174 protein-coding genes, 1 tRNA gene, 1 pseudogene and 1 riboswitch (1 of these 177 cut by a window edge) are annotated in these 230,686 nt (G+C 65.7%); of the genes and pseudogenes, 108 read left to right on the top strand and 68 right to left on the bottom strand.

What is annotated here, in order from left to right; all coding sequences use genetic code 11:
• On the bottom strand, nt 1-1,784 hold the 5' portion of the coding sequence (gene ppsA, locus C0Z18_RS11175) for a phosphoenolpyruvate synthase (protein WP_102645473.1). Its footprint begins 652 nt before the window's first position; only the first 1,784 of its 2,436 coding nucleotides appear in the window; it begins with the start codon at nt 1,782-1,784; its stop codon lies off the left edge, out of view.
• A 1-nt stretch (nt 1,785) separates the two neighbouring features.
• Nucleotides 1,786-2,259 carry a hypothetical protein gene (locus tag C0Z18_RS11170; protein WP_102645472.1) on the bottom strand — a complete coding sequence of 158 codons (474 nt, stop codon included), beginning with the start codon at nt 2,257-2,259 and terminating at the stop codon, nt 1,786-1,788.
• 404 nt (nt 2,260-2,663) lie between these two features.
• Here C0Z18_RS11170 and C0Z18_RS11160 point away from each other — a divergent pair, with 404 nt between their 5' ends.
• Nucleotides 2,664-3,461 (top strand): ABC transporter substrate-binding protein, encoded by a 798-nt coding sequence (locus C0Z18_RS11160; RefSeq protein WP_102645470.1) that lies wholly within the window; start codon nt 2,664-2,666, stop codon nt 3,459-3,461.
• Nucleotides 3,462-3,641: 180 nt separating this feature from the next.
• Nucleotides 3,642-4,982: an EAL and HDOD domain-containing protein gene (locus C0Z18_RS11155; RefSeq protein ID WP_233217271.1), complete on the top strand. Its 1,341-nt coding sequence runs from the start codon at nt 3,642-3,644 to the stop codon at nt 4,980-4,982.
• A gap of 42 nt (nt 4,983-5,024) precedes the next feature.
• Here the strand turns inward: C0Z18_RS11155 and C0Z18_RS11150 are convergent, their stop codons facing one another.
• Nucleotides 5,025-6,479, bottom strand: a complete 1,455-nt coding sequence (locus C0Z18_RS11150) for an HDOD domain-containing protein (RefSeq protein ID WP_102645469.1) — start codon at nt 6,477-6,479, stop codon at nt 5,025-5,027.
• A gap of 36 nt (nt 6,480-6,515) precedes the next feature.
• The gene (locus C0Z18_RS11145) at nt 6,516-8,363 is read right to left on the bottom strand and encodes a putative bifunctional diguanylate cyclase/phosphodiesterase (protein WP_102645468.1); all 1,848 of its coding nucleotides are present in this window, start codon (nt 8,361-8,363) and stop codon (nt 6,516-6,518) included.
• 337 nt (nt 8,364-8,700) lie between these two features.
• Between C0Z18_RS11145 and C0Z18_RS11140 the strand changes: the two genes are divergently transcribed.
• The 4 genes from C0Z18_RS11140 to C0Z18_RS11125 all read left to right on the top strand — a co-directional run bounded on the left by C0Z18_RS11140 (nt 8,701) and on the right by C0Z18_RS11125 (nt 14,170).
• Nucleotides 8,701-10,011 (top strand): EAL and HDOD domain-containing protein, encoded by a 1,311-nt coding sequence (locus tag C0Z18_RS11140; RefSeq protein ID WP_102645467.1) that lies wholly within the window; start codon nt 8,701-8,703, stop codon nt 10,009-10,011.
• A 143-nt stretch (nt 10,012-10,154) separates the two neighbouring features.
• On the top strand, nt 10,155-10,718 hold the full coding sequence (locus C0Z18_RS11135; RefSeq protein ID WP_102645466.1) for a peroxiredoxin: 564 nt from the start codon (nt 10,155-10,157) through the stop codon (nt 10,716-10,718).
• Nucleotides 10,719-10,949: 231 nt separating this feature from the next.
• Nucleotides 10,950-13,151, top strand: a complete 2,202-nt coding sequence (locus C0Z18_RS11130) for a hypothetical protein (protein WP_102645465.1) — start codon at nt 10,950-10,952, stop codon at nt 13,149-13,151.
• Nucleotides 13,152-13,285: 134 nt separating this feature from the next.
• A complete protein-coding gene (locus C0Z18_RS11125) occupies nt 13,286-14,170 on the top strand; it encodes a DMT family transporter (protein WP_146013993.1) in 885 nt (294 codons plus the stop codon).
• Here the strand turns inward: C0Z18_RS11125 and C0Z18_RS11120 are convergent.
• The 6 genes from C0Z18_RS11120 to C0Z18_RS11095 all read right to left on the bottom strand — a co-directional run bounded on the left by C0Z18_RS11120 (nt 14,164) and on the right by C0Z18_RS11095 (nt 24,064).
• Complete coding sequence (locus tag C0Z18_RS11120; protein ID WP_102645463.1) at nt 14,164-14,682, bottom strand: YMGG-like glycine zipper-containing protein; 519 nt, start codon at nt 14,680-14,682, stop codon at nt 14,164-14,166. The genes C0Z18_RS11125 and C0Z18_RS11120 overlap by 7 nt on opposite strands.
• A gap of 4 nt (nt 14,683-14,686) precedes the next feature.
• The gene (locus C0Z18_RS11115) at nt 14,687-15,082 is read right to left on the bottom strand and encodes a hypothetical protein (RefSeq protein WP_102645462.1); all 396 of its coding nucleotides are present in this window, start codon (nt 15,080-15,082) and stop codon (nt 14,687-14,689) included.
• A gap of 117 nt (nt 15,083-15,199) precedes the next feature.
• Nucleotides 15,200-18,484, bottom strand: coding sequence for an efflux RND transporter permease subunit (locus C0Z18_RS11110; protein WP_102645461.1), 3,285 nt, complete (start codon nt 18,482-18,484; stop codon nt 15,200-15,202).
• Nucleotides 18,481-21,597, bottom strand: a complete 3,117-nt coding sequence (locus C0Z18_RS11105) for an MdtB/MuxB family multidrug efflux RND transporter permease subunit (protein ID WP_102645460.1) — start codon at nt 21,595-21,597, stop codon at nt 18,481-18,483. Before C0Z18_RS11105 ends, C0Z18_RS11110 begins: the two co-directional genes overlap by 4 nt.
• A gap of 18 nt (nt 21,598-21,615) precedes the next feature.
• Nucleotides 21,616-22,974 (bottom strand): MdtA/MuxA family multidrug efflux RND transporter periplasmic adaptor subunit, encoded by a 1,359-nt coding sequence (locus C0Z18_RS11100; protein WP_102645459.1) that lies wholly within the window; start codon nt 22,972-22,974, stop codon nt 21,616-21,618.
• Between the two features lie 250 nt (nt 22,975-23,224).
• Nucleotides 23,225-24,064, bottom strand: coding sequence for an IclR family transcriptional regulator (locus tag C0Z18_RS11095; RefSeq protein ID WP_102645458.1), 840 nt, complete (start codon nt 24,062-24,064; stop codon nt 23,225-23,227).
• A 527-nt stretch (nt 24,065-24,591) separates the two neighbouring features.
• On the opposite strand from C0Z18_RS11095, the gene C0Z18_RS11090 reads away from it, so the two are divergent.
• From C0Z18_RS11090 to C0Z18_RS11070, 5 genes are all read left to right on the top strand, one after another.
• A complete protein-coding gene (locus C0Z18_RS11090; RefSeq protein ID WP_102645457.1) occupies nt 24,592-25,521 on the top strand; it encodes an ABC transporter ATP-binding protein in 930 nt (309 codons plus the stop codon).
• Entirely contained in the window at nt 25,518-26,279 is a 762-nt protein-coding gene (locus C0Z18_RS11085) for an ABC transporter permease (RefSeq protein WP_102645456.1), read from the top strand. Before C0Z18_RS11090 ends, C0Z18_RS11085 begins: the two co-directional genes overlap by 4 nt.
• A 90-nt stretch (nt 26,280-26,369) precedes the next feature.
• Nucleotides 26,370-27,974, top strand: a complete 1,605-nt coding sequence (locus C0Z18_RS11080) for a sensor histidine kinase (RefSeq protein WP_102645455.1) — start codon at nt 26,370-26,372, stop codon at nt 27,972-27,974.
• Nucleotides 27,975-27,992: 18 nt separating this feature from the next.
• Nucleotides 27,993-28,484, top strand: a complete 492-nt coding sequence (locus C0Z18_RS11075; RefSeq protein ID WP_233217270.1) for a response regulator — start codon at nt 27,993-27,995, stop codon at nt 28,482-28,484.
• A complete protein-coding gene (locus tag C0Z18_RS11070) occupies nt 28,481-30,118 on the top strand; it encodes an ATP-binding response regulator (RefSeq protein ID WP_102645453.1) in 1,638 nt (545 codons plus the stop codon). The genes C0Z18_RS11075 and C0Z18_RS11070 overlap by 4 nt, the downstream gene beginning before the upstream one ends.
• Here C0Z18_RS11070 and C0Z18_RS11065 read toward each other — a convergent pair.
• Nucleotides 30,115-30,696, bottom strand: a complete 582-nt coding sequence (locus C0Z18_RS11065) for a DJ-1/PfpI family protein (protein ID WP_102645452.1) — start codon at nt 30,694-30,696, stop codon at nt 30,115-30,117. The genes C0Z18_RS11070 and C0Z18_RS11065 overlap by 4 nt on opposite strands.
• A gap of 190 nt (nt 30,697-30,886) precedes the next feature.
• Here C0Z18_RS11065 and C0Z18_RS11060 point away from each other — a divergent pair, with 190 nt between their 5' ends.
• The 4 genes from C0Z18_RS11060 to C0Z18_RS11045 all read left to right on the top strand — a co-directional run bounded on the left by C0Z18_RS11060 (nt 30,887) and on the right by C0Z18_RS11045 (nt 33,009).
• Entirely contained in the window at nt 30,887-31,339 is a 453-nt protein-coding gene (locus tag C0Z18_RS11060) for an Rrf2 family transcriptional regulator (RefSeq protein WP_102645451.1), read from the top strand.
• A 127-nt stretch (nt 31,340-31,466) separates the two neighbouring features.
• Nucleotides 31,467-32,111 carry an NAD(P)-dependent oxidoreductase gene (locus tag C0Z18_RS11055; RefSeq protein ID WP_102645450.1) on the top strand — a complete coding sequence of 215 codons (645 nt, stop codon included), beginning with the start codon at nt 31,467-31,469 and terminating at the stop codon, nt 32,109-32,111.
• A 137-nt stretch (nt 32,112-32,248) separates the two neighbouring features.
• Nucleotides 32,249-32,701, top strand: coding sequence for an Lrp/AsnC family transcriptional regulator (locus tag C0Z18_RS11050; protein WP_199189430.1), 453 nt, complete (start codon nt 32,249-32,251; stop codon nt 32,699-32,701).
• Between the two features lie 119 nt (nt 32,702-32,820).
• Nucleotides 32,821-33,009 carry a hypothetical protein gene (locus C0Z18_RS11045; protein WP_102645448.1) on the top strand — a complete coding sequence of 63 codons (189 nt, stop codon included), beginning with the start codon at nt 32,821-32,823 and terminating at the stop codon, nt 33,007-33,009.
• Between the two features lie 20 nt (nt 33,010-33,029).
• On the opposite strand, the gene C0Z18_RS11040 is transcribed toward C0Z18_RS11045, so the two are convergent.
• On the bottom strand, nt 33,030-35,306 hold the full coding sequence (locus C0Z18_RS11040) for an FUSC family protein (RefSeq protein ID WP_102645447.1): 2,277 nt from the start codon (nt 35,304-35,306) through the stop codon (nt 33,030-33,032).
• Between the two features lie 210 nt (nt 35,307-35,516).
• Between C0Z18_RS11040 and recC the strand changes: the two genes are divergently transcribed.
• Genes recC through arfB form a run of 4 tightly spaced genes read left to right on the top strand, consistent with a single transcriptional unit; the run spans nt 35,517 to nt 45,379 of the window.
• A complete protein-coding gene (gene recC, locus C0Z18_RS11035) occupies nt 35,517-38,975 on the top strand; it encodes an exodeoxyribonuclease V subunit gamma (RefSeq protein WP_102645446.1) in 3,459 nt (1,152 codons plus the stop codon).
• A complete protein-coding gene (recB, locus tag C0Z18_RS11030) occupies nt 38,972-42,769 on the top strand; it encodes an exodeoxyribonuclease V subunit beta (protein ID WP_233217269.1) in 3,798 nt (1,265 codons plus the stop codon). Before recC ends, recB begins: the two co-directional genes overlap by 4 nt.
• Before the next feature lie 25 nt (nt 42,770-42,794).
• Nucleotides 42,795-44,978: an AAA family ATPase gene (locus tag C0Z18_RS11025; RefSeq protein WP_102645444.1), complete on the top strand. Its 2,184-nt coding sequence runs from the start codon at nt 42,795-42,797 to the stop codon at nt 44,976-44,978.
• The gene (arfB, locus tag C0Z18_RS11020; RefSeq protein ID WP_102645443.1) at nt 44,975-45,379 is read left to right on the top strand and encodes an alternative ribosome rescue aminoacyl-tRNA hydrolase ArfB; all 405 of its coding nucleotides are present in this window, start codon (nt 44,975-44,977) and stop codon (nt 45,377-45,379) included. The genes C0Z18_RS11025 and arfB overlap by 4 nt, the downstream gene beginning before the upstream one ends.
• A gap of 10 nt (nt 45,380-45,389) precedes the next feature.
• On the opposite strand, the gene C0Z18_RS11015 is transcribed toward arfB, so the two are convergent.
• The 3 genes from C0Z18_RS11015 to thiC all read right to left on the bottom strand — a co-directional run bounded on the left by C0Z18_RS11015 (nt 45,390) and on the right by thiC (nt 50,166).
• Entirely contained in the window at nt 45,390-46,655 is a 1,266-nt protein-coding gene (locus C0Z18_RS11015) for a sensor domain-containing phosphodiesterase (RefSeq protein ID WP_102645487.1), read from the bottom strand.
• Between the two features lie 370 nt (nt 46,656-47,025).
• A complete protein-coding gene (locus C0Z18_RS11010) occupies nt 47,026-47,949 on the bottom strand; it encodes a DMT family transporter (protein WP_102645442.1) in 924 nt (307 codons plus the stop codon).
• A gap of 285 nt (nt 47,950-48,234) precedes the next feature.
• Nucleotides 48,235-50,166: a phosphomethylpyrimidine synthase ThiC gene (gene thiC, locus C0Z18_RS11005; protein ID WP_102645441.1), complete on the bottom strand. Its 1,932-nt coding sequence runs from the start codon at nt 50,164-50,166 to the stop codon at nt 48,235-48,237.
• Nucleotides 50,167-50,241: 75 nt separating this feature from the next.
• Nucleotides 50,242-50,355: riboswitch (TPP riboswitch) on the bottom strand.
• A 232-nt stretch (nt 50,356-50,587) separates the two neighbouring features.
• Here thiC and C0Z18_RS11000 point away from each other — a divergent pair.
• Complete coding sequence (locus tag C0Z18_RS11000) at nt 50,588-51,526, top strand: EamA family transporter (protein ID WP_102645440.1); 939 nt, start codon at nt 50,588-50,590, stop codon at nt 51,524-51,526.
• A 19-nt stretch (nt 51,527-51,545) separates the two neighbouring features.
• Here C0Z18_RS11000 and C0Z18_RS10995 read toward each other — a convergent pair whose 3' ends face one another.
• Nucleotides 51,546-53,570: an NADPH-dependent 2,4-dienoyl-CoA reductase gene (locus C0Z18_RS10995; protein ID WP_102645439.1), complete on the bottom strand. Its 2,025-nt coding sequence runs from the start codon at nt 53,568-53,570 to the stop codon at nt 51,546-51,548.
• A gap of 239 nt (nt 53,571-53,809) precedes the next feature.
• Between C0Z18_RS10995 and C0Z18_RS10990 the strand changes: the two genes are divergently transcribed.
• Nucleotides 53,810-54,637 (top strand): DUF4397 domain-containing protein, encoded by an 828-nt coding sequence (locus C0Z18_RS10990; RefSeq protein ID WP_102645438.1) that lies wholly within the window; start codon nt 53,810-53,812, stop codon nt 54,635-54,637.
• Nucleotides 54,638-54,666: 29 nt separating this feature from the next.
• On the opposite strand, the gene C0Z18_RS10985 is transcribed toward C0Z18_RS10990, so the two are convergent.
• From C0Z18_RS10985 to C0Z18_RS10955, 7 genes are all read right to left on the bottom strand, one after another.
• The gene (locus tag C0Z18_RS10985) at nt 54,667-55,866 is read right to left on the bottom strand and encodes an MFS transporter (RefSeq protein ID WP_102645437.1); all 1,200 of its coding nucleotides are present in this window, start codon (nt 55,864-55,866) and stop codon (nt 54,667-54,669) included.
• An 89-nt stretch (nt 55,867-55,955) separates the two neighbouring features.
• Entirely contained in the window at nt 55,956-56,783 is an 828-nt protein-coding gene (locus tag C0Z18_RS10980) for a phosphodiesterase (RefSeq protein WP_102645436.1), read from the bottom strand.
• Between the two features lie 48 nt (nt 56,784-56,831).
• The gene (locus tag C0Z18_RS33890; protein WP_102645435.1) at nt 56,832-57,848 is read right to left on the bottom strand and encodes an ABC transporter ATP-binding protein; all 1,017 of its coding nucleotides are present in this window, start codon (nt 57,846-57,848) and stop codon (nt 56,832-56,834) included.
• Nucleotides 57,849-57,868: 20 nt separating this feature from the next.
• Nucleotides 57,869-58,762, bottom strand: coding sequence for an ABC transporter permease (locus tag C0Z18_RS10970; RefSeq protein ID WP_102645486.1), 894 nt, complete (start codon nt 58,760-58,762; stop codon nt 57,869-57,871).
• An 8-nt stretch (nt 58,763-58,770) separates the two neighbouring features.
• The gene (locus C0Z18_RS10965) at nt 58,771-59,595 is read right to left on the bottom strand and encodes an ABC transporter permease (RefSeq protein WP_102645434.1); all 825 of its coding nucleotides are present in this window, start codon (nt 59,593-59,595) and stop codon (nt 58,771-58,773) included.
• A gap of 125 nt (nt 59,596-59,720) precedes the next feature.
• Nucleotides 59,721-60,764 carry an ABC transporter substrate-binding protein gene (locus C0Z18_RS10960; RefSeq protein WP_102645433.1) on the bottom strand — a complete coding sequence of 348 codons (1,044 nt, stop codon included), beginning with the start codon at nt 60,762-60,764 and terminating at the stop codon, nt 59,721-59,723.
• 103 nt (nt 60,765-60,867) lie between these two features.
• Nucleotides 60,868-61,911 carry a substrate-binding domain-containing protein gene (locus tag C0Z18_RS10955; RefSeq protein ID WP_102645432.1) on the bottom strand — a complete coding sequence of 348 codons (1,044 nt, stop codon included), beginning with the start codon at nt 61,909-61,911 and terminating at the stop codon, nt 60,868-60,870.
• Nucleotides 61,912-62,150: 239 nt separating this feature from the next.
• Here C0Z18_RS10955 and C0Z18_RS10950 point away from each other — a divergent pair, with 239 nt between their 5' ends.
• The 22 genes from C0Z18_RS10950 (at nt 62,151) to C0Z18_RS10840 (ending at nt 93,366) form a co-directional block, all read left to right on the top strand.
• Nucleotides 62,151-62,981, top strand: a complete 831-nt coding sequence (locus C0Z18_RS10950) for an undecaprenyl-diphosphate phosphatase (protein ID WP_102645431.1) — start codon at nt 62,151-62,153, stop codon at nt 62,979-62,981.
• 132 nt (nt 62,982-63,113) lie between these two features.
• Nucleotides 63,114-63,188, top strand: a tRNA-Arg gene (locus C0Z18_RS10945).
• A 573-nt stretch (nt 63,189-63,761) separates the two neighbouring features.
• The gene (locus C0Z18_RS33170; RefSeq protein ID WP_199189428.1) at nt 63,762-63,929 is read left to right on the top strand and encodes a hypothetical protein; all 168 of its coding nucleotides are present in this window, start codon (nt 63,762-63,764) and stop codon (nt 63,927-63,929) included.
• A 702-nt stretch (nt 63,930-64,631) separates the two neighbouring features.
• Complete coding sequence (locus C0Z18_RS10935) at nt 64,632-65,297, top strand: response regulator transcription factor (protein ID WP_102645429.1); 666 nt, start codon at nt 64,632-64,634, stop codon at nt 65,295-65,297.
• Nucleotides 65,298-65,313: 16 nt separating this feature from the next.
• The gene (locus tag C0Z18_RS10930; RefSeq protein ID WP_102645428.1) at nt 65,314-68,460 is read left to right on the top strand and encodes an ATP-binding protein; all 3,147 of its coding nucleotides are present in this window, start codon (nt 65,314-65,316) and stop codon (nt 68,458-68,460) included.
• Nucleotides 68,447-68,845, top strand: coding sequence for a hypothetical protein (locus C0Z18_RS10925; protein ID WP_102645427.1), 399 nt, complete (start codon nt 68,447-68,449; stop codon nt 68,843-68,845). Before C0Z18_RS10930 ends, C0Z18_RS10925 begins: the two co-directional genes overlap by 14 nt.
• 34 nt (nt 68,846-68,879) lie before the next feature.
• Complete coding sequence (locus C0Z18_RS10920; RefSeq protein WP_102645426.1) at nt 68,880-69,374, top strand: hypothetical protein; 495 nt, start codon at nt 68,880-68,882, stop codon at nt 69,372-69,374.
• 233 nt (nt 69,375-69,607) lie between these two features.
• A complete protein-coding gene (locus tag C0Z18_RS10910) occupies nt 69,608-72,520 on the top strand; it encodes a PipA/GogA/GtgA family type III secretion system effector (protein ID WP_158244222.1) in 2,913 nt (970 codons plus the stop codon).
• Nucleotides 72,521-72,739: 219 nt separating this feature from the next.
• A complete protein-coding gene (tssA, locus tag C0Z18_RS10905; protein WP_102645423.1) occupies nt 72,740-73,771 on the top strand; it encodes a type VI secretion system protein TssA in 1,032 nt (343 codons plus the stop codon).
• A gap of 42 nt (nt 73,772-73,813) precedes the next feature.
• A complete protein-coding gene (gene tssB / locus C0Z18_RS10900) occupies nt 73,814-74,371 on the top strand; it encodes a type VI secretion system contractile sheath small subunit (RefSeq protein ID WP_102645422.1) in 558 nt (185 codons plus the stop codon).
• 51 nt (nt 74,372-74,422) lie between these two features.
• Entirely contained in the window at nt 74,423-75,913 is a 1,491-nt protein-coding gene (tssC, locus tag C0Z18_RS10895; RefSeq protein ID WP_233217276.1) for a type VI secretion system contractile sheath large subunit, read from the top strand.
• Between the two features lie 87 nt (nt 75,914-76,000).
• Nucleotides 76,001-76,483, top strand: coding sequence for an Hcp family type VI secretion system effector (locus C0Z18_RS10890; RefSeq protein WP_102645420.1), 483 nt, complete (start codon nt 76,001-76,003; stop codon nt 76,481-76,483).
• An 87-nt stretch (nt 76,484-76,570) separates the two neighbouring features.
• Nucleotides 76,571-77,098, top strand: a complete 528-nt coding sequence (tssE, locus tag C0Z18_RS10885; RefSeq protein WP_102645419.1) for a type VI secretion system baseplate subunit TssE — start codon at nt 76,571-76,573, stop codon at nt 77,096-77,098.
• Nucleotides 77,095-79,023 (top strand): type VI secretion system baseplate subunit TssF, encoded by a 1,929-nt coding sequence (gene tssF / locus C0Z18_RS10880; RefSeq protein WP_102645418.1) that lies wholly within the window; start codon nt 77,095-77,097, stop codon nt 79,021-79,023. Before tssE ends, tssF begins: the two co-directional genes overlap by 4 nt.
• Nucleotides 79,008-80,057 carry a type VI secretion system baseplate subunit TssG gene (gene tssG, locus C0Z18_RS10875; protein ID WP_146013991.1) on the top strand — a complete coding sequence of 350 codons (1,050 nt, stop codon included), beginning with the start codon at nt 79,008-79,010 and terminating at the stop codon, nt 80,055-80,057. Before tssF ends, tssG begins: the two co-directional genes overlap by 16 nt.
• Nucleotides 80,054-82,699: a type VI secretion system ATPase TssH gene (tssH, locus tag C0Z18_RS10870; protein ID WP_102645416.1), complete on the top strand. Its 2,646-nt coding sequence runs from the start codon at nt 80,054-80,056 to the stop codon at nt 82,697-82,699. The genes tssG and tssH overlap by 4 nt, the downstream gene beginning before the upstream one ends.
• Nucleotides 82,700-82,723: 24 nt before the next feature.
• Entirely contained in the window at nt 82,724-83,113 is a 390-nt protein-coding gene (locus C0Z18_RS10865) for a DUF4280 domain-containing protein (RefSeq protein WP_102645415.1), read from the top strand.
• A 21-nt stretch (nt 83,114-83,134) separates the two neighbouring features.
• Nucleotides 83,135-85,099 carry a type VI secretion system Vgr family protein gene (locus C0Z18_RS10860; RefSeq protein WP_102645414.1) on the top strand — a complete coding sequence of 655 codons (1,965 nt, stop codon included), beginning with the start codon at nt 83,135-83,137 and terminating at the stop codon, nt 85,097-85,099.
• 26 nt (nt 85,100-85,125) lie between these two features.
• Nucleotides 85,126-86,481 carry a type VI secretion system baseplate subunit TssK gene (gene tssK / locus C0Z18_RS10855; protein ID WP_102645413.1) on the top strand — a complete coding sequence of 452 codons (1,356 nt, stop codon included), beginning with the start codon at nt 85,126-85,128 and terminating at the stop codon, nt 86,479-86,481.
• Entirely contained in the window at nt 86,463-87,701 is a 1,239-nt protein-coding gene (gene icmH / locus C0Z18_RS10850) for a type IVB secretion system protein IcmH/DotU (RefSeq protein ID WP_102645412.1), read from the top strand. The genes tssK and icmH overlap by 19 nt, the downstream gene beginning before the upstream one ends.
• Nucleotides 87,702-87,747: 46 nt before the next feature.
• A complete protein-coding gene (tssM, locus tag C0Z18_RS10845) occupies nt 87,748-91,131 on the top strand; it encodes a type VI secretion system membrane subunit TssM (protein ID WP_102645411.1) in 3,384 nt (1,127 codons plus the stop codon).
• A 75-nt stretch (nt 91,132-91,206) separates the two neighbouring features.
• Nucleotides 91,207-93,366 carry a flagellar biosynthesis protein FlhA gene (locus C0Z18_RS10840; RefSeq protein WP_102645410.1) on the top strand — a complete coding sequence of 720 codons (2,160 nt, stop codon included), beginning with the start codon at nt 91,207-91,209 and terminating at the stop codon, nt 93,364-93,366.
• Nucleotides 93,367-93,380: 14 nt separating this feature from the next.
• Here the strand turns inward: C0Z18_RS10840 and C0Z18_RS10835 are convergent, their stop codons facing one another.
• The 12 genes from C0Z18_RS10835 to C0Z18_RS10780 form a co-directional block, all read right to left on the bottom strand.
• Nucleotides 93,381-94,487 (bottom strand): EscU/YscU/HrcU family type III secretion system export apparatus switch protein, encoded by a 1,107-nt coding sequence (locus C0Z18_RS10835; protein ID WP_102645409.1) that lies wholly within the window; start codon nt 94,485-94,487, stop codon nt 93,381-93,383.
• Nucleotides 94,484-95,320 carry an EscT/YscT/HrcT family type III secretion system export apparatus protein gene (locus tag C0Z18_RS10830; protein ID WP_146013990.1) on the bottom strand — a complete coding sequence of 279 codons (837 nt, stop codon included), beginning with the start codon at nt 95,318-95,320 and terminating at the stop codon, nt 94,484-94,486. The genes C0Z18_RS10835 and C0Z18_RS10830 overlap by 4 nt, the downstream gene beginning before the upstream one ends.
• Nucleotides 95,321-95,331: 11 nt before the next feature.
• Nucleotides 95,332-95,595 carry an EscS/YscS/HrcS family type III secretion system export apparatus protein gene (locus C0Z18_RS10825; protein ID WP_102645407.1) on the bottom strand — a complete coding sequence of 88 codons (264 nt, stop codon included), beginning with the start codon at nt 95,593-95,595 and terminating at the stop codon, nt 95,332-95,334.
• A gap of 4 nt (nt 95,596-95,599) precedes the next feature.
• On the bottom strand, nt 95,600-96,253 hold the full coding sequence (gene sctR, locus C0Z18_RS10820) for a type III secretion system export apparatus subunit SctR (protein WP_102645406.1): 654 nt from the start codon (nt 96,251-96,253) through the stop codon (nt 95,600-95,602).
• A complete protein-coding gene (gene sctQ / locus C0Z18_RS10815) occupies nt 96,250-97,326 on the bottom strand; it encodes a type III secretion system cytoplasmic ring protein SctQ (RefSeq protein WP_102645405.1) in 1,077 nt (358 codons plus the stop codon). The genes sctR and sctQ overlap by 4 nt, the downstream gene beginning before the upstream one ends.
• Nucleotides 97,310-97,519 carry a hypothetical protein gene (locus C0Z18_RS32685; RefSeq protein ID WP_146013989.1) on the bottom strand — a complete coding sequence of 70 codons (210 nt, stop codon included), beginning with the start codon at nt 97,517-97,519 and terminating at the stop codon, nt 97,310-97,312. Before C0Z18_RS32685 ends, sctQ begins: the two co-directional genes overlap by 17 nt.
• Before the next feature lie 194 nt (nt 97,520-97,713).
• Nucleotides 97,714-98,235 carry a hypothetical protein gene (locus tag C0Z18_RS10805; RefSeq protein WP_146013988.1) on the bottom strand — a complete coding sequence of 174 codons (522 nt, stop codon included), beginning with the start codon at nt 98,233-98,235 and terminating at the stop codon, nt 97,714-97,716.
• Complete coding sequence (locus C0Z18_RS10800; RefSeq protein ID WP_233217268.1) at nt 98,201-99,559, bottom strand: FliI/YscN family ATPase; 1,359 nt, start codon at nt 99,557-99,559, stop codon at nt 98,201-98,203. Before C0Z18_RS10800 ends, C0Z18_RS10805 begins: the two co-directional genes overlap by 35 nt.
• 32 nt (nt 99,560-99,591) lie before the next feature.
• Nucleotides 99,592-100,326, bottom strand: coding sequence for an FHA domain-containing protein (locus C0Z18_RS10795; protein WP_102645401.1), 735 nt, complete (start codon nt 100,324-100,326; stop codon nt 99,592-99,594).
• Nucleotides 100,327-100,346: 20 nt separating this feature from the next.
• The gene (locus C0Z18_RS10790) at nt 100,347-101,864 is read right to left on the bottom strand and encodes a secretin N-terminal domain-containing protein (RefSeq protein WP_102645400.1); all 1,518 of its coding nucleotides are present in this window, start codon (nt 101,862-101,864) and stop codon (nt 100,347-100,349) included.
• A gap of 5 nt (nt 101,865-101,869) precedes the next feature.
• Nucleotides 101,870-102,076, bottom strand: a complete 207-nt coding sequence (locus C0Z18_RS10785) for a hypothetical protein (protein WP_102645399.1) — start codon at nt 102,074-102,076, stop codon at nt 101,870-101,872.
• Between the two features lie 93 nt (nt 102,077-102,169).
• A complete protein-coding gene (locus C0Z18_RS10780; protein ID WP_102645398.1) occupies nt 102,170-102,727 on the bottom strand; it encodes an RNA polymerase sigma factor in 558 nt (185 codons plus the stop codon).
• A 255-nt stretch (nt 102,728-102,982) separates the two neighbouring features.
• Here C0Z18_RS10780 and C0Z18_RS10775 point away from each other — a divergent pair, with 255 nt between their 5' ends.
• The 13 genes from C0Z18_RS10775 (at nt 102,983) to C0Z18_RS10715 (ending at nt 118,777) form a co-directional block, all read left to right on the top strand.
• Nucleotides 102,983-103,309: a hypothetical protein gene (locus C0Z18_RS10775; protein WP_146013987.1), complete on the top strand. Its 327-nt coding sequence runs from the start codon at nt 102,983-102,985 to the stop codon at nt 103,307-103,309.
• A gap of 63 nt (nt 103,310-103,372) precedes the next feature.
• A complete protein-coding gene (locus C0Z18_RS10770; protein ID WP_102645396.1) occupies nt 103,373-103,573 on the top strand; it encodes a hypothetical protein in 201 nt (66 codons plus the stop codon).
• The gene (locus C0Z18_RS10765; protein ID WP_102645395.1) at nt 103,570-103,995 is read left to right on the top strand and encodes a hypothetical protein; all 426 of its coding nucleotides are present in this window, start codon (nt 103,570-103,572) and stop codon (nt 103,993-103,995) included. The genes C0Z18_RS10770 and C0Z18_RS10765 overlap by 4 nt, the downstream gene beginning before the upstream one ends.
• Nucleotides 103,996-104,023: 28 nt before the next feature.
• Entirely contained in the window at nt 104,024-104,806 is a 783-nt protein-coding gene (locus C0Z18_RS10760) for an EscJ/YscJ/HrcJ family type III secretion inner membrane ring protein (protein ID WP_158244221.1), read from the top strand.
• Between the two features lie 73 nt (nt 104,807-104,879).
• Entirely contained in the window at nt 104,880-105,422 is a 543-nt protein-coding gene (locus tag C0Z18_RS10755) for a hypothetical protein (RefSeq protein ID WP_102645393.1), read from the top strand.
• The gene (locus C0Z18_RS10750; RefSeq protein ID WP_102645392.1) at nt 105,419-106,093 is read left to right on the top strand and encodes an HrpE/YscL family type III secretion apparatus protein; all 675 of its coding nucleotides are present in this window, start codon (nt 105,419-105,421) and stop codon (nt 106,091-106,093) included. The genes C0Z18_RS10755 and C0Z18_RS10750 overlap by 4 nt, the downstream gene beginning before the upstream one ends.
• 214 nt (nt 106,094-106,307) lie before the next feature.
• Complete coding sequence (locus C0Z18_RS10745; protein ID WP_158244220.1) at nt 106,308-106,964, top strand: response regulator; 657 nt, start codon at nt 106,308-106,310, stop codon at nt 106,962-106,964.
• 155 nt (nt 106,965-107,119) lie between these two features.
• Nucleotides 107,120-110,242, top strand: a complete 3,123-nt coding sequence (locus tag C0Z18_RS10740) for an ATP-binding protein (RefSeq protein ID WP_146013986.1) — start codon at nt 107,120-107,122, stop codon at nt 110,240-110,242.
• 287 nt (nt 110,243-110,529) lie between these two features.
• A complete protein-coding gene (locus C0Z18_RS10735; RefSeq protein ID WP_146013985.1) occupies nt 110,530-111,996 on the top strand; it encodes a hypothetical protein in 1,467 nt (488 codons plus the stop codon).
• Nucleotides 111,997-112,109: 113 nt separating this feature from the next.
• Complete coding sequence (locus C0Z18_RS10730) at nt 112,110-114,092, top strand: Hint domain-containing protein (protein WP_146013984.1); 1,983 nt, start codon at nt 112,110-112,112, stop codon at nt 114,090-114,092.
• The gene (locus C0Z18_RS10725) at nt 114,089-115,921 is read left to right on the top strand and encodes a hypothetical protein (RefSeq protein WP_102645387.1); all 1,833 of its coding nucleotides are present in this window, start codon (nt 114,089-114,091) and stop codon (nt 115,919-115,921) included. The genes C0Z18_RS10730 and C0Z18_RS10725 overlap by 4 nt, the downstream gene beginning before the upstream one ends.
• A gap of 154 nt (nt 115,922-116,075) precedes the next feature.
• Complete coding sequence (locus C0Z18_RS10720; RefSeq protein ID WP_146013983.1) at nt 116,076-118,196, top strand: Kelch repeat-containing protein; 2,121 nt, start codon at nt 116,076-116,078, stop codon at nt 118,194-118,196.
• 131 nt (nt 118,197-118,327) lie between these two features.
• The gene (locus C0Z18_RS10715) at nt 118,328-118,777 is read left to right on the top strand and encodes an NUDIX hydrolase (RefSeq protein ID WP_102645385.1); all 450 of its coding nucleotides are present in this window, start codon (nt 118,328-118,330) and stop codon (nt 118,775-118,777) included.
• 33 nt (nt 118,778-118,810) lie between these two features.
• Here the strand turns inward: C0Z18_RS10715 and C0Z18_RS10710 are convergent, their stop codons facing one another.
• Nucleotides 118,811-120,520: a glutamine--tRNA ligase/YqeY domain fusion protein gene (locus tag C0Z18_RS10710; protein ID WP_102645384.1), complete on the bottom strand. Its 1,710-nt coding sequence runs from the start codon at nt 120,518-120,520 to the stop codon at nt 118,811-118,813.
• A gap of 251 nt (nt 120,521-120,771) precedes the next feature.
• Between C0Z18_RS10710 and C0Z18_RS10705 the strand changes: the two genes are divergently transcribed.
• The gene (locus C0Z18_RS10705) at nt 120,772-120,975 is read left to right on the top strand and encodes an ornithine carbamoyltransferase (protein WP_102645383.1); all 204 of its coding nucleotides are present in this window, start codon (nt 120,772-120,774) and stop codon (nt 120,973-120,975) included.
• A gap of 14 nt (nt 120,976-120,989) precedes the next feature.
• On the opposite strand, the pseudogene C0Z18_RS10700 reads toward C0Z18_RS10705, so the two are convergent.
• Nucleotides 120,990-121,067, bottom strand: a pseudogene (locus C0Z18_RS10700) (methyltransferase); the annotation flags it as partial.
• 96 nt (nt 121,068-121,163) lie between these two features.
• Here C0Z18_RS10700 and C0Z18_RS10695 point away from each other — a divergent pair.
• A complete protein-coding gene (locus C0Z18_RS10695; RefSeq protein WP_102645382.1) occupies nt 121,164-121,715 on the top strand; it encodes an RBBP9/YdeN family alpha/beta hydrolase in 552 nt (183 codons plus the stop codon).
• A gap of 72 nt (nt 121,716-121,787) precedes the next feature.
• Here the strand turns inward: C0Z18_RS10695 and C0Z18_RS10690 are convergent, their stop codons facing one another.
• Nucleotides 121,788-123,008, bottom strand: coding sequence for a CaiB/BaiF CoA transferase family protein (locus tag C0Z18_RS10690; protein WP_102645381.1), 1,221 nt, complete (start codon nt 123,006-123,008; stop codon nt 121,788-121,790).
• 241 nt (nt 123,009-123,249) lie between these two features.
• Between C0Z18_RS10690 and alaS the strand changes: the two genes are divergently transcribed.
• The 6 genes from alaS to C0Z18_RS10660 all read left to right on the top strand — a co-directional run bounded on the left by alaS (nt 123,250) and on the right by C0Z18_RS10660 (nt 131,353).
• Nucleotides 123,250-125,874, top strand: a complete 2,625-nt coding sequence (alaS, locus tag C0Z18_RS10685) for an alanine--tRNA ligase (RefSeq protein ID WP_102645380.1) — start codon at nt 123,250-123,252, stop codon at nt 125,872-125,874.
• A 357-nt stretch (nt 125,875-126,231) separates the two neighbouring features.
• Entirely contained in the window at nt 126,232-128,619 is a 2,388-nt protein-coding gene (locus C0Z18_RS10680) for an ATP-binding protein (protein WP_102645379.1), read from the top strand.
• Between the two features lie 71 nt (nt 128,620-128,690).
• Nucleotides 128,691-129,428: a methyl-accepting chemotaxis protein gene (locus tag C0Z18_RS10675; RefSeq protein WP_102645378.1), complete on the top strand. Its 738-nt coding sequence runs from the start codon at nt 128,691-128,693 to the stop codon at nt 129,426-129,428.
• Nucleotides 129,425-129,961, top strand: a complete 537-nt coding sequence (locus C0Z18_RS10670; RefSeq protein WP_102645377.1) for a hypothetical protein — start codon at nt 129,425-129,427, stop codon at nt 129,959-129,961. The genes C0Z18_RS10675 and C0Z18_RS10670 overlap by 4 nt, the downstream gene beginning before the upstream one ends.
• Nucleotides 129,962-129,991: 30 nt before the next feature.
• Entirely contained in the window at nt 129,992-130,954 is a 963-nt protein-coding gene (locus C0Z18_RS10665) for a chemotaxis protein CheX (protein ID WP_102645376.1), read from the top strand.
• 33 nt (nt 130,955-130,987) lie between these two features.
• A complete protein-coding gene (locus C0Z18_RS10660) occupies nt 130,988-131,353 on the top strand; it encodes a response regulator (RefSeq protein ID WP_102645375.1) in 366 nt (121 codons plus the stop codon).
• Between the two features lie 3 nt (nt 131,354-131,356).
• Here the strand turns inward: C0Z18_RS10660 and C0Z18_RS10655 are convergent, their stop codons facing one another.
• Nucleotides 131,357-132,319: a LysR substrate-binding domain-containing protein gene (locus C0Z18_RS10655; RefSeq protein ID WP_102645374.1), complete on the bottom strand. Its 963-nt coding sequence runs from the start codon at nt 132,317-132,319 to the stop codon at nt 131,357-131,359.
• A 178-nt stretch (nt 132,320-132,497) separates the two neighbouring features.
• Between C0Z18_RS10655 and C0Z18_RS10650 the strand changes: the two genes are divergently transcribed.
• The 10 genes from C0Z18_RS10650 to C0Z18_RS10605 all read left to right on the top strand — a co-directional run bounded on the left by C0Z18_RS10650 (nt 132,498) and on the right by C0Z18_RS10605 (nt 141,701).
• The gene (locus tag C0Z18_RS10650; protein ID WP_233217267.1) at nt 132,498-133,760 is read left to right on the top strand and encodes a YbfB/YjiJ family MFS transporter; all 1,263 of its coding nucleotides are present in this window, start codon (nt 132,498-132,500) and stop codon (nt 133,758-133,760) included.
• 118 nt (nt 133,761-133,878) lie between these two features.
• On the top strand, nt 133,879-134,409 hold the full coding sequence (locus C0Z18_RS10645) for an NUDIX domain-containing protein (protein ID WP_102645373.1): 531 nt from the start codon (nt 133,879-133,881) through the stop codon (nt 134,407-134,409).
• A 108-nt stretch (nt 134,410-134,517) separates the two neighbouring features.
• Nucleotides 134,518-135,339: a MipA/OmpV family protein gene (locus C0Z18_RS10640; protein ID WP_233217266.1), complete on the top strand. Its 822-nt coding sequence runs from the start codon at nt 134,518-134,520 to the stop codon at nt 135,337-135,339.
• Between the two features lie 11 nt (nt 135,340-135,350).
• On the top strand, nt 135,351-136,034 hold the full coding sequence (locus C0Z18_RS10635; protein ID WP_102645371.1) for a response regulator transcription factor: 684 nt from the start codon (nt 135,351-135,353) through the stop codon (nt 136,032-136,034).
• A 21-nt stretch (nt 136,035-136,055) separates the two neighbouring features.
• The gene (locus C0Z18_RS10630; RefSeq protein ID WP_332888208.1) at nt 136,056-137,444 is read left to right on the top strand and encodes a sensor histidine kinase; all 1,389 of its coding nucleotides are present in this window, start codon (nt 136,056-136,058) and stop codon (nt 137,442-137,444) included.
• Nucleotides 137,445-137,477: 33 nt separating this feature from the next.
• Nucleotides 137,478-137,978 carry an acyl-CoA thioesterase gene (locus C0Z18_RS10625; RefSeq protein WP_102645369.1) on the top strand — a complete coding sequence of 167 codons (501 nt, stop codon included), beginning with the start codon at nt 137,478-137,480 and terminating at the stop codon, nt 137,976-137,978.
• 1 nt (nt 137,979) lies between these two features.
• Nucleotides 137,980-138,918 carry a branched-chain amino acid ABC transporter permease gene (locus C0Z18_RS10620; protein WP_102645368.1) on the top strand — a complete coding sequence of 313 codons (939 nt, stop codon included), beginning with the start codon at nt 137,980-137,982 and terminating at the stop codon, nt 138,916-138,918.
• Nucleotides 138,911-140,158, top strand: coding sequence for a branched-chain amino acid ABC transporter permease (locus C0Z18_RS10615; RefSeq protein WP_102645367.1), 1,248 nt, complete (start codon nt 138,911-138,913; stop codon nt 140,156-140,158). The genes C0Z18_RS10620 and C0Z18_RS10615 overlap by 8 nt, the downstream gene beginning before the upstream one ends.
• Nucleotides 140,155-140,952, top strand: coding sequence for an ABC transporter ATP-binding protein (locus C0Z18_RS10610; protein ID WP_102645484.1), 798 nt, complete (start codon nt 140,155-140,157; stop codon nt 140,950-140,952). The genes C0Z18_RS10615 and C0Z18_RS10610 overlap by 4 nt, the downstream gene beginning before the upstream one ends.
• Nucleotides 140,949-141,701, top strand: a complete 753-nt coding sequence (locus C0Z18_RS10605; RefSeq protein ID WP_102645366.1) for an ABC transporter ATP-binding protein — start codon at nt 140,949-140,951, stop codon at nt 141,699-141,701. The genes C0Z18_RS10610 and C0Z18_RS10605 overlap by 4 nt, the downstream gene beginning before the upstream one ends.
• Here the strand turns inward: C0Z18_RS10605 and iolB are convergent, their stop codons facing one another.
• From iolB to C0Z18_RS10570, 7 genes are all read right to left on the bottom strand, one after another.
• Complete coding sequence (gene iolB / locus C0Z18_RS10600; protein WP_102645365.1) at nt 141,702-142,505, bottom strand: 5-deoxy-glucuronate isomerase; 804 nt, start codon at nt 142,503-142,505, stop codon at nt 141,702-141,704.
• Nucleotides 142,502-143,422 carry a myo-inosose-2 dehydratase gene (iolE, locus tag C0Z18_RS10595; RefSeq protein WP_102645364.1) on the bottom strand — a complete coding sequence of 307 codons (921 nt, stop codon included), beginning with the start codon at nt 143,420-143,422 and terminating at the stop codon, nt 142,502-142,504. The genes iolB and iolE overlap by 4 nt, the downstream gene beginning before the upstream one ends.
• A gap of 107 nt (nt 143,423-143,529) precedes the next feature.
• Complete coding sequence (iolD, locus tag C0Z18_RS10590) at nt 143,530-145,491, bottom strand: 3D-(3,5/4)-trihydroxycyclohexane-1,2-dione acylhydrolase (decyclizing) (protein WP_102645483.1); 1,962 nt, start codon at nt 145,489-145,491, stop codon at nt 143,530-143,532.
• Nucleotides 145,491-147,506: a bifunctional 5-dehydro-2-deoxygluconokinase/5-dehydro-2-deoxyphosphogluconate aldolase gene (locus C0Z18_RS10585; protein ID WP_102645363.1), complete on the bottom strand. Its 2,016-nt coding sequence runs from the start codon at nt 147,504-147,506 to the stop codon at nt 145,491-145,493. Before C0Z18_RS10585 ends, iolD begins: the two co-directional genes overlap by 1 nt.
• A gap of 34 nt (nt 147,507-147,540) precedes the next feature.
• A complete protein-coding gene (locus tag C0Z18_RS10580) occupies nt 147,541-148,356 on the bottom strand; it encodes an ATP-binding cassette domain-containing protein (protein ID WP_233217265.1) in 816 nt (271 codons plus the stop codon).
• Nucleotides 148,357-148,371: 15 nt separating this feature from the next.
• Entirely contained in the window at nt 148,372-149,532 is a 1,161-nt protein-coding gene (locus tag C0Z18_RS10575) for an ABC transporter permease (RefSeq protein ID WP_102645361.1), read from the bottom strand.
• A gap of 118 nt (nt 149,533-149,650) precedes the next feature.
• Nucleotides 149,651-150,709: a sugar ABC transporter substrate-binding protein gene (locus tag C0Z18_RS10570; protein WP_102645360.1), complete on the bottom strand. Its 1,059-nt coding sequence runs from the start codon at nt 150,707-150,709 to the stop codon at nt 149,651-149,653.
• A 255-nt stretch (nt 150,710-150,964) separates the two neighbouring features.
• On the opposite strand from C0Z18_RS10570, the gene C0Z18_RS10565 reads away from it, so the two are divergent.
• The 5 genes from C0Z18_RS10565 (at nt 150,965) to C0Z18_RS10545 (ending at nt 155,653) form a co-directional block, all read left to right on the top strand.
• Nucleotides 150,965-151,846 (top strand): MurR/RpiR family transcriptional regulator, encoded by an 882-nt coding sequence (locus C0Z18_RS10565; protein ID WP_102645359.1) that lies wholly within the window; start codon nt 150,965-150,967, stop codon nt 151,844-151,846.
• Nucleotides 151,839-152,852: an inositol 2-dehydrogenase gene (gene iolG / locus C0Z18_RS10560; protein ID WP_102645358.1), complete on the top strand. Its 1,014-nt coding sequence runs from the start codon at nt 151,839-151,841 to the stop codon at nt 152,850-152,852. Before C0Z18_RS10565 ends, iolG begins: the two co-directional genes overlap by 8 nt.
• A 107-nt stretch (nt 152,853-152,959) precedes the next feature.
• Nucleotides 152,960-154,006 carry a Gfo/Idh/MocA family oxidoreductase gene (locus C0Z18_RS10555; RefSeq protein ID WP_102645357.1) on the top strand — a complete coding sequence of 349 codons (1,047 nt, stop codon included), beginning with the start codon at nt 152,960-152,962 and terminating at the stop codon, nt 154,004-154,006.
• Nucleotides 154,007-154,145: 139 nt separating this feature from the next.
• Nucleotides 154,146-154,373 (top strand): sulfurtransferase TusA family protein, encoded by a 228-nt coding sequence (locus C0Z18_RS10550; RefSeq protein ID WP_102645356.1) that lies wholly within the window; start codon nt 154,146-154,148, stop codon nt 154,371-154,373.
• A 302-nt stretch (nt 154,374-154,675) separates the two neighbouring features.
• On the top strand, nt 154,676-155,653 hold the full coding sequence (locus tag C0Z18_RS10545; protein WP_269845307.1) for an RHS repeat-associated core domain-containing protein: 978 nt from the start codon (nt 154,676-154,678) through the stop codon (nt 155,651-155,653).
• Nucleotides 155,654-155,791: 138 nt separating this feature from the next.
• Here the strand turns inward: C0Z18_RS10545 and galU are convergent, their stop codons facing one another.
• Both galU and C0Z18_RS10535 read right to left on the bottom strand, forming a co-directional pair.
• Nucleotides 155,792-156,673 (bottom strand): UTP--glucose-1-phosphate uridylyltransferase GalU, encoded by an 882-nt coding sequence (gene galU / locus C0Z18_RS10540; RefSeq protein ID WP_102645354.1) that lies wholly within the window; start codon nt 156,671-156,673, stop codon nt 155,792-155,794.
• A 52-nt stretch (nt 156,674-156,725) separates the two neighbouring features.
• Nucleotides 156,726-159,605 carry a valine--tRNA ligase gene (locus C0Z18_RS10535; RefSeq protein ID WP_102645353.1) on the bottom strand — a complete coding sequence of 960 codons (2,880 nt, stop codon included), beginning with the start codon at nt 159,603-159,605 and terminating at the stop codon, nt 156,726-156,728.
• 217 nt (nt 159,606-159,822) lie between these two features.
• Between C0Z18_RS10535 and C0Z18_RS10530 the strand changes: the two genes are divergently transcribed.
• Nucleotides 159,823-162,177, top strand: a complete 2,355-nt coding sequence (locus C0Z18_RS10530) for a UvrD-helicase domain-containing protein (protein WP_102645352.1) — start codon at nt 159,823-159,825, stop codon at nt 162,175-162,177.
• A 76-nt stretch (nt 162,178-162,253) separates the two neighbouring features.
• Nucleotides 162,254-163,066 carry a 5'-methylthioadenosine/adenosylhomocysteine nucleosidase gene (locus tag C0Z18_RS10525; protein WP_102645351.1) on the top strand — a complete coding sequence of 271 codons (813 nt, stop codon included), beginning with the start codon at nt 162,254-162,256 and terminating at the stop codon, nt 163,064-163,066.
• A 21-nt stretch (nt 163,067-163,087) separates the two neighbouring features.
• Here C0Z18_RS10525 and C0Z18_RS32680 read toward each other — a convergent pair whose 3' ends face one another.
• The 3 genes from C0Z18_RS32680 to C0Z18_RS10510 all read right to left on the bottom strand — a co-directional run bounded on the left by C0Z18_RS32680 (nt 163,088) and on the right by C0Z18_RS10510 (nt 166,960).
• The gene (locus tag C0Z18_RS32680; protein ID WP_146013982.1) at nt 163,088-163,573 is read right to left on the bottom strand and encodes a hypothetical protein; all 486 of its coding nucleotides are present in this window, start codon (nt 163,571-163,573) and stop codon (nt 163,088-163,090) included.
• 303 nt (nt 163,574-163,876) lie between these two features.
• Nucleotides 163,877-165,568 carry a S8 family serine peptidase gene (locus tag C0Z18_RS10515; RefSeq protein WP_102645349.1) on the bottom strand — a complete coding sequence of 564 codons (1,692 nt, stop codon included), beginning with the start codon at nt 165,566-165,568 and terminating at the stop codon, nt 163,877-163,879.
• 129 nt (nt 165,569-165,697) lie between these two features.
• Nucleotides 165,698-166,960: an MFS transporter gene (locus C0Z18_RS10510; protein ID WP_102645482.1), complete on the bottom strand. Its 1,263-nt coding sequence runs from the start codon at nt 166,958-166,960 to the stop codon at nt 165,698-165,700.
• Between the two features lie 404 nt (nt 166,961-167,364).
• On the opposite strand from C0Z18_RS10510, the gene C0Z18_RS10505 reads away from it, so the two are divergent.
• Nucleotides 167,365-169,041 carry a methyl-accepting chemotaxis protein gene (locus tag C0Z18_RS10505; RefSeq protein ID WP_102645348.1) on the top strand — a complete coding sequence of 559 codons (1,677 nt, stop codon included), beginning with the start codon at nt 167,365-167,367 and terminating at the stop codon, nt 169,039-169,041.
• A gap of 85 nt (nt 169,042-169,126) precedes the next feature.
• Here the strand turns inward: C0Z18_RS10505 and C0Z18_RS10500 are convergent, their stop codons facing one another.
• Genes C0Z18_RS10500 through C0Z18_RS10485 form a run of 4 tightly spaced genes read right to left on the bottom strand, consistent with a single transcriptional unit; the run spans nt 169,127 to nt 174,007 of the window.
• A complete protein-coding gene (locus tag C0Z18_RS10500; protein WP_102645347.1) occupies nt 169,127-170,035 on the bottom strand; it encodes an efflux RND transporter periplasmic adaptor subunit in 909 nt (302 codons plus the stop codon).
• 37 nt (nt 170,036-170,072) lie between these two features.
• The gene (locus C0Z18_RS10495; protein ID WP_102645481.1) at nt 170,073-170,273 is read right to left on the bottom strand and encodes a DUF1656 domain-containing protein; all 201 of its coding nucleotides are present in this window, start codon (nt 170,271-170,273) and stop codon (nt 170,073-170,075) included.
• Nucleotides 170,274-170,286: 13 nt separating this feature from the next.
• Nucleotides 170,287-172,473, bottom strand: a complete 2,187-nt coding sequence (locus tag C0Z18_RS10490) for an FUSC family protein (protein WP_102645346.1) — start codon at nt 172,471-172,473, stop codon at nt 170,287-170,289.
• 10 nt (nt 172,474-172,483) lie between these two features.
• Nucleotides 172,484-174,007: an efflux transporter outer membrane subunit gene (locus tag C0Z18_RS10485; RefSeq protein WP_146013994.1), complete on the bottom strand. Its 1,524-nt coding sequence runs from the start codon at nt 174,005-174,007 to the stop codon at nt 172,484-172,486.
• A 218-nt stretch (nt 174,008-174,225) separates the two neighbouring features.
• Between C0Z18_RS10485 and C0Z18_RS10480 the strand changes: the two genes are divergently transcribed.
• Nucleotides 174,226-175,164 carry a LysR family transcriptional regulator gene (locus tag C0Z18_RS10480; protein WP_102645345.1) on the top strand — a complete coding sequence of 313 codons (939 nt, stop codon included), beginning with the start codon at nt 174,226-174,228 and terminating at the stop codon, nt 175,162-175,164.
• Nucleotides 175,165-175,214: 50 nt separating this feature from the next.
• Here the strand turns inward: C0Z18_RS10480 and C0Z18_RS33165 are convergent, their stop codons facing one another.
• Complete coding sequence (locus tag C0Z18_RS33165) at nt 175,215-175,388, bottom strand: hypothetical protein (RefSeq protein ID WP_199189427.1); 174 nt, start codon at nt 175,386-175,388, stop codon at nt 175,215-175,217.
• A 75-nt stretch (nt 175,389-175,463) separates the two neighbouring features.
• Nucleotides 175,464-175,784 carry a DUF2288 domain-containing protein gene (locus C0Z18_RS10470; RefSeq protein ID WP_102645343.1) on the bottom strand — a complete coding sequence of 107 codons (321 nt, stop codon included), beginning with the start codon at nt 175,782-175,784 and terminating at the stop codon, nt 175,464-175,466.
• A 136-nt stretch (nt 175,785-175,920) separates the two neighbouring features.
• Here C0Z18_RS10470 and C0Z18_RS10465 point away from each other — a divergent pair, with 136 nt between their 5' ends.
• A complete protein-coding gene (locus C0Z18_RS10465) occupies nt 175,921-176,451 on the top strand; it encodes a cytochrome b (RefSeq protein ID WP_102645342.1) in 531 nt (176 codons plus the stop codon).
• A 22-nt stretch (nt 176,452-176,473) separates the two neighbouring features.
• On the opposite strand, the gene C0Z18_RS10460 is transcribed toward C0Z18_RS10465, so the two are convergent.
• The 3 genes from C0Z18_RS10460 to C0Z18_RS10450 form a co-directional block, all read right to left on the bottom strand.
• Nucleotides 176,474-178,102: an acyl-CoA synthetase gene (locus tag C0Z18_RS10460; RefSeq protein ID WP_102645341.1), complete on the bottom strand. Its 1,629-nt coding sequence runs from the start codon at nt 178,100-178,102 to the stop codon at nt 176,474-176,476.
• Nucleotides 178,103-178,546: 444 nt separating this feature from the next.
• Nucleotides 178,547-179,272, bottom strand: coding sequence for a peptidoglycan DD-metalloendopeptidase family protein (locus C0Z18_RS10455; RefSeq protein WP_233217264.1), 726 nt, complete (start codon nt 179,270-179,272; stop codon nt 178,547-178,549).
• 140 nt (nt 179,273-179,412) lie between these two features.
• A complete protein-coding gene (locus C0Z18_RS10450; protein ID WP_102645340.1) occupies nt 179,413-180,321 on the bottom strand; it encodes an aldose epimerase family protein in 909 nt (302 codons plus the stop codon).
• A 546-nt stretch (nt 180,322-180,867) separates the two neighbouring features.
• On the opposite strand from C0Z18_RS10450, the gene C0Z18_RS10445 reads away from it, so the two are divergent.
• A complete protein-coding gene (locus tag C0Z18_RS10445; RefSeq protein ID WP_158244219.1) occupies nt 180,868-182,460 on the top strand; it encodes a methyl-accepting chemotaxis protein in 1,593 nt (530 codons plus the stop codon).
• A 28-nt stretch (nt 182,461-182,488) separates the two neighbouring features.
• Here the strand turns inward: C0Z18_RS10445 and ilvA are convergent, their stop codons facing one another.
• Both ilvA and aqpZ read right to left on the bottom strand, forming a co-directional pair.
• Nucleotides 182,489-184,060: a threonine ammonia-lyase, biosynthetic gene (gene ilvA, locus C0Z18_RS10440; RefSeq protein WP_199189426.1), complete on the bottom strand. Its 1,572-nt coding sequence runs from the start codon at nt 184,058-184,060 to the stop codon at nt 182,489-182,491.
• Between the two features lie 197 nt (nt 184,061-184,257).
• Nucleotides 184,258-185,034, bottom strand: coding sequence for an aquaporin Z (gene aqpZ, locus C0Z18_RS10435; RefSeq protein ID WP_102645338.1), 777 nt, complete (start codon nt 185,032-185,034; stop codon nt 184,258-184,260).
• A 354-nt stretch (nt 185,035-185,388) separates the two neighbouring features.
• On the opposite strand from aqpZ, the gene C0Z18_RS10430 reads away from it, so the two are divergent.
• The 7 genes from C0Z18_RS10430 to C0Z18_RS10400 all read left to right on the top strand — a co-directional run bounded on the left by C0Z18_RS10430 (nt 185,389) and on the right by C0Z18_RS10400 (nt 192,344).
• Complete coding sequence (locus C0Z18_RS10430; RefSeq protein ID WP_102645337.1) at nt 185,389-186,084, top strand: RNA polymerase factor sigma-70; 696 nt, start codon at nt 185,389-185,391, stop codon at nt 186,082-186,084.
• Nucleotides 186,085-186,149: 65 nt separating this feature from the next.
• Entirely contained in the window at nt 186,150-186,380 is a 231-nt protein-coding gene (locus C0Z18_RS10425) for an MbtH family protein (RefSeq protein WP_102645478.1), read from the top strand.
• Nucleotides 186,381-186,420: 40 nt separating this feature from the next.
• On the top strand, nt 186,421-187,491 hold the full coding sequence (locus C0Z18_RS10420; protein WP_102645336.1) for a TauD/TfdA family dioxygenase: 1,071 nt from the start codon (nt 186,421-186,423) through the stop codon (nt 187,489-187,491).
• A complete protein-coding gene (locus tag C0Z18_RS10415) occupies nt 187,488-188,306 on the top strand; it encodes an ABC transporter ATP-binding protein (protein ID WP_102645335.1) in 819 nt (272 codons plus the stop codon). Before C0Z18_RS10420 ends, C0Z18_RS10415 begins: the two co-directional genes overlap by 4 nt.
• Nucleotides 188,252-190,435, top strand: coding sequence for an iron ABC transporter permease (locus tag C0Z18_RS10410; RefSeq protein ID WP_102645334.1), 2,184 nt, complete (start codon nt 188,252-188,254; stop codon nt 190,433-190,435). Before C0Z18_RS10415 ends, C0Z18_RS10410 begins: the two co-directional genes overlap by 55 nt.
• Nucleotides 190,432-191,244 carry a siderophore-iron reductase FhuF gene (gene fhuF / locus C0Z18_RS10405; RefSeq protein WP_102645333.1) on the top strand — a complete coding sequence of 271 codons (813 nt, stop codon included), beginning with the start codon at nt 190,432-190,434 and terminating at the stop codon, nt 191,242-191,244. The genes C0Z18_RS10410 and fhuF overlap by 4 nt, the downstream gene beginning before the upstream one ends.
• A 44-nt stretch (nt 191,245-191,288) precedes the next feature.
• Nucleotides 191,289-192,344 carry an ABC transporter substrate-binding protein gene (locus C0Z18_RS10400; protein WP_102645332.1) on the top strand — a complete coding sequence of 352 codons (1,056 nt, stop codon included), beginning with the start codon at nt 191,289-191,291 and terminating at the stop codon, nt 192,342-192,344.
• Here the strand turns inward: C0Z18_RS10400 and C0Z18_RS10395 are convergent.
• The gene (locus tag C0Z18_RS10395) at nt 192,325-194,046 is read right to left on the bottom strand and encodes a cyclic peptide export ABC transporter (protein ID WP_102645331.1); all 1,722 of its coding nucleotides are present in this window, start codon (nt 194,044-194,046) and stop codon (nt 192,325-192,327) included. The genes C0Z18_RS10400 and C0Z18_RS10395 overlap by 20 nt on opposite strands.
• A 292-nt stretch (nt 194,047-194,338) precedes the next feature.
• Here C0Z18_RS10395 and C0Z18_RS10390 point away from each other — a divergent pair, with 292 nt between their 5' ends.
• The 6 genes from C0Z18_RS10390 (at nt 194,339) to C0Z18_RS10365 (ending at nt 214,754) form a co-directional block, all read left to right on the top strand.
• A complete protein-coding gene (locus tag C0Z18_RS10390; RefSeq protein ID WP_102645330.1) occupies nt 194,339-204,115 on the top strand; it encodes a non-ribosomal peptide synthetase in 9,777 nt (3,258 codons plus the stop codon).
• Nucleotides 204,116-204,131: 16 nt separating this feature from the next.
• The gene (locus C0Z18_RS10385) at nt 204,132-208,964 is read left to right on the top strand and encodes a non-ribosomal peptide synthetase (RefSeq protein ID WP_158244218.1); all 4,833 of its coding nucleotides are present in this window, start codon (nt 204,132-204,134) and stop codon (nt 208,962-208,964) included.
• On the top strand, nt 208,961-210,028 hold the full coding sequence (locus C0Z18_RS10380) for a GNAT family N-acetyltransferase (protein ID WP_233217263.1): 1,068 nt from the start codon (nt 208,961-208,963) through the stop codon (nt 210,026-210,028). Before C0Z18_RS10385 ends, C0Z18_RS10380 begins: the two co-directional genes overlap by 4 nt.
• A 30-nt stretch (nt 210,029-210,058) precedes the next feature.
• Nucleotides 210,059-211,477, top strand: coding sequence for a lysine N(6)-hydroxylase/L-ornithine N(5)-oxygenase family protein (locus C0Z18_RS10375; protein ID WP_102645328.1), 1,419 nt, complete (start codon nt 210,059-210,061; stop codon nt 211,475-211,477).
• Between the two features lie 62 nt (nt 211,478-211,539).
• Nucleotides 211,540-213,768 (top strand): TonB-dependent siderophore receptor, encoded by a 2,229-nt coding sequence (locus tag C0Z18_RS10370; RefSeq protein ID WP_102645327.1) that lies wholly within the window; start codon nt 211,540-211,542, stop codon nt 213,766-213,768.
• Between the two features lie 17 nt (nt 213,769-213,785).
• Nucleotides 213,786-214,754 (top strand): GNAT family N-acetyltransferase, encoded by a 969-nt coding sequence (locus C0Z18_RS10365; protein ID WP_102645326.1) that lies wholly within the window; start codon nt 213,786-213,788, stop codon nt 214,752-214,754.
• Between the two features lie 24 nt (nt 214,755-214,778).
• Here C0Z18_RS10365 and C0Z18_RS32925 read toward each other — a convergent pair whose 3' ends face one another.
• The 3 genes from C0Z18_RS32925 to C0Z18_RS10355 form a co-directional block, all read right to left on the bottom strand.
• Nucleotides 214,779-214,931: a hypothetical protein gene (locus C0Z18_RS32925; RefSeq protein WP_158244217.1), complete on the bottom strand. Its 153-nt coding sequence runs from the start codon at nt 214,929-214,931 to the stop codon at nt 214,779-214,781.
• Nucleotides 214,932-214,972: 41 nt separating this feature from the next.
• On the bottom strand, nt 214,973-215,134 hold the full coding sequence (locus C0Z18_RS32920; protein ID WP_158244216.1) for a hypothetical protein: 162 nt from the start codon (nt 215,132-215,134) through the stop codon (nt 214,973-214,975).
• A 115-nt stretch (nt 215,135-215,249) separates the two neighbouring features.
• Nucleotides 215,250-216,020 (bottom strand): SDR family NAD(P)-dependent oxidoreductase, encoded by a 771-nt coding sequence (locus tag C0Z18_RS10355; RefSeq protein WP_102645324.1) that lies wholly within the window; start codon nt 216,018-216,020, stop codon nt 215,250-215,252.
• Between the two features lie 172 nt (nt 216,021-216,192).
• Between C0Z18_RS10355 and C0Z18_RS10350 the strand changes: the two genes are divergently transcribed.
• The 7 genes from C0Z18_RS10350 (at nt 216,193) to C0Z18_RS10320 (ending at nt 223,168) form a co-directional block, all read left to right on the top strand.
• Nucleotides 216,193-216,516 (top strand): thioredoxin family protein, encoded by a 324-nt coding sequence (locus C0Z18_RS10350; protein ID WP_102645323.1) that lies wholly within the window; start codon nt 216,193-216,195, stop codon nt 216,514-216,516.
• Nucleotides 216,517-217,101: 585 nt separating this feature from the next.
• On the top strand, nt 217,102-218,946 hold the full coding sequence (locus tag C0Z18_RS10345; protein ID WP_102645322.1) for a S10 family serine carboxypeptidase-like protein: 1,845 nt from the start codon (nt 217,102-217,104) through the stop codon (nt 218,944-218,946).
• 47 nt (nt 218,947-218,993) lie between these two features.
• Entirely contained in the window at nt 218,994-219,392 is a 399-nt protein-coding gene (locus C0Z18_RS10340; protein ID WP_102645321.1) for a 2-oxoglutarate dehydrogenase, read from the top strand.
• 176 nt (nt 219,393-219,568) lie between these two features.
• Nucleotides 219,569-220,093, top strand: coding sequence for a DUF6496 domain-containing protein (locus C0Z18_RS10335; RefSeq protein ID WP_102645476.1), 525 nt, complete (start codon nt 219,569-219,571; stop codon nt 220,091-220,093).
• Nucleotides 220,094-220,334: 241 nt separating this feature from the next.
• On the top strand, nt 220,335-221,570 hold the full coding sequence (locus C0Z18_RS10330) for a Crp/Fnr family transcriptional regulator (RefSeq protein WP_102645320.1): 1,236 nt from the start codon (nt 220,335-220,337) through the stop codon (nt 221,568-221,570).
• 92 nt (nt 221,571-221,662) lie between these two features.
• Nucleotides 221,663-222,427, top strand: coding sequence for a flagellar motor protein (locus tag C0Z18_RS10325; protein ID WP_102645319.1), 765 nt, complete (start codon nt 221,663-221,665; stop codon nt 222,425-222,427).
• A 39-nt stretch (nt 222,428-222,466) separates the two neighbouring features.
• Nucleotides 222,467-223,168: an OmpA family protein gene (locus C0Z18_RS10320; protein WP_102645475.1), complete on the top strand. Its 702-nt coding sequence runs from the start codon at nt 222,467-222,469 to the stop codon at nt 223,166-223,168.
• A gap of 24 nt (nt 223,169-223,192) precedes the next feature.
• Here the strand turns inward: C0Z18_RS10320 and fliD are convergent, their stop codons facing one another.
• Both fliD and C0Z18_RS10310 read right to left on the bottom strand, forming a co-directional pair.
• Nucleotides 223,193-224,620: a flagellar filament capping protein FliD gene (gene fliD / locus C0Z18_RS10315; protein ID WP_102645318.1), complete on the bottom strand. Its 1,428-nt coding sequence runs from the start codon at nt 224,618-224,620 to the stop codon at nt 223,193-223,195.
• A gap of 238 nt (nt 224,621-224,858) precedes the next feature.
• Nucleotides 224,859-225,749: a LysR substrate-binding domain-containing protein gene (locus C0Z18_RS10310; RefSeq protein WP_102645317.1), complete on the bottom strand. Its 891-nt coding sequence runs from the start codon at nt 225,747-225,749 to the stop codon at nt 224,859-224,861.
• Nucleotides 225,750-225,856: 107 nt separating this feature from the next.
• Here C0Z18_RS10310 and C0Z18_RS10305 point away from each other — a divergent pair, with 107 nt between their 5' ends.
• From C0Z18_RS10305 to C0Z18_RS10295, 3 genes are all read left to right on the top strand, one after another.
• Nucleotides 225,857-227,104, top strand: coding sequence for an MFS transporter (locus C0Z18_RS10305; protein ID WP_102645316.1), 1,248 nt, complete (start codon nt 225,857-225,859; stop codon nt 227,102-227,104).
• A gap of 211 nt (nt 227,105-227,315) precedes the next feature.
• A complete protein-coding gene (locus tag C0Z18_RS10300; RefSeq protein ID WP_102645315.1) occupies nt 227,316-228,083 on the top strand; it encodes a tetratricopeptide repeat protein in 768 nt (255 codons plus the stop codon).
• 287 nt (nt 228,084-228,370) lie between these two features.
• On the top strand, nt 228,371-230,518 hold the full coding sequence (locus C0Z18_RS10295) for a TonB-dependent siderophore receptor (RefSeq protein ID WP_102645314.1): 2,148 nt from the start codon (nt 228,371-228,373) through the stop codon (nt 230,516-230,518).
• Nucleotides 230,519-230,686: the final 168 nt, after the last annotated feature.

The raw sequence follows: 230,686 nt of genomic DNA, 5'->3' as shown, positions 1-230,686 counted from the left end.
CCGATCAGATTGGCGTACTCGTTCGTCTTGAAGTCGCTCAGGCGCACGATGACCGGATGCGGATACTGGACGGCGGCGATGCGTGCGAGTCCGCGCGCGAGCCGATCGACGAAATATTCGGTCCGATCGGCATAACCGGCTGTGAGCGCGGCGATCGTGCGCTTGGTTTCGTCCTCCGGCAGCGAGTCGTAGCGTGCGAGAGCCATCGGGTGGATCTTGATCGCATTGCCGACGACGAACTCCATGCGTGCAAGCCCCACACCGTCGGCCGGCAAGCGCCACCAGCGCAGTGCCGCCGCTGGGTTGGCCAGATTGAGCATGACTTGCGTGCGCGTTGGCGCGAGCGCGGTAAAGTCGATCGATTCGACCTCGAACTGCGCGCGTCCCGCGTAGACGAAGCCGTCGCTGCCTTGCGCGCATGAAACGGTGATCTCTTGCTGGTCGTGGAGCAGGTGCGTCGCGTTCGCCGTGCCGACGATCGCGGGCAGTCCGAGCTCGCGACTCACGATCGCGGCATGCGAGGTGCGCCCGCCATGGTCGGTGACGATCGCGCCGGCGCGCCGCATGAGCGGCACCCAGTCGGGGTCCGTGTTGTGCGTGACGAGAATCGCCCCATCGACGAAGCGCTCGGCTTCGCGCGGATGCTCGATCACGCAGACGAGTCCTGTTGCGATCGCCTCGCCCACGGCCACCCCCGTCAGCAGGAGCGGGCCTGCTTGCGTCAAACGGTAGGTCTTGATCGCGCTGGCTTCACGCCGCGATTGCACGGTCTCGGGGCGAGCTTGCACGATGAAGATTTCGCCGCTTGCACCGTCTTTCGCCCATTCCATATCCATCGGGCAGCCGTAATGTTTTTCGATCGCGCATGCCGAGCGCGCGAGCGAGAGAATCTCGCCGTCGTCGAGCACGTAGCGCGCGCGTTCGGCTTTGGAGGTCGGTACGTTTTTCGTCGTGCGTTCGCCTTCGTTCGCGTAGACCATTTTTTGCGCCTTGGCGCCGAGCTTCTTCTCGATGATCGGGCGCAACGCGCGATCGTGCAGCAGCGGTTTGAAGACCTCGTATTCGTCGGGATCGACGGCGCCTTGCACGACGTTTTCCCCGAGTCCCCATGACGCATCGACGACGACGATTTTGTCGCAGCCCGTTTCGGTGTCGATCGAGAACATCACGCCGGCCGCGCCCAGATCGGAGCGGACCATGCGTTGCACGCCGATCGAGAGCGCCACGTGCGTGTGATCGAACTGCTTGGCCTCGCGATAGCTGATCGCGCGGTCGGTGAACAGCGAGGCGTAGCAGCGACGGCAGGCGGTGAGCAGCGCACGCTCGCCGCGGACATGCAAGAACGTTTCCTGCTGGCCGGCGAAGCTGGCGTCGGGCAAGTCCTCGGCCGTCGCGCTCGAGCGGACGGCGACATCGACCTCGCTTTCTCCGATTTGCTCGGACAGTCGCCGATACGCATCCGCGATCGCCATGGAAAGCGCCTCGGGCCATTCGCCTTGCGTGATGCCGCGGCGGATCGTCTCGCCGGCCTGCGCGAGCGTGAGCTTGCCGGCCGCGTAAGCGCCGAGCGTGGACGCAATCGAATCGCGCAACGCGTTGGCGTCGATGAAACGCCAGTAGACATCGGCGGTCGTGGCGAAGCCGGGCGGCACGCTGACGCCTTCGCTAGATAGCGTCGCCACCATTTCCCCGAGCGACGCGTTCTTGCCGCCGACGCGCGCGACGTCGGTGCGGCGGATCTCGTCGAACCACAGGATGGCCGGGGCGTTCGTGAGCGCTTCCATTTCAGATGCTGATGTAGCCTTCGAACGTCCACGGCAGACGCAGCCGCGATGCGGCGCCCGCCGCTTCGGTCAACTCGAACGCCGTGCCGAAAAAACCGGGGCTGCCGTCTTTGGCGAAGACCGGGATGAACGAAAAGACGTCGTTGATGGAGACGAGGAACTCGGGGTTGAACGGCGAGGGGGCATAGATCGCGACGCGGCTGAAAAACGGCGGGCACGGCGCGTTGGGCGGCAAGCCGATTGCGTGCGTTGCCAGCACGCCTTTCGTTTCGTAACGCGCGGGCACCGTGTAGGTGTGGCCCCCATGCTCGAGCGTTTCCCCGGGGCTGAAGACGAGTTCGGCGCCCGGATACGGCAGCGCGTAGAGCGGCTGCGTGACGGGCCCGTCGGGGCCGATCGCGAGCGGCGGATGAGCCGACAGCGACAACGTGAGCGGGGTGGTGCGTTGCGCGAAATATTCGGCTAGCCAGTTCATGATCGTGCGTCTCCGCCATGCGATATGCCGATGCGCCGCGACGGCGGCGACCGCTTATGCACACCGATTGTGGCGAGCGCGCGGCCGCGGCCGTTGACATGCATCAAAAGCGGTTCGTGCGCATGCGCCGGCGATGCCCGGCAGCGCCGAGGCTCGGCCGACTTGCCGCCGCGCGACACGCAATTGCGATTTTTCCGCGAGCGCGCGCCGCTCGGATTCGCCGCTGCCCGCCGGCATCGCGTGCCGATCTGCGCGCGTCGTGGCGCGCGATACCCGTACAATGCCGGTCCCATCCGCCTTGTGCGCTGCATCAACGGCGCGGCGGGTATTTGAACGGCAATTTTGGCGCGGCGACGATGCGCGCCAGGTTCCCCCCGGTATCAACTCTGTCTAGGATCTACCTGATGAAATTGAACTTGCGCAAGAAGGTGTCGCTCGCACTCATCGCGGCGACGGCAGTGGCTGCGGCCGGCAGCGTATCCGCGGCGGATCTGAAGCAGTTGCGCTTCGGCGTCGAAGCATCGTATGCGCCGTTCGAGTCCAAGAGCGCCTCGGGACAACTGCAAGGCTTCGACATCGACGTCGGCAACGCGGTCTGCGCGAAGCTGAACGTCAAATGCGTTTGGGTCGAAAACGACTTCGACGGCCTGATTCCCGCTCTGCAAGCGCGCAAGTTCGACGCGATCAACTCGGACATGACGATCACCGATCAGCGCAAGCAGGCGATCGACTTCACCGATCCGATCTACACCATCCCGAATCAGTTGATCGCCAAGAAGGGCAGCGGCCTGCAACCGAGCGCCGCCTCGCTCAAGGGCAAGCACGTGGGTGTGCTGCAAGGCACGATCCAAGAAACCTATGCAAAGGCCAAGTGGGCGCCGGCCGGCATCGACGTCGTCTCCTACCAAACCCAAGACCAGGTCTATGCCGACCTCGCCTCGGGCCGGCTCGACGCCGCTTTCCAAGATTCCGAGGCGGCTTCGAAAGGGTTTTTGAAGCGCCCTCAAGGCGCCGGCTTCGACTATGCGGGCCCGACGGTGTCCGACGACAAGTTGCTCGGCTCGGGCGTGGGCTACGGCGTGCGCAAGGGCGATAAAGCATTGCTCGCCCAATTGAACGGCGCGCTCAAGGCGCTCAAGGCCGACGGCACGATCGACAAGATCGCCGCGAAGTATTTCGACGTCAAAGTGGTCCTGAAGTAACGCATCGCCGGATGGCGGCGCACACCGTGCGCGGTGCGGTAAAAACCGCGCCGCGCATGGTGCCGAGCCTCGATTTTCGGTCACGGCTTTACGGTTATAATCGCCCGAACTTGCGCGCACAGACGACGTCGAGACCAGCGTCGCGCCGCTAAATCGTAAGAAAAAGAAAGGAGAGGGGCGATGGGGACGATGACCGACTCGGCGCAGCGCCCGGCGGGTGCCGAAGTCCAATCGGATTCGGCCCGTGCCGGCCATGTGAGGTATCCCGCGAGGGCGCCGCTCCTCGATGCAGACGGTTTGCTGCGCGGCTTCGAGTTGCATCTGCGCCAGTTGCCGGTGGACGCCGGCGACGAACCCGATATCCGCAAGGCGACCGATGCCGCCGCCGCGCATCTACTCGACGCACTTGGCGCAAGCGATGTACGGACCGCGCTGTCGGGGCACCCGGGCTATCTGAATCTCAGCCGTCCGCTGCTTTTCTCCGATGCGATCGCGCGGCTGGCCCCCGACCGTTTTTTCCTCGAAATATCGCCCGACTTGGCCGTCGATTCGGAACTGATCGCGCGCCTGGTCACGCTGCATGCGAGGCGCTATCGATTCGTGATCGACGACTTGCGCAAACCCGACGAGGCTTTCGCGAAGCTGCTGCCTTACGCCTATGCGATCAAAATCGACCCGGCGCACTTCGATCCCGACATGTTGCAGCGGCTCGCGAAGGCGCTGAAGTCGGCAGGCAAGCTCTTGATCGCGCTGAACATCGAGACGCACGAGGCCTTCGAACAGGCCAAAGCGCTGCACTTCGATTTGTTCCAAGGTTACTTCTTCGCGCGCGGCTGCAAACAGAGCGGGCGCCGTGTGAACGCGCCGCGTCAGGCGCTGCTCAATTTGCTGCGTCTGCTTTCGTCCGATCCGAGCGTCGCGCAGCTCGAAGCGGAACTCAAGCTCAATCCCGTTCTCGTCATGCATCTGATGCGTCTCGCCAATTCGGGCGAGGCCAGCATCGGCCGCAAAGTCGCCACGCTGCGCGACGCGATCAACGCAACGGGTACGAATCGCATCGCGCGTTGGACGCAGTTGCTGCTCTACGCGGACGGCCGCAAGGTGCCGCTCGAGCACGACCCGCTCGTCCAGCTCGCGGCCACGCGCGCGCGGTTCATGGAACTGGCCTCGGCGCGGCTCGCGCATGCCAACCGTAAGGTGGTGGACGGCGCCTTTCTGACCGGGGTGTTCTCGCTCGTCGATGCCGTGTTCGGCGATACGCTCGAAAACACGCTCGAGGCGCTGACGCTCGCCAGCCATATTCGCGCGGCGATCCTGCGGCGCGAAGGGCAGCTCGGCACGCTGCTCGGCGCCATCGAGGCGTTGGAGCGCGGCGATTGGGACGGGCTCGATCGAGCGAGCGCGGCGCTCGCGCCGCTTGATTCGTGCGAGCTCGCCCAGATCGCGATCACGGCGGCGGCATGGGCCAGCACGGCCGATCAAAGCAAGGAAAACGAGGGGCTCGAGCGGATCGAGGAGTAAGCCGGGCGAGGCGGTCAGCCCCGCGGCGGCGGGCAGGTCACCTCAAAGCGTTTCGAGTTCGCGCGCGGGTGCGTGCGCGAAGAAGCGCCCCAATTCGCGTGCCAGTTCGTTGAGCGCGCTCATCTGCGTTTGCGACACCTTGCGCGTCTCTTGCGAGAGCGACCAGTCGCCATAGAGCAGCGCGACCGTCGATTGATGGGCGGTGACTGGCAGCAGCACGAACGAGCGCGCATCGTCGAACGCGTTGCGATACCAGATCGGCAAGCGCGCCATCATCTTCGGATCGCGCGCATTCTCGATGAAGATCCCGACCGAATTGGCGATCGCGAGGTGAAAGACGTCGGGCTCGAACGCTTCCTTGAAAAACAGCGAGGGCAGGGCGCGCTCCACGTCGCGGCCGAAGCCGAGCCGAGCCTTGTAAAAGCCCGAGCCTTGGCGCACGAATACGACCGTGCGCGTAAAGTTCAACCCCGCCAATACCGTTTCCGAGGCCAGCGCCAGCACGGGCGCCAGCGCGTTTTCGGAGGGCAGGGCGCGTAGATCTTCGAGGCCGGCGGCGATGCGCGCTTCGGCATTGACGCTTGCGCGGGCGATGGCATCGGCGTTGGCGCGCAGCTCGTCGATTTCGCGCATGAAGCCTTCGCCGGCTTCCTCGCGTGCGAGCGAGACGGTCATCTGCGCGAGCTCTTCGGGCTCACTGCCGAGCGCCCGGCCATAGCGCCGCGCCAATTCGGCGATCTGCGCTTCGCGCGCGTGCTCGGCCACGTCGGCGGCGCTCAGCACGCCGGCTACTTCGGTCGAGAAATTGGTGACGGCGCGCAGCCAATGAATCTGCGGCGGCTCCTTGGCATCGGGCTCGTACGTGCCCATGCCGGCGCGGATCATATCGGGCAGACGCCAGCGCGTGGCCGCCTCTTGTCCGAGCTCCTCGAAGCTCACGCCGAGCACGGCGGCGCAGGCTTCGCTCTCGTCGAGGTTTCCGGCGCTCGCCTTCTGCCGAATCTGTTCCCATTCGGTCTCGAGATAGAAGACGACGAGCAGCTTGCCGACCTGCCGCATCAGCGTGCAGACGACGGCTTCCTCGCCCTCGCGCAAATCGCCCTGCTCGGTGAGCTTGCGGGCCACGCAACCCGAGAGCATCGTGCGATTCAGTTCGAGCTTGGCGTCGATGCGGTGCGGCGCGCTGTGATGGAAGTGGTCGACGAGCTTGAGGCCGACGACGAGGTGGCCGACGGCGTCCATCCCGAGCACCATCAACGCGCGCGTAACGGTCGTGATGTTGCCGCCGAACGCCATGTACATGGCCGAGTTGGCGAGCCGCAGCACCTTTTGCGTGAGCGCGAAGTCCGACAACACGACTTGCACGAGTGCCGTGAAATCGAGGTCGTCGTTCGTCATGGCCGCCATCGTCGTGCGCAGCGATTGCGACAGCATCGGGAAGTCGCCGCGTTCGCTCATGCGCGCCCACAGCTTATCGAGCAGCGCCGCCTTTACCATGTGAATCTCGTTCGAACCATACGGATATCTGTTTATCTATGCCGCGGCGGCGCTCGCCGCCTCGTGCAAATGAAGCACACGGTCCTCGAAGCGTTTGGCCAGCTCGTCGGACGGCAATGCCTTGCACACCAGCCAGCCCTGAATGTGATCGCAGCCCATCGATGTCAGTAACTCGCGCTGCGCCTCGGTTTCGACTCCCTCGGCGACGAGTTCGAGCTCCAGCGTCTGCGCGAGTCCGACCACCGCGGACACGATCGCGCGATCGTTGCGAGAGGTTAGCAGGTTCTCGACGAAGCTGCGGTCGATCTTCAGTTTCGCGAGGGGAAAACGTTGCAGATATGCCAGCGACGAGTAACCGGTACCGAAATCGTCCACCGCGAAGCGGATGCCGATCGTCGTCAAGTCCTCGAGCAGCACCTTCGCATGGGCCGGGTCCTGCATCAGCAGCGACTCGGTGATCTCGAACACGAGCCGGCTCGGGTCAACGCCCGTGAGCGCCAGCGCGTCGCGCACGTTTTGCGTGAAGCGAGGGTCGCGAAACTGCTGCGGCGAGACGTTGACGGCCACGTATTGCAGGACGATGCCCTGTGCGTCCCACTGCATCAATTGCATGCAGGCGATTTTCAGGACCCAATTGCCGAGGTAGTTGATGAGGCCGATCGATTCGGCGAGCGGGATGAACGTCGAGGGCGGAACGAATCCGTGCACGGGGTGGTGCCAGCGGATCAGCGCCTCCACCCCGACGACGCCGCGGCTATGGCTGCTCGTGATCGGCTGGAAATGCAGCGAAAACTCGCCGTTGCGCACGCCGTCGTAGAGGTCGGCTTCGAGTTTGAGGCGCTCCGCGTCGGCCGGGTCGGCATGCGCCGTGTGAAACGCGAGGGTGTTGCTGCCCGACGCCTTGGCCTGCGACAGCGCCTGGTCGGCGCGGCGCAGCAGTTGGTCGTAATAGCCGGACGCGTCGCTGTCGTGCGCCGGATCGGGGTAGAGCGCCACGCCCACGCTGGCCGACAGGTGGACCGGCTGGCCGTCCACCGCGTAGGGCTGCTGGACCGCCGTCATGAAGCGCCGGCCGAGCGCCTCGGCTTGCTGTGCGGCCAATTCGCGCGTGCCCGCGCGCACGAGAATCGCGAATTCGTCGCTCGTCACGCGGGCGAGCGTTTCGTCGGCGCTGACGAGCGCTTCGAGCCGCCGGGCGGTCTCGCGCAGCAACTGGTCGCCGGCATCGTAGCCGAGCGCACGGTTCACGCGTTGGTAGTCGTCGAGATCGACCAGCAGCAGGGCCGCTCCCGTGCCGTCCGCGTCGGCCTGCTCCTGCGCGCGTTTGACCGCGCCGGCGAGCGCGAGCGCATTCGCCAAGCCCGTCATGCGATCGCTGTGCAGCTCGTAGGTGAGCCGCTCCTCGGTGGCGCGCCACGCCGAGACGTCGAACGCGCTGATCGCGAAGCCCGCCGCGCCGGCATGGGGGCTGGCGACGACCCGCAGTTCCACCGCGATCGGGTACGTCAGCGATTTCATCAGGTGCAACGTGGCGCGTTCGACCCGGCCGCTTTCGGCGGCCCGGGCGATCAGGGAATCCAGCGCCTGGGTCTCGCCGCTGGGTACGAGTTCATGCAACGTGACCGTTTGCAGGTACTCGCGCCGATAGCCGATGAACCGAAGGCTCGCGTCCGACACGTACAGAAAGCGCAACTGTTTGTCCACGTGCGCCAAAAAATCGACCGCACCCAGGGTTTTTTCGAGTTGCAACGTCAGTGCGCCGTGTTCGCCGCCGAAATCGAAGGCGTCTGGGTGCGCGCGGACCCTACCTGCGCGTCCGCGCAACAGGTCGAGCGCCGCGCGCCAAGCGCTGCGGCGCGACGCGCCGGTTGATTTTGCTTCCATTCGTTCTCGCTGGCGACTGAAGTCGATCGGGCAGAGGGCGCTAAGCGGCTCGCCATACCTCCTATCAGGACTCAATATCGGCCGCGCGTAAGAATTCTTTAGGGTCGATGTGCCTATTTCGAGCAAAACTCGACTCGGGATTGGTCCCGACATGCTTTCGAGGCATATTTTGTGGACAATGGGGCCGTGCCCGGGAAAGGGGGCGGCCTGTCCGGCCCCGTCCCTGGCTGCGGGCGGCGCACGGAGGCGGGGCGTGCCTAGTCCCGCTTGCAAGACGTTTCGGCGGCCTCGGCCGCACGCGACGCGCTCGTCTGTTCTACACCAAGCTGAAAGAGTTATGGCCAAAATCTCGATTGTCCGCACGGATGCGCCGCCCGTTTGCGAAGCACGCGCCGAATGCGAAATCGACTGTCTCTACCTCGGACGTCAACCGATCGTCGCCCGGGACGGAGCACTCGAGGCCTATGAGCTCTTGTTTCGCGAGAGCGAGGTGAACCGCGCCTTCATCTGCAACGATGCGCGAGCCACGGCGCGCGTGGTCGTCAACACGATGTGCAGCATGGGCGTCGCCGCGACGCTCGGACCGCATCGCGGCTACGTGAACATGTGCCGCGAGATGCTGTTCGACGACGCGGTCATGCTACTGCCGCCCGAACGCTTCATCCTCGAAGTGCTCGAAACGGTATGCGTCGATCCGCCGCTCATCGAGCGCATCGACAGACTGCGCCGAACCGGCTTCAAGGTCGCGCTGGACGATATCAGCGACTTGTCGGACGCGCTGATCGCGCTATTGCCGCACGTCGATATCGTCAAGGTCGATCTGCTGTCGGCCGATCGCGAGCGGTTACCGGCCCTCGCCGAGGCAGTGAAAGCGCATGGTAAGACGCTGATCGCCGAAAAGGTGGAGACGCGCGACGATTTCGCGCTCGCCCAAGCGCTGGGTTTCGATTTGTTCCAAGGGTATTTCTTCGCGCGCCCGCAGGTGCTCTCGACGCGCCGCGGCGACCCGTCGCGGCAGTCGTTGCTGCGCATGCTCGCGTTGATCGCGTCGGAGGCGCCCTTAAGCGGACTCGAGCAGGAATTGAAGCGCAGCCCCGACGTCGTCATGCAGCTATTGCGCCTCGTGAATTCAAGCGCCTACGGATTGGGGCGCCGAATCGGCTCGGTGCGCGAAGCGATTCTCGCGGCCGGCACGCGGCAAATCGCCCGCTGGGCGCAACTGCTGCTATACGCATCGAACGGCGAGTTGTCGTGGCGCTCCGATCCGCTGGCGCAGCTCGTCGGCGCCCGCTCGCGCTTCATGGAACTGGCCGCGGCGCGGGTTCGGCCCGATAGCGAGCGTTTCGGCGATTGCGCGTTCATGACGGGGGTATTTTCGCTCGTGCACGTGCTGCTCGGCGACGCCGCGCCGAACACGTCGCTGGTCCAGATCGGGCTCGTCCCGGAGATCAGCGACGCCATCGTGCATCGCGCGGGATTGCTCGGCGCCATGCTCACGATCGCGGAAGCGGTGGAGCGCGGGGAGCACGAGCGGGCGGCCCGCGAACTCTCGCGGGTGCATCCGGAACTCGCCGCGCTCACGTCCTCGACGTTCGCCGAAATCAATCTCGAGGCCGCGATGTGGACGCACGCGCACGAGGCGGCGTGAGCCGGGCGGTTGCCGGCAGCAAACGCGCAGCCATGGTTCAATAGGGCGCGTGCGCGGTGGACGCCCCGGCGGGCGCCCACCGCGCCATGCGACCCGCGCAAACGTTCGTTTGCGTGCGCCAACCCTTGAACCGAGGAATCGTGATGAAGCGAAGCATCCACCGCGCCGCGTGCGCGGCCATACTTGGCGCTGTCCTCGCCGTCTGTTCTTTCGATGCGTCGGCGGTACTCAAGGTGGGCGATAAAGCGCCCGCTTTCACGACCGAGGCCTCCCTCGGCGGCAACGCCTATTCGTATTCGCTTGCCGACGCCCTGAAAAAAGGCCCCGTCGTACTCTATTTCTATCCGGCCGCGTTCACGAAGGGATGCACGATCGAGGCGCACGAGTTCGCCGATGCCGTCGATGAATACAAACGCTACGGTGCGACCGTGATCGGCGTATCGCACGACGATATCGGCACGCTCAAGAAGTTCTCGGTCAGCGAGTGCCGCAGCAAATTCCCTGTGGCGGCCGATCCGAAACGGCACATCATCGATGCCTACGATGCGGCGATGCCGCTCGTGAGAACGATGGCGAACCGTGTGTCGTACGTGATCGCGCCGGACGGCACGATCATTTACGAATACACGAGCCTATCGCCCGACGAGCATGTGAAGAACACGATGAGCGCCGTCGAGGAGTGGGCGAAACAGCATCCGCGGCAATAGCCGCGCGAGTGGTCCTCCCTCGCCCGCGTTTGACCCGCGGCGCGGGGCCGCGTCCGCAAGCGCCTTCTTGCGGCCCTGCCGTTTGGTGACGAGCCTCTACGATTTCGATACGGCGCAGCGCATACAAAGCACGACAATCGAAGCGTTGCGTCACGTTGAAAACGAGAGAGTTCGGCGGCCCGCCGGCGCGCGCCATGCGCCGAGCGGCACGGCTGCCGGGGAGGGGACGGCATGTTCGATCGACAGCGGCGGCCGGCGCGTGGGCATCTCGCCCTTCGCGCGGCCGGCTTATCGGCGTTGGCGGGGTTGTTCATTTCGCTCGTATCGCTCGCCGGTTGCGGCGAGGCGGCGGTAGCGGCCCGCGCGCAAGGCGTGGATGCGCCGCCGCGTATCGAGGCCTTGAAGAGCCAGGAACTCGAGCGCGAGCGTCAAGTGCGGCTGCGTATCCCGTCGGCGAGCGCCATGTCGCTTACGCGCACGCGCGAGGCGACGCTGCGCGATTCCGGAATCGGCGCGACGATGCTGTTCGCGCGCGACGTCGACTTCAGGGTGACGGGCCAGTTGGGGTTCGTCATTCACTCGATGGCGGCCACGATGACGCCGACGCGCGCGGGCGAGCCGATCGTCTTCGACGATCCGACGAGCGTCGCGATCGATGTGCATCGCGGCGAAGTCACGCTCGACGCCGATCGCTTGACCGCCGTTTTCGGACAGTACCTATTCGACTATGCGGGTGCGCCGCTTCGCGATCTGCGCGTGACCCCCGCCGCCGGCGAGTTGCGCGTGGCGGGGAGGATGTGGCGCGGCGCATGGGTGCCGTTCGCGCTGGCGGGCCAACTGACGCTCGGCTCGCCGCGCACGCTCGTGTTCCATGCGACGCGCGTGAACGTCGCGGGCGTCGAGGCAGACCGGCTCATGCACGCGGCCCATGTGCGGATGGCCGACTTATTGACGGTCGATACGCCGATCGCGCGCCTGTCCGGCAACGATATCGTCATGCGCGCGGCGCGCCTCATGCCGCCGCCGGTGCTATCGATGACGATCGTCGGCGTGAAGGTCTCGCCTGAAGGTGTCACGCTGACGCTCGACGACGGCACGCTCAAGACGATCGAATGGCCCGCCCGTACGCCCGCACGCGGCATGCTGCTCGTCGGCGGCGACGTGAAGTTCATGCGTTCGATGCCGATGAACCTCGATCTCGCGTTGCATCCGCTCGATGAGCAGGCTCCGTTCGTATTCGATCTATATCGCTACCGCGACCAACTCTCCGCGGGATACATGACCTTTCGGCCCGACGGCGCGCTGGACGTCTTCGTCCCGTCCGCTGCCGCGCCCGTGGCGGTGTCGCCGGGCTCGGCCTCGGCGCGCTACAACGATACGTTTTTGCGTGCGCAGCAACATGCGCTCGAGACGGCTAGGCAGACGTGGCGCACCGTGCCCGGCAACGGCAACGAGCCGCGCGAAATGGTTGCGGGTGCAACGATGACGGAGCCGCGCGCAACCGGCGAGAAGAACGCGATCGCCCCGGACCGCCTGCGCGCGTCATGGCCCGCGCCGAGCATCGCGACGCCGGGGACCGAGCGGGCCTCGCACGGCGCGCCGACTTGCGCGCATTTGTCCAACGTCGACTTTTTCGTTACCGGAGGGATCGGCTTTCACGTCCGTTCGCTCGACGTTCAGATGGTGCCGAAGCAGCCGGGCGATCCGGTCGACCTCGACGATCCGAATCAATACGAGATCAGAATCGTCGGCGGCGAGGTGCTCGAACCGTGGCCCGCGATGGCCGCGCTATTCAACGACTATCTGCTCGACTACTCCCCGCGCTCGCTCAATGCGCTTTCGCTGACTGCGCATGACGGCGTGCTCGACGTAACCGGTGGCGTCAAGCTTTGGAATCGCGTGCCGGGCGTTTGGATGCCCTTGTCGATGACGGGCACGATCGAGGTGCTCGACGCGCGGCATCTGGCCTATGCGCCGAATCGCGTGTCCGTGCTGGGTGTGCCCCAGGCCGGGCTACTGCGTGCTTTGCATATCCCGCTGGCTTCGCTCACGCCGCTCGAGCGCAAGGGCGCGAAGTTGACAGGCGATCGGCTGGTCTTCGATCAGTACACGGTCTTTCCGCCGCCGCTGCTCGCCGGGCGCTTGGAGAGCGCCGAGGTGACCGACGCAGGGCTCGTGTTGAAGTTCGCGCGCGAGGCGGGCGCCGAGCTGGCGCATCCGCCCGCTCATGCGAAAGGCAGCTACGTCTGGATCGAAGGGGGTGACGTGAAAATGTTCGATGCGCTCGCCGTCAATGCGCGAACGTTGATCCACGACGACAGCCGCGAGACCATGCGATTCGATCTATACGATTATCGGCGCGACGTCGCGCGCGGACGGGTCCGGATGCGAGCCGACGGCACGTTGGATGTTTCGCTCGGGGCCGAGCGGTAGCGTGCGGGAGCGACACGTTATGGAAGCCGTAACGGCTTATTCCTCCCAATTCTGATAGTTAGTGAATCGGGTATTCCATGCGATAGTGCCCCTCTCATTGCATTCGACAGGGTCGACTTTCGAGGTATGGGCCGATGAGCACCGCGTTACGTTCCGTTAGGCCCGAGATCGCCGCCTCGATCGCGCTTTGCCCGATCAGCTTGGCCGCCATGGGCATGCTGATCAAAGCGGCCAGCGGCGTACCGGAATCCGTGCTGTTGCTCGCGCGCTTCGGCGTACCTGCCGTGATCTACTGGGGCTTGCTTGGCTTCAAGCGCTATCGCTTTAGAAACATCAGGCCGCACAAGCATCTATTGCGAGCCGGGCTCGGCTTCTTATCCGTCTCGAGTTTGTTCGCTGCCATCGCCCGCATTCCATTATCGACGGCGTTGTGCCTGTCCTATACGTTGCCCTTCTTCGCCTATGCGATCGGGGTGGCTACGCGGCGAGATCGGCTGGACGCAAGAGCATTGTTCGTCATCGGCGCGCTGATCGGCGTTGCATGCATGGTCGATCCGAGCGCGCATGCCGACGTGGCCGGGATCGCATACGGGCTCGCCTCCGCGCTGTTCGGGGCGATCGCGCTGTATGAAATCAAACGTGTCGCGCGATCCGAGGATTCCGATGCGGTGCTCCTCATGTATTTCACGATCTCGACGATCGGGTTGGCGCTATACGTCCTCTTGTTCGATGCGAGTGTCCTGAAGAGGGCGCACGCTATGCCTTGGCCGATGCTGACCCTGATCGGGGTGTGCGGACTGCTCTATCAAATCGGACTCGTGACTTCGCTCAAGGCAGTGTCCGTATCGCTCGTCTCGATGTTTCTACTGCTTTCGGTTGCGATCAGCTTCCTCGGCGATCGGCTCTTGTTCGCGTCCGCATTCACTCTCATCGGGACCGTGGGTCTTCTGATCCTGGCCGCCAGCATCTTGTGCTTCCAATACTTCGAAACCGCTAAACGACGGCACTCGATTCAATAACCGGGCGGCGGCGGAGGGGGCGGCGTGTAATACCGTCGCGTTCCATAGCCATTGTCGTAGCCCGCCGGCATCGGCACACGCTCGCCGGCCGCATACATGCATTGAACGTAGGCGAAGTCGTAGCGTCGCTGGATGTCGTATGCCGAGCCTTGCGCGGTGCCCATCCCGATCGCGCTCCCCGTCAACAGGCCCGCGCCCGCTCCGACGGCCGCGCCGCGCCCGCCGCCGAACGCCGCACCCGCGGCCGCGCCCACCGCGGTGCCGAGCGCCGCGCTGCCGACACCGGCCGTCGTAGCCCCCTGGTTCGCGCTGACGCCGCCCACTTGGCCGAGCGCGTATTGCCGGCAGTTGTAGTCGTCGGCTCGGAATTGGTCGAAGGTTTTGCCGGTGCCGGGCAGTGCCATGACGCTCGGCCCGGTCGGCATGACGGTGCAGGCACCGAGGCCCGCGAGTGCCGCGAGCGGCAACCATTTCGCACGCCGCTTGGCATGCACGAGTAGAGAATCGTTCATCGCATCACCGCTTAGGGGCGGGCGGAGTGGCCGGCACCTGGCGCCAGCCGCTCGCGCATTGTTTGACGTACGGGTAGTAAGTTTTCGTCTTGTCGCAGTACCACCAGGTGCCTTGCGGCGGTTCGTCCTGCGTCTCGTCGACGGCGCCCGGCGGCGGACGCTCGATGTAGGTGGTGTCGGGCTGCGCGGGCGTGACGATGACCGGCGGGGGATAGGGCGCGTAATAGTACGGCGAATACGGCACATACGGCGCCGGCACGACAGGCGCCGGGTAGGGGTAGTAGTACGGTCCGGGCACGCCCCAATACATCCCGACGTGCCAACGCGCCGCATCGGCGGCGCCGCTTGCGCCTAGACAGGCTGCGGCCAAGAGTGCGAGTGGAGCGTTGAGGCGTCGCACGATGGGCTCCTTCAGTCTCGAGTGGGTGCGCCGGGCAAGGCCGGCGCCGCATCTACAAGGCTAGGTCATCGCTTGAGCAAGTGCCATAACGGCCCCGGTCACAATTGTTTCAACTGCTTACCTGGCGGGATGCGCGGCGCTGTCGCCCGGGCTGCGGCGCTTTTCCCGCCATACCCTCAGACGATCCATGTACAGGTAGACGACAGGTGTCGTGTAGAGCGTCAGCACCTGGCTCACGAGCAGGCCGCCGACGATGGAGATACCGAGCGGGGAGCGCAACTCGGCACCTTCCCCGCGGCCGAACGCGAGCGGTAGCGCGCCGAGCAGGGCGGCGCACGTCGTCATCATGATCGGCCGAAAGCGCAGCAGGCAGGCGCGGTGAATCGCGTCGAACGAAGACATGCCTTGCCGCGAAGCTTCGATCGCAAAATCGACCATCATGATCGCGTTCTTTTTCACGATGCCGATCAGCAGAATCACCCCGATGAGCGCGATGATGCTGAACTCCGAGTGAAACAGCAGCAGCGCGAGCAGCGCGCCCACACCGGCCGAGGGTAACGTGGAAAGAATCGTGATCGGATGGATGTAGCTTTCGTAGAGCATGCCGAGCACGATATAGACGGCGGCGAGCGCCGCCAAAATCAAGATCGGCATGTCGCTCGTGGACTTCTGGAAGGCCTGCGCCGTGCCCGAGAAGCTGCCGTGCACCGTCGCGGGCATGCCGATTTGCGCGGCCGTCTCGTTGATCGCCCGCGTCGCATCCGACAGCGATTTGCCCACCGGCAAGTTGAACGAGATCGTCGAGGCGACGAACGGGCCCTGGTGGTTGACGGCGATGGGCGTGCTGCCTGGGCCGAACGAGGCGACGGCCGAGAGCGGAATCATCGTCTCCTTCGACGTGGAGACGGCGGAGCCCGTCGATGCGCTCGTCTTGCCGCTCGCGGCAATCGAGTTCGTCGCTAAATTGCGCGCCGAATCGGCCGCGATCGTGGCGGCGCTCGTCGTGCTGGTGCTGCCCTTGGTTACCGCCGTGAACGTGCCGGCCACCGCATTGGTCGATTGCGAACCGCTCGCGCTGCCGCCGGCGGTGCTGATATAGATTTGACTGAGCATCGCCGGGTCTTGCCAATAGCGCGGCGCGACCTCCATGACGACGTGGTATTGATTGAGCGGGTTGTAAATCGTCGAGACTTGCCGTTGGCCGAACGCATCGTACAGCGTGTTGTCGATCTGCGATGGCGTGATCTTCAAGCGCGCGGCACTCTGGCGATTGACCGTCACGAACGCTTCGAGCCCGCCTTGTTGCTGGTCGGAATTGACGTCTGCCAACTCGGGCCGATGCTTGAGCGCCTCGGCGAGCAACGGCGCCCATTTATAGACTTCGGCGCTCGAGTCGCCCAGCAGCGTGTATTGATATTGCGCGTTCGATTGCCGCCCGCCCGCGCGGATGTCTTGCACGGCTTGCAAGAATGTCTGCGCGCCGGCCACTTGCCCGAGCGGCTTGCGCAGTTGCGCGATGACTTGATCGGCCGATGCGCGGCGCACGGTTTTCGGCTTGAGCGTGACGAACATGAAGCCCGAGTTCGTTTGCCGCCCGCCCGTGAACCCGATGACGTTCTCGACGTTCGGATTGTGTTGCACGATCGACATCATCTCGCCGAACTTGACCTTCATCGCTTGGAACGACGTGGATTGATCGGCTTGAATACCGCCCACGAGACGCCCAGTATCCTGCTGCGGGAAAAAGCCCTTCGGCACGACGACGTATAGAAAGAGATTGAGCCCGATGGTCGCAACGAGGATCGCCAGTATCAGCGCCGGGTGCGAGAGCGCCCAGCCGAGCGTGCGCGCATAGCCGCCTTGCAGACGCGCGAACGCGCGCTCGAGACGCCGCGCAAAAGGGCCGTCCTTGGGTCGGTGCGCGCCGTCGGCGAGCAAGCGCGAACACATCATCGGCGTGACCGTGAGCGAAACGGCGAGCGACACGGCGATCGCGAGCGAAAGCGTGACGGCGAACTCGCGAAACAGGCGCCCGATGATGCCGCCCATGAGCAGGATCGGCAAGAACACGGCGACGAGCGAGATGCTGATCGAGGTGACCGTGAAACCGACTTCGCGCGCGCCGAGATAGGCCGCGCGCATGCGCGGCATACCCTCCTCGATATGGCGAGAGATATTTTCCAGTACGACGATCGCATCGTCCACGACGAACCCGGTCGCTACGATCAACGCCATCAACGAGAGATTGTCGATCGAGTAGTTCAACAAGTACATCGCGGCGAACGTGCCGATGATCGAGATCGGCACGGCCACGCTCGGAATCAGCGTCGCGCGCCAATTGCGCAAAAACAGAAAGACGACGGTGACGACGAGCAACACGGCCACGATCAGCGTGCGCTCCGTATCTCTGAGCGATGCGCGGATCGTGGTCGAGCGATCGGCCACGGGGGTGATGTCGATCGCCGCCGGCACCGATGCGCGCAATTGCGGCAGCATCGCCAGCACGCGGTCGATCGTCGCGACGATGTTGGCGCCAGGCTGCCGGTAAAGGATCACGAGCACCGAGCGTTGGCCGTTCAAGAGCCCGAGATTGCGCAGGTCTTCGACTGAGTCTTCCACCTGCGCGACGTCCGACAACTTGATCGCGGCGCCGTTGCGATAGGCGATCACGAGATCCTTGTACTGCGCGGCCGCTCTCGCCTGGTCGTTCGTATAGATCTGAACGCGGTTCGCGCCGAAATCGATCGATCCCTTCGGGCTGTTCGCGTTCGCCGCCGCGAGTGCCGCCCGCACATCCTCGAGTCCGATGCCGTAATGGAACAAGGCCTGCGGCTCGAGCTCCACGCGCACGGCCGGATTGGCCGAGCCGCTCACGTCCACTTCGCCGATGCCCTCCACTTGCGAGAGCGCCTGCTGCAAGACCGTGGATGCGGCGTCGTACAGCTCTCCCGGGCGCTTCGTCTTCGAGGTCAACGAGAGCACGAGGATCGGCGCATCGGCCGGGTTCATCTTGTGGTACGTCGGGTTGCTGCGCAGGCTCGAGGGCAGGTCGGCGCGCGCCGCGTTGATCGCGGCTTGCACGTCCCGCGCGGCGCCGTCGATGTCGCGGTTCAAGCCGAATTGCAGCGTGATACGCGTTTGACCGACACCGCTCATCGACGTCATCTCGGTCACGTCGGCGATCTGCCCGAGGTGGCGCTCGAGCGGGCTCGCGACGCTGGTCGCGACCGTCTCGGGACTCGCGCCGGGCAAGTGGGCTTGGACCGCGATCGTCGGGAAGTCGACTTGCGGCAACGGCGCGACGGGTAGCTTGACGAAGGCGAAGACGCCGGCGAGCGCGATGCCGATCGCGAGCAAGGTCGTGGCGACCGGGCGCGCGATGAAGGGGCGCGACAGATTCATCGCGCCGTCTCCCCAGCGCCGCCAAAGCGTGCGCGCATGCGGCGCGCGAGCGAATCGAAGCCGAGATAGATGACGGGCGTCGTAAAGAGCGTGAGGAGCTGGCTCACCACGAGCCCGCCCGCGATCGCGATCCCGAGCGGATGGCGCAACTCCGAGCCCACGCCCGTGCCGAGCATGAGCGGCAATGCGCCGAGCAGCGCCGCCATCGTCGTCATGAGGATCGGCCTAAAGCGCAGTAGGCAGGCCTGATAGATCGCCTCATGCGCGCTCTTGCCTTGTTCGCGTTCGGCCTCGAGCGCGAAGTCGATCATCATGATGGCGTTCTTTTTCACGATGCCGATCAGGAGCACGATACCGATGATGCCGATGATGTCGAGGTCGTGCCCCGAGACGATCAAGGCGAGCAGGGCGCCCACGCCAGCCGAGGGCAGTGTCGAAAGGATCGTGATCGGGTGGATGAAACTCTCGTACAGCACGCCGAGCACGATATACATCGTGACGATCGCGGCCAGAATGAGGAACAGCTCGTTCGAGAGCGACGCTTGGAACGCGAGCGCTGCGCCTTGGAAGCGGGTTTGAAACGAAGCGGGCAAGCCGACGTCGCGCTCGGCTTGCTCGATCGCTTTTACGGCCGCGCCGAGGGATGCGCCCGGAGCCAGGTTGAACGACACCGTCGTGGAAGGAAACTGGCCGAGATGCGAGACTAGAAGCGGCGCGGGGCGCTCCTTGAACGTCGCGATCGAACTGAGCGGCACTTGTTGGCCCGTGCCCTGCGAGGAGGGCAGGTAAATCGATTTGAGCGCATCCATGTAGTGCTGCATGTTCGGATCGGTTTCGAGAATCACGCGGTACTGATTCGACTGCGTGAAGATCGTCGAGATGATCCGCTGACCGAACGCGTCGTACAACGCGTTGTCGACCGTGGCCGGTGTGATGCCGAAGCGGGCAGCGGTTGCCCGATCGATTTGCACGAACACCGAGCGGCCGCTTTGCTGCAAGTCGGTGGCCACGTCGGCAAGCTCGGGCGCTTGTTTGAGACGCTCGACGAGCTTCGGCACCCACGTGGCGAACTCGTCGGGATTCGGGTCGGTCAGCATGAACTGATACTGCGTCGCGCTGACGGTCGAGTTGATCGTCAAGTCTTGGACGGGCTGCAGATACAGCGTGACACCGGCAACGTCAGCCGTTTCGCTTTCGAGGTCCCGGATGATCTCGGTCGCGCTTTTGGAGCGGTCGCCGTGCGGCTTCAAGTTGATCAGCATGCGGCCGCTGTTCAGCGTGATGTTCGTGCCGTCCACGCCGATGAACGACGTCAGGCTGTCGACGTTCGGGTCCTTGAGGATCGCATCGGCCAACGCCTGCTGGCGGTCGGCCATCGCCGCGTAGGAGATCGACTGCGGGGCCTGCGTGATTGCTTGAATGACGCCGGTGTCTTGCACCGGGAAAAAGCCCTTCGGGATCAGCACATAAAGCAACGCGGTCAGGACGAGCGTCAAGACGGCCACGACGAGCGTCGCGCGCTCGCGCTCGAGTACCCAGCGCAACGCCACCGCATAGCGGGCGATGACCGCGTCGATGACGGCATGCGCCTTGGCCTCGAAACGATGGCTCTCGGGCGGCGGCGTATGTCTGAGCAGCTTGGCGCACATCATCGGCACGAGCGTGAGCGAGACGACGGCGGAAATGACGATCGTCACGGCGAGCGTGATCGCGAATTCGTGAAAGAGGCGGCCCACCACGTCGCCCATGAACAGCAGCGGAATCAGCACGGCGATCAGCGAGACCGTCAGCGAAATGATCGTGAAGCCGATCTGCCGGGAGCCTTTGAGCGCGGCGTCGAGCGCGGTGTCGCCTTGCTCGACGTAGCGGGCGATGTTCTCGATCATGACGATGGCGTCGTCCACGACGAAGCCGGTGGCGATCGTGAGCGCCATCAACGAAAGGTTATCGAGCGAAAAACCGCACAGATACATGACGGCGAGCGTGCCGATCAGCGAGAGCGGCACCGACAAACTCGGGATGATCGTCGCGTAGACGTTCGCGAGAAACAGATACATGACGAGCACGACGAGCACGACCGACATCGCGAGCTCGAACTGCACGTCGCGCACCGAGGCGCGGATCGTCGTCGTGCGGTCGGTGACCACGGCCACGTTGACCGCGGCGGGCAGGGACGCCTGCAACTGCGGCAGTAGCGTCTTGACGCTGTCCACCACTTGGATCACGTTGGCGCCCGGTTGCCTTTGGATGTTCAGCAAGATCGCGGGCTTCACGTTGCCGTTCATGCCGACCCATGCGCCGAGCTTCGTATTCTCGGCGCCGCTTACGATTTTGGCGACGTCGGTCAGCATCACGGGCCGGCCGTTTTTGTACGCGACGATGGCGTCGTTATAGGCTTGGGCGTCGGTGAGCTGATCGTTCGCGTTGATCGTGAAATTACGCGTCGGTCCGTCGAAGTTGCCCTTGGGCGTGTTCACGTTCAGGTTCGCGACGCTCGAGCGCAAATCGTCGAGGTTCAGCCCGTACGAGGCGAGCGCGAGCGGATTGGCCTGAATGCGCACCGCGGGCCGCTGGCCGCCGCTGATGCTCACGAGGCCGACGCCGGCCACCTGCGAGATTTTTTCCGCGAGCCGCGTGTCGGCGAGATCCTCGATGTCGGTCAGCGGCGTGGTGGGCGAGGTGATCGCGAGCGTGAGGATCGGCGCGTCGGCCGGGTTGACCTTGGCGTAGATCGGCGGCGCGGGCAGATCGGCGGGCAGCAGGTTGCCCGCCGCGTTGATCGCGGCCTGGACTTCTTGCTCGGCGATGTCGAGCGGCAGGTCGAGGCTGAATTGCAGCGTGATGACCGATGCGCCCGCCGAGCTTTGCGACGACATTTGATTGAGCGAGGGCATTTGGCCGAACTGCCGCTCGAGCGGCGCGGTGACCGCCGAGGTCATGACTTCCGGGCTCGCGCCGGGGTAGAACGTTTGGACTTGGATGGTCGGATAGTCGACCTCGGGCAACGCCGAGATCGGCAGAAAGCGCAGCGCGACGAGGCCGACCAGCATAATGGCCGCCATCAGCAGGGCGGTGCCGACGGGGCGCAGGATAAAGGCGCGAGACGGATTCATGCGGGTGCGTATCCGCCGTTACCGCGCGCCGGCCGTGCCTGACGCGCTTTTGCGATGGTGCGCGTGCGCGCCGGAGGCGCCCCCCGGTGCGGCGCCGGCCTCGCGTCCGCCTGACGCGGCGCGCAGCACGGCGGCGGCATCGGGCGCCACGGTGATTTTCGCGCCCTCGCGCAGGCGATCGGAGCCGTCGATCACCACGCGCTCGCCGATCGCGAGCCCCGAGGCAATACTGGTACGCTCGCCGTCGATCGGGCCGACCTTCAAAGGACGGACCGTGACGGTGTCATCGGGTTTGACGACGTACGCAAACGGGCCGTTCGCGCCATTGAGCACGGCCGAACTCGGCACGATCACCGCCTGATGGATCGTATCGACCAACAGGCGCGCGTTCACGAACTGATTCGGGAACAACATCTGCGAGTCGTTCCCGAACAAGGCGCGCAGCTTGACGGTGCCGGTGGCGGTATCGATCTGGTTGTCGATCGTCTCCAGATAGCCGGATTCGAGCGGCATCGTGTTGTTGCGGTCGTAGGCCGTCGCCGAAAGCTTCGCGCCGGCGTGCATCTGCTTGAGGATGGCCGGCAGATTGTCTTCCGAAGTCGTGAAGATGACGCTGATCGGCTGCAATTGGGTGATGACGACGATGCCGTTCGTATCGGACGGCGTCACGTAGTTGCCCGGATCGACTTGCCGCAGGCCGACGCGGCCCGAGACGGGCGCCGTAATGCGGGCGTAGGTGAGGTCGAGTTTGTAGGTGTCGATGCTCGCGTGGTCCGATTGCACCTGGCCCTCGTACTGCTTCACGAGCGATGCTTGCGTGTCCACCTGCTGCGACGCGATCGAATCTTGCGCCAGCAGCGTTTGGTAGCGCTTCAAATCGAGGCGTGCCGTCTGCAGCAGCGCGGTGTCCTTGGCTAGCGTGCCCTCGGCGTTCGCCAGCGAGATCTGATACGGACGCGGGTCGATCTGAGCGAGGAGCTCGCCCGCTTTGACGAGCTGTCCTTCCTTGAACGCGACGCTTTGGAGCGTGCCCGCGAGTTGCGTCTTGACCGTCACCGTGGCTAGCGGCGTCACGGTGCCGAGGGAGGTTAGTACGATCGGCATGTCGCCGGCAGCGGCCGTCGCCACGTGCACGGGCTGTGCCATGTTCGCGAGCGCCGCGCGGCCGCCGCGGCGCGCCGTCGCCGCCGGGCCGGTGCCGGGGGCGCCCGAGCGGCTCCACGGCCGCCACCAGAACAGAGCGATCAGCGCGAGCACGATGACGACGGCGATCGCGGTGCGGCGCCGGGTACGCGCGCGACGGACAGATCGGTCCGTATCGATAGGCGGGCGCGATCCTTTTTCGTACGAAGGGGGGCGATTCTCTTGTTCGGCCATCGAAGTATTTTTTTAGCGGCAATGCCAATACGGCGTGGGTGAGCAGGCGCAGCGCGCATGCGGGGGCGGCCGTGGGAGGCGCAATCGGTTCGGTACACCGCGGGGCCGTCCGCCTGCATCGCGGATGGCCGCGGATGGCCGCACCGTCGATGCAAGATGCTACGTCCCGCCGCCTTAGCGAGTCCAGCGGGGGATTTTTCGGTTTCTTACGGCCGTTACACTAACTGGCGCCGATGCGATCGGCGCGCGATCAATCGCGAAGACGCTGGCGCGGCGCGCCGCCGATTTCGCGGACGATGCGCTCTATGCATTCGGTCAGGACCGGCGCCGCGCGCTCGATCAGCCACTCGCGCGGGCACATATGCGCCGCGCCGCCGCAGTTGACGGCGTACCGTTCGCCCGAAGGCCCGACGAAGCCCGCCGCGATCGCATTGAGCTCCGAATACCACTCGCCGGTTGCGATGGCGAAGCCCAACCGGTGCGTTTCCTCGAGCGAAGCGGCAAGCCGGGCGTGGATGTGCGGCCAGTCGTCGCCGGACGCCGCCTGCAGGCCCGCCATCACTTCGCGCCGCTCCGTTTCGGAGAGCGCCGCCAGATACGCGCGGCCGGCGGCCGTGCGCGCCAAGTCCACGCGCGAGCCCACTTCGAGCCGCGACACGAGCACCGCGGAACGGGGACGGATCGTGTCGATGACGACCATATCGAGCCGGTCGCGCGCCATCAAGTGCACGGACAGCGAGGTGCGTTCGGCGAGATCGATCAGCAACGGCCGGGCGCGCGCCCGGATGTCGAAATTACGCAAAAAACCATTGCTCAATTCGAGTACCGATGCCGTCAGCACGAATCGTTCGCTGTCCGGCAACTGAAACAGAAAGCCCGCGCTGACGAGCGTGGCGGTAATGCGCGAAACGGTGGGCTTGGGGATTCCGGTGAGTTCGGCGAGTTCGCGGTTGCTGATCGGCGCGTCGGCCGAGGCGACGCGGCGCAACAGCGTCAGGCCGCGCGACAGCGCGAGGATTTCGTCGCCGGCGCCTTCATTGGGCTTGGCGGCGCGCGGGCGGGTGTCGGTGCTGGTCGTTGAGGTGGGCACTGTTTGCCTGTGACAGTTTTTTGAAATTCAGTTTCACGTCTGACGTTTCGTTCAGTCTACGCCAGCCACCTCATCCCTGGAAGCAAGTAATTTTTACTTGTTGATGCGAATGAAATCGATACCGGCGGTGGGGTACCTGTTAACTTTTCGGAAAAAATTATCTTGACTTCGTCAGCCGAAAGAGAAAGAATGGAATCTCATTTCGGAGCGACGCATCGAAGGCGATGTGTTGATCGAGCGAACCTTCGGTTGCCGCAGAGATCTCAGCTTCGAGATACCGTCTCTCAGGTTCTAGCACGGCCCTCGGAATGGCTAGAACTTCTTTAAGGCGCCACGGCAACGTGGCGCCTTTTTTTTCGTGTTTTTGGCCGGGTGGATCCGATCCCATTGGGTTCTCCGCCGTTCGACAGGGGCCGGCACGATGCGTTTCGTGTTGCTCGGCGGCAGCGCCGCCGCGCTTCTGCTATCGTCAGCGTCCATCCGAACTTGGCGTCGAGCCCCGGCGCCGGTCCGACGGACGGCACATAATGCAAACGATCCTTTCTATTTCAAATCTATCGAAGACCTACGCGTCGGGCTTCCAGGCCCTCAAGCGCGTGAATCTCGAGATCCATCGCGGCGAAATCTTCGCGCTGCTCGGCCCGAACGGGGCGGGCAAGACCACGCTCATCGGCACCGTTTGCGGGCTCGTCAACCCGACCGAAGGCACGGTACGGGTGGACGGGCACGACATCATCAAGGACTACCGGCGCGCGCGGGCGATGATCGGCCTCGTGCCTCAAGAGCTGACGACGAACGCGTTCGAAACGGTCTGGGCGACGGTGGCCTTCAGCCGAGGGCTCTTCGGCAAATCGCCGGACCCCGCCCATCTGGAGAAAGTGCTGCGGGCGCTCTCGCTGTGGGACAAACGCAACAACGCGATCATGACGCTATCGGGCGGGATGAAACGGCGCGTCCTCATTGCGAAAGCGCTGGCGCACGAGCCGCAAGTGTTGTTTCTCGATGAGCCGACGGCCGGCGTCGACGTGGAGTTGCGGCGCGACATGTGGCAACTCATGCGCTCGCTGAAGGAAACCGGCGTGACGATCATCCTGACGACGCACTATATCGACGAAGCCGAGGAGATGGCCGATCGCATCGGCATCATCAATCGCGGCGAGATCGTGCTCGTCGAGGAAAAGACGCAGCTTTTGCGCAAGCTCGGCAAGAAGCAGTTGACGCTGCAACTGGCCACGCCGATCGCCGAAGTGCCGCCGCAACTCGCCGACTATGCGCTCGAGCTATCGGCCGACGGCGGCGCGCTCACCTACACCTACGACGACACCCAATCCGAACGCGCCGGGATCGTCACGCTGCTCAAGGATCTCGAGGACGCGCGCGTTCTGTTCAAGGACTTGCAAACGACGCAAAGCTCGCTCGAAGACATCTTCGTCGATCTCGTCAAGGACCGCTCATGAACTTTCACGCTATGCGCGCGATTTATCGCTTCGAAATGGCGCGCACGTGGCGCACGCTGATGCAAAGCGTCATATCGCCCGTTATTTCCACCTCGCTTTATTTCGTCGTGTTCGGCGCGGCGATCGGCTCGCGCATTCGAGAGATCGACGGTATCAGCTACGGCGCGTTCATCGTGCCGGGGCTCGTCATGCTCTCGCTGCTCACGCAAAGCATCAGCAATGCCTCGTTCGCGATTTATTTTCCGAAATTCACGGGCACGATTTATGAGCTGCTGACGGCGCCCGTGTCGTACTTCGAAATGGTGCTCAGCTACGTCGGCGCGGCGGCGACCAAGTCGATCATGCTCGGGCTCATCATCATGGCGACCGCGGCGTTTTTCGTGCCGCTGCGCATCGATCACCCATTCTGGATGGTCGTGTTCCTCGTGCTGACCTCGGTCACGTTCAGCCTGTTCGGATTCGTGATCGGAATCTGGGCCGACGGCTTCGAAAAGCTGCAGGTCGTCCCGCTCTTGATCGTGACGCCGCTGACGTTTCTCGGAGGGAGTTTCTATTCGATCGGCATTTTGCCGCCGGTTTGGCGCACGATCGCGTTGGCAAACCCGGTCGTGTATCTCATCAGCGGTTTTAGGTGGAGCTTTTACGGCATCGCCGACGTGCATGTCGGGGTCAGTCTTGGCATGACGGCCGTTTTTCTGGCGATTTTCACCGGCATCGTGGCATGGATTTTCAAAACGGGCTATCGCCTCAAAACTTAACGACGGCTTTGTCATTCGCTAAAAACGCCGACATAATGCGTCAATCGCCGGTGCTCCGCCGGCCGGGCACCCGAAACGATTCGACCGCGAATGAGACTGACCACCAAAGGCTTGTTGCTGATCGCTATACCGACGGCGGTCGAGCTCGCGTTGCTTTCCGGGCTCGTCAAGGCACAGAACGACGCGCAGCAGGCGGAGCAGTGGGCGTTGCACAGCAAGGACGTACTGCGCCAGACCAACGCGATTCTCGAGCCCGTCCTGATCGAATCGGTTCGCATGCGCGGCGCCGTGCTCAAGAATCAACGCGATTCTTCCACGCCCGTCACGCTGTGGATCGATCTCGATCGCCGGATCGACCACCTCGTCGATCTGGTGGCGGACAACCCTGTCCAGGTGGAGCGCGCCGCGCAGATCCGTCAAACGGTGCAAGCCTATCGGCAATGGTCCGATCGCGTGCAAGATTTATTGCGCACCGGACGGCGCAGTGATCTGCTGGAGCGGATCCGCGCTCAAACGAGCGCCGATGTGGTCGATCGCTTCCGGACTCAGTTGACCGCGTTCCAGAACGAAGAGCTGCGCACGGACGCGATGCGTTCGGCGCAGGCGGCGCAAGCGCTCGCGCAGCAGCAGCAACTGACTGCAGCCGTTGTGCTGGGCTCGCTCGTCATGACCGCGCTGGCCGTGTTCTTGTTCACGCGCGGCTTGCGCGGGCGGCTCGCGCGGCTGTCGGACAACGCGGCGCGGCTCGCGCAGAGCGCTCCGCTCGGGCCGCCGTCCGCGGGCAACGACGAAATCGCCGAACTCGACGAAATCTTGCACGATACGAGCCGGCGGTTGCTCGAATCGGAGCGGCTGCAAGCGCGCTTTCAAAGCGATTTGTCACGGCGCGCCGACGAGCTCGCCCGCACCAACGAGACGCTGCATCAGCAGACGCAGGAAAACGAGATGTTCATCTATAGCGTGTCGCACGATCTGCGCGCGCCGCTCGTGAACCTGCAAGGCTTCTCGAAAGAACTGACGCACGCATGCGACGATTTACGCCACGCGGTGCGCGCCTCGTCGCTCGAGGCCGCGGAACGCGAGCGCATCGAGCGGCTGATCGACGAGGACATCGGCGAGGCGCTGCGCTATTTGCAAAGCGCCGTGTTGCGGGCGGCCCATATCATCGATTCGCTGCTGCGCCTCTCGCGCGTCGGACGCGTCGAGTACCGGCGTCAAGAGGTCGACGTCGGGTCCGTCGTGCGCCACGTGCTCGACGCGATGCAGGCATCGATTCGCGCTTGCCGCGCTGAGATCGTCGTGGACGAATTGCCGCCGGTATGGGGCGACCCGACGGCGCTCGAGCAGATTTTCGCCAATTTGATCGGCAACGCCATCAATTATCTCGATCCGGACCGCCCGGGCCGCATCGAGATCGGCGCGTTGCCGGCGCCGCCAGGCGGCGTGCGCACGCTGCGCATCTTTTACGTCAAGGACAACGGCCTGGGCATCCCGGCCGGCGCCATGCCCCGTCTGTTCAACGCTTTCCAGCGACTGCACGGCAACGTGGCCGCCGGCGAGGGCATCGGTCTCGCACTCGTGCGCCGCATGGTCGAACGCCATGGCGGCCGCGTCTGGGCGGAATCGACCGAAGGCGAGGGCACGACATTCTATCTATCGCTACCGGAGGCGGCCAAGCAGGTCGTCGCCGCTTAACGAATCGAGGAAGCAACAATGCACAACCCAACTGGGGCCTCGGGCCACGCAGGCACGGGCCAGCCCACGATGGGCCAGTCCGTGGGCATCATCCTGATCGAGGATGACGATGGCCACGCGACGCTGATCGAGCGTAACTTGAGGCGCGCCGGCTTGACCAACGGCTTCACGCGTTTCGCCGACGGCCAGCAAGCGCTCGATTATTTCTTTAACGAACCTTCGCAGTTCATGCGCGAGGATTTACCGCCGACGGTGATCCTGCTCGATTTGAAAATGCCGCGCATCGACGGCTTGGAGGTGTTGCGCCGGCTCAAGGCCGACCGGCGTACGGCGTCTCTGCCCGTCATCGTCTTGACGACGACGGACGATCCGCGCGAAATCGAGCGCTGTTATGAACTCGGTTGCAACGTCTACGTGACCAAGCCCGTCGAATACGATGCCTTCATCGAAGCGGTGCGCCGCCTCGGATTCTTCTTGCAGGTGGTGAAGCTGCCCGCGGCGACTCGATGAGCGCTCACGCGCTGTTCATCGACGACGACGAGGGGCTCTTGCGGCTGGCCGCGCGCTCGCTCGCGCGAGCCGGTTACCGCGTGAGCACCGCGTCGAGCACGGCCGCGGCGCGTCAGGCGCTCGACGCCGAGCCGCCCGACGTCATCGTGGTCGACTATGCGCTCGGGAGCGCCGAGACGGGGCTCGACTTCTTGCGCGCGCTGCGCGCCCAAGGGCTCGTCTTGCCCGCCATTCTTTGCACCGGGTTTGCGGACGAAGCGCGTGTGATCGAGGCGCTGCGTTCGGGCGTCGCCGACGTGGTGCCGAAAAGCGAAGGTTATTTGGAATACCTGCCCGAAGCGATCGAGCGGGTATTGCGCGAGCGGCGCATCGAGCGCGAATTGGCGCAGGCGCAGCGCGCACAAGAACGCGAGGCGCATTTCAGGGCGCTGGCGGAAGAGCGTGAGGCGCTGCTCGCGGCCGAACGCGTGGCGCGGGCGGAAGCGGAACGTGCCTCGCGGATGAAGGACGAATTCGTCGCGACGCTATCGCACGAGTTGCGCACACCGCTCAATGCGATCGTCGGCTGGACCCAATTTCTTTTGCGCGATGCGAGCGTCTCGGAGTCGCTCCGCAAAGGACTCGACGTCATCGATCGGAACGCCCGCGCGCAGGCGCGCATGGTCGACGACCTGCTCGATTTCTCGCGCATTCTCGCCGGTAAGCTCAGGCTCGAGGCCGAACGCGTCGATCTCGTCGATGTCGTCGAGTATGTGATTCGTTCCGTCGATCCCACGGCGCAGGCCAAGGATATCCGCGTCGTGGCGTCGCTCGATGCGGTCGGCGCCGTGCTCGGCGATCCTTCCCGGTTGCAGCAGATCGTTTGGAATCTGCTGTCGAATGCCGTCAAATTCACAGGTAAGGGCGGGTGCGTCGAGGTCAAATTACAACGGCGCGACGGCGAAGTCGAATTGACCGTCACCGATAACGGCCAGGGCATCACCGCCGAGTTTTTGCCGCGCGTGTTCGAGCGTTTTTGCCAGGAGGACGCCGGCATCGCGCGTCAGCACGGTGGGCTCGGGCTAGGGCTGTCGATCGCGCGGCAACTGGTGGAGATGCACGACGGCCGCATCGTTGCATGCAGTGACGGACCGGGCTGCGGCGCGAAGTTCATCGTCACGCTGCCGGCAACGGTCGCCGAGCCGGCGCGCGAGCAGGACGCCGAGGCGCTCGAACTGGATGCGCCCCCGGCGCTGGCGGGTTTGCGCGTGCTGGTGTTGGAAGATGAGCCGGACGCGCGCGAACTCGTCGAGCGCGTCTTGCAAGAGCGAGGCGCGACGACGCTGGCGTTCGCGTCCGCCTCCGAAGCGTTGGACGCGTGCGCGGCGCAGGCACCCGATGTGATCGTCAGCGATATCGGATTGCCGGGCGTCGACGGTTACGAATTCATCCGGCGGCTGCGTACGTCGGAAGGGCAGCGCGGGCGCAGCACGCCGGCTGCCGCGCTGACCGCCTTCGCGCGCAGCGAGGACCGGCGCCGCGCGTTGCTCGCCGGCTACCAGACCCATTTGGCCAAGCCCGTCGATCCGCTAGAGCTGGTGGTCGTGGTAGCCGCGCTCGCGGGACGCACGACGCCGTTCGTCGGCGACGCTTAAAGGTCGATGCGCGTACCGAGCAACACGAGGAACTGACGCAGCCACTCGGGATGGGCCGGCCATGCCGGCGCCGTGACGAACGGCGCGTCGGTGACGGCCGCATCGACCGGTATATCGGCGTATTCCGCACCCGCGAGCCGAACCTCGGGCGCGCAAGCGGGATAGGCCGAAATGCGCTTGCCGCGAATCACCTCCGCGGCCGCCAGCAATTGCGCGGCGTGGCAGATCGCGGCGATCGGCTTGTCTTGCCGCGCGAAATCGCGCACGAGTTCGATGACCTTTGCGTCGAGACGCAGATATTCGGGCGCTCTGCCGCCGGCGATCGCGAGCGCGTCGTAGCTCGCGGCGTCGACTTCATCGAACGTCGCGTTAAGGGTGAACTGGTGACCGGGCTTCTCGGTGTAGGTTTGGTCGCCTTCGAAATCGTGGATCGCCGTCTTGATCTTTTGGCCCGCCCGCTTGCCGGGACACACGGCATCGACCGTGTGTCCAATCGCTTGCAGCGCCTGGAACGGCACCATCGTTTCGTAATCTTCTGCGAAATCGCCCGTCAGAAATAAAATCTTCTTCGCGGCCATGGCCTGCTCCTTCTCTGGTGAGGGGTAGACGACAACGGATCTGCGCTTCTTACGACGAAGCGGGGACGAAGCGGGCAGTGTACTCCTCGAATGCCAACGGCATTGCACCGGAGTGGCGCAAGGCGGCAGGGGTTGCATGCCGAGCTAAATGTAATTATCATGGTTACAGTTCTGGTGCCGGTCGTAAGTCATGAACACGAGCAGTCGTTTCGCCTATGCCGTTCACATTTTGGCGTTGCTGTCGTTGCAGCAAGGCGAGCCGTTGTCGTCGGACATCATCGCCGGCAGCGTCAATACGAACCCGGCGCTGATCCGCCGGCTGCTGTCGATGCTGGCTCAGGCGGGGCTCACCACGTCGCAGCTCGGCGCGGGCGGCGGCGCGTTGCTGGCGCGCGCGCCCGGCCAGATTCGGCTCGTGGACGTCTACCGCGCGGTCGACGAAGCCCAGCTATTCGGCCTGCACCGTGAGGCGCCGAACCCGGCCTGCATGGTCGGCCGGCATATCCAGCAGGTGTTGGTGGGCATCGTGGACGACGCGCAGCGGGCGATGGAAGCGTCGCTTGGTGCGCGCACCTTGGCCGATGTGACAGCGGGCGTGATCGAGGCCGAAAGCGCCCTGGGCAGTGCGCGGGCAGAGCGGTAGCTCGAACGGCGGCTCGGTTTGCCGCGCGGCTAAGCGCCGATGAAGTGAACGAGAGGTGTTGCCTCTCATTTTTTTTGTCTATAAGTGTAACTACAGAAGTTACACATCGATTCGATAGGAGCCTAACATGCAACGACGTTTGAAAATCGCCCTGTTCGGGGCAACGGGAATGATCGGATCGCGTATCGCGGAGCAAGCGCTCGCGCGCGGCCATGAAGTCACCGCGATCTCGCGCCAGCCGAAGCCCGTGCAATCGCTGCCGCAGTTGAAGGTGCTCGCCGGCGACCTATTCGACCCGGCGCCGAATGCCGAGCGCATCGCCGGCTTCGACGCGGTGGCGAGCGCCTACGGCCCGGGGCACGATGACCCCTCGAAGGTCATCGAGGCGACGCGCGCGCTCATCGAATTGGCGCGACTATCCGGCGTGAAACGCCTTGTCGCCGTGGGCGGCGCGGGGTCGCTGGAGGTCGCGCCGGGCAAGCAACTCGTCGATACGGAAGGCTTTCCGGCCGCTTATAAGGGCGTGGCGCTCGCGCATCGCGAGGCGCTTGGCTTATATCGCGCGGCGACCGACGTCGATTGGACGTTCTTCGCGCCCGCGGCCATGATCGCGCCCGGCACCAAGACCGGCACGTTCCGCACGGGGGCCGATACGCTCATCGTCGATGCGAACGGTATGAGCAAGATCTCGGCGGAGGACTATGCGGCCGCGTTCGTCGACGAAATCGAGCAAAACCGTTTCGTGCGCCGCATCGCGACCGTCGCGTATTGAACGGCTAGGCGCGAACGAGGGTGGGTTCCTTTCGTGGGGCCCCATTTATATCGGTTTATGCGTAAAAATAGTTTCCTTATAATTCCACGATCTCTATAAAACGTAGAAAAATATTCCAGCAGGAGATCGAAATGGGAATGGATGCTATCGATCGCAAGCTCGTCGAGCTGCTTCAAGCCGACGCGACGCTGCCGATCGCGGAACTCGCGAGCCGCGTGAACCTCTCGCAGACGCCATGTTGGAAGCGCGTGCAGCGGCTCAAGGAGGAAGGGGTCATTCGGGCGCAAGTGGCGTTGTGCGACGCGCGCAAGCTCGGCGTCGGCACGACCGTGTTCGTCGCCGTGCGCACGAATCAGCATACCGAAGAGTGGGCGCGCCAGTTCGTGCAGGTGGTGCGCGACATCCCCGAGGTGGTCGAAGCCTATCGGATGAGCGGCGAGACCGATTATTTGCTGCGTATCGTCGTCTCCGATATCGACGATTTCGATCGCGTCTACAAACAATTGATTCGCGCGGTGCCGCTCTTCGACGTCAGCTCCAGCTTCGCGATGGAGCAGATCAAATACTCGACGGCGCTGCCGGTTAGGTGAGGCGGGCGCCGTTGCGCCGAGCGCCGTTGCGTCGGGCGCCGTTGCGCGTAGAATGCCGTCTTTCGTCTCGCTATTTCGGCTCGGCGGCTCGCCGTTAGGCGCGCCGCGGCCCACCATCCATGACCGATCCTCGCCACTCGAACAAATCGAACCCCACGACACGCGTTGCCGTGCTCATCGTCGTCGTCGTGTTGATCGGGATCGCCACGTTCCTGTTCAATGCGATCAAGGGCAAGCGCGAGTACGACGAGCAAAACGCGGCGCCTTCGGCACCCGTGGCCGCCAGCGCGTCCGGCGCCTCGCAGTAAGCGCGCTTCGCAAGCGTCCGTCAGGCTTCGGCCGGTAGACGGATCACGCCCGCGTCTTTGCGAATCAGAAAAGATGCGGCGAGCATCTGCTTGCATTGCAGGGCGAGCAGCTTGATTTCGCCGATGAATTCGGCCGGCTGCGTGCCGGCGCGTTCGATGTCGACGACCATTGCGTCGAGCTCCCGCGTAAGCTGCTTCGTCGTCTCCGCCTGATCGACGGGCGGTGCTTCGCCCGTTTGCGCGCGCGTCAGGTTCTCGCGCACGGTCGAGAGCGCTCGCTGCAACGCTTGCGAGCCGTCGGGCTCGCGCTCGGCCATGCCGCGCAGCAGCGGAGCGGCCGCCGTGATGTGCGCGGCCAGCACGTGACTTTGCACGAGCAGGTCGTTCAACTCCGGCACGAAGCGCTGATGCGCCTTCGGCTCGAGCATCATCCGGCGAAACGCTTGGGCCAGGTTGGCAAACGCGATATGCACGTTCTTGCGCGCTAAGCGGTAGCGCAAGTCGCGTTCGTCCGCGCCGGGCGCATCGGTGCCGATAGCGGTGCCCGTCCTCGCCGTGGCAGCGCTGGACCCGGCGCGCGGCGCGTTGCCCCACCACCATGCGCTTTCCAGATATTGACGCGTCGCGGCGAGCATCTCCGTCACGAGCTTGCCCATGAGCCGGTATTCCCAATAGGGGAATAAACGGCTTGCCGCTATTGCGAGCGCGCAGCCGACCAAGGTATCGATCGCACGCTCGCCGATGATGCGCATGTTGCCGGGCGCCAGCAGATGAAAGAGCAGCAGTACGTACGACGACGTGAACACGACGCTTGCCGCGTAGTTGAACAACAGAAGGCTGTAGCTCATCACCATCGAGGCGAACATGAACACGAGCAGCACGGGCGGCGCCTTGACGAACCAGATCAGCGCGAGGCTGGCCGCGCAGCCGATCGCCGTGCCCACGATCCGCTGCGTGTTGCGCTGCTTGGTGAGCGAATAGCCGGGCTTCATGATGATGAGCGTCGTCATCACGATCCAGTAGGCGTTCGTGAGCGGCAGCAAACGCCCGAGCCAAAAGCCCAAGGCCACCGCGATCGTCACGCGCAGCGCGTGGCGAAAGCTCGGCGAGGCCATCGTCAGATTCGAGAAAATTTGCGGGAGCGGGACGCGCCGGCCCGAGAGAAAGCGCATCAACGTGTGGTCGATGCGCACCTCGGTCTGCACGCTCGTCGTGTCGCTGCCGACACTCTTCTTCATTTTGTCGATCAGCCGCACGGCGCTCCAGATGCGCCGGAACGAGGCCGATGCGGCCGCATACGCCTCGGGGTTGCGCTCGGGCAGGCCCTGCTTGCGCATGAGTTCGATCTCGTATTCGATCGCGCGTATTTCCGCTTTCACGTTGATGCGCGAATCGGGCCGCCGGTTCTGCAAGACGGCCAAGCCGATTTCCTCGAGATCGCTTGCGGCCTTGCGAATCAAATCGCGAAAGAACAGCATCACGTCCGCGTTGCCGAACGTGCTGCGCAAGAGCGGGTAGTCGGTATGCGCGCCGACGAACAGTTCGTGCAGATCGACGGTATTGATGAACAGGTTGAATAGCGTCACCCGCCGCGGGTCGAGCTTGCCGCGCCGAAGCTTGGGCAAGTTGCGCAACACGATCGCCCGCGCCGCGTCCTGCATCTCGACGGCCGACGTCTGCTTTTCCACGAGCTTGTCGTAGCACGCGTCGAGGTTCGCATCGACGTCGTAAAAGTCGGCGCGCGCAAGCAGGTAGTCGGCGCACGCGAACACGTTCTCGGCCAGCGCTTGCTTCTCGATTCGATGCGCTTGCCACTGCGAAATCAACGTGGCCCAGTAGGTGTACCAGAGGCCGCCCAGCAAGATCCAACCGGCGTTGACGAGCGCTTGCAGCGGCGTGAAATGCTCCTCGAGCGTCATCACCATCATGAACAACGTCGCGAAGCTGATTTGCGGCCAGCGATTGCCATAGACGACCGTCAGCGATAGCGCAAAGGTCAGCGAGACGATCGTGGCCCACAGCGCGAAGATATTGACGGTGGCAAGCCCCGTGGCGAGCGCCGATAGGAAGCCGAGCACGCTGCATATGAGCATCTCGTTGTGCTTGTACTTGAGCGGACCCGGCATATCGACGACGCAGGCGCCGAGCGCGCCCGTGGCGATCGTGAAGCCGAGGTCGGCCTTATGGAATACGACGAGGCACAAGACGGCCGGCAGCGATACGCCGATGGCCGCGCGCAGTCCACCGAAAAAATATTGGCTGTAGAGAAATTTTTCGATTTCTTTGGAGTAGCGCATCGATCTCGCGGCGGGCAGCGGGAGGAGCCTGACTGGGCTGGCGTGAAAGTCTAACGTATTTCGCCTGCGCCGGGCGCGGCCGGCCGGCGCGCGGATGAGGACCTGCCGGCGGCCGTCCCGCGCGCCCGAGCAGCAAAGCGGGCGGCGCCTTTGTTATGCTGACGTTTTTCGCCCGCGGCGTGCGTTCGCGGGCTCATCGACCAAGGGTTCATGCTCCAGCTTTTCTATTCGAACCGGTACGAAACGCTCGTGCAGGCGCTCGTCGAGGATCTCGCCGCCATGCCCGCCGATCCGTGGACGCACGAGGAGATCGTCGTGCCCAGCGCGGCCGTGCGCCGCCGGCTCGAACTGGAGCTCGCCGCGCGCCGCGGTATCTGCGCGAACGTGAATTTCAGCTACCTCGCGCAGTGGCTTTGGACCCAGATCGGCGGCGTGATCGAGGTGCCCGCGCATTCGCCGCTCGGCGTCGAGCGGCTCGCCTGGCGCTGTTACCGGCTGTTCGGGCAAGAGGCGGACACCGGCGGCGACTCGCCCGAAACCGGCGCCCCTTGGCTCGACTCGCCGCGCCTGCGCAGCTATCTCTCGGCGGCCGACGCGCCGATGCGCTTCGAACTCGCGCGGCGCGTGGCAACCGTATTCGACCACTATTTGACGTATCGCCCGGAGTGGCTCGCGCGTTGGCAGCACGGGCAGTCGATTTTCGACGGCGCTCCGGTCGGTCCGGCCCCCTCGGCCATCGCCGCGGGCGCGACGCCCGCCGCCCGCGAAGACGAGCGCTGGCAGGCGGCGCTTTGGCGCGCCGTGCTGACCGAACTCGCGCAGGAGGGCGGCGCGGCCGGGGTGCTCGACGCGGCGCCGCCCGCGCACCGGTTTCTCGAACTCGTGCGCACGCTCGATCTCGACGCGGTCATGCGCGCGCGTTGGCCGCGCGTCGTCAGCGTGTTTGCGCTGCCCACGATCGCCCCGCTCTATATCGCGCTGCTGCGCGAACTCTCGCGGTGGATCGACGTCCGGATGTATGTGTTCAATCCGTGCCGGCAGTTCTGGTTCGACATCGTTACCGAACAGCGCGCGCTCGCCCTCGAAGCGGCCGATACGCTCGACTTCCACGAGGTCGGGCATCCGCTGCTCGCGCAGTGGGGGCGGCAGACGCAAGCGCAATTGCATTTGCTCCATGAGTTGACGGAAGGCGCGGCATCGAGCGAGGCCACCCGTTTCTCGCCCAATGAAGATTCGGCGAACTGGCTCGCGCGCGTTCAAAACGCCATGCTCGACCTGGAGCCGGAACAGTGCGATGCGCCGCTCGACTCCGGTGAGCACGCGCGCGGCATCGAAGTGCACGTCTGTCATAGCTTGTCGCGTCAACTCGAAGTGCTGCACGACCGGCTGCTCGGCTGGTTCGATGGCTCGAAGGCGGCTCGCGGCGACGCATTGCCGGGGCTGCGGCCGTCGGATGTGCTCGTCGTGTGCCCCGATTTGACCGCCGCGGCGCCGCTCATCGATGCCGTTTTCGGCACCACGCGCGGCGAGGAGCGCGGCCGCATTCCCTACCGGATCACGGGCTTGCCGCCCTCGCAGGCCAACCCGATCGCGCGTGTCCTGCTCGAATGGCTCGCACTGGCCGATCGCGGAGTCACCGCGCCGGAGCTCGTCGAATGGTTGCGCGTCGATGCGGTGGCGGCACGTTACGGCATCGACGCGCTGTCGCTCGATACCGTGCAGAGCTGGCTCGCGGCGGCCGGCGCGCGCCGCGGCTTGGCCGCCGAGGCCCCGGCGGGCGAGGACGAACGCGCCGCGCATGCCGTCACGGGCGCGCGCCATACATTCGCCGACGCGCTCACGCGGCTCTTCCTCGGCTATGCGATGCCCGACGACGGCGAGCCCGTCGATGCCTGGCTGCCTGTCGCCGGCGCGCGCGGGGCCGAGGCGCAATTGCTCGGGCGTCTCGGCCGCTTCGTGGATGACTTGTACGGGTTCGTGCGCCGCGCGCGCGAGACGCTGACGTGCGACGGCTGGAGCGCGCTGCTGGCCGATGCGCTCGCGCGGTTGTTCGATGCGTCGCCGCCGTTCGCCGATGCGCTCGCGAACGTGCGCGAGGCGCTCGAAAAAGCGCTCGAGGCGATGCGCGACGGCGCGCGCGACGCAAAGGCCCCGGCCGCCGTCGTGCGGGCCGCGCTGACGGTCGCGCTCGACGATGCGGCCCATGGTGGCGTGCCGTGGGGCGGCGTGACGTTTTCTTCGTTGACGAGCTTGCGCGGGTTGCCGTATCGCGCGATTTGTCTGATCGGCATGGACGACGGCGTCTTGCCTAGCCTCGCGCGCGCCGACGAGTTCGACCTGATGGCGGTGTTGCCGCAATTGGGCGACCGCCAGCGTCGCGCCGACGAGCGCAATCTGTTTCTCGATCTGCTGCTCGCCGCCCGCGACAGGCTGCTCGTGAGCTACACGGGGCGCAGCATCCGCGACAATGCGCCGTTGCCGCCGGCCGCGCTCGTCGATGAGTTGCTCGATCATTTGGCGCGCGCGAAAGCGGGTGCGGATGCTTCGCCCGCGGAACTCGAAGCGGCGCGCCGCTCGTTCGTCGTCGAGCATCCGTTGCAGCCGTTTGCATCGGCCTACTTCGAAGATCGCCCCGCGCTTTTCACTTACGACGCCGAGCGTGCCCGTCTTGCTTCGCAACTGGCGGCCGATGCCGAGCCGATGGCGCCGCCGTTTTTCTCCGCGCCGTTGCCGCCGGAGCCGCCCGGTCCGGTTTCGTTCACCGATTTCCAACGTTTCTGGCAGCACCCCGCGCGCGCGTTGCTGCGCGAGCGGCTGGGCGTCGTGCTCGACAAGACGCAAGGCGAGTTGCTCGAAGTCGAGCCGTTCGAACTCGATTACGCGGGGCGCGACGCGCTCGCCGATCGATTGCTGCCGCGGCTGATCGAGCGCGACGACGACCAGGCGCGCGCGCGTGCGTGGCGCGTCGCGCAGACGAGTCCCGAGTTGCCGGCGGGCGCCACGGGCGACGTGCTCAAACGGCGTGAACTCGGCGCGCTCGGCCGTCTCGCGAGCAACGTGCGCACGGCGCTGGCGGGCGGGGCATCGCGCTTGCCGTTCACGTTGCACGTGCGTCCGCGATGGCCCGAGACGAATGGCGTCGCGCTGTTCGGCGAGCACGAGGCGGCGCTGCGCGAAGCGTTGCAAAGCGAGCCCGAGGTGCAGTTGCAGGGCACCTTGAACCGCGTGACCGACGCAGGCCAGGTGCTCTACCGTTATGCCAGCCCGAGCGCGCGCGAATACTTGAATGCCTGGCTCGCGCATCTCGCCTACTGCGCGGCCGATCCCGGCGGCCCATGCCGCACGGTTTGGTACGGGGCGACCGAACGCTTCGCCTTCGCGCGCGTCGACGCGCCGCTCGAGCAGCTTGCGCCGCTCGTCGCGCTTTACCTGGCCGGGCGCCGGTTGCCGCTGCGTTTTTTCCCCAAGAGTGCTTGGGCCAAAGCGAACGGCGGAGATGCCGAGGCACTGGCCGCCTGGATCAGCGACCGGGTGCGCGGGGAATCCGACGATCCGGCGCTCACGATCGCATGGCGAGGGGCGGAGCTCTCGCTCGACGAGGCGTTCGGCAGCGTTGCACGCATCGTGTTCGAGCCGTTGGCCGCGCATCTGACCGGAGCGAAAGCATGAGCGCGCTCGATCGCCTCCATGGCGCGTCCCCGCTGCCCGAGAACGAGCCGGCGCCGCTCGACGTGTTCCGCTGCGCGCTCGCGGGCGTCAATCAAATCGAAGCCTCGGCCGGCACCGGCAAGACCTGGAACATTTGCGCGCTGTACGTGCGGCTGCTGCTCGAACGCGATCTGAACGCGGATCAAATTCTCGTCGTCACCTTCACGAAGGCGGCCACCGCCGAATTGCAGGAACGAATCCGCGGCCGTCTGGCCGAGCTTGCTCGCGCCGTCGAGACGGCCGACGACGGTGGCGATCCTTTCGTCGCGCAACTGCTGTCGACGACGCTCGGCAAGAATGGACTGGACCGGGACGTGGCCGGCAAGCGCATTCGGCGCGCGCTCTCCACGTTCGATCAAGCCGCGATCCACACGATTCACGCGTTTTGTCAGCGTGCGCTGCAAGAGGCGCCGTTTGCCGCCGCGATGCCGTTCGCGTTCGAGATGCAGGCCGACGATGCGCCGCTGCGCTTCGAATTGGCCGCCGAGTTTTGGCGCGAGCGGGTGGAACCCGTGGCTGCGGCGTATCCGGCCTTCGCGGCATGGCTCGTCGCGCGTGGCGCGAACCCGTTGGAGCTCGACGCGCAGCTTGCGCGCAGGCTGAAAAAGCCGTTGGCGCTCCTGCGCTGGGGCGCGTTGGGCGAGCAAGCGCCGGCACTCGAGCAGCAGGGCGAGGACGATGCGAGGGAGCGCTTCGACGCCGCCTGCGATCTTTGGCGCGGCGAGCGCGAAGCGATCGAGCAGTTGCTCGAGCACGCGCAGTCCGTGCTGAAACAAACGTCGCACAAACCCGAGGCCGTGCGAGCGGCGGTCGATGCCTGGGACCGCTATTTCGCCGAGGGCGACCCCTACGCGGCCCCCGCGCGCGAAGCGGCGAAACTGACCGCGACCGCGCTCGCGAAGGCGACGAAGGTCAAAATGACGCCGCCCGAGCATCCGTTCTTCGAGTTGGCCGATACGCTCGCGCGCGCGGCCGAGGCCGCCGACTCGGCGCATCGAACGCGGTGGCTCGCCTTGCTCGCGCTTTGGCTCGACGAAGCCCCGCGTTCGCTCGCGGCGATGAAGCGCACGCGTCGCGTCGCATCGTTCGACGACTTGCTGGCGAACTTGTACGGCGCGCTCGTCGACCATCCGTGGCTCGCGCAGACGTTGCGCGCGAGATATCCGGCCGCGCTCATCGACGAGTTCCAAGATACCGATCCGCTGCAATTCGCGATTTTCGAGCGCATCTTCGCGGGCCCCGATCAAGATGGGGAGCCGGGGCCGCTGTTTCTCGTCGGGGACCCGAAGCAGGCGATCTACAGCTTTCGCGCGGCCGATTTGCATACCTATCTGGCCGCGCGGCATGCGGCTAAGGCGCGTTACACGCTCGCCGTGAATCAGCGCTCGACACCGCCCCTCGTCGCCGCCTGCAACCGCATCTTCGGCGCCAATCCGCGTGCGTTCGTGCTCGATGGGCTCGATTACACGAGCGTGCGCGCGGCCGAGCGCGAGCGCGCCCCGCTGATCGACGAGTCCGATCCCGCGCGCGATCAAGGCGCCGACGGCGCGTTGCGCGTTTGGATGTTGCCGTCGGGCGAGGCGACGCTACCGAAGCGCGATGCGCAGCGGCAGGCGGCCGAGGCGTGCGCGCAGGAGATCGTGCGTTTGCTGCGCGGCGCGCGCGATGGCAGCGTCGCGCTCGGCGAGGCCGCGCTCGCGCCGGCCGATATCGCGGTGCTGGTGCGGACGCACAAGCAAGGCAGCTTGATGAAGCGCGTGCTGGCCGCTTGGGGGGTGGGCAGTGTCGAGCTCGCGCAATCGTCGGTATTCGCGACCCTCGACGCGGAGCAGCTCGAGCGCGTGCTCGCGGCGATCGATGCGCCGGGCGATTTGCGGCGCCTGCGGGCGGCGCTCGCCAGCGATTGGTTCGGGCTCGATGGGCATGCGCTCGCGCGCCTCGCGCAACTCGCCGATGCGCCGGCGCAAGCGCATGCCGACGAGGCGACAGCCTGGGTCGAACGGTTCGCGCGCTACCGGTCGCTTTGGCTCGAACGCGGTTTCGCGACGATGTGGCGAACGATGATGCGCGAACTCGCGATCGGCGAGCGGCTCATCGCGGGACGGGACGGAGAGCGCCGGCTGACCGATGTGGGCCACCTGGCCGAGCTCGCGCAGGCGCGGGCGGCCGTGCATCCGGGCATCGCGCCGACACTGCGCTGGCTCGCGGCCGAACGCGCGCGCGGCGGCGGCGAGGAAGCGCAACTGCGGCTCGAATCGGATCGCGACCTCGTGCAGATCGTGACCGTGCACAAGTCGAAGGGCCTTGAATATGCCGTCGTGTTTTGCCCGTTCCTGAACGACGGTGCGCGCATGGCCGGTGCGAGCACCGGCTTGCCGGACGCGAGCGAGTATCACGACGATGCGCCGGCCGGTGCGCGTGCCGTGCTGCACTATGGCTGCGAGGGGGCCGACGCCGAGCGCGCGCAAGCCGAAGCCGCGCGCGAGGAAGCAGCCGAGCGGGCGCGGCTCGTGTACGTGGCGCTGACGCGTGCCGTGCATCGGTGCTACGTCGTCGCGGGCGTGTACCTCTCGTCGCGCTCCACGAAGGAGGCCCGTCGCAGCGTGCTCAATTGGCTCGTCGCGGGCGACGGGCGGCCCTTCGACGCGTGGTCCGACGATCCGCCCGAGGAGGGCGCGCTCGAGGCGGCATGGGCATCGCTGGCCGACGGTACGATCACGCTCGCGCCGCTGCCGTCGCCGGCCCGGCGCATCCCGCTTGCACGCGAGACGTCATCGGCCAAGCGGCTCGTTGCGCGCACGCCGCACGGCATGTTGACCGAAACCTGGCGGATTGCGAGCTTCAGTTCGCTCGCCGCGGCCGGGGCGCGGCACGCGAGCGAGACGATCGACGACGAGCCGAGGCCCGATCACGACGCGCTCGCCGCCGCGCAGCAAGAGGCGCTGGCAGCGGCGGGACCGGCTTGGCCTCCGGGGCCGGCCGCGCCGGTGGCCAGCGCCGCGCAGTGGCTGGACGCCGACGATATTCTCGCGTTTCCGCGCGGTGCGGCGGCCGGCGAATGCCTGCATCGCATGTTCGAGTTGGCGGACTTTTCCGATCCCTCGACATGGCCCGCGGCCATCGAGCGAGCGCTGCTCGAGCGGCCCGTCGCCGCCGACGCGCAAACGGCCGCGCATCTGCCGGCGATGATGGCGCGGCTCATCGCCGACGTGACCGCTGCCGAAGCGGCGCCCGGCATGACGCTCGCCGCGCTCGATCCGGCGCGTAGGCTGACGGAATGGCCGTTTCTGTTCGCGGCACCGGCGCTCGATCTATCGGCGCTGCGGCATTTGCTCGCCCGCCACGGCTACCCCGACGTGGCGCTCGAGGCGGGGACGCTGGCCGGTTACGTCAAAGGGTTCATCGATTTGGTGGTCGAGCACGAGGGCCGGTTTTGGATCATCGATTGGAAGTCGAATCATCTCGGCGCGACGCCCGCCGACTACGGCGCGGCCGCGCTCGACGAAGCGATGGCGCATCATGCCTATCACTTGCAGGCGCTGCTGTATGTGGTCGCGCTGCATCGCTACTTGAAGGCACGCCGCCCCGGCTACGACTACGATGCGCACGTTGGCGGCTACAGCTACCTGTTCGTGCGCGGCGTGAGGCCATCGTGGCGCGATGGCGCGCAACAAGCCGGCGTTCATGCGCGCCGCCCCGCGCGCGCGTTGATCGAAGCGCTCGATGCCTTGATGAGCGAAGGGGTGACGTCATGACGCCAGTATCGATCCGGAGGCCGGTATGAGCACCGCGGTTCAATCGCCGCGAGCGCGCGAGGGCGGTGAATTCGGCGCGGCGCTGGCCGAAGGCTTCGCGCGCCGCATCGCGGCGCTTGCCGTGCGGCTCGGTGCGGCGCCGGTTGCCGTGAAGTGGGCGCGTCGCGCCGCGTTCGCGGTGAGTCGCGCGACGGGCGCGGGACACGTCTGCGTGTCGCTCGCTCGGCTGGCGCAGCGCTATGACGATACGGCGCAAAGCGCTTTGGCGGCGCTGCGCTCGAGCGGCGTCGTCTCCGACGGCTCCGAAGACGCCGAGGCACTGCGGCCGCTCGTGGTCGATCGCGACGGCCGGCTGTACCTTGCACGCTACTACGAGGACGAGCGCCGGCTGGCGCGCGCCGTCGTCGGCCACGCGTCGGGGCTCGACGCCGATGCCAGTGCGCTCGAAGAGCGGCTCGCGCGTTTTTTCGGGCCGCCCGATGCGAGTGAAGTCGATTGGCAGCGCGCGGCCGCGGCACTCGCGCTCTCGAGCCGGTTGACCGTCGTCAGCGGCGGCCCCGGCACGGGCAAGACGACGACCGTCGTCGGCATGCTGGCGTGTCTGCTCGATGCGCATCCGAGCTTGACGATCGCGCTCGCCGCTCCGACCGGCAAGGCGGCGCAGCGGATGCAAGAAGCACTGCTTGCGCGCGCTTCGAGCCTGCCCGAGGAGATCGCGGCACGGCTGCCCCGCAGTTCTCAGACGCTGCATCGTTTGCTCGGACTCGGGCAAGGGATGCGTGCGCGCTACGGTCCCGATAATCCGCTGCCGTACGACGTGCTCGTCGTCGATGAAGCATCGATGATCGACGTCTCCTTGGCGGCGCAGCTATTCGATGCGCTGTCGCCCGGGACGCGCCTCGTGCTGCTCGGCGACAAGGACCAACTCGCGGCTGTCGAGGCCGGTGCCGTGTTCGCCGAACTGAGCGCGAGCCCTCGTTTCAGCGAGGCCGGCATCGCCCGCATCGCGCGGGCCACCGGTACCGACGGCGCGCGCGTGCGCGCGTCGCTGCCTCGCGCCGAGCATGCCGCGGATATCGGTCTCGATACGTCGGCCCTCGACCTGCTGCCGGACGAGGACGACGCCTTCCCACTCTTCGACGAACTCGATTTGCGCGGTTCGCTCGACGACGCGTGGACCTGGACGGGGCTCGACGAGCCCGACGTCGGGTACGCGGGCGACGGCACGAGCGCGGAGCAAGACGCGGTCGATCTAGCGGAACCGGAGCATCCGGAGGGGCGTACCCCCTTCGTTCAGGCAGCGCAGCCCGCGTCGCGCGACGACGTGCCGTCGACCGGAGGTGTCCCGCTCGTCGATTGCGTCGTTTGGCTCGAGCGCAATTATCGTTTCGGGCTCGATTCGCCGATCGGCCGGCTGTCGCTGGCCATTCGGCGCGGCGACGTCGACGCCGCGCTCGACACGTTGGGCGCCGCCGCACCGGCCGAGCCCGATTTATTCGGCGAGCACGAGCCGCACGGGCGCGCGGATCTCGATGGTCCGGCCGTGCTGGACGAGGACGCCGGGGTGGCGCTGGCCAGCCGGACGCTCGACCGCTTGGCGCAGGGGTTTGCTCCGTACGCGCATGCGCTGAGGACGGCGCTCGCTCAGCCGCAACCCGACTGCGAGCCGCTCTTCGATGCGTTGAACGCTTTCCGAATCCTATGCGCGACGCGCTTGGGGGCACGAGGCGTCGATGCGTTGAACGCGCAGATGGCCGAACATGTGCGCCGCTCGGCCCGCGCACCGCTCATGATCGGCACGAACTGGTTCGCCGGGCGGGCCGTCATGGTCGCCCGCAACGATTACGCGCTGGGCTTGTTCAACGGCGATATCGGCATTGCGCTGCCCACGCGTGAAGGGCCGTTGCGCGTCTATTTCCGCACGGCCGATGGGGGGCTGCGGGCCGTCGCGCCCGCGGCGCTGCCGCCGCACGATACGGCGTTCGCGTTGACGGTCCATAAATCTCAAGGGTCGGAATTCGATCATGCGGCGCTGATCTTGCCGGCATCGAAAAGCCGCGTGCTGGCGCGCGAACTCGTCTATACCGCGATTACGCGCGCGCGCAAGACGGTCCGGATCGTCGGGGGCCGCGACGTGCTGGCCGAGGCGATCGCCACGCCCACGCGGCGCGATTCCGGCTTGTTCGCACGGATGCAGGAGGCACGATGACGTTGCATTACGAGGTATTGCCATCGGAAGTCGAACTCACGGCCGTGCGCGCGCAAGGCGCCGGCGGCCAGAACGTCAATAAAGTATCGAGTGCGATTCACCTGCGCTTCGATATCCGCGCCTCTTCGCTGCCCGATGCGCTGAAGATGCGGCTGCTTGCGCTCGAGGACCGGCGCATCACGCGCGAAGGCGTCGTCGTCATCAAGGCGCAGGAGTATCGGACGCAGGAAATGAATCGGGCCGCGGCGCTCGCCCGGCTCGAGGAATTGATCGCGAGCGTGAGCGTCACGCGCCGCGCGAGGATTCCGACGCGCCCCACGCGCGCCTCGACGGTACGCCGTCTCGAGACCAAGACGCGCCGCTCCAGCGTGAAAGCGGGGCGAGGCCGGATCGTCGAATGACGTGCGCCGGCTAGTCGGCGGGCGGCTGCACGCTCGCGACGAAATCGACGCAGAACACTTCCAATTGGCCCGCCCGTTCGACGGTGACGGCGGCCGTATAGCAGTCCTTGCCTTCGGTCAGCGAGTAGTGCGGCCCCATGACGGCGACGCGCCCCGGCGCGGCCAAGGCGCGTTTGAAGTAGGCGCGCCGCGACCAATTGCTGGCGGTATCGGGGAAGAGCGGGGCGAGCCGCGGCGACTGGGCCTCACGCTCGGAGGCGATGGACGCTTGCTGCTGATTGCCATGACGATCGACGACGAATACGCGCCGCGCCCAAGGGCTGCGAAACGTCTGCTCCGCCGCAAACGATAGATCGTCGGTGGCCTTGTAGGCGCGCGCGCCGCCGAGGACGGCTTCCTCCACGCTGCCGAATTCGACGGGCATGCCGGGCACGCTGGCCGAGCGCGTGTGAAAGCGCCGCCACATCGCATCGATCCGCTCGGGCGCGTCGGCGCAAGCCTGCACGACCGAGCCATGCGGCTTGCCAAGCCAGAAGCCTTGGACGAAATCGACGTCGGCATCCATCAAGGTCATCAACTCGTCTTCCGATTCCACGCCTTCGCCGAGCACCATCGTGCCCGCGCGGTGGAGCATCGTGACGAGTTGCGCGGCGAATTGGTGGTCTCCGCTCGGCGCGGCGATGCGGGCGACGAGCGATCGATCGAGCTTGACGATGTCGGGGCGCATGCGCCAAATGCGGTCGAAGTTCGAAAACCCGGTGCCGAAATCGTCGATGGCGATCAGCAAGTCGCGCTCGCGCATCGTTTCGACGAGGCGATCGAAACTCGCTTCGTCGGTGCTCGGTTGCTCGATCAGCTCGATGACGAGCCGGTGATGCGCGATACCGAAGTAATCGCACAGCTCGTCGGTGAACACGCGATGGCTGGGGCCCACGCGCAGCAATTGCGGCAACGCATTGACGAACAGCCAGCCCGTCTCGATGTTTTGCTCGGCGAAGTTGGCGAAATGCACGCTGCGGGCGAGCCGCTCCAGAGCGAGCGCGGGTCCGGTGGACTTGGCTCGGGCGAATAGTCGATCGGGCGGAATCGGCGCTCCGTTGGCGTGCGAGGCGCGTAGCAGCGCTTCGTAGCCGACGACACGCTTATGCGTAATGGATACGATCGGTTGAAAGGCGCTGCGCAGCGTCACGCCTTGATAGACGATGTGCCACCCGCCGCTGTCGCGGCGCAAATGCGGCAAGATGCCCGCGAGCGTCAGGTCCCGTCTGGAGGACATGGCAAGCGACGCGCGTCCGCGTGCCGGGACCGAGCGGGGCGGGCGCCGTGCCAGACGCGGAAAGAGATCGTGCCGGTCGCGCACGGCAAGCCGCGCGGGCGGCAGCGAGCGAAAGGATCGGGCATGTCGCGGAAAGTCCATATGACGAAAAGGCAGTGTAGCGCAGTGTGGACGGAAGAAAACGAGCCCAGCGTAAAACCGCGCCGGCGGTGCCCAACGTTCGATGACAGACGATCCGGGAAAGATGAAGGCGCTTAGGCGCACCGGGTGTGGTGCGCCTAACTTTTCGGGGGAATGCGGGAAGGAAGAAGGGGAGGAACCTCGCGGTGCGGGTCTACGGGTCGAAGCCGCGAGGGGATGACCGCTGGGTTTAGGCTTGCCGTTGCCGCAGGCCGGGGATGCGCTTGACGACGCCCGTCGCCAGCGCGGTGCCGACGAGCACGATCGCGCAGCCCTCCAGCATGCTCGCGTCGACTTGTTCGTGCAGAAATAGCGCGCCCCACAGGATGCCGAAGACGGGGATCACGAACGTGACCGTGATGGCGCGTGCGGGCCCAGCCACATTGATCAGATTGAAGAAGATCAGATAAGCGATGCCGGTGCAGGCCACGCCGAGGCTCAGCACGGCGCCCCAGGCGTGCGGCGAGACGGGGCCGGCCGGCCAGAAGACGATCGCGAACGGAATGAGCGCAAGGCTGCCGCCGATCATGCTGCCGGTGGCGATCGTCAGCGAATCGACGCCCGTCAGGTGGCGCTTCGTATAGCTCGCAGCGATGCCGTAGAGCAGCGCGGCGCCGGTGGCGGCAAGCGCCGCAAGCGCTTGCGCCGAGGCCGACGGGGCTAGGGCCCCATGCGGCGTATCGATTTGCCCCCAGACGAGCGACACCACGCCCGAAAAGCCGATCAGCATGCCGAGCGTGCGCAGCGGCGTGAGCCGGTCTTTGAGCCAAACGAAGGCGACGAGTGCGCCCCAAAGCGGCGTGGTGGCGTTGATGACGGAGGTCGTACCGGCCGACAGCGTGAGCTCGGCGAACGCGAACAAGCAAAACGGCGCGGCCGAATTGAGGATGCCGACTACGAAAAGCGGTAGTGCGCGCGAGCGCAGCGTCGCGAGCGATGCGCGCGGCGTGCCGCGCAGCGCGAGCATGGCGATGAGCACCAGGGCGCCGATGGACACGCGCAGCGCCATCAGCGGAGCTACTCCGAATTCGGCGACACCCACTCGAATAAACAGAAACGACGCGCCCCATAGCGCGGCAAGCACGAGCAATTGAACGATGTGATTGGGTTTCATGGGCGGTCTCGAGGCAGCGAATTGGAATGAATGTCTTAAGCGAAATGCATGGTATCACCGGCTTCTCGATCGATATTTCAGCGCGAGATGAAACGGCAAGAATGGGGAGATCGTCGACAGGAATCGACTTGCCGATCGATGCTGGCCCATGGTAGGGCGCGATGGGCGATCGCACGGCGAGGGCGTTCGGAAACGAAAAAGGGGCGCCAAAGCGCCCCTCATCGGAATCGAGGAAGGCGAGCGCACCGTCCGCGGTGCCGCTCGTCTTCGCTAGACGGCGTTACCTCATTGCCGCGTGTAGATTTGCGCGCCGCTCTTGACGAATTCGACGGCCTTTTCTTCCATGCCCTTCTTGAGCGCGGCTTCGTCGGTGACGCCCTGTGCCGCCGCGAAGTCGCGCACGTCTTGCGTGATCTTCATCGAGCAGAAGTGCGGACCGCACATCGAACAGAAGTGCGCGACCTTCGCCGAATCCTTCGGCAGCGTTTCGTCGTGGAACTCGCGCGCCTTGTCCGGATCGAGGCCGAGGTTGAATTGATCTTCCCAGCGGAACTCGAAGCGCGCCTTGGACAGCGCGTTGTCGCGTACCTGCGCGCCCGGGTGCCCCTTGGCCAAGTCGGCCGCGTGCGCCGCGAGCTTATACGTGATGATGCCTTCCTTGACGTCGTCCTTGTTCGGCAGCCCGAGGTGCTCCTTCGGCGTCACGTAGCAGAGCATCGCCGTGCCGAACCAGCCGATCATCGCCGCGCCGATGCCCGACGTGATGTGGTCGTAGCCGGGGGCGATATCGGTCGTGAGCGGTCCGAGCGTGTAGAAGGGCGCCTCGTCGCACCATTGCAGCTGCAGGTCCATGTTTTCCTTGATGAGCTGCATCGGCACGTGGCCGGGGCCCTCGATCATGACCTGGACGTCGTGCTTCCAAGCGATCTGCGTGAGCTCGCCGAGCGTCTTCAATTCGCCGAGCTGCGCTTCGTCGTTGGCATCGTAGATCGAGCCGGGACGCAGGCCGTCGCCGAGCGAGAAGCTCACGTCGTAGGCCTTCATGATTTCGCAGATTTCCTCGAAGTGCTCGTACAGGAAGCTTTCCTTGTGGTGCGCGAGGCACCACTTCGCCATGATCGAGCCGCCGCGCGAGACGATGCCCGTCATGCGGTTGGCCGTGAGCGGCACATAGCGCAGCAGCACGCCCGCGTGGATCGTGAAGTAATCGACGCCTTGTTCGGCCTGCTCGATCAGCGTGTCGCGGAAGATTTCCCACGTGAGGTCCTCGGCCTTGCCGTTGACCTTTTCGAGCGCTTGGTAGATCGGCACCGTGCCGATCGGCACCGGGCTATTGCGGATGATCCATTCGCGCGTTTCGTGAATGTGCTTGCCCGTGGACAAGTCCATGACCGTGTCGCCGCCCCAGCGGATCGCCCAGGTCATCTTGTCCACTTCCTCGCCGATCGACGACGTCACGGCCGAATTGCCGATATTCGCGTTGATCTTCACGAGGAAGTTGCGGCCGATGATCATCGGTTCGCTTTCGGGGTGGTTGATGTTCGCGGGAATGATCGCGCGGCCGCGCGCCACTTCCTCGCGCACGAACTCGGGCGTGATCTCTTGCAGGGCGTTCGGGCCGAATGCGCTGGCGCCGAATGCCTGGCCCGGATGCTGGCGACCCATCATCTGTGCGAGCTTGGCGCCGTTCGGGCCGCTCGCACGCAGGCTCTCGAGGTACTCGGCGCGCCGCTGGTTCTCGCGAATCGCGATGTACTCCATTTCCGGCGTGATGATGCCGCGGCGCGCGTAGTGCATTTGCGTCACGTTCGCGCCCGCTTTCGCGCGGCGCGGCGTGCGGTGCAAGCCGGGGAAGCGCAGCGAGGAGGTGGCCGGATCGGCGGCGCGCTCGCGGCCGTATTCGCTCGTGAGGCCGGTCAGCGCTTCGGTGTCGCCGCGCTCCTCGATCCACCCCTGACGCAACGCGGGCAGTCCCGAGCGGATGTCGATCGTCGCTTCCGGGTCGGTGTACGGACCCGACGTGTCGTACACGTAGATCGGCGGGTTTTTCTCGCCGCCGAAGCCCGTCGGCGTGTCCGCCTGCGTGATCTCGCGCATGGGCACGCGGATATCGGGGCGCGAGCCCGTCACGTAAATCTTCTTGGAATTCGGCAGCGGGGCGACGGCGGCTGCGTCGACACGCGCTTCGGACGAAATGAATTTCGGGTTTGCACTCATGCGAATCTCCTGACTTAGGGCGCTAATGCAGGAGACGACAGGAAGGTCGAGCGGATGAGAGAAAGGCGCAAGAGGCGGTAAAGCCCCTACGCTTCCCTGCGCTGGCATTATCCAGATCAGGTTCAAAGGGTATTTCTCACCCGCGCGTACCGAGTGCGACGGCACGACGCAGGACCCCCGCGTTAGCACCGCAGAAGATACACCGGGCGGCCCGGCTTTGGCAACCGGCAAACCCACATCGTCGAATGGGCCCCGCGCGGGCGCCGGTGAGCACGATCTTTGCGGCTCGAGCGGGACGACCCGGCCCGGCGGGCGCCCCGATCCCGCGGCGCGAGGGGTTTCGCGCAAGACCGTTGCATAATGACGACGTTTGCGCGAAACCCGTTGCGCTCGCGTCCGTTCCCGAAGGCTATCGACAGAAATGCCGCCCCGCATCGTCCGTTTCGCCCGCGCCGTGCCGCTCGAGATACTCACGCGCATCCGGCTGCCGCGCACGCACGGCGGGCGTATCGCGCTTGCGCTCGCTGTCGTCTACCTGGCGTGGGGCTCGGCGTATCTGGCCGTGCACGTGGCGCTCGAATCGTTTCCGCCGCTCCTGCTGTCGGGGCTGCGCAATCTCATCGCGGGAATCGGATTGTTGGCCCTCGCCACCCGTCGTTCATTCGTCTGGCCCACGCTCGTCGAAACGCGCAACGCCGGTATCGTCGGCACGATGCTCGTCGGCTTTTCGAGCGGCTTGCTCGCGTTCGGCATGCGCAGCGTCGGCACGGGCACGGCGGCGGTGATGGTGGCTACGGTGCCGCTCTTCGCCACCGTCATCTCGGCCGTCGCCGGCCGGCCGATCGCCAAGGGCGAATGGGTGGCGGTCGCGCTCGGGCTCCTGGGAATTTTCATTTTGAACCGAGGCGATACCTCGAGTTCGTCGACGAGCGGCACGATCGTCATCCTATGCGCCGCCCTGTTTTGGGCGGCGGGCGCCCATCTTGCGAGCCGGCTCGCGCTGCCCAGCGATCTATTCGTTTCCACCGCGTTGCAGATCGGCTTGGGCGGCGCGATTTCGACGCTGATCGCCGTGGCGGGCGGAGAGCGCGTCGCCTCGCTCGGGTTCGGTCCTTTGTTCGCTTTCCTCTACTTGATGATCATCGCGACGATGGCCGCCTATGTCGCGTATGGCTTTTTGATCCGGCATACGAGCCCGATCGTCGCGAGCAGCTGCATGTACGTCAACCCGATCGTGGCCGTCGGACTCGGCGCCATGACGCTCGGCGAGCCCGTGACCGGCGCGACGCTCGTCTCGACCGTCGTGATCCTGGCCAGCGTGGCGCTGTCGTTCTGGTTCGACCGGCGCCGCGCGGGTTAGCTGGCGAGACGATGCGCGTCTATAGGCGCGCGGCCAATTGCGCGCCTTCGCGAATGGCGCGCTCCGCATCGAGTTCATTGGCCAGCGCCGCGCCGCCGATCACGTGAAAGCGCGGGCCGCCGGCTGCCGGCGCGCTCGGCGCGAGCTCGCGTAGCGATTCCTGTCCGGCGCAAACGACGATGGTCTCCACATCCAACCATTGCTCGACACCGTCGCGCTCGATCTTCAGTCCGCGCGGCGCAATCTCGAGATAGGTGACCGCGTCGAGCATTTTCACGCCTTGGCGCAAGAGCGTCGCGCGGTGCACCCATCCCGACGTCTTGCCTAGCCCCGCGCCGAGCTTGCCCTTCTTGCGTTGTAGAAGCCAGATTTGCCGTTCGGGGCGGGGTTCCTGCCGCGTTTGCGACAGGCCGCCGGGCTCCGTTACGTCGAGATCGACGTTCCACTCGGCAAGCCATGCATCGCGCGATTGCGGCAGCGGCTCGCCCGCGCGATGCAGCAAAAACTCGCTGACGTCGAAGCCGATACCGCCCGCGCCGATGACGGCCACCGTGCGCCCGACCGGTGCGCCGCGCAATACGTCGACGTACGACAGCACATTGCCCGAGTCGATGCCGGGGATCGCGGGTCGTCTCGGGACGATGCCGGTCGCGACGATGACCTCGTCGTAGCCTGAACCGGCGAGCAGGGCCGCGTCCACGCGCGTGCCGAGTCGAACGTCGACGCCATGCTTGCGCAATTGGCTGCCGAAGTAGCGCAGTGTTTCGGCGAATTCCTCTTTTCCCGGAATGCGGCGCGCTAAGTTGAACTGGCCGCCGATCGCGTCGCCGGCATCGAACAGCGTCACGCGATGACCGCGCGATGCGGCCACGCAGGCTGCCGACAATCCGGCCGGTCCCGCGCCCACGACGGCGAGCGAAAGAGGCCGGGCGCTCGCGCGGTAGACGAGTTCGGTTTCGTGCGCGGCGCGCGGATTGACGAGGCAGCTTGCGCGCTCGTTGCGGAACGTGTGATCGAGGCAAGCCTGATTGCAGGCGATGCAGGTATTGATCTCGTCGGCGCGGCCCTCGCTCGCCTTCAGGACGAACTGCGGATCGGCCAGAAGCGGGCGTGCCATCGAAACGAGATCGGCGCTGCCTTGCTCGATCAGCGATTCCGCGAGCTCGGGCGTGTTGATTCGGTTGGAGGCAATGACGGGTACGCGTACCGCTTCGCGCAAGCGGGCGGTGAGCGGCGCGAAGGCCGCGCGCGGCACCGACGTCACGATGGTCGGCACACGGGCCTCATGCCAGCCGATACCGGTATTGATCAGCGTGACGCCGGCCGCCTCGAGCGCGCGGGCGACCTGCACGGTTTCGTCCCACGTATTGCCCCCTTCCACGAGATCGATCAGCGAGAGCCGATAGATGACGATGAAGCGCTCGCCGCACGCCTTGCGCACGCGCCGCACCACGTCCACCGCCAGGCGCATCCGGTTTTCGATGCTGCCGCCGTACTCGTCCGTGCGGTGGTTGGTGCGGCGGCACAAGAACTGGTTCAGTAAATAGCCTTCGCTGCCCATGATCTCGACGCCGTCGTAGCCGGCGCGCTGCGCGAGTCTCGCGGTAAGCGCGTAGGCGCGCACCGTGCGCTCGATGCCCGCTTGCGTGAGCGCGCGCGGCGCGAACTTCGAGATCGGGGAGCGGATGGCCGATGCGGAAACCACGAAAGGGTGATAGCCGTAGCGGCCCGCATGCAGGATCTGCATCGCGATCTTGCCGCCTTCCTCGTGCACGGCTCGCGTGAGTTTGCGGTGATTGTGCAGATCGAAGACCGAATTGAGCGTGCCGCCGAACGGAAGCAGCCAACCTTCCCGGTTCGGTGAAATTCCGCCCGTGATGATGAGCCCGACCCCGCCCTTCGCGCGCTCGCGGTAGTACTCGGCAAGCGCCGGGTAATGCCAAAAGCGATCCTCCAAGCCCGTATGCATCGAACCCATGACGACGCGGTTCTTGAGCTTCGTGAAGCCGAGGTCCAGCTCGGACAGTAAATGTCGATAGGGCATTGGAGTGGATTGGTAAAAGTGGATGCGTGCGAACGATAGCGCGCCGCGGCGATTTCGATGCTGGAGGCGTGGCTCTAATCGCGGCGGACGGCTCGTGCGGCGGTGCTGCGAGCGATCGTCGATAGGACGTGCCCGAGGGACGGCATAGCGTTTGCTCCCCGAAAAGCCACGAACGCAAGGCGCGATTCGCAAGTATTCGACTGATGATTGGATGGGTGTGTATATCTGGGAGGTGTTTTATGAAGACGATTCGTAACCTTGCCCTGTGTGCGGGCGTGGCGGCCGTGCTGGCGGCTTGCGGCGGCGGCTCGAGCGATGTCGGCAAGGAAGTGGGATTGCAAAACCCCGAAATTCATTTCGTCAACGCCGTGCCGCTCGCGCCCGACGGTTCCTCGGCGCCGAATCTCGACTTGTTCGTCAACGGCTCGACGTTGTCGGGTCAAACGAACGTGCCGTACAAAGGGGTGACCAACTTCGCCAATATCGGAACGGGCAGCACGCAAGTCGGCTATGGCTTGACGGGAACGAGCCCGAGCGCCGCGCTCGCGAGCGGTACCTTCCCTAATGTCGCGAACGGCCACGAATATACCGTTATCGCGCTGCCGAGCATCACGGCGAGCAACGGTTACGGCATCGGTTTGATCGACGATCCTTTCGACAAAGGCTTGCTGTCGAACGATGCGCGGCTGCGTTCGTTCAACGCCTCGCCGAACGCGGCCGATGTCGACGTGTACATCGTCCCGCCCGGCACGACGAGCGTATCGGGCTATAGCCCCACGATGGCCGGCGTCTCGTACGGCAACGCCGTGCCGGCTTCGGGGCAAGACTCGCTGTATGTCTCGGGCGGAACCTACATGGCCATCGTGACGGCCGCGGGGACGACCACGCCGATCTACGAATCGGCGCAGTTCAGCCTGGCCAACAACGCCGACTGGCTGATCTCGACCGTTCCGGCGGGCGGCGTGGCGAGCACATTGCAGCCCGGGCAGATCCACCTGCTCGTGGCCCAAGGCGGCAACACCTCGCAGCCCGCGCTCGAGTTGATCAACACGCTGACGGGTCACTGATCGCGGGTTGTCCCACGCGGGCGCTCAAGCTAATGCGGCGCGCCCGCGGCGGCGGGCGCGCTCAGGTGCCGCGCCGCGGCCAGGCAGGCGAACAGCACGCCTGCCGCGCACACGCCCAGCCAACCGAACGTGCGCCACGCGTACGCCCCGACGGCCGATCCCGTCGCTCCGCCGATGAAGTAACACACCATGAACACCGTATTGACGCGGCTGCGCGCCTCGGGCCGGAGCGCATAGATGCGCGATTGGTTCGAGATTTGGGCAGCCTGCACGCCGATGTCGAGCACGATGACGCCCAGCACGAGACCGGCGATGCGAGTCGAAGAGAAGGCGAAGATAACGAAGGCGAGCGCGACGAGACCGATCGAGAGCGTGATGACCGCATACGGTCCCCGCTTGTCGGAGAAGCGGCCCGCGATCGGCGCGGCGAGCGCGCCCGCGGCGCCCACGATGCCGAACAGCCCCGCGGCCTGCGGGCCTAGATGAAACGGCGCGCCGGCCAGCAACAGCGTGAGGACCGACCAGAATGCGCTGAACGCGGCGAACAGCGCCGCGCCTGTGATCGAGGCATCGCGCAGGTCGCGCAACTCGAGCGCGAGATGCCACATCGAGCCGAGCAGCTTGCCGTAGGGCAAGGTCGACGTCGGCCGGCTATTGGGTAAGCGCGCGATCACGACGAGCGCGAGTATCGCCAGGGCCCCGACCGACGCCCCGAACACTGCGCGCCAGCCGAAGTATTGGGCGATGAACCCGGCGGCGGTGCGCGCGAGCAAAATGCCGAGCAGCAAGCCGCTCATGACGGTGCCCACCGCATGACCGCGCTGCGCGGGCGGTGCGAGTTCCGCCGCGAACGGCACCGCCTGCTGCGCGATCGTGGATAGCACGCCGATAGCCAAACTCGTCGCGGCGAGTATCGCGAGCGACGGCGCGCCGGCAGCCGCCGTCAACGCGAGCGCGAGCCCGGCGGTTTGCAGCAAGATCAGCTTTTTGCGATTGAACCGGTCGCCGAGAGGGGCGAGAAAGAACATGCCGGCGGCGTAGCCGAGCTGCGTGGCCGCCGGTACGGCGCCGACCCACGACGCGCTAACCGGGAAGCTTTCGCGAAAGCGATCGAGCAGCGGCTGGTTGTAGTAGATGTTGGCCACCGAGACGCCCGCGATCGTCGCGAGCAGCAATAAGAGCGGACGCGAGTAGGGGCCGGGGTCGCCGGGACGGCGGGCGTCATTCATCGAGTGGCCTCTCCACGAAACGCGCGCGACACCGTGCGACGCGCGTAACGTCCGTTTCGGGGACGGGCAGCGTGCACACCCGGCTCCGGTCAGTCGATCAGGTTGCCGTCCGTTTCGTAGAACGGAAACGGGCCCTCGCCTTCGTCCACATAGGCATGATGCGTGACGAGGCCGGCTGCGGGGGTGTAGTGGTGCAGCGCGAAGGCGGGCGGTTCGAGCCTGAACGCCGACGGCGCGTCCTCGCGCAAGTCCAGCGCGACCTGGTGCGCCGGTGAGGGGACCGCGGCTGCGATCGTACCGCCGAAACGCGTGAAAATCGGCCGATGCACGTGGCCGCAAATCACGCGTTCGACGTTCGGGTAGCGCCTCACGATCGCCTCGAGCTGCTTGGCCGATGCGGGATCGAGCCGCTGGCGATCCATGTGCCCGATGCCCGAGACGAACGGCGGATGATGCAGCGCGAGCACGACGGGTTTGCCTTGCGATGCCGCGAGCTGTGCATCGAGCCAGGCAAGACGAGCCTCGCACAAGTGGCCGCTGCCTTGCCCCGGCATTTGCGAATCGAGCGCGAGGAGCCGCAGCGGGCCCACGTCGACGGCGTAATGAACGAACTCGCCGCCCGTGCGCAAATAGGCGTGCTCGGAAAACACTTCACGCAGCGCCTCGCGCTCGTCGTGATTACCCACGAGCAGGTAGACGGGCATCGTGAGCGGCGCGAGCAACGCTTTCAGTGCCTCGTACTCCACGAGTGCGCCCAAATCGACGAGGTCGCCGGTGACGACGAGCGCTTCCGGCCTCGGCTCGAGCGCGTTCAGCCGCGCGACGCATCGTTCGAGGTAGGCCGCCGTATCGACGCGCCGGTACGCAAGCGCGCCCGGGCGTTTGATATGGAGATCGCTGATTTGTGCGAGGAGCATTGTGTGAGTCCTTGGTCTATGGTTATTTTTCGTCGGTCGGGTGCGTCATCACGGTAACGCGATCAACCCTTCGGGTGCAATTTCAATGCCGACGGCAGCACCGGGCGCCCACTCGCTGCGTCCCGGGACGTCGATGACGAGCGCCTCGGGCGCGGCACCCGACACGGTAACGCGCGTCCGTTCGCCGAGGAACGAGACCGTTTCGACGACACCGCGCAGTGACGCGCCCTGCGGATCCACGAGCCTACCATCCTCAGGGCGGAAAAAAAGTTCCGACTTATTGCCGTTTCCGCCGGCGATTGCCGGCGTGCCGTTCGGCACATGTCCCTCGAGTCGATTGATCGTTCCTACGAACTGGGCCACGGCGCGATTCGCCGGACGATAATAAATGTCGCGCGGCGTGCCGATCTGCTCGATACGGCCGGCGCCCATGACCACGATAAGGTCGCCGAGCTCCATCGCCTCGGCTTGGTCGTGCGTCACGTACACGGTCGTCACACCGAGCCCGCGCAGCAGCGTGTTCATCTCGCGTCGCAGCGTATCGCGCAAGCGCGCATCGAGCGCGGTGAGCGGCTCGTCGAGTAAAAGCACGCGCGGTTCGCGCGCCAATGCCCGTGCGAGCGCCACGCGTTGCCGCTGGCCGCCCGAGAGTTGGTGGATCGGTTTATCGGCATGGGCCTCGAGCCGCATCAGCGCGAGCAATTCGTCCACGCGCCGGCGCGCGACGGCGGGGTCGGTCTTCGCGATCTTGAGGCCGTAGCCGACATTGCCGCGCACCGTCAAATTCGGGAACAGCGCATAGCTTTGAAACACCATGCCGACATGCCGGCGCTCGATCGGCAGATGCGTGACGTCTTCGTCGCCGAAGCGCACAGTGCCGCCGGCATCGGGCGATTCGAGGCCTGCGATGATACGTAGTGTCGTCGTCTTGCCGCAGCCCGACGGCCCGAGCAAGACGAGCGTCTCGCCGGCGCCGATCGAGAGATCGAGCGGCTCGAGCACACGTGTGCCGTGAAACGTCTTCGAGCATTGCGTCAGCGCGATGGGAACGGGGGTGAAATTCATCGTGGGAAGTGGGGCGAAAATTAGTCGGCTTTGCCTTGGGCCTGGCGTTCGGCATCGGCGCGGCGCATGAGTTCGACCTGGCCGCCGCCGAGGCGTTGCATCGCGACGAGCAACGGCATCGTCATGGCGAAAAACAAGATCGTGTAGGCACTACCCACCTCGATGCGCAGCGAGGCGTACGTGTCGGCGAGCCCGACCGGCAACGTCTTCGTCTCGGGCGTGTGAAGCATCCAGGTCAGATTGAATTCGCCGATCGACAGCGTGACGACAGCGAGCGCCCCGGCGACGATGCCCGGTTTCAAGTTGGGCAGCACGACGGTGAAAAACCGCTGCGCGAAGGTGGCACCGAGGCTCGCCGCGCCTTCCTCGAGCGTGCGCAAGTCGGCGCTTGCCGCGACGGCCGCCACTGCGCGCACCATGAACGGCAGCGTGAACACGACGTGGCCGACGACGATGAACGCGACGCTCATGCGAAACGCCGTGAATCCGCCGTAGACGACGATGAGCGCGAGCGCGGAGGCGAGACCGGGCAGGGCGATCGGCAACACGAGCAGTTCTTCGACGAGGCGGGCCCAGCGCGTCTTACTGCGCGCGAGCGCGTAGGCAGCCGGCACGCCGGTGACGAGCGTGATCGCGAGCGTGGCCGCCGCGACTTCGAGCGACAACCACACCGAGCCGTGGTACTGCGCCCACACTTGCGCGAGCCAGCGCAGCGTGAGTCCGCTCGACAGGCCGCGAAAGTAGTTGACGGTGAGTCCCGCCAGCACCGACATGACCACCGGCACCACGAGAAACGCGCATAGACCGAAGGTGACCAACCATTGAGCGAGCGCGAGCAGCTTGCGTGGCGCCAGTTGCCGCGTGCGTGTCGATGAACGCAGTTCGGTGCGAATGGGATCGGCGAGTCGATTCATCGTAGGCCTCACGCGGTGGCGGCGACGGCCGAGCCGGTCGCGCTGCGCGCGATCGCGAGCACGAGCCAAGTGACGATGCCGAGAATCACCGACAACCCGGCGGCCGTGATCATATTCGCGTTCAGCGTGAACTCGGTGTAGATGGTCATCGGCAGTACGTCGATGTCGGTGGCGAGCGTGAAGGCCGTTCCGAACGCGCCCATCGCGGTGGCGAAGCAGATGGCGCCGGCCGCGACGAGGCCGGGCGCGAGGCCCGGCAAGACGACGTCGCGCATGATCTGCCACGGCGACGCGCCGAGCGAGCGGGCCGCTTCCTCCAGCGAGGGATCGAGCTTGGTCGCCGACGCCATGACCGTGACGATGACGCGCGGAATCGAAAAGTACAGATAGCCGAGAAAGAGCCCCGTCATCGAATAGGCGAATACCCACCGATCGCCCGTGAGTTTCTGCGAGAGCGAGCCGATGAGACCTTGGCGGCCGGCGAGCATGATCACCATGAACCCGACCACCACGCCGGGGAATGCGAGCGGAAACGTGAGCAGCGCGACGAGCGTGCGCTTACCCGGAAATTCGCGGCGCGCGAGCAGCAGGCCCGAGACGACCGAAAGCACGAGCGTGGCGAGCGTCACGGCGGCGGAGAGCGCGACCGTCGCGACGAGGCTGTCCATGTAGCGAGCGTTCGTGAGCAACGCGCGGTAGGTGGCGATGGCGTGGCCGTTGCCGCTCACCTGAACGAGCACGGCCATCGGCAACAGCCAAAAAGCGATGAAAACGGCGAGCGCCGGCGCGATCAGAACGATGCGCCAGCGTAACGGAAACGTGATGTCATGCATGGTTGACGACCGCGCGTCGAAAGGCGGTTGGGGTGGAACGGGTCGAGCGGTTGAGCGAGGTGCGCGCGAGGTCGATCCCCGCGCTTTCACGCCCAACCCGGCGATGCTGAAGCGGGCCGCTCGTTTTAGTGCACGGCCTTCAAGTATTGTTCGCCGAATGCTTGCTGCTTTTCGGCCATTTTGCCGAAATCGACCGGTTTGGCGCGAGCGTAGTCGCTCGCCGGCAGGAACTTCGCGGCGGCTTCCTTGCTCATCGCGCTAGCGCGTACCGGACGCAAATAGGCGTTGGCCCAGATCTTTTGTCCTTCGTCGGACAGTACGAAGTCGAGCACCTTCTTGCCGTTCGCCTCGTGCGGCGCGCCTTTGACGAGACTCATGACGTAGGGCACGGAAATGGTGCCTTCGGCCGGAATCACGAACGCGACGTTCGCGTGATCTTTGTATTCGGCGCGATAGGCGTCGAAGTCGTAATCGAGCAAGATCGGAATTTCGCCCGACAGGACGCGCGCGTAGGCGGTTTGCTTCGGCACGATCGGCTGATTGGCCTTGAGTTTGGCGAACCAATCGAGGCCCGGTTTGAAGTTCTCGAGCGAACCGCCGAGCGCCTGGTTCACGGCGACGGCGCCGGCATAGCCGACGAACGCGCTCGACGGATCCAAGTAACCGACCATCCCCTTGTACTCGGGCTTGAGCAAGTCGGCCCAAGAGCGGGGGACGGGCTTGCCTTCGAGCGCGTCTTTGTTGACGAAGAAGCCGAGCGTGCCCGAGTGGATCGCGAACCAGTAGCCTTGCGGATCTTTCAGGCCCGCGGGGATGTCGTCCCAGTGGGCCGGCTTGTACGGTTGAATCACACCCTTGTCCTTCGCTTGGAATGCCGAGGACACGCCGAGGTAGACGACGTCGGCGACGGGGCTTTTTTGCTCCGCGATCAATTGAGCGATCGCTTGACCCGAGTTCTTGTTGTCGGACGGCACGCGGATGCCGGTTTTTTCTTCGATGGCCTTCAGTTCGCTGGCCCAGTCCGCCCACTCGGGCGGGCAGTTGTAGCAGATGGCCGTTTGCTCGGCGTGTGTCGCGGGGGCGAAGGCGCCGGTCAATGCGACGAGCGCGCCGGCAATGGCGGCTAGGCGGGCGGCGCGTGCGCGAAGGCGGGATGAGCGACGTATCACTTGAGGTCTCCTTGCGGGACGATAAAGGGCGGAACGGGACGTCGTGGCAATGCCGCGCCGGCCCGCGAAGGCCGGCGGCGGGTACGAACGGATGCCCCGGCGCTTACGCGGCGGGATGCGCGGATTTGGCGGCGTCCGACGCGCCCGAAAGCGCGGCGATCGTCGCGCCTTTGCGCAACATGTGAGGCAACGTGAGGGAGAGCGATTCGCCGTCGTCGGCGCCTTCGATACGGGCCATCAGGCGTCGCCAGGCGGCGCAGCCGATTTCCCGGTTCGGGGTGCCGATGCTGGCGAGCGGGGGCGAGAGCAATTCGCCCATCGAGAGCCCGTCGAACCCGAGGATCGACATGTCGCCGGGGACGTCGAAGCGCGCGCGGCGCAGGCCCCGCATGACGACCATGGCGAGCAAGTCGTTGCTGCAGAAGAGCGCGGTGGGGCGCGATGCGCCCGCCGTGAGATGCGCGAGGACGGAAGGGGCGAGCTCGTCGGCATTGAAGTCGACTTCGAGCGCGGGCGCGGGCGTGAGCCCCGCCTGAGACATGGCTTCGGCGTAGCCGCGATAGCGCAGCCGCGCGCGATCGGATTCGGCGAGCGTGCCGGCCAGCATGAGCACGCGCTCATGGCCGTGCTCGATCAGCATGCGCACGCCGTCGTAGGCCGCGCGGCGGTTGTCGACCGAAACCGACGGACGCCGCACCGTGTCGTTGTGCATCAGCACGTACAGCTTGCCGTCATGGTCGAGTTCGTCGAGCAGCGGGTGCGTATCCGCGTCGGCGACGGTCAGGATGAGCCCCTCGACGCGCTGAGCAAGCAGCGTTTCGATCGCATGGCGCTCGCGCGCGGCGTCGTATTGGGTCGTCATCAGCATGAGCCGGTAGCCCTGGGCCGCGGCCAACTCGTCGATCCCTTGCAGGCATTCGGCGAAGACGGGATTCGCGAGCGTGGGCAGCACGACGCCCACGAGGCGCGTGCGTTCGCCGCGCAGCTGCCGGCCGAGGGGGCTCGGGCTGAATTGGAGCGCCTCGATCGCCTCGCGAATCTTCGCGAGCGTGACCCGGTTCACCGTATGAGGCGCATTGATCGCGCGAGACACCGTCGCGATGGAAAAGCCGGCGTAGGCGGCTACATCCTTGATCGTATGTTTCATTGCTGTCTATGCAGTCCGGTAGTGCTGGGCCTGAAAACGTTTACACCGCAACGATTATCCGGGTCGATTATGACTGAGACATGACGTTTTTGCTCGATATTTGGGCGGAAAAAAATGTTTTCTTAGCTTGGCTCGGGCCGAGGGGCTAGGCATAATCGGTCGCGATCGGGTGCCCCCGGCCGTTGGGCGCCTGCAATATTTCTCATTTCCCGCAACCTGAAGAAAGAAAGGATCGCCGCGTGAGCCTTTGGTTTTTGTTTTTTCTAAGCGTCCTGCAGGGCGTCACCGAACTCTTCCCGGTCAGCAGCTTGGGGCATACGCTGCTCGCGCCCGCGCTGTTGGGCATCCATATCGACAAGCATGCGCCGCAACTGATTCCGTTCCTCGTGGCGCTGCATTTGGGCACGGCATTTGCTCTTCTGTGGTACTTCCGTAAGCGGTGGGTCGCGCTGATTTCGGGCTGGTTCGGCTCGCTGGCCGGCCGCCGCAGCGAGGAAGGCCACATGATGTGGGCGCTGATCATCGGGACGATTCCGGCGGGCCTCGTCGGTCTCGTGCTGGAAAAGCGGCTCGAGCGGGTGTTTCACGATTTGCGGATCGTGGCGCTGGCGCTCGTCGTGAACGGCGTGCTGCTCTGGCTGGGCGATCGTCTGCAGCGCGCGCGCGCGCACCGGCCGCCCGAAAAGCTCACGTTCAAGCAAGCGTTCCTCGTGGGTCTCGCGCAGATCGGGGCGCTGATTCCCGGTTTTTCGCGCAGCGGCTTGACGATGATCGCCGGTAACGCCGCGGGATTGACGGCCGAGAGTGCCGCCGAGTTTGCCTTCCTGCTGGGCACGCCGATTATTTTCGCCGCGGGCCTGCTGGAAATTCCGAAACTCTTCCACACGCCGGGGCAACTCGGCAATGCGCTGCTGGGCGGCGTTCTGACCGCGATCGCCGCTTATTTGAGCGTGCGCTTTTTGATGCGTTACTTCGAGGGGCGCGGCCGCTTGGCTTCGTTCGGCGTGTACTGCATCGTCGCGGGCCTGGCTTGCTTCGCGTGGTTCGCCACGCACGGCCAGCCGGCCTGAGCGCGTTTCGACTGCGCACGGGGGATCGAGTATAATTCCGGCCCCCGGCACCGGTGTGGCCGGTGCGTCGTTGGGCGCTCTAGTAAGCGGTAGTAAGCGTCCTACTCAAGCGTCGTACAATCACGCCTTCGCCTCCCCATAGTTCAACGGATAGAACACGGGTCTTCTAAACCTGAAATCGAGGTTCGATTCCTCGTGGGGGGGCCAATCCATCGATCATCCCAACGCTGCCGACGCGCGCATCGCGCCGTTCGCCGCCGTGCCGCCCTTGCGGCCCGATCGTTACAACGGAAGCCGTTGCTGTTTCGGCCGTCCCTCCAAAAAGTCGACGATTCGGTTGCCCGCCAAGACGGCGACCAACACGACGAGCGAAATCTTCAATAGCGGTTTCATATCGGAATCCTCGAGTTGCGGTGAAGGCAGGGCGAGCCATGCTTCTCGTTGCCTGCATCGAGCGTGCCGGGCGAGCGCGCCACCCGCATTTAGCCGTTCGGCCGACTACGCCGCCGCCGCCCGGCGCGCGATGATGTTTGCACGGGCGCGGTCATCGACACGCCCGAGCACGCGGCGATCGGGCGTGCCGCCAGCCATTTGGCGGTCCTCGCGCGATGTCACGCCGTGCCACGAACCGAACTCCAGTGAGCCGCTCCGATGATGTCGAATGCGCGAGATCAGCGTCGCCCCCAGCCATCTGTCCGATTTCCCAGCCCCCCCGTGCCCCTGCACGTCCATACCAGCGATCATTCGTCATTTCACGCACGCCTTACCGAGCTGGAACAAATGACGACTGATATCCGCGAACGCATGGCCCACGTCGAAGCCGGGCTGTTTCATCTAGCAACGAAAAACGATGTGACGACTCTCGAGTCGACGCTGCTGAAATGGTTCATCGGGACGGCCATCGCCCTGACGGGCCTGGTGTTCGCCACCGCTCGGCTCTTGCACTGACAGCGGCGGCCCGCAAGCGCCGCGCGCACCTCGCTGCGCATGGCGGCGCATTGACCGGACGGCGTTTGCCCCCGGGCGAGCGTTCGGAGTATCGCGTCCGGGCGCTTGATCGGGCTCGATCGTTCACGCGCAATTCCGCAACACTTATGCCGCGCGTCATCTGCGCGTTCGGCAGGCACGCGCTCGCCCACCATCCATCAAGGATCGAATCGCTGGTCGATCGCGTCGTCTGGTGTCACCGGTTTCAGTGTGCTTGATTCGCTAAATGAGCTTTTTCTCATCGCGCTTTACGTTGCAACGTAGTCTGATAAGCACATATTTGATTTAACATGTTTGTGTTGTTGAAATTTTAGGACCAAAAGAAGTCTTTAAAATCGGTTCCGCGTATTTTCGACAAAATGCCTATGTTCGAGCGTTGTTGCGATCGTGCGCTTGGGCTAGAATCGAGCGACCGCGCGCCAATGCGGGACGGCGCACCTAGAGAGAGGGGCCGTATGGCGCGGTAAAGAAAATTTCAATTCAATCGGAATTGCTTAAGAATCTTCCTGACGATAAATCTAGAGACATATGAAGGTGCCGCCTAGCGCGGTGGCGTAAATTGCGCTGTTCATTTTGTGCATTAATTCGTATCCGCCCAATGACTTAATACATTAGAGCGGCGGTCCTTTCACGTCGCAATGGCAATAGCGAGGATGAAAACGCATGACTCCCCGGCAAGTCTTATTGTTGTCCCGTCCTAGGCATCGAATTCGTATCGCGGTGCTCGACGACCATCCGATCGTCGCGCTCGGTGTCGCAACGTATCTGCGCGATCACGCCGATTTCGAGCTCGTCGCGAACGTCTCCACGATCGACGATTTATTCACGGTCCTCGAACGGGGCGCATGCGATGTGGCGCTCGTCGATTTTTACCTACCGGACGATCGTCTCGACGGTGCCACGTTCGTTAAACGCTTGCGCGTCGAGGCGCCCCCGCTCTCGATCGTCGTCCTATCGGCCGCGCGTGCGAGCGACGCCGAGTGCGTGTGCCATCGCGCGGGCGCCAATGCGTTCCTGGAGAAGTCGACGCCACTGCCGCTCATCGCCGACGCCATACGCCATGTCGTCGCTTCGCCGCGCAAATTCTTCGTCACGCGGGAAGGACGGGTCGAGGCGCTGATTCCGCACGCGCGCGAGGACATGCTATCGGCCGCTGAAATCGAGATCCTGCGGCACATCGCGGAAGGATTGTCGGTGACGCAAACGGCCGCGAGACTCCGGCGAAGCAAAAAAACGGTCAGCACGCACAAACGCAGTGCGATGCGAAAATTGCGCGTCGCCGACGACCTGGGCCTCGCACTGTTTCTCAAAGAGAAGTTTCGGGTTTGAAAGCGCGGAGGCCGCGATGGGCATGGGCATGCGTTTCGGGCAACGTATCGCGGCAATCGGCAACCGGTCGCCCGGCAGTGTCCGGCGGCTCGTCGGCTTGATGGCGGCCGCCTGTCTGTCCGGAGCGTTGGATGCGAAGCCAGCCGATCCACGGGTATGGCGCGCCGGCACCTATGCCGGCGACATGAGCGCGCTCGACTATGTCGACCAAGCCGGCGTGCGGCGCGGGATCAATGCGGACGTCTTGCGCGCGATCGCTCGCGCCCATGCGGCGCACCTCGATTATCGGCCCGTGTCTTCGGTCGGCGATGCATGGGCGGCCCTGCGGGCGGGCGAGATCAATGTCGTGCCGGTGGCCTGCGACGATCCCGCGCCGGCCGAGGCCATATTGTCCGAGCCCTATGCGGCCATGCCGATCGGTGTCGTGCTTGCACGCGGACACGATCCGCTCGATGCGCTGTCCGATTTGGACGGCAAGCGCGTGGTGACCGCGAGCGGCCTGGGTGCTGCCGCATTGAACGCAAAACTCGCCGGGCTTCGCGCGCGGCAATTGCCGGAGCGCGCGGCCGCGATCGAGGCAGTCGCGAGCGGGCGGGCCGACGCTTTCGTCGGCATGCACCCGCTGAACGTCGATGCCCTTGCCGCGCGCGGTATCGGTACGCTGACGACGGTCGCGCTGCCGGACTCGATCGCGCTCTGTTTAGCGTCGCGTCGAGATAACGCGGCGTTGACGGCGATGATCGCCCAGGGGCTGGGCACGATCGCACCATCCACCTTCGACGAGATGGAGATTCAGCCGTTGCCCGGCGCCGCTGCGCGCGGCGCGAAGGCCCCGGCGCTGCGCATGACGGATGCCGAGCGCGACTGGGCGAGCCGCCATTCGGTGGTCCGCGTCGGTGTTCAGCGGCTGGGCCGTCCCTATGACTTCATCGACGACCAAGGGCGATGGCAAGGGTTCGGCGCCACGCTGCTCAAGCAATTCGCGCAAACGGCCGGCTTGCGGTTCGAACCCGTGTTGCTCGATCCCGCGCACGAGCCGGCGCGCGCCCTGCGTGAAGGCGTGGTGGACATCGTATCGTCGTTTCCGCTCGGGGTGGGCGCGACGAGCGCGGGCCTGGCGACGACTCGCCCATACGACAGCTTCCCGTGGTCGTTCGTGCGAACGGAGTTCGGCGATACACGGGTGAGCCGTATCGCAACGACACCTTGGCGGATGCGGCGGGTCGTGCCCGAGCCGTTGGTGGCCGAAGCCGAACTGGTGCCGAGGACGACCGCGGCGGACGCGTTGCGGGCGGTGCTGGCCGGCAACGCCGACGCTGCGCTCGTCAATGCGATCGCGGCGGAGGAACTCGGCGATCGCTACGTGCCGCATACGCTGACCATCGACCCGGCCACCGCCGGCGTCGAGCGCATCGGGTTTGCGGTCGCGCCGAGCAATCGGCCGCTTGCGACGATGCTCGATCGCTATCTGGCCTCGTATAGCCCGCGCGAATTGGCCCGTTTGGCCAGCCGTGCGCGGCCGCTCACGATCGTGCTGGGCTATGAAAAACGCGCCGTCATCGGTCTCGCGTCGGGCGCCGCTGCCATCGCCCTGGCCGTCATCGGCACACTCGCTTGGGCCTATCGGCGCACGCAGGCCGCGCGCGCGGCGGCCGTGGCCGCGCGGACGGAGGCGATCGCCGCCCGCGAGCAAGCGTTCGCGGCCGACCGGGCGAAGTCGGCGTTCGTCGCGATGATGAGTCACGAGATCCGCACGCCGATGAACGGCGTCGTCGGGGTGTTGGACGTGCTCGATACGATGTCCTTGCCCCAAGAGCCGCGCCGATACCTCGATATCGCGCAACATTCCGCGCGGCTGATGCTGCGCGTCGTGGACGATACGCTCGATTACTTGAAGATCGAGCAAGGCGCGCTGGCGCTCGAGACGGCGCCGTTCGACGTTTGCGCGCTCGCCGCGGCTGCCGCTGAATTGCATGCGCCGCTGGCGGCGCGCAAAGGCCTTGCGCTCTACTTGGCGGCCATGCCGCACTTCGATCGGCAGCTCGTGGGCGACGAGGTGCGCCTCAATCAAATCGTCACGAATCTGCTCAGCAACGCGATCCGCTTCACCGACCGCGGCCATGTCGTGCTGGAAGTGCGGCGCAAGACGGTGCGCGCCCGCCCGTGGCTCATCGTGTCCGTCGTCGATACCGGGGCCGGAATATCCGAAGCGTATCGCGCGCGCTTGTTCGCCCCGTTCACCCAGCAAGACAGCACCACGACGCGCCGCTATGGCGGCACGGGCCTCGGGTTGTCGATCGTGAAACGGCTCGTGGATCTCATGGACGGCACGATCGATATCGAGAGCCGAGTCGGGCAGGGCACGCACGTGCGCGTCCGCTTGCCGATCCGATGGGGCAACGATCTGCGGACATGGCCCTCCATCGCTCCGGCGCGGGCGAGTTTGAACATGCCGGTGCCCGCCATGCATCAGGCCATTCGGGCTTCGCTCGCGAAAATGGGCGTGCGGTGCGTGGCACGCGGACGCGAGTCCGATATCGAGGTATCGGCCGACGCGACGGGCGCGGTGGTGGTGACGGCGCGCGACGGGCGGCAGCGAATCGTGCGCTTCGTCGACGACTTGACGGCGGCGATCGTCGCGGCTACCGAACGCCGGGCGCTGCCCGCTGTGGCCGGCGCCGAGGATATCGGCACGCGCGGCCAATGTCCGGCTTCGTTGGACATAGGCGTGACAGGTGTGATCGCGGCTTGCGAAGGCGAAGGCTCGCGACGGGCCGCGGGCGGCGTGCTCGTCATCGAAGACAACGACATCAACCGCGATATCGTCATGCGGCAACTGCGCGCGCTCGGCGTGCCCGCTATCGAGGCCGCCGGCGGCGTGCGAGGACTCGAGTGTTGGCGCCGCATAAGGCCGGCGATCGTGCTGCTCGACTGCCATATGCCGGACATGGATGGCTATACGGTTGCCCGCCACATCCGGCACGCGCAAGGCGATCGCCTGCCGCGCACGACGATCGTCGCGATCAGCGCGAACGCGACGGCCGACGACGTGCGCGCATGCCGGGAAGCGGGCATGGACGATTACTTGGCCAAGCCGATCACGCGTATCAAGCTCGCGGCCTTGTTGGACAAGTGGACGGAGCGGGCCGATGTCGACGTATGACCGGCGCTCGAGCGACATGCGCGATACGCACGAAGGATGCTCGTTCGATCTATCCGAGTTGTCGATGTTGTACGGCGCGGCGGGTTTGCGCACGTTGCTGGCCGTCGCGCTCGACGAGTTCGATTGCCAGCATCTGGCGATGGACGGCGCGCTCGGATCGGCCCGGTGGCCGCGTGCCGCTCAGGCGTTGCATCGGCTGACCGGAACCGCCGCCTTCTTCGTCAGCGACGAGCGCATGCTCGATCCGCTCAGTCACGCTGAGCGCGCCCTTCGTCTCGGCGATGCGTCGCTGATCGATCTGACGATCCCGGCTGCTCGCGCGGCGCTCGCCGCGATCCGCCTCGCGCTCACGGGCGAACTCTCGAAATCGCGGGAAGCGCTGTGAGAGGCGTGACGAACTTTGGGAGCGGAGGGCAGGCATGGAAATCGGATGGAGCAGCGCGGCGGGCGGCACGACTTTGAATGCTGCGGTCGGCGTGGAGCAAGCCGAGGCGGCGCTAGGCGGCGAGGAGGGGCTGGAAGATCGCACCGCCCCGGCTGCGGGCGCCGACTTGCAACGATCGTTCGATCGCGCAGCGTATGGGCAGCGGGGACGGTTTGCTCCCGCGCCCGCGCCCGCGCCCCCGCCCGCGATCGAGTGGCGCTTACGCCGCGCATTGGCCGAGACGAGTTTCGAGTCCGCGCCCCTTGGCTCGTCGTGCGTGCCGGCGTTGTCGTGCACCTCATCGCGCTCGGCGGTGGCGGACGCCGAGGTCTTGGCGCGGCTCGACGTCGCGTTATCGGCATGGGTCGATGAAAGCAAGGCGCGACACTACGCCGACAGTCCGAGCGATCTATTGCAGGCCGTGGCGCGCCACCGGCGGCGCATCGTTCCCGACGCATTCACGGCGACGCTCGATCCGTCGCTGCTCTAGTTCCGAGTTCGTCGTTCAAACAAACGACGCCGTACTTCGACGGCTTCGCGCTGCGTAACGCGCAAGGCAAATCGTTCGACGCGCTCGTCGAACTGCGCGAGATATGGTCCGCGCCGGCGCTGGCCGCGCTTTCAAGGGAGGAACGACGCACGTTGCTCGCGCGCAAGTTCGAGCAAATGAGAGAGTCCACGAGGTTTCCCATTGGCTCGCCCGCTCATTCAATGGCGACGGCCATGTTACGAATCGAGCGCTATGGCGGCGCGACGCCACGAGACCATGGCGAGGAGCCCGAGGTGGTCAAGGCGTTCGCGAAACGGGAAGCCGCATGGCGCGCGGGCGATTCATACCCCTATCATCCGCGTCTGCTCTTTGCCGCCCATTTGGCGCGTGCGAGCGGTTTCGAGGTGCTTTCATACGAGCAGTTGAACCTGCTCTACGAAAACCAGATCAACGACCGCGCTCTCGACGCGATGGCGCAGGGCGACGGCAAACCGGCCGAATGGATCGCCCGGTATTTGTCGGGATGGGCGCTGCCGGGGTGCGGTTGGCAAGACCTCGAACCCGCGCGCCGAGCGCAGGCGTTATTGGGGTTGTTCGAGACGCTCAGAGTGGCAGCCCATCACGAGAGCGCGATCTCGCCGTTCGCACGAAGCATCGAAGCGTCGGGCGTGCTCACGCCGAATCGCATCGCCGGCGCCGACTTCGCGGCGCGCTCGGCCGCCGCGATCGAATATGCCAACGAGCGCCTGCTGCTCGCCTACGGCCCGCCGCCTTCGTTCGATCGGCGTCAGGCGGCAATCGGTATCTTGCGCGAGGCCGGCCTGAGCGAGGCGGCGCTATCCGACGCGCGCCATTACACCATTGCGGGCGATAACCCGAATATCGTCAAAAGCGCGTTCGGCGACGCCGTCGACGAATTCCTCGATCGGGCCGATTGGGTGGGTTTGACCGGCGCCCTGATGACGCTGCCCGGCGGCAAGCGACTCGAGCCGCGCGATGAATTGCAGCGCGAAGAACGGGCCTTCAACGAACGATTGCCGACCCAGCCCTGGGTCGTCGCTGCCGCCAAGGAGCGCTTGCGAGCCCAATCGATGCCGGTGTCGCCCGATACGGTGCAGCGGGTTGCCGGCGAGATCGCCGGCAACTTGGCCGTCGAGACGGAATCGCACCGGGCGTGGGTGCGCGGGCTGGAGACCTGGGTCAATACGGTGCCCGTCGTGGGGCCGATTTACAACATCGAAGAAGGCATCCGCCATGGCGACGCGGCGCGCGCCGCCTTCGGTTTGCTCTTTCTCGGCGCGGACATGTTCGATGTGGCGACGGGTGGAGGAGGCGGTGGCTCGCGCGCGACGCACCCGGTGGTGCCGAAACTGCGACGCGTGGCGGGGCGTGTCGATGCCTCGCAGTTCAACGTCGCCGGGCATCATGAAATGCTCGAGATGAGCGCCGATCCGGTGCACGTCGCCCGGCCCGACGCCAACGTTCCCGAAGAACTGCGCGAGCTGGCGCGGCAAGCGCGAGAAAACCGCGGCATACGATGGCGCAACTACGATATCGTCCATCTGGACGTCGAGGATCGCATCGTGCCGGTCGCCCGCGACGGCGAAACGTATTTCGAGGTCGATTGGCATACACGGCTGCGTGTGCCCGACGCACCCGGCATCGAACTCGACCGGCTAACGGGCAAGGGGCATGCGCAGGAGGTGCATCCGCGGCTCGACGAGCCGGCCGCGCGCGCCCGGTGGGCGCAAGCGCGCATGACCGTCCAAGGTGTTAAGACGTTGCTCGAGCGAGCCGACGACATGGCGTTGCGCGAGTTCGATCTGTGTTTTTCCGACTCGTTCGATCTGCGCGCGCCCGCGGCCAATACGTCGCGCTTCGATGCCCGGGCGTTTTACCGCGGCCTGTACAGAACGAGCGGCACGTTCCGGCGGCTATTCAATCGACATGTCTTGCTGGATTCGCGCGCCAGCAATGCCACGGCGAATGCCTGGAAAAAGTGGGAGTTCGCGATCGGCGAAGCCGGGCCGCTCGGTTCCCCGCGCAAGGCTTACACCGACTTCGAGCATAAGCGCATCTACATGCCGAAGGATGCCGATATCGAGGCCATGCCGTACATGTCGGCCGGCGGCTCTCGAACGATGACACGGGAGCAGACCTATCTGCACGAAATGATTCATGCGCTGACCGGCGGACGCGACCCCGAGCGCGCGATCGCGTTGCTCAATCGCGGTCCCGTCGTTTATCTGACCGACAAAATCCTGAGTGAAGCGGGCTATGCGATTCCCGAGCAGATCATGTATCGCAGGAGCGACGCAGGCGGGGACACGCCGGTGGACCAAACCGTCGAATACAACGCGCGGGAGGCAGCGCGGTCGTCCTCGCGCGAGAATGCCTACTTGGACGCGCTCGTGGACGCCAAGCGCGGCGCCGTAACGGCTGGAACGCTCGTGGAGGGGGAGCCGCTCGCATCGCGGCTGACCGTCGTGGGCGCCAAGGCCGCACTCGATGCGATCGAGGGCGCGAAAGACGAATTGTTTTTACCGTGGAGCGATTTCAAGACGAAGTTCGATCGAAACTTCGGCTTTTACGTGCAGGATCGGACGATGACGAACGGGCTCGCCGCCGATGCCTTGGTCATCACCGATTTTTACGGCCGGCTCTATCGGCGAAGCGCCACGTTTCGCCGCATGTTCGACAAAATGCCGGCGACCGAGGCGGCGAGCGCGGACCCTTGGAAGTTCGTGCTCGAGGGCGATATCGATTTTCAGTCGCTCTCGCCTGGCGGCCGAGCGCAGAACGTCGCCCAATCGACGAAGCGAATCTACGTGCTCGACGATGGCTTGCAGTATCTCGCGCCATCGGGGTTGCGGGAGGTCGAACTCGAGCGCAAGCTCGCGTATCAGATGGTCTGCGCGGTGACCGGGCTCGGCAAGGTAACAGCGCCGTATGCCTTGGGCAATCGCGGCCCGGCCGTTTACCTGACCGATCGCATTTTGAAAGAAGCCGGGTTCAATTATCCGCGTCAACTCGTCTCCGCGCTGACGGGACCCGGCGACGTGGCGGCTCAGGCGCAACTCCTCGCGCGACAGACTTCGGCCATGCGCAGCGCGTCGGTCGAGGATCGCTATCTGCAACTCGCTTAACCAAGGGGCACGGCACGCGCGCTGCGCCCTTCGGAGGGGTCGCCAGAGTGCCGCAACGCTCGATCTTCATTTCGTCCGAACTCTGAGAATTTTCAGGGTGAGCGCCGGCGTAATAAAGCCAACAATCGAGTCGTTGTTCGAAGCACGGTTGCATTCACTGAATCAACTCGCTCCCCGTCGCGCGGCGTGCTTCGATCGTTTGAATTCCAACGACTCGACATGACGCTCATCGACGTGCCGCTGCTGCTGCAACCGCTGGACCACGCATCGCCGTGCGGGCCGGATCTCGAATACTCGCCGGCCTATCTCGAGGCGGCACGCGCGCTCGAGGGCACCCCCGAGGTGCAGTACGGCAGCATGCGCGTTGCGGCGACCGAACCGGATTGGAAGCACGTCAAGGCGGCGACGCTCGAATTGCTGCGGGAAAGCCGCGACTTGCGTTTGGCCGTTTGGCTGACACGGGCGCTCGTCGCGCTGCACGGCGCTGCGGCGATTGCGCAAGGTCTGGCGTTGATCGAAGGGCTTCTCGCTCGGTACTGGGACACGTTGCATCCGCAACTCGATGCCGACGACGATCTCGATCCGGCCGCTCGCATCAACACGTTACTTTCCCTCGACGACAAAACCGCGTTCGTGCGCTCGATGCGCTTGGCGCCGTTGATCGTTTCACCGCGGCTTGGGGCGGTGAGTCTGGACGATATCGAACGAGCGGGGGGCGATTCGGACGCCGATGTGCCCGCGCTCGAACCCGCCGCGATCGATGCCGCGTTCGCCGACGTATCGATCGATGAGGTGAGCGCCGTGCATGCCGCCCTCGCGAGTGCCGTCACTTCGCTGGAGCGTATCGATGCGCAATTGAACGAGCGCGTGGGCCATTGCGCGTCGGTCACCCTCGCGGCCCTCGATGAGGTGCTCGCACACGCCCTGCGCGCGATGGCGGCTCAGCTCGCGCGGCACCCGGCACGGCTCGCGCTCGCGGGCGAGCCGGCCGCCCCTTCGCCGGATGTGACGGGGCCCGCGGCATCCGATCGCATCGCCGATCGCGACGACGTCGTTCGTACGCTCGAGCGCCTGTGCGCGTACTACGCGCAAGCCGAGCCGTCGAGTCCGGTTCCGATTCTGCTGCAACGCGCCCGCGCGCTCGTGGGAATGCGTTTCGCCGATCTCGTGGCGGACCTGACACCGGCCGCGATGGATCAGGTGAAGCATTGGGCCGGCGAGGCGCAACCGCAATCGCATTCGCCATCGTAGCCGCCATTTTTGTTTGAGCGAACCACAAGAGAGGTCGTTTGCATGAGTCAAGAAAGCAGCCAAAAATTTTTGGGGCGTACCCGCGCACCGCGCGTTCAGATCGAATACGACGTCGAGGTATCCGGCGCGCAAAAGAAAGTGAATCTTCCGTTCGTCATGGGCGTCATGGCCGAGCTGTCCGGCCAATCGACGTTGCCGCAGCCGCCCGTGGCCGAGCGGCAGTTTCTCGAGATCGATAGCGAGAACTTCGACGAGCGTTTGAAAGCGATGAAGCCGCGGGTCGCCGCGATGATTCCGAACACGCTGACGGGCGAGGGGCGGATCGGCATCGACCTCACGTTCGAATCGATGGACGACTTTTCGCCTGCCGCGCTCGCGCGCCGTGTCGAGCCGCTGCGGCGTTTGCTCGAAGCGCGGGGGCATCTCGCGAACCTGCTGACCTACATGGACGGCAAGGTCGATGCCGAAGCGCTCGTCGCGCAGGTGTTGGCCGACCCCGCGTTGATGCGCACGCTAAGCGCCAACCCGAGCGCCGGCGCGAGCGGCGAGACGGATACGCCCGGCGCTTGCGCCGGTACCGATGCGCAGCCCGGCGCTTAATTCACGCATTGAGGACACATCACTATGTCAGAGGTCAGCCCCGCAACGCAGATGCAACCGGCCACAGCGGGCCGCGGCGTGATCACGGAGCCGGTCGAAAGCGACGATTTCGGCGCATTGCTGCATAAGGCATTCAAGCCCAGGACGGACGATGCCCAGGAGGCGGTCACGCAGGCCGTGCGCACGCTCGCCGAGCAAGCGCTCGTCGATACGGCATGCATCTCGCCCGACGTGACGAGCACGGTCGAGGCGCTGGTTGCCGCCATCGATCGCAAGCTGACCGAGCAGATCAACGAGATCCTGCATTGTCAGGCGTTTCAGCGTCTCGAAGGCGCGTGGCGCGGTCTGCATTATCTCGTCAACAACACGGAGACCGATGAGCAGTTGAAGCTGCGCGTCATGAATATTTCGAAGGGCGAACTCCATAAGACGCTGAAGAAATACAAGGGCTCCGCGTGGGACCAAAGCCCGCTCTTCAAAAAGCTGTACGAAGAGGAGTATGGGCAGTTCGGCGGTCATCCGTTCGGCGCGCTGGTGGCCGACTACTATTTCGACAACAGCGGCCCGGACGTCGATTTGCTCGCGCAGATGGCCAAGATCTGCGCGGCGGCGCATGCGCCGTTCATCGCCGGTGCATCGCCGGCCGTGATGCTGATGGAGTCGTGGCAAGAACTCGCCAATCCACGCGATATCGCCAAGCTATTTCAAACGCCGGAACACGCGGCATGGCGGGCGTTGCGGGCGTCGGACGATGCGCGCTATATCGGTCTCGCGCTGCCGCGCTTTCTGGCCCGCGCGCCATATGGCGCCGCCAGCAATCCCGTCGATGCGTTCGCGTTCGAGGAAGACACGTCCGCGGGCGACTCGAGCCGCTATACGTGGGCGAACGCGGCATACGCCATGGCGGCGAACGTCAATCGCTCGTTCAAGGACTACGGCTGGTGCTCGCGAATTCGCGGCGTGGAATCGGGCGGGGCCGTGCAAAATCTGCCCGTGCACGTCTTTCCCACCGACGACGGCGGAATGGACGCCAAGTGCCCGACCGAGATCGGCATCAGCGATCGCCGTGAAGCGGAGCTCTCGAAGGCGGGTTTTTTGCCGCTCGTGCATATGAAGCACTCGGGCATGGCCGCGTTCATCGGCGCCCAGTCGCTACACAAGAGCGCCGAGTACGACGACCCCGAGGCGACGGCGAACGCGATGCTGGCGGCGCGCTTGCCCTACCTGTTTGCTTGTAGCCGGTTCGCGCATTACTTGAAGTGCATCGCGCGCGACAAGATCGGGTCGTTCAAAAGCAAGGACGACATGCAGCGGTGGCTGTATCAGTGGGTCATGACCTATGTCGACGGCATGCCGAGTCACTCTTCCGAGGCGACCAAAGCCTCGAAGCCGCTGGCCGACGCTTCGGTCGTCGTCGAAGAAGTGCCGGGAAGCCCCGGTTACTACACCTCGCGCTTCTATCTGAAGCCGCACTATCAACTCGAGGGGCTGACCGTATCGCTGCGCCTCGTGAGCAAGCTGCCGGTCGTCGGCGGACAGTGAAGTTTCGCGCAAGTGTGCGGACCCGCCGCTTCATGAGCGTCTAGCGAATGCGGCGCGGGAAGTTATGAAACATATAAAGGAGTGCTAATGAATTACGACAATATCGTCAAGACGATGAAGATGACCGGCATCGACGGCGAATCGCAAGTGGACGGCGCCAGCAACGAGATGGACGTGCTCAGTTTCTCGTTCGATGCGGCCATTCCCATGGAGGGGCGCGGGCCGGGCCTGTCCGGAAGCGGCGCCGCCTATGTGTCGCCGGTCAGCGTCACCAAGATGATCTGCGGATCGACGCCGAAAATCGAGGCGCAGTTCTACAGCGGCAAGCCGATCGCGACGGTGACGTTGAAGGACTATAAGGCCGACGGTGAAAACACGCCGAAACCGTTCGTCGTCGTCACGCTGACCAACGCTCGCATCCACACGTACCAGGCGGAAGGAACGAGCGAGCATTTGGATCTGACGTTCGAGAAGATCGAGCGCGAGTACTTCTCGCAAAACACGGCGACGGGCGCGCTCGTGTCGAAGGGCAAGACGGGCTTCGACATCTTGACGAAGAAGGTGTCGTAGACCAACGGCGATAGGCGGCGTTGGTCTATGTCCGGCGCCGCCGTTTCTATCCGCGATGGCTCCGCATTTGCACTGCTTCGATTTCACATGACAGAACTCACGAGTCGAGACCGCTTGCAGCCGGCGCTGCTCGACCGGCTATCCGATGACGCGCCGCATGAGCGCATCGAGCCGCGCGAGCGGCGCGTGATGTCGGCGAAGCAATTGCGCGCGAGCGTGCTGCGCGACCTTTCGAGCTTGCTCAACGCACACGCGTTGTATGGCTGCGCGTCGCTCGCGGCTCATCCGCTGGCGGCGGCGTCGGTACTCAATTACGGGTTGCGCGACGTGACGGGAACGGTGCGCTCGAGTTTGAACGTCCCCGCGCTAGGGCGCGATATCGAGCAGACGATCACGCGCTTCGAGCCGCGCATCGTCGCCGGAACGTTGCGCGTGGAGCCGGTCGAGCGCGATGAAACGGCGGCGGCCACCTCCGTCGCGTTCCTCGTGCAAGCCGATCTGTGGGCGCAACCCTATCCCGAGCGCCTTTACTTCAAGACGGAACTCGATTTGGAGTGCGGGCAGGCGCGCATTATCGAAGGCATGGACTCGGGCGCAGCGGGGGGCAAGCCATGAACGAGACCTTGCTCGCGTACTACGAGGAGGAATTGCGCCACTTGCGCGAGGTCGGCGGGGAATTCGCGCAGGCGTTTCCGAAGGTGGCGCAGCGCTTGGGGCTCGATGCGTTCGAGTGCGCCGATCCCTACGTCGAGCGGCTGCTCGAAGGTTTCAGCTTTTTGGCGGCGCGGGTCCGGATGCGGATGGACGCGCAGTTCCCGCGATTCACGCAGCATCTCGCTGAGATGATCTATCCGGGATTGCTTGCGCCGACGCCCTCGATGGCCGTCGTGCAAATCGAACCCGATCGCACGCATCCGGCGCTGGCGCGGGCCATCGCGGTGCCGCGGGGCACGGCTTTGTCGAGCCAGCTCGATCGCGATGGCACCACGCGATGCGAATACCGTACCGCGCACGCATTGACGCTCTTGCCGCTGCGGCTGGCGCAGGCGGGCTATCGCGGCTTCGATTGCCTGCCGTCCGGCTGGGCGCCCCGGCTCGACAGCGCGCCGAAGGCGGTGTTGACGTTGCGGTTCGAGTGGGGGCCTTCCGCACGGGACGCACGGGGCGCGCTCGATCGTTTGCCGCTTTATTTGCGCGGCAGCGAAGGTGTGGCCGAATTGCTGCATACGCGGATGACCGGGCATTGTTTGGCCGGGTGCTTGCGGCTCGGCGAAGGCTCGGGAGTCCGATATGTCCCGCTGCCGTCGCGCTGTGTGCAACCGAAAGGCTTCGAGGATTCAGAGGCGCTCTTGCCCGTGTCGAGCGCCGCTTATCGTGGATGCCGCTTGCTGCGGGAGTACTTCGCGTTTGCGCAGCGATTCGCGTTCGTCGAGCTGATCGGGTTACGGCAATGGGCCGCCGCGATGGAACCGGGCGGCGAGGCCGGCATGGCGGCGTTCGACGTCGTATTGCTGCTCGATACGTTCGACGCGGCATTGCAAAACAGCATCGACGCGGCGAGCTTCGCGCTGCATTGCACGCCTGCCATCAACTTGTTTGCGCGGCGCGCGGACCGCATCGCGCTCGACGATCGCCGGTTCGAGCACCACGTCGTCGTCGATCGTACCCGGCCGCTCGATTTCGAGGTTTTCGCCATCGAAGGGATCGACGGGTACGCGCCGGGGGGCGCCGCTACCCGGCGATTCGCACCGCTTTATCGAGCGGGCGATCCAGGCGAGTGCGCGGTTGCGCCCGGTTACTTCCAAATGCGGCGCGCGCCGCGCTTGTTGTCGGCGAGCGAGCGCATGCGCGGCGGGCGTTCCCGGTATGCCGGAAGCGAGGTGTTCGTGGCGCTCGTGACACCGAGCGAGGCGCCGTATGCAGCCGATTTGCAGCAATTGGGCGCGGACGTACTGTGCACGAATCGCGACTTGCCGCTGTCGATGCCGGTGGGTCTCGGCACGACCGACTTCACGGGCGGCGGTCAATTGCAGGCGGTGCAGTCGGTGCGCTGTTTGGCCGGGCCCACGATCCCGCGGCCGGCACTCGCGGAGCCTACGAATTTATGGCGCCTGCTGGACATGCTCTCGACGAGCCGGTTGCCGCTTGTTGCGAGCGCGAACGAATGGGCCGGTGCCGCGACGCAGCCGGCTGCCCACGATGCGCGCGCGTTGCGTCGATGGCTCGCCGCGCTATGTCCCGCCGACGACGCGGCGGGAAGACATCAGATCTCCCTGTTGCGTCACGCGAGCGCGAAGACGATCACGCGGCGTCTGCCGTTGCCGGGGCCGATCAGCTACGGACGAGGACTCGAGATCACCTTGACGTTCGACGATGCCGCGCCGGTGAGCGCGCCCGCTTCGCTGCTCGGCGCCGTGCTGGCCGCGGCGTTGGCCGAATACATGCCGATCAATCAATTCGCGGAGACGGTCGTGTGCGCGCCCGCGCGGGGAATGGTGACCCGGTATCCGGCGAAGGCGGGGCGATGCGAGATCCTCTGATGCTGGCCGAGCAGTTGGGCCGGTGTGCCGGGCAATTCCAAGCGTGTCAGGTTTTGCGGCTCATCGAGTGCGCGCACCCGGAGCACGCGCGCCTGGGCCGCGAAGGGAAGGCGGCTCACGAGCCCGTTCGCCTCGGGCACGACCCGCATTTGCGCTTCGGTTCGGCGCAGGTGACGTCCTATGAGCCGGCCGAAGGCGGCGGTCGCGCTCGCCTTGCGTTGGATTTCGGGCTGCTCGGGCCCGATGGGCCGATGCCGCTCTATCTCACCGAACATGCTCGGGCCCGCTCGCTTCATCGGCAAGACCGCACGTTCGAGCGCTTCCTCGATGTGTTCCAGCACCGGATGTCGAGTTTGATGTACCGCGCCTGGGCGGATGGCCAACCGGTGGTCGGCTTGGATCGCGCCGGCGGCGACCGGTTCGCGGCGTACGTCAGCAGTGTATGCGGCCTCGGGCAGGTGGGTCCGGATGCCGATGCCGATGCTAATGCCGATGCGTCGGTCCACCGCGACGCGCGGCTCGGTGCGGCCGGTTTGCTGGGAGACCGCCGCCGCCATGCCTGCGGTCTCGCGGCGTTGCTCGTGGACGAGTTCGGCGTAGCGGTGCGGATCGAGCCTTTCATCGGGCAATGGCTGTCGCTGCCCGATACGGCGGGTGTGCGGCTCGGCGCACGCAATCGCGGGACGTTGGGCGCCGGGTACGTGCTGGGGCGCCGCGTGTGGGACCGGCAGTACAAGTTTCGAATCGTCGCGGGCCCGTTGGACGCGCGGCAATACGAGCGGCTGCAGCCCGGTACGCCTCGGTTGCGCCGTATGGCGCAATGGGTGCGCGTATATGCGGGGCCGATGCTGGAGTTCGAATTCGAGCTCAGGCTCGCGCCCGATGCCGCGCCGGCTATGCGACTCGGTGCGGGGAGCCGGCTTGGGCGGCATACGTGGCTCGGTTCGGCGCGGGCGGGAGCGGCGCGCGGCGCATTGCGCGTTCGCGGCGAGCGCGCGCTATTTGGATTACAGATCGAGGAACGAACTTCATGACTGAATTGAGCCGTGCCGCACTGTTTGGCCGATTGGGCTCGCTGGCCTATCGCGCCGTCGAAAGCGGTACCGCCTTGGCGAAGGCGCATGGCCACGCGCGCGTGGAATTGGCCCACTGGATGTTGCAAATCATCCGGCGCGACGATTCGGATCTGCGGCGGGCCGCGTCGTTCTTCGATATCGACATCGGCGTGCCGGCCGGGCAATTGGAGCGTTCGCTCGAGCGATTGCCGCGCCACGCCGGACAGACGATCGACTTGTCGACCGACGTGCTGGAGACAGCGGAGCGCGGCTTCGTCTACGCGTCGCTGAAGTACGGGGCCCAGCAAGTACGCACCGGACACTTGCTGATCGGCATCGCCGGCACGCCTTCCTTGCGGCGCGTGCTGACGGCTTGCGCGCCGGCGCTTGCTCGTTTCGACGAGGGCGCGTGGGCGCGCGCGTTCGAGCACGTCGCGGCGGATTCGCCGGAGGCGGCAGCCGGCGCGCACGAAGCGGTTTCGGAAAAGTCCGTCGATGCCCTGGCGCGCTATAGCGTGGATCTCACCGCGCTTGCTCGAGAGGGCAAGCTCGATGTGGTCATCGGGCGGCACGAGGAGATTCGGCAAGTGATCGACATCTTGCTGCGGCGCCGCCAAAACAATCCGCTGTTGACGGGCGATGCCGGGGTCGGCAAGACCGCGATCGTCGAAGGTCTCGCGCAGCGTATCGTCGCGGGCGAGGTGCCCGAAGCGCTGCGCGGCGTTTCGCTGCGCGCGCTCGACGTGGGTTTGCTTCAAGCCGGCGCCAGCGCGAAAGGCGAATTCGAAGCGCGCTTGCGGCAGCTCGTCGATGAGGTGCAGGCGGCGCAACCGCCCGTGATTTTATTCATCGACGAGGCGCATACGCTCGTCGGCGCGGGCGGCACCGCGGGAACCGGCGACGCGGCCAATTTGCTCAAGCCCGCGTTGGCACGCGGCGCGTTGCGCACGATCGCCGCCACGACTTGGGCCGAATACAAGCGTCACATCGAAAAGGATCCGGCGCTCACGCGACGCTTCCAGCCGGTGTCGGTCGCCGAACCCGACGAAGCGCGCGCGCTCGCGATGTTGCGCGCCGTCGTGCCTGCCATGGAAGCGCACCATGGGGTGCTGGTGCTCGAGGACGCATTGCGTGCCGCGGTGGCGCTCAGTCATCGTTACATCAACGATCGGCAATTGCCGGACAAGGCGGTGAGCTTGCTCGATACCGTCTGTGCGCGCGTCGCGGCCAGCCGCGATGCCGTGCCGCCGCCCCTCGATCGCGCGCGCGAGCAGGCGGCGACGCTTGCGGCCGAGCACCGTGGCGCCTTGCGCGAGCAGGCGCTGGGACGCGGCGAGACGGCGCGCGTGCAGGAGACCGAGCAAGCGCTTGCGGTCCAGCGCGAGCAAATCGCCGCGCTCGAGCAGCGCTGGCGTGAGCAAGCGCGCCAGGTCGCCGACGTGTTGTCGATGCGCGCGGCGCTCACGGATGCCGCGCTCGGCGATACCGGCGATGCCGGCCATTCGGGCCATTCGGGCGATGCGCTCGATATCCGCCGCGTCGAGCTCGGGCGCCTCGAGGGTGCACTTCGCGAGCAGCAAGGAGAAACGCCGCTCGTCGTGGCGAACGTCGATCGGCAAGCCGTCGCCTCGGTGGTCCAGGATTGGACGGGCATTCCCGTGCGCCGCATGCTGCGCGACGAAGTCGATACGGTGCTCGGCCTCGCGGCGCGTCTCGATGCGAGGATCGTCGGCCAGGCGCACGCCACGCAGCAGATCGCGCGCCGAGTGCGAACCGCGCGCGCCGGCTTGCAGCGGCCCGGGCGCCCGCTCGGGGTCTTCTTGCTCGCGGGGCCGTCGGGCGTCGGCAAGACGGAAACGGCGCAGGCGCTGGCCGAAGCCATGTACGCGGGCGAGCGCAACCTGATCACGTTCAACATGAGCGAGTATCGGGAGCCGCATACCGTCTCGACGTTGAAAGGCGCGCCGCCGGGCTACGTCGGCTACGGCGAGGGCGGAGCGTTGACCGATGCCGTGCGCCGCACGCCCTATTGCGTGGTGCTGCTCGACGAAATCGAAAAAGCGCACCGCGACGTCCATGCGTTGTTTTACCAAGTCTTCGACAAGGGCTGGATGGAGGACGGGGAGGGTCGCGTCGTCGATTTTCGAAACACGTTGATTCTGCTGACGACGAACCTCGGCGACGACTGTATCGCGCGAGCGTGGCTAAACGCTCGCGGGGAGGCCGCCGCCGCGCTCGACGCGCTGCGCGCGCCACTGCGGGAAGCGCTGCTCACCGTGTTCCCGGCGGCGCTGCTGGCACGGATGACGACGATTCCGTACTTGCCGCTCTCGGACGACGCGATGCACTCGATCGTGCGGACGCAACTGGACGACGTGAGCGCGCGCGTGCACGCGGAGCACGGCACGACGCTCGCCTACGACGAAGCGGTGGTGACCGCGATCGCCGGCCGATGCGCCGAGCGCGCAAGCGGGGCCCGCCTCGTCGACGCGTCGATCGCCGAGGCCGTCTTGCCCGAGATCGGTCAGGCGTTGCTGTGCCCGCGCGCCGAACACGTAGTGCCCGCGCGGATGTCGCTGTTCGCCCTGCACGGCGAATTCGGCTGCCGCATCGAGCCTTGATGCCACCCGGCGAAGGAGTCACGGATGCCGCAACCCGTTGTCGCCGGTGCCGAGCTGACCTGCTCGTTCGGCGCCGCGCCCACCGCGCTCATCGTCCTTCCCAAAGCCCGCGTATTCATCGAACAGCGCCCGGCCGCGACGATCATGGATCACCTGCCGCTCATCAATATCCCGACGTTCGGTTTATGTACTTCGCCGGCGAATCCCGCCGTCGCGGCTGCGACCGCGGCGGCGATGGGCGTGCTCACGCCGGCGCCGTGCGTCCCGCTCACCGAAGCGCCGTGGTTGCCCGGCGCCCCGACCGTGTTGATCGGCGGTGTGCCGGCACTCGATAACGTGAGCGTTTGCGTCTGCGCGTCCGGCGGGTGCATCAATGTCGCATTGGCGGGCACCGTCCATACGGTGGTGCCCTAGCATGCGCGGGCGAGGTATTCGATGACGGCTCCACTTCAGGCGGCGCGCGCGGCGCGGGTCAAGACCGCGTTGGACGGCGACACGCTCGTGCTGTCGACGGCGAGTGGCTTCGACGCGCTCTCGCGCCCTTTCGAGTTGTGCACGGTCTTAGTCAGTGAGCGAGCGGATTTGCGCGCGGACGCCTTGCTTGGCACACGGCTATCCCTACTTTTGGATACGGCCGAGGGCGTTCGCGAATTGAACGGCATCGTCGCGAGTTTTTCGATCGTCGAGCCCGGCGCCGACGTGGGCCGGCGCGCACTCTTTCGCTACGAAGCGATTGTTCGGCCGACGTTGTGGTTGCTCACGCGCGGCAGGCATTGCCGGTTTTTTCACGCGCGGTCGGTGCTCGAGATCGTGGAATCGGTGTTGGCCGACTACCACGTCGATTACAGAAACGCATGTACCGCACGCTATCCGAAGCTCGATCATTGCGCGCAGTACAACGAGAGCGACTTCGACTTCGTGAGCCGCCTGCTCGAGCGCGATGGGATCTATTACTACTTCGAGCACGAAAGCGGCCGCGATCGTCTCGTGCTGGCCGACACGCCGAGCGCGCCGATGCGCGGCTGCGCGATCCCGTTCGCCGAGGTGCGGATCGATGCATGGCCGCTCGCCGAATCGGTCTATCGGTGGCGATTCGAGCAGCAGCTAACGACGGGCACGGCCGAGCTGACCGCCTTCGACTTCGACAATGCGAAGGCGAGCGCGCAACAACAGGCGCTCGTCGCGCGGGCATCGGCCGATACGGGCGAGCGGCACTACGTGGCGGCCGAGTACGAGACGCACTACGTCACGCAAGACGACGGGCGCCGCCTGGCGCAAGCGCGCATCGATGCCTTGCAGACGGCAAGCGCCTGCGCAACGGGCGCGTCCACGGCCCGAGCGCTGGCGCCGGGGCGGCGCTTTACGCTGACGGGCCACCCGCGCGCGGATCAAAACGACGACTACCTCGTCGTGGAAGCGCATTACCGCATCCAGGCCGGCGATTACGTGCCCGGCGCTCGCGCCGCGACGCGCGAGGAGCCCGTGTTCCATTGCACGTTCAAGGCGTTGCCGAGCCGCTATCCATTCCGGCCGGCGCGTACGACGCCTCGCCCGCATGCCGGTGCGCAGAGCGCGTGGGTGCTCGCCCCCGATGGCGACGAGATGGCCACGCAGCGGCACGGTTGCGTCAAGGTGCAGTTTCACTGGGAGCAACTGGACCCGCCTTCGGCCGGCGAGCGCCTTCATCGCTGCTGGGTGCGCGTCGCCCAGGGATGGGCCGGGCGCAATTGGGGGATGGTCTTCATGCCGCGCGCGGGCCAGGAGGTCATCGTCGATTTCATCGACGGAGACCCCGATCGCCCTGTGCTCGTCGGTTCGCTCTACAACAGCGCCAATCCGCCTCCCTATGCGCTGCCCGCGCACGAGTCGATGTCGGCGATACGCAGTGCCTCGCTGGCGGGCGACGGCGAGCGAAACGAGCTGCGTTTCGACGACAAAAACCTGCAGCTTCTGCTGTACACGGGCGGACGCGCCGACAGCTACGTCAAGCGCAATTCGCTGAGTTGGGTGGGCGAGGATGCGCATGCGATCGTCGAGGGCAAGCAATTCGTCAAGGTTGGCGCGCAGGACTTCACGATCGAGGACGGTCAGCGCGTGAAGGTTGGGGCGAGCGCGTCGCTGTCCGCGGGCGTCGATATCGTCCAGGCGGCGGGCGTCAACTACTGTGTACGCGGGGAGATCGTTCACATCGAAGGCGGCGCGAGCGTGGTGATCGAAGCGTCGGCGATGCTGACGCTCAAGTGCGGCGGCAGCTTCATCACGATCACGCCCGCGGGCGTGCAAGTGAGCGGTCCGATCGTCGCGTTGAACAGCGGCGGCGCCGCGGGTTCGGCGCCGGGTGGGTCGGTTCAGGCGCCGAGCTCGCCGAAAAAGGCCGACGACGGCTCGGGTGCGCGATGAGGCGCGCCCGCATCTCGGGGAAATGAATGATTTGCAACGATAGGGTCGTGTGGTCCGAGGGGATGTTGCTGCAGCAACAGCATTTGCAACAGCACGATCGATACTTGCACTGGCTGATCGGCGCGCGCTGCGCGCCGAGGGGGGCGCACGGGTGGGGTTGCTCGGTGCTCGAGCTCGATCACGCGCAACTGACGCTGGGTAAGCTGGCGTTGCGCGCGTGCGAAGGGATCATGCCCGACGGGACGCCGTTTTCGCTGCCCGATCACGGCGACTTGCCGTTGCCGATCGATGTGCCCGAAAGCAGGCGCGGGGCCGTCGTGGTGTTGGCGCTCGCGCTGGCCAGGCCGGGTGTGCCGGAAGTCGAGGAAGACCTGGGCACAGCCGAGGCGGGAGTGGGCGGCGAATCGTATGCCCGTTACCGGCGCGCCGACTATACGGTCGTAGATTGCCATACACGTTACGGCGAGAGCGCGCTCGTTCAGGTCGCTCGCGTGCGCATGCGTCTGGCTTTCGCGGATGAGATCGGCGACGCGTTCGCGAGCATCGGCGTCGCTCGGATCGTCGAGCGGCGCGCCGATCATCGGCTCGTTCTCGATACCGCTTATATCCCGTCTTGCCTCGACTATCGCGTGGCCCCTTCGTTGTCCGCCTTCGTCGACGAACTAGTCGGGCTGTTGCGCCAGCGTGCGCACATGCTTTCGGCGCGTCTTGCTCAGCCCGGTATCGGGGCCGTGGCCGAGTTGGCCGACTTTTTGTTGCTGCAACTCATCCATCGCTTCGAGCCGCTCCTCGCGCATTGGGCCCAAAGCGCGGGCGTTCACCCGGAGGCGCTCTACTGTGCATTGCTTCCACTCGCCGGCGAGCTATCGGGGCTGACGCGCGGCGGCGTGCGGCAAGCCGAACGCGGTCCGTACCGGCACGATGCGCTCGACGCCACCTTCGCGCCGCTCGTCGAAACGGTGCGCGAGGCGTTGAGCCATGCGATGAATCCGCAAGCGGTCGCCATCGGGCTCGACGCCAGGCCGTTCGGCCTGCACGTGGCGCGTGTCGCGGACTCGACGCTATTCGGCAGCAGCGGCTTCGTGCTGACGGCACGCGCGGACATGGCAGCCGACACGCTCGCCGCCGCATTACCGCAGCACCTGAAACTCGGGCCCCTAGAGTCGATCGACGACCTCGTGAATTTGCAGTTGCCCGGCATCGGCTTGCGTCTTTTGCCGGCCGCGCCGCGCCAATTGCCGTTTCACGCGCAGCAATGTTATTTCGCGCTCGACGCAACCGATCCGTTGTGGCCGCAATTGGCGTCGTCCGGCGCGCTCGCGATGCATGTTGCCGGCACGTTGCCGGGATTGGAACTACAGCTATGGGCGATCCGGCAATGACCCACGAGCGCGGCGATCCGGTCGCGCCGGCGTCGATGCGGATGCGCGGCGAGAACAATGCACTGCTCGCGGCGGCGCGTCCGCTGCTCGAGTTGGCGTGCACGCTGCGCCTGCGTCAATTCGAGGAGCCGCTCGAGCCGCTACGCGAGCGATTGCGCACGATGGTCGATGCGTTCGACGAAACGCTCGCGGCTCAGCCGATGAACGAGCGCGGGCGGACCGCGGCGCGCTACTGCTTGTGTACGTTCGTCGACGAGATCGTCGCCTCGATGCCGTCCGGCGGTGGCGGGGCGTGGGCGAGCCGTAGTTTGCTGATGTCGTTTCATGGGGAGACGTCGGGCGGCGAACGCTTCTTCGTCTTGGTGAAAGAGTTGTCTCGCGACGCGAATACGCATCTCGACGTATTGGAGCTGATCTACGTGATGCTTGCGCTAGGTATGGAGGGGCGCTACCGCCTCCTCGAAGGCGGCGCCGCGCAACTGGAGTCGATGCGCGCCGATTTGCGGCGGCTGCTCCTTGCCGAACGCGGCATGCCGCCGGCTTGGCCGGGGACGGTGATCGGGCGCGAGCACGGTTGGCGTGGCGGCGGCCGATGGCGATGGTACGGGGCCGCGATCGCGCTGTCGCTCACGGGCTTGGTGTCGCTCACGGTGTTGCTCGATGCGCGCTTGCACGCGCAAGCGTTGCCGGTTATCGCTACGTTGGCGGACGTGACAGTGAAGCCCGCGGCACCGGCACCTGCCGGCCCGCCCGGGTCCGGCGCGAGCGCTGCAAACGGGCTCGCGGACACGTTGACGCGGCGTTTGGCGATCGATCTGTCGGACGGGCGCATCGCGCTCGACGCCTCCACGGCGCGTACCGTGCTGACGCTCGGCAGCGATGCGCTATTCGCCCCGGGCAGCGCGCGAGTGCTGCCGGGCCGCGTGACGTTGCTACAGCGTGTCGGCACGGCGCTGCGCGGCGTCGACGCGCGAATCGTCGTCACCGGGCACACCGACGACACGGCGCCTTCGCGCGGCAGACCGTCCAATTGGCAGCTCTCGCTCGCCCGCGCGACCGAAGTCGTGAACCTTTTGCGCGAACGAGCCGGTGCACCCGAACGTTTCCTCGCGCAAGGGCGCGGGGCATCGGAGGCGGTCGTATCGAACGATACGCCGTCGCATAGAGCGCGCAATCGGCGGGTCGTCATCACGTTGATCGCGGACGGGGCGGCGTTATGACCGTGCGGCTGACGCCTTGCCATTCACGTTCCCGAGGCTGCCAACTATGTTAGGAATACTAAGCGGTGCATTGATACTCGCGGTCTTGATCTGCGTGGCCCTTCGCTACGTCGTGCGGTTTGCGCGCGGCGTGCGCATCGTTCGGCGCAAACCCGGCAGGACGCATCCGGCTCCTAGCCGGCGCGCGCGCGAACGGCCGGCACGCCGCGCACCGGAGGAGAGCCGGCCGCGCCTCGAAGTGAACGCGCTCGTTGCGGCAGCCGTGCGTTGGGCGCGAGCGGGAGGGCCGGCATGGCGCTTGGGCAGACATAGCGTCCATCGGCTGCCCTGGTATCTCGTGGTGGGCGAGCGCGGTGCGGGCAAATCGACGCTCTCGCGGGCGTTCGGCCAGCGTGCCGAAGATCGCGCCTCGCGTGGCTCGGCGGCCTGCGACGAGGGACTCTTGCGCGGCTGGTTCGGCAAGGAAGCCGTCATGTTCGAGGCGACCCTCGGTCAGCCCGACAGCCAAGCTAGTTGGCATGCGTTGATAGGGCAGTTGCGGCGCGTGCGCCGAGCGTGTCCGGCGAACGGTATCGTCGTTGCCGTGCCGGTGCGGCAATTGATCGACCGGGACGATGCGTCGCGCACCCGCTTTGCCGATGATGTGCGCGCGTCCATCGGCGCCTGTCATCGTCTATGGAAACGCCGGGTGCCTGTTTATGTGCTCGTGACGCAATGCGATCGCTTGACAGGCTTCGAATCGTTCGCCGGAGACGGGGCGGATCGGGCGTACGCGAGCCCACTGGGGCTCGTCTTTCCGCTCGGGGCGCATACGAGCTGCGACGCTTGGATCGCCGGCTTCGCGCACGGGTTCGAAGCCTTGGCGCGAGGGGTTCGCGCGCAGGTCGTCGCGCGCATGCCGGTCCGCGCCGATGCGTGGCGTGCCGCGATGACCTTCGGTTTTCCCCAGGCGTTCGAGGCATTGGCCGCGCCTTTGAGCGAGTTCCTGCGCGATGCCTTCGAAGCGTCGCCGGGAGCCGCGGAAACGCCCCTGCTGCGCGGCGTGCATTTCTGCGCCGTCCCGAGGACGACCGTGGCGGTGACGTCTCCCGTGCCGCTTGCATTGCCGCCGGCGCCGGGCCCCGAGCGCGCGTGCTTCGTGGACGGTTTTTTTCGACAGACGCTATTTGGCGAGCGGGCGCTCGTGCGCTCGCGGCATGCGCTGCCGCATCGGCGCATCGTAGCGGCCCGCGTGGCCGCGGCGGCGTGCGCCGTACTGGTCGTGTGCGCGGCCGCCGGGTTGGTGTCCGCTTATCGGCGCGACGCCGTGGCGGTGGCCGCCACGGCGTCGCCGGCCGCGGCGCTCGTCGGTGCCGCTCGCACCGGCGTCGATCCGCGGTCGCCGCGCGCGATGCTGCCACTCATCGAGCAGGCGCGCGGCCTGCCTTGCGGCAAGGCTTGGCAAGCACCGGACGGAGCGTGGCTCGCCGGCCTCGGCCTGGTGCGCGAGGTGCGGTTGGAAGCCGCGTGCAGGGCCGCATACGCCACCGTGTTGCGCGAAACGGTGCAGCCATACATCGTCGAGCGAATGAGGGCTGCCCTGCGTGACACCAGCCAGACGCCGTCCGAGCAATTCGAGACACTGCGCGCCTATTCGATGCTCGGCGACCGCTCGCACTACGACGAGGCTACGGTGCTCGCCTGGATCGCCGCCGATGCACGGCGTGCGGCGCTGCTGCCCGCCGAGCGGGCAGCATGGCTCGCGCACTGCGCGGCTTGGGCCGGCGCCGCGAAACTTGCGTCGGGCCTGCCGCTCGACGGTGAACTGATTGGCGAAGTGCGTGCGCGGCTGGGCGAGCAACCGCGCGCGCAGCGTCTGTTCGACAGCCTAATGCCTGCTCTTCGCGCGGCCGTGCCGGAGCCGTTGTCGGTGGCGGAGATGGCGGGCCCGACGGCGGCACTGGTCTTTTACCGAAAGAGCGGGGCGCGGCTCAGCGACGGCGTGCCGGGTGCCTATACGTTGGCTGGCTTGCAACGCTACTTCGGCGCGCGCGACGCGGCGCTCGCTCGGGCGCGGCACGACGAGTGGGTGCTCGGGCGGCCGGGCTTGCCGCCGGCCGGGCCGGGCGAGTTGGCCTCGAGCGTCGATCGACTGTATTTCGAGGGGTACGTACAGGCTTGGGAAGCGGTCATCGATGACGTCGGGTTGCGGCCGCTGCCTCGCTCCGGCGATGCCGCGGCGCGCGTCTCGCTACTGGCAGGGCCCGATTCGCCGTTGCGGACGTTGCTCGCGCGCGCGGCGAAAGAAACGACGACGGTGGGCGTCGGTCCCGGGCGGGGACCGGGACCGAATGCGCCTGAGCGCGGGCCGGACAGCGCCGGTACCTTCGGGCGCAAAGTCCGCCAATGGTTGGGCGGTAGCGCGACGACGAAGGCTGCCGGCGAGCGGGTGGCCCAGGGCGAGCCGACGCGAGGCACGATCGTGGACGATCGTTTCGCGGCTTTGCATCGGCTCGTCGCCGCCTCGGACACAAGCGGCGGCAACGCGCTCGGCGAGGTGCAGGCGCAGCTCAAAGAAGTGGCCGTCTATTTGCGCGCGGCCGACGCCGCGCGCGCGAGCGGTTTGCCCGCGCCCGGCGACGACGTGCTCGATTCGCTAACGCAACGCGCGGCGGCATTGCCCGAACCGCTGGGCTCTATGCTCGGCTCGCTTGCGCGCGAGGGGACGAATTCGGCGCGGTCAGCGGCCAGAAGCCGCATCGACGAGCGTTGGCGCGCCGAGGCGGGGTCGTTTTGCCATGCGGCCGTCGACGGTCGATATCCGTTCTCTCCGAACGGCGACGATGAAATCACGCCCGACGATTTCACGCGGCTCTTTGCCTCCGGCGGGTTGCTCGATGCGTTTTTCCAAACGTATTTGAAACCGTACGCCGATACCTCGGCCACGCCCTGGGTATGGCGGCCGCGGGCCGCGCCGCCCGGCATGCCGATTGCCGCGCTGCGCGAATTCGAGCGCGCGGCCCGCATCCGCGAGGCGTTTTTCTCGGGCGACGGCAAGACGATGAACGTGCGTTTCACCTTGACGCCGCGCGGCATGGACGCCGGTTTGACGCGCTTCGTCCTCGCCGGCGGCGTGCAAGCGTTGGACTACGCGCACGAGGCACCGCGCGCGACGTCCTTCACGTGGCCCGATGGCGCCGGGGGGCGCACGGCGCGTATCGAGTTTGCGCCTGCGAGCGCGGACGGCGGCCACGGCTTCGAGACGCATGGCGCGTGGGCGCTCCTGCGCTTGCTGGATCTCGGCCGGCTCGAGGCGCGTACGGCCGACCGCTTCGTCTTGACCTACGATCTGGACGGAAAGCGCGTCACGCTCGATCTGGCCGCATCGAGCGTCGTCAATCCGTTCGCCGCTTCCGCGTTGTCCTCGTTTCGCTGTCCGTCCGGCTTTTAGCGTGACGTGCGTCTATGTGGAACCTTCGTTGCCCGACCGGTTACTCAACGCATTCTGTTCTGATCGGCCGGGCTTATGAAGGGCATTTCCACGGCGGCGGCATGGGCGCCGATTCGTTGGCTGCGGCAAGCGTCGAGCGGCCGTCCCGCACTGTGGCTCGCCAGGCTCGGCGCGCGCGGCGACGCGGTGGCGGCGATCCTGATCGCGCTCGTGATGGCGATGATGATCGTGCCGCTGCCCGCGTTCTTCATCGACGCGCTGATCGCCGTCAATATCGCCGCCGCGGTGCTGCTGATCGCGCTGGCGCTCTACATGCCGAGCGCTGTCTCGTTCTCGAGCTTTCCGGTCGTGCTCTTGCTGACGACGCTGTTTCGGCTCGGCATCGAAGTCAGCACGAGCCGCTCGATACTGCTGCACGCGGATGCCGGCGATATCGTCGACACGTTCGGCCGTTTCGTCGCGGGCGACGATCTTCTCGTCGGCTTGATCATTTTTTCGATCATCGCGATCGTCCAGTTTCTCGTGGTGACCAAGGGCGCTGAACGCGTGGCCGAGGTGGGGGCGCGCTTCACGCTCGACGCGATACCAGGGCGCCAAATGGCGATCGATGCCGATTTGCGTGCAGGCTTCACGCGTCCCGAGACGGCGCAATACCTTCGCGAAGAACTGGCGCGCGAGAGCCGGATGCACGGCGCGATGGACGGCGCCATGCGATTCGTCAAAGGCGACGCCATCGCGGGCCTGGCGATCGTCGTCGTCAATTTAACGGCCGGTGTGGCCATCGGGATGGCGCGGCACGGGCTCGCATTCGATGAAGCGCTCGAACGGTATTCGATTCTGACCATCGGCAACGCATTGATCGCGCAAATCCCGGCGCTGTTGATCGCCATCGCCGCGGCCGTCTTGATTACGCGTGGCGGCGACGATTCGGCCTCGGCGGCGTCGACGGTCGGTGGTCAGATCGCGCGGCAGTTGATCGGCGCGCCGGCGGCTTGGATGCTCGCCTCGTTCGTCATGGCCGTGTTCGCGGTCGTGCCGGGCATGCCATGGCACGTGTTCTTCTTGCTGTCGGTCGCGATGGCCCTGGCCGGCGTGACCCGCTTGCGGCGCGAGGCGAAAGCGCGGTCGCGTTCGCACCCGCCGGCGATGCCTCCCGATCCGACGATCGTCCCGGACGACGTGGACGTGCGGCAGATCGTGCCGTTACGGCCTATCGTCGTATCGTTCTCCTCGCGTAGCGCCGATACCGAAGCCGATGTCGCCGCGCAACGGTTCGATACGTTGACGCGTGCGATTCGGCGCGTGCGCAACGAACTCGTGTTGCGCTATGGCATGACGGTGCCCGTCATCGAGATCGATCGGCTCGCTCGGCTGGACGCGAACGCGTATGAGATCGCCATTCACGAGGTGGTGGTGGCCGTGGGATCGCTGCATTGGGACGCGCTGTGCGTGGAGGCGCCCGACGATATCGGCGCGGCCGGGGTCCCGCAGTCGTTTCCGTTGATCGAGGGAGCGGCGTGGATCGAGCGGGATCGATTGCCGCCCGAGGGCCGCGCAGGGCCCGACGCCATCGGCTATTTTTCCTTGCTGATACGACGACTCTTGCAACGGCATGCGGGACGCTTCGTCGGTATTCATGAAGCGCAGCTCGTGTTCAATTGGCTGCAGCGCGAAATGCCGGCGACAGCCAAGGAACTGGCTCAAGCGCTGACGCTGCCGCGCTTCGCGCAGGTCATGAAACTGCTCGTGCTCGAACGCGTGTCGTTGAGAAACGTGCGCGAGATCGCGGAGACGCTCGTCGTATGGGCCCCGCGCGAACAAGAAGCGATCGCGCTCGCGGAGCATGTTCGCATCGCGCTGGGCGCACAGATCTGCGACGAGTTCGCGCGCGACGGCGTCTTATTCGCATGCTTGCTCGAGCGAGCGTTGGAGGCACGGCTGCGCGATGCGTTGCAGGAAGGCCCGCTCGGCGCGACGCTGGCGATCGAGCAGCGTCTGATGGAGGACCTCGTTCGCCAGATTCGCGAGCTGCGACGGGAGCACGCGGCGGCGCTGGTCTTGCTGACCGCGCAGGCGTTACGACGGCCATTGCGCCAATTGCTCGACGATGAACTGGCGGACACGCATGTGCTGTCGTATGCCGAGCTCGCATCGACGCAGCGTGTGCACGTGCTGGGCAGTCTGTCGCTGCCCACGGCCCCGGAGGCCGCCGCGGAGCCTGTTTGCGAGGGGTGAGAGGCCCCGGTGTGTCAATCGGTGTCGAACGCGACGTCGTCGATATCGATCGGCGTATTGGGCCGCTCGCTCAGCGCTTCGATCTCTTCGACGATGCGAAAGACGATCGCCACCGCTTTGTAGCATTCGTCCGGAACGGCAGCTTGAAGTTCGCCGCGACGATAAAGGTGTCGTGCGAGTTTTCGAAAGCGAAAAACCACCACGCGCTCGAGCAATGCTTCGTTTGTCATGCGGATGGCGTGCTCGTCCGTCGCTTTGGCGATGATCGCCGGCGGGTCGGCCTCGTTGCCGCCATAGTCCAGCAGCACGGCCACGTGTTCCGGGTTCGTGACGAGCGCGCGCCTACCGTGTTGGCGGCGCGTGGGCGGCGCGGCCGCAAATACCGCCTCCGTGAACGAGGCGCGTTGGCGCGCACGCATGCTCGGATCCCCCGACGTTTGCTTCGATTCGTCCTTGAGGTCGCGATGGGTCATACGCAGCTCGCGCCGGTGTTGACGTTTGGCTAGCACGAGCGACGCCACGGCCGGGATCAGCAGCGCCGCCAGCAACGCTCTGACGAAGCCGTGCAGCGCGGCCGCGCCGGCGCGCAGATCGAACGAGATGCTCTGCCGATCGATCATCGCTTCGATGAGCGGGAGCCTCGCGCGCAAGAGCGCATAGGCTAGCGTGCCGACGAGACCGGCCGAGGCCAGCGCGAGCACGATGGCGGTTAGGTTTTTGGCACCGAAGAGTCCTTTGATGTGACGCACGGCGTTCAAGCGCTTGAACGACGGCTTGATGGCCTTGGGGGCGATGGTGAGGCCGCCGCCGACCCAAGCGGAAATCACGGCGGCGGCGAGCGAGATCAGCGCGAATAGGCCGATGAAGGCGGCGATCATGCCGATACCGTAGGGCAAAAGACGCAGACAGGACCGGAGGCGATCGGGCTCGCCCATCGCCGCAATCGCCGCGGCTTGCAAGGCGAGCCAGCGATCGATGCCGACGTCGAGCAGAGCGAATGCCGCTTCCGTTGCGAGTAGGCACCCGGCGAAGCCGGTGAAGATGTCGCTGCGTGCGACCTGGCCCTCGGCGCGCGCGTCGCGCAGGCGCTTATCGGTAGGCGGCAGCGGTTTTTCGCTCACCGCGCGTCCTCCGCGCCCGCGCCGTCGCGCGGACCGTGATCCTGACCCGCCGCCGTCTCGCGCAACACCCGGCGCACCTCCAGCCCTGACTCGCTCACCAGGCCCTGGGCCGCGCTCAGCAGGCGAGGCAGCGTTATGGCGATCAGTAGGATCAAGACGACGCTTTTGAACGGCAAAGCCGCGACGTACGCGGGGAACTTCGCATTGACGCGCGAGAGCAACGCGAAGCAAGCCTCGATCGCGCCGAGTGCCAGCAGGTACGGCGCGGCGAGCGTCAGCGCGAATCGCATCGTCGCGACCAGTAGCGCGCCGAATGGGGGCCAGGCGTGCGGGCCGAGGGCGGGAAGTCCCGCGAGGGCGGGCCATAGCAGATAGCTCGACGAGACGATCTCGATGACCGCATCGAGCCCGCCGCTATAGATGAGAAAGACGATGAGCGCTTGCTGCAGGATCCCTCCGAGGACCGACGCATCGACCGAGATCGACGGATCGAGGGCTTGCGGGTTGCCGCCGCGCTGGTAATCGAGGTAAGTCCCCGCCGCCTCGATTGCCCAGAACGGAACGGCGACGAGGCTGGCGACGATGACGCCCAGGACCGCTTCCTTCACCGCCAGTATCAGCCACTGCGAGGCAGGCAGCGGTGCATGCGCGAGGACGGCGGCGACGCCCGATGCCGCCGGCAGCGCGAGCGCGAGTACGACCGTTGCGCGGGCGACTCCGCTCAGTGCGCGGCCCGGAAAGACCGGGACCAGCAAGACGGTGGGAAGCCATCGCATCGAACACAGGGCGAGCGCGGCCACGAACGGCAACGCCGATTCGATCGCACCGGTCACGGGTAAGCTCGTCAAGGCCGTGCGACGCTCGCCAGTTCGAACGCCCGGTCGATCAAACTCAGAAGCTCGGCACCGGCAGCACGGCTCGTGATGGCCACCGCGGCGCCGACCACGAGCAATTTGACCGCGAAGGGCAGCGTCTGATCTTGGATCTGAAAGACCGACAAGACGAGCGAGACGGCGATGCCCGCGCAGCCGGCGGCCAGCGACAGCACGATCGAAACCTCGAACGCGAAGAGCAGCGCGTGCTGCAGCAAGATCAGCGAATCGGGCATGGTCTCACCCGTGATACGAGAGCACGAGCGCGTGGACGAGCTTGCCCCATCCGTCCGCTAGCACGAACAACAGCAGCTTGATCGGCAACGCGACGATCATCGGCGGCACCATTTGCATTCCCATGGCGAGCAGGACGTTCGAGACGAGAATATCGATGACCACGAACGGGATGAAGAGCAGCAGCCCGATCTCGAACGCCGATTGAAGCTCCGATACGACGAACGCGGGCACCGCGATGCTCCAATCGTCCGCTCGTGCCGAGCGCTGGGCAGGTTCCGGCCAGGTTTGCCGCGCCATCTCCATGAAGCGTTCGCGTTCCCGTGGGCGCCCATTGCGAAGGACGAACTGCTTGAGCGGCTCGACGACCGCTAGCGCCGCGTCGATCTGCGACGCGCCCGATGCCGGGAGTTGCTTCACGGCGTTCGCTTGAGCCATGCAGGCCGAGAGGGTCGGCGCCATGACGAACAGCGTCGCGACGAGCGCGATGGCATTTAGGGCGAGCATGGTCGGCGCTTGTTGCACACCGAGCGCGTTACGAACCAACACGAGAACGATCGACAGTTTCAGGTACGACGTGGTGGCGATCGCGATCAGCGGCAACAGCGAGAGCAGTCCAAGTAGCGCGAGCAGGGCAAATGGATTGTGCTCGAGGATCATGGTGTCTCGGCGGGCGGGCGGGGATGAGGCCACCGCGTGATTTCGACGGCGAGCCGCCCGTCGAGCTCGACGAGTTCGCCCGAGCCGATCGGCTGACCATTGGCTTCGACGACGACCTCCGGCGGGACGCGCTCGCGCAACCGGAGCAGCGAGCCTGGGCGCACGGCGGCGAGTTCGCCGACCGTCAACCTGAGGGTGCCGAGCAAGAACGAAAGCCGGATCGGAACGGCGGCCGGGTCGATCGATGAAAACGGTGCGCTCGCATCGGCGGCGGCTTCTCGCGCTTCTTCGTGCGCTGGGGGGGGAGCGTGCGTCATATCTTCGACTTCGAAACAATGGTGAGAGTCGAGCCAGCGAAGCCGCAGGCGGTGGGAGGCGACCGGTAACGTCGCGCGGCCTGCGACGTCGAACGCGCTGGCCGTCAAGCGAACGACGTCGCCGCGTGCGAGGCCTTCGAATGCGGCGAGGGGCAGAATCGAGTCGCCGACGCGCAGACTGATAAGCGCGTCGAGGGAGAGGGTCCAGGCGGGCGCTTCGACGGCGACGGCAACGGGTGCCCATGGCGCGCTGTCGAGTAGCGCGAGTAGGCCGCTCGCCGTCATCTCCAGCCCCATCGACAGCCGAATGGATGGCAAGCGCAGCTGGAGCGCAAGCGCCAGTGTCGGCTCGGAAGCGAGCTTCGGTGCCTGAGCGTGGCCGACAGTCGGGTCGCCGAGCGCGGTCCGAATCGCGGGTGGCAACGCCGCGAACGCGAAGCGTGCGAGCGCGGTCTGCGCGGGCGGTGACTCAGCGTGTTCGATGTCCACCCCTGTACAAGCGAGAAGCATCGGGCCGTATCCGTATGCCATGACGGGACCGAACCGAGTCGAGAGCCGCAGGCCCGGCTCGGTGTCGTTGAAGCCTTCGCTGATGACCAACTGCGCCGTGGCGCCGTCAGCGAGGAGGCATCGCGCGTGGTGGGCTAGCGCCAGGCGATGCCGCGCGTGGCCGAACGCGTCGACGCGCCGCAGCGGGACGGGCTTGCCGCCCGAGCGCGTCACGGACGCGACGCCCGGTTCATGGTGTTCCGTCATGGGCGACTTCGACTTGCGTGGCTTGGCCCAAGACGCGCGTGAGCCTGAGCTCGAGGCGATACTTGCTCATCGTCAGCAGGGCGTAGCCGCCCTGCGTGGCGCAGCTCAGCCGAACCGCTAGATGCGCGGTGCGATGGGCGACCGTCATTCGGACGCGGCCGAGCCCCGGCATGGCGAGCGTCGTGCGATACATCGTGCCGATCGGGATGTCGCTTTGGCGGGATCCGGCCGGCGTCCGGATTGCTGCCGCGCACGCGATCGCGGCGCGGTACACCCAATCGACAGTCGATGGTTCGCTGGATCCGGGCGGCGGCGAAGCCGGCGCGGCTGGGTGCGAAAGCGGCCATGCGGCGAGGTGCCGATGGCCGGGCGTCGTGGCGAGCGGCATCATATAAAGGAGAGGCCCCCGGCTTGCTCGAGGCGCTGGCGCAAGACGCGCAGCTTTTCGGCTTTGCGAACGCTTGCCCCGTACGTTCGTCGAGCCTCGACGAGGATGTCGCGTGCAGTCGCGGCGTCTTTCGCGCAGGCGTGCAGCGCTTCAGCCTGCTTTTTCAATTGACGCTCGCGTTCCGCCTGCATGGCGCGCGCGGCGAGAATATCTCGGCCCGAGATCCGGCTGCCCAGGTGGGACCGGTGCCAGTCGCCTTCGAGTTCGACTGCCGATTGTCTCGACTGTGCCCACTGCGCTTGGGCATTCGCGTGCTCGCGCGATAGACGGCGGAGGTCACGTTCGGCATGAGCAAGCGTGCGTTCGGCGCGCGCTCGACGGATGGCTGACACCGCCGCCAACGCGCGATAAGCCGGCGGTATGGGCGCCGCAGGCGGCTCTTCGACCGTCGGCCGGCGACGTTGACGATCGCGCGCGCCGGGGCGTTCATTCGCCGCGGACGCAAACATGGAGTTGCTCAAGCGTTTTCTCCCAAGGAGCGAGGGCGCCAAGGTCTTGTCTTATGAACTCGGCCAGTTTTGGGTAACGTGCGACGGCTTCGTCCGCGGCCGCGTCGTGGCCGGGCTCGTATTCGCCTAGCGCGATCAGCCATTCGAGTTCGCGGTGGCGCGCGAGCAGCATCCGTGCGCGCTCGGCGTCGCGACGGTGCGAGCCGCCCGCGACGGCGGGCATTAGACGACTAAGGCTTTCGACGATATCGATGGCGGGGAAAGCGCCGCGTTCGGCGAGCTTGCGCGATAGGACGATGTGCGCATCGAGGAGCGAGCGCGCCTCGTCGGCGATAGGATCGGCATGTTCGGTTTCGGTCAAGACGGTATAGATGCCGGTGACGGCACCGCCGGCTCGATTGCCGGCGCGCTCGATCAAGCGCGGCAACGCGCAATAGACCGAGGGCGGATATCCCAAACGGCCCGGCGGCTCGTTCGACGCAAGCCCGATTTCACGTTGGGCCCGCGCAAAGCGCGTGAGCGAGTCGATCAGCAACAGAACGTGATTGCCTCCGGTGCAAAAACCCTCCGCGATAGCCGTGGCCGTATGCGCGGCACGTGCACGCTCCATCGGCGGTGCATCGGAGGTCGCGCAGACCAGCACGGTACGGCGCATCAATTGCGGACCGAGTTCGCGTTCGATCAGTTCGTTCAATTCTCGCCCGCGTTCCCCGACGAGCCCCAGTACGATCACATCGGCCTCGATTCCGCGGGCGAAGGCGCCAAGTAACGTGCTCTTGCCGCAGCCGGGCCCGGCGAATAGACCCACGCGTTGGCCGCGTGCCAGCGTCAGCAGGGCATCGACGGCGCGTACCCCCGTGACGACATGGCGATCGATCGGCGGACGTTGCGTCGCGCACGGCGCAGCGGCGAGTACACGTACGGTTATCACGTCGTTCGACGATATCGACGATAGCGACGGGGATATGCCCGGCCGCTTGACGCGACCGTAGCCGTCGAGCACGGCGCCCAGCAGATGCCGGCCGACGCGCACGCAGTGAGGCTCCCCGAGCGCGCGGACCTGCGAATCGGACGCGACGCCGCCGGTTGGGCCAAGCGGCGCGAGCAAGGTGCGGTGCTCGTCGAACCCGATGACTTCGGCAAGGACTGGGTCTCCCGCCGTATTGGGGGCGAGTAGCTCGCACAAGTCGCCGATGGCGCAGTGCGGAAGGCGTGCGACGACGAGCATGGCGCCGACTTGCTCGATTTTGCCGAAGCAGGCGACGGCGTGCGCGCGACGGAGCCGCGCTTGCGCGCGAGCAGCCCATGTTGCGAGACGCTCACGTGTCTCGGCCATGGGCCAAGTGTTCGAAGCCGCGGCTGCGGGGGTCACCATCTGAGCTCCGCGCGATAGGGCCCGGTGAACGTGGCGCGGCCCGTGTCGATCTTCACGAGCGTGAAGCTGCGCCAGCGGCTGCCCGGAATCAGCACTTGGCCGTCATCGGTAACAACGAAGCCGTACGCGCCCTCGCTCGCGCTGCCGATCGCGAAGGGCGGGCGGCGAATCACTTCGCTCGGATAGAGCGCGCCGCTGACGACGCGCACGGTGCCGGTCGCCGTATCGGCGGGGGAAGGCGCCCGCGGTGCGGCCGCCGCATCGGCAGTGCCTCCGCCGCTGAGGGCGCCCGGTGATCGGAGCAGGGCGACAGCGGCCGCCGAGACGACGGCGACGAGCGCTGCCGCGCTCAACTTCCTGCCGAACGACCGAGTCACCTTTGCCGGTCGATCGCGCGATTCCGGAATGGTCTCGGCCGGCCATGGCGCGCCTTCGTCTTCGCAGCCCATCAAAACCGGCCCCGCAAACCAACGCGCCCCCGCAACGAGCGTCGTGCCTGTCGAGGTCACGTCGTCGTCCCAGGACTCGGCGTTCGGCGGCTCGGCCCCATACACACGGTACGACCATCCCGAGTCTTCGGTGCGGTGTAGCGCGCACGCCAACGGCGGCATGCCCGGATCGAGCAAGACGATATCGTTCTCAGCCCCGTTGCCGATACGGATCGCGTCGCCTTCGAGCGGAAGCGCGGCGCCGCGATGTAGGCCGGTTAGGATTCGAAGTTCGAGCATCGTGGGTGATCTCGTCCGGCTTACAACGCCTTTGCGCTGATGAAGATGGCACGCTGTTCGGCGCGTGCCGACGCGACAGGATAGCTCGCGACCAAGCGCGGGGGCGATCCACTTTCGAGCGTGACCGCGGTATCGAGCTTGACGCTGCTCGTGTTGGCCCAGGTCTGTCCCGGCAGCCCGGTGGGCTGCGCCATGAGCAGGTCGATATCCACGGCGACGAGCGGCGCCGCCGTCCCATTGGACGGCACGAGGCGGGCGGCGAGATCGAGGCGGTCGCCGCGATTGCCGCTGCGGCCGTTGCGAGGTTCGTTCGCGGTTTGATCGGGCGCCGTGCTCGCCTGCTCGGCCTCGCCGCCGATCGCGAGCGTGGCGTGGGCGTTCATACGGCCGACGAGCGTCTGACGGTTGAGCAACCGCACACGATGGTCGACGAGCGCCGCGGCGATGCGCTCGTCGAAAGCCGATCGATCGACCGCTGCCTCGGCTTGTCCGTGCCGGCTCGCGGCGTCGAGTGCGGCGACGGTCGCAACGTCGGTCTCGATGACGAGCACATCCATCGATACCATCGTGGCCGGCCGATCGAGGGCATCCACGACTTGCTGAATGCGGCTGCGCCAACGGCGATCGGCCCAGACGATGACGGAGTTCGTGGCCTCGTCCGCGACGATGCTCGTCTCGGCGAAATCGGGCGAACTGCCGATAGACGCGCGTGCGCGAGGAAGCGGCGCGGGCGCGGAAGGCACGGCTGCGGGAAACCCGGGCCATTGGGCAATGGCGGAGGAGGCGCCAGGTAACGGCGGAAAATCGGCCTGCGCAGGGATTGCAAACGCGGGTTGTGCGGCGGTGGCCGCTTCGCGCGTGAGCAATTGCCGTAAAAGTCCTGCTACGCCCGTGCGAACCTCGCCCCCCGTTTCGGTCGGCATTCGATCGGCGGCTCGTGCGTACCGTAGCGGGAAAATCATCGGCCCCGGTTCCGACGCGCCGCCGCCGGGGCTCGCGTGGTTAGCCAGGAAGCGGCGCACGAGGACGCGATAGGCGAGCGGCCCGCCGACGAGCACCGCATCGCGTCCCGAAAGCTCGCCCCATCCGAAGCGGGCGTCGTAAATGCCGACGGCCTCGAGGGCGGACCGTGCGCTGTCGGGCGCCACGCCGGCCAGCGCGATGCGCTCCACGGCACGATCGCGTGCCGTGCTCACGTACAGCGCGCCTTCGGCGACGAACCACGAAAAGTGGTGGGCACGAGCAAGCTGCTCGAGAAACCCACGTCCCGTGGGGCCGCGCAACCATCCGTCGAGCGTGGCCGTCTGCCACCCGCGGTTCGGATTGGCCGAGACGCGCAGCGCCAAGCCATGATCGGCAGCGAACCGTTCGAGCACGGCGACGACGGTTTGCTTGGATGCCTCCACCGCGTACGGTGCCGCTAGGTTCTCGTTCGCGTTCGAGTCTGCGTGAGCGAGTGTGCCGCTCGATGGCGCAAGGAGCCAGAGCGCCGCGAGTAACGACAGCCACGACAGCCGCCGGCTGGTGCGCTCGAACATGGGAATCACCGGATTTCGTTGATGACCGTGCGCAGCAACGCGAACTTCATCTGCAGGTTCGTGGTGGCGCTCCAATTGGCGAGGGACACACCGCGCAACGATTCCACATACGTCTGCCACTGGGCGGGCCGGTCCGGGGACATCGTGCGGCGTACGTGGTCGGCATGGCGCAGCGCGTCGCGCAACTGCAATTCACTGGGTTCGAGCGTCATCGGGATGGGTGGTTGGACGATGAGTGGAGCGATTCATGGGTGGCCGCGCGGATAGCCATGCGGTGGGGACGCAATTGCGGTGCGGTCGGCCCGTCACGGCGCACCCGCATGTTCGAAATGCCTGTCCAACTTCGAGCGCAGACGAGACAGGCGCGAGCGAACCGTGCCGACGGGGATGCCGAGAGCGGCGGCCACCTCCACGTAGCTGACGTTATCGACGAACAGCAGTTCGAGCATGCGTTGCTGCTCCGGCGAAAGAGACTGTGCGAATTCGAGAAAGCGCGAGAACGTTTGCCGGACGGAGACGCAACGCTCGGGCGCGCGGGTATCGACGAGTTCGCTTTCGTGATCGTCGAGCGGTTCGATCACGAAGCGGTAGTCGGATGCGCGGCTGACATGATTGCGCACGACGTTGAGCGCGATCGCGGTCAGCCATGTCTTGGGTTGGGCCGTGCCGCGGTACGACGCGCGGTTTTCCCATGCACCCAAATAGGTCGACTGCAGGATATCGGCGGCGTCTTCCGCGCTGCGTACGCGGCGCGCGATGAATCGATAAATCGCGCGCCCGTGCGCGCGATACCAGTCGTCGAACTGAACGGACTGATCCGCCGCGGCGGCCGAGGAGAGCGGATTCATGTGCGTCGAGTTCATCTGGGGATCGAGTGACTCATGGCGTAGCGATCCGCGAATGATTCCGGCAAAGACGTGCGTTCGAGCACATAGGCCAGAAAATAGGACGACATAACCCTCGGTATGCCCCCTCCGGTTTTCCCGGTGGCGTTGAGGGGAGTGTGCCCGCGTGGAACCGTATGCCGGTCCTCGTTACTAAGTTCGCAATTCCGGCGGGGCGAAGGCTCGGCTCCGCGGAAGAGCAGCAGTTCGACCGTCAGCAAAGGAGTCGCAATCATGACCATAGCAGCCATAGTTCCCGCCATCCATGCGGTGGGCGCGCTTGCAACGCTCGCCACCTCGGTGGTCTCGGCAGTCACCGGTTCGGCAGGAGAGGCGGCATCGGGCTCGGCGGGCTCACCGGGCGGCGTCGGTTCGAATCAGATGGAACGCATCCTGAAACGACAGGAGGCGATGCAGTTGAGGGCGATGGAAATGCAGACCGAGGCCAACATCCAAAAGATGATGACCGATACGGCCAACAGCATCGCAAGCGGCCATCTCGATTCCGGAGCGAAGGTGCAAAACGCCAGCATCAAGGCGGCGCAAGGTATTCACTTTTAACGCTTTTAAATAGATCGACGAGCGCGGTGCGAATGCGCCGCGCTCGTAACCAGAGGCAGACCTATGAGTGAAGTTTCGGGTGACTTCGTCGCGCGTGCGGCGAGCCAGCAACGGGCGGCGCAGTGGGCGGCCCACACCGGTGTGTCGTTCGCGCTCGAAAAGCGGCGGGTCGATGCGCAATCGGCGCTGGCCCATATCGAGGGGCGCGCGAAGACGGAACTCATCAACGCGCTGCGCGGTATCGGGCAGCACTTGCGCCCATGAACGGCGCAATGTTGGACGCGGTGGCGGGCGGCGGCGCATCGTGGAAGGCGTATGCGCTCGATTCACCGTATGCGCCGGGCCCCGGCTCGTTCGCGGAGGCAATGGCCGCCGTCCCCTTCACTAATCGGCTTGCCCCGGGCTTCGCGGCGGCCCCGGTGCGGCAGCCATCCGATCCAGGCGGGTCCGCGATCGGTGCGTTGGCGCGGCATCTCGATGGCGTCGGGCGCCAACGCATGGAGGCTGGCATGTTGTCCGAGCGGTTGGCCGGCGCGTGGGCGTCGGACATCGACGCGCCGACGTTGGCCGTATCGATGCATCGGCAGGCTCGCGCGATGGCTTCTTACAACATGAACGTCATGTGGGGAGCCAAGCTCGTAGGCGTCACGGCCGGTGCCCTTCGGCAATTGGTGAGCGCGACGTGAACATGCCCGTATGACAGTCGAGGCGAGATTGAGCGCACGACGCCATGAGGTGTTGACATCGTTGCTGCCGATCGTCATAGCGGCTGTGCTTTCGGGCTGCGAAAGACACGTTGAACTGCAATTGGCCCCTGACGCCCGCCGCGCAAGCGAAATCGCGGCGGCGCTGAGCAGCCATGGCATCGCCGTCGAACGCAAGACGGAGAAGGCGGGCGTGATGCTGTCGGTGGCCGATTCGGATCTTCCGCGCGCCATGCGCGCGTTACGTGAAGCCGGGTTGTCGCGGGCCGCGCGTCCAAGCGTCGATGAGGCGCTCGGCAAGCGGGGGATCGCATCGACACCGCTCGAGGAACGCGCCCGTCATATCCACGCGATCGAACGCGCGCTCGAAGCGACGCTGATGGAGATCGACGGCGTCGTCGCCGCTAGGGTGAGCGTCGTGCCACCCGAGCGGCCCGCACCCGGGGCGCCGCTCGCGGCCGCATCCGCGTCGGTACTCGTGAAGCACAGCGCGGGCGTCGACTTGTCCGCGGTGGTTCCCGGTATCGCGAGTATCGTCAAAAACGCCGTCCCGGGGTTGGCCGTGGAGGACGATCGGCATGTCGCAGTCATGTTGCTAGCCGAGCAGCGCACTGAGGAAGCGCATTCGGCACCATCGGCGAATGCGTCGTATCTCAGGACACGTCGCCCTTGGGAACTGATGTTGCTCGCCGGCGGCTCAATGGCCATCGGCTACCTTGCGGATCGTTCGCTTAGGCGCTTGCGGCAGCGCATCTCCAATCGGCGCGCGGACAATGACACGCGCCGAAGCTGACCGCGCCCCGCCTTTTTGGAGGGAGCCTTGGCGATGGGCGGCACCGGCTTGGCACCGCAGGTACGGGGCGCCGGTGCGCGATCTCGATTGCCATGAAGCGAGGCTCGTCTACAGCGCCTGGGCGGATGCCTTTGGCCTGGCGCAGCAGTGGCGCGCACCCCGAGATCCGAGATGGCTCAGTGTCGTTCGGGCATCGCCGGCCGCGCTACGCGGCGTCGCCGCGACGCTAGGCTACATCGCGCTGCTGCGCGAGCGCGCGTCCAGTGCGATTGTGCGCGGTGAGCCGATCGATCGCTGGTTCGAGTTCGCGTTGAAGTACCGCGAGGTCAATTGCTTGGGCGTCACGGGCATCGCCACGCGGGGCGAATTATCGGAGGCCGAGGCGCGCGGCGTCCGCGTCTTGCGCTGCATGGCGCAGCAGGACTGGCCTCAGGTGAGCGCGCGTATCGCGATGCTAACCGCGCCGGAGCCGTCGCACGGGCGAGGCGATGCCGGCGGCTCGTCGCGCGCGCCGGGCTTCGTGCTCGAGCGCATCGACGTGGGTCGATGCCTCTCGATTTCCGCGGCCGTCGCGCGGCAAGCGTCGAACGCATCGATGGAACGAGGTGACAAATGAGCTTTACCGCACGGCGGATGATGACCGGCGCCGGACACACCGTCATGTCGCGCACGGCCCCATTGGAATCACCGCGATCGCTCATCTTGCGAGCAAAAGACGTCGCGCGCTTGCACGATATCGAATCGTGCACGGCCCGCGCTCGCCGCGAGGCGCGATCGATCGTCAAGCAGGCGCGCCGAATGGAGCAAGTGCGCGGCGCACGTTTGGCGGCAATGCGGCGGGCGCGCGAACGCGACGCCGATCGGTCCTTCGTCGCGCGAGCGATGGCGCTGGACGAGGCCTATCGGCTGGCGCAGCGGGCGTTGACATCCGAATTGGAGGCGACGCTCGATCACGTCTTGGCCGGCGCGCTAGCGGGCATCGGCGTCGAGATACCCGCGGCGCAACGGCTGCGCGTCGTATCCAAGCAATTGAGCAAGGTGGCGGGATCGGTGCCCGCTGCGTACCTGCGTTTGTGTTCGCTCGATGCGTCGACGCATCGAGCGGCGGGTATCCATTGCCCTTGGCCGATCCGGGTCGACGAGGCATTGCAGCCGGGGCAGTGCGAACTCGTAACCGAGCATGGTCACTGGGCGCTCTCGTTCGATGCGCTCATGGAGGCATTGAGCGCCGCGGCCCTAACCAATGTGCGCGGCGAAACGGCTGCGCGAGTCCTCGCCGCAGGTTGACCCAAGCCGCTGCCGCTCGTTCCAATATTCGAGAAGTTTCCTATCAGTACGGCTGGACGGCGTCTCTACAATTGCCTCTCGGTCTGGCGTGACTACAATGGCTCGATGCTTGCCGCAGTTGGGTTGCCTCGAGTTTGCCGCGCGGCGGTGCACACGAATCGGCATGCGCGCGGGACATGACCGGTCACGGTGGACGATAGATGATGGAAGCGTCGTGAACACACCCCTGCAGATCATATTGGCGGAAGACCACGGTATCGTCCGCCACGGGATACGTCTGGCTATCGATGCCGGTCATATTGCCCAAGTCGTCGCGGAAGCCGCGAACTCCGACGAACTGATCTCGCTCGTGAAAGAGCGAGAATTCGATGGCGTCGTGACCGATTTGTCGATGCCCGGCACGGCGACGCGCGACGGCGTTCCCTTGATCGACCGCCTGCGGCGCATCCGTCCCGGCCTACCTATCGTCGTCGTTACCGCGATGCGCAACGCCGCGATTTTGAACAAGCTGCTGGCTAAGCAGGTCAACGCGGTCGTCGAGAAAGCAGGCGGGATCAACGAACTGCATAGTGCGCTCGTCGCCGTGGCGCAAGGGCGGCCCTACGTCAGCCCAGGCGTGGAAGCGCTGCTCGCCAATAGGAGTCTCGTGGGGACGCGCATCGGTAAGGAGGCGACGCTCACGGCGGCCGAGCTCGATGTCGTACGTCTATTCGCCGATGAAAAGCTGACGGCTGGGCAGATCGCCCAGCGACTCAATCGAAGCGTCAAAACGATCAGCGCGCACAAGATGCGGGCGCAGCACAAGCTTGGACTATCGAGTAGCCAGGAATTGCTCGAGTATTGGCAGTCGAACGATCGTTGTTCGCCGTGACTGATCGATTGCGTTCGAACGCGGTCTGCATCGGACGTCTGGTCGTAGCTTTCTTGCTGGCGGTGGTGGCGCTCGGCGGCTGTTCGCGGCAGAGCGCTACCGGTGCAACGCCGGTCGCATCGTGGCGGTCGCGAATTGCGCTCTCGCGAGCCGACATGGCCTACCTTCAGTCGTTGCCCGCATTGCGGGTGGGCGTCGATCCACGATGGTCGCCCATGGCTTTCGTCGATCAGCAAGGCCATCTCGACGGCATCTCCGCCGACTATCTAAATTTTCTTCGCGACGCGCTGCACCTTCGTATCGTTCTAGTGCCTACCCGCTCGTGGGCCGAAACCGTCCGGTTTGCCAATGCGGGCAAGATCGATATCGTGGTCGCGGCTTCCCCTTACGACGGATTGGCGCCGGGCTTCGGTCTATCCACCGCCTATGTGCGTTATCCGCTCGTGATCGTCACTCGCGAGACGGCACCGTTCATCGCCGGTCTAGACGATCTCGAAGGCGCGGAAGTCGCCATCGTCGGCGACGTCGAGACGGCGGGCGTCCGATTCGGCGGCTCGCCGGCATTGCGCGTCGTCACGGTGGGTTCGGCCGAGGATGGCCTTAAGGCGGTCGCGCAAGGTCGAGCGTTCTCGTACATCGGCAACTTGGGCGTTATCGATCGGATCGTACGCGAACGGTATGCGGGCATCTTGCGGGTCGCCGCACCGGCCGACCGCATCCAGGAACTGTCGTTCGGCGTCGCGCCGAGGTTCGCCGCGTTGCTGCCGCTCATCGACCGCGTGTTGAAGGCCGTGCCCGAAACAGAGCGCGAGTACATCCAAAATAGCTGGCTGTCGACCCGTTTCACCTTCGGCGTCGCCCCGCGCACGCTATGGCTGATTCTCGCCCCCGTCGGCACGCTGACCGTGCTTTTCCTTGCCGTTCTCTGGTTCAACTTGGCGCGTTTGCGCGAGGAGGTGCGCGAGCGGCGCCGGACCGAACGAGAGCTCGTTGCCGAAACGCGCTTCAGGACGCTTCTCATGAATACGGTGCCGATTCCCGTGTGCGTGAAGGACGAGCAAGAACGGTTCGTTGCGGTCAATCCTGCCTACGAGCAGGCCGTCGGCGTACGCGCCGAGGCGCTCATCGGCATGACGCGGGCGTTATCGGACGGCGTGTCGCAAACAGACGCCGACGCCCTCGCAACCGTGACGCACACGGTCATCGGCTCCGGACACCCGGCGCAAGGCGAGATCCGATATCGAGGCCCTGACGAGCAGATTCACGATGCCGTCTATTGGGCGCGCCCCTGCCGAATCGACGACGATCGTCCGGCCGTGCTCTATGCATTCGTCGACGTCTCGGAATTGCGGCGCACCGAGCGGCGCGAACTCGAGCTGAAGCGGCGTTTGGTCGAGCTGACCCAAGCCCTGCCTTCCGCCGTCTTCCAAGTGAGTCACGTGCGCGATCGCCATCCGAGCTTCGAGCTGGAATTCGCCAATCGGCGCGCGGACGAACTCGCTCGCGAACGCGCGGGCGCGGGCGCAACCGACGTGCTCGATGTTTTCGCTCGCGCGCTCGATGCATCGTCCCGGTTTCGTCTGACCCGGATGTTCTTGCGCTCGGCGCGCTCGACGGAGCCCGTGCGCGCCGAATTCATGCTGCCGCGCCACGATACGGAGCCTGCGTGGTTCCACGTCGAAGCAGTCCCGCGAGCGCGGGACGAGGGCGGCACGGAGTGGAGCGGCTATCTGCACGACATCACGCAGGCCAAGGAGGCGCAAGCGGCGTTGATGGCGGCGAAATACGACGCCGAGGAACAAGCGCATGCGCGCGAATTGTTGATTGCCACCGTCAGCCACGAAATCAGATTGCCGATGAGCGGTATCGTCAGCATCTTGCAGTTGCTCGACCATGACGGCCTGGGAAGCGACGATCGCGAACTCGTCGGGATGGCCGGCAATGCGGGGGAGTCCTTGCTGTTGATCCTCAACGACATCCTCGACTTCGCGAAAAGCGAGAACGACGAACTCTCGCTCGAGCAGGCGTCGATGAGCCTGGACGAAGTCGTGCGCCATGCCGTGGGCCTCGTTGCCCCGCAGCTCGAACGCAAGGGTCTGGCGATGAACGTCGTATTCTCGGCGGCCATCGCCGCGCGTCATCTCGGCGATGCGCGGCGGTTGGGCCAAGTGTTGCTCAATCTATTGGGCAACGCGGCGAAGTTCACCGAACGCGGTGGCGTTTCCTTGTTCGTCGATTCACTCGATGAATCGGATGACGCGCAGAGGTTGTCGATTCGCGTCGTCGATACGGGTATCGGTATCGGCGCCGACGATCAGGCGCGATTGTTCGCCCCGTTTGCTCAAGCTCGCGCCACGCTGGGGGGCGGCTACGGCGGGACCGGGCTCGGTCTCGCGATCTGCAAGCGGTTGATCGAGCAGATGGGTGGAACCATAGCGCTCGAAAGCGAGTTGGGTCGCGGCACGACGGTCGCCGTGATGCTGAGCTTGCCTGTCGATCGCGCGCTCGTGCGAGCGCGTCCGCCGCGGCCGATCGCCCGCCAAGCCCCGTTCGTCGAGGCGGAGGGACAGCCAAGCCGCGGACCGCGTATTTTGCTCGTGGAGGATCGCCCGATCAATCGCGAAGCGCTCAAACGCCAACTGGCAAGGTTGCAGGTGCTCGATTGCGACATGGCCGAGAACGGAGCGCAGGCGCTGAGCGCATGCGAGCGCAACGACTACGCGATGGTCATCACCGATTGCGCGATGCCGGTTCTCGACGGCGCCCAATTGATCGCGCGGATTCGTGAGCGGGAGCGGGACCGCCCGCACCGGACGATTCTCGTCGCGCTGACGGCCGATGCGACGCCTCGGCAACGCGTCGCGTGCATGCAAGCCGGCGCGGACGAATTTTGTATCAAGCCCCTCTCGTTGGATCAACTGCGCGGCTTGTTGGAGCGCTATGGTTTGGGCGGTGCCGAGCAACCGCCTAAGCCATTGCCGGCGGCGCAGCGCGACGAGCTATGGCCGGCGCTGCTCGGCACGTTGCGAGGCGATCTGGCGGCGTTGAGCGCCTTGTCCGCGCAAACCCAGCGCGACGAGATGCGTGAGCTAGCCCACGCCATCTCCGGCACCGCCGCGTGGTTCGGGCTCGCGCAGGCTGCGCGAGCCGCGGCTTGCCTGCATCGCGCGCTGGAGGAGGGGGCGGCGACCGACACGCCATTGATCGCGTTGCGCGACGCTATCGAGCGCGCACTGCAGGCTTCGGATGGTCCCGATGGTCCGGATAGCCGCGCGTAACGAGAGTCGATTTCCGCATGTTGGGATCGCCGAGGGAGCGCGGGAGAAAGGACAGCGTCGACGTCCTGAATTGCTTGAATGGCGAAATGGGCCGGCTTAGTATTTTCCCGTCGGATTGCTATATCGGTTCGATTCGAAGTTAGATCGCTTGCTGTCGACTTTTATCGCTTGATCGCCCAATGGGGGATTGCATGAGTGACGATATTTTAGAATCCAACGATCAAATTCCTCGATTCGACCCGCCCGATGCAAGCTTTCTATTCGTCCGGCGGGAATACATAATCAAAATGGTGCTTCCCGCTTATCGGAATTCGACGGTGATGGTCGTGCCCGAAGGGCATGATCCGAAGGTGCGCGTGGGGCGCGGGGATTCCGCAAGCGTCGATCTCGATCGCGAGGGCAAAGGACAGTTCTCGCTGACATACCAAGACGGTCCGGTCGATCCTCGGCCGGATGTACCGGTGAGACTGAACGTTCTCGACGAGCGTCATGTCGTCGTGGACGGCGCCGCGGTGGACTACGTGTTCGGCGTTCGCGGCGTCGGCGTGCCTACCGTCGTGTCGGATGACGATTTCGCGTTGCGCGGAGCAAGCATCGTCGGCAACGGCAGCCTCGAGGTCAGATATTCGACCTGGAGCGGCGAGCCGGCGCTCGTGGGCGGTGTGACAGTGCGCGTTGCCTCCAATCGCGGCAATCTGTCGTTTTTCTCGGCCGGCGGGGCGGACGTGACGCAATCGGGCCGCCACGGCGACCCGGTGACCTTCGCCGAGTATGTGACGAGCCCGTTGACGCCCCTCGCGGCGTCTCGCGTCGGCACGGTGGAAGGCAGAATCGCCAGTCAGAGCATCGGCATCTTTCCGTTGACGGTGACGGTCCCGAATTCGGGCATGGAACGTCGATTCAAGCTGGTGACGGTCGATCCGTATGTCTATATCGGCGAGTTGCCGCCGTTGCGCACGACGTTCGGCTCCACGCTGAATCTCGCCGGTTCCGCGACCACGCACGTCGAACTGGGCTCGATTCCCATCGGCGTTTCGCCGGCCGCCTCCGTCGTGGTGCTGGTCAATGGCAGACCCGTCAGCCCTTATGAATTGACGATGGAAGATCTCGTCACGATCGGCTATGAGTTGCCAAAAATCGCGTTCAAGGAAAAATCGATCGACGGCACTGACCTGGGCGATCAAGCACAACTGAGTTACATGGTGGAATCGGAATCCTCGGTCGCCAATCAAATTATCAGTCGCGCGAATCAATTCGATATAAAAAATAGCAATCGTATTTCGAATGCCCCCGACCCGGCGATCACGGACAGGAATGCGCCGATGCCGACGCTGGCGCGCTTGACGACTGTCAACGTGTCGGTGATATGGAAAAACACGGTGACGGTGGTCATCGATTTTACGAATTCCTCGATTCCCGAGGGCTGGCGCGGCACCCTTTCCCTGTATGCCAATGGCTACGAATCCGTGGATTCGATCGATATCGACAAGCAAACGCTCACCACCGCGACGTTTACGGTGGAGGCGGGCCTGGTCGCAGTCGAAGTCGACGCGTCCGCGCTGTGGGGGTTCTACGCCAACGCGCGTGGGCGGGCAGGCACGTTGATGATGGACTACTTCGTCACGGATCCGGCCCGGTACCAGGCGCTAAAAGATAGCGCGGGCCCGGAGGGAATCGATGGCGACCAACTCGCCTCGCTGCGCAAATACTCTCGATACGCGCCCGCCGGTTGGCCGCTCGTCACGTCGATATGACGTGCGGCGCAGCTCGTCCGGTCAAGGGGGCCTAGCGGTCCGGTCCCCACGCAGCCGCACGAAACAGCGCAGGGCGGCATGCCCTGAGCGGTCAGAGCCCCTTTGGAGGCACGATGTTTCGCAGATCGACGATCGTGATGTGGATGGTGTGCGCGGTATTGCTTGCGCGATTGGCTTGCGCGCAGTCCGGGCTCGATCCGAGTTCGCGAGCGAGCGCAATGAGCGCGCAAGAACGCGTGGCGTTCGAACACCTCCGGGCGATCGCCGGGCCGTCCGGCCGTTCCGCCATCGATTTGACCGATTCAATGCAGCGGCAGGCGTATTACGCGCTGCTGCGCACGCACGGCATCACGCGCGCAAACCGGCCCGAGCTATTCGCGCAGTTCGATAGGACGATCGAAACGCAGCATCGAGATCAGGCCGGCGGCTCGCCGGTGCGCGTGAACGATTGCCAACTGCGGATGCAAGGCGCCGATGGCGCGGACACGCGGATGGGCGACTTCCGCGACATTCTCGATATCGATGCAACGCCCGACTTCAAGACGGTGAGCGCGCGGGCGCTCGATACCGTGATCGATCCGGCGACTTACGTGCTCGACATGATGGACGTGTACGACGAAAAGTGGGAGAGGGTGCTGTCGAGCGCGACGGACGAGGGGTTTACGAAAGCGACGGCCGGCTGCTCGGGCGGAAAGTGCCTCGATCCTCATCTGCAGATCTTCCGTACGGAAAAAAAGCCGGGGAACAACCCATCGGGCGGCCCGATCAACGTGTTTGCCACGTTCTCTTACCGCACCGCCGCGCGCGCCTATTCGCCGTGCCTCGTCATGATGGCCGGCCCGGTGCACGGGTTGCCGAAGTCGTTGGACCTCAAACATCCGAGCGTGCAGTACGGCGACGACCCGAATCGGCCGATCGTGGTTTGCGTGAATCGCGCGAATAAGACGGCCGAGTACCCCAATGCATGCGATTACGGTCCGATGATGCCCGGGGTACATAACAACGACGCGCACGTGGAGTTGTACGTCGTGGGCGACGTCGTCTGCAACGATGCGCTTGCGCCGTTCGATAGCAGCGATGCGCCGCAGCCGAACCTGTATGGCGAACTGACCGTCATCCCGCCTGCGACCGGTGGGGTGTGTCCGGTGATACCGATCGAAGGCAAGACGCTGCTGTCTCATCTTGCCGTCAGCGCCGATCGGAAGACGCTCATGTTCAATTGGCCGCCGCCGAATAAGAACGGCGCCGCCGGCGATCCGGCCGATTTCGGCAACATCTGCTGGCAGCAAGTCGCCAACAATTCGCTGTGGGATTTTCTTTTGAAGATTCACGCAACGACGGTCGATCGCACGGGCGCGGCCTCCTACAAGGTGTACGCTGCGTTTCTGAGCGAACTGCCGACCGCCACGGTGCAACAAATGAAGGTGCCTCAGATCGTGTTCCAGCTCGGCTGCCTGCGGGGCGGCACCGAGGTGACGATGGCCGACGGCACGCACCGCGCGATCGAACGGGTGGCGATCGGCGATACCGTCGCCGGCCCGCTCGGACCGTTGAAGGTCAAAGGCGTCACCACGGGCACCGATACGCGCTTCGTGAAGATCGTGACGCCGCAAGGCGGTGGTGAGCCGCTCTATGTGACCGAAACGCATCCGGTGGCGCTCGACTCGGGCGGCTCGATGCCCGGCCCCACGGTGCGGCTCGTCGAGGCCGAGGACCTGCTCGAGACGAACGTCGCCAAGGTCGCTAACGACGACAAGCGCATGCAGGTGCTATGGACGCCGCGCGCAGGACCGCCACGGCCTGAACCGTTCACGGTCGAGCACGTGACCGGTACGACCTACCCGGTCTACAACCTCACGCTCGAACGCATCGATGGGCAACCGATCGCCCGTCCCGGGCAGGCGCTTTTTTACGCCAACGGCATCGTCGTCGGCGATAACCGGGAGCAAGGCTCGCTCGAGCAAGCGCGGCGCGAGGCCGCAACGCGATCGCCGCAATACCGTTTGAGCGAACTGGAGCGCGTCGATTTCGACCACTGGCGGGCGCGCGCGGGCCGCGTACCGGCATTGCCCGATAGCGGCAAGGAGACGCGATGAGTGATCCGATTACGAGCCGGGTGGTGCAGGCCCACTACGATGCACGGGGATTCGTTACGGTTCAATGGACGACGCCCGACGAGGACCGGGCGACCGGCTTCGTGGTGTCGCTGCAGGGCGTGCGTGTGGGTGAAAAATCGATCGATTCGTTTTTCGTCGAAGACGGGATGAGCCGCTGCGCCGCGTTTCCTTATACGTTATCGGCCGGCTTCGTTTATTCGGTGGCCGTCACGCCCTTTCGGGGCGACGTGATGCTGCCCGGCTCGCCATGGTTTCCGCTGCCGCCGGCAGGCGCGCCGTCGACTCAACGGTTGACCTTCGTCGAGCGCTTGCCTTTTACGCCGCTCTTGTTGAACGTCGGCTATAACCCCGTCAAGGTACGGCTGGTGTCGCCCGACGGCACGCCGATGCGCAATCAACCGATTCGATGGTCGGTACCGGCCGAGTATCCGTCCGTCCAGCTCGAATCGAACCTGGTCACCCACACGGACAGCAACGGCGTGGCGGTCAAACGCATTCGGGTGGGGGCATCGCCCGCGCTGCCCGACTTGCTGACCGTGTCGGTCTGTTGGGACCCCGCGGACGGGGACGTTCCGAGGGTTGTCCGGCGCCATGCAACGACGCTTTTCGGCTGCGTGCGGCCGCGCGTGTTTTCGAGCTTCGTGGAAAAGTTCGCGCATCCGCTGCTGCAGACGAGCGAGTTGACCGCCGATCAATTGATCGTTGCGACCACCACGATCCTCGACGAGCAAAGCCGTCCCATTCGCGGGCTGCGCTTTGCTTGGCGCACGGAGCCGAATGCGGCGACGCTCGCCCGTGAACTCACGCCCCTCGGCACGCTCGAGCCGCTCGACTGGGTTTCGGCGCCGCCCTACGAGGCGGGCTTTCGCGCGACGACGAACGACCGAGGTCAGGCGACGATCCTGTTCGGCAACGCGAAGCCGACGATCATGACGTTCGCGCCCGCTCTGAATTCGACCGAGTTTCAGAACCAGGTGGTGTTCACCGCCGTCGATTTGGGCTTGGGCGACGACGGCACGCTCGGGTTGCCGCTGGAGGGCAACGTACTCGACCTCGACAAGTACCCGGATACGGTGCCGGTGACCTTGCCCGTCGGCGCGCGCTCGATGAGGAGGGCGGCGATTTGGCTCAATGAGGACATCGCCACGATCGTCTATCGGCAAAGTTCGGCGTCGCAGGACGACTCGATCGAGATTCCGAGTTGGCGCTTCGTATCGGGAGATCAAATCAATGCCGCGGGTTTTACGCGCGGCGATTCGTACGGTAACGGCGAGGATTCGCGTTTGGTGTACTTCGGCGTGGAAGGCACGGCGCGCACGCCCGCGCCGACACCGGGCGGCACGCTGGCACCCCCCGCGCTCGTGCAGGCAGGCGTGCGCGTCATCGACGATTCGACGATTTCAGGCGGGCTGCAAGTCCGGGTGCCGGCGTATCAGGGCATCGAGCTAGGGCAGCGTGTCACGTTAAGCGTATTCGTCTCGGGATACTACCAAGGCACGGGTTTTCCGAAGGTCGACTTTCCCGTGCTCAAGCACGACGTGGGTTCGGACGACTTGAAGGACGGCTTCGTCCTCGTCTTGAACGAAGACGATTTGACCGGCTTCGGTCTCGGCACGACCGGCCGGCCGGGCGAGTTCATCGCCCAATACGCTGTCAGCCGTTCGAAGAACGCGGCCGCGCCAGCGTATTATTCGCGGCCGTTCTCCATACCGATCGTCACGACCGTGCCGAATCGGCCCAGCGATTGGGTGGCGCTCCGATTCGATCCGCCCCGCGCCGAGCGCGGCATCGACCCCGTCGACAAATGATGGGCGCCGACGGCAGGGAGCAGCGTCCGGCGCCGCCGCGTATCTCAAAAAGCAGAATTTTCGGCTCCCGGTACGGCCGGCCTTTCCTCGACCATATGAGTCGTTAGCAAAGGCCGCCGGCGCGCAGTTCCACGCGGCAAACGAGGGTAAGTTCATGCTTCGACGGATTCTTATTTCTTTAGTACTACTGAGTAATTTCTTACTGGCGGCGTGTCATGGCGGCGGTGGCGGCGGCGGGGCTGGAAGCCTGTCGCTCAAAGGCTCCATTCCCCCGTCGGATCTCCAATACAGCGAGAGCACCCCTTCCTACGTGGCCGGCGAAGCGATTCCGCCGAACGTGCCGCACAACTCGGGGGGCGCGATCGAGCGTTATTCGGTCTCTCCGGATTTGCCGCTGGGTTTGTCGCTCGACGTCGACACGGGCATCATCAGCGGCACGCCGCACACCATCAGCGCGGCAACCGACTACGTAGTGAGCGGCGCGAGCGCGCAAGGCACGGCTCAAGCGCAATTGCGCATCACCGTCGCCGACAAGGCGACGCCGCCGATTGCCCTGAACTATACGCAAGCGTCGTCCGTCTACGAGGTGCGGCAACCGATCGCGGTCAACCGGCCCCATCCGACGGGTGTCGTCGTCCGCTATTCGATCGATCCGGCGTTGCCCGCGGGGCTGCGCTTCTCGGCGGATCAAGGCACGATCAGCGGCACGCCGCTCGAGCTGAGCGACGCGCAGGTCTACACCGTGACGGGTTTCGGCCTGCCGGACGCTTCGCAAAGCGGCGGCCAGGTCGCCGTCGAGCATCTGACGATTACCGTCGAGGGCAACATCGTGCCGCCGTTGCCCGAGCCGCCGGTCGTGCCGGAGCCCGCCGAGCCCCCCATCGTGCCGCCGCTGCCCGCGCCGCCCCTGCCTGCCGCGCCGACGGGCTTTCACTACCAGCGCACCTGGGCCGTCTATGCGAAGGGGCGGCCGATCTTCGCGAACGTCGCTTACCACGATGGCGGAGCGATCGAGACCTATGCGCCGGCGCAGCCGCTACCGGCGGGGCTCGTCGTCGATCCGGCCACGGGCGATATTTCCGGAACGCCGCTCGAGCGCACCGGCGCGGATCGCACCTATACGATCGAGGCGATTGGGCCCGGGGGCAAGGCGTCCACAGAGGTGACGTTGCGCGTGGTCGATCCGGGCACATGGACACCCGTACCCGGCACGATGTCGACCCCGCGATACGCGTTCGCGCAAGTGGCATTGCCGGACGGACGCGTACTCGCTATCGGCGGCCGGAGCACGGGGCAACCATCGCTCGACAGCGCGGAAATCTACGATCCGAATACGGGCCGCTTCTCCCCGGCGGGCCGGATGAGCACGCCGCGCTTTATTCCCTTGGCGACGTTGCTGCCGAACGGAAAAGTACTCGTGGCGGGTGGACGGGGTGTCGATGGTCCGTTGGCCTCGGCCGAAACGTTCGATCCCAACGCCGCCGATCCGGCGGCGTGGCAGCCGGCCGAATCGATGTCCAGCGCGCATTTGGAAGGCGCGATGGCGCTGACGAGCGACGGGAACGTCGTCGTGACCGGCGGCGATGTCTCCACCACCAATTCGATCGTGATCACGAACGCGACGGACGTCTACACACCTGGGAGCGGCGCGAACGGAAGCTGGAGCCCAGGCCCGGCGCTCGGACAAGGCACGATGTTCGCGACGGCGCTCCCCATGCTCGATGGCGATCTGATCGTCGTGCCGGCCGGTTCCGTCAAGACCGAGCGCGGTACGAGCGCGGCGTCGATCGCGCAAACGCTGGCGAAGCCCTGGGCGAGCTGGCGCATCGGAAACATGTCCAATGGCGCGCGTTCCCAGTACGCGGCCTGGATGGCGTCGCAGACCACCGCTTTGGTGTTCGGCGGCATGGGGCCGTCATTCAGACCGGTGGGTACCGTGGACTTGTACGACGCCACCGCACAGACGTGGGCGAGCGTGCCGGGACTCGTTGCCCCGCGTACGAACATGATGTTGGCGCCGCTCGACGGCAATCGCGTGTTGATTGCCGGCGGCGGCGTGGGCTCGGGGATTTACGGCACCGATACGGCGGAGATCTACACGTTCGATCCGGACAACCCCGGCAATTCGCACGCTGCAACGGCCGCATCGATGACCTCGATCCGCATCGGGGGCGCGGCGACGACGCTCGCCGATGGAACGGTGCTCGTCGTCGGCGGATTGGACAACGTGTCGACGCCGCGGTATTTGGATACGGCCGAGCTGTACGTGCCCTGAGGGGCGCGGGCCGGGCCGCGACGGCGCGCTCGCGTATATCATGACGGTCGCATCGACCCGCGCGAGATTCTTGTGAGATCCGATCCGTCCTGCCGCCGCCCGGCGCCCGCCTATCGTCTGGAGCCTAACCGATGAATGCACGAACCGTGTCTTGCGGCGTCGTGCTGCTCGATCGTCGCGGCTATGTTTTTCTGGCGCACGCGACCGATACGTCTCATTGGGACATTCCGAAAGGGCAGGGCGAACCGGGTGAAGCGCCGATCGAGGCCGCGCTGCGCGAATTGCGCGAGGAGACGGGCATCGTGTTCGCACCCGAGCGGCTGACCGATCTGGGCCGCTTCGCGTATCGGCACGACAAAGACCTGCATCTATTCGCCGTCCGTGTCGAGCCCGGCGAAGTCGATGTTGAGCGTTGCGAATGTACGTCGATGTTTCCGAGCCGCCGAGATGGGACGCCGATCCCCGAAATGGATGGGTTTCTCTGGGTGTCGCCTGCCGACGTGGGCCGGTACGCGAGCCGCAGCTTGGCGCGGCTGTTCGACACGACACTTTCTTTGTCCGAATTGGATCGGACGCTATGAGACGGCGCGGCAATGAGCCGCGCCGCGTGCCGCTTACTTACCCCAGCTATCGCGCAAGCCGACGATGCGGTTGAAGACGGGTCGACCCGGTTTCGAATCGTAGCGATCGGCGACGAAATACCCGTGACGCTCGAATTGGCAGCGCTCTTCGGGCTGCAATGCCTCGGCTCCGGGTTCCAAGTACGCCTGCACCACGCGCTTCGAGTCGGGATTCAGCGCTTCGAGGAAATTGCGCCCGCCCGCATCGGGTTGCGCTTCCTTGAACAAGCGGTCGTACAGGCGCACTTCGGCCGGCACCGCATGTTGCGCGCTGACCCAGTGAATGTTGCCCTTCACCTTGTAGGTGTTCGCGCCGTCGGTGCCCGACTTGCTGTCGGGGAAGTAGTTGCAATGCACGGCGACGACGTTGCCGCTTTCGTCCTTCTCGGCGCCCGTGCATTCGATCACATAGCCGTAACGCAGGCGCACCTTGTTGCCGGGGAACAGCCGGAAATAACCCTTGGGCGGTGTTTCCGTGAAATCCTCGCGCTCGATCCACAACTCGCGCGTGATCGGGAATTGGCGTTGACCGCGCTCGGGGTGGTGCGGATGAACGGGCGCGGTGCACGGCTCCGCCAGGTCGGCCGGGAAGTTGTCGATGATGAGCTTGAGCGGATCGAGCACGGCTACCGTGCGCGGCGCCTTCTCGTCGAGATCGTCGCGCAGCGCCCCTTCGAACACGCTCATGTCGATCCACGAGTCCACCTTCGTCACGCCGATCCGCTCGCAAAAGAGCTTGATGCTCTCGGGCGTGAAGCCGCGGCGGCGCACGCCGACGATCGTCGGCATGCGCGGATCGTCCCAGCCTTGCACGTGGCCTTCCGTGACGAGTTGCAGCAGCTTGCGCTTGCTCGTGATCGCGTAGGTCAGATTGAGCCGGGAAAACTCGATCTGCTGCGGCAGCGGCCGCGTGAAGACGCCGGCTTCGGCCAATTCGTTCAGCACCCAGTCGTACAGCGGGCGATGATCTTCGAATTCCAGCGTGCACAGCGAATGCGTGATGTTCTCGAGCGCATCCGAGATGCAGTGCGCGTAGTCGTACATCGGGTAGACGCACCACGCGTCGCCGGTGCGGTAGTGGTGCGCGAAGCGGATCCGGTAGAGCACCGGGTCGCGCATCGTCATGTTGGGCGACGCCATGTCGATCTTCGCGCGCAGCACGTGCTCGCCTTCCTTGAACTCGCCCGCCTTCATGCGGCGGAACAAGTCCAGACTCTCTTCGGGCGCACGGTCGCGGAAGGGCGAGTCCTTGCCCGGCTCCGTCAGCGAGCCGCGGTTCGTGCGCATGTCGTCCGCGCTCTGGCTGTCCACGTATGCCTTGCCGCGCTGGATCAAGAGTTCGGCGTACTCGTAGAGCTTGCCGTAATAGTCGCTCGCGAAATACTGGTGCGACGTGCCGTCCTTCTCCCAGTCGAAGCCGAGCCAGCGCACGGCGTCGACGATCGAATCGGCGTACTCCATGCTCTCTTTTTCCGGATTCGTGTCGTCGAAGCGCAAGTGGCACACGCCGCCGTAATCGCGCGCGACGCCGAAGTTCAGACAGATGCTCTTGGCATGGCCGATATGAAGATAGCCGTTCGGCTCGGGGGGGAAGCGCGTTTCGACGCGGCTGCCCCATTTGCCCGTACGGTTGTCCTCATCGATGATGTTGCGGATGAAATTGGACGGCGAAGCCGCCGCAGCGTCGTTGCGTTCGTTGTTCATTCGAAAGTCGGAAATCGGCGGAAAAGTACACGGGGCGCGCCCGCGGCAATCCGATCATTCTACCTAAAGGACGGACCGCCTGGCCCGCGATGGCTCGGCGCGGCGCCCGCGGCGCATGTGTTGCGCGCTGTAACAGGTGGTAAAACGCTTTGCCCGCGCGCATGCGGCGCTTTTAGGATACGGCCCGTATAGCGCGGCAAAGTGTAGTGAGGTTTCCCCGCCGCCCGTTTTTTCGTCTACCCGCATCGCCCATGAAGATATCGTCGCTTGCCAAGCTTTCCGTCGTCGCCCTCGTCGTCACGAGCCTCGCCGCGTGTTCTTCGATGTCGCGCTCGCAAAAGCATGCCGCCATCGGTGCCACGGCCGGCGGCGCCATCGGCTATGTCCTAACCGGCGGCCCCATCGGCACCATCGCCGGCGCAGCCGTGGGCGGCATCATCGGCGCGGGGCACTGAGCCGCCGCGGCACGTCAAGCCGTGACGATCGAGATGGCAAAACCGTCCCAGCCCTTGCTGCCGACGGTCTGGATCGCCGTGGTGCTAGGTCGAACGGTGGGGCAGCGAGCGCTTATACTACCCGCCAATCTTCATACCGCTCGCCTTAGTGTGCAAACGCGCCGCCCCCTGTACCGGCGCCACGCTTCATGAATCGGAATAAAACTTTCGTCCTGCCCGGGTACGCGAATTCGGGCGCCGGCCACTGGCAAACGCGATGGGAAACGCTCGATGCATCGTTCACGCGCGTCGCGATGCCCGATTGGGATCATCCCGTGCGCGCGGCATGGTGCGAGACGCTGGATGCGGCGGTTGCCGCCGAGCCGCGCGGGCCGCTTCGCTTCGCGGCGCATAGCCTCGGATGTCTGACCGTGGCGCATTGGGCGCTGCATCTGGCCGGCGCGGCTGGGCTCGCGAAGATCGCGGGCGCGCTGCTCGTCGCTCCGCCCGATCCCCGCGGCCCGGTGTTCCCGCGCGATGCGCTCGGCTACGATGAGCCGGCGCTGGCGCCGCTGCCGTTTCGTTCGATCGTCGTGGCGAGCAGCGACGACCCCTACGGCTCGCTCGCATTCGCCGAGCGCTGCGCGCGCGCTTGGGGCAGCCGGTTGGTCGAGATCGGGCCGCGCGGCCACATCAACGCGGACAGCGGACTCGGCGAGTGGGACGAGGGGCAGCGTTTGCTCGCTTCCTTGCTCGACTGAGCAGCGCTTGCGAGCCACGGGGCGCCGGAACGCCGCCGTGCCGTCTCTGCGCATCTCGTACGATGGCGGCGCTCAAATCACCGATTTACCGCGCAATGCGGCGATCGCCGCATCGTCGTAGCCCAGCACTTCCTTGAGGACCGTATCGGTGTGCTCGCCGAGCGTCGGCGGCGCGCTGCGTACTTCGGGGGGCGTCGCGCTCATGCGGATCGGATTGCGTACGAGCGGGGCCGTCGCTCCGCTCGGATGCGGCACTTCCACGCGCATGCCTCGGGCGCGCACTTGGGCATCGTCGAACACTTCGGCTAGGTCGTTGATCGGCCCGCACGGCACGCCCGCGGCTTCGAGCGCTTCGATCCATTCGTGCTTGGTGCGCGTCTTGACCATCTCGGCAATGATCGGGACCAATACGTCGCGGTGGCGCACGCGCTCCGGATTGGTCGCGTAACGTTCGTCGTCCGCGAGTTCGGGGCGTCCGCCCACCTCGACGAATTTGCGGAATTGCCCGTCGTTGCCCACGGCCACGATGATCCAGCTATCGCTCGTCTGGAACGCCTGGTACGGGACGATGTTTTGATGCGCGTTGCCCCAGCGCTGCGGCGCCTTGCCGCCGACGAGGTAGTTCGAGGTGACGTTGGCGAGCATGGCCACTTGGACATCGAGCAGCGCCATGTCGATCGCTTGGCCTTCGCCCGTGCGGTCGCGGTGCGCGAGCGCCGCGAGCACGGCCACGGTCGCGTACATACCGGTCATTAGATCGGCGATTGCTACCCCGGCTTTTTGCGGGCCGCCGCCGGGCAGGGCATCGCGCTCGCCGGTGACGCTCATGAAGCCGCCCATGCCTTGCACGATGAAGTCGTACCCGGCGCGCTCCGCGAGCGGCCCCGTCTGGCCGAAGCCCGTCACGGAGCAGTAGACGAGATCGGGCTTGATCGCCTTGAGCGATTCGTAATCCAGACCGTACTTCTGCAACTGCCCGACCTTGTAGTTCTCGAGCACCACGTCGCTCGTGGCGGCGAGTTCGCGCACGATCTTCTGGCCTTCGGGTGTCGCGATATCGACCGTGATCGAGCGCTTGTTGCGGTTCGCGCACAGGTAATACGCCGCCTCGCGCGTGTCGGCGCCGTCGGGCGTCTTCAAGTACGGAGGCCCCCAATGGCGCGTGTCGTCTCCCGCGCCGGGCCGCTCGAGCTTGATGACGTCGGCGCCGAGGTCGGCTAGCGTTTGCGCGCACCACGGACCCGCGAGCACGCGGGTCAAGTCGAGTACGCGGATATGGCTGAGCGCTCCCATTGTTACGTTCTCTCCTCGATCGAGTCGGCGCCGGCCGGGCGGCGGGCGTCGCCAGCATGTTAAGCGCTTTTCAAAGGCCGCCCCAAGCGCGCGGGGCGGCAGGCAACGGCCTCGCCGCCGCGAAACCGGGTAATTAGGGGCGATCGCGCGACAATTCCGTATAATGAGCCGTTTAGGGGAAAACGGCCGGGCAGGTCAGGCGCGGCCGGTTTCCAGTCGAGACCGTCCCCCTCAGTTTTCTATGAAAGCCGCCGAAATCCGCGAGAAATTCCTCAAGTTCTTCGAATCGAAGGGCCATACGATCGTCCGCTCGTCGAGCCTCGTGCCCGGCAACGACCCGACGCTGCTCTTCACCAATTCGGGAATGGTGCAGTTCAAAGACGTGTTCCTCGGCGCCGAATCGCGTCCGTACTCGCGCGCCACGACGGCCCAGCGCAGCGTGCGCGCCGGCGGCAAGCACAACGATCTCGAGAACGTCGGCTATACGGCACGGCACCATACGTTCTTCGAGATGCTCGGCAATTTCTCGTTCGGCGATTACTTCAAGCGCGACGCGATCCATTACGCGTGGGAGCTCTTGACGACGGTCTATGGGCTGCCGAAGGAAAAGCTCTGGGTCACCGTCTATCAGGAAGACGACGAAGCGTACGACATCTGGGCCAAGGAAGTGGGCGTGCCGACCGAGCGCATCATCCGCATCGGCGACAACAAGGGCGCGCGCTACGCGTCGGACAACTTCTGGCAAATGGCCGATACCGGTCCGTGCGGTCCGTGCTCGGAAATCTTCTACGATCACGGCCCGGACGTATGGGGCGGCCCCCCGGGATCGCCCGAGGAAGACGGCGACCGCTACATCGAGATCTGGAATCTCGTGTTCATGCAGTTCAACCGCGACGCGCAGGGCAACATGACGCCGTTGCCCAAGCCGTGCGTCGATACGGGCATGGGGCTCGAGCGGATCGCGGCCGTGCTGCAGCACGTGCACAGCAACTACGAGATCGATCTGTTCCAAGCGCTGATCGCGGCCGCCGGGCGCGAGACGGGCGTGGCGGATCTCGCGAACAACTCGTTGAAGGTCATCGCCGATCACATTCGCGCCTGCTCGTTCTTGATCGTGGACGGCGTGATTCCCGGCAACGAAGGGCGCGGCTACGTGCTGCGCCGAATCGTGCGCCGCGCGATTCGCCACGGCTACAAGCTCGGCTGCAAGCATGCGTTCTTCCATAAGCTCGTGGCCGATCTCGTCGCGCAAATGGGCACGGCCTATCCCGAGCTCGCCGATGCGCAAACGCGCGTGACCGACGTGCTGCGCCAGGAAGAAGAGCGTTTCTTCGAGACGATCGAGCACGGCATGTCGATTCTCGACGCCGCGCTGGCCGAACTCGATGCGAAGGGCGGCAAGGTGCTCTCGGGCGAGTTGGCGTTCAAGCTGCACGACACCTACGGCTTCCCGCTCGATTTGACGGCCGACGTCTGCCGCGAGCGCGAGATGACGGTGGACGAGCCCGCGTTCGACGAAGCCATGTCGCGTCAGCGCGAGCAAGCGCGCGCGGCCGGCAAGTTCAAGGCAGCGCAAGGGCTCGAATACTCGGGGGCGAAAACGACGTTCCATGGCTACGAAGAGTCGATTTTCGACGATGCCAAGGTGGTCGCGCTCTATGTCGAGGGCACGGCCGTCAATGAAGTGAAGCATGGTCAAGATGCCGTCGTGGTGCTCGATCACACGCCGTTTTACGCGGAGTCGGGCGGCCAGGTCGGCGATACGGGCGTGCTCGCGAACGCGAGCGTGCGCTTCGCCGTGGCCGACACGCTGAAGGTGCAGGCCGACGTCGTCGGCCATCACGGCACGCTCGAGCAGGGTGTGCTGAAGGTGGGCGACGTCGTCAAGGCCGAAATCGACGCGGTCCGCCGCGCGCGCACCGCGCGTAACCACTCGGCGACGCACTTGATGCACAAGGCGCTGCGCGAAGTGCTCGGCGGCCATGTGCAGCAGAAGGGTTCGCTCGTCGACGATGAAAAAACGCGCTTCGACTTCGCACACAACGCGCCGATGACCGACGACCAGGTGCGCCGCGTCGAGGAAATCGTCAATGCGGAAGTCCTTGCGAACGCGCCGGGTATCGTGCGCGTCATGCCGTACGACGAGGCCGTGAAGGGCGGCGCGATGGCACTGTTCGGCGAGAAGTACGGCGACGAAGTGCGCGTGCTCGATCTCGGTTTCTCGCGCGAGTTGTGCGGCGGCACGCACGTGCATCGCACGGGCGATATCGGTCTGTTCAAGATCGTCGCCGAAACGGGCGTGGCGGCCGGCATTCGCCGCGTCGAGGCGATTACGGGCGACAACGCGATGCGTTACGTGCAAGGGCTCGAAAGCCGCGTCAACGCGGTAGCCGCGGCTTTGAAAGCGCAGCCCTCGGAGCTCACGCAACGTGTGGCGCAAGTGCAGGATCAGGTCAAGTCGCTCGAGAAGGAATTGGCGGCGCTCAAGTCGAAGCTCGCGTCGAGCCAAGGCGACGAACTCGCGGCGCAAGCGGTGGACGTGGCGGGCGTGCAGGTGCTGGCCGCGACGCTCGAGGGCGCCGATGCGAAGACGCTGCGCGAGACGGTCGACAAGCTCAAGGACAAGCTCAAGCACGCGGCCATCGTGCTGGCCGCGGTGGACGGCGGCAAGGTGAGCCTGATCGCCGGTGTCACGCCCGATGCGAGCAAGAAGGTCAAGGCCGGCGAACTCGTCAACTTCGTCGCGCAGCAAGTGGGCGGTAAGGGTGGCGGCCGGCCCGATATGGCGCAAGCCGGCGGCACCGAGCCCGCGAAACTGCCCGCCGCGCTCGCAGGCGTGAAGGAGTGGGTGCAGGCGCTGTTGTGATCGCGTGAGCGACGGGCGCGCCGGGTCTTGCCCCGGCTGCCGCCGATCGTCGCTCGGCTGCGCCGCGGTTGCATTGCCGCTGGCAGCGCATCCCTCCCTCTTCTCCACGTAAGAAGTCGAAAGCCGCCCGCGGTCCCGTCAAGGGGCCGCGGGCGGTTTTTTTCGTTGGTGCGCTCACGTCGCGCCACGCCTACGCGCGTCCGCGTGTTTCCCGGCCCTATGTGTCAGTCATCGTCAGTCATCAATCCGTCATAGGGATACCCCGATAATCACGCCATAAGAATTAAAGATTCACTAAAAAACGAACGTTTCGCGCGGCGAGGGCCTCGCGTAACAAACCATGCATCGGGGTTACACATGACGATTCGTCATCGCATCACCTTGTTGGTGCTGCTCATGTTCGTCGCGCTCGCGGCGATCGGCGGCTTTGCGACCTATCAAGCGCGGCGCAGCGCCGGCGAAGTGCGTGCCGTCACGCAAGGGGTCGTGCCGAGCGCACTGGCATCCGCGGATCTCGTCTCCGAAGTCAAGGACGTCCAGCTCGCGACGATGACGCTCGTTTATGCGCCAGACGCGAACATGGTTTCGCAGGCGCAAGCGCAATTGAAGACGAAGGAGGCCGCGCTGCGCCAAGCACTCGAAGTGCAGGCGCAGGCCGCCGCGAGTCACGCGCAAAAGGGTCTCGTCACGCAAGCGCGGGAAAGCATCGACAACTACTTCACGGCCATCGATCAAACCGTGCAGATGAAGGCGTCGGGCAAGGACGCGCTCGCGCAAGCGTTCCTGTTCGCCGACGTCGGCGAGTACCGCAACGAACTCGAAGGCATCGTCGAGACGATGCGCATCGAGAAGAATCGCCAAAAAGACGCTGCGATCGGTGCGTTGAACGGCATGCTCGCCACGACGACGACCGCCATCGGCGCGGCTACCGCGGCGGCGATCGCGCTGCTCACCGTCGTCGGCATGTTGCTCTATCGCCAGATCACGCGGCCGCTCACGCGCATGCAGGCCGAGATGAGCGAAATCGCCTCGAGCCAGGACTTCGCGCGACGCGTGCCCGTCGCGCGCATGGACGAGATCGGCCGTTCGATCGTCGCGTTCAACGACATGATCGAGAAGATCGAGCGCAGCTCGATGCAGCTCAAACAAAAGACGGCCGACATCCAGGCCATGCTGCAGAACATGCAGCAGGGCATTTTGACGGTCGTCGACAACGGTCTCGTGCACGGCGAGTACTCGGCCTATTTGGAAGCCATCTTCGAGACCGAGGACATTGCGGGACGCGATGTGATGTCGCTCGTATTCGGCGAGTCGAGCCTCGATGCCGATACCCGCTCGCAAGTGGAAGCCGCGATTCACGCGTGCATCGGCGAGGACGCCATCAACTTCTCGTTCAACGAACACCTGCTCGTCAACGAGGTGGCGAAGACGATGGCCGACGGCCGCGTCAAGACGCTCGATCTGAGCTGGTCGGCGATTACCGACGAATCCGATATGGTCATGCGCCTCATGCTGTGCGTGCGCGACGTAACGGAGCTGCGCCGCCTGACGGCCGAATCGACCGAGCAAAAGCGTCAGCTCGAGATGATCGGCGAGATCCTCTCGGTCAGCCAAGAAAAATTCCACCAATTCGTGGAGAGCGCGAAGGGCTTCATCCACGAGAACGAGCGCATCATCGGCCAGCACGAGCACGCCGACGAATCGGCGGTGGCCGAGTTGTTCCGCAACATGCACACGATCAAGGGCAATGCGCGTACGTACGGCTTGCGTCATTTGACGAGCATCGTCCACGAAGCGGAGCAGCGCTACGACGAAATGCGCCGCCTGGGCGCCGGCGAAGCGTGGGATCGTGAAGCATCGATCGCCGAGTTGGCCCGCGTAAAGCAAGCGGTCGAGCATTACGCGACGATCAACGAGGTCAACCTCGGCCGCAAGGGACCCGGCGGTATCGCGCATCGTGCGCAAGGCGGCCGGTACATGGTCGTGGATCGCTCGCATATCGACGAAAGCTTGACCTTGGTCGAGTCGGTGCACGAAGGCGACGTGGCAGGGCTCGTCGCCATGCGCGACGCGGTGCGCCGCACGCTGCGGCTGCTCGACACCGAAAGCTTCGGCGAAGCGCTGTCGGGGCCGCTCGAGTCGCTGCCCTCGCTTGCGAAGGAACTCGGCAAGCACGCGCCGACGGTCGTCATCGACGACAACGGCTACCGTTTGCGCCGGCACGCGAGCGGCGCGCTGCGCGATGTCTTTACGCATCTGCTGCGCAACAGTGTCGATCACGGAATCGAGCCGGCCGACCAGCGGGTGGCCGCGGGCAAGCGCGAGGGGGGCACGATCGAGATCGAAGTGGGTGTCGATGCGGGCGCCCTGCAATTGACGCTCAGCGACGACGGCCGAGGTCTCGCATTGGCGCGGATTCGCGCGATCGCCGCCGAGCGCGGCTGGATCGAGCCGGACGACGCGATCGATGACGAGGCGCTCGCCCGGTTCATCTTCCGTGCGGGTTTCTCGACGGCCAAGGCGGTGACCGAAGTGTCGGGCCGCGGCGTGGGCATGGACGCCGTGAAGGAGATGCTCGAGCGCGAACACGGCCGCATCGAGTTGCGCTTCACCGACGACCGGCGCGGTGCCGATTTCCGCCGCTTCCAGACGATCGTGCATCTACCCGAATCGTGGGCCGTGGACAGTCTCGGCGCACCGGTGGGACAAGACACGAAAGCCGCGCGCGACGACGCGCTCGCCTGATCGAACGGGACGGCAGGTATGAACGTAGCAAGCAAGGCTGGCGGGTCGAGTTGGGGAAAGCTGTGGTTCTAATGCAATGGATGTGGGCGGTAGGGGCGATCGCCGTCGCGGTGGTGGTGATGGCCCTGGGCGCGCGGATCGGCGGTAGGCGCGCAAGCCGAAACGCCGCGCGTAGGCACGATGAGGCGCTCGCGCGTCTCGCCGAAACGCACGAACGAGCGCTCGCGCGCACGGGCGCCGCCTTGGCCGAGCACGAAGCGCGCATCGCGCAACTCGCCGGCGAAAACGATCGTTTGACGGCAACGCTCGCGCGCGAATCGGAACTACTGGGCGAGGCTCGCACCGCGCTCGAGTCGACACAAGCGCGCCGTGAAGACTTGCTCGGCCACGCGAAAAAGATCGAAGCGCAGGCGGCGCGGCTCAAGGCGTTTTCGGCGACGTTCGAGCGCTGGCACGAGCAGATGATTTCGCTGATGTCCCAAAACCAGGACATGCACAACAAGAACCACGAGCTTGCGCGCATCGTGAACCACGTGCTGATGGTCTCGCTCAATGCCTCGATCGAGGCAGCGCGCGCGGGCGCGGCGGGCCGCGGTTTCTCGATCGTCGCGGGCGAAGTGCGCGCGCTGGCCACGCGCTCGCAGGAACTGTCCAAGAGCTATCGCGATAGCCTGGATCGCAACGATCTGGTGACGACCGCGACCTTCCAAGACATTCAAGCGGGCGGAAAGATGATCACGGCGGCACTGGCGAGCGTCGAGTCGCTCGCGGCGCAATTCGAATCGAAGCTCGAGCGGCGGGCGACGTGATCACCCACGCGGCGCAGGACAGCTTCGAGCGCATTTTCTTCCAAGCGGCACGTACGCGTTTGACGGTCGATGCGGGTCACGCGTGCGAGATCGAGCGCGTGGCGGGGCAGGGCGACATGGACTCGAGCGTCGACATGATCGTGCTCACGATCGCCTCGATCGATTTCCGCATCGTGCTGCTGTTGCAGTTCGCCGACGACGACGCCACCCGCGGCTACTACGCGGCGCATAGCGCCGAGCGTTCGCTGCGCGAGAGCGCGATGGAGATCGGCAACTTGTGCTGCGGCGCGATCAACCAACAACTCGTCGAGCATTTTCCCGACCTCGGCATGTCGACGCCGTATGCGCTGTCCAGCGACTGCATGGGCTATCTCGATGAACTCGATCCTCAGCACGTGGCGGTCTACGACGTCACGATCGAGCACGCGGCGCGGTTGCGGGCGACGTTGTGCGTCTGCGCGCAACGATCCCTCGATTTCGTCGCCCAGGTGGCCGACGTGCAAGAAAGCGCGGGCGAACTCGAGTTGTTTTGAAACCGTAGGGCATGACGAAGGTAGCGGCACATGAACACGAATAAGCCGGTCAGCAAAGTGCTGGTGCTCGAGGATTCGCCCGCGCACCTCGCGGCGATTCGACGCTTTTGCGACGAGCACAACCTGATCGGGCTCAAAGCGCGCAAGAGCCGGCTCACGAGCGTGCTGCGCTCGAACATCGATCTCGGCGCCGTGCTCCTCGCCGAGGACTACGGCGGCTCGCCCGCCGAAAGCGCGGCAACGGCCACCCGCATCGACGCCTTGCGCCCCGAATTGCCGATCATCTTGCGGCGCGCACGGCAGCAAGGGCGCGACGGCTTGCCGCCCGCGTTGGCGGACGTCGTCTGCGCAACGTACACCGTCGAGGACACAGCGCCGCTCGCCGCGGCCATCGACGAGTATCTGTTCAGCCTCGACTACCCGAACGCGCTCGTGCGCGGTATCTCCGAGATCACGGAGGCTCGCCTGGCCGGTCTGTTCAAACACTTGACCGTGAGTTGGGAGACGCCGTGCATCGTGCGCGACCGGATCATCTTCGGCGAGATGTTCAGTCTCATCGCGCTCGAAAGCGCGTGGTGCCGCGGCTACATGCTGATGCAAACGGAGGAGGCGCCGCTGGCGGCCGTCGTTCGCGGCAGCGCGCTCGCGCACGAGGGCGACGTGGACTTTCGCGATCTGAACGAGTTGCTCGGCGAGCTCACGAACCTGATCTGGGGCGCGTTCAAGGAACGCTTCCTCGGCGGCCCCGAGCCGCTCGCGCGTTCGCAGGTGCAAGTGCCGCTGCTCGTCAATCACAAGCATCGCTATATCTCGTTCGGCACCGATAACCCGCAGCTTTGTTTCAAGTATCGATTGACCGACGAGGCGACCGGTGCATCCGTCGCGCTCGATCAGCGCTTCATTTTCAGCTTGAGCTGGTCGCCCGAGGCTTGCCCGGGATCGGCCGCCGATGTCGACGCCATGATCGAAGCCGGCGAACTCGAGCTTTTTTAACTTTCAAATCAACGTCAATTCGAGAGACTAGAGATGGCAAAGATTCTGGTGGTGGACGATTCGAGCACCGTGCGCGACGAAGTAGCCGGGTTTCTGCGCAAGAGCGGTTTGGACGTCGACACGGCCGTGGACGGCAAGGACGGGCTCGCCAAGATGAAGTCGAATCCCGGCGTGCGGCTCGTCATCAGCGACGTCAACATGCCCAACATGGACGGCCTGACGATGGTCGAAAAAATGCGCAGCGAGCTCGCCATGAGCGCGGTCAACGTCATCATGCTGACGACCGAAAGCAGCCCCGCCATGAAGGAGCGCGGCAAGGCGGCCGGCGTCAAGGGATGGATCGTCAAGCCGTTCAAGGGCGAGGCCGTGCTCGAAACGTTTCGCAAGCTCGCCGGTTAAGGGTTAGGTTCGCACGGCATCCGGCTGCGGCGCTTGCTCGCTGCCGGTGCTCGCTGTGCTCTTTGTGCTCTTCGTGCGTGCCGTATTCGCGCCGCGCGCGTCGGCCAAGAGCGCGTCGCGCAACGCGTGGAGCGCGGCCGAGTCGTGGCCGCGACGCCAAATCAGCAGCGTCGGCACCGCGCCGAGCGGCCCGAGCGGGTGGATCGCCACTTCCCGCGCGCCGCCGGGCAGCACCTCCAGCACGGAGCGCGGCGCCACGGCGACGCCCGCGCCCGCGGCGACACACGCGAGAATCGCATGATAGGAGCCGAGTTCGAGCGTGCGCGCGGGCCGCAGCCCATGCTCCGCATACCAACGCTCGACATAGCTGCGGTAAGCGCAGCCGCGCTCGAAGGCGACGAGCGTCGACAGCGCGACGTCGTTCGCCCCCTGAATCGCGCGGTGGCCGCGCGGCGTCACCATCACCAATTGCTCGTCGAACACGGGAACGGAATCGAACTCGTCCGTCAGCGCCGAGGGGTCCGGCGGCGTGGCGATCAACGCCGCGTCGATCTCGAATTCATGCACGCGCTCGATCAGGCAAGCCGTCGTACCGGTGGCGAGCTCGAGTTCGACCTCGGGCCAGTGCTGGTGATAGGCAGCCAACACCCGCGGCAGGCGGCTGGCCGCCGTGCTTTCCATTGCACCCAGCGCGAGCCGGCCGCGCGGGCGATCCTCGCGCAGCGCGTGGCGCGCTTCGTCGGCAAGCGCGAGCAGCCGCTCCGCGTACGGCAGCAACGTGCGGCCGGCCGGCGTGAGGACGAGCCGCCGGCCCTCGCGGACGAACAAGGGCGCGCCGAGCTGTTCTTCTAACTGCTTGATGCGCATCGTTACGTTCGACTGAACGCGGTTCAGCTTCGCGGCGGCCCGCGTCACGCCGTTTTCTCGCACGACGGCCCGAAAGATGGTCAACGCGGCCAAGTCCATGATTCTCTCCGAGGGATGGATTGCATCAATATTATTCATTTTTCATGATGCTTGCAGGCCGGTAATCTGCCTGTCGGGGCGCTGCCGGATATCGGATACCGTTTGTCGGGCGGCGCGGCGCATGCTTCGGGCATGGGCGTCGCTAGGCGGTTTTTAGACGTCGGTAACGGAACGGTTCATGGCTCACTCTGATTCGATGGGCGAGGGCGCGTGGCCTCGGGCTGGAGAAAGCGGCAGCGCGGGGCGCGTCGCGCTCGCCTGTATGGTCGCGCTCGCCGCGGCGCTCGGCATCGGGCGCTTCGCGTTCACGCCGCTGTTGCCGCTCATGCTGCATGCGGGTGAGCTCGATCTGCGCTCGGGCGGCTTGCTGGCCTCGGCCAATTACGCGGGGTATTTCGCCGGCGCGCTGACTTGCGCTTTTTTGCCGGTCGAGCATGCGAGGATGGTGCGCGCGGGGCTCGTGGCCACCTCCGTGCTCACGCTCGCGATGGGCATCGTCGGCGGTTTTCCGGTTTGGATGGCGATTCGGTTCGTGGCGGGTGTCGTCAGCGCCTGGACGTTCGTCTTCGCCTCTCAGTGGGGGCTCGCGCGTCTCGCTAGGCTCGGTGCGCCCGCATGGGGCGGCGTGATTTACACGGGGCCCGGGATCGGCATCGTGGCAACGGGCCTCATCGCGAGCGCGGCGGGGCGTTTCGGTCCCAACGTGGGCTGGCTCGTATTCGGTGCGCTATGCGTCGCGGCGGCTGCCGGGGTCTGGCGAACGCTCGCGCCGGCACGGCCCGGTACACGATCGAGCGGAGCGGGCGGCTCGCCCCCCGAGCGCTCCGTGCGGGCGGCGAGCGCGCGATCGTCCGCCGGCACGAACGCGGGCTCTCCCAGTAGCGAGCGCGAGCGCCGCATCTGCAGCGTATGGCTCGTCGTGCTCTACGGGATGCCGGGCTTCGGCTACATCATCACGGCGACGTTCTTGCCCGTCATCGCCCGGCATGCGTTGCCGGGATCGAGTTGGCCCGATCTGTTCTGGCCGATGTTCGGCGCCGCGTTGATTCCTGGTTCGCTGCTCGCCGCGCGCTTGCCGGCTCGTTGGGACAACCGGCTCTTGCTTGCGGTGTGCTACGTGGTGCAGGCCATCGGGATCGCGCTCGGGATCGTCCTGCCGACGGCCGCCGGCTTCGCGATCGGCAGCGTTCTGATCGGCTTGCCGTTCACGGCGATCACCTTGTTCGCCATGCGCGAAGCGAGGCGACTGCACGGCGAGCACGCGGCGGGATTGATGGGCTACGCGACGGCGGCCTACGGCATCGGCCAAATCGCGGGGCCGCTCGTGGCGGCGCCGATCGCGGCGCACGTGGGCTCGTTCGCGCCGGCGCTTTGGTTGGCGGTCTGCGTTTTGCTGATCGGTGCGGCGGGCTTGATCGTGCTGGCCTCGAAGTCGCGTTGAGCGTGTTCGCCGGGGCCGTGGCTCGCATGGCGCGGCTCGACGCTCCGGGCGAGCAAAGCCGCTAGAATGAGCGCGTTTCGGCCATCGGGCGCCGCGTGCCCGCCGCGTTTTCCATCCTATGAGCGACTACCGATTCTGCCCACACTGCGCGAACGCGCTGATCGAGCGCGCCGATGCCACCGAGGACGGCGGCCGCTTGCGCCGCGCTTGTCCGGACCAAGAGTGCGGCTACGTGCACTGGAATAACCCCGTTCCCGTCGTGGCGGCCATCGTCGAATACGAGGGCAAGATCTTGCTCGCGCGCAACGCGGCATGGGCCGAAGGCGTGTTCGCGCTGATCACGGGTTTTCTCGAGCAAGGCGAGACGCCGGAGGCCGGTATCGCCCGCGAGGTGCTCGAGGAAACGTCGCTGCACGTGCGCGAGACCGAGCTCGTCGGCGTGTACGAATTCATCCGCAAGAACGAACTCATCATCGCGTATCACGTCAAGGCCGAAGGCTCGGTCGCGCTCTCGCCCGAGTTGCTCGAGTATCGCCTGGTCGAGCCGGCGAAGCTGCGGCCGTGGCGGTCGGGGACCGGGCAAGCACTCGGCGATTGGATGCGCGCAAAAGGGTTGCCGTTCGAGTTCGTCGAGAGGGCGGGGCAGTAGGCGCCCGCCGGTCGCTACCCGGTCGCTACGCGGTCACCACCCGGTAAGTAAGCGGTAAGTCGGGCCACTTTAAAGTCGCCCGTGTCCAATGACTTCCGGGAAGAAAAATTGAAAAAAAGTGCCTTGCCGGTGCGCCGCTGGTGCGTGCCGCTAGTCTTGTTCGCGCTATCCGCCGGGACCGCGAGGGCGGAAAGCGGCGACACCGTTCCTACCGGCGCCGACGATTCCGGTTTTACCGTTTTGAGCAATGCGACGAACGTGACCCACTGGGGGCTCGGCGCGGGTGTCGGCCTCGCTCAGTCTCCCTATAAGGGCTACGGTACGAAAGTCGAGCCGCTTCCACTCGTCTACTTCGACGACAAATGGCTGCATGTTTTCGGCACGACGATCGACGTCAAGGTCGGAAGCTGGTCCGGCGTGAGCGTCGCGCTGCGCGGAAAATTCTCGATCAGCGACGGATACAAGCAGTCCGACGCCCCGATCCTCAACGGCATGCAGGACCGCAACGGCAGCGCCTTCTGGTACGGCCCCGCGCTGGCATGGCGCACCGCGTTCGGTACGCTTTCCGCCGAGTATCTCGTGGGCGGGAACAAAGGCGAGCGCGCGAGTCTCGACTACCGCAAGTCTTTCGATTTCGGAAAGTTTTCGCTGACGCCGCACGCGGGCATGGATTGGCTGAGCGCGAAGTACGTCGACTATTATTACGGCGTGCTACCGTTCGAAGCGAGCGCGGCCCGTCCGGCTTACGCGGGGAAGGCGACCTGGAACGCATCGCTGGGCGCGAGCGTGAACTACAAGCTGACTCAGCACCAAAGCATTTTGCTGGACGCCGGGGTCTCGCATCTCGGCAGCGGCATCACGGATAGTCCGCTCGTCGGCAAACGGTTCATCCCTGAAGTCAAGGTCGGATACGTTTATCAGTTCAAGTGACCATCGCCCTTATGTCGCGAGTTGCGATTGTCGAAGATCATGCGCGGCTTGCCGATATGGTGGCGCGCGCGCTCGCCGCGGTGGGAATCGAAGCCGACCTCTTCCGCACACTCTCCGAGGCCGCTTATGGGTTACGGCAAGCCGACTATGCGGTCTTGATCGTCGATCGCGGTCTGCCCGACGGCGATGGGCTGAGCTTCCTGCGCGAATTGCGGGCGGGGGGGCTCACGGCGCCGTGCTTGATGCTGACGGCCCGCGATGCGCTGCACGATCGCGTGGACGGCCTCGAAAGCGGTGCCGACGATTACGTGACGAAGCCGTTCGAGATGAGTGAGCTCGTGGCGCGCGTGCGGACGTTGATGCGGCGCCCGGCGGCGCTCACCGAGCTCGTGCAGTCGTTCGCCGGCCTCACCGTCGATCCCAAACATCGTGAGATGCGTTGCGGTGCTGTGTCGGTCGTATTGGCCCCCGCCGAATTGCAAATCATGCTTTGCCTCGTGCAAGCGGCTGGGCGAATCGTGCGGCACTCGGCGCTCGAGCACGCCGCTTGGGGTTTGGGCGAAGCCGTCACACCCAATGCGTTGGAGGTGACCGTGCACCGGTTGCGCAAGAAGCTCGCGGTGCTCGATACGCGTGTGCGCTTGACGAATCTGCGCGGCGTGGGCTTTGCCTTGGAGGAGGCCGCGGGCCGCTGAATGCACGGTCCTCGGCGCATCGTGAGAGGTACGCTTGAACGCGAGAGTGTGATGCTCGATCACTGGATTGGAAGTTTGTCGGCGCGGCTATGGGTCACCACGGTGGTGGCGCTCGCCGCCGGCCTCACGGTGTTTGCCGGGGTGCTCGTCTACGTGTTCGATCACTATCCCGAGCAGACGTTGGGGCGGCACGAGCAAATGGAGAGCGTGCACCATGTGACCGCCGGCGTTCGATTCGACTCGGCTGGCGTACCCGTCTCCGTGCAGTTGTCCAAACGCGAGGCTTGGTTGTTCGAGACGGCCGCATCCGAGCTCAAGTACCGTGTACTGGACGCAGCGGGGCACGTCGTGCTGGCGTCGAGCGGTACGAAGGCGGACGGCCCGTGGCTCGCGGGCGCGAGCCTGCCGGATGCCGCCGGCATCATCGTTCGCTCGACGATCGATGGGCGGCCGTTTTTTATCGCGACGCAGCGCGTCGCCCGTGGCGGTTCCGCATTCTTCGTCCAGACGGCGACGAGCGCGCGCTTCGTCGAGGCGCTGATCGAATTGAAGGTCGCGCCGATTCCGGCCACCGTCAAAACCGTGGTGTTGGTGGCGTTCGTCATTTTCGGTCTGGTGCTGCCGTTGACGATCTACCGCGTGCTTCGACCGTTGCGAGAGGCGTCTCGAGCGGCGGCTCGCATCACGCCGAGCCATTTGAAAACACGGCTGTCCGCCACCGGCGTCCCGAGCGAAATCAAACCGTTGATCAATGCGTTCAACGAGGCGCTCGCGCGATTGGAGAAGGGGTTTGCCGTTCAGCAGGAGTTTCTCGCGGCCGCCGCGCACGAGCTTCAGACACCGCTCACGTTGATCCGCGGGCAGATCGAGCTCGAGCCTACGATCGAAGCTAAGGGCTTATTGCTGCGCGAGGTCGACCTGATGGCGCGGCAGGTCAGGCAACTGCTGCATCTGGCCGAGGTCAGCGAGGCGCAAAATTTCGATTTTGCCGAGATCGACGCCGCCGAGGTGGCGCACGACGTCGTCGATTACCTGACGCGTAAGGCCGATGCCAAGCAAGTCAAGCTGTCGGTCCAGGAGGATGGCGCGCTGCCCGAAATCCGGGCGGACAAAGGCGCGCTGTTCATCTTGCTCAAGAACATCGTGGAGAACGCGATCAACGTGTCGCCGGCCGACTCCATCGTCTTGTTGACGTTGGACGGCGCATCGATCACGATCTGCGACGAGGGCCCCGGCATCCGGGAGGACCATCTTCCGCTCCTGTTTACGCGGTTTTGGCGTGCCCCGGGCGTGGAGCACGACGGCGCGGGGCTCGGACTGGCCATCTGCAGCGAAATCGCGCAGGCGCACGATTGGCGGCTCACCGTCAGCTCGCGTACGGTTGGAACTCGGTTCACTGTCTGGTTATGATCTCGTTCTTGATCGAACCGCAACGAGGGAACCATGGAGAACACCGCGGGTTTGGGTGGGGGACGCAAGGCTAGCCCGCTGAGCAGGCAGGCGTTTCGCCATTACCTGCCGATCACCACACGCTGGATGGACAACGACGTCTACGGCCACGTCAACAACGTCGTCTACTACAGCTACTTCGATACGGTCGTCAACGAGTACTTGATTCGTGCCGGCGTGCTCGACGTCGAGCATGGCGCGACGATCGGCCTCGTCGTCGAAACGCAGTGCAATTACTTCTCGCCGCTCGTCTTCCCGGAGCGCGTCGAAGCCGGGTTGCGCGTGGCGCGCATCGGGTCGTCGAGCGTGCGCTACGAGGTGGGTTTGTTCAAGGCAGGGGAGGCGCAAGCCGCCGCGCAGGGGCATTTCGTGCACGTCTATGTCGATCGCGCGACGCGCCGTCCCGTCGGCGCGCTGCCCGCGCCGCTGCGCTCGGCGCTAGAAGCGCTCGTCGTGCCGAGCGTTGCGAGCGCGGCGGGCGAGGAGCGCGGTTAAGGTGCATGCATTCGCCGTCGCCACGTTGAACGGCGTCAGCTACGGGCTGCTGCTGTTCATGCTCTCGGCCGGGCTCACGCTCATCTTCAGCATGCTCGGCGTGCTGAACTTCGCGCATGCGAGCTTTTATATGCTCGGCGCCTATCTCGGCTACACGATCGCGGCGCACCTGGGCTTCGGCATCGCGCTCGTTTGCGCGCCGGTCGCGACGGGCGCGGCGGGCGCCGTCATCGAACGGACGCTGTTGCGCCGGGCGCGCGCGGGTGGGCCGTTGCACGAACTATTGCTGACGTTCGGTCTTGCCTATCTGCTGGCCGAACTCGTGAAGCTGCTCTGGGGCCTGGGCAGCGTCTCGATCGCGGTGCCGGCCGTGCTCGACGGACCGCTGCTCGCGCTCGGCGACGCCGCCTTCTCGCGTTATCGCGCCTTCATGATGGCGGTGTCGGTCGCGACGCTGGCCGCCTTGTACGCGCTGCTGCGCAGCTCGCGCACCGGCCTCGTGCTGCGCGCGGCGCTCACGCATCCGGACGCCGTGCAGGCGCTCGGGCACGATGTGGCGCGCATCGGCAACCTCGTATTCGCGGTCGGCACGGCGCTCGCGGCGCTGGCCGGCGTGATCGAGGCGCCGCTCGCCGTCGTCGAGCCCGGCATGGCAGAAGCGGTCGGCTCGATCGTCTTCGTCGTCGTGATCGTGGGCGGGCTCGGCTCGCTCGGCGGGGCGTTCGCCGCTTCGGTGCTGATCGGGTGCGCGCAGACCTGGGCGATCGGCAGCACGGCATCGCTCGGTACGCTCGCGCAACCCGTCGGCATGAGGCTGCCGCCCGTGTGGGCCGCGCTCTCGGTGGCGCAGGTCGCGCCGCTGATCCCGTACGTCCTGCTCGTCGTCATGTTGGCCTGCCGTCCGCGCGGGCTGTTCGGAACGCGGGAAGACGATGCCTGATCCGCGATTGCGTTTGCCGCCGGATACGTCGGCCGCCGCGCGTGCCGCACCCTGGATCGCGCTGGCCCTGCTGCTCGCGTTGCCGCTCGCCGTGTTGCACGAGAGCTGGCTGATCGCCTACTTCGCGCAGGCGGCCGCGATGATCGTGCTCGCACTCTCGTACAACTTGCTGCTCGGAGAGACGGGGCTGCTTTCGTTCGGTCATGCCGCCTTCGCGGGCCTCGGCGCGTTCGCCGCCGCGCATCTGTTCAACCGCGGCGGTATTGCGCTGCCGTGGTTGCCGCTCGTGGGCGGAGCCGGCGGCGCGGCGTTCGGCTTGCTGTTCGGCCTCGTCGCCACGCGGCGCGCGGGCACGGCCTTCGCCATGATCACGCTCGGTATCGGCGAGCTCGCTGCCGCCGCGGTATGGACGTTGCCCGAAGGATTCGGCGGTGCGGCCGGCGTGACGATCGATCGCGGCAGCGCCGCAACGTGGGGCGGCCTCACGTTCGGCCCCGAACGCGAGGCTTATGCGTTGATCGCGAGTTGGGCAGCGCTCGCGATCGTCGCCATGTTCGCGCTCACGCGCACGCCGCTCGTGCGGATGGCCAATGCCGTGCGCGAGAACGCCGCGAGGGTCGCCGCGCTGGGCATCGATCCGCGCCGCGTTCGCCTCGCGATGTTCGTCATCGCGGCGTTTTTCGCGGGTATCGCCGGTACGCTCACGCTGATCGACGTCGAACTCGCATCGTCGGAAAGCGTGGCCATGACGCGCTCGGGCGCCGTGCTGATCGCCACCGTGATCGGCGGCACGTCGACGTTTTTCGGGCCGGTGCTCGGCGCGCTCGTGTTGACGGCGCTCAGCGTCGCGCTGGCGAGCGTCACGCGCGCTTGGCCCGTCTACTTGGGTTTGTCTTTCATTGCCGTCGTATCGTGCCTGCCCGAGGGCATCGCCGGATGGTGGGCTCGGCATGGGGCGCGCGCGCGGCGCTACGGCGTGCGCACGCTCGCGCTGGCCTACGCGCTCGGCACGGCGGCCGGGGCGGCGTGGGGCGGCGCGCTCGTCATCGCCGTCGAATCGCTTTACGCGCGCCGCTTCGCCGCCGATGCGGGCGGCGTTTGGCGGATCGGATCGCTTGCGTTCGATCTGGGCTCCGGGGCGACCTGGTCGACGTTCGCCGTGCTCGTTGCAATCGGTGCCGGTTCGTACGCGCTCACGCGCATTTGCTTGCGGCGCGCGGGCGAAGCGAGGTTGTCGTGACGACGGCCCACGCGCTTCGGCTCGAAGGCGTCACGCGGCGTTTCGGCGCGGCGCGCATATTGAACGGCGTCGATCTATCGGTCGCGGCCGGCGAACGGCACGCGCTGATCGGCCCTAACGGCGCGGGGAAATCCACGCTGTTCAATGTCATCGGCGGAACGCTCAGGCTCGACGCCGGACGTGTTTGGCTCGATGGCACCGACGTGACGGGGCATCGCCCACATGTTCTCGCGCGGGCAGGGCTGGGTCGAAGCTTCCAGACGACACGCGTATTCGCCCGTCAATCGGTATTCGAAAACGTGCGCTGCGCGCTGTGGTGCGGCGAGGTGACGATGCGGGCAGGGGCGAACGCGAGGGCGCCGTTCGCGAAATGGATGCGTTGGTGGCGCCGCTCGCCCGAGATCGAAGCGCGTGCGTGGGAGGTACTGGTCGATCTCGGCCTCGAACAGGCGGCGCATTCGCCGGCGGGTGCGCTCGAATACGGCGCGCAGCGCAGGCTCGACCTCGGCATCGCTTGGGCGAGCGGCGCCCGTACGCTGCTGCTCGACGAGCCGACAGCCGGGATGAACCGAGACGAAGCGGCGCAAGTGATCTCGTGGCTGCAACGCGCGAGCGCGGGCAAGACCGTGCTCGTCATCGAACACGACATGGATGCCGTGCAGGCGCTGGCCGATCGCGTCTCCGTGCTGGTGCGAGGGCGTATCGTGGCGACGGACACGCCGGATCGGATTCGCGCCGATGCGCGCGTACGCGAGGCGTACCTTGGCGCACCCGCGGCGAAGGAGAGGCCATGACGGCGCTGCTCGATGTCCGTTCCGTCCGCGCCTGGTACGGCGAGGCGCAGGTGCTGCACGGCGTGGATTTGCGCATCGATGCGGGCGAGATCGTGCTGCTGTGCGGACGCAATGGGTCGGGGCGTTCGACGCTTGCCAAGGCGCTCGTCGGCTTGGTGCGCCGAACCGGTTCGATCCGATTCGCGGGCGACGATCTGAGCGCGCGGTCTACGTTCGAGATCGCGCGGCGGGGCATCGGTTATGTCGCCGAACAGCGCGAAGTGTTTCCCACCCTTTCGGTCGAAGACAATTTACGGCTGGGCATCAAACCGGGGGTGGCCGGCGACGCGAAGAAGCGGCTGGCGGAGACCTTTGCGCGTTTTCCCATGCTGGCGGAGCGCCGCGCGACCCACGCGGGCGCGTTGTCGGGCGGCGAGCAGCAGATGCTGGTATTGGCGCGCACGCTCATTGGCGAGCCGAGCTTGCTCATCGTCGACGAGCCCACCGAGGGGCTCGCGCCCGCCGCCGTCGAAGCGGTGAAGCAGTGTCTGTTGGCGCTGCGCGAGCGGGGCGGGGCCGTTTTGCTAATCGAACAACGGCTGACGCTCGCGGGCGCGGTGGCCGATCGCGTCGCCGTCATGGGGCATGGACGGATCGTCTACGACGGGGCCGTGGACCGGCTCGACCCAGCGATCGTCGACGAATGGATCGCGCTCGGCGCGCTTGCCGGGCGCACCGACGGGGAACCCGGCCGGCCACGCGGCGATTGATCAGAGCGCATCGCGCTGGGCGATCCAATCATGGGCGGGATCGTTCTTGAAGTGCCACGCGCGCTGCGGGCCCGCCATCACGTTCAGATAGTACGAGTCGTAGCCATATGGCACCACGACGGGGTGATAGCCGCGCGGCACCATGACGACGTCGCGATCCTCGACGGCCATCGATTCGTCGAGATCGCGCGCATCGGTATAGACCCGCTGAAACGCGAAACCTTGCGGCGGGTTGAGCCGGTGGTAGTACGTCTCTTCGAGCGCGCTTTCGACGGGAATATGATCGGCGTCGTGCTTGTGCGGCGGATAGCTCGACGAGTGTCCGCTCGGCGTGCGCACTTCGACGACGAGCAGCGATTCGGCCTGCTCGGTTTGCGGGAGGATGTCGCAGACGTAGCGCGTGTTCGCGCCTTTGCCTCGCACGGAGCGTTTCATCTGCGCGGGTTCGATCAGGCGGGCCGGATAGCGGCCCTGTGCCGGCGCGCTGGCCACGGCGAGTTCGGTATCGCGTTCGGCGCGTACCGTCGCGCGCACATGCGGGGGTAAATACAGGGCGTAAGGCGCGCTGTCTTCGAAAACACTGTCGCGTGCCCCGACGCTCGTGTAGCGCGCGCCGCCGGCTTCGATCGTCACGGCGCCCGACAGCACGACGATGCACGATTCGCGCGCCGTTTCGTCGACATAAAGCACTTCGTCCTGCGCGAGCCGATAGGCGACGAAGCCGACATAGCGCCATCCGGCCGTCTCCGGCGTCACGCGCGCGATCGTCATACCCTCGCGCTGGGTTTTGACCAGCAGGCTCATGCTAGCTCCTTCTCGCCAGCGGGTGCGTTCGCCGCATCGACGAGCTTGCGCAGCGTGCGATAGCCGAGCTGCGCGTATTCGAAGCTCGGGGCGACGGCGGGATCTTGCTCGGCTTCCACGACGAGCCAGCCTCGGTATCCGTGGCGCTTGAGCGCGGCGATGACGGCGGGGAAATCGACCGCGCCGTCGCCGGGCACGGTGAAAGCGCCGTTGATGACAGCTTCGAGGAAGCTCCAATCGCGATTGCGCGCGAGCTTGACGACTTCGGGCCGCACGTCCTTGCAATGGACGTGGCAGATACGCGGCGCATGCGCTTCGAGCGTCGCGAGCGGATCGCCGCCCGCGAACGTGATGTGGCCGGTGTCGAGCAGCAGGCCCACGGCATCGCTCGTGCGTTTCATCAAGTTATCGACGTCGGCCGGCGTCTCGACATAGGCGCCCATATGATGATGGTAGGCCACGCGCACGCCCTGCGAGAGCGTATAGCGCGCGAAGCGGTCGAGGCGCTCGGCGTAGGCGTCCCACTGCGCCTCCGTGAAGAACCGCGGCCGTTGATACAGCGGGACCGGAGAGCCTTGGATGGTTTGCGCGACTTCGCCGTAGACCATCACGTCGGCTCCGTTCTTGGCCAGCAATTCGAGGTGCGGGCCGACGGCTTCGATCTCTTCGTCGGCGCTGCGTTCAGCCAAACGGCCGGAGTACCAGCCGGAGACGAGCGCGAGATCGTACTGCGCGAGCAGTGCCTTCAGCGCGGCGGGTTCGCGCGGGAATTTATTGCCGAGCTCGAACCCTTCGTAGCCGATTTGGCGGCCTTCGGTCAGCGCGACGGAAAGCGGCGTCTCGCCGCCGAGCGAGGGCAGGTCGTCGTTCATCCAAGAGAGCGGATTCACGCCGATGCGCACTTTAAAATCGGTCATGCTGCGTTCCTTTGTTCGCTTGATGTTGCGTGTGTCGATGTTCGTTGGTTCGGGGTTTAGTCGGACCGTGGTCGAGGCCGCCGGGTCGATGCGTTCGCTTCGCTCGATCAATCGCCTCGGCGCCCGGTCTCGTCCGTGGGTGTGCCGTCACGTTGCGCAAGCTTCGCCTCGTAGGCGGCGCGTGCGTCTCGCACGGGTGCTCGCGCCGACACTTCGGGCACGGCCACTTCCCACCACCAGCCGCCGTCGTTCGTCGTGCGCGCCGGATCGGTATCGATGACGATGACCGAGGTGCGCTCGGCCGAGCGTGCCCGCACGAGCGCCGCTTCGAATTCGCCGATATCGGCCGCGTGCTCGGCCAACGCGCCGAGCGAGCGCGCATGGGCGGCGAAGTCGATCTTCGGCGCGCCGAGCGGGCCTTGCAGGCAATCGTCGAGCAGGTTGTTGAACGGCGCGCCGCCGCACGCTTGCTGCAGACGGTTGATGCAGCCGTAGCCGCGATTGTCGAGCACGACGACGATGAGCTTCGCGCCGAGCATGATCGAGGTCGCGATCTCGCTGTTCATCATGAGGTAGCTGCCGTCGCCCACGAACACGATCACTTCGCGCTCGGGCCGTGCCAGTTTGGCGCCGAGCCCGCCGGCGATTTCGTAGCCCATGCACGAGTAGCCGTATTCGACGTGATAGCCGCCGGGCCGCGCCGCTCGCCAGAGCTTGTGCAGTTCCGCCGGCAGCGTGCCGGCCGCGCATACCGCGATGTCTTGCCGCGTCGAGTCTGCGCCGGAGCGCTGGACCGCGCCGATCACGTCGGCGTCGTAGGGCAGGGCATCCACCGCCGGCGCGGCGTGCGTGCGCGAAAGCACGGTCTCGCGCCACGCGCCGCTAAGCGAGCGCGCTCGCTCGGTCCAAGCCGGGTTCGCTTGCCAGCCGCCGAGCCGCTCGCTGAGCGCATCGAGCGCGGCGCGCGCATCGGATAGCAGCGCGCTCGCGCGGTGTTTGAGCGCATCGAACGCATTCGCATTGATGCCGATGACGTGTGCTTGGCTGAACAGCGTATTGGAGCCCGTCGTGAAATCCTGCAAGCGCGTACCGACGGCGATGACGCAATCGGCCTCGTGCGCCAGCGCGTTCGCCGCGGTGGAGCCCGTCACGCCGATGGCGCCCGCATTGAGCGGATGATCCCACGCGAGCGCGCCCTTGCCGGCCTGTGTCTCGCCCACCGCGATGCCGTGACGCTCGGCGAACGCGCGTAGCGCATCGGCGCCGCCGCGGCTATAGAGCACCCCGCCACCGGCGACGATGACGGGTCGCGAGGCCGCGCGCAACGCTTGCACCGCCGCTTCGAGCTCTTCGTCTCCGGGCGCCGGCGCATGAAAGCGTACGATGCGCGGCTCGAAAAACGAGCGCGGATAATCGTACGCCATCGCTTGTACGTCCTGCGGCAGCGCGAGGGTGACGGGACCGGCCAGCGCCGCGTCGGTCAGCACGCGAATGGCGCGCGGCAACGCCGTGAGCAACTGCGACGGATGCACGATGCGGTCGAAGTAGCGCGAGACCGGCTTGAGGGTGTCATTGGCGGATATCCCGCCGTCCTGGAAGTCTTCGACCTGCTGGAGTACGGGATCGGGCGCGCGCGAAACGAACACATCGCCGGGCAGCAGCAGGACGGGCAAACGATTGACGTGCGCAAGCGCGGCGGCGGTGACGAGGTTCGTCGCGCCGGGGCCGATCGAGGTCGTCACGGCCATCATGCGGCGCCGGAAGTGCGCTTTAGCGTAAGCGATGGCACTGTGCGCCATCGCTTGCTCGTTGTGGGCGCGATAGGTCGGCAGCACGTCGCGATGTTGATAAAGCGCCTCGCCGAGGCCCGCGACGTTGCCGTGGCCGAAGATCGCGAACACGCCGCCGAACATCGGGACCGTCGATACGCCGTCTTCGTCCACCACCTGTTGCGCGGCCAAGTACCGCACGAGCGCTTGGGCGGCCGTGAGTCGAATCGTCGCTGCCTGCGTGCCGCCTTGGCTCGCGAGCGTCCCGCTTGCCGACGGTTGCTCGAGTCGTACGTTCATCACGCTGCCTCCCGCCGCGTCGAATGCGATTGCGCCGTGCCGCCGGTTTCGCCGCGCGCCGATCGCCACGCTTGAATCAGCGTTTCGAACGTCGCTCGCACCTGTGCGATCACCGTCGCGTCGTCGATTTCACCGGCCAGCCATGCCCGGCTCGGCTCGTGAAATATCGTGCGTCCGACGGTGAAGCCTTTGCACGTTTTCGAGCCGGAGGCTGCGCGGAAGCCTTCGCTTAGCGTATCGACACCGGCCGACAGCCCCAGCAGCACCACGCCGCGACAGTAGGGATCGCGCTCGGCGATGAGCGCATCGATCGCCTCCCACTGGCCGGCGGCGAGCGGCGCAAGCTTCCACCATTCCGGCTGAATGCCGAGGTTATAGAGCCGCTTCAGCGCGCGATACACGGTATCGGGCGCGGCGGGCAGCGTGTCGCGCTTGGGCGGAATCACTTCGAGCAGCAGTTCGTGCCCGCTCGCCTGCACCGCGTCGTAGAGCGCGCGCAGTTGGGCCTCTTGCTCCATGCGTTCGTCGATCGGCGCGTCGGGGTGGTACTGCACCAGGCATTTGACGACATGCTCGCGCGGCCAGGCGACGAGTGCCGTGCCGACCGAGCGTCCATGCTGGAACACGAGCGGAGAAGAGCCGGGCAGTTCGACCGGGCGGCCGATCCACCAGCCGCGTCCCGTCGCGGCATTGAGCGCGTCCTGGCCGTAGCGGTCGTCGATCAGCACGCCGATGCGCCCTTGCAACGAGAGCGCTTGCTCGGTTTGCGCGACGGCTTCGACGAACAACTGCTTGAGCGCGGAGATGCGCGCGAGGCTCGCACCCGTTTGCTGTGCGAGTTCGAAGAACTGATTGCGGTGATCGAACGCGAAGCCGAGCACCTCCTCGTGCGCGGGCCGCGGCACGCTCACGCGGTGCAGGCGTGCGAGCTTGGCGTCGAGATCGGGCCGGCGCATGCTCTCGGGATCGCGCGCGAGCGCATCGCGCAGATAGTCGAGTTCGGCCGGTGTCGGCATGGCCGGGGCGCAAGCATGGCGAGATACCACGAGCGCGCCGCACAGGTTGGCGGTTTGCGCGCAGCGCTCGAGCGGCGCGTCGCGCAGCCATTCGGAGAGAAAACCCGAGGCGAACGCGTCGCCCGCGCCGAGCACGTTGAGCACTTCCACTTGCATGCCGTGCTCGGTGGGCGCATCGTCGAGCGAGGCGGGGACCTTGCCTTCGACGATCGTGCAGCCGAGCGGGCCGCGCTTGACGACGAGCGTCGCGGGCGTCACCGCGCGCACCATGGCGAGCGCATCGACGAGTTCATGCTTGCCGCCCGCGATGCGGAATTCTTCTTCCGTGCCGATGACGAGATCGAAGAGCGGCAAGATCCGTTGCAGATGCGCCGTGACGCTTTCGTTGGCGATGAAGCGCGTCTCGCCGTCGGCCTTGCCGGTCAACCCCCACAGCACGGGCCGATAGTCGATATCGAGGACGGTGCGGACCTGATTGCGGCGCGCATATTCGAGCGCGCGCCGGCTGGCCCGATTCACTTGCTCCGTCGAAAAATGCGTGCCGGTGATGACGAGCGCCTTGCTCGACGCGATGAACGCTTCGTCGAAGTCGTTTTCGTCGATCGCCATGTCCGCGCAGTTTTCGCGATGGAACACGAGCGGAAACGTGTCGCGATCCTTGATGCCGAGCAGCACGAGGGCGGTGAGCCGTTCGAGATCGGTGCGCGTGTGGCTCACGTCGCAGCCTTCGCGCTCGAGCGTTTCGGTCAGAAAGCGCCCCATGTGGTCGTTGCCCACGCGGCTCAGCATGGCCGAGGCGAGCCCGAGCCGCGCGCAGCCGAAGGCGATGTTGGCCGACGAGCCGCCAAGATATTTGGCGAAGCTCGTGACGTCCTCCAACCGGGCGCCGATTTGCTGAGCGTACAGATCGACCGCGAGGCGGCCGAGGCAGATGATGTCGCGCGCTCGGCCCGGCGCGAAGCGGCTGTTGGTCATGTTAGTGGTGGGAGAGGCAGCCATGAAAGGAATCCTTCAGTGAGCGTCGTGAACCGCGTTAGATCGTTGCGCCGTCGAGCTCGGCAATCATTTTCTGCATTTCCGCGCCGCCGGCCATCATGTCGAGCACGGCTTCCTTGCTGATCGTGTCTTTCGTGAACGTGCCCATCGAGCGGCCGCGATTGAGCAGCGTGAACGAATCGCCGATCGGGTAGGCGTGATGCACGTTGTGGGTAATGAAGATGACGGAGATGCCGCGCTCGCGCGCCTTGTGAATGAGCTTGAGCACGTTGAAGCTTTGTTTGACGCCTAGCGCCGCCGTGGGCTCGTCGAGAATCAGCACGCGCGCGCCGAAGTGAATCGCGCGCGCGATCGCCAGACACTGGCGCTCGCCGCCCGACATCGTGCCGATCGGCTGATGCGCGTCGCGCACGTTGATGCCCATCTCGGCGAGCTTGTCGCGCGCCGTCGTCGCGGCCGTCTCGATGTCGAGGACGTTGATCAGTCCGAACAGCTTCTTGCTGGGCTCGCGGCCCATGAAGAAGTTGCGGGCGACGGAGAGCAGCGGCACGAGCGCGAGATCTTGATAGACGGTGGCGATGCCGAGATCGAGCGCATCCTTGGGCGAGGCGAAGCTCACCGGCTGCCCATCCACGAGGTATTGGCCCTCGCTCGGCTGATGCACGCCGGCGAGCGTCTTGATCAGCGTGGATTTGCCTGCGCCGTTATCGCCGAGCAGGCAATGCACCTCGCCGCGCCGCAGCCGCAGCGTGACGTCTTTGAGCGCGATCACGGTGCCGAAGTAGCGGCTGACGTTCTCGAGCGCGAGGATGTAGTCGGCGTTCTGATCTTGCATGGGATTAGCGGAAGTCATCGTTTCCTCCGGCGCTCAACGCGATTGCGCGACGCGGCTGCGCACGTAGTGATTGAATAGCACGGCGAACAGCAGCATGAGACCGAGGAACACGCGGAACCAATCGGAATCGATGCTCGTGTAAGTGATGCCGATTTGCACGACGCCGAAAATGAGCGAACCGAAGCACGCGCCGACGACGGAGCCATACCCGCCCGTGAGCAGCGTGCCGCCGATGACGGCCGCGATGATCGCTTCGAATTCCTTTTGCAAACCGCGGTCGGCGGCGGCCGAGCCGATGTCGCACACTTGCAGCACGGCGAACAGGCACGCGCAAAAGGCCGTCAACACGAACAGGCGGATCTTGACGCGCCGCACCGGCACGCCGACGTTCTTGGCCGCGTTGGCATCGCCGCCGACGGCGAAGATCCAGTTGCCCAGGCGCGTCTTGGCGAGCGTGAAGGCGCACACGGCGGCGAGTCCGAGCCACCAGACGATGACTTTGGGCACGCCCGGCACGAGCGGTTCTCCCGAGTCGAGCAGTTTGACGAGGCCCATATGGCCGAACCAGCGGAAGAGGCCATGGAACGCCACGCCTTGGAACAGCGCGTGAGCGAGCGGGCTTTGAGCGGCGACGTCGCCCACGCCCGAGATGATCGTCCGGTCGGCGAACATGACCGACAACGCCAGCGTCAAGCCGCGCAAGATGAACATGAACGCGAGCGTGACGATGAACGAGGGCAGCCGCGTGCGCATGACGAGGTAGCCGTTGAGCGCGCCCAGCGCCATCGAACCCACGAACGCGAACACGATCGCCAATTCGATGGGCCAGTGGAAGTACATCGTCGGCAGGGCGACCATCATGCCCGCGAAGCCGATCATCGATCCGATCGACAGATCGAATTCGCCGGCGATCATGAGCAGGCAAGCGCCGACGGAGATCAGGCCGAGGTAGGCGGCGACCTGCGACCAGTTCATGATGCCGTCGAGATTGAACATGCCCGAGTTGCCGGCGCTGATCGCGAAGACGAGGAACACCATGACGGTGCCAGCGAGCGAGGCGAACTCCGGGCGGGAAAGAAACTGCTTGAACCGCGACTCGCGGCGCACGCGTTCGTCGAGGGAGCCGGACCCGCCTGGCGGGTTCGATTGCTCCTGTTTGCGTAGGTTGGCGTGGAAGTGATCGGCGACGCCCATCGAATGTCTCCTTGGGCAGCGCGGGGCGAACCGCTCGGTCCGCGCCGCGCTGTCATGCTCTATTGCTGGATTACAAAGGCCGCTCTTTCAATGCGCGAGCGATGGGTGCTCGCGAGAATCAGCGGTACTGCCCCGCGTATTTCTCGACTTTGGCGATATTCGCTTTCGTGATGAAGCCCGGACCCGAGAGGATCGTGTCGGGCTGATACACCGGTTGCAGGCCGTACGTCTCGAGCCGTTTTTGGAACTTCGGATTGCCTTGCAGCGCCTTTTCGATTTTCAAAGGATCGGTGGTGTGGTTTTGCTTCACGAGCGCGAGCACGGCGACGGCCAGATAGCCTTGGAGATACGGCTGCTGATCGATCGCGAATTGGATCGTGCCGTCCTTGATCGCGCCGGCGATGTCGTTGTCGAAATCGAACGTGGCGAACCAGAGCTTGCCTGCCAGACCCATGTCCTTCAGCGCGCGAATCGTCGGATCGGCCGAGAGCGGCCCGAGCGCGAGCACGGCACCCGTGTTGGGGTGATTGCGGAGGTAGGCTTGAACCTTCGATTTGACCCCGTTCGGATCTTGCCCCGCGTCGAGCGTGGATGACTTGAAGTCGACGCCGAGCGCCTCGGCGAAGCCGCGGCAGCGTTCGAACGAAGCCGGGTTCGTCGCGTAGTGGTTCACACACAGGAACGATTTGACCCCCGCGGCCTTGGCCTTTTCGCCCGCCGCATGACCGGCGACGTATTCAGGCTGGCCGATATGCATGATCGCGCCGAGCTGCTTGCTTTGCTCGAGCGTGCCGGAGTTGATCGTCACGAGCGGGATTTTCTTATCCGTGACCTTCTTGATGGAGCTCTTGAGCACATCGAAATCCGCGACCGTCGTGGCCACGCCGTCGTAGTTGTGCGCCGCCGCTTGTTCGATCAGCCGCGCCATGTCCGACAAATCGCCGTTGGGCGGATTGCGGTAGTCGGTCTCGACGTTGAAGTCCTCGTCCGCCTGCTTGATCGCGTTCTTGATCGTGTTCCACCAGGAATCGGAATCGGGCGCGTGGCTGATCAGCACGAAATGGGCGTCCGCCGCGTGCGCCGACTGGATAGCGAACGGACTGAACGCGACTGCGAGCGCGGATGTGAATGCCGCCGCGAACGTCCTCAGAGCGGCCTTGCGGGTGCAAAGTCTCATTTGTCTCCACCTATTCGAAGTTATGTCGTTGGGAGCGACGCGCAGCGCTGCATGCATCGCTCACGAAACAGATTAGGCCAAGTCGCCGGCGATTGCAAAGAAAATTTCATTGCAAAGAGAAATGGAAAATCCGTTCCATTTCGCGTCCGTCATGCCTATAATTCGCATCGTCGGGCGGCGAAGCGGTTTGCCCGGACGGGCAGCCGGGCAAGGGCTTCGGCGTCGCCGCCCCGTTTAGAAAAAGGACCCAGGGTCATGCAGGAAGACACCAGCGACGAGTTGCCGAGCGTCGAGGAGTTGATGCAGCGCGTAGCGGATGCTTACGACTCGCTGCCGCGGCAATTGAAGAGCGTGGCCTCGTATCTGGAGCAGCACCGCTCCAGCGTGATGGTGGATCGCACGAGCGATATCGCCACGAGTTGCGGCGTGCATCCGTCGGCCGTCGTGCGTTTTGCGCAGCGCTTCGGGTTTTCGGGGTTTTCGGATCTGCAGGAGGTCTTCAAGCAGGCCTATGCGGGACAGAATCCCTCCGGGCAAACGTACAAGCAGCGCATTCGCAAGCTCATCGACGAGAAGCCGGGGCGCTTATCGGGCGGCAACGTCGCTCGCGAGTTCGTCGCCGCCTGCCGCAACGGCCTGGACGAGCTCGAAGCGACGCTCGACGACGAGCAGTTCGAAGCGGCCGTCTCGATGCTCCAGCACGCGGAGAACATCTACGTGATCGGCGTGCGGCGCTCGTTCGCGGTGGCGAGCTACATCGTCTATGCGTTGCAGCATACGGCCAAGCGCGTCCATCTCGTGTCGGGCTTCGGCGGTATGTTCCGCGAGCAAATGCGCAGCGTGAAGAAGGGCGACGTCGTGATCGCGATCAGCTTCGAGCCCTACGGCCGCGAAACCCAGTATTGCTTGCGCATCGCGCATCACCATCAAGCGCAGACGCTCGTCATCACCGACAGCCGTCTGTCGCCGCTTGCGCGTTATGCCAGCGCGCAACTGTTCGTGAAGGAAGGCAGCGCGTTCGCGTTTCGCGCGCTGACCAGCACCATTTGTCTGTGCCAGGCGCTGTTCGTGGCGCTTGCGTACCGGCTCGAGTTGAACGTTGAAGAATCCAAGGACACAGGAGGATACGATGACTAACACCCGGAGCGGCGCGATCGACGTCGCAGTTTTCGGCGCGGGCCGCATCGGCCGCATTCACGCCGGCAACCTCGCGCGCCATCCCGGCGCGCGGCTCAAGTACGTCGTGGACGTGAATCGCGTCGCGGCAACCGAGCTTGCCGCGCAGTACGGCGCGATGGTGGTCGAGGCCGACGTGGCGCTCGCCGACACGAGCGTCGGCGCGAGCGTGATTTGCTCGAGCACCGATACGCACGCCGATCTGATCGAGCGCTCGGCCGCGTCCGGCAAGCACATCTTCTGCGAAAAGCCCGTCGATCTCGAACTCGAACGCGCGCGTGCCTGCGCGCGCGCCGTCGAGCAAGCGGGCGTCGTGTGCATGATCGGCTTTCAGCGCCGCTTCGATCCGACCTTTGCGGCCGTCAAGGCGCGTATCGATGCGGGCGAGATCGGCACGCCGGAGATGCTCGTCGTTACGAGCCGCGATCCGGGCGCGCCGCCCGTCGAGTACATCCGTCGCTCCGGCGGCATCTTCAAGGACATGCTGATCCACGACTTCGACATTTTCCGCTGGATTCTCGACGACGAAGCGCTGACGGTCCATGCGAACGGTAGCTGCTTGACCGATCCCGCGATTGCCGATGCGGGCGACGTCGATTGCACCGCCGTGACGATCCGCACGAAGCGCGGCCGCCTGTGTCAGATCAACACGACGCGCCGCGCGGCTTATGGCTACGACCAGCGCTTCGAGGTGCTCGGCAGCGCCGGGATGCTGCAAGCCGGCAACGTGCGGCCGACCGAAGTGGTGTCCTACACGGCGACCGCGGTATCGAGCGACGTGCCCGAGGCCTTCTTCCTCGAGCGCTATCGCGCGGCCTATGCCAGCGAGGTCGCGCATTTCTTCGATGCCGTGACGCAAGGCGCGCCGGTGCGTACGACGATCGCCGACGGCGTGAAAGCGCTCGAATTGGCCGAGGCGGCCACGCGTTCGTGGCGGGAAGGGCGCATCGTCACGCTTGGTGAATAAGGCGGCGAGCAAGACGAATCGGCGGCACGGATGCGTCCTTCGCGGCGCGCTCGTGCCCCGGCTCAGAGCATAAAACGATAGCGGCAAGGAGCGAGACAGTGACGACGATGGCAAAGCGCGGGCCGGTCAGAATCGGCATCGCGGGATTGGGCCGGCTAGGCAAGCGGCATGCGACGAACCTCGCTTACCGCGTGCCGGGCGCGGTACTGGCGGCGGCGTGCAGCCCGGTGGACGAGGAACTCGACTGGGCCCGCGAGACCCTCGCCGAACCGCGGCTTTATTCGGACTACGAAGCAATGCTTGCCGATCGCGAGCTCGACGCCGTGTGGCTCGTTACGCCGTCCTCGTTGCATGCCGATCAAATCGTGGCGGCGCTGCGAGCCGGCAAACACGTGTTCTGCGAGAAGCCGCTTTCGCTCGATGTAGCCGAGTGCGAGCGCGTGCTGGCCGTGGCACGCGAATATCCGCATCTGGAGGCGACGATCGGTTTCATGCGCCGCTTCGACCCAAGCTACCGCGACGCTTACGAAAAGGCCGCCGCGGGCGCGATCGGGCGACCCTTCATGGTCCGTTCGCAAACGACCGACCAAAACGATCCCGAAGGTTTCTTCGTTCGTTTTGCGCCGACCTCCGGCGGTATCTTCCTCGATTGCACCGTCCACGATATCGACGTGGCGCGCTGGTTCTTCGGCGGCGCGCGGGCCACGCGCGCGTTTGCGACGGGGACGATCGCGTTGCATGAAGGGTTGCGCGCATGCGGCGACGTCGATAACGGCGTGGGCGTGGTCGAATTCGAAGGCGGGCGGCTAGCCGTGTTTTATGCGTCGCGCACGATGGCTCACGGCAACGATACGCAAAGCGAGGTGATCGGTACGAGCGGGGCGCTCGAGATCGGCCACGATCCGCGCAAGAACCGCGTGCAGATTTACGAGGCGGGCGGCGTGCGCAGCGAAAGCACGCCGACGTTCTTCGATCGTTTCGAAGACGCGTTCCTGCACGAAGCGAACGCATTCGTGCAAGCTGTCGCGGCGCGTTTGGCGGGCGGGGCAAGCGCCGCGGCGGCCGGTGCCACGCTGGCCGATGCGCTCGAGGCCACCCGCATCGGCAATGCGCTGCGGCAAGCGTGCGCAAGCGGACTGCCGGTCACGCTGTAACGGCGAGCGGTAGACGAGTGCCGCACGCCGGAGCGCGGGGAGGACGGCTAGGGTAAAATTCGTGCTTTTGCGGCGTGCTCGATCGCGCGCCGTATCGAGCGCCGCATGCGGGGCGCTTCATTGCAAAGGCCGATTGTCGATGGAAATTCATAAGGAAGTCGATGCGCGCGGATTGACCTGTCCGCTGCCGATCTTGCGCGCCAAGAAGGCGTTGGCGGATATGACCAGCGGTCAAATCCTCAAGGTCCTGGCAACCGACCCGGGATCGCAGCGCGACTTTGCCGCATTCGCCAAACAAACGGGCAACGAAATCGTCGAGAGTTCGACGCAAGACAAAACCTTCATCTTCCTGATGCGCCGCCGCTGAGCGCGTGTCGTCCTCCCAATCCGATCCGATCCCGAGCCCGAGGCGGCACGCGCCTCTCGCGTTCGTTTGCTCATCGCCGCCGCTTACCGCGCCGTTTACCGTTTAGCTAGACGAATCGCCGGCGGCGGCTCGATGCGTCGCGCGTAGGTGCTTTTTTTCTCGTTTCTTTTGACTGGCGCTAGTCGAACGGCGACTGGCGAACGGCACTTTCGGGCCGTTCGCCTATGCGGTATCAGCATCTAGGAAACGGCTCGACTCGTTCGTCGATTCGGCTTTGACGGCGCTAACCGGCATTTCTACGATTGGAGCGTGTATTTTCGTTTCAGGCGATTGTCGTTTCTTACGGTAAGGAGCCCACGTCCATGGAGCGCAATGCCGCAGCCGGCTTTACAGGCGCATATCGCGATGGCGCGTCGTTCGCGAATCCGCTCGGCAACGGTTATCGCTGGTATCTGCCCTGGCTAATGCGCTTCAACGCGCCCGATAGTTGGAGCCCGTTTGGTGCCGGGGGGCCCAATGCGTATGCCTACTGCGCGGCCGACCCGATCAACCGCAGCGATCCCAGCGGGCATATGCGGACGGGCCTTTCGGACATATCGCAGGACCTGACGTCGCAGGCATCGAATATCGCGGACCAGGTCACGACGCGCAGCGGGACGCGGGAGGCAGGATCGTCGCTCGCGGCCGACGCGTCGGAGCGGGCCGCCCAGGACTCGACGGATAGCACACCGTCGACGAGCGGGGATACGAACGTGCCGGCGAGCAGGGGCGCACCGGGCGCCATGCGCGGCTCCGTACTCAGTAGGAGGCGGGCGCGTTTCAACGTGGGGCCATTGGCCGTCCCGACCGGTTCGAGCGAGGGCCCGCCCGTGCTTGGAGAGGTCGCCGAATCGATGAGGCGGTATCGGAGAGGTGCCGTCGACATCGAAAGTCGCGCAACCGCTCTCGAGACGCAATGGATCAGTCTGGTGCGCGACTCGCGCAGCGAACGAGGAGAGCTTGGAAGGCCGGAATCAACTGTGGCGCATCTGGCCAGACAGGCGGTGCAACGTCTCCTGGAAGACACCAACGGCCTTCTCGGGGACTTACATGAGCTTCAAATGCGACTGGGCCAAAACCCGGGTGAATTCACGAATCAACAGGCGGAAATACAAAGCCTTCAGGGAAGGCTCGCCCCGATCGCCGGACGGGTCAGCCGTCTGAATGGCAGATTGCGGCTAGAGATCAATCAGAGCAGCGAATCCGCATTTAGATTCAATCTAAATCGGAACGAGAACTGAATGACGATTTTCGTGCTCGGCCGGACGAATCGGCAGCGGGGAACCGCCGGATGATCGCGGAAGGGCCGCCGCCAAAAACATAGGGCTGCAGCGCGTGAGCGTCTGCAGCCCTTATGCGTCGATCGACGAAAACGCGCGTCAGCTATCCATCACCGGAGAGCGCGTGCGCAGATAGTGATCGAACTCTTCGGCCACTTCGGGATGGCGCAGCGCGAACTCGACGGTCGCCTTCAGATAGCCGAGCTTGCTGCCGCAGTCGAAGCGCGTGCCGTGGTACTTGTAGGCCAGCACTTGCTCGTCGCCGAGCAGCGACTGAATGCCGTCGGTCAGTTGAATCTCGCCGCCCGCGCCGGGCTTGAGCGCGCGCAGATGATCGAAGATGCGCGGCTTGAGCACGTAGCGGCCCACGACGCCGAGGTTCGACGGCGCCACTTCCGGCGCCGGCTTCTCGACGATGCCCGACATCTTGATGATCGCGTCTTCCCACTCCTTGCCGTCGACGATACCGTACGAGCGCGTCTCTTGCGGCGGGATCTCTTCGACGCCGATGACCGAGCTATGGTAATGATCGAACACGTCGATCATCTGTTTCATGACGGGCGGCTCGGCGTAGAGCAAGTCGTCCGCGAGCATGACGGCGAACGGATTGTCGCCGACGAGCTTCTCGGCGCACAGCACCGCGTGGCCCAGGCCGAGGGCCTCGGGCTGGCGCACGTAGAAGCAATCGACGTGGCTCGGCTTGATGCTGCGCACGAGTTCGAGCAGCTTTTCCTTGCCGCGCGCCTCGAGTTCGGCCTCGATCTCGTACGACTTGTCGAAGTGATCCTCGATCGCGCGCTTGCTGCGCCCGGTCACGAAAATCATTTCGGTGATGCCGGCGGCCATGGCTTCCTCGACCGCGTATTGAATCAACGGTTTGTCGACAATCGGCAGCATCTCTTTCGGGCTAGCCTTGGTGGCCGGAAGAAAGCGCGTGCCGAGGCCTGCGACGGGAAAGACTGCCTTGGTGACTTTTAGCATGGCGTTACCCTAGTTGTACTGGTGGGACCACGTGCCCAATCGATGCAAACGGTCAAGCGGGCAGGCGTGCCAATTGCGCGCTGAGCTTGGCAATGGTGTCCCGGTATTGTGACAGCCTTTTCTGCTCTTGCTCTACGACGGCAGCCGGTGCTTTTGCGACAAAAGCCTCGTTTCCGAGCTTCGCCGCGCACTTGACGATTTCCGCGTCGAGCCGAGCAATTTCCTTGCCCAGCCGCTCGCGCTCCGCCGCGACGTCGATTTCGACGAGCAAAGCGAGCTTATCGCCACCGACGATGGCGATCGGCGCGCCTTGCGATTGCGCGTCGAGCGTCGCCTCGTCGGCCACGATCCGCACTTCCGACAAACGCGCGAGCGCTTGTGCGTAGGGTGCGAACGTCTGCCACTGACTTGCATCGCCGTGCACCAGCAAAGGGACCTTCGTTGCGGGCGATAGGTTCATTTCACCGCGTAAATTTCTGCAACCATCGATCGCGCTCTTCAAGCTCGAGGCCCAATGCTCGGCATTTTCGTCGATTTTTTTCTCTTCGGCGCGCGGGTAAGGTTGCACCATGATCGAGGCCGCGCCGGTCTTCGGGTAGGCGTCGGTCAACGGCGCCACCTTTTGCCAAAGCGCTTCCGTGATGAACGGAATGACCGGGTGCGCAAGACGCAGCACCGTTTCGAGTACGCGAAGCAACGTGCGGCGCGTGGCGCGCTGCTGCTCGGGCGTGCCGTTTTGGATCTGGACCTTCGCGAGTTCGAGGTACCAGTCGCAGTACTCGTCCCACACGAATTTGTAGATCGTGTTGGCGACGTTGTCGAGACGATAGTCGGCAAAGCCCTTTTCGACTTCAACCTCCGCGCGCTGCAACAGCGAGACGATCCAGCGGTCGGCTTGCGAGAAGTCCGTATAGCCGCCCGGGCCGCAGTCGCCGGGTTCGCAAGCGCCGGGCTTCGAAAAGCCGCAATCGTGTCCTTCGCAATTCATCAGCACGAAGCGCGTGGCGTTCCACAGCTTGTTACAGAAATTGCGATAGCCCTCGCAACGCGCCAAATCGAAATTGACGTTGCGCCCGAGCGTGGCCATCGAGGCCATCGTGAAACGCAGCGCGTCGGTGCCGAACGCGGGAATGCCTTCGGGGAATTCTTTTCGAGTTTTTTTCTCGATCGTCGCGGCTTGCTTAGGATTCATCAGACCCGTCGTGCGCTTGGCGACGAGCGTTTCCAGATCGATGCCGTCGATGATGTCGATCGGGTCGAGCGTATTGCCCTTGCTCTTGGACATCTTCTGGCCTTCGTGGTCCCGCACGAGGCCGTGCACGTACACGGTATGGAACGGTACCTTGTCCGTGAAGTGCATCGTCATCATGATCATCCGCGCCACCCAGAAGAAAATGATGTCGAAGCCCGTGACGAGCACCGACGACGGCAGGAATGCCGCCAGCTCCTTCGTCTCGTTCGGCCAGCCGAGCGAGGAGAACGGGACGAGCGCGGACGAGAACCACGTGTCGAGGACGTCGTCGTCGCGTTTGAGCGCGCCCGTATAGCCGCGCGTTTTCGCTTGCGCGAGCGCCTCGTCTTCGGTGCGGGCGACGAACACCTCGCCGTTCTCGCCGTACCAGGCGGGAATTTGATGGCCCCACCATAGTTGCCGCGAAATGCACCAGTCTTGGATGTTTTCGAGCCACTGGTAATAGGTGGTCGTCCAGTTCTCGGGGACGAACGCGATCTCGCCGCCCCGCACGACGTCGAGCGCGACCTCGGCGATCGACTTGCCCGGATGGTACGTGCCTTCGGGAGCCGGCTTGCTCATCGCGACGAACCATTGGTCGGTCAGCATCGGCTCGAGCACGACGCCCGTGCGGTCGCCGCGAGGCACCATGAGCCGGTGATCCTTGACCGATTCGAGCAGACCGAGCGCATCCAGATCGGCGACCACGCGCTTGCGCGCGTCGAAGCGATCGAGGCCGCGATAGGCGACGGGCGCGTTGTCGTTGATCTTCGCTTCGAGCGTGAGGATTTCGATTTGCGGCAGGCCGTGGCGCTGGCCGACTTGATAGTCATTGAAATCGTGCGCCGGCGTGACCTTGACCACCCCCGTGCCGAACTCGCGCTCGACGTAGTCGTCCGCGATGATGGGGATCTCGCGGTCGCTCAGCGGCAGCTTGACCATGCGGCCGATCAGATGCGCATAGCGCTCGTCCTCGGGGTGAACCATCACGGCGACGTCGCCGAGCATCGTTTCCGGACGCGTCGTGGCCACGGTGAGATGGCCGCTGCCGTCGGCGAGCGGATAGCGGATGTGCCAGAGGTGGCCGCTTTCCTCCTCGCTCGCCACTTCGAGGTCGGAGACGGCCGTCATCAGCTTCGGGTCCCAATTGACGAGCCGCTTGCCGCGGTAGATCAGGCCCTGCTCATACAACCGGACGAAGACGTCGCTCACGACCTTGGACATCTTCTCGTCCATCGTGAAGTACTCGCGCGACCAGTCGATCGATGCGCCCAGGCGCCGAACCTGGTTCGTGATCGTCGAGCCCGATTGCTCTTTCCATTCCCAGACGCGTTCGACGAACTTTTCGCGTCCGAGATCGTGACGCGATACACCTTGCTGGTCGAGTTGGCGTTCGACGACGATCTGGGTCGCGATGCCCGCGTGATCCGTACCCGGCAGCCACAGCGTGTTGGCGCCGCGCATGCGGTGATAGCGCGTGAGGCTGTCCATGATCGTCTGGTTGAACGCATGACCCATGTGCAGCGTGCCGGTGACGTTAGGCGGCGGCAGTTGGATCGAGAAGTTCGATTGCGCTTCGTCGGGGCGTGCCGGGTCGGGCGCGAAGGCCGGCTGCGCGTATCCGCGTTTTTCCCACTCGGGGCCCCAGTGGGCCTCGATCGTCTGGGGCTCGAAACTTTTCGCCAGCGTGGTGTCGGTCATAGTTGGAAATCCGCCGAAAAATGCCTGAGGTGATATGGGTGATCCGGGTAGGAACCTGCGCGTAGCCGCGGCCGGCTCGGGTCTGCAAGTCCGAAACCGTCAATTATAAGGGGAGGGGCGATGCCTTCGGCGCGCGGCCTTATAATGATGGGCTCGCAAAGCGTTGCCGCACGCGGCATTGCACGCTCCTCCCGCACGCTGAAGAACCGCTTCCTCCATGCCAGAACTGCTCGCCAATCTGAATCCCGAACAATACGCGGCCGTCACGCTGCCGAACGAACCGGCATTGATCCTGGCGGGGGCGGGCAGCGGCAAAACGCGCGTGCTCATCACCCGCATCGCCTGGCTGATCCAGCAAGGGTACGCCTCGCCGGCCACTGTCCTGGCCGTGACCTTCACGAACAAGGCGGCGCGCGAAATGATGAGCCGGCTGTCGGCACTGTTGCCGATCGATACGCGGGGGATGTGGATCGGCACGTTCCACGGCCTGTGCAATCGGATGCTGCGGGCCCACCATCGCGATGCGGGGCTGCCCGCGACCTTCCAGATCCTCGATACGGCCGATCAGCTCTCCGCGATCAAGCGGCTGATGAAGGGTCTGAACGTCGACGACGAAAAATACCCGGCGAAGAACCTGCAATACTTCATCAACAATGCGAAGGAGCAGGGGCTGCGCCCCGACCAGGTCGACGCGACCGATAGCTTCAATCTGAAATTCGTCGAGTTGTACCGCGCGTACGAGCAGCAGTGCCAGCGCGAGGGCGTCGTCGATTTTCCCGAGTTGCTGCTGCGCTGCTATGAGCTGCTCGCGCACAACGCGCCGTTGCGCGCCCATTACCAGGCCCGCTTCAAGCAGATTCTCGTGGACGAGTTCCAAGACACGAACAAGCTGCAATACGCCTGGCTCAAGCTGCTCGCGGGGCAGAGCAACGCCATTTTCGCCGTGGGCGACGACGATCAGTCGATCTATGCGTTCCGGGGCGCGAACGTCGGCAACATGCTCGATTTCGAGCGCGAGTTCAACGTCCGCAACCTGATCAAGCTCGAACAGAACTATCGCTCTCACGGCCACATCCTCGATACCGCCAATGCACTGATCGCGCACAACTCGCGGCGGCTCGGCAAGAACCTGCGCACGGACGCGGGGCACGGCGAGCCCGTGCGCGTCTACGAGGCGGCCACCGATTCGCAAGAGGCCGGTTGGATCGTCGAGGAAATTCGCGCGCTGATCAACACGGGTCTGACGCGCGGCGAAATCGCGGTGCTCTACCGCAGCAATGCGCAATCGCGCACGATCGAGCATGCGCTCGTGAATGCCGGCATCGCTTATCGCGTCTACGGCGGTCTGCGCTTTTTCGAGCGGCAGGAAGTCAAGCACGCGCTGGCGTATCTGCGTCTGATCGACAATCCGAACGACGATACGGCGTTCGCGCGCGTGGTCAACTTCCCGACGCGCGGCATCGGCGCGCGCTCGATCGAGCAATTGGCCGATGCCTCGCGGCTGTACGGCTGTTCGATGGCGGCCGCGATTCCCTACGTGACGGGCAAGGCCGGCACGAGTCTCGGTTCGTTCGCGACTCTCGTCGCGAAAATGCGAGCCGAAACGGAGCGCATGAGCTTGCCCGAGACGGTCGAATACGTGGTGCGCGTCAGCGGCTTGGCCGAGTTCTATCAGAACGAGCGCGAAGGTCAGGACCGGCTCGAAAACTTGCAGGAACTCGTAAATGCGGCCACGGCGTTCGTGAGCGAGGAAGGTTATGGACTCGACACGCCCGCGCGTTCGATTCGCCTTGCACCCGGCGCGACGGCGGCGCCCGAACTCGCCGCGGCCTCGATCGACGACGAGACCGTGGTGCTCGACGCCGCGAGCTTCGGCGATCCCGCGCAAAACCCCGACACGATGACGCCGCTCGCGGGCTTCTTGTCGCATGCCTCGCTCGAGGCCGGCGAGAGCCAGGCGCAAGCGGGACAAGATGCCGTGCAATTGATGACGGTCCATGCGGCGAAGGGGCTCGAATTCACGGCCGTCTTCATCACGGGGCTGGAGGAAGGGCTCTTCCCGCACGAGAACAGCGCGAAGGAATCCGACGGTCTCGAAGAGGAGCGGCGGCTCATGTACGTCGCGATCACGCGCGCGAAGGAGCGGTTGTACCTCTCGTTGGCGCAAAGCCGCATGCTGCACGGGCAGACGCGCTACAACGTGCGTTCGCGCTTCTTCGACGAGTTGCCCGAGGGCACGCTGAAGTGGCTGACGCCGAAAGCTGAGGCGGGATCGCGCTGGGGCGGCCGATCGGACAATGCCGGTTGGGGGCGCGATTGGTTCGCCCGGCCCGATCGCGGCGGTCCTTCCGCGCAATTCGAGGCGGCGCCGCTGCCGGCGTTCGCGAACGAACAGCGCGCCGCGGATACGGGCTTTCGCGTCGGGCAGCAAGTGTTTCACACGAAGTTCGGCGAGGGGGCGATCACGGCGCTCGAAGGCAGCGGCGGCGATGCGCGCGCGCAAGTGCGCTTCAAGCGGCACGGCGAGAAGTGGCTGGCCTTATCGGTCGCCAAGCTGCAAGTGATCGAATGACGCCTTCGCGCTTTAGCCGAGCCGGCATGTCTCGCCCCGGCGGCAAGCGCGGGTTGGAAGTGACTTTGAACAAACCATGATGAGCACCCAAAACAAGTACGACGATCAAGGGGCCGCGCGCCGGTTAGGTGTATTGGCGGCGCTGCCGCAAGAGCTCGGCGATCTTGTCGAGGCGATGCGTGCGGAAGGCGATATGCGGACCGTCGCGTTGGGGCGGCGCGATTATCACGTCGGCACGGCTTATGGCGTGCCGTGTGTGGTGACGCTGGCGCGCGTCGGCAAGGTCGCGGCCGCCGCGACGGCCAGCGCATTGATTCATGTCTTCAACGTCGATGCAATGGTCTTTACGGGCGTGGCCGGCGGGGTCGGCCGCGGCGTGCGGGTAGGCGATATCGTCGTTGCCGATTCGTTGCTGCAGCACGATATGGATGCTTCGCCGCTCTTTCCGCGCTACGAGGTGCCGTTGCTCGACCAGGCGCGCTTTCCCACCCATGCGCCGCTGGCCGATGGGCTTGCGGCCGCTTGCGAGCGCTTCGTTGCCGAGGCGGGGCCGGCGCTGGGCGAGCGCTTCGGATTCGAGGCGCCGCGGGTCCATCGCGGCTTGATCATCAGTGGCGACCGTTTCGTGTCCAGCGCGAACGAAGTGCGCGCATTGAGCGAGGCGTTGCCGGAGGCGATGGCGGTCGAAATGGAAGGGGCGGCAATGACGCAAGTCTGCTACGAGCACGACGTGCCATGTGCGATCGTGCGAACGATTTCGGATACGGCGGATGACCACGCGACCGCCTCGTTCTCCACCTTCTTGACCGATATCGCCGGGACGTATTCTTCAGGCGTACTTGGGCATTTCTTGCGCGAGTACGCCGCGGCCGAAGGCGCGGGCGCCTAACGACATCGGGGCCGGTCGCGCCTATCTCGCGCATCCGAGCTTCGCATACTCGGTCTCCAAGCTCGTTTGCTTGTCGGCGAACCGTCCGTCATTCGGCCCCAGCGCGGTGTTCGCCGATCGCGGACCGGGGCTAGCATGGGCATCGGGGCCGACGGTACGGCTGCCGCGCCTATCCATCACCGCTTGACTGATCGCCGCATCCAGCGCGGCGCACCGTTTTTTGGGCGTCGACAACGCTTCCGACATCGCGCGCTCGATATTGCGCTCGGGCGGTGCATGTCGATCGAGGTCGATGACCCAATTCGGCTGCGCGTACTTGACGAGGCCGCTTTCGAACAATGCATTCGCTAGCACGAGCGCGTGTTCCCCGGTAATGGAGCCGACCTTGAAGAGCGTGCCGCTAGCGATCGGTTCGGCGCGCAGGCGGCGTTCGGCCAGCCATGCTCGCACGGGCGCCAGGCTCGCACCGTCGTCGAGTGCGAACACGATGCCGGGAGCTTGCCTCATGAGTCTCGAAGCGCGAGGATTTGCGCCGGTCGAGTACGCGGTGAGCGGTGGACCGCCGGCGTCGCCGCGTTCGGCGCTTGCCGGGTCGGACGCAGAATCGCGCGCCGCTCGAAGCTTCGTTGCGGGGCCGCTCGGTGCTCTATCCAATTGCGGCTGGCGAAATAGCGGTGTTTTGGTCGCGCCGTCGTACCAATACAGCGGTTGCGTTGCAGCTTTCGCGGCGATGCCGGCGGATACTCCGATGCAGACGAGCGCGGCAGCGCATGGGGTGAGCCAACCGAATTTGCGCATAGGTTCCGTCGACTAAGTGATGTGAAGGGCGGCGTTGCGCAGCCGTACCGGCACGCCCGTGCCGAGCGCGTCCTCGATGCGCAGCGTCCAGACGCCGGTGGCCGGCTCGTCGAGCGCGGTGACGGCATGTGTGCTGTAGCGGTGGCTGATGCTCGCGGTGCCGCACGCATCGGCCGTTTCGCCGCGCAGATCGAACGACGCGGCGCAGTTCGCGTATTCGGGGCTGAGGACGATTTCCGTGCCGCTGGGGGATTCGAGCGTGACGCGTAGCGCCCGGAAATTCGGATGTTCGAGTGTGAGGTCGGCTTCGAGAAACTCGACGGTGCGATTGCCGCAGCCCATGAAGATCGACTGTTCGACGGCGCCCGCCGCAGCCTTGTCCTCGCTTGCGTTGCCCGATCCGCTGCATGTTGTCGCCCAAAAGCCGGCCGACGATCCACCCACCGATATGAACCGCTGCGCGTAGGACACGGCGGCGTCCGCATCCACCAAGCCAAACCCGTAGCGCGTGCTGTATTGGTATTTGCGGCCCGTATGAGGGTTGTGTGCGCCCGTCTTGATCCATTCGGCGGCCGGATCTTGCGCCATCGATGGAAGGATGCGCGCGGTGCGGGCTAGGATGAGCCGGACGTCGCGCCAGGTCAGGTTGGGGTTGGCCTGCAACATCAGCGCGACGACGCCGGATACGGCGGGGGCGGCGGCGGACGTGCCGCCGAAGTCGTGACCGTATCGGCCGAAGGTTTCGGTGGTGGTGATCCCGGGCGTAGGGGCGCTGCCTTCGATGTTCGACGTGTCGTTGCTCGGGGCGCAGACGAGCAGATTCGAGCCGTTGGCCGAATACGCCGATGCCACGCCACGTGCGTTGACCGCGCAGACGATCAGCGCTTGTTTCGTGCGATGACCGTAGAAATTGCTGGGCGTGTAATCGGGCGTGCGTTTGCCCGACAGGAAGAACTCGATTTCATCGTGGTGGTGGTTGCCGCCAGAGAAGATATAGACGATGCCTTTGCCGGCGCGGCCTTGGTCCACGCCTCGGCGGAGGATCTCGGCCAGCATCGGATAAGGGGGGGCGGGCATGCCCCCACTCGCGGGTCCCCAGCTATTGTTCGAGATGGCAATGGTGTTGTCGCGAATGCCGCGGCCCAGCGCATCGACGACATCGGACAAATACTGGGTGGTGAGGACATTCAAGCCGGCCAACTTGGCGCCCGGCGCGACGCCGACGCCCCCGATCCCGTTGCGCGCGGCCGCGATCACACCCGCTACCGACGTACCGTGCGACGAACCCTGTTCGGCCGGCGTCGGGTCGACCGCGCCCGTGCGGTAGTTGAAGCTGAGCCCGGGCGCGATGTTGGCCCGTAAATCCTGGTGTCCGATCTCCACGCCGTTGTCCAGCACGGCCACAGTCACGCCCGTGCCGTCGAAGCCGCGCCGCCAAACGGGTGCGACGTTCAAGTCGACGCCGCGCAAACCGTGCAGCGCCGCGGTTGGGTGACCGCTTTGGCCGGTATTGACGAGATGCCACTGAAAGGGGAAGAGCGGATCTTCGCGGGCGCCCGCGGTTACGGCCGGCGGCGCAGCCGTATCGCCGGCGCTTCCGCCTCCGCAGGCCGCTAGGCAGGCGGCGAAAGCGGCCGACATCGTCACGACGGCGAAGGATTTCGATGCGGCGGGAAGGCGGGGGCCGCGCTCGAAAACGATCATCTACGACTCCTTTGCGATGGCGAGAAAGACTCGGGTGTCGAAAGGTAATCGTTGCGTCCGCGCATCCGTTAGGCGGACGGAAGTTTCAGACCGAATGACCCCACGCAGGCGTGGGGCCGTCGATAAAGGTCAGCCGCGTGCCGGCCGTTTTTGTTCGATGTTGGGCAGGAACATCGTCAGGATGCCGATCAGCGGCAAGAACGAACAGACCTTGTAGACGAAGCCGATGCTCGTGGCGTCGGCCAGGTCGCCGAGCACGGCCGCGCCCACGCCGCCGAGGCCGAACGCGAAGCCGAAGAACAGCCCCGCGACCATGCCGACGTTGCCGGGAATGAGTTCTTGCGCATAGACGATGATGGCCGAGAACGCGGAGGCGAGCACGACGCCGATAACGACCGTGAGCACGCTCGTCCAGAACAGATTGGCATACGGCAGCATCAGCGTGAACGGTGCGACACCGAGGATGGATGCCCAGATGACGTACTTACGGCCGATACGGTCGCCGATCGGCCCGCCGATGATCGTGCCCGCGGCCACGGCGGCCAGGAACACGAACAGGTGGATCTGGGCGGCCTGCACCGAGAGGTGGAACTTGTCGATGAGATAGAACGTGAAGTAGCTGTTCAGGCTCGCGAGGTAGAAGTATTTCGAGAACACGAGCAGTACGAGCACGCCGACGGCGAGCGCCACGCGCGATTTGGGCAGCGTCGGATGGGTCGCCTTGGTGGCCGCCTTTTTCTTCGTGGCCGGATGCCGGCTGTACCACCGGCCGATGTTGAAAAGCACGACGATCGCGACGAGCGCGGCCACCGAGAACCAGGCGATGCTGCGCTGACCATGCGGGATGACGATGAGCGCGGCGAGCAGCGGCCCGAGCGAGGAGCCGGCATTGCCGCCCACTTGGAACAGAGACTGCGCGAGCCCATACCGGCCGCCCGAGGCCATGCGCGCGACGCGCGAGGACTCCGGGTGGAACACCGAGGAGCCGCAACCGACGAGCGCGGCCGCGGCGAGCAGCACGCCGAAGTTCGGCGCGACCGACATCAGCACGAGCCCGCTCAGCGTGAAGCCCATGCCGACGGGCAGTGAGTACGGTTGCGGACGCTTGTCCGTGTAAAGCCCGATGAGCGGTTGGAGCAGCGAGGCCGTAATTTGATACGTGAGCGTGATGAGACCGATCTGCGCGAACGACAGCAAAAAGTTCTGCTTGAGCATCGGGTAGATCGCCAGGATCAACGACTGGATCATGTCGTTGAGCAGATGCGAGAAGCTGATCGCGCCGAGCACGGTATAGGCGGTGCGGGAAACCCCGCCGGCCGGCGCGTGAGCCTGAGCCGGTATGGGCGTTGCCGGGTCCCCGGCAAGGGTATTTTTCTGAATACTCGTTTGCATCGTGGGCACTTTAAGGAAAGAAAAAACGGTGCGCGCCGCGTGGGAGCGGCGCGCCGGCATCGATTCGTCAGTAGGATGTGCATCGAGTGTAATTTGTCTTGAAAACAATAATCGGACAAAGTTTGTCGCGTATGAGACATTGCGTGGGCCGCTCGATCGGGTACAAGACCAGCGGGGGCGGACCGATCGTCGCGCGCAAGCCTCATTTCGCCGCATTGTCTTTTTGACCGGTTATAAAGGCGTCGGCAGAGCCATCGGCGCGTCACGAGCGCCCGGTACCGGGTTTACATAGATGATCGCGCACTAAAGAAGTGCGGCAGAAATGCCGTTGTCCCGAGAAGGTCATCTTAGGATTCACGTCGTCCAACCCACGGCGGCGAGTGATTAAAAGAAGGGGGTTTCATATGAAGGCAGTTTCGCTGGGCAAACGTTCGAGCGCGGGGTTCGTGGCGGACGGCACCGGGGCGGGCGGTCGGTCCCAAAAGCGCACGGCGAAGTCGAAGCTCAATGCCTTATCGGTCAAAGCTTCGCTGCGTTTGGCATTTGCCATCGTGCTCGTCGGCACATTCTTGATCGGCGTGTTCTCGCTGATGCAGATCGAGCGTTTGAACGGCTCGACCCAATCGATTTACGAACAGGGGCACGTCGCGAGCCGCGCGGTCGAGGAAGTGCGCGCGAACGTGTTGCGCGCGAGCCGCGCGCAAAAGATGCTGCTGACGGCGACGACGGCCAAAGAGCGCGACGAACTCGGCGAGGACGTCGAAAAGGGCCTCGGCGCGATCAACGGCGAGCTCGATACGCTGCAGAAATACACCGGTGCGTCGGACGCCGAAGGTATCGCCGAGCAAAAGAAGTTCTCGCAAGCCGTTGGCGCTTGGGCCGGCCATCTGCGCACGTTCGTGACGCTTGTCAAAGCTCAGTCGCTCGACCTGTCGCAAATGAACTGGCAGGTCGGGATGCAAGACGTGTCGCTGCTCGTCGAGACGGGCAAGCTCGAGAAACTCGTCGATGAACTCGTCGAGCGCCGCGGCACCGCGGCGAAGGCGACGATCGCCGCCTCGGCCTTCATCTTCAAATCCTCGTTCGTCATGATTGCCGCGATGACGGTCGCGCTGATCCTGGTGGCGTTCGTCGTCAGCGAGTGGGTGGTGCGCCGCCTCACGCGCCAGCTCGGCGGCGAGCCGGGGTACGCCAAGGAGATCGCGAGCCACATCGCGGCGGGCGATCTGTCGAGCAATATCCGGCTCGGCAAGAAGGACAACTCGAGCGTGCTTTACGCGCTGACGGAAATGCAGACCGGGCTGGCCGCCACCGTCGGCGAGATCGCCGCCAGCGCCGAGGCGATTTCCTCGGCCGCGGGCGAGATTTCGATGGGCAACCTCGATTTGTCGCAGCGCACGGAACAGCAAGCCGTTTCGCTCGAGCGCACCGCAACGAGCATGGAGGAGCTGACCTCGACGGTGAAGCAGAACGCCGACAACGCGAAGCAGGCGAGTACGCTCGCCAACAACGCGTCCGAGATCGCGTCCACCTGCGGCGACGTGGTGTCGCGCGTCGTCACGACGATGGGCGAGATCAACGACAGCGCCAAGAGTATCGGCGACATCATCGGCGTGATCGACGGCATCGCGTTCCAAACCAACATCTTGGCGCTGAACGCCGCCGTGGAAGCGGCGCGTGCGGGCGAGCAAGGCCGCGGCTTCGCGGTCGTGGCCGGTGAAGTGCGCTCGCTCGCGCAGCGCAGCGCGGCGGCGGCCAAGGAGATCAAGACGCTCATCAATACCTCGCTCGAGCGCGTGGCGAACGGTTCCTCGCTCGCGAGCGATGCCGGGCAGACGATGGACGAGGTGGTCAAGGCGGTCAAGCGCGTGACCGACATCATGGGCGAGATTTCCGCGGCGTCTTCCGAGCAAAGCGCGGGCATCGAGGAAGTCAATCGCGCGGTCACGCAAATGGACGCGGGCACGCAGCAAAACGCCGCGCTCGTCGAAGAGGCGACGGCCGCCGCGCGCTCGCTCGACGATCAGGCCAAGGCGCTCAAGCGTCTCGTGGGGCAGTTCAAGCTGAGTGCGGGACGCTGACGCCCGGCTGGGTGAACGAACGAAAAAATGGGCCGCGAAAGCGGCCCATTTGCGTTGGGACGACCGGCATCGCCGATTCCGGGGGCTAGCGTTCGACTTTCGACGCTGGGCGCGGCGCGGCGGGCATCGTGCTCGCCGCCGGCGAAACGACCACCGTGCACGTGGTACCGGCGGCGAGCACGATGCCGTCGGGGACGCGATCGATATGAATCCGCACGGGCACGCGCTGCGCGAGCCGCACCCAGTTGAAGGTCGGATTCACGTCGGCAACGAGCTCGCGGCTTTGCGGATTGTCGCGGTCGTAAATCCCGCGCGAGATGCTTTCCACGTGGCCTTGCAGCACGCCGCCGCTCATGAGGCGGATCTCGGCCTTGTCGCCGATCTTCACGCGCGGCAGCTTCGTTTCCTCGAAGTAGCCGTAGACCCAGAACGAATGGCTATCGACGAGCGCGAGCTTGGGCGTGCCCGCCGTCGCGTAGTCGCCCTTGAACACCGACAAGTTCGTCACGTAGCCGTCGACGGGCGAGACGACGGTGGTGCGCGCGAGATTGAGCTTGGCCGCGTCGAGCGCCGCGACCGCTTGCTGGTACTGCGCCTCGGCGGCGGTGGCCGCGCTCGAGGCGTTTTCCCGGTTCTCCTTCGATACCACCAAGCTATCCATGTCGGCTCGCCGCGCGGCGTCGGCGCGGCGCATCTGCCATTCGGCGCGGCGAGCGGCCACTTGCGCCTGCGCTTGCTCGACGGCCACTTGATAATGCGACGGGTCGATCCGCATCAGCACTTGGCCTTTTTTGACGAGCATGTTGTCCGCGACCGGCAGCTCGACGATCGCGCCCGACACGTCCGGCGCCACGTTCACGATCTGGGCGCGTACGCGTCCGTCGCGCGTCCACGGTTCGTCCATGTAATGAACCCAGAGCCGCTGGCCGATCGCCAGCGCGAGCACGAGCACGAGAGCCGTGGCGATGAAACCGATGAGTTGTCGAAGCGTCATGATTGCGGTTTGAAAAAAGCGATCGGCGGAAGAAGAATCAGCGGTACACGGCAAGCCCGAGGGCGCCGCAGATGCATGCGAGCAGGCTCGCGCGAAAGAGCGCGGGGTGCCAGACGAAGCGGTACAAACCGATCTGCGCCAGCAGGCGGTCGGCTAGCCAGGTGAGCGCCGCTCCGCCGATGCAAAGCGGGATCAGTCCGGGAATATAGGCGCCGAGAACGGCAATCTCGCGAGACATGAGGGAAGCTCCTTCAGGCCGGCGCCGCACCATCGCGGCGAGCCTCGCCCGCATAGCGCGCGAGCGGCGATTGGGGGTCGATGAGCGCCGTGCGCACGAAGTGCAGGTAGCTCAGGATGCGTTGCAGGCGGTGCCGGTCCTCGCGCGGCGGCGCGAACGCCGCGAGCGCTTGCTGGGTGGCGGCGATCGCATCGAAATTGGCGGCGAGGGCGGCGTCCAGCCGGGCGTCGGTCGGCCGCGCGAAAAGCGCGGTGAGTGCCTTGGCCGAAGCGGTGATCGCGCGCCGCCAGGGCATGGTCTTCGCGTAGCGCGCATCGCTGGGCAACGCGCCGAGTTCGCGGCGCAGATCGATGACGGCATGCCCCACTTCGAGCACGGCAATGAGCCAAGCGAGCGCGCGGCGCTGCTCGGCCGGATCGTGTTCCATCAACGCATGGGCTTGAAACGCGAGATCGCGGGCGCGGCTCTCGAAGCGCGAGCGGACGCGCGCGAGCGGCGCTTGGCAGGCCCAGACGACTTGGCGCCGCAAGTCCGATACGAGGTGCCGGCGCAACCACGGGGTCGAGGGCGGGAGCAGCACGGCGAACGCGAGTGCGCTCGCCGCCATCGACAAGATCAGCGCGAGGGCATCGTTCGCGTAGCCGGCCGGATCGTAATGCACGAGGTTGTCGGGCCCGGCAAGCACGCAAAAGAAGATGCAATAGCCGGCGCCGTAGCCCACGAGTTTGGGCCGGGTCGTCATCCAGATGCCGAGCGCGAGCGCGGGCGCGAGGGCGGCGCACAGCAACGGGAAGCCGTCGATATATGGGTAGACGCCGAATACGACGATGAACCCGATGAGCGTGGCGAGCGCCGTGCCGAGCGCCATCTGATAGGCCATGCGCGTGGGGCGCGGCGACGACGAGGCAAGCGCGCAGACCGCGGCCGCGTTGAGCACGAGCATCGAGCCGTTGGGCCAAGCCGATGCGATCCAAAACGCGCTCAGCAACGCCATGACGATCGCCCCGCGCACGCCGGCCACGAGCGTGAGCACGGCATTGGTTTTCGGCTCGTAGCGCTCGGGTGTGCGCTCGCGCTCGTGCGTCGCGGCGGCGAGCGAGGCGTAGGTGAGCGCATACGCATGCATGTCGTCGACGAAGCGGTAGAGCAGTTCGGACGCGGTGTCGAAGTCGAGCAGCGGGAATTCGGGCCGCTCGCAGAGCACCGCGCGTTGCTCGCGCACGCGCCGCGGCAGCGCGGCCTTGAACGCTTCGAGCTTGCGCGCCGAGCCGGCGGCGTCGCGCGACGTCAACACCGGCTCTCCGGGCGTGTGCAACAGCGGCGCGAGCTCCTTGAAATAGGGCTCCAGCGCGTCCAAGGCTTGCTGCGCGCCGGCCGCGCGCAGGCGATTCATCAGTTGATGCAGCGCGTGAAAGCGCGTCGAGGCCGTCATGAATTCGCTGTTCAGCCGCGCGAGGCGCCCGCCGCGTCCACGCGATTCCGGGCCCTCGAAGACGGCGACGCTGCGCATCGCCTCGAAGCCGACGATCTCCGCCAGAAATCGCGCGTTGTGCCGTTCGATCTGCGCGCGATCGACGTGTCCCGACAGCGCCGCCGCCACGTATTCGACGAACGCGGAAAAGCGCGCGCGCACCGTCGTGCGCATTTGCGTGCTGGCCTGTTGCGGGAACACGAGCGCGCCGACGAGTCCCGCGCATACGACGCCGAGCGTGACTTCCGCCGCGCGAGTGAGTGCCGATATGAACGCGGTATCGGGGTGCTGCGCCGCGGGGATGCCGATCAGCGCGGCCGTATAGCCCGCAAGCAAGAAGCCGTACGAGCGGAAGTTGCGGTTGCGCGCGGCGCCGGCCGTGCAGATGCCGGTCCACAGCGCCAGCGCGCCGAGAAAGAGTTCGCGCTGAGGCGCGAACACGGCGACCAGCGCGAGCGTCGCAACGAGGCCGACGAGTGTGCCGCCGATCCGGTAGAAGCTCTTGGCGAGGATGGCGCCGCTTTGCGGCTGCATGACGATGAACACCGTCGTCATCGCGGTGCGCGGTTGCGGAAGATCGAGCCGCATCGCGATGCCGAGTGCGAGGAACGCGGCGGCGAGCGCCTTGAACAAGTAGACCCAAGTGAGCCCGTCGGTACGCGCCCAATCGAGAAAGGCGGAGCGTAGGGCGGGCAGCGAGCGCGGCGAGCGCAAGGCGGGATCGGACATGACGGCGATCCTAACGCGCCGGGGCGGGCGCGGCGCCTGCCTCGTGCGCGGCCGTGGCCGTGGTGTCGCTGGGCGCGAGGTGTCCGAGCAGGCGGTCGCCTAGCCCGACCTGCGGCGCGCTGCGCATCGCCTCGGCCTCGGGCCCGTCGGCGGGCACCGTGAGCCCGCCGCCCAACGCGCCCATCAGCGAGGCGTAGGCCGCGAGCCGCGCCGCGCGTACCTGAGCGACGCCTTGCTGCGCACCGAGCCATTGCGTTTCGCTGACGACGACGTTGACGTAGTCGTTCAAGCCCCGCTTGTAGCCGACTTGGGCCAGCCGCAAACTGCGCTCGGCGACGCTGGCCGAACGTTCGGCATCGCTTTGCTGAGTGGCCAGCGAATGCAACTGAACGATCTGATCGGCAATCTGCTTGAGCGCGGCGACGACGGTCGCATCGTAGTGATCGACGGCCTCGTCGTAGCCCGCCGCCGCCGCGCCGAGCCTAGCGCGAAGCGCGCCGCCTTCGAAGATCGGTAAAGAGAGCGCCGGCCCCGCGGTCCAAGCGCCGTTGGCCGCGTGCAGAAACTGAAACAGCGGCCCGCCGGCCGCAAACCCGCCGAGCGACGCCATGAGATTGATGTTGGGGTAGAACGCCGCGTGCGCGACGTCGATGCCGCGCGCGGCGCCCGCCACGGCCCACCGCGCCGCGACGACGTCGGGGCGATGACCGATCAGTTCCGCGGGCAGCGCCGACGGCAAGGCGACGGGCGCATCGAGCGCCAATGTGGGCCGGCCCAACGCGGCGCCGGCGCCGGGGCCTTTGCCCGTCAACGCGGCGAGCTGGTTGCGGTCCAGCTCGAGCGCCTCGCGCAGCGCTTCGATCCGCCGTTCGTATTCGGGCAGCGGCGCCTGTGCTTGGCTCAGCTCCAATTGCGTGCCGATGCCACCCTTGAGCCGGCGCTCGGCGAGGGCGACGAGTTGCTGTTGGCGCGCGAGGGTATCGACCGCGATATCGAGCAGCGCGTACTGTTTCGAAAAGTCGACGTAGGCATGCACGAGGTTCACTTCGAGCTCGAGCTGCGCGGCTCGCCGATCGGCCACGCGCTCGTGCGCGGCGTCGAGCGAGCGTTCGTGGGCGCGCTCATCGCCGCCCCACAAGTCCAGCGCGTAGGAAAATCCGAGCGTACCGGTGTTGTTCCAAGTGTCTTGATTGGCGAGTTCCCCGGGGCCGTAATAGAGCGGGTTGTCGGCCCAGTGCTGCCGCGTGATCGATAGGTTGCCGGTCACGTGCGGCGCGAGCGCCGCGGCAGCCACGCCCGCGAGCGATTGCGCCTCGCGCACGCGCGCGCCGGCGGCGGCGAGCGACGGATTGCCGGCGATCGCGGCCGCCACGAGCGAATCGAGCTGCGGATCGCGGAAGGCGCGCCACCAGTCGGCGTCGGGCCAGCGGGCGCTGCGCTCGGCCGCTTGCACCGCCGCGCCGACGTCGAGTCTCGCCGCATCGAGCGGTGTTTGTTGCGGCGCAATGCCGCGGCTGCTGGCGCAACCGGTCATTATTATCGACACTGCAAGAAATGCGCTCGCGACACACACCTTGCCGAACGGCAATCGCACGATTTTCTCCCTTCGGCGACGTTATGAATGGAATCCATTATATTTTTCGGCGGATTATCGAATAAGCGGTAAGGATGTAAGGCATTCTTGCGATTCCTGAGATAATCGGTGTTGCGGAACGTGCAACAATCGCTGCGCACAGGGACAAAGGGGTGGGTATGGACACGCTTCAAAATATGCGGGTATTCGCGCGCGTGGTGGAGTCGGGCAGCTTCACCGCGGCTGCGCAGCACTTGAACACGACCACCGCGTACGCCTCGCGCGCCGTGTCGGATCTGGAAGCGCATCTGCATACGCGGCTGTTGAACCGAACCACGCGGCGCATTGCGTTGACCGAGGCGGGCGAGCGCTACTTGCAGCGCTGCCAGCAAATCCTCGCGTACGTCGAGCAGGCCGAAGCCGAGGCGAGCGACGCGCACGCCAGGCCCTCGGGCAAGCTTCGTCTACACGCGATGGCGAGCTTCGGCACGCGCTACATCGTGCCCGCTGTCGGGCGCTACCAGCGGCGCTACCCCGACGTCTCCGTCGACTTGACGCTTGCACAGCGAATTCCGGACCTGCTGGACGAGGGCTTCGACGTGTCGGTCGTCATCGGCCGCGATCTGCCCGATTCCGGGCTGATCTCGCAACGGCTCGGCAGTGTATTCAGCATCGCTTGCGCGTCGCCCTCATATTTGGAGCAGCGCGGGGTGCCGCACACGCCGGCCGATCTCGCTCATCACGCCTGCTTGCGTATCGTGACCCCCGCGTCGGTGTTCGACAAATGGAATTTCGACGGTCCGGGCGGCGCGGAGACGATCACGGTTTCCTCGCCCGCATTCCAAGTGAATAGCGCCGACTCGATGGCGATGGCCGTTCGAGAAGGAATGGGCATTGCGGTGTTGCCGACCTACGCGGCGATGCGCTGGCTCGAAAGCGGGGAATTAGTCTGGATATTGCCCGAGTACACGTCGATGCCGTTGAGCATTTACGCGCTGTATCCGTCGCGGCAATACCTCGATGCGAAGATCCGGACCTGGGTGGATTTTCTGCATGACCAATTGCCCGCGACGTTGGCGGCGGAGCAGGAGGCATTGCAAAAATTCGCGCGCACTTGACCCCGGCGGGCCGCGGCGCGCCGGCTCGGCAATCGGATAACGCGTAGGCGTCAGTGCTTGGTTCGGTGCCAGCCCAGCATGTGATGCTCGGCCAGCCAGTGATGAATCATGCCTTCGCCGTTGTGCTCGCGCTTGTACGAGCGTGATTCGAAAATCGTCAGTGCAAGCAGCACGAGCAGTCCGACGGCTAGCCCGACCAGGCCGGCGATCGATTCAGCGTCCATGGCAGCCTCCTTTCGCGATTTCGTGAACTCGCGCATCTACATACTAGGACACGGCGCGCGAAATGGAGGGGTGTGTCAGTCGCGCTCTTGTACGCAGACCCAGGGCGAGACGACGACGGCCCACAGCTTCGGGTCGCGCGCGGCGAAATCCGCTGCGGTTTCCGCTTGCATGCGTTCCACGAGCCCTGACGAGAGCCAACTCGCCACCTGATCGGTGTTGTCCTCGGCGATTGCCGTGGCCACGGTGACGAGATCCATGTCGCGCGCGACGCACAGCAGCATGCCGCGTGCGAAAAAACGCTCGAGTTCGGGCCACGCGATCTGTGCCGTTTCGGCGAGCAATTTGAGGTAAAGCGGGCTTTGGCCGGTTTCGGCGGGGCGCTCGGGCGAGGTCATGGCAATGGCAGGGTTGATGCTTCGGGGGACGTCACTATAAACCATTGCGACCCATGCTCGCCTGCCCGAGCGTTCGTGGCGGTGCGCGTTACAATCGCGCCGCGCGCATTCGATTCCGACCCATTACGAGGTGATCATGTCCGGCCCCGTCGCTGTTTCGAAGTACGACCCGTTTGCCCGCCTGCTTCATTGGCTCGTCGTGCTGTTGCTCGTCGCGCAATACGTCGTGGCCTGGACGATGCCCGGGATTCATCGCGGCACGCGGCCGGAGGGGCTCATCGTCGTGCATCTGGACTTGGGCGTATTCATCATCGCGATCATGATCGTCCGTGTGCTCTGGCGTATCGTGCGCAAAGAGCCCGATGTCGTCGAAGGCACCGCCTTCACGCGCGGCATCGCGTACCTGACGCACGGCCTGCTGTATCTGCTGCTGATCGTGCAACCGCTGATGGGATGGGCCAACGCCTCCTCGCGCGGCTGGCAAGTCACGCTGGCCGGCGTCGATATGCCGGCGCTCGCGCCCAAGGGTTCGGCGATCGGCCACACGCTGGGCGACGCCCACCAACTGTTCGCATGGGTCATGCTGGTGCTGATCGGCATGCACGTGGCCGCGGCGCTCTATCATCACTTCGTTTTGCGCGATCGCGTGCTGCGCCGGATGGCGTGACGGGGCGCTCGACTAGGGGTGCTCAACCGAGCGCGCGCAGATCGCGGCGCACGATCTTGCCCGTGGCCGTCATCGGCAGGCTCTCGACGAAAGCCACGGCGCGCGGGTATTCATGCGCCGCCAGCCGGGTACGCACATGCTCCTGAATCTCGCGCACGAGGGCATCGCCCGGTTCGTACCCGGGGTTCAGCACGATGAACGCTTTGACGATTTCGGTGCGCGTCGCGTCGGGCACACCCACTACCGCCGCCATGCGCACGGCCGGATGCCCGAGCAGGCAATCCTCGATCGGACCCGGACCGATGCGATAACCGGCGCTCGTGATGACGTCGTCGTTGCGTCCGACGAAACGAACGAACCCGTCCGCGTCCATGACGCCGATATCGCCGGTGACGAGATACTCGCCCGCAAACTTTTCGCGCGTGGCTTCGGGATTGCGCCAATAGCCGAGGAACATGACCGGGTCGGGCGCGTGGATGCCGATGTTGCCTTCGGTGCCGCGCGGCAAAATCGCGCCGGCGTCATCGACGATCTCGACGCGATGCCCCGGGACGGCCTTGCCGATCGAGCCGATGCGCGGCTCGAACAGCGCGCTGCATGAGCTTACGACGACATTGCATTCCGTCTGCCCGTAGAACTCGTTGAGCGTGACGCCCAGGGCGGCGCGCCCCCATTCGATCAACTCTTCGCCGAGCGACTCGCCGCCGCTCGAGACGGCGACGAGCGAGAGCGCATGGCGCTCGCGCGGGTTTTCGACGGTACGCAGCATTTTCAGCGCCGTCGGCGGCAAGAACGCGTGCGAGACCTGGTGACGGGCCATCAACTCGAACGCGGCTTCGGCGTCGAATTTTTCGAAGCGGCGGGCCAGTACGGGAATGCCGTGATGCCAGGCGGGCAGCAGCACGTCGAGCAGCCCCCCGATCCACGCCCAATCGGCCGGTGTCCACATGAGCCGGGCCCCGTCGGGGAAGAACGCTTGCGGCATCTCGACGCCCGGCAGGTGCCCGAGCAGCACGCGATGCGCGTGCAACGCGCCTTTCGGCTTGCCGGTCGTGCCCGAGGTGTAGATGATGACGGCGGGATCGTCGGCGCTCGTATCGGCGGGTTCGAACACGCGCACTTCATGTTCGAGCGAAGACCACAGCGGGAGCACGCCGGCCGCGAGCAATGTCTGCTCGTCGCCGTCGATGCAATAGATCGTCTTGAGTTCCGGCAGCGAGTCGCGGATCTGCTCGATCTTGTGCAAGCCCGCCATGTCGGTAACGAGCGCGACGGCGCCGCTGTTCGAGAGGCGATACTGCAATGCCTCGACGCCGAATAGGGCAAATAGCGGCACGGCGATCGCGCCGAGTTTGTAGGCCGCCAGATGCGCGAGCGCCGTCTCGGGCGCTTGGGGCAAGAAGATGCCCACGCGCTCGCCGCGTGCCACGCCGTGGCGTGCGTAACTGTGAGCCAATTGATTCGACAACGCCTTCAGTTCGTCGAAGCTGTAGCGCAGCACCGTGCCGTCGCGGCGCTCATAGACGAGCGCGGGGCGGTGAGTGCCGTCGGCCCATTTATCGCACGCGTCCACGCCGATGTTGTAGCGCTCGGGGATGTGCCATGCAAAGCCGGCGACGAGCTTTTCGTAGCTGTGGGTTCGGGTAAGCATGCCGTGTCTCCTTCAATCCTCTTATCTTCGGTCGACCCAATTAATTCGCCGATAAAAAAATCGACAAAAATACAGAACAATTGCGAGCCGCTCGATTATGTCTGGCGATTGATGCTAAATCAGCCGATGAACGGCCATTTCCGGTGCTTCGGCTCGCCCCCGCCGGCCGGTGCTTCCCACTGCGCCCCTCGGGTTTCCACCCATGACGTGACGGCCAATTCGCCGGTGGAGCCCTATTTCTATGACATTATCTCGTCGCTATGTGCCAATTACCGCTCTTTTCGCAATAAAGCTATTGTGGATGTATTGCCGAATCGGTAAATTTGTAATCGGCGCACGGCGAACCGGTCCTTTGCCTCACTGCGCCGAACCCCCGTTGGCCCGGCTCGTCCGGGCCTCTTTTTTTGACGGGAGAGCGGTGCGCGGCGCAGCGTGCCCTTAACTTTAACGCGACGGCAGATAGCGCGTTGGGTCGATCGATCGCCCGCCGTAGCGCAACTCGAAGTGCAGAGCGATGCGGTCGTTGTCCGTATCGCCCATCTCCGCGATCTCCTGACCTTGGGCAACGCGTTCGCCTTCCTTCACGAGCAGCGTTTGATTGTGCGCATAGGCCGTCAGGAAGTCGCCCTCGTGTTTGACGATCAGCAAGTTGCCGTAGCCGCGCAAGCCGTTGCCGGCGTACACGACCGTGCCCGGCGCGGCGGCGACGATCGGCGTGCCGGCCGCATTGGCAATGTCGATGCCCTTGTAGGTGACGCCGTCGAACCCGTGGACGAGCTGGCCCGTCGTGGGCCATATGAGCGAGATGCCGTTGGCGGGGGCGACCGCATCGGGCGTCGCGCGCGACGCGGCGCTCGTTCCACCGCCACTGCTCGGGCCGGAGACGGCTCGACCCGAGCCCGGGGCAGTGCGGACCGGCGCGCCCGCCGTCGCTTTCGCGCCCGGCGGAGCCACACGCAGCACTTGGCCTACTTCGATCGAATCGGGGTTCGCCAAGTTGTTCCAGCGGACGATGCTTTGCACCGACTCGCGATTGGCGCGCGCGATCTTGGTGACCGTGTCGCCACGCTCGACCCGATAGTATCCCGGCCCGACCGGCGCCGACCCGCACGCGGCCAGCACCGCCCCCAGCGGCACGCACGCGAGCCGCATCATTGTTTTGCGCAACATTGAACCTCGCTTGATGCTCACAAACGCGCCGCCGCCCCCGATGACGGGCGCGGCGGACAAAACGTCCGATTGTAACGGTGCGGAGGTGAGGAATGTGCGTGAAAACGGCGAATCAGACGCGCGGGCCGTTCACGCGGCGCTCAGCCGAGCTTGACGACGCGGATCGCGAGCGAGGCGGTTTCGATCCGGCCCGGCTCGAGCCAACGCAGGCCGAGCCCGTTGTGGATCGCATCGGGCAGGCCGAGCCACGGCTCCACGCAATAGAAATCCGAGGTGTCGGTTTCCGTCCAGGTGGTGACCGCGTACCACGGTACCGAGCCTTCGCGGTCGAGATCGATCTCGATACGCCGGCGCAGCGCCGGGCATTCGAGCACGACCGGCGCCGCCGGAATGCCTTGCAGGCAGTGGAATCGGTCGTGGATGACCGGATCGTCGAGCGTATAGCGAGCGGCGCCGGGTTCGGGCGCGCTGATCGAGCCGTCTTCGAGTTGGCGGCGGCGATCGGTCGGCGGCAACGCGAGCGTCGTTTCGCCGCGCAGCGCATGCGGCAGCGCGAAGTAGAAATGGTGACCCGCGTAATAGGGCAGCGGGTCGTCGCCGAGATTCGTGGTGCTCAGCGTCACCTCGAGCGTATCGGCATCGGTGAGCCGGTATGCCGCCTCGAAGCGGAACGCGAACGGATACTGCTCGCGTGTCGCCTCGGTATCCGTCAGCGTCATGCGCACGCCGTGGCCGTCGGCGTCGAGCTCGCAGGCGAACGGCAAATCGCGCGCGAAGCCGTGCATCGGCAGTACGCGCACGACGCCTTGCGCGTCGCGCCACTCGCCGATGCGGCCATCGACGCGGTGCCGCCCGAGGAACGGAAAGAGCAGCGGGTTGCCCCCGCGCACGCGCGGCACGTTGGTCCAATCGGCTCCTTCGGGCCAATGGATCACGGTTTCGTCGCCGATGCGCCAACTGAGCAGCCGCCCGCCCAATTGCGGTGCAAGCTGAAGGCGCGAGGCGCCGTGCGCGATGTCGACGAGGGCGGGCTGCAATGAATCGGTCATAGTGGGCGGTGTTCGATGAGGTTCAAGGGGCTGCTCGATGCGGGGAAGGGTCCGCGCCTTCGCGGAGGACATACGATTGTGCCTCGGGTTCGCGTCGGGACAAACCCTGCTGGGGAAATTGCCGCTTCCGCGGGGCCGGGACGCGGGCGCATAATGGCGCCGCCTGCGGATACTTTGTCTTTTTCAGCCGTGGCGCGACCCGCGTGTGGCGTGGGCCGCCGCTCGGAGCCGTCGCCGTCCGCTGAAGCGTCAACCGCAAACCGTTCCGGAGCCATCATGGATCTTGCCATGGCAATGGGCCTTTCGCTGTTCGGCATCTTCGCCGGCAGCACGGTCTTTTTCTTTTACCGTCTCCCGCGCTGACCGGCGCGTCTGCCCGGCCGAGTCGCGCGCCGCGAGCGAGCGCGCACTTCGCCGCGCCGGGTTGTTTCGTTTCCACGGTTTAACGTTTGCGTGGCCGCTGCCGCGCGTCAGCTTGACCTACGTCAAACTGACGCAGCACGCGGGTGACGTATGGTGGGAGGGTTTATCGAACCGCCCATCAACATGACCGAGAACCTGGCTACCGCGGATGACGATTATCGCTTGTCCGAGCGGGACGTGACGATCTCCCGCACCGATACGACGGGGCGCATCGTCTACGTCAACGAAGCGTTCCTCAAGAGCAGCGGCTACACGCGCGAAGAGCTGACGGGACAACCGCAAAACATCGTGCGACACCCCGATATGCCGCGAGAGGTGTTCCGCGATTTGTGGAACACGATCGAGCACGATCGGCCATGGACCGGCCTGCTGAAGAACCGGCGCAAGAACGGGCAGGCCTATTGGGTCGTGGCCAACGTCACGCCGGTATTCGAACACGGCAGCAAGGTCGGATACATGGCCGTGCGCACCAAACCGACCGACGAGCAAATCGAGCAGGCCGAGTCGCTCTACGAAGCGCTTAGGAATCCTAACGAGCGGCGCGTGCGGCTCGCGGGCGGTGAAGTCGTACGTACCGGCGCGCGCGGCGTGATCGATCGCGTGCTGGGCCTGCCGGTCGCGCTGCGCCTGTGGGGCGTGATGGCGCTCATGATGGCTCTGTTCGTGTTGCAATGGATCGCGGCGGCGCATCCGTTCGTACCGGGCCTGTCGGCGCAAGCGCTCAGCGCGGCGCTGGGCGGCTTCGGCATCGCGATGGCGGCCGTAACGGGTTTGTATTTGATGCGCGAAGTGCTCACGCCGCTCAAAGCGCTGAACGACAGCGCGCTCAACGTGCTCTGCGGCCATATCCAAGCGTTGTTTCCCGAGCGTGGCGACGCCCAGGCCCGGCGGCTCGCGCGCATGCTCAATCAGATGAACGCGAAGCTCGTCGGTATTTTGATCGACGCGAAGGTGTCGATCGACGTCATCGAGCGCGCAACGCAAGAATTCGCGAACGGCACGGCCGATCTGGCCAATCGCACCGACGAGCAGGCAAGCGCGATCGAGCAGACGACGGCGAGCCTCGCCGAAATCACCGAAACGGCCGAACGCAACGCGCTTGGCGCGGAACGGGCGAACGCGACGGGTCACGAAACGGCCGAATCGGCCGAAACCGCGGCGCGTGAAGTGCAAAAGACCGTGGAAGTCATGGCGCAGGTACGCGACCACTCGCGCAAGATCGCGGAAATCACTTCGTTGATCGACGGTATCGCCTTTCAAACGAACATCATCGCGTTGAACGCTTCGGTGGAGGCCGCGCGGGCCGGGCAGTACGGGCGCGGTTTCGCGGTCGTCGCCACCGAGGTGCGCAATCTCGCGCAGCGTGCGGCGGGCGCGGCCAGGGAAATCAAGGATCTCGTGGAGAGCTCGCTCGATACGGTCACGACGGCTACGCAAACGGCTAGCCGAGCCGGTGAAACGATGAGCACCGTCGAGCAGTTCGTCACGCGGCTCACCACCACCTTGAACGAGATCGTGCTCGCCAGCCGCGGGCAAAGCGCGCAGATCGCGCAAATCAACGAGGCCGTCGGACAAGTATCGGAGATCACGCAGCGCAATGCGGCGCTCGTCGAGCAATCGGCGGCGGCGTCGGTGGGGTTGCGCCAACAAACGCAATCGCTCGAGTCGGCCGTGAGCGTCTTTCATTTGGCGGGGGACGGCGCGCACGTCTCGTAGGCGGCGATGCGCCGGTGCCCTCGGTCCTTTATGAAAGAAACATGCGGTACGCGCGGTTTTCGGTTTCTTCGCGATGCGGGTAGCCGAGTGTCGCAAGAAAGCGCGCGAACGCGTCCCGCTCCTCGGCCGGCGCTTGCATGCCGACGAGGATCGAGCTTTGATCGGCGCCTTGGTTGCGATAGTGGAACAGGCTGATGTTCCAGTGCGGCGCCATCGAGGAAAGGAACTTCATCAGCGCGCCGGGCCGCTCGGGAAACTCGAATCGAAATAACCGTTCGTCGCGCGCCAGCGGCGAGCGGCCGCCCACCATATAACGTACGTGTTGTTTGGCGAGTTCGTCGCCGGTCAAGTCGACCGTGGCGAAGCCGCCGGCCTCGAAGGCGGCGGCGAGTTCCACCGATTCGCCGCGGTGCCCGGTTTGCAAACCGACGAACAGATGCGCACGGTCGGCATCGGCGATGCGATAGTTGAACTCCGTGACGTGACGCTCGCCCACGAGCTCGCAAAAGCGCTTGAAACTGCCATGGCGTTCGGGCAGCGTAACGGCGAACAGCGCCTCGCGCGCTTCGCCGACTTCGGCCCGTTCGGCGACGAAGCGCATGCGGTCGAAGTTCATGTTGGCGCCCGAGGTCAACGCAACCAGCGTTTCGCCCGCCATGCCCGTGCGTTGCGCATAGCGCTTCGCGCCGGCGACGGCCATGGCGCCGGCGGGCTCGAGCAAACTACGCGTGTCTTGAAAGACGTCCTTGATCGCGGCGCATAGCTCGTCCGTGTCGACGGTGATGACCTCGTCGAGATAGGCACTGCAAAGCCGGAACGTCTCCTCGCCGACGAGTTTGACGGCGGTCCCGTCGGAGAACAGGCCCACCTCGTCGAGCGCGACGCGCCGGCCGGCGGCCAGCGATTGCGCCATGGCGCACGAATCCTCCGTTTGCACGCCGACGATGCGGACCTCGGGCCGTACGGCCTTCATATAGGCCGCGACGCCGGCCGCGAGAGAGCCACCGCCGATCGGCACGAAGATCGCATGAATCGGCCCTTGGTGCTGCCGGGCGATCTCCATCGCAACCGTGCCCTGACCCGCGATCACATACGGATCGTCGAACGCGGGGATGAACGTGAGATCTTGCTGGTGCTGCAATTGCAGGGCATGCGCATAGGCGTCGCTATACGACTCGCCGGCGAGTACGACTTCGACGGTCGCGCCGCCGTGGGCGCGTACCGCGTCCACCTTCACGCGCGGCGCCGTTTGAGGAACGACGATGACCGCGCGCACGCCGAGCTTGGCCGCAGATAGCGCCACCCCCTGCGCATGATTGCCGGCGGACGCCGTGACGACGCCGCGTTCGAGCGCTTCGCGCGAGAGGTGGGCCATTTTGTTGTATGCGCCGCGCAGCTTGAACGAGAAGACGCTTTGCTGGTCCTCGCGTTTGAGGTAGAGCGCGTTGCCGAGCCGCTGCGATAGACGCGTTGCATGTTGCAGATCGGTTTGCCGCGCCACGTCGTAGACGCGGGCAGTCAGGATTTTTTGAAGATAGTCGGCCAACGTGCCCGGGTGTTCGGGATGGCCGGCGGCGCGTGGGGCGAGCATGGTCTGCATGGGAGGCTCCTTGTATCGCGAGGTATTTCAAGGGAGCCCACGAGGCGGAAATAAAAAAAACCCGCCTATTGGGCGGGTTTTCGTGACTGCTGCGTATGCGCGCTAACCCACCATTCTCGGAATGGAGGGAATAATGATCGCGACGGGCAGGTGGCGGCAGTTCATGCGGCTAAGGATGGCGTATCGGCGCGCGGCTGTCAATCGCCGCGTGCGGCGACGCCTTGTTCGTCGCTCGCGAGCGCGGCTCGTTGCGGCCGCGCGCTCGCATTGGCGTCGCCGACCACGAGCGGATAGATGACCGCCGCGACGATAGCCCCCACGATCGGGGCCAGCCAAAACAGCCAGAGTTGATCGAGCGCGGGGCCCCCGGCGACGAGCGCGGGACCGGTCGAGCGGGCGGGATTGACCGAGGTACCGGTGACGGGAATCGTCACGAGATGGATCAGCGTGAGGCACAGGCCGATGACGAGCCCGGCGAAACCCGCCGGGGCGCGTTTATCGGTTACACCCAACACGACGAAAACGAAAAAGGCCGTCATGACCGCTTCGCATAAGAACGCGGCCTGCATCGAATACTGACCCGGCGAGCGGTTGGCGAAACCGTTCGATGCGAATCCGCTCGCGGCATCGAAACCGGGCGCCCCGCTCACGATCACTTTGAGCACGAAGGCCGCCGCGATCGCGCCGATCACTTGCGCGACGACGTAAGGCACCACGTGTTTGGATTCGAAGCGTCCGGCAACGGTCAGGCCGATCGTGACGGCGGGATTCATATGTCCGCCCGAAACCGGTCCGATGGCATAAATCATCGTTGCCACCGCCAGGCCGAACGCGAACGATACCCCAACGAGGCCGATGCCGCCGCTACCGGCCGACGCGTGAAAATTCGCCGCGATGAGTGCGCTGCCGCAGCCGCACAGGACCAGCCAAAACGCGCCGATCAACTCGGCGACATAGCGTTGCAATGCCTGCATAGTTAGGACTCCGAATAAAGTGATCGAGAAGGGGAGAAGGTGACGCGACGTCGACGCCCCCGAGGAGCTTGAATCTTATTGGCCGCCGCATCGCGCCGATCAAAACTATTGTGAAAGAGCTTAGTCCATGAAGTGCGCTTCGGCGCTCGCGGCCGCTTCGACGCATCGGAAGCTTCTTGGAATATGGGATTGAGACGTTCACGCGAACCGCCTGGGCGGCGCACATCCTCTGTTCCTGGGTGAGCGTTCGTGGCGAAACTCGCCGTGCAAAAACTCATGTTGAATAATATTGAGAATGATTCGCGTTTACGATAAAGTTCCGGCCATTCGACCGATGACCGATGGAGGGAACCGATGTCAAACGCCTGGGCCGAGACGTACGTAAGCTGGCCGAGCGCCGCGCGCGCGCCCGCCGCGCGGGCGCACGACGAGACGGATCGAGCGGCCGCGTGCGGCGCCTGTCCCGCGGCCGCCCGCTGCGGCGGCGCCTTGCTCGACGTGCTCGTCTCGCACCGCGCGTCGCTGATTCAGTTCGCTCGTTCGTTCGTCGGGTGTGTCAGCCGAGCCGAAGACGTCGTCCATGACGTCTTCATCAAGCTGACGGGTTTTCGCAATCAGGACGACATTCGTCAGCCCCTCGCTTACGTCATGCGCATGGTGCGCAACGCATCGATCGATGCGTGCCGCCGTCAATCGCTCGAAAGCGTTTGGTACGCCTGTGAGGAAGAGGGGCTCGACGTCGCCTCGCCGGAACCTTCGCCGGAAGCGGCGCTGCTCACGCGCGATGCGTTGCGCAGCGCGTTCGACGCGCTCGCCGAGTTGCCCGAGCGCACCCGTTGCGCCTTCGAGCGCGTGCGGTTGCGCGAGGAAACCTTGCAAGAGACGGCGCGCGCACTCGGCGTTTCGCAAACCCTGGTGCATTTCATGGTGCGCGATGCGGCGCGGCATTGCGCCGATTGCATGGAAGGCGCGGGCGGCGGCACGCGCGCGCTGCCGGCTAAAAAAAAGCGCGCCTCGAACGTCAATGAGATGAGCGCGGCGGCGTCGTGAACAGCCGCGCCGGTTTCGAGCGGGGCTGCCTCCCGCTCGGTCTATCCCTGAACAGATCGGAAGCCATGAATTCGTCCACTCCCGCGAACGACGACGATATCGAATACACGGTGGTCGTCAACGATGAAGAGCAGTACTCGATTTGGCCAACCTTTCGAGCCGTGCCGGCCGGTTGGCGCGAAGTTGGCGTACGCGGCCCCAAGGCCGCCTGTCTCGCCCACATCGAAACCGTTTGGACCGACATGCGGCCCGCGAGCCTGCGCCGGCATATGGACGCGGCCTCGCAAGACGCGTGAGCGCCGCGGCGTTCGACCTGATTCCCGTTGGGGAGGATCTATGACATCGACCGTTCCGAGCGCCGGCAACCTGCGTATCGAGCCGGGGTTGCCGACCGTGATTGCCCCGCGCGAGCACGGCGCGCTCACGCTCGGCGAGGCGGCCGGCGCGCTGCGCGTCGCGATCGACGCGTGTCTCGAGCGCGTGGGCGGCGTACTGTTGACCGGCTTCGGTCCGCCTTCGGTCGATGGCTTCCAGCGCTTCGCGGCTTCGTTCGGCGCGCCGCTCGTCGACTATGCGTTCGCCTCGACGCCGCGCAGCCGCGTGGAAGGCGCGGTATACACATCGACCGAATACCCGGCGCATCGCGCAATAGCCCTGCACAACGAACAGTCCTACACGCGCGAGTGGCCGCTGAGAATCTGGTTTCATTGCGTCACCGCGGCGCGCGCGGGCGGGCAAACGCCGATCGCCGATAGCCGCGCGGTGGTGCGCGCGCTCGATCCGGCGCTCGTCGAACGGTTCGCCCGGCGCGAACTGTTGTATGTCCGCAATTTCGGGCAGGGCGTCGATCTACCCTGGCAACGCGCATTCGGCACCGACGACCCCGGCCTCGTGCAGCGGCAATGCGACCAGCGCGGCATCGAATGCGAATGGCGCAAAGACACGGACGGCGAGTGGCTGCTGCGCACGCGCGAGCGATGCCAAGCGGTGGCCGTTCATCCGCACACGGGCGAGCTCGTCTGGTTCAATCAGGCGCATCTGTTTCACTTGTCGGCGCTCGAAGCGCCCGTTCAAGAAGCGTTGATCGAAACGGTCGGTATCGAGAACGTGCCGCGCAACGTCTTTTACGGCGACGGTGCGCCGCTCGAAGCCGATGCGCTCGCGCAGATTCGGGCCGTGCTGGAGGACGAGACGATCGTATTTCCTTGGGCCGAGGGCGACGTGCTGATGCTCGACAACATGCTCTGTGCGCATGCGCGGGCACCGTTCGACGGGCCGCGCAAGGTTGTCGTCGCCATGGCGCGCAATCATCGCGCGACCGACGCCGAGCGCGCTTGCGCGACGCAAGCTGCGCGGGCGCTTGCCGGTGCGGGCGCGCACACGGCCACGGAGGGTGCCTGCCGATGACGCGCGCGGCATTATCGGCCCGTGCGCTCAGCGCGGGCTATAGCGGGCGTGTCGTCATCGAGGGGCTCGACGTCGAGGTGTCCGCGCATCGGGTGACGGCACTATGCGGGCCGAACGGCTGCGGCAAGAGCACGCTCTTGCGTACGCTCGCCGGGCTGCAAGAGGCGCTCGACGGCCGGATCGAGGTGGCGGGCAAGCCGCTCGCGTCCTATCGGCGCCGCGATTTGGCGCGCACGCTCGCGATGCTCTCTCAGTTCAACGAGGTGCCCGCGGGGTTATCGGTGCGCGAGCTGGTGGTTTACGGCCGATTCGCATACGGCAAGTGGTTGCGCGGGCCGACGCGCGACGATCGAACGGCCGTGGACGAAGCGTTGGCCGCGACCGGGCTCGCGGGCTACGGCGCGCGCGACTTGGCGGCGCTCTCGGGCGGCGAGCGGCAGCGTGCTTGGATCGCGATGGCGCTCGCTCAAGGCGCGCCGATCGTCTTGCTCGACGAACCCACTACCTATCTCGACATCCGCCATCAACTCGAAGTGCTCGGTCAGTTGCGCCGGCTCAATCGCGAACGCGGTTTGACCATCGTCTGGGTGCTGCACGATTTGAATCAGGCCGCCGCTTTCAGCGACGAAATCGTATTGATGCGCGACGGTCGTATCGTCGCGCAAGGCACGCCCGACGCAATCATGAGGCCGCATCACCTGGAAGCCGCATTCGAGGTGCCGATGTTGCGGCTCGAACACCCGCAAACGGGCGCGCCCTTATGCGTTCCCGCGCTCGCCGCGGAGCGCGTGGCCCGAGCGGAGATCGCGGCGTGAGCGCGCGTGCGCGGCATGACGCGCTGGCCGAGCCGGGCGTGACGAGCCGCGCGCCGGGCGTGGGCGCCAGCCGCGTCGCGTGGGCGCTCGCGGCCTTGGTGGCGAGCGTCGCCTTGACGCGGCTCGCGCCCGATCTCGTTCGATATTGGGGAGCCGGCGGCTTATCGCATGCATCGGGCGCCGGACATCACGATGCGCTCGCGCTCGCGCGCGTGCTGCTGTTCGATCTGCATGGGCCGCGCGTGCTGGCCGCGCTGGCGGCCGGCGCATCGTTCGGCGCGGCCGGCGCGGTTTTTCAAGCGCTCGCCCGCAACGCGCTGGCGTCGCCGGACGTGCTCGGCGTGACGGGCGGCGCGCAGTTGGGGCTATTGCTCGCGATGCTCTGGCCGGCGCTGGCGGGCGTCGCGCTGCCGCCCGTGCTGCTCGGCGCGGGGCTCGTCGCGGCCGGCGCGGTGGCGGCCGCCGCGGGCGGTTGGCGTGCCACGCCGCTGCGGCTTTTGTTGGCCGGCAGCGTATGCGCGCTGCTGTTTTCGGCGGTGACGACGCTCGTGCTCGCATGGTCGGAGCAGAGCATTGCGGGCGTCGTGCTTTGGTCGAGCGGAAGCCTTTATCAGCCAGGGGCGAGAGGGCTCTTGTCGGCACTCGTTTGGCTCGCGGTGCCGCTCGCGTTGCTGCCGCTGCTCGCGCGATCGCTCGATGTCTTATCGGTCGGCGAACACACGGCCAGCATGCTCGGGGTGCGCGTCGATGCCGTGCGGTTCGGCGCGTTGCTCGTCGCGGTCGGCTTCACTAGCGTGGCCGTTGCCATCGCCGGCCCGATGTCCTACGTCGGTCTCGTCGCGCCCAATCTCGTGCGAAGGTGGCCGGGGCCGCGCGTGGTGCGCATGGTCCCGCTGGCCGTGTGCTCGGCTTTGGTCGGCGCGCTCGTCGTGTCGGTCACCGACGCCGCTGTGCTCACCCTCGGTCTGGACGGTACGCTTTCGACGGGTGTCGCCGTCGCGCTCGTGGGCGCGCCCCTCATGCTCGCCTTGATCTTGCGCGACGGCCGCGGCTGGACGGCACGCGCTCGCGGGGAGTGGGCCGGCGCGCTGCGAGCGCCGGCCTCGATCGAGCGTTGGTCGCGGCGCCTGCCGGCGGTACCGTTGCCGCTTGCGCTGCTTGGCCTCGTGGCGCTCGGCCTAGCGGCGCTGGCGGCGGCCGGCGCGATCGGGCCCGTGCTCGTCGGTCCCGCGCGCGCGTGGGCGGCGCTTGGAGGGCACGACGAAGTCGCGCGAGCGTTGCTCCTGCTCAGGGTGCCGCGCGCGGCGTGCGCGTTACTCGCGGGCGCGCTGCTCGCGGCCAGCGGCGTCCTCATGCAAAGCGTCGTCCGCAATCCGCTGGCGGGGCCCGAGGTGCTCGGCGTCACGCAAGGCGCCTCGTTAGCCGTACTGATCGCGATGGCCGTGGACGAAAGCCTCGGCCGCTTCGGCATGCTTGCCGCCTCGCTCACGGGTGCGATCGTCACGCTCGCGCTGGTGCTCGCGCTCAACCGGCGCACGCGCTATGCGCCGCTTCCGGTCGCGCTCTCGGGGCTCGTGCTCGGCACACTCGCCACGACGCTCGCCCAATGGCTCATCGCGCAGGCGAGCATGCAGCCGGCGCGCTTCGTCGTTTGGCTGGTGGGCGGCACATACGGGCGCGGGCCCGGCGATGCGCTCTTGTTGCTGCCGTGGGCCGTGATGGCGATCGTGCTGGCCGGTGCGCTCGCCCGGCCGCTCGATCTGCTCGCGTTAGGCGAGGAGCAAGCGGCCGCGCTCGGGGTACCGACGTCTTGGCTACGCATGGGCGCTCTCGTCGTGGCAACGTTACTGGCGAGCGCGGCGGTGGCGGCCGTGGGGCCCATCGGTTTCGTCGGGCTGATGGCGCCGCACGCGGCATCGCTGCTCGGCGCACGCACGCATCGCGCGCGGCTCGTATGGGCGGTCGCATTCGGCGCGCTGATCACCGCTGCCGCCGACCTCGGCGCGCGCACGTTCGTTGCGCCGCGCGAGGTTCCCGCGGGCGCGCTGACGGCGATGATCGGCGCCCCGTATCTGCTGGCGTTGCTGATCGTGCAGGCCCGGCGCGAGCATGCCGGAGCGAGCCGATGAACGCGGCGCCCAAGCCGTTCGCGGCGCTCGTCGAGGACTCGCCGCTGGCGCCTTTGCTGGAGCACGTGTGGATCGGCGCGCCCGATACGGCTTGTCGCGGTAGCGGCGCTTCCGATGCCGATCTCGTGTATGTGCAAGTGGATGCGTTGTCGGGCGAGTGCGACCGGATGCTCGATGCGATGGCGCGGCGCTACCGCGGCGACGCGAGTCGCCATGGGCGCGCCTTGCTCTCGCAGTGGAGCAAGTTCTATTTTCGGTTGGCAGCGCCGGCGGCGATTGCCGCCGCGCTGACGTTGCACCGTCCGCTCGCGATGGCGGCCGATCGCTGCACCGTCGCGCTGCGCGACGGTGTGCCGGTCGCGCTTCATCTGCCGCACGATGCGCTTTCGGACGCCACGGGCGAGCCCGCGCGCCGGTATCGCTCGTTGGTGCAAGAGCATCTGTGCGTCGTGATCGACATCCTCAGCGCGTGTGCTCAGATGGCGCCCCGCGTGCTGTGGGGCAACGCGGGTAATTTGCTCGACGCGTTGTTCGATGCGCACCGCACCGGCGCGGCTAGCGCGCAAGCGTCGCTCGACGCCGCGTGGATGTTCGGTTCGATGTGCTTGGCCGACGGCGAGCGCAATCCGCTGCGCGAGAGCGTGCGCTCGATGACGCCGCGCTCGGCGCTGCTCCCTACGCCGTTTCGCGCACGCCGCGTTTGCTGCCTGCGCTATGAGATTCCCGGAGAACGACAACTGTGCGCGAGCTGCCCATTGCTGCTGACGATGAACGACGAACAGATCGCCGAGCAGGCGGCGGGCGATTGAGGGGATCGAGGCCGCGGGCGCTGTGGCGAGGTCGCGGGCGCGCGATGGCGAGCGTTGCATGCGCGGTGCTCGCATGCTGGGGCATTCCTTGCCTTGCGAGCGACGCGCAAGCCCCGGCCGGTTCGAACGCGGCGGGCCAACTCGGCGCCGCGTGCGGCCCTATTGCGGGCGATCCCACGATCGCGCAAGCCAGCACGAAGCTGCCGGCGCGGCCCAAACGTATCGTCGTGCTCGAATTCATGTTCGCGGAAGCATTGGCTTCGCTCGATATCACCCCGGTGGGGATGGTCGATACGGCTTACTACCCGGCATGGATCGGTTATGACGCGCAGCGTCTGAGTTCGGTCCCCGACGTCGGCACGCGGCAAGAGCCCAGCCTCGAGGCGATAGCGTCGCTTGCCCCCGATCTCATCATCGGCGTGGGATTCAGGCATGCGCCGATTTTCGACGCGCTGCAATCGATCGCACCCACGGTCTTGTTTCGCTTCAACCCCGCGACCCAACGTCTCGGGATGCCAAACACGCAACTCGAATGGTCGCGCCGCATCTTCGATCGGATCGGTTGCATGACGGGGCGCGAGGCGCGTGCGCGCGCGGTGGAACAGACGCTCGATGAAGGCTTGGCGCGCGATCGCCGGCGGTTGGCGCAAGCCGGGCGAAGCGGCGAGCCGTTCGTCTTGTTGCAAGAGCTGGGGCTGCCCGATCGCTACTGGGCCTACACGGGCAATAGCATGGCGGGCGGCGTGGCGAGCAAACTCGGCATCGAGCTGTGGCCCCCCGAGGCGACGCGCGAGGGTACGCGCTATGTGACCTCCGAAGACTTGCTCGGCCGCACCGATACGAGCGTCCTGCTCGTCAGCGCGACGGCGCCCGGCGCAACGGCGCCCGGCGCAATGCTCGCGGAGAAACTCGCTTCGCCCGTTTGGCGGTACGTGCCTGCCAGGCGCGACGGGCGGATCGCGCTCGTTGAGCGTAATGTGTGGGGCTTCGGCGGGCCGATGTCGGCGCTGCGCTTGGCGAACGCGCTGACCGGCGCGTTGTTGGCGCTGCCGGCTCCCGCGCGCCAAACACACACGCCCGTTACGGCTTCGCCTCGCTGACGATCGCCCCGTTCTCGAGCTTGACGATGCGGTCGGCGGTGTCGAAGTACCGGTCGTCGTGTGTGACGACGACGACCGTTTTCCCCCGCATGCGCAACTCGGGCAGCAACTGTTCGTAGAACACGGCCTTGAACGACGGGTCTTGATCGGCGGCCCATTCGTCGAAAAGATAAAAGGGGCGATCCTCGAGATAGGCGACGACGAGCGCGAGCCGTTTGCGCTGTCCCGTCGAAAGGGCGCGCGTGGAAAACGCGCCGCGCTCGACGCGCACTTTGTGATCCAGTGCGAGCTTCTCGAGCAATGCGTTGGCCCGCGCGTCCGTTTCGGCATGGCCCGCGTCGTCGCTCGCATCGGCGATGCCGAGCAGCGTATCGAACAAGTGGAAGTCGTTGAACACCGCCGAAAACCGTTCGCGATACGCGGGCCGCATTGCCGCATCGATGCCTGCGCCATCGACTTCGACGATGCCCGTTTCCGGCTCATACAAGCCCGCGATGAGTTTGGCGAGCGTCGTCTTGCCGCTGCCGTTGCCGCCGACGATAAACACGACTTCTCCAGGCGAGAAGCTCAAGTCGATCGGCCCTAGGCGAAATAACCGTTCCTCGCGCTCGTGCATATACGAATGCGTCACGCTGCGCAGCGCCAGGCGCTCGAACGACGCCGTGCCGGATGCCGCGAGCTTTGCCATCGAGGCCGGAAGCGGGCTGCGTGGAGTACCAAAGCCCGCCAATACATCCTCGATGCGTGCGAGCGAAAGCCGCGCGGCGTTCAACGTGGGGATGTTGTTGAGCAGACCGTCGAGCGGCACGAGCATGAAGAGAAACACGATGACGTAGCTCGCCGCCTCGCGCGCATCGGCATGGGCGCCGAACGAAGGCATGAACGCCGCGACGCCGAGAAAGACGTAGAAAAGAAAGACGATCCAGCCGACGCCTGCCGCATAGGCGGTGAACGCATGGCGCCGCGCGTGACGTACTTCGTCGATGGCCGAGCCCAATCGGTCGCCGAGGAAGCGGCGAGCCCGTTCGCGGTGCAGCCGCAACTCTTTGGCGCCCGTGAAGAGCGCTCCCAAATGATCGAAGAGGCGGTCTTGCGCACGGCCCGCCCGCGCGAGCGCGGTCAGTGCGCGCGCGTCGCCGAGCCGGTAGCCGAGCGAGCCGATCGCGATCGCGGACAGCGCAAGCAGGCATACGGGCCAGGACAAGTAGGCGAGGTAAGCCAGACACCCCGCCACGATCGAGCCGTGCATGACGAGGTTGGGCAATGCGAAGAAGAGCATCGAGACGTTCGTGGCGTCGTCGGTCAGGATCGATTGCACGGGCGCGGCGCCGATCCGTTCGAGTTCGCGTAGCTCGGCGTGAGCCACCCGCTGGGCGACGTGGGCGCGCAGGTTGCCGATCGTGTCTTGCGACAAGCGCGCGAAGAGCATGCCCGAAGTGACGCGCGTGGCGAGCGCGATGCAAGCGCATGCGGCGAAGCCGAGGGCGAGCCGCTGCAGTTCGGAAGCAGGGGGCGAGGGGGCCGCCAGCGCGCGTTCGAGGGTCGCGACGAGCAGCACGCTTGCCGCACCGTTGACGACGCAGGCAACGAGCGCGCAGACGAACGTGCCGCGCGATTGACGCAGCAACGTGAGGAGCAGTTGCGTTGCCGGCCGCGATGAAGTCGGGGCGGCGAGAGACGGTGAAGGGCAATGGGCAGTCATCGATGGCGAACGAGTTGGGACGAAGGCGTCACGCATAGCGTGTCCCTCGATAGACGAATCAGCGACCCGAAGTTTTAGTCGATTGCGCCGTTGCGCGGACTGATATGCCGGGCGGATACGGGGCGGGCACGAACGAATCGACGGCATGCCGCGAGAGGGTCCTAAAAATTTCCGATCGAGAAACGTCATTGGTCTGAAGCTGCCGCAAAACGGCGCGCCCGACGATCGCTTTCGATTCGTCGATGTCCGCGCCGGGGGCGGCGCAATGGACCAATAGAGGGACTTGATGCCCATGACGACTTTCCCGACCGCTTTGCACCATCGCCTGCATCGCCTTGCGCGTCTCGACCACGATGCGCCCGCGCTGGCATCGTTCGAACCGGATACGACCCGCCTGAGCCGGGGCGAACTCGATCTGCGCGCCGCGCGCCTCGCCACCGTTTTGCGCAACCATGGGGTTGGCGTGGAAACGCGCGTGGGGGTGTGCATCGAGCGCTCTTGCGATCTATTCGTTGCGTTGCTTGCCGTGCTCAAAGCCGGCGGCGCGTTCGTGCCGCTCGATCCGCGCTTGCCGGCCGACCGGCTCGAATGGATGGCGCGCGATGCCGGCGCCCGCGTATGTATCGTCGGCGCGCACGGCCGGGAGCCGGTTCTGCGCGGGCTGACTCATATCGATGTTCGGGCGGCGCAAGACGCGAACGTGACGCCGCTCGACGCAGGACCGACTCAGCCGCATGCGGCCGCCTACCTGATTTATACGTCGGGCTCGACGGGAACGCCGAAGGCCGTCGTGGTCGAACATGGGCCGCTGGCGGCGCATTGCGATGCGGTCGTCGGCGCCTATCCGATGCACGAGGCGGATCGCGTACTGCATTTCGCGTCGGTGGGCTTCGATCTCGCGCACGAATATTGGCTGGCGCCGTTGGCGGCCGGCGCGAGCATCGTCGTTACCGGGCCCGGTCCGCTCGAACCCCGAGCCGTATTGGCGCTTCTCGAGCGTGAGCGCGTCACCGTCGCCGCGTTTCCGCCGGCTTATCTGCAAGCGCTCGCCGAAGCGGCGGCGCCGGGCGGCGTGCCGCGCGCACTGCGGGTGCTCGCGTTCGGCGGCGAGGCGATGACAGCCGACCGGTTCGAGCGCGTGCGAGCGGCGTTTCCGGGCGTTCGCTTCATCAACGGCTATGGTCCGACCGAAACGGTGATTTCGCCGATGCTATGGCCGCTCGATGCGACCTATGTCCTCGAAGGCGCCGGCGCGGCCTCGTTGCCGATCGGACGTCCGATCGGGCCTCGCGCCGCCCGCGTATCCAAGGGCTCTGGTGGGGATGGCCAGGCGGGCGAGCTGCTGCTCGGCGGGGCGTGTTTGGCGCGCGGCTATCACGGGCGGCCGGCGCTGACGGCGGCGCGCTTCATCCCCGACGAACACGGGAGCGCGGGTTCGCGTGTCTATCTCACGGGCGACTTGGCTCGGCTGCGCGAGGACGGGGCGTTCGACTATCTCGGCCGTCTCGACGATCAAGTGCAAGTGCGCGGGATTCGTGTCGAGCCCGGCGAGATCGAGCAGGCGTTGCTCGCCCATGAGCGGATTCGCGACGCGGCCGTACTCGCGGACAAGTCGAACGCTGACGTGCGCTTGATGGCATTCGTCGCCGCCGATGCGCCGATCGACGAGGCACACGTGCGCGAATATTTGCTTGCGCGCCTACCGCAAGCGTGGATTCCCGCACGCACGATCGTGCTCGATGCACTCCCGCGCGCGCTGAGCGGCAAGCTCGATCGACAAGCGTTGCTGACGCTCGCTCGGCTGCAGCCCTCGGCCGCCGCCTCGCGGCCACCGGTCGAGGCGACGGCGCGCGCGCTGGCGGGTGTGTGGCACGCCATCGTCGGCGGGGCGCCGATCGGGCTCGACGATCGATTCTTTTTGCGCGGCGGCGATTCGATCGGCGCAATGCAAATGCAAAGCGCGCTGCTGGCGCAGTGGGGCATTCGCGTCCCGCTTGCCGTGCTATTCGAGGACAAAACGCTCGAGCAGTTGGCGGCCATCGTTGCGGCGAGCGAGGGCGACGAGGCAAAGCGCCATGCGTTGCCGTCGTTCGACGCTGCCGCAGCGAGCGTGGATAGCGACGGGGACGATGAATGCAACGGTGGCCGCGATGGCGACCTAAGCGACGGCCGTCTCCCGTACGCGGTGCATCCGGCATCGCTCGCGCAACGGCGCTTCTGGGTGCTGGCGCGAATGGGCGGCGCCGCGCACGCTTATCACATCGCCGCGCACTGGCACATCGAAGGCCGCATCGATTTCTCGGCCGTCTCGCGTGCCGTTGCGGCGCTCGTTCAGCGGCACGATGCATGGCGGACGACGCTCGCCGAGGACGAGGACGGCAACGTCGTGCAACGCGTCTACGCGCGCGTGAACGTGCCGGTCGAGTCGATCGATCTGCGCGGCGTCGATGCGGCCGGGCGCGATGCTCGCGCTCGAGCGATCGCCGAGCAGTGGGCCGAAGCCCCGTTCGATTTGACGAACGGGCCGCTCGTGCGCGCTGCGCTCGTGACACTGGACGAGGATCGCCATTGCTTGATGATCACGCTGCATCACGCGATCGGCGACGGCGGGTCCTCGCGCATCGTTTTCGACGAACTGTCGCAGGCGTACGCCGCGTTTTGCGAGCAGCGCGAGCCGGCCTGGCGGGCATTGCCGCTCCGTTACGCCGACTTCGCGCGGCGCCAAATGCGGTGGCTCGACGAAGGCGCCCGCACGAGCCAACTCGCGCACTGGCGCGCCGCGCTCGCCGATGCGCCCGGCGCGCTTGCCCTACCTGTCGATCGACCGGTGCCGGCCGAGCGAACGCTTCGCGGCATGCGGGCGGCGCGCAGGCTCAACCCCACCGTTTCGCGAACCATCCGCTCGCTCGCGCGCGAGACCCGCGGCTCTACGTTTATCGTGCTGGCGGCGGCGCTGCACGCCTGGCTGTATCGATTGACCGGTACGACGGATATCGTCGTCGCGGCGCCCGTGGCGAATCGTCGCGAAGGCGATTTGGCGCCGCTCGTCGGGCTGTTCGTCAACACGGTCGCGCTGCGCGCCCGCGTCGCGCCGCTTGCCTCGTTTTTCGCGTTGCTCGCACAGGTTCGGGGCTCGACGCTGGCTGCTTACGAGCATGCCGACGTGCCGTTCGACGAGGTGTTGGATGCCGTCGCTCCGCCGGTTCGGCGCGGCACCGAATGGCTGCGCGTCAAATTCGCTCAACAGTTCGTGTTCGGCGAGCGCGTGGCGCTGCCGGGCGCGACGGCGCGCTTGACGCCGGGGCCCGACCGCGCCGCTCGCTTCGATTTCGCGATCGACTTCACCGACGATCCGCTCGGCGTCGAACTCGTTGCCGCTTGGGCAACCGATTGCATCGACGACGATACGGGCCGGGGCTGGCTCGATAGCTTTGCCGCGCTCGTCGAACACGCGGTGCGCGAACCCTCGGCGCCCGTGGCCTCGCTGGACTGTCATGACGAAGCAGCGCCGGCGGTTCTGACAGGCCCCTCGCCCGTGTTCGAATTCGCCGACGTCCTCGAAGCATTCGCGCATCACGCAGCGCACACACCCGAGCGTGTCGCCGTGTCGGACGATATGCGGACGCTGACTTACGCCGGTCTCGACGCGGCATCGTCGGCGGTGGCGCACGGTTTGCGCGAGCACGGGATCGGTGCGCAATGCGCGGTCGCGCTCGGCATCGAGCGATCGGTCGAGTTCGTCGTCGCACTACTCGGCGCGATGAAGGCCGGCGCGATAGCGGTGCCCCTCGATCCGGCCGCACCCGCCGCGCGCGTGGCGCAGTGCTTGGCCGCTTGTTCACCGCACGGTTTGATCGTGGCGGAACCCGCGCCCGCGTGGCCCGGCTTGCCGGTGCCGTCGCTGCGCTTATCGGAATTGGAGGCGCTGGGGCGGCAAAGCGCGCGGCAGGCCGACGCGGGCCCGGCGCATCGTCACGGCGAGCAGGCCGCGTACTTGATATTTACGTCGGGCTCCACGGGTGTGCCGAAGGGCGTGATCGTATCGCACCGGGCGCTCGCCGATTACGTGCAAGGCATGTTGGCCACGCTCGATTTCGCACCGGGCGCGAGCATGGCGATGGTGTCGACGGTGGCGGCCGACCTGGGTCATACCACGTTGTTCGGCGCACTGTGCGCCGGCCGCACCTTGCACTTGCTCTCGCCAAGCTGCGCCTTCGACGCCGATCGTTTCGCGCACGCCATGCATAGCCGCGGTGTCGGCGTATTGAAGATCGTTCCGAGTCATTTGCGCGCATTGCTCGAGGCCAGACGTCCGGCCGACGTCCTTCCGAGCGATGCGCTCGTTTTGGGCGGCGAGCCGTTGCCGCACGCGCTCGCCATGCGTATCCGCGAGCTCAAGAGCGCGTGCCGGATCATCAATCACTACGGACCGACCGAAGCGACGGTCGGCGCGCTCACGCTCGAGCTCGACCCGGGCGAGGGCAAGGGCGGGCGCGCATTCGCGGCGACAGGGCGCCCGCTGCCGAATGTCCGCGCTTGCGTGCTCGATGCGCTGGGGGCCCCGGTGCCGAGAGGCGCATACGGAGAGTTGTGCCTGGGCGGGCCGGGGCTTGCGCACGGCTATGTCTGCCGTCCGGCGACGACGGCGGAGCGCTTCGTCCCGGACCCGGCCGGTGCGGCAGGTGCCCGGCTCTATCGAACGGGTGACCGCGTGCGAATCGCAGCGGACGGCGCAATCGAATGGGCGGGACGGCTCGATGACCAGGTCAAGATTCGCGGCTATCGCGTGGAGCCGGCGGAAGTGAGCGCGGCATTGGCCGAAATGCCGGCAGTCGTGCAAGCCGAAACGCTCGCCGTGCACGATGAGCGTGGCGTTCGGCTCGCCGCGTTCGTCGTGCTCGATCGAGCCGCGCGTTCCGACTTGGGCGAGGACGGCGGCGCGCGGCTTCGTTCACGCTTGGCCGAGCGCTTACCGGATTACATGGTGCCGGCCTCGATCGTGGTGGTGAATAGTTTGCCGGTGACGGCCAATGGCAAGGTCGACCGCGCGAGTTTGCGCGAACTCGCGAAGGCCGCGGAGCGGGACGGCGCGCGCCCGTTCGACGAGCCGCAGGCGGGCGTGCAAAGCGCGCTGGCGCAGGTGTGGAAAGACGTTCTGCGCGTCGATCGCGTGGGCCGCGACGATAATTTCTTCTCGCTCGGCGGCGATTCGATCGTTGCGCTACAGGTCATCGCCCGGTCGCGCAGGGTGGGGATTCGTTTCACCCCCAAGCAACTATTCGATCATCCGACGCTTGCGCAATTGGCCGCGGTCGCCGTGCAAGAAAACAGCCGGCCGGGCGATGCCGAAGCCGGTGCCGGTGCCGCTGCGAGCGAGCGTGCGTCCGGCGAGGCGGTGGAGCTGACGCCTGCGCAGCATCGATTCTTCGCGCTCGATGTGCCGCATCGGCATCATTGGAACCAAGCCGTCGAACTCGAGCCCCTGGGCCTGTTCGATGTCGATGCGTTCGCCCAAGCGCTGGGCGCCGTGTTGACGCATCACGACGTATTTCGCTTGCGCTTCGTCAAGGCGTTGCAAGACGGCCGCGAATGGCGCGCGCTGCACGATACGCGTACCTTCGACGGCGTGCTGCTCGTGGTGCGGGACGTACGTGACCGTGAGCAGGCATTGGCTTGCTTCGATACGTTGCAACGCGAGATCGACCTCGAACGGGGTCCGCTCGTCCGCGCGCTCGTTGCAACGTTGGCGGACGGCGCCGTGCGTGTGTTCGTCGCGATTCATCACCTGATCGTCGATGGCGTCTCGTGGCGCATCGTCCTCGAGGATTTGCATACGGCATACGAGGCCGCGCTCGCGCGCACGGTGCCGAGGCTGCCTGCCGCCTCATCGGCCACCGCACCGGCCTGGGCGGCGCGCTTGCGCAAGAGGGCGTCCATGTTCGCGCCGGAACTCGAATACTGGCTCGCGTTGCGCGATGCCGCCCCGGGGCTGCCGCACGGCGCGCGCGAGCCGTGGGCAAGCACGGGCATGGCGGCGATGCCGAACAACGCCACCGCGCGTACGCTCGTTCGGGGCGTGGACCCTCAACTGACGCAGGCGCTCTTGACCGACGCGAACGCCGCTTGGCGCACGCAAACGCAAGACTTTCTGCTGGCCGCATTGGCGTATGCCATCGGCGATGCAAGCGCGAGCGGAACATGTTTGGTCGAATTGGAAGGCCATGGCCGCGAGGCACTATTCGACGATATCGACGCGAGCCGCACGCTCGGCTGGTTGACGAGCCACTATCCGATGGCGCTGCCGGTCGGTCCGTCGTTGATCGGCACCCTGACGGCCGTCAAGGATGCGAGGCGCGCAATACCGAACCGCGGCTTGGGCTTCGGCGTGTTGCGCCATCTCGGCGACGAGGCGACGCGCGCGCAATTGGCTGCCTTGCCCCGGCCTCAGGTTACCTTCAACTATCTGGGCCGCTTCGAGGCGGTTCGGGGCGAGCGCTTTGCCGCCCGTTTCGGCGGCGTGGGTTGCGAGCGCGATCCCGCGGGCCCAATGGCGAACGCGCTGGCCGTGCATGCATTCGTCGATGAGACTCGCACGCTGCGCGTGCACTGGGTGTATAGCACCGACGTTTTCGACGACGGATCCATCGCGGCGCTCGCCGCGCGTTTCGAAGATGCGCTGGCGTCGCTCGCGGCCGAGTGTCGCAAACGTGTCGCGACCGAAGGCGGCGGCGCGACACCCGGGGATTTCCCGTTGGCGCGGCGTGCCGGACTCACGCAGGCGGCAATCGATGCCGTTCGGTTCGATTGGCGCGCCATCGACGACGTCTATCCGCTTTCGCCGATGCAGCAGGGCATGTTGTTCCAGTCGCTGTTGGCCCCCGAGCAATCGACCTACGTGAACCAACTCGTGGCGACGCTCGACGCGCCCGACGTGGAGCGTCTGACGGCCGCGTTCGAAAGGGCGGTCGACAGGCATGACATATTGCGCACGAGTTTTCTGCCGGAGAACGACCCGCCGGTACAGATCGTGCATCGGCGCGCGGCGCTGCCGGTGGCGCAGCTCGACTGGCGCGCACAACCGGATGCGGATTTCGAGCAATGGCTCGTATCGGATCGCACGCGCGGATTCGTGCTGTCGGCCGCGCCGCTGATGCGGCTCACGTTGATCTGCATGAACGAGCGCACGTGGCGGCTCGTCTGGACGCGCCACCACTTGTTGCTCGACGGATGGAGCACCGCGAGGTTGTTCGCCGAAGTCCTGAACGAGTACGCCCAAGGGCCGCAGGAACCGATGTTTCGAACGGGGCAGGCCACGCGCTATCGCGACTTCATCGCATGGCTCGGCACGCGCGACGAGGCAAGCGAGCGCGCGTTCTGGCTCGAACGCCTGGCGCGGCTGGACAGCCCAACGTTGGTCGGGACCGAAGCCGCGATGCGACCCGGTGCTGGCCGCCATGGAACTTGGCAAGCGCAATTCGACGCGGCTGCCACCGAAGCACTCGTGGCGTGCGCGCGTCGTTTGCGCGTGACGTTGAACACGGTGGTGCAGGGCGCTTGGGCCTTGGCGCTGCACCGTATGACGAACCAGCGCACCGTCGCTTTCGGCGCCACGGTGGCGGGCCGCCCCGAGGCGTTGCAGGACGTGGATGCGGTGCTCGGGTTGTTCATCAATACATTGCCGGTCGTTGCCACTGCGTCGCCGAGCGAGCGCATTGCCGATTGGCTGTCGGCCCTGCAACGCGAGAGCGCCGCATGCGCCGAACACGCGCACACGCCGTTGTTCGAGATTCAACGCTGGGCCGGCCGCAACGGGGCCGCGCTGTTCGATACGTTGATCGTGTTCGAGAACTACCCTGTGGACGAAGCGTGGGCGCGCAAGGACGATGCCGCGCTGCGTTTTTCCGAAGTGCGTAACGTCGATGCGACCGACTTTGCCGTTACGCTCGCGGCGCAGGCCGGAGAGCGGCTTTCGATCGACTACGGATTCGACCGTGCCAGAGTTTCGGACGAGCGCGTCCAAGCACTGCATCGTGCTTTCGCTCGATGCATCGAGGCGTTCGTGGCCGATCCTCGGGCCACGCTCGGCAGCGTGTCGATCGCAACGGATGACGATCTCCTGCAACTCGCTCGATGCAACGCGACGGCGAAGGTGTGGCCCGTGCCGCAACGGGCGCCGCTGCATCGCCAGTTCGAGCAGCGGGCGGCAGCGCACCCTGACGCCACGGCGTTGCTGTGGCGCGAGGGCGATGCGCCGCTCGGCACGCCGCCGCTGCGCGTGACGTATTCGGAACTCGATGCGCGCGCGAATCGCGTGGCCGCATCGTTGATCGAAGCCGGGGCGAGGTCCGATGCTCCGATCGCACTGTGCCTCGAACGTTCGGTCGAGATGGTCGTCGCGTTGCTGGGCGTCATGAAAGCCGGCGCGGCGTGGCTGCCGATCGATCCCGACTATCCGCCCTCGCGTATCGCGTACATGCTCGAAGACGCGCGGCCGGTCTGTGTGGTGACCCAGCGTGCGTTGTTCGATCGCGTCGTTGTTGCCGCGCCCGGCGGCGCGGCCGTGCATTGCATCGACGCGCTGGAATCGCGGTCGCGCTTGCCGCGGCCGTCGGCGCAAAACGCCATGACGCTCGCCGCGGCCGACGCCGCCGCCGAAACGGGCGCGGCCACCGGCGAACTCGCGTATCTCATCTATACCTCGGGGTCGACGGGGCGGCCGAAGGGCGCCGGCAACACGCACCGGGCGCTCGCGAATCGAATCGCCTGGATGCAGGATGCGTATGCCCTCACGCGCGAGGACGTCGTCCTGCAGAAGACGCCGTTCGGCTTCGACGTGTCGGTATGGGAATTCCTCTGGCCGCTCTCGGTAGGCGCGACGCTGGCGCTCGCGGCGCCGGGGGCGCATCGAGAGCCCGCGCGCCTCCTCGATGAAATCGAGTCGTTCGGCGTGACGACGATCCACTTCGTGCCCTCGATGCTGGCCGCGTTTCTCGCGCATTTGGAATCATTCGGCGGTGCTTCGCGCTGCGGCCCGATCTCGCGGATCGTCTCGAGCGGGGAGGCGCTGCCGGGCGAACTCGTCGTCAAGGCGCATGCACTGATGCCCGATGCCGTCGTGCACAACCTTTACGGCCCGACAGAGGCCGCGATCGACGTGTCGCATTGGACCTGTCACGCCGGCTCGCCGCATGGCGGAGCGAGCGTACCGATCGGCATGCCGATCGCGAACACGCAACTGCACGTGCTCGATGCGGCGCTCCAACCGGTGCCGGCCGGCGCCGTCGGCGAGCTCTATTTGGGCGGCGCCGGACTCGCGCGCGGCTATCATCGCCGCCCGTCGCTGACCGCCGAGCGCTTCGTCCCCGATCCGTTCGTTCCGGGCGAGCGCCTGTATCGCACCGGCGATCTCGCGACGCGCAGGTCCGATGGCACGCTCGACTATCTCGGGCGCGCCGATCAGCAGGTCAAGCTGCGAGGCCAACGCATCGAGCCGGGCGAAATCGAAGCGGTATTGCGCGCGCAGCCCGGCGTCGACGATGCCGTCGTGATCGTGCGCGACGAGCAACTGATCGCGTACGTCGTGCGCGCTAGATCGGCGCGGTCCGATCGCGCCGATCTATTCGCACGGCTGCACGCGCACCTGCCGGGCTATATGGTCCCAGCTCACCTGATCGAACTCGATGCGCTCCCCGTCACGCCGAACGGCAAATGCGACCGGGCTGCGCTGCCCTCGCCCTCGGCTGGGGCCGGGGCCGGCTTCGCGGCGCCGGCGAGCGACACCGAGCGCGAGCTGGCCGCGATTTGGGAGCAGGTGCTGCGCGTGGAGCGAATCGGCCGCGACGACGATTTCTTCTTGCGGGGGGGCCACTCGCTGCTGGCGGCCGCCGCGCATGCAAGGACGAACCGGCGATGGTCGCTGGCGCTACCGCTGCGTCTGCTGTTCGAGGCACGCACGCTTGCGCGTTGCGCCGCGTCGATCGACGAGGCGTTGGCGGCGCGGGAGCGGGCGGGGCAGCGCGACGCCTATGAAACGATCGGCGCCTTGCTCGATGAACTCGAGGCGGGTTGAAACGAGGATATCGACGATGAATTCGATTTCAACCGATACGGCCGATACGGCCGATACGACCGCGCCTCGGCCGATGGCGTCGAGCGCGGACCTTTCCTCGCTGGCCGAACGATTTGCTCGGCTGCCGGCCGCGCAGCGCGCGCGCTTCATCGGCAAGCTCGGCGAGGCGGGCATCGACTTCCGCCTGCTGCCGATCCCAGCGGGGGCGGCGCCGCCGGTATCGAGCGCGTCGTTTGCGCAGACGCGCATCTGGTTGCACGCGCGCTTGATCGACGAACCGGCGGCCTATCACATCACGTTGCGCCTGCGACTGGACGGTGCACTCGAGCACGAGCCGTTGCAGCGCGCGTTCGATGCGTTGGTCGCACGCCATGAGGCGTTGCGCACGGCTTTCGTCGAGTCGGCGGACGGCGGGTTGGAGCAGCACGTCATGGCGAGTGCGCGGTGTCCGTGGCGCATGAGCGACGTGAGCGAAGTTAGCGAAGCCAGCGAAGTTATCGAGCCGGGCGCGCCGCGCTCGGCCGAGTCCGCCGCGGCCGATATCGCGCGGCTCGAAGAGGCCGAGGCGTTCGATCTCGCCCGCGCTCCGCTGCTTCGCGCGCATTTGATCGTGCTTGCACCAAGCAAGCATTGGCTCGTCTTGACGATCCATCACATCGTCGCCGACGGATGGTCGATCGATGTCATGCTCGGCGAGTTGTCGGCGTGCTACGACGCGTTCGTGGCAGCGCGCGCCGATGCATCGCCATCATCGCCGTCGCCCGCGCTCGCTCCATTGCCCATCGGGTATGCGGACTACGCACAGTGGCAGCGGCAGTGGCTCGAGGCCGGCGAGGGCGAGCGGCAACTGGCGTTTTGGCGCCGGAGCCTGGATGCGGCAGCCGGCGCGCTGTCCTTGCCCGGTATGCGCGCGCGCCCCGCACAGCGCAGCGCGCGGGGCGCGCGCCATCATTTCGTGCTCGACGCGGCGTTGGGCCGCAGGGTAGTTTCCTTCGCCCACACTCGGCGTGCGACGCCGTTCGCGGTGTTGCTCGCGGCGTTGCACGCGCTGATTGCGCGCGCCAGCGGGGAGCGGCGCATCCAAATCGGCGTGCCGGCCGCGAACCGGACCCGCGCGGAGACAGCCGGCTTGATCGGTTGCTTCGTCAACACGGTCGTCGTGCCGGCGGACGTATCACCGCGTGGCCGTTTCGATGCGCTCGTCGATCAGGTTCAACGCGCGCTCGTCGATGCCCAATCGCACGAAGAAGTGCCGCTCGATCGGGTCATCGAGGCATTGGGTGCCGCCCGGCAAGCGAGCCACCATCCTTTGTTTCAAGTCATGGCCACCTATGGCGTGGCGCAGCCGCTGCTTCGATTCGGCCGCGCGCGGGCAACGCCGCTGCCTACCGATCTGTGTTACGCGAAGTTCGACCTGGCGATGGGTTTCGAGGCCCGCGAGGACGGCGCCTTCGACGCGGCCTTCGTCTACGCGCAAGACTTGTTCGACGCGAAGACAGTCACGCGCTTCGCCGGCCGATACGAGCACTGGTTGACCCATGCGCTCGCGACGCCCGAGGCGGCGATCGGCGACATCGAATGGCTGACTGTCGAGGACCGGCACGAAATCGATTCGGCCAACGCCGCCGCGGCACGCGCCGTCTCGCCCGCTTCGGCGTTCACGCCGATCCACGTTCGAATCGCCGCGCTCGCGGATGCCGAACCGCATGCATGCGCCGTCGCCGACTCGGTCACGCGCTTGACGCGCGCCGAGCTCGAGGCGCGCGCCGACGCGCTTGCGCGCCAACTGATGCGTTCGGGCGTGGGGGCGGAAGCGCGCGTGGGCGTCGCGCTCGGCAGATCGGTCGACACGATCGTCGCGCTGCTTGCGATCTTGAAGGCGGGTGGGGCGTTCGTTCCGCTCGATCCGTCACATCCCATCGAACGCACGGCCTATGTGATCGACGACGCTAGGATCGATGTCGTCGTGACGCAGCGCGCGTACGCGGACAAGCTGCCGTTGCGCCCGCCTATGCGCGTTTGCCTGATCGATGATTTGGAAACGGATGGCTTATCTCCTGATCCGCACGCCGGCGCGTATCCCATGCCGCACCCGCGGCAAGCCGCGTATCTCATCTACACCTCGGGCTCGACCGGTGCGCCCAAAGGCGTCGTGGTCGAGCATGGCGCGATCGCGATGCACTGCGAGGCGATCGCCGAACGCTACGGAATGCGCGACGACGATCGCGTCTTGCATGTCGCCTCGATCAACTTCGACGGTGCGCACGAATGTTGGATGGGTCCGCTCGCCGCGGGCGCGCAGGTGCGGCTGAGCGACGACGGGCTGTGGTCCCCCCAGCAAACGCTCGCAACGATGGCGCGCGAATCGATCACGGTCGCCGCCTTCACGCCCGGCTATGCGCTGCAGCTCGCGCAATGGGCCTCGCGCCATGGCGCGCCCGCGTCGCTACGTTCGTTGACAGTGGGTGGGGAGGCGACCTCGCTGCAAGCGTGCCGCGCGCTGCGGGCGGCTTTTCCGGGCGTGCGTATCGTCAACGGCTACGGCCCGACCGAAACCGTGGTCACCCCGTTGCTGTGGATGATCGAAGGGGGCGACGATGCGCCGCACGCGCAAGCCTCGGCGTACCTCCCGGTCGGCACACCCGTCGGCGCGCGCACGGCTCACGTGCTCGATGCGGGCATGCGGCCGTTGCCGATCGGCGCCGTCGGCGAGCTGTATCTGGGCGGTTTCGGCGTCGCGCGCGGCTATCACGCGCGCGCGGCGCTGACCGCCGAGCGGTTCGTACCCGATCCCTACGGCGAGGCCGGCACGCGTTTGTACCGGACGGGCGACCTCGTGCTTCGCCGCGGCGACGGCGTCTTCGAGTTCCTCGGCCGCATCGATCATCAAGTGAAACTGCGCGGCTTGCGTATCGAGCTCGGCGAGATCGAATCGAGGCTAATCGGACATCCGAGCGTGCGCGATGCCGTGGCGCTCGTGCGCGGGGCGGGCGGCGACGCCACGCTCGTGGCTTACGTCGAGGCGCTCGGCATGCCTTCGCCGGTCGATGGCGAAGCGTTGTGCGCCTACCTGCGCGGCCTGGTGCCCGATTACATGGTGCCGTCGAGCATCGTCGTATTGGAGCGATTGCCGCGCAATCCCAACGGCAAGATCGACCGCGCCGCGCTGCCGTCGCCGCCGGCGCCGGAGCGGCACATCGAGACGCCGGCGCCTGGCATCGAGACGGCGCTCGCGCAAATCTGGCGCGACGTGCTCGGCGTGGATCGAATCGGTCGCAACGACGACTTCTTCGCCCTCGGCGGCCATTCTCTGAAAGCCGTTTCCATTGCCTCGCGCGTGGCGGAGCGGCTAGGGCGCGATGTTTCGGTACGCGCGCTGTTCGAAGCACCGGCGCTCGCGGCCTACGCGCAGCGAGTCGAGCAAGCACCGGCGCACACGGCTCCGGCGCGTAATGCCGAATTCGATTCGCCCGAGCGTAATGCGAGCCGCGAACTCGCGCCCCACGGACGCCTGTCCCATGCGCAGCGGGCTCTTTGGTTTCTCTGGCGGGCGGGGCCCACGACTCCATCGCACCATATCGCCGTCGCGATGCGACTCACCGGGCCGCTCGATACCGGCGCGCTTCGGCGAGCGCTGGAGGCGATGGCGCGATCCCAACCGGCCCTGCGAACGGGCATCGTCGCCGCAGAGCAGCCACGGTTGGTCGTCGCGGCCACGGGCTCGGCCGAGCTCGTCGTCGACGATCTGCGCGCGCAAACGGCCGAGCAAGATCGTCTGGCATGCGCGCGGCGTCGGACGGACGAAGACGCGTTGCGCCCGTTCGCGATGACGGGCGCGCCGCTCTGGCGAGCGCGCCTCATGCGTCTCGACGAGGACGATCACGTCCTCTCGCTCGTCGTCCATCACGCCGTGGCCGACGGTCGATCCATCGCGCTTTGGCTCGACGGACTGCGCGAGGCATACACGGGTAGGGCGGACCTGCGTTATGCGGCCGCCGGCGCATCGCAGGTGCGCTCGCGGCTGACCGCGCCACGCGCGCCAGCCTTTCCGCCGACGACGATCGAACGCGACCTAGCGTATTGGCGCGAGCAATTGCTCGACGCCGCGCCACTGCGCCTGCCGAAGCCGGCGCGCCTCTCGGAGGCCACGCCGGCGGGTTGGGGCGCCACGCGCATCGCGTTCGGGTTCGACCGCGCGCTCGCCGAGCGGGCGCGAGCGTGCGCGCAAGCCGCACAAGCGACGCTGCCGATGCTCATGCATGCGGCACTCAATATCGCCTTGGCGCGCGAGCTAGCCGTGTTCGACCAGCCCGTTGGCGCACTCGCATCGAAGCGCGATGCGGCGAACCGAGCGGCCATGGGCTTGTTCGTCGAAACGCTGATCGTCCGCACTCGCCTATCCGAGGATGCGACGTTGCTCGACGTGGTGGTGGCCGTGCGCGATGCGACGCTGTCGGCTTACGACCATCTGGCGGCGCCGCTCACTGAGGTCCTGGGCGCCGAACGTGACGAGCGCGGGGACGGCCATCCACTGCTGGCGGCGCTGTTCAACTACGTTCGCGCCGAAGCCGCACCGAACCGATGGGGTGCCCTTCACGTGACTTCGTTCAACGACGTCCGGCGCCGGATGTTGTTCGAGCTCGAACTCGATATCGCCGAGGAAGCGAACGGCGAACTGCGCGGCGCGCTCTCCTTCGCTCATGAGCGAGTCGATACGGATTTCGCCCGGCGTCTTGCGCAAACCTATGTCGAGGCGGTCGAGCAATTGGCTAACACGCCGGCGGCGCGCGTTGCATTGCGCGGCATCGCCGCGTCGCGCGCGGCCTCGGTCTTTGTGGAACAGCAATGAGTGAGAACGATCAGTTGTCCGAAACGAATCTATCGATCGCCTATTCGGGTATGGAGGGCATCCCCGAGCTTCGCGTCTCATGCGTGGGTGAAACGATCACCGTGAACCGAGGGGGCGTGGCAAGCGCAGGGGGAGATTCGCCCGTTTTGCGCGCGCAGTGGCAGCCGCCGCGCGGGCTATACGGACTGACGTGGGACGCGGCGGCGCACGGCCGGTTGCGGCATGCGGCAGTACTGGCGGCGCTGTCGGCTGTATTCGCCGACGATCGTTCGGGCCGCGCGATTCGTCTCGATGCCGGACACGCCGGAGGCGCGGGCCGGCACGCCGCCGATTGGTTGCGCCGTTGCGGCGTATTGACCGCCGGCGGCTGGTGCTTGCGCGAGGCATGGGCGCAGCAGCCCGACCTGTGGCTAACGCGCGCGGCGCCGTTGCCACCGGCGGCGCTCAGCTACGAGATGACGGGCGGTATCCGCCATCCGCGCCGCGCGCCTTACCGGGACGGCGTCGTCTATACGCGCGAGATCCCCGCGTTCGGCCATCGTTTCACGCTGAGAACCGCATCGATCGAATCCGACTTGCCCTTGCTGCATCGATGGCTGAACGAGCCGCGCGTGAACGTCTTCTGGGGGGAAGCGGGCGGGATCGAGGCTCATCGGGCCTACCTCGAGCGGCAGTTGACGTCGCCCCATGTGCATCCCTTGATCGGCGCGTTCGACGACGAGCCGTTCGGCTACTTCGAAGCGTATTGGGCCAAGGAGGACCGCATCTCGCCGTTCGCCGAGCCGGGCGAACACGATCGCGGACTGCACATGCTGGTTGGAGCGACCCGTTGGCGCGGCGCACGGTGCGTGGCTGCTTGGCTGCCCTCGCTCGTGCATTACCTGTTTCTCGACGATCCGCGCACACAAGCGGTGGTATGCGAGCCGCGCCACGACAACGTTCGCATGATCGCGTATTTGCGCGAGCACGGGTTCGCCGCGGTGCGGCCGTTCGATTTTCCGCACAAGCGCGCCTTGTTGATGCGCACCCTCCGCGAGTCGTTTTTCGACGCGCGGTCCATCTGACGACACAACATTTCGACTAGGAGAATCGTCATGACGACACGAGACGATGCGTACGACCTCATCGGCGTCGGCTTCGGTCCTTCCAATCTCGCGTTGGCGGTGCGCTTGGCGCAAAGCGATGCGGCGGGGACGTTGCGCACTGCCTTTCTCGAGCGCCAGCATGAATTCGGCTGGCATCGCGGGATGCTGCTCGACGATAGCCGCATGCAGATCTCATTTCTGAAGGATCTCGCGATGCTGCGCGATCCCACGAGCCGCTTCACGTTCGTCAACTACTTGTTCGAACAAGGACGCTTGCAGGATTTCGTCAATCTGAAGCAGTTCTATCCCACGCGGATCGAATTTCACGACTACCTGCGTTGGGTCGCTCGCGGCTTCGACGACTTGGTCGGCTACGGAGAGGACGTCGCCTCGGTCCAGCCCGTGTTCGATACGCGCGACCGGCGTGTCGTGACGCATTTACGCGTGCGCTCGACCGATGCCTCCGGACGGTCGCGCGAGCGAGCCACGCGTGCGCTGTCCGTCGGAATCGGCGGGACGCCGGCCGTGCCCGCGCCGTTCGCCGCGCTGGCGTCGCGGCGCGATCCGGCGCTCGTGCATTCATCGGCCTATCTGTCCTCGATCGAACGCGTGGTCGGCGACGGTTCGGCGCGTAAACGCGTGGCCGTCGTGGGCGGCGGCCAGAGCGCGGCCGAGGTGTTCGTCGATTTGACGCGGCGCTTTGCGCACGTGGACGCCACTTTGATCATGCGCGGCCCCGCGTTGCGTCCGGCCGACGATAGTCCGTTCGTCAACGAGATCTTCAATCCGTCATTTACGGACACGGTCTACGCGCAATCGGACGACGCTCGACGCGCGACGCTCGAAACCTTCAGGAGTACGAACTATTCGGTGGTCGATCGGCCGTTGATCGAGTCGATCTATGAACTCTTCTATCTGCAACGCGTGCGGGCGGACGCGCGTCATCGGTTGCTGGCGAATGCGCAGATCGACTCGGCGCGGCGAATCGATTCGAGCTTGGCCGCTCGTTCGGATACTGCAGCCGACACGAGCGGCCCCATCGAATTGCTGGTGCGCGCCGGCGTGGACGGGCAGCGTTCGGTCGAGCGTTTCGATGGCGTCGTGTTGGCGACGGGGTATCGGCGCGATGCGCACTTGAAGCTCTTGGAGGGCATCACCGATGCGCTCGGCGAGTCGCCGGCGCACTGCAACGTGGGTCGCGATTACCGATTGCAAACGGGCGAACACTTCCAGCCGCGCATCTATCTGCAGGGCTGCTGCGAAGACACGCATGGGCTCAGCGACACGCTGTTGTCGGTACTCGCTTGCCGAGCGGACGAGATCGCGGCCTCGCTGCTGCAGCCCATCGCAAGAAACGGAAAGCACGATGCCATTCGCGCGCAAGCGCATACCGGGGCGAGCGACAGCCGAGAGGCCTTCGCTCTGTAATCGACCGCCGTCGCGGCGCGGGTGCCGCGCGGCATGAAACAGTGAAAAAAACGGAGTCATCGATGGAGTGGTTTGACGGCAAGGAACGGCGAGCGATTGCGGTGGCCGCGAGTGCCGCGCTATGGGCCGGGGCGCAGGGTTATGCGCATGCGCAGTCCGCGCAGCGAGAAGGTGAGGGAAGCGCGGCGGTGCAAGCCGCGCCGAGCGGCTCGGGCGCCGTTGCCGCGGGTGGCGTCTTGCCGACCGTGCGCGTGCAGGGCGGGAGCGCGAAAGACAGCGTGCGCGGCTTCGTCGCCCGTCGCACGAGCACGGGCACCAAAACGGACACGCCGCTCGAGGAAATCCCGCAGACGATGAATGTCGTGACCGCGGCGCAAATCGAGGCGCAAGGCGCGCTTTCCGTCAACGAGGCGCTGCGTTACGTGCCCGGCTTCTCGTCGTATGGCGCGAGCACGCGTTCCGATTGGTATACGGCCCTGCGCGGCTTCACCCCGAACGTCTATACGGATGGTTTGGCCGTCCCCTCGACGCTCAACCTAGCGGCATGGCGCATCGATCCGTATCAAATCGAAAGCGTGACGGTGCTGCGCGGGCCGACCTCGGTGCTTTACGGCCAGGGCGATCCCGGCTCGCTCGTCGACGTGCAAACGAAGCAGCCCACCGCCGAGCCTATCCACGAGATCGAAGCGCAGCTAGGCACCGACGCGCGCAAGCAAATCGGTCTCGATCTCGGCGGGAAGCTGAACCGCGACGGCACCTTGACGTACCGTTTCGTCGGCGTGGGGCGCGACGGGAACATGCCCACCGGCCCGAATGCCGATCAACGCCTCATGCTCGCCCCGTCGGTTAAGTGGAGCCCCGATGCGGATACGTCGTTCACGCTGTCGGCGACTTATCTGCACGACAGCACCGATGTTTCCGATAACTTCTTACCGGCCGTGGGCACGATTTTGAATAATCCCAACGGTCCGATTTCACGCAGTCTTTATACGGGCGATCCGTCGTTCTCGCGCTACGACAAGCGGCAGTGGTCGCTCGGCTATGCGTTCGAGAAGCGGCTGAATGCCGTTTGGACGCTGCGCCAAAACGTGCGCTACGCGCATTTGTCGTTGAACAACGAGACGGTCTATGGGGGCGGGCTCGATACGTCCGACCCGACGCAAGCGACGCTCACGCGCTATGCCGGGTTGTTTCAGCCGAACTACACGCGCCTCGACATCGAAAACGATGCGCAGGCGCAATTTCACACGGGTTCGATCGAACATACCGTGCTGTTCGGGCTCTCTTATAGCCGACAGTTGTCCACCGACAGCGAACAGGCGGCGTTGGCGCCCAGCCTGAATCTGTACAACCCGGTGTATACGCCGGTGACGACGGCGATTTTCTCGGGACCGGCGTCGTTCGGGCCGACCGATGTGCGCACGACGCTCGATTCCATCGGGTTATACGCGCAAGACCAGATCAAGCTGACGCCGCGGGTGGTTGCCACGATCGGCGGGCGCGAGGACATCAGCCGCACGCGCACGCAAAACGTCGTCGCGGGCACCGTTCAGAGCCAGCGCAACACCGCGTTCTCGGGCCGCGTGGGCCTCGTCTATCTCGGCGACTACGGCTTGTCGCCCTACGTGAGCTATGCGACCTCGTTCAATCCCGTTATCGGCGTGACGGCGGGCGGTACGCCGTTCGCGCCCACGCGCGGCAAGCAGATCGAGGCGGGCCTGCGCTGGAAGCCCACGGGCAAGAACCTGATGATGACGGCGGCGATCTACCAGATCGACCAAACCAACGTCCTCACCCCGGACCCGAACGATCCGACGCACGTGAACAGCGTGCAGACCGGCCGCGTGCGTTCGCGCGGGGTCGAACTGAGTGCCGTGGGCAACGTGACGCGCGATTTGACGGTGGCCGCGGCATACGCCTACCAAGACGTGAAGAACGTCGAAGCGAACGATGCCTCGTTGGACAAATGGCCCGTCGCGATTCCGCTGCCGCGCGAAACGGCTTCGTTATGGGGCGATTGGACTTGGCACACGGGGCCGCTGGCCGGGTTGGGGCTGGGCGCCGGCGTGCGCTACACGAGCGCGGCCGCGGGCGGATTCGACAATGCGCTGGAAGTACCGGCTTATGCCTTGTTCGACGCCGCGATTCATTACGACGTCCGAAATTGGCGCCTTTCGGTCAATGCGACGAATCTTTTCAACCGGCGTTATGTGACAGGGTGCCAAAGCGATGCCGCGTGCTTTTACGGCAACGGCCGGACCGTTGTCGCGACGGCGCGCTACGACTGGTGACGAGCGGAGGATATTCGATGAACGAGGCGCCAGTATTGCTCGATACCGTTCGCGCGCGAGAAACGGCGATCCGCTTACCGTACCCGGCATCCGACGACCCGGCCGCGCTGTTGCCGAGCTTGGCCGAGTGGTTCGGCGCCGAGCGCGATCGCACGACGGCGACGATCGCGTTGCCGTGTCCCGCGGTGAGTCCTCCCGCCGGTTCGGGCGCCCGGATTTCGTCGTTCGCGATACGGGCCGTGCGCGGCGGGGTGGCCGATCGCGTGACGCGCGACGGCGACACGTTGTTCGTCCACACCTCGCGCGCTACGTTCTGGCAGCATCCGTCGCCGTGGCTGGTGGCGCCGTCCTCGGGCGGTGCCCCCATCCGCTATGTCGTGAACGGCGCGCGTCGCCATCCGGCGCGGCCGCCCAAGCCCGCGGGTGTCGTCTATCGGCGCTACCTCCCGGCGCTCGACTCGACGTTCACGCTGCGCTCGGTGGACGTGGGCGAAGACACCGAGCGATTCCATCGCTGGATGAACTCGGACCGCGTGGCCCGGTTCTGGGATTTACGCGGCACGCGCGAGGAGCACGCGGCTTACCTCGAAGCACAATGCGCCGATCCGCACGTGCATCCGCTCATCGGCTGCTTCGACGATCGGCCGTTTGCGTATTTCGAGGTGTATTGGGCGAAGGAGGATCGCATCGCGCCGTTCTACGATGCGCACGACTTCGACCGCGGGCTGCACTTGCTGGTCGGCGAACGCGATGCGCACGGCCCCGGCAAGCTGCACGCGTGGTTCAACAGCGTCTTGCACTACATGTTCCTCGACGATCCGCGCACGCAGCGTGTCGTCGGCGAGCCGCGCATCGACAACACCCGCAATATCGCCTATATGCACCGGCTGGGCGCCTACACGCTCAAGGAGTTCGATTTCCCGCACAAGCGTGCCGCGCTCGTCGTGCTCGAACGCGACACGTTTTTCACGCACCACGGGCCCTGACCGCCGGCGGTGCGCCGCGGCGCGTCAATCGCCGGTCCGGCCTGGCTGTCGATCGGGTTCGGGCTCGGGCGTGCCGATGTCCGGCACGTCGTCGGGCGTGCCGGGGCTCGGCGCATCGGGGACGACCGGCTGGTCGGGGATCGGCGTGGTGATGGGATCGCTGGCATCGATGCGCATGAGGCACTCCTCGTGGGGCAAAGTGGAACCGAGGTTCGGATTCAAAGGTGGCCGTGCACGCCCCCGCCTTGCAGTTCGGGAATATTGCCGGGCCGATCGTGGACGACCAGTTGGTCGTCGATTTCGGCGACGCCCGAAATCGCACTGATGGTCTGCACGAGCGGCGTATGTTCGGCCGCGAGCACATGTCCCGCGAGTCCCACGCAACCATTGCTCGCGGTGACGTCGATCGCGCAGTCGGAATTCGATCGCTCCCGCCGCGGGAGCGCGACGAGTCCGTCCTCGGTGGAGCATCGCGCGTGCCCCCGCACGGCATGCTTACGCGCCGCCCCATTGCATGCTGAGGCCGCCGTCGATCGTCCACGTTTGCCCCGTCACGTAGTCGCCGTCGTCGGACGCGAGAAACAGCGCGACGCGGGCGATCTCATCGGGCTGTCCCGCGCGATGCCACGGAATGACCGAAAACGACTTGTCGCGTTTTCCGGGGTCGTCGAGACGGCTTTGCGTCATCGGCGTTTGAATGAGGCCGGGGGCGATGTTGTTGACGTTGATCTTGTCTTCGGCCACTTCGCGCGACAGGCTGCGCGTCAGCGAGCCGACACCGGCCTTGGCCATGCCGTAGGGCGCGCTGCCCGGGGTCGGTAGATGTTGGGCGACCGACGAAATATTGACGATGCGTCCGCCGCCGCCGCACTGCTTGCGCAATCGTATGAAGGCACGGCAGCAAAAGAGCGGGCCCATCAAATCCGTGCGCAACACACGTTCGAGTTCGGCGTCTTCGATTTCGGCCACCGGCTTCGAGCTCGCGCCGACGCCCGCGTTGTTGACGAGAATGTCGAGGCCGCCGAGTTCGCGCACGGCTTGGCCGAATGTGCGCTGGACGCTCGCCGGGTCTCCGACGTCGCCCTGCATGACGAGGCCGCGGCGGCCCGCGGCTTCGACGCGACGGCGCGTGTGCTCCGCGCCCTCGCGATCGGTGTGATAGACGATGGCGACGTCGGCGCCTTGTTGGGCGAAGCATTCGGCGATCGCTTGTCCGATGCCGGAATCGGCGCCCGTCACGAGCGCGCGTTTGTCTTTCAATTTCATCGAGAGCTCCGATGCATAAAATGGGCGATTGACACGTCCCGGCAAAGGCGCAAGCGCCGTGCCGCCCGGTGGGGCACAATGCCTGCTCGCTCGATGGGATCAATGCGCGCCTCACGTGCCGAGGGTTCGGTGGACGGCGTGCCGGGCTTCGGATGGTGGGAGGCGAACGGTCATGACGCAAGAGAACGGTTACGCGAAGACGGCGCCCACGCGCGCCGAGGTGGATGCCCTCAAAGGGGCGGCGGTGCTCGAGTTCGGCACGGATTGGTGCGGCTACTGCCAGGGCGCGCAGCGCCACATCGCCGCCGCGCTCGGGCGCGCTCCGCAACTCAGTCATATCAAGATCGAGGACGGCCCCGGGCGAGCGCTCGGCCGCTCGTTCAAAGTCAAACTGTGGCCGACGCTGATCTTTTTGCGCGACGGCGTAGAGGTCGCGCGCGTCGTGCGTCCGAGCGACGCGCGCGATTTGGAAGCAGGCGTGGCTGCGCTTTTATAACCTCGAGCGGCCACGCCGCACTGCCGATGAACGCACTGCGCAATCGCCGTGCCCCGGCGGCTCCGCATTTTCCCTTGGATTTGGGCGGCGCGATTTTATGGAATCCACACCACCGCCTGCAATTCATTGCGAATTAACCGGTAAATCGGATAGAACGATCTTTATATTTTAAATTGACAATTTGCTTACTGATTCGATGCGATGCGATCGCGCCGGAAGATGCGCAAAAAAATAAAAAAAGTTCCCGCTGCGACGCGTAGCACCTACATAGCCTCGCCCAGGCGCATCGCCGTGCTTCGTGCGTCGCGCCTTGACAATCTAAATATTCGAGAATAGTTTCTTAGCGCCGATGTCATCGGCGTATTTTTATTCGAATTACCCTCCGAAATCCGGCAGTAAAAAAGCTCCATAGGCAGTGCGTTTCACGCGGTAATTATTTCGTGCGGTTCGATAGTCAGGCTCTTGGTCGTGATCGAGAAGAGGGCTGAATGTCGACCGTTGCCGTGCTTTGCGCGCCGCAAAACGGCGGGCCAGCCATGGCGCGGTCACCGAGAAACGGCAACTCAACTACCAAGGACAACAATGATGAAGCGAGACAGGAGTGGTACCCCGCGTCATGCGCGCGGTGGAGTATGGCTCGGCGCGATCGCGGCGGCGGTGCTGACGCTGGCCGGTTGCGGCGGCTCGGACGGCGGCTCCGGGGCCGTGACGAGCGCGAACGCGCAGCAGGCCGCGGCGCAAGCGTCGCCCATCGCGAACGCGCAAGATCAACCAATGCAAAACTGCTCGACCGACCAGCCCTATACGGATCCGGTCGCCTATTCGGGCAATGCGAACGATAGCCTCGATCCCACGCAGGTGTCGGAAAAAGCGGCCGTCATGCATCACACGTGGACGTCGGGCAAAAAGACCGTCTACTACACCACGACGACCGGCCACCTCACCGCGTCCGATCTCGGCGGCAATGCCGAAGCGACGATGTCGTACGTGGCTTACACGGCGCCGAGCAAGGACGGCAAGCCGCGGCCCGTGACGTTCTTCTATAACGGCGGCCCCGGCTCGTCGTCGATTTGGCTGCGGCTCGGCTCGTTCGCGCCCACGCGCGTGGCCACGCCCGACCCGTTGATGACCAATTGGCCGAATTTCCCGCTCGTCGATAACGCGCAGAGCTTGATCGACACGACCGACATGGTCTTCATCGATCCGCCGGGCACCGGTTTGTCGGAGGCGATCGCGCCGAACAAGAACCAAAAATTCTGGGGCAGCGATCCCGACGTCGGCGTCATGCGCGACTTCATCCGCCGCTACATTGCCGTGAACCATCGTACGAACGCGCCGCTGTACTTGTACGGCGAATCGTACGGCACGCCGCGCACCGATATGCTCGCGCTCTCGCTCGAATCGGCCGGCGTTCCGTTGGCGGGGATCATGCTGCAATCGTCGATTCTGAACTACTTCGCCGATGCGGTCGAAGCCGTGGCGATTCTGAGCGGCAATACGATCGACATGGACGCGCTCAAACTCGATACGGATACGTTGAGCGGCTACTATCCGGGCTACGCGGCGGTGGCGGCGTACTTCGATCAACTGGCGATGCCGAGTATCCAGCCCGACCCGGCGCTCTTCGCGTTCCAGTCGGAGCTGTTCGCCTCGACACACTATCAAGCGTTCAAGAACTACGCGCAGTCGTGGGTGCTGAGCCAGTTGGGCGTGCCCGATTTCCTCGGCCCGCCGGTGCTCCCGAGCGCGCCGACGCTCGCTTCGTGGACGTGGGCGTCGGGTTTGTCCATGCAAGCGTTGAGCGGCTATTTCAGCACGAACTACTTCAACATCGCGCTGTTGCCGGGAACGACGATCGGCCGCTACGACGGCCGCGTCTCGCTGCCGAACTCCGATCCGAGGCTGCAAACGGACGGCGATCCGTCGGACATTCTCATCTCGCAGCCGTTCACGTCGGCCCTCGCGGTGCAGATGCCGACTTACCTCGGTTACTCGGCGCCGAACGCGACGTACTTGCCGCTCAACGACAACATCATCAACGTTTGGGACTTTTCGCATGACGGCCAGCCGCTGCCCGATACGATTCCCGATTTGTTGGCGGCGATCGAGCTCAATCCGCAGTTGAAGGTGCTTGCACTGAACGGATACCACGATCTGGCCACGCCGTTCTTCAGTACGGAGAAACAGCTCGCGCGTTTGCAGACCGTGCAAGGGCTCAATCCGAATCTGCAGGTGACGTTCTATCCGGGCGGCCACATGATCTACCTCGACGATCATGCGCGTCCGAAAATGAAGTCGGATCTGCGCGACTTCTATGCCGGCCGCCAGGCGCCCACCGCGCTCGGCTTGTGGATGCTGCCGCCGCCGTGGCAAGACGAAAGCCCGGCCGGTACGCCGACGCTGGCGGCGGCGCAAACCACGACTCGGTAACTGGCGAATGCTAGTGACTTCGGCTACCTTTTACTTGTGAGCGGAACATGTCACCTATCGATATGCTAAGACGCCTTACCCCTTGGATCGCGCTCGGCGTGCTGGCCGGCGCGGCGCACGCAGCGACGCTGCAGTCGGTGGCGCCCGTGCATCTGCCGCACCGCGGCAGCGGCGTGGACGGCCCGTATTTCCCGAGCAAACGCGCCGCGGCGGTGATGCCCTCGACGGGCAGCGATCTGCAGCAGCAGGCTCAAGCGCGGCTCGACGCGCGCCTGGGCGCGAACACGGTGCTCAGCAACGGAGCGGCGATTACGAAGTCGCAGGCGCAAGCCAACGGGCTCGGCTATATCGCCAACCACTTCAACGAGATCGACACGAGCCATAGCGGACGCGTGACGATGAGCGACGTGAAGCAGTACCTGCAACAGCGTCAACGTCAGCAGTAGCGGGACCGCACCGCCGGTCGTCATCGCTGCCCGCGCGCGATCTTCGTGCGCGGGCAGCGCTTTTATCGGCCCACCAAAAGGCCCGCGCCGAGCGCGATGGGCATGCGTATTGCGTGCATCGGATGGACAAGCAGGCCACCGGCCTGCTCCGAGCCACCTTTGCATTGGAGGTCCCCATGCCAGAACGTAAAACGCTCGCGCGCGCTCAAGCGGACAAGCGAGCCGGCAAGGCCCCGTCGACACAGGCGGGCGAATTCGTCAAAGAGGAAATGGAGCACGTCCGCGCAGGTAAGCACGGCGTGCGATCCGCGAAACAGGCGGTGGCGATCGGGCTGTCCAAGGCCCGGCGAGCCGGCGTCGATCTAAAGCCGCCGAAGAAGGGGGCGGCAAGCGAAGCCACGCGCAAGAAGGCGCGGAAAGACACGGCCGCGGGGCAGGGCAAGGCCGGATCGTCTCCGAGCAAGGAAACGCGAGCGAAGCGCTCGCGCACCACCACGGCCGTACTGCAACGCGAAAGCCGCCGCGGTGCGTCGCATGAGGCGGTGTCGAAGCAGGCGAAGTCGGCCGCGGCGAAACGTCCGGCCGCGAGCCGTTCGGCCGCGGCAAAAAAGGCGGCGCAAACGAAGGGCGCCGCCGCGCGCTCGGCTGCCGCGAAAAAAGCCGCCCGCACGCGCGCCGCGCGTGCGCACGCACATCACTGACATCACCGACGCGCCGTCCCAAGCTCGCGCGCCCATCCGTCGGATCGTTGCACCGGCGGGTGGGTGGCGTCGATGCGCGTTTACCTGATCCAAAAACATGACGCAATTCGGCGTCGGAATCTAAAGAAAACTATCTGACGGGTCGTAAACGTGCACATGAGCCGAATCAATGTGGCTCGCTGTCTCGCCCGTTGCTTAACGCGGGCCGAGAGCAAATAAAAATCGCTACGGGGAATGTACCTTGACTCAGCAACGAACCTCCTGGACGCGTACGGCCGCGCCCGGCGAAGTCATCTACTCCGAAGGTTACGCCGGGGAGGCCGTCCTCTACGTCATCAATGAGGGCAAGATCGAGTTGTCGACGCGCTGCGACGACAAAAAGGTCGTGCTCGCGACGATCGGCAAGGGCGAGTTTTTCGGCGAGGCGGTGCTGCTTCAAGCCGAACCGCGTGCGCACACGGCCAAGGCGTTGGCGTTTTGCCAACTGACCGTCGTGCACGCGAGCATGGTCGAACAAGAACTCGAGCGCGCCTCGCCGCTATTGCGCCACATCGTGCGCACGACCATCCGCCGCAGCCGTAAAAAGGACGATCTGCTGGCTACGTACACGCATGCCGATTTCTTGCCGGGCGTGGTGTCGTACGCGCACGTGCTGGCCTTGATGGCGAACGTGGACAACGCCGATTCGATGGACGGACGCATGCGCCGCGGCGGGGCCGAAGAAGTGGCGGTGCCGCTGCCCGAGGTCATCAAGAAGTGCCGTGCGATCGCCGGCCATTCGCGCCCGCATGTCATGACGATGCTCGGCCGGATGGAAAAACTGAATCTCGTTTCGCTCGGGACGGGGCGCGCGGAGCATCTGAGCGGCAATTCGCGCGGGGGCGGCGATGCGGCTGCGAATCGTCAAGTGGTGACCTTCGATCCCGCGCGAATCACCGAGCGGGCGCAACAAGTCGCCGATCAAGATCTGGACATCGCGATCAACAGTGAGCTCGAGCTGATCGAGCTTGCCGATCTCGAAGCGCTGATCGGCGTCGAACGCAAAATGCTGCTGAACAAACTCTCGCACGACGAGATCGCCGAAGACGTGTTCGCTTTCCGCAAGACGAAGGTGCTGCATTACGTCGAGGAAAAGGGCGTGAGCTACTTCGCCAAACGCGCGCGCGGCAGCGGGGACGTCAAGTCGCTCGAGGATATCGAGTTCGTCGATCACCGCACGTTGTTCGACGCGGTCAGCGCAACCGATACCTACGATCTGGCCAAGCTTGCCGCGTCGTCGGGCGACCACACCATCGTCGACAAACTGTTCTCGGTCATGACCGAGGCACGCAAGAACGAAGTGTCGTGGGTCATGCGGCGCGATCTGAAGCTCGACCAAGCCGAAGTGGAAGACATCGAGCAGCGCTTCCTCCAAGCGATTCGCGATTTGAAGGCAGCGAGCGGCCGCGAGCCCGCTCGTATGACCCGCGAAGCGTGACGCGAGCCGCGGGGCGGCCCAAGCGGGCCGGCCTCGCGAGAATGCGGTAAGCCAAGACCGCGCAGCAAACGGAAATCGTTCGGAGATCACTCATGGATCTGCTAACCGTCATCGGCGCGCTATTCGGTGCGACGGCCATCGGCGTGGGCTTTTGGCTCGAAGGCGGGCATTTTTCGACATTGATTCAAGGCGAAGCGTTCGTCATCGTGCTGGGCGGCACGTTGAGCGCCGTGATGATTCAAAACACGTGGTCGCGCTTTTTCGACGGCATCAAGCAATTGCATTTGGCCTTCATGAAGGCGCGGCAAGTCGATCGCGATAGTTTGTCGATGCTGCTCGAATGGGGCGACCAGGCCAAGCTCAATGGCATGCTCGCGTTCGAATCGATCGATGTCACGGGCATCAACGCATTCGCCAAGCGCGGCTTGGAGTTGCTCGCGAACGGCGTGTCGACGGCCGTGCTCGAAGATTCGCTGCACCGGGAGATCGCGGCCTACGAGCGCAATCGAATGGCCGCGGCGCGGATTTGGCAGCAGGCCGGCGGCTATGCGCCGACGTTCGGGATTCTAGGCGCGGTGCTCGGCTTGATCCATGTCACCGGTCACGTGCTGGAGCCGGCGCAACTGGGCAGCGGCATCGCCACGGCCTTTACGGCGACACTCTACGGCCTCGCGCTGGCCAACCTCGTTTTTCTACCGCTCTACGGCAAGATCAAGGCGCAGGTCGATAGCGAGCTGCGTTTCCGCCGGCTCTACATGGACGGTTTGCTCGCGATATCGCGCAAGGAGTCGCCGCAAACGATCGAGACGCGACTCGCCGCCGAGGTGCGCGAGCGCGCGGCCGAGTCGCTGGCCTGACCGGTCCGCGATGCCACACACTGATTGGAGCGAATGCCGATGAGTACGTTCACGGACGGCAAGCGCGCCGGTGCGAGCGAGGCGGGCTACGACACGCACGACGCAGCCGAGGAGCATTCCGAGCGCTGGCTCATTTCATACGCGGATCTGATCACCACGCTGATGGTGTTTTTTCTCGCGCTGTACGTGCTCGAACTCGCGAAAGACCGCGATTTGCAGACGAAGGCGTTGGAAGCGCAGGTCGCGAGCACGCGGGCACAGGCCGAAACGAACGCGAGCAAGGCCGTGACCGATGCACGCCGGACGGCCGCTCAGGCCGCGCTCGTGGCGCTGCTCAGGCCGCTGACCGACGAACATGCGATCACCGTGGCGCAGTCGCCGCAGGGGCTGGAAATCGCGATCAACGCGAAGATCCTGTTCAATTCGGGCGATGCGCGCTTGCTGCCCGATTCGATCGGCGTGCTCGAGCGCGTGGCGAAAGTGCTGGCCACGCACTCGGCGAAGAATATTTTGGTCGAAGGCCATAGCGACAGCATCCCGATCTCCAACGCGCAATACGCGTCCAATTGGGAACTGTCGGCCGCGCGAGCGGGCGCCGTGGTCCGCTTCTTCGTCGATCAGGGCATTGGCCCGCATCGGCTGGCCGCGATCGGCCGGGCGGACAACGTGCCGCTCGTGCTGGGCGAGGACGCGGCCGCCCGCGCGGCCAACCGCCGGGTGACGATCCTCGTTCAGGAGTAACGCGCGGCTAGCCGCGCGTACCGCTCAACCGCGCTTGTTCAAGGTACCCGCGGCGCCGTTGCCGCCGAATAGCGCGTTCAGATAGGTCTTGCTGTTGTTGATCGTCGTGAGCAACCGGTTCAGCGCGGTGAACTGCGCGTTGTACTGGGCCGTGAGCGTCTGTTGATACGTCGCCAGCTCGCCTTGTTGCTTCGTGAGGGATTTCAATTCCTCATTGATCGAAGCGGTGCGCTTATCCATCTGCCCGACGGTGGTCAGCGTGTACTCGCCAAGCACCTTGTCCAACTGCTGACCGATGCCGTTCTTGCCGTTGAACACCGACGATACCGACGCCGGATTCGACGCGAGCGCCGCTTGCAGCTTCGACGCCGAAAAATCGAGCGTGCCGTCGTGCTTCAAATCGAGACCGATTTGGCCGAGGCTGTAGGTCTTGCCATCCACCGTGACGCCGCTCGCCAGAATCCGGCTCAATCCGTTGACCGCCGAATTGAGCATCGAGTCGCCGAGCAGCGGGCCGGCTTGCCGAGTGGCCGGATCGAAGGCCGAAAGCTGTCTATGCGTGCCGACCCAAGCGTTGTAGGCATTGGCGAAGTTTTGCACGGCCTTGCCGATCGCCGATGGATCGGCTTCGATCGCGACGGTTTGCGTAGTGCCGACGGCGGCCGGGCTCAGTGCGAGCGTGACATTGTTCAGCGCGTCTTTGACGACGTTGCTCGCGCTCGTGACGGGATTGCCGCTGACCGTGAGTTTGGCGTCTTGCGCGGCGGTGACCTGCTTGAAATTGGCCGTTGCGAGTCCCGCGTCCAGACCGTTGGTACCGGACACCGACACCGTGTTGGCGGCGCCCGTTTGCTTCGATGTGAGCACGAGGTGTTCGCCGTCGCTCCCTTTGACGACGGCGGCCGTTACGCCGGGATTGTGCGCCGAACCGTTGATGGCCGCCGCAATGCCGGTGAGCGTGTTGTTCTTCGCATCGAGATCGATCGACATCGTTGCGTCGCCGACGGCGATCGTGAGCGTGCCGCTGCCGAGCGCCGTATCGTGCGCGAACGGCTTGGACGAGATCTGGTTCGCGCTCGCGAGTTGTTCGACGTAGACCGAATAGGACCCCGCCGCGGCGCCCGTCGAGGTCGTCGCAACGATACCCTTGCCCGTTGCGCTGGCCGCGAACTGCGAAAAGATGCTGCCGTCGGCGAGCCCCTCGAGCGACGTTTTCAGCGCCGACAGCGCCGACTTGACCGTGCTGAGGGAGGAGAGCACGGCGTTATCGCTTTGTTGCTGCCGCGCGATCGCCGATGCGCGGCCGGCCGTATTTCCCGTGACGAGCGCGGCGACCAGCGTGTTGACGTCGAGCGTCGAACCCGTTGCGCCGCTGAGGATGGATTGTGCCGCTTGTTGAATGGGTGAGGGCTGCGTACTCGAGTTACCCGCCGGTAAAGAAACCGAACTCATGCAAGGCTCCGTGCGTGACTTGGTTGTTTTGTTGTTTTCCTTCGAAGGCTGATTGTAATCTGACGTCGTAATATTTGGAAATACATCGTAACGTATCTGGCCGGTGATGCGTCCCGCGCGCCCTCGAGGCGGATGCCGATCTCACTGGCGCATCTGTTTCGCCCGTCATTACCGGCGCACGCCGTGCATCGAAACGCGGCCGGAATGCGCCCTGCATGACGATGCGCTCAACGATCCATCAACTAGCGAGCTTGTCTTTGAGCCAGCGATAAAACGCCTCGATCGCCGCTTCGCGCGGATGGCCTGCTCGCCAGGTGAAAAAGTAATCGAGCGACGCCGGAATGCGCACGTGCCCGAGCTGAACGAGTTCTCCGCGCGCCAAGTACGCTTGCGCGAGCTGCAGCCGTGCCGTCGCCGCGCCCTGTCCGCTCAAGGTCGCCTGCAGCAACATGCCCGCGTCGTCGAATACGGGGCCCCGGTCCGGCTCGCTTTCGCGCAAGCCCGCGGCCTCGAAAAAGTCGCGCCACGACCGGCGCGAGAAGTGCAAAAGCGGCATCCTCGGCAGATCTTCGATCTTGAAGTTCGGGAAACGCGCGAGCAGCGAGGGGCTGCATACGGCGATGACCTGATCGTCCAGCAGCTTGCGGATCTCGAAGCCCGGTTCGTCGACGCGGCGGTGCCATATGCCGATATCGACGGAGTAGGGATCCGGCGGCGCGATATCCGCGTGCATGCGCAGCGAGAGGTCGATGAGCGGATGCCGATCGTAAAAATCGCCCAGCCGTGGGATGAGCCAAACCGACAAAAAGTCCGACATCGCACTGAGTTCGAGTCTCGTCACGCCGTTCGCGCCTTGCGCGCCGCGGCGGGTCGCGTCGAGCGCCTCGCGCAGGTCATCGAGGTTGGCTCGCACTCGCTCGGCTAGGCGAGCGCCGGCCGCGGTGGGAATCATGCGTGTGCCCGCGCGGCGGAAAAGCTCGACGCCGAGCGATTGCTCTAGCGCCCGCAAATGATGGCTGATGGCGCTATGCGTCAAATGCAATTCCTCCGCGGCGCGGCTGAAGCTACGCCGGCGCGCGGCCGCTTCGAGGGCGCGTAGGGCTTGCAGGGGAGGAAGGGGCGTGCTCATGCCGATGAATTCTACTCACAGTGGACTGCAAAATCTCTCAATGGCGCATCCTCGGGCAGTCACGAATAATGGAGCCCAATGACCATTCCCGAGACAGCGCGCTTGCAATGACTTCCATTCAATCAAGGCTACTGGCCGTCTTTTCGCTCGGGTATTTCGTCTCGTACCTGTTTCGAGGCGTGAATCTCGGATTCGCGCCGTTCATCATTCGCGATCTGGGTGTGTCGCCCGCCGATCTGGGAACGTTGACGAGCCTGTACTTCCTCGGTTTCGCCGGTGCGCAGATTCCCGTCGGCGTGATGCTGGACCGCTTCGGTCCGCGACGCGTGACCGCCTGCGCGATGCTGATCGCGGCAGCCGGGGCGCTGACGTTCAGCCTGGCTCATGGGCTGGGCGCGATGATGGCCGGGCGCTTGCTGATCGGCGTAGGCGTATCGGCCTGTCTCGGCGGCGCGTTCAAGGCGACCGCTCAGCATTTCGACGTTGGGCGCCTTACCTTCGTGAACGGCATCGTGATGGCGACGGGGGGACTCGGCGGCGTCGTCGTGGGCACTCCGCTCTCTTGGCTGTTGTCGATCGCGAGTTGGCGCAGTGTCGGCATGGGCCTGGCCGCGCTCACGGCCGCGGCGGCGGCGGCGATTTGGTTCGGTGCGCCTTCGAAGTCCGAAACGCGTTCGAACGCGGGGATGCTCGAGCAACTCAAAGGAACCTGGCACGTGCTGACGAGCGGCGCGTTCTGGAAGCTGGCCGCGTTTTCCGGCATCACGCAGAGCGTGTTTTATGCGATGCAGTCGCTTTGGGTCGGCGCGTTCATGCGTGACGTGGCGCTGTCGGGGATGAGCGGCGCCGCCGCGCGCGCGGCCACGCTCGTGTCGATATTGGGTGCCGCGTTCATCGCGGGCAATCTGGGGTTCGGCGCATTGGCCCGGGTATTGGAGCGGCGAGGGGTGAGCGTGTATCTGTCTTCCGGCGTGACGATGATGCTCTTCGTAGTCGTTCAAGCGATGATTGCCGCGCGCTTACCGCTTCCTCAAAGCGTGCTTTGGGCCGCGTACGGTGCGCTGGGCGGTACGGGTATCTTGACCTATGCCGTCTTGGCCGGGCACTTTCCGGCTCGATTGCTCGGGCGCGTGAACACCACGTTCACGCTCGTGATTTTCGTGGCGATCTTCGCGCTGCAAGTCGCGATCGGCGCTGCGCTTGGCCGCTGGCCGATGCAGGGCACACATTATTCGCCGGCTGCCCACGTTACGGTTTGGGCGGTGTTGATCGCACTGCAAGCCGCGGCGGCGCTGTGGTACTTCGCACCGGCTCGGCGGAGGCGAGCAGCCGCGGCGGCGGATGCGAACGCGTAGGCGGCCGATCGCGCGGCGCGATCGGGCATCGTGAATCGTTCGCAAGCCTTGAGGCTCGAGTTCGACGGTGAACGTGGGCGTGCTAGCCTACGGCCCACGCTTCGCCACCGGACATCCCTTAAGTGTGGCTTAAGGGGCCCGAGCCACAGTGTCGGAGGCGGACGACGCACCTATTGCGGCGGCCTCCGAATCGAGAGTCGAACGAACGCACATGCCTTATTTTTTTGGAATCGGTCTTCACGTCATCGTCGCGATCTATTTCGCGGTGCATGCCGTCCGCCATCGGCAGAACATCTATTGGCTGTTCATGCTGTTCGCCTTCCCGATGCTCGGAAGCCTCGTCTACCTTTTCGCAGTCTATCTGCCGAGTCTGCGCCAATCGCGCGGCGCCTATGTCGCTACGCGGGCGATCACGCAGTTCGTCGATCCCAATCGCGCCGTGCGTGAGGCGCGCGCGCAATTCGATCGCGCACCCACCGTGGCGAGCCGCATGCGGCTCGGCGCCGCCTTACTGGAGGCGGGCGATGCACCCGGGGCGATCGAGCATTACCAGGCCGCCGCGAACGGCCCCTTCGCGGACGATCCCGCGCTGTTGCTCGGCTTGGCGCGCGCGCAATTCGCGTTGGAGCGGTATGCGGACGCCGATGCCACGCTGACACGCCTTTTCGCGGTCGATCCGTCGATGCGCAATCAAGCGCAACCCGCTTTGCTCCACGCACGGTCGCAGGCGGCGCTGGGCGCGCCCGGTACGCGCGCGGCATTCGAGGCAGCGTTGGCGTGCGCGAGCGACGCGGCGCCGCGCTGCTTGTTCGCGGATTGGCTCGCGGCGCAGCCCTCGCAGGCGGACCGCACGCGCGCGGCGGCGCTATACGAGGAGATCTTGCGAGACGGGCAGCATTGGCCGCGCTACGCCCGCGAGCACAACCGCGAATGGCTGGCGCGCGCGCAATCGGGGCGGGCGTCGTTGGCGGGGCGTTGAGCGGGGCCGCTTCCGGCCTCAAGTCGGTGACGTAGTGTGTCGATATAGGGTCAGCGCGTGTTTGCGCGCCGGCGTTGTCCCGCAGCCTGCCCGCCGAGTGGTGGGGCTGTTAGGATTGCGCCGATTTTTCCTCAACGCATCCGACATCGCCGCGGCCCTCATTGAAACCCATAAAACCGCAACACTCGTTTTTGCAGCCGAATAAGCGGTATTCACACTTTCGGTGCAACGTATCGGGGCTTGTATCCGGCACACGTAATAAATCGGCATTTGCTGCCGCCGCGCTATTGTGCGCAACGGCGGCGGGACATGCGTGTGCGCAGGTACCCGGGCGGCAAGCGCAGGGTGTTGCGGAACAAGTCGAACTCGGGCCTGGCATCGCGCTGCCGGCGATCGCCGTCAATGGCGCGGCGAATAGCGCGTCGGTCGGGCTGGTCGGTCGACGCACGAGCACCGGCACGAAAACCGATACTCGCATCGCCGAGATTCCCCAAACGATCAACGTCGTAACCGCGCAGCAGATCGAGATGACGGGCTCGTCCGACCTCAATCAGGCATTGCGTTACTTGCCGGGCTTCGGATCGTATGGATCGGACAATCGCTCCGACTTGTACGCGGCGCTAAGGGGCTTTACGCCCACGTTGTTCATCGACGGATTGCAGGCGCCCCAGACGGCGGCCATCGCCGATTGGCGCCTCGAACCGTATATGGTCGATGGCATCACCGTGCTGCGCGGACCCACGTCCGTGCTGTACGGTGCGGGCGACCCCGGGGCCATCGTCGATGCGCGGACGAAGCAGGCCGACGGCGAGCGTGTGCGCGAGGCCGGCGTGCGGATCGGCAACGATGCGCGCAAGGAGACGATGTTCGATGTCGGCGACAAGCTCGATCCCGATGGCCGGTATGCCTATCGTTTCGTCGGTGTCGCGCGCGACGGCAATGCGCTGAGCGGCCCGCACGCGGATCGGCGCGTGGCGTTTGCACCGTCGCTGCGCTGGCGCCCCGATGCGGACACCTCGCTGATGCTGACCGCGGCTTACCTGCGCGACAGCAATGACGTGTCGCACAATTTTCTGCCCGCTCAGGGCACCGTGCTGCCGAACCCGAATGGGCAGCTTGCTCACGACGTCTACACGGGCGAGGCGAACTTCAATCACGACGCGAAGAAGCAATGGTCGCTCGGCTATGCGCTCTCGCACAACGTCGATACGATCTGGACGTTGCGCCAAAACGTACGGTGGATGCATGTGTCGCTCGACGACGCGGCGGTCTTCGGCGCCGGTTTCGCGCGGGGCAGCACGTCCAATCTCACGCGTTATGCGGGACTGTTCCAACTGAACTACAGCCGCTTCGACATCGACAACAGCGCACAGGCGCGGTTCGCTACGGGGCCATTCGCGCATACGATCTTGTTCGGCCTCGAATACAGCCGACAGACCAGTACCGATAGTGAATGGGTTGCGCTGGCGCCGAGCTTGAATCTTTACGATCCGGTCTACACGCCCGTTACGAACGCGATCTTCTCGGGTCCGACTTCCCTCGGTCATCCCGATCGGTATACGACGACGAATACGTTCGGCGCTTACGTGCAAGACCAGATCGAATGGAAGCGATGGACGCTTACGGTAGGTGGCCGCGAGGACCGGGTTGGATTGCACCAAGACGATCTCGAGTTCGGCACGCGTAGCGACCAGGACGTCAGCGCGTTTTCGGCTCGCGTGGGGCTCACGTATCGGGGCGAGTACGGGCTCTCGCCGTATCTCGGCTACTCGACGTCGTTCGATCCGATCATCGGTGTGAGGATGTTCGACGGCGGGTTGCCGCGGCCCACGCGTGGCAGGCAGATAGAGGCGGGGCTGCGTTGGCAGCCGCATGGCAAGAACCTGATGCTGAGCGCGGCTGCTTACCGGATCGATCAAACGAACGTGGTGACGCCGGCGCCGATCTCGCTCGATCCGACCGGCATGTCTTCCGTGCAGACCGGCCAGGTGCGCTCACGCGGTATCGAGGTGAGCGCGGTCGGCAATGTGACGCGCGAGTTTTCCGTGGTCGCTTCGTATGTCTATCAGGATGTGAAGAACGTCAAAGCGAACGACGCGTCGCTGAACCATTGGCCGGTGGATGTCCCGCGTCCGCGTCAGATGGCCTCGCTGTGGGCCGATTGGACATGGCACACGGGCGTGCTCGCGGGCTTCGGAATCGGCGGCGGGGTTCGCTACCAGAGTGCGTCGGCCGGTGCGCCCGATAACTCGCTGACCGTTCCGAGCTATACGCTCTACGACGCGGCGTTGCGCTACCAGACGCGCGCTTGGCGCTTCTCGCTCAACGTGGAGAACCTGTTCGACCGCCGTTTCATTAGCGGTTGCCAGTCGTATTCGGTCTGTGCATTCGGCAACGAGCGAACCGTGCTGGCGAGCGCGAAATACGATTGGTGAGGCGACGATTGGTGAGGCGGCATCGTCAAGCGTACCGGCAAGGGCCGTAGGCACGACGTTGCCGCGGGACTTCGCGGGTAACGAACTCGCATGGAGCGCGCAGCCGGTTTATTCGCTTGCGCCGCCGGTGGGAAACCCCGCGTGTCCGCCTCCCATCTGTCCAGGGGC

It is taken from the genome of Trinickia dabaoshanensis (assembly GCF_002879885.1).
GTDB lineage: Bacteria > Pseudomonadota > Gammaproteobacteria > Burkholderiales > Burkholderiaceae > Trinickia > Trinickia dabaoshanensis.
This window is presented reverse-complemented; position numbering and strand designations above follow the sequence as displayed.

Bases quoted from the DNA above. Each gene is read 5' to 3' on its own strand.
- C0Z18_RS11155 (WP_233217271.1), top strand. From the start codon at position 3,642: ATGGGGACGATGACCGACTCGGCGCAGCGCCCGGCGGGTGCCGAAGTC.
- C0Z18_RS11170 (WP_102645472.1), bottom strand. From the start codon at position 2,259: ATGAACTGGCTAGCCGAATATTTCGCGCAACGCACCACCCCGCTCACG.
- C0Z18_RS11130 (WP_102645465.1), top strand. From the start codon at position 10,950: ATGTTCGATCGACAGCGGCGGCCGGCGCGTGGGCATCTCGCCCTTCGC.
- C0Z18_RS10645 (WP_102645373.1), top strand. From the start codon at position 133,879: ATGAGCGACTACCGATTCTGCCCACACTGCGCGAACGCGCTGATCGAG.
- C0Z18_RS10585 (WP_102645363.1), bottom strand. From the start codon at position 147,506: ATGGCTGCCTCTCCCACCACTAACATGACCAACAGCCGCTTCGCGCCG.
- C0Z18_RS10450 (WP_102645340.1), bottom strand. From the start codon at position 180,321: ATGACCGATTCATTGCAGCCCGCCCTCGTCGACATCGCGCACGGCGCC.
- C0Z18_RS10920 (WP_102645426.1), top strand. From the start codon at position 68,880: ATGGAAATCGGATGGAGCAGCGCGGCGGGCGGCACGACTTTGAATGCT.
- iolG (WP_102645358.1), top strand. From the start codon at position 151,839: ATGACTAACACCCGGAGCGGCGCGATCGACGTCGCAGTTTTCGGCGCG.
- C0Z18_RS10690 (WP_102645381.1), bottom strand. From the start codon at position 123,008: ATGGGAGCGCTCAGCCATATCCGCGTACTCGACTTGACCCGCGTGCTC.
- C0Z18_RS10860 (WP_102645414.1), top strand. From the start codon at position 83,135: ATGACGGCTCCACTTCAGGCGGCGCGCGCGGCGCGGGTCAAGACCGCG.
- C0Z18_RS10480 (WP_102645345.1), top strand. From the start codon at position 174,226: ATGGACACGCTTCAAAATATGCGGGTATTCGCGCGCGTGGTGGAGTCG.
- C0Z18_RS11055 (WP_102645450.1), top strand. From the start codon at position 31,467: ATGCAACGACGTTTGAAAATCGCCCTGTTCGGGGCAACGGGAATGATC.
- iolE (WP_102645364.1), bottom strand. From the start codon at position 143,422: ATGACCGATTTTAAAGTGCGCATCGGCGTGAATCCGCTCTCTTGGATG.
- C0Z18_RS11015 (WP_102645487.1), bottom strand. From the start codon at position 46,655: ATGTCCTCCAGACGGGACCTGACGCTCGCGGGCATCTTGCCGCATTTG.
- C0Z18_RS10955 (WP_102645432.1), bottom strand. From the start codon at position 61,911: ATGAAACATACGATCAAGGATGTAGCCGCCTACGCCGGCTTTTCCATC.
- C0Z18_RS10525 (WP_102645351.1), top strand. From the start codon at position 162,254: ATGATGAGCACCCAAAACAAGTACGACGATCAAGGGGCCGCGCGCCGG.
- C0Z18_RS11145 (WP_102645468.1), bottom strand. From the start codon at position 8,363: ATGGAAGCAAAATCAACCGGCGCGTCGCGCCGCAGCGCTTGGCGCGCG.
- alaS (WP_102645380.1), top strand. From the start codon at position 123,250: ATGAAAGCCGCCGAAATCCGCGAGAAATTCCTCAAGTTCTTCGAATCG.
- recB (WP_233217269.1), top strand. From the start codon at position 38,972: ATGAGCGCGCTCGATCGCCTCCATGGCGCGTCCCCGCTGCCCGAGAAC.
- C0Z18_RS10300 (WP_102645315.1), top strand. From the start codon at position 227,316: ATGCCTTATTTTTTTGGAATCGGTCTTCACGTCATCGTCGCGATCTAT.
- C0Z18_RS10385 (WP_158244218.1), top strand. From the start codon at position 204,132: ATGAATTCGATTTCAACCGATACGGCCGATACGGCCGATACGACCGCG.
- C0Z18_RS10305 (WP_102645316.1), top strand. From the start codon at position 225,857: ATGACTTCCATTCAATCAAGGCTACTGGCCGTCTTTTCGCTCGGGTAT.
- tssM (WP_102645411.1), top strand. From the start codon at position 87,748: ATGTTAGGAATACTAAGCGGTGCATTGATACTCGCGGTCTTGATCTGC.
- C0Z18_RS10780 (WP_102645398.1), bottom strand. From the start codon at position 102,727: ATGAACTCGACGCACATGAATCCGCTCTCCTCGGCCGCCGCGGCGGAT.
- C0Z18_RS10655 (WP_102645374.1), bottom strand. From the start codon at position 132,319: ATGGACTTGGCCGCGTTGACCATCTTTCGGGCCGTCGTGCGAGAAAAC.
- C0Z18_RS10515 (WP_102645349.1), bottom strand. From the start codon at position 165,568: ATGATCGTTTTCGAGCGCGGCCCCCGCCTTCCCGCCGCATCGAAATCC.
- C0Z18_RS10365 (WP_102645326.1), top strand. From the start codon at position 213,786: ATGAACGAGGCGCCAGTATTGCTCGATACCGTTCGCGCGCGAGAAACG.
- C0Z18_RS11160 (WP_102645470.1), top strand. From the start codon at position 2,664: ATGAAATTGAACTTGCGCAAGAAGGTGTCGCTCGCACTCATCGCGGCG.
- C0Z18_RS10535 (WP_102645353.1), bottom strand. From the start codon at position 159,605: ATGACCGACACCACGCTGGCGAAAAGTTTCGAGCCCCAGACGATCGAG.
- C0Z18_RS10800 (WP_233217268.1), bottom strand. From the start codon at position 99,559: ATGGCCGAGACACGTGAGCGTCTCGCAACATGGGCTGCTCGCGCGCAA.
- C0Z18_RS10660 (WP_102645375.1), top strand. From the start codon at position 130,988: ATGGCAAAGATTCTGGTGGTGGACGATTCGAGCACCGTGCGCGACGAA.
- C0Z18_RS10415 (WP_102645335.1), top strand. From the start codon at position 187,488: ATGACGCGCGCGGCATTATCGGCCCGTGCGCTCAGCGCGGGCTATAGC.
- C0Z18_RS10340 (WP_102645321.1), top strand. From the start codon at position 218,994: ATGTCACCTATCGATATGCTAAGACGCCTTACCCCTTGGATCGCGCTC.
- C0Z18_RS11075 (WP_233217270.1), top strand. From the start codon at position 27,993: ATGCACAACCCAACTGGGGCCTCGGGCCACGCAGGCACGGGCCAGCCC.
- C0Z18_RS10735 (WP_146013985.1), top strand. From the start codon at position 110,530: ATGGTGCTTCCCGCTTATCGGAATTCGACGGTGATGGTCGTGCCCGAA.
- tssA (WP_102645423.1), top strand. From the start codon at position 72,740: ATGACGCTCATCGACGTGCCGCTGCTGCTGCAACCGCTGGACCACGCA.
- C0Z18_RS10650 (WP_233217267.1), top strand. From the start codon at position 132,498: ATGGCTCACTCTGATTCGATGGGCGAGGGCGCGTGGCCTCGGGCTGGA.
- C0Z18_RS10770 (WP_102645396.1), top strand. From the start codon at position 103,373: ATGAGTGAAGTTTCGGGTGACTTCGTCGCGCGTGCGGCGAGCCAGCAA.
- tssG (WP_146013991.1), top strand. From the start codon at position 79,008: ATGCGAGATCCTCTGATGCTGGCCGAGCAGTTGGGCCGGTGTGCCGGG.
- C0Z18_RS10495 (WP_102645481.1), bottom strand. From the start codon at position 170,273: ATGTCTCGCGAGATTGCCGTTCTCGGCGCCTATATTCCCGGACTGATC.
- C0Z18_RS10505 (WP_102645348.1), top strand. From the start codon at position 167,365: ATGAAGGCAGTTTCGCTGGGCAAACGTTCGAGCGCGGGGTTCGTGGCG.
- C0Z18_RS10840 (WP_102645410.1), top strand. From the start codon at position 91,207: ATGAAGGGCATTTCCACGGCGGCGGCATGGGCGCCGATTCGTTGGCTG.
- C0Z18_RS11090 (WP_102645457.1), top strand. From the start codon at position 24,592: ATGCAAACGATCCTTTCTATTTCAAATCTATCGAAGACCTACGCGTCG.
- arfB (WP_102645443.1), top strand. From the start codon at position 44,975: ATGACGTTGCATTACGAGGTATTGCCATCGGAAGTCGAACTCACGGCC.
- fliD (WP_102645318.1), bottom strand. From the start codon at position 224,620: ATGAGTTCGGTTTCTTTACCGGCGGGTAACTCGAGTACGCAGCCCTCA.
- C0Z18_RS32680 (WP_146013982.1), bottom strand. From the start codon at position 163,573: ATGAGGCAAGCTCCCGGCATCGTGTTCGCACTCGACGACGGTGCGAGC.
- C0Z18_RS33890 (WP_102645435.1), bottom strand. From the start codon at position 57,848: ATGAATTTCACCCCCGTTCCCATCGCGCTGACGCAATGCTCGAAGACG.
- C0Z18_RS10930 (WP_102645428.1), top strand. From the start codon at position 65,314: ATGGGCATGGGCATGCGTTTCGGGCAACGTATCGCGGCAATCGGCAAC.
- C0Z18_RS10550 (WP_102645356.1), top strand. From the start codon at position 154,146: ATGGAAATTCATAAGGAAGTCGATGCGCGCGGATTGACCTGTCCGCTG.
- C0Z18_RS10485 (WP_146013994.1), bottom strand. From the start codon at position 174,007: ATGACCGGTTGCGCCAGCAGCCGCGGCATTGCGCCGCAACAAACACCG.
- C0Z18_RS10390 (WP_102645330.1), top strand. From the start codon at position 194,339: ATGACGACTTTCCCGACCGCTTTGCACCATCGCCTGCATCGCCTTGCG.
- recC (WP_102645446.1), top strand. From the start codon at position 35,517: ATGCTCCAGCTTTTCTATTCGAACCGGTACGAAACGCTCGTGCAGGCG.
- C0Z18_RS10765 (WP_102645395.1), top strand. From the start codon at position 103,570: ATGAACGGCGCAATGTTGGACGCGGTGGCGGGCGGCGGCGCATCGTGG.
- C0Z18_RS10615 (WP_102645367.1), top strand. From the start codon at position 138,911: ATGCCTGATCCGCGATTGCGTTTGCCGCCGGATACGTCGGCCGCCGCG.
- C0Z18_RS10555 (WP_102645357.1), top strand. From the start codon at position 152,960: ATGGCAAAGCGCGGGCCGGTCAGAATCGGCATCGCGGGATTGGGCCGG.
- tssH (WP_102645416.1), top strand. From the start codon at position 80,054: ATGACTGAATTGAGCCGTGCCGCACTGTTTGGCCGATTGGGCTCGCTG.
- C0Z18_RS10750 (WP_102645392.1), top strand. From the start codon at position 105,419: ATGAGCTTTACCGCACGGCGGATGATGACCGGCGCCGGACACACCGTC.
- C0Z18_RS10635 (WP_102645371.1), top strand. From the start codon at position 135,351: ATGTCGCGAGTTGCGATTGTCGAAGATCATGCGCGGCTTGCCGATATG.
- C0Z18_RS10380 (WP_233217263.1), top strand. From the start codon at position 208,961: ATGAGTGAGAACGATCAGTTGTCCGAAACGAATCTATCGATCGCCTAT.
- ilvA (WP_199189426.1), bottom strand. From the start codon at position 184,060: ATGCAGACCATGCTCGCCCCACGCGCCGCCGGCCATCCCGAACACCCG.
- C0Z18_RS11120 (WP_102645463.1), bottom strand. From the start codon at position 14,682: ATGAACGATTCTCTACTCGTGCATGCCAAGCGGCGTGCGAAATGGTTG.
- tssE (WP_102645419.1), top strand. From the start codon at position 76,571: ATGACAGAACTCACGAGTCGAGACCGCTTGCAGCCGGCGCTGCTCGAC.
- fhuF (WP_102645333.1), top strand. From the start codon at position 190,432: ATGAACGCGGCGCCCAAGCCGTTCGCGGCGCTCGTCGAGGACTCGCCG.
- C0Z18_RS10730 (WP_146013984.1), top strand. From the start codon at position 112,110: ATGTTTCGCAGATCGACGATCGTGATGTGGATGGTGTGCGCGGTATTG.
- C0Z18_RS10980 (WP_102645436.1), bottom strand. From the start codon at position 56,783: ATGCTCCTCGCACAAATCAGCGATCTCCATATCAAACGCCCGGGCGCG.
- C0Z18_RS33170 (WP_199189428.1), top strand. From the start codon at position 63,762: ATGACGACTGATATCCGCGAACGCATGGCCCACGTCGAAGCCGGGCTG.
- C0Z18_RS11100 (WP_102645459.1), bottom strand. From the start codon at position 22,974: ATGGCCGAACAAGAGAATCGCCCCCCTTCGTACGAAAAAGGATCGCGC.
- C0Z18_RS10720 (WP_146013983.1), top strand. From the start codon at position 116,076: ATGCTTCGACGGATTCTTATTTCTTTAGTACTACTGAGTAATTTCTTA.
- C0Z18_RS11060 (WP_102645451.1), top strand. From the start codon at position 30,887: ATGAACACGAGCAGTCGTTTCGCCTATGCCGTTCACATTTTGGCGTTG.
- C0Z18_RS10580 (WP_233217265.1), bottom strand. From the start codon at position 148,356: ATGACTTCCGCTAATCCCATGCAAGATCAGAACGCCGACTACATCCTC.
- aqpZ (WP_102645338.1), bottom strand. From the start codon at position 185,034: ATGCAGGCATTGCAACGCTATGTCGCCGAGTTGATCGGCGCGTTTTGG.
- C0Z18_RS11025 (WP_102645444.1), top strand. From the start codon at position 42,795: ATGAGCACCGCGGTTCAATCGCCGCGAGCGCGCGAGGGCGGTGAATTC.
- C0Z18_RS10395 (WP_102645331.1), bottom strand. From the start codon at position 194,046: ATGACTGCCCATTGCCCTTCACCGTCTCTCGCCGCCCCGACTTCATCG.
- C0Z18_RS11150 (WP_102645469.1), bottom strand. From the start codon at position 6,479: ATGGTAAAGGCGGCGCTGCTCGATAAGCTGTGGGCGCGCATGAGCGAA.
- C0Z18_RS10325 (WP_102645319.1), top strand. From the start codon at position 221,663: ATGGATCTGCTAACCGTCATCGGCGCGCTATTCGGTGCGACGGCCATC.
- C0Z18_RS11010 (WP_102645442.1), bottom strand. From the start codon at position 47,949: ATGAAACCCAATCACATCGTTCAATTGCTCGTGCTTGCCGCGCTATGG.
- C0Z18_RS10410 (WP_102645334.1), top strand. From the start codon at position 188,252: ATGCGTTCCCGCGCTCGCCGCGGAGCGCGTGGCCCGAGCGGAGATCGC.
- C0Z18_RS10710 (WP_102645384.1), bottom strand. From the start codon at position 120,520: ATGAACAACGAACGCAACGACGCTGCGGCGGCTTCGCCGTCCAATTTC.
- C0Z18_RS10785 (WP_102645399.1), bottom strand. From the start codon at position 102,076: ATGACGCTCGAACCCAGTGAATTGCAGTTGCGCGACGCGCTGCGCCAT.
- C0Z18_RS10465 (WP_102645342.1), top strand. From the start codon at position 175,921: ATGTCCGGCCCCGTCGCTGTTTCGAAGTACGACCCGTTTGCCCGCCTG.
- C0Z18_RS10865 (WP_102645415.1), top strand. From the start codon at position 82,724: ATGCCGCAACCCGTTGTCGCCGGTGCCGAGCTGACCTGCTCGTTCGGC.
- C0Z18_RS10345 (WP_102645322.1), top strand. From the start codon at position 217,102: ATGAAGCGAGACAGGAGTGGTACCCCGCGTCATGCGCGCGGTGGAGTA.
- C0Z18_RS10985 (WP_102645437.1), bottom strand. From the start codon at position 55,866: ATGAATGACGCCCGCCGTCCCGGCGACCCCGGCCCCTACTCGCGTCCG.
- C0Z18_RS10425 (WP_102645478.1), top strand. From the start codon at position 186,150: ATGAATTCGTCCACTCCCGCGAACGACGACGATATCGAATACACGGTG.
- C0Z18_RS11040 (WP_102645447.1), bottom strand. From the start codon at position 35,306: ATGCGCTACTCCAAAGAAATCGAAAAATTTCTCTACAGCCAATATTTT.
- C0Z18_RS11050 (WP_199189430.1), top strand. From the start codon at position 32,249: ATGGATGCTATCGATCGCAAGCTCGTCGAGCTGCTTCAAGCCGACGCG.
- C0Z18_RS10725 (WP_102645387.1), top strand. From the start codon at position 114,089: ATGAGTGATCCGATTACGAGCCGGGTGGTGCAGGCCCACTACGATGCA.
- C0Z18_RS10715 (WP_102645385.1), top strand. From the start codon at position 118,328: ATGAATGCACGAACCGTGTCTTGCGGCGTCGTGCTGCTCGATCGTCGC.
- C0Z18_RS10400 (WP_102645332.1), top strand. From the start codon at position 191,289: ATGGCGAGCGTTGCATGCGCGGTGCTCGCATGCTGGGGCATTCCTTGC.
- C0Z18_RS33165 (WP_199189427.1), bottom strand. From the start codon at position 175,388: ATGGACGCTGAATCGATCGCCGGCCTGGTCGGGCTAGCCGTCGGACTG.
- tssB (WP_102645422.1), top strand. From the start codon at position 73,814: ATGAGTCAAGAAAGCAGCCAAAAATTTTTGGGGCGTACCCGCGCACCG.
- C0Z18_RS10430 (WP_102645337.1), top strand. From the start codon at position 185,389: ATGTCAAACGCCTGGGCCGAGACGTACGTAAGCTGGCCGAGCGCCGCG.
- icmH (WP_102645412.1), top strand. From the start codon at position 86,463: ATGGGCGATCCGGCAATGACCCACGAGCGCGGCGATCCGGTCGCGCCG.
- C0Z18_RS10790 (WP_102645400.1), bottom strand. From the start codon at position 101,864: ATGTTCGAGCGCACCAGCCGGCGGCTGTCGTGGCTGTCGTTACTCGCG.
- C0Z18_RS10510 (WP_102645482.1), bottom strand. From the start codon at position 166,960: ATGCAAACGAGTATTCAGAAAAATACCCTTGCCGGGGACCCGGCAACG.
- C0Z18_RS10665 (WP_102645376.1), top strand. From the start codon at position 129,992: ATGAACACGAATAAGCCGGTCAGCAAAGTGCTGGTGCTCGAGGATTCG.
- C0Z18_RS10350 (WP_102645323.1), top strand. From the start codon at position 216,193: ATGACGCAAGAGAACGGTTACGCGAAGACGGCGCCCACGCGCGCCGAG.
- C0Z18_RS32685 (WP_146013989.1), bottom strand. From the start codon at position 97,519: ATGTATCGCACGACGCTCGCCATGCCGGGGCTCGGCCGCGTCCGAATG.
- C0Z18_RS10530 (WP_102645352.1), top strand. From the start codon at position 159,823: ATGCCAGAACTGCTCGCCAATCTGAATCCCGAACAATACGCGGCCGTC.
- iolB (WP_102645365.1), bottom strand. From the start codon at position 142,505: ATGAGCCTGCTGGTCAAAACCCAGCGCGAGGGTATGACGATCGCGCGC.
- C0Z18_RS10420 (WP_102645336.1), top strand. From the start codon at position 186,421: ATGACATCGACCGTTCCGAGCGCCGGCAACCTGCGTATCGAGCCGGGG.
- C0Z18_RS10695 (WP_102645382.1), top strand. From the start codon at position 121,164: ATGAATCGGAATAAAACTTTCGTCCTGCCCGGGTACGCGAATTCGGGC.
- C0Z18_RS11000 (WP_102645440.1), top strand. From the start codon at position 50,588: ATGCCGCCCCGCATCGTCCGTTTCGCCCGCGCCGTGCCGCTCGAGATA.
- C0Z18_RS11125 (WP_146013993.1), top strand. From the start codon at position 13,286: ATGAGCACCGCGTTACGTTCCGTTAGGCCCGAGATCGCCGCCTCGATC.
- C0Z18_RS10990 (WP_102645438.1), top strand. From the start codon at position 53,810: ATGAAGACGATTCGTAACCTTGCCCTGTGTGCGGGCGTGGCGGCCGTG.
- C0Z18_RS10705 (WP_102645383.1), top strand. From the start codon at position 120,772: ATGAAGATATCGTCGCTTGCCAAGCTTTCCGTCGTCGCCCTCGTCGTC.
- C0Z18_RS10625 (WP_102645369.1), top strand. From the start codon at position 137,478: ATGGAGAACACCGCGGGTTTGGGTGGGGGACGCAAGGCTAGCCCGCTG.
- C0Z18_RS10910 (WP_158244222.1), top strand. From the start codon at position 69,608: ATGTTACGAATCGAGCGCTATGGCGGCGCGACGCCACGAGACCATGGC.
- C0Z18_RS11065 (WP_102645452.1), bottom strand. From the start codon at position 30,696: ATGGCCGCGAAGAAGATTTTATTTCTGACGGGCGATTTCGCAGAAGAT.
- tssC (WP_233217276.1), top strand. From the start codon at position 74,423: ATGCAACCGGCCACAGCGGGCCGCGGCGTGATCACGGAGCCGGTCGAA.
- C0Z18_RS10500 (WP_102645347.1), bottom strand. From the start codon at position 170,035: ATGACGCTTCGACAACTCATCGGTTTCATCGCCACGGCTCTCGTGCTC.
- C0Z18_RS11045 (WP_102645448.1), top strand. From the start codon at position 32,821: ATGACCGATCCTCGCCACTCGAACAAATCGAACCCCACGACACGCGTT.
- C0Z18_RS10445 (WP_158244219.1), top strand. From the start codon at position 180,868: ATGACCGAGAACCTGGCTACCGCGGATGACGATTATCGCTTGTCCGAG.
- tssK (WP_102645413.1), top strand. From the start codon at position 85,126: ATGATTTGCAACGATAGGGTCGTGTGGTCCGAGGGGATGTTGCTGCAG.
- C0Z18_RS10455 (WP_233217264.1), bottom strand. From the start codon at position 179,272: ATGTTGCGCAAAACAATGATGCGGCTCGCGTGCGTGCCGCTGGGGGCG.
- C0Z18_RS10605 (WP_102645366.1), top strand. From the start codon at position 140,949: ATGACGGCGCTGCTCGATGTCCGTTCCGTCCGCGCCTGGTACGGCGAG.
- C0Z18_RS10460 (WP_102645341.1), bottom strand. From the start codon at position 178,102: ATGCTTACCCGAACCCACAGCTACGAAAAGCTCGTCGCCGGCTTTGCA.
- C0Z18_RS11140 (WP_102645467.1), top strand. From the start codon at position 8,701: ATGGCCAAAATCTCGATTGTCCGCACGGATGCGCCGCCCGTTTGCGAA.
- C0Z18_RS10565 (WP_102645359.1), top strand. From the start codon at position 150,965: ATGCAGGAAGACACCAGCGACGAGTTGCCGAGCGTCGAGGAGTTGATG.
- C0Z18_RS10825 (WP_102645407.1), bottom strand. From the start codon at position 95,595: ATGCCCGATTCGCTGATCTTGCTGCAGCACGCGCTGCTCTTCGCGTTC.
- C0Z18_RS11070 (WP_102645453.1), top strand. From the start codon at position 28,481: ATGAGCGCTCACGCGCTGTTCATCGACGACGACGAGGGGCTCTTGCGG.
- C0Z18_RS10575 (WP_102645361.1), bottom strand. From the start codon at position 149,532: ATGGGCGTCGCCGATCACTTCCACGCCAACCTACGCAAACAGGAGCAA.
- C0Z18_RS10355 (WP_102645324.1), bottom strand. From the start codon at position 216,020: ATGAAATTGAAAGACAAACGCGCGCTCGTGACGGGCGCCGATTCCGGC.
- C0Z18_RS10375 (WP_102645328.1), top strand. From the start codon at position 210,059: ATGACGACACGAGACGATGCGTACGACCTCATCGGCGTCGGCTTCGGT.
- C0Z18_RS10740 (WP_146013986.1), top strand. From the start codon at position 107,120: ATGGCCTACCTTCAGTCGTTGCCCGCATTGCGGGTGGGCGTCGATCCA.
- C0Z18_RS10965 (WP_102645434.1), bottom strand. From the start codon at position 59,595: ATGCATGACATCACGTTTCCGTTACGCTGGCGCATCGTTCTGATCGCG.
- C0Z18_RS11085 (WP_102645456.1), top strand. From the start codon at position 25,518: ATGAACTTTCACGCTATGCGCGCGATTTATCGCTTCGAAATGGCGCGC.
- C0Z18_RS10310 (WP_102645317.1), bottom strand. From the start codon at position 225,749: ATGAGCACGCCCCTTCCTCCCCTGCAAGCCCTACGCGCCCTCGAAGCG.
- tssF (WP_102645418.1), top strand. From the start codon at position 77,095: ATGAACGAGACCTTGCTCGCGTACTACGAGGAGGAATTGCGCCACTTG.
- C0Z18_RS10890 (WP_102645420.1), top strand. From the start codon at position 76,001: ATGAATTACGACAATATCGTCAAGACGATGAAGATGACCGGCATCGAC.
- C0Z18_RS10775 (WP_146013987.1), top strand. From the start codon at position 102,983: ATGACCATAGCAGCCATAGTTCCCGCCATCCATGCGGTGGGCGCGCTT.
- C0Z18_RS10320 (WP_102645475.1), top strand. From the start codon at position 222,467: ATGAGTACGTTCACGGACGGCAAGCGCGCCGGTGCGAGCGAGGCGGGC.
- C0Z18_RS10370 (WP_102645327.1), top strand. From the start codon at position 211,540: ATGGAGTGGTTTGACGGCAAGGAACGGCGAGCGATTGCGGTGGCCGCG.
- C0Z18_RS10470 (WP_102645343.1), bottom strand. From the start codon at position 175,784: ATGACCTCGCCCGAGCGCCCCGCCGAAACCGGCCAAAGCCCGCTTTAC.
- sctR (WP_102645406.1), bottom strand. From the start codon at position 96,253: ATGATCCTCGAGCACAATCCATTTGCCCTGCTCGCGCTACTTGGACTG.
- C0Z18_RS11105 (WP_102645460.1), bottom strand. From the start codon at position 21,597: ATGAATCCGTCTCGCGCCTTTATCCTGCGCCCCGTCGGCACCGCCCTG.
- iolD (WP_102645483.1), bottom strand. From the start codon at position 145,491: ATGAACGTACGACTCGAGCAACCGTCGGCAAGCGGGACGCTCGCGAGC.
- C0Z18_RS32925 (WP_158244217.1), bottom strand. From the start codon at position 214,931: ATGCGCATCGATGCCAGCGATCCCATCACCACGCCGATCCCCGACCAG.
- C0Z18_RS10795 (WP_102645401.1), bottom strand. From the start codon at position 100,326: ATGCTCGAACTTCGAATCCTAACCGGCCTACATCGCGGCGCCGCGCTT.
- C0Z18_RS10570 (WP_102645360.1), bottom strand. From the start codon at position 150,709: ATGAGACTTTGCACCCGCAAGGCCGCTCTGAGGACGTTCGCGGCGGCA.
- C0Z18_RS11080 (WP_102645455.1), top strand. From the start codon at position 26,370: ATGAGACTGACCACCAAAGGCTTGTTGCTGATCGCTATACCGACGGCG.
- C0Z18_RS10675 (WP_102645378.1), top strand. From the start codon at position 128,691: ATGCAATGGATGTGGGCGGTAGGGGCGATCGCCGTCGCGGTGGTGGTG.
- thiC (WP_102645441.1), bottom strand. From the start codon at position 50,166: ATGAGTGCAAACCCGAAATTCATTTCGTCCGAAGCGCGTGTCGACGCA.
- galU (WP_102645354.1), bottom strand. From the start codon at position 156,673: ATGCTAAAAGTCACCAAGGCAGTCTTTCCCGTCGCAGGCCTCGGCACG.
- C0Z18_RS10490 (WP_102645346.1), bottom strand. From the start codon at position 172,473: ATGTCCGATCCCGCCTTGCGCTCGCCGCGCTCGCTGCCCGCCCTACGC.
- C0Z18_RS10935 (WP_102645429.1), top strand. From the start codon at position 64,632: ATGACTCCCCGGCAAGTCTTATTGTTGTCCCGTCCTAGGCATCGAATT.
- C0Z18_RS10995 (WP_102645439.1), bottom strand. From the start codon at position 53,570: ATGCCCTATCGACATTTACTGTCCGAGCTGGACCTCGGCTTCACGAAG.
- C0Z18_RS11110 (WP_102645461.1), bottom strand. From the start codon at position 18,484: ATGAATCTGTCGCGCCCCTTCATCGCGCGCCCGGTCGCCACGACCTTG.
- sctQ (WP_102645405.1), bottom strand. From the start codon at position 97,326: ATGACGGAACACCATGAACCGGGCGTCGCGTCCGTGACGCGCTCGGGC.
- C0Z18_RS11135 (WP_102645466.1), top strand. From the start codon at position 10,155: ATGAAGCGAAGCATCCACCGCGCCGCGTGCGCGGCCATACTTGGCGCT.
- C0Z18_RS10925 (WP_102645427.1), top strand. From the start codon at position 68,447: ATGTCGACGTATGACCGGCGCTCGAGCGACATGCGCGATACGCACGAA.
- C0Z18_RS10335 (WP_102645476.1), top strand. From the start codon at position 219,569: ATGCCAGAACGTAAAACGCTCGCGCGCGCTCAAGCGGACAAGCGAGCC.
- C0Z18_RS10970 (WP_102645486.1), bottom strand. From the start codon at position 58,762: ATGAATCGACTCGCCGATCCCATTCGCACCGAACTGCGTTCATCGACA.
- C0Z18_RS10680 (WP_102645379.1), top strand. From the start codon at position 126,232: ATGACGATTCGTCATCGCATCACCTTGTTGGTGCTGCTCATGTTCGTC.